This is a genomic window from Psychrobacter glacincola (assembly GCF_904846075.1).
In the GTDB taxonomy this organism is placed as follows: domain Bacteria; phylum Pseudomonadota; class Gammaproteobacteria; order Pseudomonadales; family Moraxellaceae; genus Psychrobacter; species Psychrobacter glacincola_C.
Genome location: NZ_CAJGZH010000001.1, coordinates 1 through 230,686, shown reverse-complemented (window position 1 = coordinate 230,686; position 230,686 = coordinate 1). Strand labels below are relative to the sequence as shown.

General features: G+C 43.1%; 187 protein-coding genes, 5 tRNA genes, 6 rRNA genes and 3 pseudogenes (1 of these 201 cut by a window edge). 124 read left to right on the top strand and 77 right to left on the bottom strand.

The features are described 5' to 3' along the window. The 4 genes from pilB to coaE form a co-directional block, all read left to right on the top strand. Nucleotides 1–1,053: the 3' portion of a type IV-A pilus assembly ATPase PilB gene (gene pilB / locus JMW85_RS01000; protein ID WP_201580672.1), read on the top strand. The gene continues 657 nt to the left of window position 1, outside the view; only the last 1,053 of its 1,710 coding nucleotides appear in the window; its start codon lies off the left edge, out of view; the stop codon is at nucleotides 1,051–1,053. 393 nt (nucleotides 1,054–1,446) lie between these two features. Continuing rightward, nucleotides 1,447–2,670: a type II secretion system F family protein gene (locus tag JMW85_RS00995; RefSeq protein WP_045443014.1), complete on the top strand. Its 1,224-nt coding sequence runs from the start codon at nucleotides 1,447–1,449 to the stop codon at nucleotides 2,668–2,670. Between the two features lie 25 nt (nucleotides 2,671–2,695). Further along, complete coding sequence (locus JMW85_RS00990; RefSeq protein WP_201580671.1) at nucleotides 2,696–3,598, top strand: prepilin peptidase; 903 nt, start codon at nucleotides 2,696–2,698, stop codon at nucleotides 3,596–3,598. 124 nt (nucleotides 3,599–3,722) lie between these two features. Next, nucleotides 3,723–4,409, top strand: coding sequence for a dephospho-CoA kinase (gene coaE / locus JMW85_RS00985; protein WP_201580670.1), 687 nt, complete (start codon nucleotides 3,723–3,725; stop codon nucleotides 4,407–4,409). Here the strand turns inward: coaE and rlmB are convergent. Both rlmB and ppnP read right to left on the bottom strand, forming a co-directional pair. Further along, entirely contained in the window at nucleotides 4,372–5,142 is a 771-nt protein-coding gene (gene rlmB / locus JMW85_RS00980) for a 23S rRNA (guanosine(2251)-2'-O)-methyltransferase RlmB (protein WP_087814889.1), read from the bottom strand. The genes coaE and rlmB overlap by 38 nt on opposite strands. Nucleotides 5,143–5,354: 212 nt before the next feature. Then, nucleotides 5,355–5,690, bottom strand: a complete 336-nt coding sequence (gene ppnP, locus JMW85_RS00975; protein WP_198330479.1) for a pyrimidine/purine nucleoside phosphorylase — start codon at nucleotides 5,688–5,690, stop codon at nucleotides 5,355–5,357. Between the two features lie 733 nt (nucleotides 5,691–6,423). Here ppnP and recN point away from each other — a divergent pair. From recN to JMW85_RS00925, 10 genes are all read left to right on the top strand, one after another. Further along, nucleotides 6,424–8,103, top strand: coding sequence for a DNA repair protein RecN (gene recN, locus JMW85_RS00970; protein WP_201580669.1), 1,680 nt, complete (start codon nucleotides 6,424–6,426; stop codon nucleotides 8,101–8,103). A 147-nt stretch (nucleotides 8,104–8,250) separates the two neighbouring features. Next, a complete protein-coding gene (locus JMW85_RS00965; protein WP_201580668.1) occupies nucleotides 8,251–8,814 on the top strand; it encodes a YqgE/AlgH family protein in 564 nt (187 codons plus the stop codon). Nucleotides 8,815–8,938: 124 nt separating this feature from the next. Further along, nucleotides 8,939–9,466 (top strand): Holliday junction resolvase RuvX, encoded by a 528-nt coding sequence (ruvX, locus tag JMW85_RS00960; protein ID WP_201581214.1) that lies wholly within the window; start codon nucleotides 8,939–8,941, stop codon nucleotides 9,464–9,466. 92 nt (nucleotides 9,467–9,558) lie between these two features. Beyond that, nucleotides 9,559–10,038: a hypothetical protein gene (locus JMW85_RS00955; RefSeq protein WP_055123704.1), complete on the top strand. Its 480-nt coding sequence runs from the start codon at nucleotides 9,559–9,561 to the stop codon at nucleotides 10,036–10,038. A 60-nt stretch (nucleotides 10,039–10,098) separates the two neighbouring features. Next, on the top strand, nucleotides 10,099–10,425 hold the full coding sequence (gene tusA / locus JMW85_RS00950; protein WP_055123705.1) for a sulfurtransferase TusA: 327 nt from the start codon (nucleotides 10,099–10,101) through the stop codon (nucleotides 10,423–10,425). 137 nt (nucleotides 10,426–10,562) lie between these two features. Beyond that, a complete protein-coding gene (locus JMW85_RS00945) occupies nucleotides 10,563–11,765 on the top strand; it encodes a methyltransferase (protein ID WP_201580667.1) in 1,203 nt (400 codons plus the stop codon). Between the two features lie 24 nt (nucleotides 11,766–11,789). Beyond that, nucleotides 11,790–12,728: a site-specific tyrosine recombinase XerD gene (gene xerD / locus JMW85_RS00940; RefSeq protein ID WP_201580666.1), complete on the top strand. Its 939-nt coding sequence runs from the start codon at nucleotides 11,790–11,792 to the stop codon at nucleotides 12,726–12,728. Between the two features lie 41 nt (nucleotides 12,729–12,769). Further along, nucleotides 12,770–13,033 carry a hypothetical protein gene (locus tag JMW85_RS00935; RefSeq protein ID WP_055123708.1) on the top strand — a complete coding sequence of 88 codons (264 nt, stop codon included), beginning with the start codon at nucleotides 12,770–12,772 and terminating at the stop codon, nucleotides 13,031–13,033. A 4-nt stretch (nucleotides 13,034–13,037) separates the two neighbouring features. Continuing rightward, a complete protein-coding gene (locus JMW85_RS00930; protein WP_198330473.1) occupies nucleotides 13,038–13,661 on the top strand; it encodes a hypothetical protein in 624 nt (207 codons plus the stop codon). A 184-nt stretch (nucleotides 13,662–13,845) separates the two neighbouring features. Next, nucleotides 13,846–14,454 (top strand): class I SAM-dependent methyltransferase, encoded by a 609-nt coding sequence (locus JMW85_RS00925; RefSeq protein ID WP_201580665.1) that lies wholly within the window; start codon nucleotides 13,846–13,848, stop codon nucleotides 14,452–14,454. A 94-nt stretch (nucleotides 14,455–14,548) separates the two neighbouring features. On the opposite strand, the gene lptG is transcribed toward JMW85_RS00925, so the two are convergent. Beyond that, nucleotides 14,549–15,775, bottom strand: a complete 1,227-nt coding sequence (lptG, locus tag JMW85_RS00920; RefSeq protein WP_201580664.1) for an LPS export ABC transporter permease LptG — start codon at nucleotides 15,773–15,775, stop codon at nucleotides 14,549–14,551. Beyond that, a complete protein-coding gene (locus tag JMW85_RS00915) occupies nucleotides 15,775–17,070 on the bottom strand; it encodes an LPS export ABC transporter permease LptF (RefSeq protein WP_201580663.1) in 1,296 nt (431 codons plus the stop codon). Before JMW85_RS00915 ends, lptG begins: the two co-directional genes overlap by 1 nt. 564 nt (nucleotides 17,071–17,634) lie before the next feature. Here JMW85_RS00915 and JMW85_RS00910 point away from each other — a divergent pair. The 5 genes from JMW85_RS00910 (at nucleotide 17,635) to sstT (JMW85_RS00890) (ending at nucleotide 23,485) form a co-directional block, all read left to right on the top strand. Continuing rightward, nucleotides 17,635–18,255, top strand: a complete 621-nt coding sequence (locus JMW85_RS00910; protein WP_201580662.1) for a cysteine hydrolase family protein — start codon at nucleotides 17,635–17,637, stop codon at nucleotides 18,253–18,255. Between the two features lie 190 nt (nucleotides 18,256–18,445). Next, the gene (locus JMW85_RS00905) at nucleotides 18,446–20,125 is read left to right on the top strand and encodes a leucyl aminopeptidase (protein ID WP_201580661.1); all 1,680 of its coding nucleotides are present in this window, start codon (nucleotides 18,446–18,448) and stop codon (nucleotides 20,123–20,125) included. A 36-nt stretch (nucleotides 20,126–20,161) separates the two neighbouring features. Further along, complete coding sequence (locus JMW85_RS00900; protein ID WP_201580660.1) at nucleotides 20,162–20,650, top strand: DNA polymerase III subunit chi; 489 nt, start codon at nucleotides 20,162–20,164, stop codon at nucleotides 20,648–20,650. 213 nt (nucleotides 20,651–20,863) lie between these two features. Beyond that, nucleotides 20,864–22,066 (top strand): serine/threonine transporter SstT, encoded by a 1,203-nt coding sequence (gene sstT / locus JMW85_RS00895; RefSeq protein WP_201560405.1) that lies wholly within the window; start codon nucleotides 20,864–20,866, stop codon nucleotides 22,064–22,066. A gap of 216 nt (nucleotides 22,067–22,282) precedes the next feature. Continuing rightward, a complete protein-coding gene (sstT, locus tag JMW85_RS00890) occupies nucleotides 22,283–23,485 on the top strand; it encodes a serine/threonine transporter SstT (protein ID WP_060490156.1) in 1,203 nt (400 codons plus the stop codon). 92 nt (nucleotides 23,486–23,577) lie between these two features. Here sstT (JMW85_RS00890) and JMW85_RS00885 read toward each other — a convergent pair whose 3' ends face one another. Continuing rightward, a complete protein-coding gene (locus JMW85_RS00885; protein WP_045442974.1) occupies nucleotides 23,578–23,901 on the bottom strand; it encodes a chaperone modulator CbpM in 324 nt (107 codons plus the stop codon). Between the two features lie 92 nt (nucleotides 23,902–23,993). Beyond that, a complete protein-coding gene (locus tag JMW85_RS00880; protein WP_201580659.1) occupies nucleotides 23,994–24,977 on the bottom strand; it encodes a DnaJ C-terminal domain-containing protein in 984 nt (327 codons plus the stop codon). 572 nt (nucleotides 24,978–25,549) lie between these two features. On the opposite strand from JMW85_RS00880, the gene JMW85_RS00875 reads away from it, so the two are divergent. Continuing rightward, entirely contained in the window at nucleotides 25,550–25,912 is a 363-nt protein-coding gene (locus JMW85_RS00875) for a septal ring lytic transglycosylase RlpA family protein (RefSeq protein WP_045442968.1), read from the top strand. 111 nt (nucleotides 25,913–26,023) lie between these two features. On the opposite strand, the gene JMW85_RS00870 is transcribed toward JMW85_RS00875, so the two are convergent. Further along, nucleotides 26,024–28,045, bottom strand: a complete 2,022-nt coding sequence (locus JMW85_RS00870) for an ABC-F family ATP-binding cassette domain-containing protein (protein ID WP_201580658.1) — start codon at nucleotides 28,043–28,045, stop codon at nucleotides 26,024–26,026. A 467-nt stretch (nucleotides 28,046–28,512) separates the two neighbouring features. On the opposite strand from JMW85_RS00870, the gene erpA reads away from it, so the two are divergent. The 8 genes from erpA (at nucleotide 28,513) to JMW85_RS00830 (ending at nucleotide 37,361) form a co-directional block, all read left to right on the top strand. Next, nucleotides 28,513–28,893, top strand: a complete 381-nt coding sequence (erpA, locus tag JMW85_RS00865) for an iron-sulfur cluster insertion protein ErpA (protein WP_201580657.1) — start codon at nucleotides 28,513–28,515, stop codon at nucleotides 28,891–28,893. Between the two features lie 349 nt (nucleotides 28,894–29,242). Beyond that, nucleotides 29,243–30,817: a glutamate--cysteine ligase gene (gene gshA, locus JMW85_RS00860; protein WP_201580656.1), complete on the top strand. Its 1,575-nt coding sequence runs from the start codon at nucleotides 29,243–29,245 to the stop codon at nucleotides 30,815–30,817. A 97-nt stretch (nucleotides 30,818–30,914) separates the two neighbouring features. Beyond that, nucleotides 30,915–31,442 carry a disulfide bond formation protein B gene (locus JMW85_RS00855; RefSeq protein WP_201539363.1) on the top strand — a complete coding sequence of 176 codons (528 nt, stop codon included), beginning with the start codon at nucleotides 30,915–30,917 and terminating at the stop codon, nucleotides 31,440–31,442. Nucleotides 31,443–31,923: 481 nt separating this feature from the next. Continuing rightward, nucleotides 31,924–32,562: a copper resistance protein NlpE N-terminal domain-containing protein gene (locus tag JMW85_RS00850; protein WP_201580655.1), complete on the top strand. Its 639-nt coding sequence runs from the start codon at nucleotides 31,924–31,926 to the stop codon at nucleotides 32,560–32,562. Nucleotides 32,563–33,007: 445 nt separating this feature from the next. Further along, on the top strand, nucleotides 33,008–34,513 hold the full coding sequence (gene mpl, locus JMW85_RS00845) for a UDP-N-acetylmuramate:L-alanyl-gamma-D-glutamyl-meso-diaminopimelate ligase (protein ID WP_201580654.1): 1,506 nt from the start codon (nucleotides 33,008–33,010) through the stop codon (nucleotides 34,511–34,513). A 384-nt stretch (nucleotides 34,514–34,897) separates the two neighbouring features. Further along, nucleotides 34,898–35,152 carry a GlsB/YeaQ/YmgE family stress response membrane protein gene (locus tag JMW85_RS00840; protein WP_201580653.1) on the top strand — a complete coding sequence of 85 codons (255 nt, stop codon included), beginning with the start codon at nucleotides 34,898–34,900 and terminating at the stop codon, nucleotides 35,150–35,152. Between the two features lie 314 nt (nucleotides 35,153–35,466). Continuing rightward, a complete protein-coding gene (gene def / locus JMW85_RS00835) occupies nucleotides 35,467–36,021 on the top strand; it encodes a peptide deformylase (protein ID WP_201580652.1) in 555 nt (184 codons plus the stop codon). 164 nt (nucleotides 36,022–36,185) lie between these two features. After that, nucleotides 36,186–37,361, top strand: a complete 1,176-nt coding sequence (locus JMW85_RS00830; RefSeq protein WP_055125679.1) for a type III PLP-dependent enzyme — start codon at nucleotides 36,186–36,188, stop codon at nucleotides 37,359–37,361. 93 nt (nucleotides 37,362–37,454) lie between these two features. On the opposite strand, the gene JMW85_RS00825 is transcribed toward JMW85_RS00830, so the two are convergent. The 3 genes from JMW85_RS00825 to dnaJ form a co-directional block, all read right to left on the bottom strand. Next, nucleotides 37,455–38,408, bottom strand: a complete 954-nt coding sequence (locus JMW85_RS00825) for a hypothetical protein (protein WP_201580651.1) — start codon at nucleotides 38,406–38,408, stop codon at nucleotides 37,455–37,457. 111 nt (nucleotides 38,409–38,519) lie between these two features. Continuing rightward, nucleotides 38,520–39,368, bottom strand: a complete 849-nt coding sequence (gene dapB / locus JMW85_RS00820) for a 4-hydroxy-tetrahydrodipicolinate reductase (protein ID WP_201580650.1) — start codon at nucleotides 39,366–39,368, stop codon at nucleotides 38,520–38,522. A gap of 182 nt (nucleotides 39,369–39,550) precedes the next feature. Next, nucleotides 39,551–40,687, bottom strand: a complete 1,137-nt coding sequence (gene dnaJ, locus JMW85_RS00815) for a molecular chaperone DnaJ (RefSeq protein ID WP_087814909.1) — start codon at nucleotides 40,685–40,687, stop codon at nucleotides 39,551–39,553. Between the two features lie 301 nt (nucleotides 40,688–40,988). Here dnaJ and JMW85_RS00810 point away from each other — a divergent pair, with 301 nt between their 5' ends. Further along, the gene (locus tag JMW85_RS00810; RefSeq protein ID WP_227681630.1) at nucleotides 40,989–41,783 is read left to right on the top strand and encodes a DUF2939 domain-containing protein; all 795 of its coding nucleotides are present in this window, start codon (nucleotides 40,989–40,991) and stop codon (nucleotides 41,781–41,783) included. Nucleotides 41,784–41,920: 137 nt separating this feature from the next. Here JMW85_RS00810 and JMW85_RS00805 read toward each other — a convergent pair whose 3' ends face one another. Together JMW85_RS00805 and JMW85_RS00800 are read right to left on the bottom strand one after the other, a co-directional pair. Beyond that, complete coding sequence (locus JMW85_RS00805; protein ID WP_201580649.1) at nucleotides 41,921–42,985, bottom strand: disulfide isomerase DsbC N-terminal domain-containing protein; 1,065 nt, start codon at nucleotides 42,983–42,985, stop codon at nucleotides 41,921–41,923. 452 nt (nucleotides 42,986–43,437) lie between these two features. After that, nucleotides 43,438–44,142 (bottom strand): pseudouridine synthase, encoded by a 705-nt coding sequence (locus JMW85_RS00800; RefSeq protein WP_201580648.1) that lies wholly within the window; start codon nucleotides 44,140–44,142, stop codon nucleotides 43,438–43,440. 196 nt (nucleotides 44,143–44,338) lie between these two features. Between JMW85_RS00800 and JMW85_RS00795 the strand changes: the two genes are divergently transcribed. The 4 genes from JMW85_RS00795 (at nucleotide 44,339) to JMW85_RS00780 (ending at nucleotide 47,277) form a co-directional block, all read left to right on the top strand. Then, nucleotides 44,339–44,950: a YigZ family protein gene (locus JMW85_RS00795; RefSeq protein WP_201580647.1), complete on the top strand. Its 612-nt coding sequence runs from the start codon at nucleotides 44,339–44,341 to the stop codon at nucleotides 44,948–44,950. A 114-nt stretch (nucleotides 44,951–45,064) separates the two neighbouring features. Beyond that, entirely contained in the window at nucleotides 45,065–46,129 is a 1,065-nt protein-coding gene (locus tag JMW85_RS00790; protein ID WP_201580646.1) for a YheT family hydrolase, read from the top strand. Between the two features lie 44 nt (nucleotides 46,130–46,173). Next, nucleotides 46,174–46,716: an acyl-CoA thioesterase gene (locus tag JMW85_RS00785; RefSeq protein ID WP_201580645.1), complete on the top strand. Its 543-nt coding sequence runs from the start codon at nucleotides 46,174–46,176 to the stop codon at nucleotides 46,714–46,716. Between the two features lie 183 nt (nucleotides 46,717–46,899). Then, a complete protein-coding gene (locus tag JMW85_RS00780) occupies nucleotides 46,900–47,277 on the top strand; it encodes a DsrE family protein (RefSeq protein WP_201580644.1) in 378 nt (125 codons plus the stop codon). 431 nt (nucleotides 47,278–47,708) lie between these two features. On the opposite strand, the gene JMW85_RS00775 is transcribed toward JMW85_RS00780, so the two are convergent. Together JMW85_RS00775 and JMW85_RS00770 are read right to left on the bottom strand one after the other, a co-directional pair. Next, on the bottom strand, nucleotides 47,709–48,404 hold the full coding sequence (locus JMW85_RS00775; RefSeq protein ID WP_201580643.1) for a restriction endonuclease subunit S: 696 nt from the start codon (nucleotides 48,402–48,404) through the stop codon (nucleotides 47,709–47,711). A 2-nt stretch (nucleotides 48,405–48,406) separates the two neighbouring features. Further along, nucleotides 48,407–50,284 (bottom strand): HsdM family class I SAM-dependent methyltransferase, encoded by a 1,878-nt coding sequence (locus tag JMW85_RS00770; protein ID WP_201580642.1) that lies wholly within the window; start codon nucleotides 50,282–50,284, stop codon nucleotides 48,407–48,409. Nucleotides 50,285–50,568: 284 nt separating this feature from the next. Between JMW85_RS00770 and JMW85_RS00765 the strand changes: the two genes are divergently transcribed. Then, complete coding sequence (locus JMW85_RS00765; protein ID WP_201580641.1) at nucleotides 50,569–51,612, top strand: NAD(P)H-dependent flavin oxidoreductase; 1,044 nt, start codon at nucleotides 50,569–50,571, stop codon at nucleotides 51,610–51,612. A gap of 25 nt (nucleotides 51,613–51,637) precedes the next feature. On the opposite strand, the gene JMW85_RS00760 is transcribed toward JMW85_RS00765, so the two are convergent. Beyond that, nucleotides 51,638–52,342, bottom strand: coding sequence for an aspartate/glutamate racemase family protein (locus JMW85_RS00760; RefSeq protein ID WP_201580640.1), 705 nt, complete (start codon nucleotides 52,340–52,342; stop codon nucleotides 51,638–51,640). Between the two features lie 259 nt (nucleotides 52,343–52,601). Between JMW85_RS00760 and JMW85_RS00755 the strand changes: the two genes are divergently transcribed. Continuing rightward, nucleotides 52,602–52,856 (top strand): DUF2798 domain-containing protein, encoded by a 255-nt coding sequence (locus JMW85_RS00755; RefSeq protein WP_045442930.1) that lies wholly within the window; start codon nucleotides 52,602–52,604, stop codon nucleotides 52,854–52,856. 437 nt (nucleotides 52,857–53,293) lie between these two features. Here the strand turns inward: JMW85_RS00755 and oppF are convergent, their stop codons facing one another. The 5 genes from oppF to JMW85_RS00730 form a co-directional block, all read right to left on the bottom strand. Next, complete coding sequence (oppF, locus tag JMW85_RS00750; RefSeq protein WP_201580639.1) at nucleotides 53,294–54,322, bottom strand: murein tripeptide/oligopeptide ABC transporter ATP binding protein OppF; 1,029 nt, start codon at nucleotides 54,320–54,322, stop codon at nucleotides 53,294–53,296. Nucleotides 54,323–54,325: 3 nt separating this feature from the next. Next, a complete protein-coding gene (oppD, locus tag JMW85_RS00745; RefSeq protein ID WP_227681629.1) occupies nucleotides 54,326–55,531 on the bottom strand; it encodes an oligopeptide ABC transporter ATP-binding protein OppD in 1,206 nt (401 codons plus the stop codon). A gap of 12 nt (nucleotides 55,532–55,543) precedes the next feature. Further along, on the bottom strand, nucleotides 55,544–56,449 hold the full coding sequence (oppC, locus tag JMW85_RS00740) for an oligopeptide ABC transporter permease OppC (RefSeq protein WP_060490135.1): 906 nt from the start codon (nucleotides 56,447–56,449) through the stop codon (nucleotides 55,544–55,546). Between the two features lie 90 nt (nucleotides 56,450–56,539). Continuing rightward, entirely contained in the window at nucleotides 56,540–57,460 is a 921-nt protein-coding gene (gene oppB, locus JMW85_RS00735) for an oligopeptide ABC transporter permease OppB (RefSeq protein ID WP_045442924.1), read from the bottom strand. Between the two features lie 301 nt (nucleotides 57,461–57,761). Further along, a complete protein-coding gene (locus tag JMW85_RS00730; RefSeq protein ID WP_227675998.1) occupies nucleotides 57,762–59,429 on the bottom strand; it encodes an ABC transporter substrate-binding protein in 1,668 nt (555 codons plus the stop codon). 877 nt (nucleotides 59,430–60,306) lie between these two features. Here JMW85_RS00730 and JMW85_RS00725 point away from each other — a divergent pair. The 5 genes from JMW85_RS00725 (at nucleotide 60,307) to JMW85_RS00705 (ending at nucleotide 65,462) form a co-directional block, all read left to right on the top strand. Beyond that, on the top strand, nucleotides 60,307–61,359 hold the full coding sequence (locus JMW85_RS00725; protein WP_201580638.1) for a DUF2157 domain-containing protein: 1,053 nt from the start codon (nucleotides 60,307–60,309) through the stop codon (nucleotides 61,357–61,359). Beyond that, entirely contained in the window at nucleotides 61,352–62,560 is a 1,209-nt protein-coding gene (locus JMW85_RS00720; protein WP_201580637.1) for a DUF4401 domain-containing protein, read from the top strand. Before JMW85_RS00725 ends, JMW85_RS00720 begins: the two co-directional genes overlap by 8 nt. After that, nucleotides 62,557–63,234 (top strand): GDYXXLXY domain-containing protein, encoded by a 678-nt coding sequence (locus JMW85_RS00715; protein WP_201580636.1) that lies wholly within the window; start codon nucleotides 62,557–62,559, stop codon nucleotides 63,232–63,234. Before JMW85_RS00720 ends, JMW85_RS00715 begins: the two co-directional genes overlap by 4 nt. A 157-nt stretch (nucleotides 63,235–63,391) precedes the next feature. Further along, complete coding sequence (locus tag JMW85_RS00710) at nucleotides 63,392–64,369, top strand: zinc-binding dehydrogenase (protein ID WP_201580635.1); 978 nt, start codon at nucleotides 63,392–63,394, stop codon at nucleotides 64,367–64,369. A gap of 85 nt (nucleotides 64,370–64,454) precedes the next feature. Next, complete coding sequence (locus JMW85_RS00705) at nucleotides 64,455–65,462, top strand: oxidoreductase (RefSeq protein WP_265090723.1); 1,008 nt, start codon at nucleotides 64,455–64,457, stop codon at nucleotides 65,460–65,462. Between the two features lie 103 nt (nucleotides 65,463–65,565). On the opposite strand, the gene JMW85_RS00700 is transcribed toward JMW85_RS00705, so the two are convergent. Together JMW85_RS00700 and guaA are read right to left on the bottom strand one after the other, a co-directional pair. Next, nucleotides 65,566–66,519: a hypothetical protein gene (locus JMW85_RS00700; protein ID WP_180958110.1), complete on the bottom strand. Its 954-nt coding sequence runs from the start codon at nucleotides 66,517–66,519 to the stop codon at nucleotides 65,566–65,568. Nucleotides 66,520–67,151: 632 nt separating this feature from the next. Next, nucleotides 67,152–68,747 (bottom strand): glutamine-hydrolyzing GMP synthase, encoded by a 1,596-nt coding sequence (guaA, locus tag JMW85_RS00695; RefSeq protein WP_201580634.1) that lies wholly within the window; start codon nucleotides 68,745–68,747, stop codon nucleotides 67,152–67,154. Between the two features lie 599 nt (nucleotides 68,748–69,346). On the opposite strand from guaA, the gene JMW85_RS00690 reads away from it, so the two are divergent. From JMW85_RS00690 to JMW85_RS00680, 3 genes are all read left to right on the top strand, one after another. Next, nucleotides 69,347–71,104, top strand: a complete 1,758-nt coding sequence (locus JMW85_RS00690; protein WP_201580633.1) for an FAD-binding oxidoreductase — start codon at nucleotides 69,347–69,349, stop codon at nucleotides 71,102–71,104. Nucleotides 71,105–71,184: 80 nt separating this feature from the next. After that, nucleotides 71,185–72,861, top strand: coding sequence for a glycerol-3-phosphate dehydrogenase/oxidase (locus JMW85_RS00685; protein ID WP_201580632.1), 1,677 nt, complete (start codon nucleotides 71,185–71,187; stop codon nucleotides 72,859–72,861). A gap of 163 nt (nucleotides 72,862–73,024) precedes the next feature. After that, a complete protein-coding gene (locus JMW85_RS00680; protein WP_201580631.1) occupies nucleotides 73,025–74,593 on the top strand; it encodes an FGGY-family carbohydrate kinase in 1,569 nt (522 codons plus the stop codon). Between the two features lie 2 nt (nucleotides 74,594–74,595). Here JMW85_RS00680 and JMW85_RS00675 read toward each other — a convergent pair whose 3' ends face one another. Further along, nucleotides 74,596–75,768, bottom strand: coding sequence for a MalY/PatB family protein (locus JMW85_RS00675; RefSeq protein WP_201580630.1), 1,173 nt, complete (start codon nucleotides 75,766–75,768; stop codon nucleotides 74,596–74,598). Nucleotides 75,769–76,007: 239 nt separating this feature from the next. Here JMW85_RS00675 and JMW85_RS00670 point away from each other — a divergent pair, with 239 nt between their 5' ends. Continuing rightward, nucleotides 76,008–76,856 carry a hypothetical protein gene (locus JMW85_RS00670; RefSeq protein ID WP_201580629.1) on the top strand — a complete coding sequence of 283 codons (849 nt, stop codon included), beginning with the start codon at nucleotides 76,008–76,010 and terminating at the stop codon, nucleotides 76,854–76,856. Nucleotides 76,857–77,177: 321 nt separating this feature from the next. Here the strand turns inward: JMW85_RS00670 and JMW85_RS00665 are convergent, their stop codons facing one another. After that, on the bottom strand, nucleotides 77,178–77,993 hold the full coding sequence (locus tag JMW85_RS00665; RefSeq protein WP_201580628.1) for a crotonase/enoyl-CoA hydratase family protein: 816 nt from the start codon (nucleotides 77,991–77,993) through the stop codon (nucleotides 77,178–77,180). Between the two features lie 200 nt (nucleotides 77,994–78,193). Between JMW85_RS00665 and JMW85_RS00660 the strand changes: the two genes are divergently transcribed. Further along, nucleotides 78,194–78,856, top strand: a complete 663-nt coding sequence (locus tag JMW85_RS00660) for a LysE family translocator (RefSeq protein WP_201580627.1) — start codon at nucleotides 78,194–78,196, stop codon at nucleotides 78,854–78,856. Between the two features lie 65 nt (nucleotides 78,857–78,921). Continuing rightward, nucleotides 78,922–79,959 (top strand): 23S rRNA (adenine(1618)-N(6))-methyltransferase RlmF, encoded by a 1,038-nt coding sequence (gene rlmF / locus JMW85_RS00655; protein WP_201580626.1) that lies wholly within the window; start codon nucleotides 78,922–78,924, stop codon nucleotides 79,957–79,959. A gap of 111 nt (nucleotides 79,960–80,070) precedes the next feature. On the opposite strand, the gene JMW85_RS00650 is transcribed toward rlmF, so the two are convergent. The 5 genes from JMW85_RS00650 to dnaA form a co-directional block, all read right to left on the bottom strand. Beyond that, complete coding sequence (locus JMW85_RS00650) at nucleotides 80,071–80,652, bottom strand: manganese efflux pump MntP (RefSeq protein WP_201580625.1); 582 nt, start codon at nucleotides 80,650–80,652, stop codon at nucleotides 80,071–80,073. A 140-nt stretch (nucleotides 80,653–80,792) separates the two neighbouring features. Next, a complete protein-coding gene (gene gyrB, locus JMW85_RS00645) occupies nucleotides 80,793–83,408 on the bottom strand; it encodes a DNA topoisomerase (ATP-hydrolyzing) subunit B (protein WP_201580624.1) in 2,616 nt (871 codons plus the stop codon). A 502-nt stretch (nucleotides 83,409–83,910) separates the two neighbouring features. After that, nucleotides 83,911–85,116 (bottom strand): DNA replication/repair protein RecF, encoded by a 1,206-nt coding sequence (gene recF / locus JMW85_RS00640; protein ID WP_201580623.1) that lies wholly within the window; start codon nucleotides 85,114–85,116, stop codon nucleotides 83,911–83,913. Nucleotides 85,117–85,297: 181 nt separating this feature from the next. Continuing rightward, nucleotides 85,298–86,473, bottom strand: a complete 1,176-nt coding sequence (gene dnaN / locus JMW85_RS00635; RefSeq protein WP_087814943.1) for a DNA polymerase III subunit beta — start codon at nucleotides 86,471–86,473, stop codon at nucleotides 85,298–85,300. 161 nt (nucleotides 86,474–86,634) lie between these two features. Next, complete coding sequence (gene dnaA, locus JMW85_RS00630) at nucleotides 86,635–88,080, bottom strand: chromosomal replication initiator protein DnaA (protein WP_201580622.1); 1,446 nt, start codon at nucleotides 88,078–88,080, stop codon at nucleotides 86,635–86,637. A gap of 623 nt (nucleotides 88,081–88,703) precedes the next feature. Here dnaA and rpmH point away from each other — a divergent pair. The 8 genes from rpmH (at nucleotide 88,704) to JMW85_RS00590 (ending at nucleotide 96,157) form a co-directional block, all read left to right on the top strand. Then, on the top strand, nucleotides 88,704–88,838 hold the full coding sequence (gene rpmH / locus JMW85_RS00625; RefSeq protein ID WP_007394757.1) for a 50S ribosomal protein L34: 135 nt from the start codon (nucleotides 88,704–88,706) through the stop codon (nucleotides 88,836–88,838). Between the two features lie 200 nt (nucleotides 88,839–89,038). After that, a complete protein-coding gene (rnpA, locus tag JMW85_RS00620; protein WP_227681628.1) occupies nucleotides 89,039–89,377 on the top strand; it encodes a ribonuclease P protein component in 339 nt (112 codons plus the stop codon). A 32-nt stretch (nucleotides 89,378–89,409) separates the two neighbouring features. Further along, nucleotides 89,410–89,787 (top strand): membrane protein insertion efficiency factor YidD, encoded by a 378-nt coding sequence (gene yidD / locus JMW85_RS00615; RefSeq protein WP_201581210.1) that lies wholly within the window; start codon nucleotides 89,410–89,412, stop codon nucleotides 89,785–89,787. Nucleotides 89,788–89,998: 211 nt separating this feature from the next. Beyond that, the gene (gene yidC, locus JMW85_RS00610) at nucleotides 89,999–91,696 is read left to right on the top strand and encodes a membrane protein insertase YidC (RefSeq protein ID WP_201580621.1); all 1,698 of its coding nucleotides are present in this window, start codon (nucleotides 89,999–90,001) and stop codon (nucleotides 91,694–91,696) included. 192 nt (nucleotides 91,697–91,888) lie between these two features. Next, complete coding sequence (gene mnmE / locus JMW85_RS00605; protein WP_227681627.1) at nucleotides 91,889–93,343, top strand: tRNA uridine-5-carboxymethylaminomethyl(34) synthesis GTPase MnmE; 1,455 nt, start codon at nucleotides 91,889–91,891, stop codon at nucleotides 93,341–93,343. Nucleotides 93,344–93,491: 148 nt separating this feature from the next. After that, nucleotides 93,492–93,968 (top strand): transcriptional regulator NrdR, encoded by a 477-nt coding sequence (gene nrdR, locus JMW85_RS00600; protein WP_201580620.1) that lies wholly within the window; start codon nucleotides 93,492–93,494, stop codon nucleotides 93,966–93,968. Nucleotides 93,969–94,005: 37 nt separating this feature from the next. Further along, entirely contained in the window at nucleotides 94,006–95,061 is a 1,056-nt protein-coding gene (gene ribD, locus JMW85_RS00595; RefSeq protein ID WP_201580619.1) for a bifunctional diaminohydroxyphosphoribosylaminopyrimidine deaminase/5-amino-6-(5-phosphoribosylamino)uracil reductase RibD, read from the top strand. A 421-nt stretch (nucleotides 95,062–95,482) separates the two neighbouring features. Continuing rightward, a complete protein-coding gene (locus JMW85_RS00590) occupies nucleotides 95,483–96,157 on the top strand; it encodes a riboflavin synthase (RefSeq protein ID WP_201580618.1) in 675 nt (224 codons plus the stop codon). A 66-nt stretch (nucleotides 96,158–96,223) separates the two neighbouring features. Here JMW85_RS00590 and JMW85_RS00585 read toward each other — a convergent pair whose 3' ends face one another. Beyond that, entirely contained in the window at nucleotides 96,224–99,055 is a 2,832-nt protein-coding gene (locus JMW85_RS00585; RefSeq protein ID WP_201580617.1) for a response regulator, read from the bottom strand. A gap of 349 nt (nucleotides 99,056–99,404) precedes the next feature. On the opposite strand from JMW85_RS00585, the gene fmt reads away from it, so the two are divergent. The 15 genes from fmt to JMW85_RS00510 all read left to right on the top strand — a co-directional run bounded on the left by fmt (nucleotide 99,405) and on the right by JMW85_RS00510 (nucleotide 115,216). Next, the gene (fmt, locus tag JMW85_RS00580; protein ID WP_374220444.1) at nucleotides 99,405–100,454 is read left to right on the top strand and encodes a methionyl-tRNA formyltransferase; all 1,050 of its coding nucleotides are present in this window, start codon (nucleotides 99,405–99,407) and stop codon (nucleotides 100,452–100,454) included. 119 nt (nucleotides 100,455–100,573) lie between these two features. Continuing rightward, nucleotides 100,574–102,142: a transcription antitermination factor NusB gene (locus tag JMW85_RS00575; protein WP_201580615.1), complete on the top strand. Its 1,569-nt coding sequence runs from the start codon at nucleotides 100,574–100,576 to the stop codon at nucleotides 102,140–102,142. 41 nt (nucleotides 102,143–102,183) lie between these two features. Further along, nucleotides 102,184–103,605 (top strand): threonine synthase, encoded by a 1,422-nt coding sequence (thrC, locus tag JMW85_RS00570; protein ID WP_201580614.1) that lies wholly within the window; start codon nucleotides 102,184–102,186, stop codon nucleotides 103,603–103,605. 372 nt (nucleotides 103,606–103,977) lie between these two features. Next, on the top strand, nucleotides 103,978–105,075 hold the full coding sequence (locus JMW85_RS00565; protein WP_445322354.1) for a LysM peptidoglycan-binding domain-containing protein: 1,098 nt from the start codon (nucleotides 103,978–103,980) through the stop codon (nucleotides 105,073–105,075). Between the two features lie 76 nt (nucleotides 105,076–105,151). Next, nucleotides 105,152–106,375, top strand: a complete 1,224-nt coding sequence (gene dprA, locus JMW85_RS00560; RefSeq protein ID WP_201580612.1) for a DNA-processing protein DprA — start codon at nucleotides 105,152–105,154, stop codon at nucleotides 106,373–106,375. Nucleotides 106,376–106,719: 344 nt separating this feature from the next. Then, nucleotides 106,720–107,349, top strand: a complete 630-nt coding sequence (locus JMW85_RS00555; RefSeq protein ID WP_201580611.1) for an L-threonylcarbamoyladenylate synthase — start codon at nucleotides 106,720–106,722, stop codon at nucleotides 107,347–107,349. 123 nt (nucleotides 107,350–107,472) lie between these two features. Further along, the gene (locus JMW85_RS00550; protein WP_045447558.1) at nucleotides 107,473–107,991 is read left to right on the top strand and encodes a GbsR/MarR family transcriptional regulator; all 519 of its coding nucleotides are present in this window, start codon (nucleotides 107,473–107,475) and stop codon (nucleotides 107,989–107,991) included. A gap of 152 nt (nucleotides 107,992–108,143) precedes the next feature. Further along, the gene (locus JMW85_RS00545) at nucleotides 108,144–109,097 is read left to right on the top strand and encodes a fatty acid desaturase (protein WP_201580610.1); all 954 of its coding nucleotides are present in this window, start codon (nucleotides 108,144–108,146) and stop codon (nucleotides 109,095–109,097) included. A gap of 117 nt (nucleotides 109,098–109,214) precedes the next feature. Beyond that, on the top strand, nucleotides 109,215–109,715 hold the full coding sequence (locus JMW85_RS00540; protein ID WP_201580609.1) for a hypothetical protein: 501 nt from the start codon (nucleotides 109,215–109,217) through the stop codon (nucleotides 109,713–109,715). 23 nt (nucleotides 109,716–109,738) lie between these two features. Next, the gene (locus JMW85_RS00535; RefSeq protein ID WP_201580608.1) at nucleotides 109,739–110,704 is read left to right on the top strand and encodes a TIGR01777 family oxidoreductase; all 966 of its coding nucleotides are present in this window, start codon (nucleotides 109,739–109,741) and stop codon (nucleotides 110,702–110,704) included. Nucleotides 110,705–110,788: 84 nt separating this feature from the next. Further along, entirely contained in the window at nucleotides 110,789–111,247 is a 459-nt protein-coding gene (locus tag JMW85_RS00530; protein WP_201580607.1) for a hypothetical protein, read from the top strand. 115 nt (nucleotides 111,248–111,362) lie between these two features. After that, on the top strand, nucleotides 111,363–112,232 hold the full coding sequence (locus JMW85_RS00525; protein WP_201580606.1) for a fatty acid desaturase family protein: 870 nt from the start codon (nucleotides 111,363–111,365) through the stop codon (nucleotides 112,230–112,232). 1 nt (nucleotide 112,233) lies between these two features. Further along, nucleotides 112,234–112,695 carry a thiol-disulfide oxidoreductase DCC family protein gene (locus JMW85_RS00520; RefSeq protein WP_201580605.1) on the top strand — a complete coding sequence of 154 codons (462 nt, stop codon included), beginning with the start codon at nucleotides 112,234–112,236 and terminating at the stop codon, nucleotides 112,693–112,695. A 148-nt stretch (nucleotides 112,696–112,843) separates the two neighbouring features. Beyond that, entirely contained in the window at nucleotides 112,844–113,917 is a 1,074-nt protein-coding gene (locus JMW85_RS00515; RefSeq protein WP_201580604.1) for a metallophosphoesterase, read from the top strand. A 156-nt stretch (nucleotides 113,918–114,073) separates the two neighbouring features. Next, on the top strand, nucleotides 114,074–115,216 hold the full coding sequence (locus tag JMW85_RS00510; RefSeq protein ID WP_201580603.1) for a metallophosphoesterase: 1,143 nt from the start codon (nucleotides 114,074–114,076) through the stop codon (nucleotides 115,214–115,216). 109 nt (nucleotides 115,217–115,325) lie between these two features. On the opposite strand, the gene JMW85_RS00505 is transcribed toward JMW85_RS00510, so the two are convergent. After that, nucleotides 115,326–116,729, bottom strand: coding sequence for an alpha/beta hydrolase (locus JMW85_RS00505; protein ID WP_201580602.1), 1,404 nt, complete (start codon nucleotides 116,727–116,729; stop codon nucleotides 115,326–115,328). 454 nt (nucleotides 116,730–117,183) lie between these two features. Here JMW85_RS00505 and grpE point away from each other — a divergent pair, with 454 nt between their 5' ends. Both grpE and dnaK read left to right on the top strand, forming a co-directional pair. Continuing rightward, nucleotides 117,184–117,783, top strand: coding sequence for a nucleotide exchange factor GrpE (gene grpE, locus JMW85_RS00500; RefSeq protein ID WP_045447584.1), 600 nt, complete (start codon nucleotides 117,184–117,186; stop codon nucleotides 117,781–117,783). A 192-nt stretch (nucleotides 117,784–117,975) separates the two neighbouring features. Then, nucleotides 117,976–119,919 carry a molecular chaperone DnaK gene (gene dnaK, locus JMW85_RS00495; RefSeq protein ID WP_045447587.1) on the top strand — a complete coding sequence of 648 codons (1,944 nt, stop codon included), beginning with the start codon at nucleotides 117,976–117,978 and terminating at the stop codon, nucleotides 119,917–119,919. Between the two features lie 108 nt (nucleotides 119,920–120,027). Here dnaK and JMW85_RS00490 read toward each other — a convergent pair whose 3' ends face one another. Continuing rightward, the gene (locus JMW85_RS00490) at nucleotides 120,028–120,837 is read right to left on the bottom strand and encodes a methyltransferase domain-containing protein (RefSeq protein ID WP_201560786.1); all 810 of its coding nucleotides are present in this window, start codon (nucleotides 120,835–120,837) and stop codon (nucleotides 120,028–120,030) included. A 74-nt stretch (nucleotides 120,838–120,911) separates the two neighbouring features. After that, on the bottom strand, nucleotides 120,912–122,144 hold the full coding sequence (locus tag JMW85_RS00485) for an 8-amino-7-oxononanoate synthase (RefSeq protein WP_201580601.1): 1,233 nt from the start codon (nucleotides 122,142–122,144) through the stop codon (nucleotides 120,912–120,914). 307 nt (nucleotides 122,145–122,451) lie between these two features. Here JMW85_RS00485 and JMW85_RS00480 point away from each other — a divergent pair, with 307 nt between their 5' ends. The 6 genes from JMW85_RS00480 (at nucleotide 122,452) to JMW85_RS00455 (ending at nucleotide 127,523) form a co-directional block, all read left to right on the top strand. Then, nucleotides 122,452–122,997: a porin family protein gene (locus JMW85_RS00480; protein WP_193008890.1), complete on the top strand. Its 546-nt coding sequence runs from the start codon at nucleotides 122,452–122,454 to the stop codon at nucleotides 122,995–122,997. A 111-nt stretch (nucleotides 122,998–123,108) separates the two neighbouring features. Next, nucleotides 123,109–123,651, top strand: a complete 543-nt coding sequence (locus JMW85_RS00475; RefSeq protein WP_045447596.1) for a porin family protein — start codon at nucleotides 123,109–123,111, stop codon at nucleotides 123,649–123,651. Between the two features lie 209 nt (nucleotides 123,652–123,860). Then, nucleotides 123,861–124,409 carry a porin family protein gene (locus tag JMW85_RS00470; RefSeq protein WP_060492090.1) on the top strand — a complete coding sequence of 183 codons (549 nt, stop codon included), beginning with the start codon at nucleotides 123,861–123,863 and terminating at the stop codon, nucleotides 124,407–124,409. Nucleotides 124,410–124,593: 184 nt separating this feature from the next. After that, entirely contained in the window at nucleotides 124,594–125,091 is a 498-nt protein-coding gene (locus JMW85_RS00465) for an NfeD family protein (protein WP_201580600.1), read from the top strand. A gap of 15 nt (nucleotides 125,092–125,106) precedes the next feature. Then, on the top strand, nucleotides 125,107–125,967 hold the full coding sequence (locus tag JMW85_RS00460; protein ID WP_045447605.1) for an SPFH domain-containing protein: 861 nt from the start codon (nucleotides 125,107–125,109) through the stop codon (nucleotides 125,965–125,967). A 164-nt stretch (nucleotides 125,968–126,131) separates the two neighbouring features. Continuing rightward, the gene (locus JMW85_RS00455; protein WP_201580599.1) at nucleotides 126,132–127,523 is read left to right on the top strand and encodes an esterase-like activity of phytase family protein; all 1,392 of its coding nucleotides are present in this window, start codon (nucleotides 126,132–126,134) and stop codon (nucleotides 127,521–127,523) included. Between the two features lie 278 nt (nucleotides 127,524–127,801). Here JMW85_RS00455 and hemN read toward each other — a convergent pair. Both hemN and JMW85_RS00445 read right to left on the bottom strand, forming a co-directional pair. Further along, a pseudogene (gene hemN, locus JMW85_RS00450) lies at nucleotides 127,802–129,343 on the bottom strand (oxygen-independent coproporphyrinogen III oxidase). 336 nt (nucleotides 129,344–129,679) lie between these two features. Beyond that, nucleotides 129,680–132,163 (bottom strand): penicillin acylase family protein, encoded by a 2,484-nt coding sequence (locus tag JMW85_RS00445; RefSeq protein ID WP_201580598.1) that lies wholly within the window; start codon nucleotides 132,161–132,163, stop codon nucleotides 129,680–129,682. Nucleotides 132,164–132,533: 370 nt separating this feature from the next. Between JMW85_RS00445 and JMW85_RS00440 the strand changes: the two genes are divergently transcribed. The 3 genes from JMW85_RS00440 to JMW85_RS00430 all read left to right on the top strand — a co-directional run bounded on the left by JMW85_RS00440 (nucleotide 132,534) and on the right by JMW85_RS00430 (nucleotide 134,797). Beyond that, nucleotides 132,534–134,111 (top strand): YifB family Mg chelatase-like AAA ATPase, encoded by a 1,578-nt coding sequence (locus tag JMW85_RS00440; protein ID WP_201580597.1) that lies wholly within the window; start codon nucleotides 132,534–132,536, stop codon nucleotides 134,109–134,111. Nucleotides 134,112–134,185: 74 nt separating this feature from the next. After that, entirely contained in the window at nucleotides 134,186–134,404 is a 219-nt protein-coding gene (locus tag JMW85_RS14355) for a hypothetical protein (protein ID WP_201580596.1), read from the top strand. 15 nt (nucleotides 134,405–134,419) lie between these two features. Beyond that, entirely contained in the window at nucleotides 134,420–134,797 is a 378-nt protein-coding gene (locus JMW85_RS00430; protein WP_201580595.1) for a hypothetical protein, read from the top strand. Nucleotides 134,798–134,855: 58 nt separating this feature from the next. On the opposite strand, the gene JMW85_RS00425 is transcribed toward JMW85_RS00430, so the two are convergent. Both JMW85_RS00425 and JMW85_RS00420 read right to left on the bottom strand, forming a co-directional pair. Then, a complete protein-coding gene (locus JMW85_RS00425; protein ID WP_201580594.1) occupies nucleotides 134,856–135,548 on the bottom strand; it encodes a phosphoglycolate phosphatase in 693 nt (230 codons plus the stop codon). A 165-nt stretch (nucleotides 135,549–135,713) separates the two neighbouring features. After that, nucleotides 135,714–136,214: a DUF4385 domain-containing protein gene (locus JMW85_RS00420; protein ID WP_201580593.1), complete on the bottom strand. Its 501-nt coding sequence runs from the start codon at nucleotides 136,212–136,214 to the stop codon at nucleotides 135,714–135,716. Between the two features lie 182 nt (nucleotides 136,215–136,396). Between JMW85_RS00420 and JMW85_RS00415 the strand changes: the two genes are divergently transcribed. After that, the gene (locus JMW85_RS00415; RefSeq protein ID WP_201580592.1) at nucleotides 136,397–136,765 is read left to right on the top strand and encodes a hypothetical protein; all 369 of its coding nucleotides are present in this window, start codon (nucleotides 136,397–136,399) and stop codon (nucleotides 136,763–136,765) included. Between the two features lie 69 nt (nucleotides 136,766–136,834). Here JMW85_RS00415 and JMW85_RS00410 read toward each other — a convergent pair. Beyond that, nucleotides 136,835–136,910: transfer RNA gene (locus tag JMW85_RS00410), tRNA-Phe, on the bottom strand. 122 nt (nucleotides 136,911–137,032) lie between these two features. Beyond that, on the bottom strand, nucleotides 137,033–137,455 hold the full coding sequence (locus JMW85_RS00405) for a hypothetical protein (protein ID WP_045453868.1): 423 nt from the start codon (nucleotides 137,453–137,455) through the stop codon (nucleotides 137,033–137,035). Nucleotides 137,456–137,856: 401 nt separating this feature from the next. On the opposite strand from JMW85_RS00405, the gene hisB reads away from it, so the two are divergent. The 5 genes from hisB (at nucleotide 137,857) to JMW85_RS00380 (ending at nucleotide 141,094) form a co-directional block, all read left to right on the top strand. Beyond that, nucleotides 137,857–138,522, top strand: coding sequence for an imidazoleglycerol-phosphate dehydratase HisB (gene hisB / locus JMW85_RS00400; protein ID WP_227681625.1), 666 nt, complete (start codon nucleotides 137,857–137,859; stop codon nucleotides 138,520–138,522). Between the two features lie 159 nt (nucleotides 138,523–138,681). After that, on the top strand, nucleotides 138,682–139,317 hold the full coding sequence (hisH, locus tag JMW85_RS00395; RefSeq protein WP_201580591.1) for an imidazole glycerol phosphate synthase subunit HisH: 636 nt from the start codon (nucleotides 138,682–138,684) through the stop codon (nucleotides 139,315–139,317). Between the two features lie 183 nt (nucleotides 139,318–139,500). Continuing rightward, on the top strand, nucleotides 139,501–139,875 hold the full coding sequence (locus JMW85_RS00390) for a hypothetical protein (RefSeq protein ID WP_201580590.1): 375 nt from the start codon (nucleotides 139,501–139,503) through the stop codon (nucleotides 139,873–139,875). Between the two features lie 98 nt (nucleotides 139,876–139,973). Beyond that, nucleotides 139,974–140,609 carry a hypothetical protein gene (locus JMW85_RS00385; protein ID WP_201580589.1) on the top strand — a complete coding sequence of 212 codons (636 nt, stop codon included), beginning with the start codon at nucleotides 139,974–139,976 and terminating at the stop codon, nucleotides 140,607–140,609. Next, entirely contained in the window at nucleotides 140,606–141,094 is a 489-nt protein-coding gene (locus JMW85_RS00380; RefSeq protein WP_201580588.1) for a hypothetical protein, read from the top strand. Before JMW85_RS00385 ends, JMW85_RS00380 begins: the two co-directional genes overlap by 4 nt. Nucleotides 141,095–141,109: 15 nt before the next feature. Here JMW85_RS00380 and JMW85_RS00375 read toward each other — a convergent pair whose 3' ends face one another. The 17 genes from JMW85_RS00375 to JMW85_RS00295 all read right to left on the bottom strand — a co-directional run bounded on the left by JMW85_RS00375 (nucleotide 141,110) and on the right by JMW85_RS00295 (nucleotide 159,585). Then, the gene (locus JMW85_RS00375) at nucleotides 141,110–141,532 is read right to left on the bottom strand and encodes a hypothetical protein (RefSeq protein ID WP_201580587.1); all 423 of its coding nucleotides are present in this window, start codon (nucleotides 141,530–141,532) and stop codon (nucleotides 141,110–141,112) included. Nucleotides 141,533–141,641: 109 nt separating this feature from the next. Further along, nucleotides 141,642–142,958, bottom strand: a complete 1,317-nt coding sequence (locus JMW85_RS00370) for a valine--pyruvate transaminase (protein ID WP_201580586.1) — start codon at nucleotides 142,956–142,958, stop codon at nucleotides 141,642–141,644. Between the two features lie 444 nt (nucleotides 142,959–143,402). Continuing rightward, nucleotides 143,403–144,215 carry a hypothetical protein gene (locus tag JMW85_RS00365; RefSeq protein ID WP_201580585.1) on the bottom strand — a complete coding sequence of 271 codons (813 nt, stop codon included), beginning with the start codon at nucleotides 144,213–144,215 and terminating at the stop codon, nucleotides 143,403–143,405. Further along, the gene (locus tag JMW85_RS00360) at nucleotides 144,212–144,730 is read right to left on the bottom strand and encodes a Panacea domain-containing protein (RefSeq protein ID WP_201580584.1); all 519 of its coding nucleotides are present in this window, start codon (nucleotides 144,728–144,730) and stop codon (nucleotides 144,212–144,214) included. Before JMW85_RS00360 ends, JMW85_RS00365 begins: the two co-directional genes overlap by 4 nt. Before the next feature lie 129 nt (nucleotides 144,731–144,859). Continuing rightward, a complete protein-coding gene (locus JMW85_RS00355; protein WP_201580583.1) occupies nucleotides 144,860–147,505 on the bottom strand; it encodes an ABC transporter permease in 2,646 nt (881 codons plus the stop codon). 19 nt (nucleotides 147,506–147,524) lie between these two features. Then, nucleotides 147,525–148,223, bottom strand: a complete 699-nt coding sequence (locus JMW85_RS00350) for an ABC transporter ATP-binding protein (RefSeq protein ID WP_201580582.1) — start codon at nucleotides 148,221–148,223, stop codon at nucleotides 147,525–147,527. After that, nucleotides 148,220–149,032: an arylesterase gene (locus JMW85_RS00345; protein WP_201580581.1), complete on the bottom strand. Its 813-nt coding sequence runs from the start codon at nucleotides 149,030–149,032 to the stop codon at nucleotides 148,220–148,222. Before JMW85_RS00345 ends, JMW85_RS00350 begins: the two co-directional genes overlap by 4 nt. Nucleotides 149,033–149,119: 87 nt before the next feature. Further along, nucleotides 149,120–150,388: an MFS transporter gene (locus JMW85_RS00340; protein WP_227681624.1), complete on the bottom strand. Its 1,269-nt coding sequence runs from the start codon at nucleotides 150,386–150,388 to the stop codon at nucleotides 149,120–149,122. Nucleotides 150,389–150,820: 432 nt separating this feature from the next. Beyond that, nucleotides 150,821–151,066, bottom strand: coding sequence for a (Na+)-NQR maturation NqrM (nqrM, locus tag JMW85_RS00335; RefSeq protein WP_201580579.1), 246 nt, complete (start codon nucleotides 151,064–151,066; stop codon nucleotides 150,821–150,823). Nucleotides 151,067–151,219: 153 nt separating this feature from the next. Then, on the bottom strand, nucleotides 151,220–152,311 hold the full coding sequence (locus JMW85_RS00330) for an FAD:protein FMN transferase (protein ID WP_227681679.1): 1,092 nt from the start codon (nucleotides 152,309–152,311) through the stop codon (nucleotides 151,220–151,222). A 181-nt stretch (nucleotides 152,312–152,492) separates the two neighbouring features. After that, the gene (locus JMW85_RS00325; protein ID WP_201580578.1) at nucleotides 152,493–153,293 is read right to left on the bottom strand and encodes an SDR family NAD(P)-dependent oxidoreductase; all 801 of its coding nucleotides are present in this window, start codon (nucleotides 153,291–153,293) and stop codon (nucleotides 152,493–152,495) included. Nucleotides 153,294–153,465: 172 nt separating this feature from the next. Beyond that, nucleotides 153,466–154,701 carry an NADH:ubiquinone reductase (Na(+)-transporting) subunit F gene (gene nqrF / locus JMW85_RS00320; RefSeq protein ID WP_045447641.1) on the bottom strand — a complete coding sequence of 412 codons (1,236 nt, stop codon included), beginning with the start codon at nucleotides 154,699–154,701 and terminating at the stop codon, nucleotides 153,466–153,468. A gap of 123 nt (nucleotides 154,702–154,824) precedes the next feature. Continuing rightward, nucleotides 154,825–155,433 carry an NADH:ubiquinone reductase (Na(+)-transporting) subunit E gene (gene nqrE, locus JMW85_RS00315; RefSeq protein ID WP_011281361.1) on the bottom strand — a complete coding sequence of 203 codons (609 nt, stop codon included), beginning with the start codon at nucleotides 155,431–155,433 and terminating at the stop codon, nucleotides 154,825–154,827. Next, the gene (locus JMW85_RS00310; RefSeq protein ID WP_055125671.1) at nucleotides 155,433–156,104 is read right to left on the bottom strand and encodes an NADH:ubiquinone reductase (Na(+)-transporting) subunit D; all 672 of its coding nucleotides are present in this window, start codon (nucleotides 156,102–156,104) and stop codon (nucleotides 155,433–155,435) included. The genes nqrE and JMW85_RS00310 overlap by 1 nt, the downstream gene beginning before the upstream one ends. A 1-nt stretch (nucleotide 156,105) precedes the next feature. Continuing rightward, nucleotides 156,106–157,011 carry a Na(+)-translocating NADH-quinone reductase subunit C gene (locus JMW85_RS00305; protein WP_045447646.1) on the bottom strand — a complete coding sequence of 302 codons (906 nt, stop codon included), beginning with the start codon at nucleotides 157,009–157,011 and terminating at the stop codon, nucleotides 156,106–156,108. Further along, nucleotides 156,992–158,227, bottom strand: a complete 1,236-nt coding sequence (locus JMW85_RS00300) for an NADH:ubiquinone reductase (Na(+)-transporting) subunit B (protein ID WP_055125672.1) — start codon at nucleotides 158,225–158,227, stop codon at nucleotides 156,992–156,994. The genes JMW85_RS00305 and JMW85_RS00300 overlap by 20 nt, the downstream gene beginning before the upstream one ends. A 5-nt stretch (nucleotides 158,228–158,232) precedes the next feature. Then, nucleotides 158,233–159,585, bottom strand: coding sequence for a Na(+)-translocating NADH-quinone reductase subunit A (locus tag JMW85_RS00295; RefSeq protein ID WP_201580577.1), 1,353 nt, complete (start codon nucleotides 159,583–159,585; stop codon nucleotides 158,233–158,235). 1,113 nt (nucleotides 159,586–160,698) lie between these two features. Between JMW85_RS00295 and hisA the strand changes: the two genes are divergently transcribed. The 3 genes from hisA (at nucleotide 160,699) to JMW85_RS00280 (ending at nucleotide 163,523) form a co-directional block, all read left to right on the top strand. Continuing rightward, the gene (hisA, locus tag JMW85_RS00290; protein ID WP_201580576.1) at nucleotides 160,699–161,436 is read left to right on the top strand and encodes a 1-(5-phosphoribosyl)-5-[(5-phosphoribosylamino)methylideneamino]imidazole-4-carboxamide isomerase; all 738 of its coding nucleotides are present in this window, start codon (nucleotides 160,699–160,701) and stop codon (nucleotides 161,434–161,436) included. 63 nt (nucleotides 161,437–161,499) lie between these two features. Continuing rightward, nucleotides 161,500–163,137 (top strand): mechanosensitive ion channel family protein, encoded by a 1,638-nt coding sequence (locus JMW85_RS00285; protein ID WP_201580575.1) that lies wholly within the window; start codon nucleotides 161,500–161,502, stop codon nucleotides 163,135–163,137. An 83-nt stretch (nucleotides 163,138–163,220) separates the two neighbouring features. Then, on the top strand, nucleotides 163,221–163,523 hold the full coding sequence (locus JMW85_RS00280) for a hypothetical protein (RefSeq protein ID WP_201580574.1): 303 nt from the start codon (nucleotides 163,221–163,223) through the stop codon (nucleotides 163,521–163,523). A gap of 87 nt (nucleotides 163,524–163,610) precedes the next feature. Here the strand turns inward: JMW85_RS00280 and rnr are convergent. The 4 genes and pseudogenes from rnr to thrS form a co-directional block, all read right to left on the bottom strand. Then, nucleotides 163,611–165,897 (bottom strand): annotated as a pseudogene (gene rnr, locus JMW85_RS00275) (ribonuclease R). A gap of 141 nt (nucleotides 165,898–166,038) precedes the next feature. Next, on the bottom strand, nucleotides 166,039–167,283 hold the full coding sequence (locus JMW85_RS00270; RefSeq protein WP_201580573.1) for a toxic anion resistance protein: 1,245 nt from the start codon (nucleotides 167,281–167,283) through the stop codon (nucleotides 166,039–166,041). A 321-nt stretch (nucleotides 167,284–167,604) separates the two neighbouring features. Further along, nucleotides 167,605–168,108 carry a translation initiation factor IF-3 gene (gene infC, locus JMW85_RS00265; RefSeq protein WP_045447656.1) on the bottom strand — a complete coding sequence of 168 codons (504 nt, stop codon included), beginning with the start codon at nucleotides 168,106–168,108 and terminating at the stop codon, nucleotides 167,605–167,607. A gap of 23 nt (nucleotides 168,109–168,131) precedes the next feature. Continuing rightward, complete coding sequence (gene thrS / locus JMW85_RS00260; RefSeq protein ID WP_201580572.1) at nucleotides 168,132–170,066, bottom strand: threonine--tRNA ligase; 1,935 nt, start codon at nucleotides 170,064–170,066, stop codon at nucleotides 168,132–168,134. Nucleotides 170,067–171,093: 1,027 nt separating this feature from the next. On the opposite strand from thrS, the gene JMW85_RS00255 reads away from it, so the two are divergent. The 12 genes from JMW85_RS00255 (at nucleotide 171,094) to JMW85_RS00200 (ending at nucleotide 184,449) form a co-directional block, all read left to right on the top strand. Then, nucleotides 171,094–172,628: ribosomal RNA gene (locus JMW85_RS00255) — 16S ribosomal RNA — on the top strand. Nucleotides 172,629–172,703: 75 nt separating this feature from the next. Then, nucleotides 172,704–172,780 (top strand) — tRNA-Ile (locus JMW85_RS00250). 9 nt (nucleotides 172,781–172,789) lie between these two features. After that, nucleotides 172,790–172,865, top strand: a tRNA-Ala gene (locus JMW85_RS00245). Nucleotides 172,866–173,224: 359 nt separating this feature from the next. Then, nucleotides 173,225–176,086: ribosomal RNA gene (locus JMW85_RS00240) — 23S ribosomal RNA — on the top strand. A 191-nt stretch (nucleotides 176,087–176,277) separates the two neighbouring features. Next, nucleotides 176,278–176,392, top strand: a 5S ribosomal RNA gene (gene rrf / locus JMW85_RS00235). A 1,018-nt stretch (nucleotides 176,393–177,410) separates the two neighbouring features. Then, nucleotides 177,411–178,948, top strand: a 16S ribosomal RNA gene (locus tag JMW85_RS00230). Between the two features lie 75 nt (nucleotides 178,949–179,023). After that, nucleotides 179,024–179,100, top strand: a tRNA-Ile gene (locus JMW85_RS00225). Nucleotides 179,101–179,109: 9 nt separating this feature from the next. Next, nucleotides 179,110–179,185: transfer RNA gene (locus JMW85_RS00220), tRNA-Ala, on the top strand. Between the two features lie 359 nt (nucleotides 179,186–179,544). After that, nucleotides 179,545–182,404 (top strand): 23S ribosomal RNA (locus JMW85_RS00215). A 191-nt stretch (nucleotides 182,405–182,595) separates the two neighbouring features. Continuing rightward, a 5S ribosomal RNA gene (gene rrf / locus JMW85_RS00210) occupies nucleotides 182,596–182,710 on the top strand. The 16S, 23S and 5S rRNA genes sit together here with 4 tRNA genes alongside, the layout of an rRNA operon. Nucleotides 182,711–182,932: 222 nt before the next feature. Next, nucleotides 182,933–183,181 carry a hypothetical protein gene (locus JMW85_RS00205; protein ID WP_201580571.1) on the top strand — a complete coding sequence of 83 codons (249 nt, stop codon included), beginning with the start codon at nucleotides 182,933–182,935 and terminating at the stop codon, nucleotides 183,179–183,181. After that, on the top strand, nucleotides 183,121–184,449 hold the full coding sequence (locus JMW85_RS00200; RefSeq protein ID WP_201580570.1) for a hypothetical protein: 1,329 nt from the start codon (nucleotides 183,121–183,123) through the stop codon (nucleotides 184,447–184,449). The genes JMW85_RS00205 and JMW85_RS00200 overlap by 61 nt, the downstream gene beginning before the upstream one ends. Before the next feature lie 2 nt (nucleotides 184,450–184,451). Here JMW85_RS00200 and JMW85_RS00195 read toward each other — a convergent pair whose 3' ends face one another. Continuing rightward, nucleotides 184,452–184,712, bottom strand: coding sequence for a DUF1289 domain-containing protein (locus tag JMW85_RS00195; protein WP_201580569.1), 261 nt, complete (start codon nucleotides 184,710–184,712; stop codon nucleotides 184,452–184,454). 188 nt (nucleotides 184,713–184,900) lie between these two features. Between JMW85_RS00195 and JMW85_RS00190 the strand changes: the two genes are divergently transcribed. From JMW85_RS00190 to JMW85_RS00180, 3 genes are all read left to right on the top strand, one after another. Then, a complete protein-coding gene (locus JMW85_RS00190) occupies nucleotides 184,901–185,548 on the top strand; it encodes a YqiA/YcfP family alpha/beta fold hydrolase (RefSeq protein WP_201580568.1) in 648 nt (215 codons plus the stop codon). Nucleotides 185,549–185,658: 110 nt separating this feature from the next. Beyond that, on the top strand, nucleotides 185,659–187,545 hold the full coding sequence (parE, locus tag JMW85_RS00185) for a DNA topoisomerase IV subunit B (protein WP_201580567.1): 1,887 nt from the start codon (nucleotides 185,659–185,661) through the stop codon (nucleotides 187,543–187,545). Between the two features lie 149 nt (nucleotides 187,546–187,694). Then, nucleotides 187,695–188,390 carry a lysophospholipid acyltransferase family protein gene (locus JMW85_RS00180; RefSeq protein ID WP_227681623.1) on the top strand — a complete coding sequence of 232 codons (696 nt, stop codon included), beginning with the start codon at nucleotides 187,695–187,697 and terminating at the stop codon, nucleotides 188,388–188,390. A gap of 135 nt (nucleotides 188,391–188,525) precedes the next feature. Here JMW85_RS00180 and JMW85_RS00175 read toward each other — a convergent pair whose 3' ends face one another. Next, on the bottom strand, nucleotides 188,526–189,194 hold the full coding sequence (locus tag JMW85_RS00175; protein ID WP_201580565.1) for an SDR family NAD(P)-dependent oxidoreductase: 669 nt from the start codon (nucleotides 189,192–189,194) through the stop codon (nucleotides 188,526–188,528). A 305-nt stretch (nucleotides 189,195–189,499) separates the two neighbouring features. Between JMW85_RS00175 and JMW85_RS00170 the strand changes: the two genes are divergently transcribed. After that, nucleotides 189,500–190,846, top strand: coding sequence for a hypothetical protein (locus JMW85_RS00170; protein WP_201580564.1), 1,347 nt, complete (start codon nucleotides 189,500–189,502; stop codon nucleotides 190,844–190,846). 183 nt (nucleotides 190,847–191,029) lie between these two features. On the opposite strand, the gene JMW85_RS00165 is transcribed toward JMW85_RS00170, so the two are convergent. Continuing rightward, complete coding sequence (locus JMW85_RS00165; protein ID WP_201580563.1) at nucleotides 191,030–192,742, bottom strand: mechanosensitive ion channel; 1,713 nt, start codon at nucleotides 192,740–192,742, stop codon at nucleotides 191,030–191,032. 474 nt (nucleotides 192,743–193,216) lie between these two features. Between JMW85_RS00165 and JMW85_RS00160 the strand changes: the two genes are divergently transcribed. Next, complete coding sequence (locus JMW85_RS00160) at nucleotides 193,217–193,948, top strand: FKBP-type peptidyl-prolyl cis-trans isomerase (protein ID WP_201580562.1); 732 nt, start codon at nucleotides 193,217–193,219, stop codon at nucleotides 193,946–193,948. Between the two features lie 98 nt (nucleotides 193,949–194,046). Here JMW85_RS00160 and argA read toward each other — a convergent pair whose 3' ends face one another. After that, nucleotides 194,047–195,369 (bottom strand): amino-acid N-acetyltransferase, encoded by a 1,323-nt coding sequence (gene argA, locus JMW85_RS00155; protein ID WP_045445754.1) that lies wholly within the window; start codon nucleotides 195,367–195,369, stop codon nucleotides 194,047–194,049. Nucleotides 195,370–195,926: 557 nt separating this feature from the next. On the opposite strand from argA, the gene JMW85_RS00150 reads away from it, so the two are divergent. Continuing rightward, nucleotides 195,927–196,514, top strand: coding sequence for a hypothetical protein (locus tag JMW85_RS00150; RefSeq protein ID WP_201580561.1), 588 nt, complete (start codon nucleotides 195,927–195,929; stop codon nucleotides 196,512–196,514). A 150-nt stretch (nucleotides 196,515–196,664) separates the two neighbouring features. Here the strand turns inward: JMW85_RS00150 and JMW85_RS00145 are convergent, their stop codons facing one another. After that, nucleotides 196,665–197,681: a patatin-like phospholipase family protein gene (locus JMW85_RS00145; protein WP_307783064.1), complete on the bottom strand. Its 1,017-nt coding sequence runs from the start codon at nucleotides 197,679–197,681 to the stop codon at nucleotides 196,665–196,667. A 272-nt stretch (nucleotides 197,682–197,953) separates the two neighbouring features. On the opposite strand from JMW85_RS00145, the gene recG reads away from it, so the two are divergent. After that, complete coding sequence (gene recG, locus JMW85_RS00140) at nucleotides 197,954–200,320, top strand: ATP-dependent DNA helicase RecG (protein ID WP_265090722.1); 2,367 nt, start codon at nucleotides 197,954–197,956, stop codon at nucleotides 200,318–200,320. A 128-nt stretch (nucleotides 200,321–200,448) separates the two neighbouring features. Here recG and JMW85_RS14350 read toward each other — a convergent pair whose 3' ends face one another. Further along, nucleotides 200,449–200,577 (bottom strand): hypothetical protein, encoded by a 129-nt coding sequence (locus JMW85_RS14350; protein ID WP_265088293.1) that lies wholly within the window; start codon nucleotides 200,575–200,577, stop codon nucleotides 200,449–200,451. A 494-nt stretch (nucleotides 200,578–201,071) separates the two neighbouring features. On the opposite strand from JMW85_RS14350, the gene JMW85_RS00135 reads away from it, so the two are divergent. The 9 genes from JMW85_RS00135 to JMW85_RS00095 all read left to right on the top strand — a co-directional run bounded on the left by JMW85_RS00135 (nucleotide 201,072) and on the right by JMW85_RS00095 (nucleotide 212,033). Continuing rightward, a complete protein-coding gene (locus JMW85_RS00135; RefSeq protein ID WP_201580560.1) occupies nucleotides 201,072–202,400 on the top strand; it encodes an efflux RND transporter periplasmic adaptor subunit in 1,329 nt (442 codons plus the stop codon). Next, nucleotides 202,397–205,498, top strand: coding sequence for an efflux RND transporter permease subunit (locus JMW85_RS00130; RefSeq protein ID WP_201580559.1), 3,102 nt, complete (start codon nucleotides 202,397–202,399; stop codon nucleotides 205,496–205,498). Before JMW85_RS00135 ends, JMW85_RS00130 begins: the two co-directional genes overlap by 4 nt. Nucleotides 205,499–205,741: 243 nt before the next feature. Continuing rightward, entirely contained in the window at nucleotides 205,742–206,356 is a 615-nt protein-coding gene (locus JMW85_RS00125) for a YceI family protein (RefSeq protein WP_201580558.1), read from the top strand. Nucleotides 206,357–206,776: 420 nt separating this feature from the next. Then, nucleotides 206,777–207,814: a DUF1852 domain-containing protein gene (locus JMW85_RS00120; protein ID WP_201580557.1), complete on the top strand. Its 1,038-nt coding sequence runs from the start codon at nucleotides 206,777–206,779 to the stop codon at nucleotides 207,812–207,814. A gap of 54 nt (nucleotides 207,815–207,868) precedes the next feature. Continuing rightward, nucleotides 207,869–208,915, top strand: coding sequence for a methionine synthase (locus JMW85_RS00115; protein ID WP_201502888.1), 1,047 nt, complete (start codon nucleotides 207,869–207,871; stop codon nucleotides 208,913–208,915). A gap of 136 nt (nucleotides 208,916–209,051) precedes the next feature. Further along, the gene (locus tag JMW85_RS00110; protein WP_201502887.1) at nucleotides 209,052–209,552 is read left to right on the top strand and encodes a flavin reductase; all 501 of its coding nucleotides are present in this window, start codon (nucleotides 209,052–209,054) and stop codon (nucleotides 209,550–209,552) included. A 77-nt stretch (nucleotides 209,553–209,629) separates the two neighbouring features. Then, nucleotides 209,630–210,463, top strand: a complete 834-nt coding sequence (locus JMW85_RS00105; protein ID WP_201502886.1) for a sulfite exporter TauE/SafE family protein — start codon at nucleotides 209,630–209,632, stop codon at nucleotides 210,461–210,463. A 97-nt stretch (nucleotides 210,464–210,560) separates the two neighbouring features. Continuing rightward, a complete protein-coding gene (locus tag JMW85_RS00100) occupies nucleotides 210,561–210,932 on the top strand; it encodes a LysE family translocator (protein ID WP_201580556.1) in 372 nt (123 codons plus the stop codon). Nucleotides 210,933–211,088: 156 nt separating this feature from the next. Continuing rightward, nucleotides 211,089–212,033, top strand: a complete 945-nt coding sequence (locus JMW85_RS00095) for an EamA family transporter (RefSeq protein ID WP_201580555.1) — start codon at nucleotides 211,089–211,091, stop codon at nucleotides 212,031–212,033. Nucleotides 212,034–212,216: 183 nt separating this feature from the next. Here JMW85_RS00095 and truC read toward each other — a convergent pair whose 3' ends face one another. The 8 genes from truC to hisF form a co-directional block, all read right to left on the bottom strand. Then, on the bottom strand, nucleotides 212,217–212,987 hold the full coding sequence (gene truC, locus JMW85_RS00090) for a tRNA pseudouridine(65) synthase TruC (RefSeq protein ID WP_201580554.1): 771 nt from the start codon (nucleotides 212,985–212,987) through the stop codon (nucleotides 212,217–212,219). A gap of 176 nt (nucleotides 212,988–213,163) precedes the next feature. After that, nucleotides 213,164–215,008: a glutamine--fructose-6-phosphate transaminase (isomerizing) gene (gene glmS / locus JMW85_RS00085; RefSeq protein WP_201580553.1), complete on the bottom strand. Its 1,845-nt coding sequence runs from the start codon at nucleotides 215,006–215,008 to the stop codon at nucleotides 213,164–213,166. A 247-nt stretch (nucleotides 215,009–215,255) separates the two neighbouring features. After that, nucleotides 215,256–216,638: a bifunctional UDP-N-acetylglucosamine diphosphorylase/glucosamine-1-phosphate N-acetyltransferase GlmU gene (gene glmU, locus JMW85_RS00080; RefSeq protein WP_201580552.1), complete on the bottom strand. Its 1,383-nt coding sequence runs from the start codon at nucleotides 216,636–216,638 to the stop codon at nucleotides 215,256–215,258. A 257-nt stretch (nucleotides 216,639–216,895) separates the two neighbouring features. Next, a complete protein-coding gene (locus JMW85_RS00075; protein ID WP_201580551.1) occupies nucleotides 216,896–217,474 on the bottom strand; it encodes a phosphatidylglycerophosphatase A family protein in 579 nt (192 codons plus the stop codon). A gap of 3 nt (nucleotides 217,475–217,477) precedes the next feature. Beyond that, a complete protein-coding gene (gene thiL / locus JMW85_RS00070; RefSeq protein ID WP_201580550.1) occupies nucleotides 217,478–218,518 on the bottom strand; it encodes a thiamine-phosphate kinase in 1,041 nt (346 codons plus the stop codon). A 2-nt stretch (nucleotides 218,519–218,520) separates the two neighbouring features. Next, a complete protein-coding gene (nusB, locus tag JMW85_RS14095) occupies nucleotides 218,521–219,393 on the bottom strand; it encodes a transcription antitermination factor NusB (protein ID WP_227681622.1) in 873 nt (290 codons plus the stop codon). Nucleotides 219,394–219,599: 206 nt separating this feature from the next. Continuing rightward, on the bottom strand, nucleotides 219,600–220,121 hold the full coding sequence (ribH, locus tag JMW85_RS00060) for a 6,7-dimethyl-8-ribityllumazine synthase (protein ID WP_045445783.1): 522 nt from the start codon (nucleotides 220,119–220,121) through the stop codon (nucleotides 219,600–219,602). A gap of 176 nt (nucleotides 220,122–220,297) precedes the next feature. Then, entirely contained in the window at nucleotides 220,298–221,080 is a 783-nt protein-coding gene (hisF, locus tag JMW85_RS00055; RefSeq protein WP_201580549.1) for an imidazole glycerol phosphate synthase subunit HisF, read from the bottom strand. A 179-nt stretch (nucleotides 221,081–221,259) separates the two neighbouring features. Between hisF and JMW85_RS00050 the strand changes: the two genes are divergently transcribed. The 6 genes from JMW85_RS00050 to JMW85_RS00025 all read left to right on the top strand — a co-directional run bounded on the left by JMW85_RS00050 (nucleotide 221,260) and on the right by JMW85_RS00025 (nucleotide 225,325). Next, on the top strand, nucleotides 221,260–222,507 hold the full coding sequence (locus JMW85_RS00050) for a homoserine kinase (RefSeq protein WP_201580548.1): 1,248 nt from the start codon (nucleotides 221,260–221,262) through the stop codon (nucleotides 222,505–222,507). A 50-nt stretch (nucleotides 222,508–222,557) separates the two neighbouring features. Beyond that, nucleotides 222,558–222,869, top strand: coding sequence for a DUF2007 domain-containing protein (locus tag JMW85_RS00045; protein WP_045452353.1), 312 nt, complete (start codon nucleotides 222,558–222,560; stop codon nucleotides 222,867–222,869). Then, nucleotides 222,870–223,739 (top strand): class II glutamine amidotransferase, encoded by an 870-nt coding sequence (locus JMW85_RS00040; protein WP_201580547.1) that lies wholly within the window; start codon nucleotides 222,870–222,872, stop codon nucleotides 223,737–223,739. It begins immediately after the preceding gene. Nucleotides 223,740–223,758: 19 nt separating this feature from the next. Then, nucleotides 223,759–224,214, top strand: a complete 456-nt coding sequence (locus JMW85_RS00035; RefSeq protein ID WP_201580546.1) for a toll/interleukin-1 receptor domain-containing protein — start codon at nucleotides 223,759–223,761, stop codon at nucleotides 224,212–224,214. 11 nt (nucleotides 224,215–224,225) lie between these two features. Further along, nucleotides 224,226–224,492, top strand: a complete 267-nt coding sequence (locus JMW85_RS00030) for a hypothetical protein (RefSeq protein WP_201580545.1) — start codon at nucleotides 224,226–224,228, stop codon at nucleotides 224,490–224,492. A gap of 650 nt (nucleotides 224,493–225,142) precedes the next feature. Then, a complete protein-coding gene (locus JMW85_RS00025; protein WP_201580544.1) occupies nucleotides 225,143–225,325 on the top strand; it encodes a hypothetical protein in 183 nt (60 codons plus the stop codon). A 253-nt stretch (nucleotides 225,326–225,578) separates the two neighbouring features. Here the strand turns inward: JMW85_RS00025 and JMW85_RS00020 are convergent, their stop codons facing one another. Together JMW85_RS00020 and JMW85_RS00015 are read right to left on the bottom strand one after the other, a co-directional pair. Continuing rightward, nucleotides 225,579–226,208, bottom strand: a complete 630-nt coding sequence (locus tag JMW85_RS00020; RefSeq protein WP_201580543.1) for a YchJ family protein — start codon at nucleotides 226,206–226,208, stop codon at nucleotides 225,579–225,581. Nucleotides 226,209–226,253: 45 nt separating this feature from the next. Beyond that, the gene (locus JMW85_RS00015; protein WP_193007540.1) at nucleotides 226,254–226,970 is read right to left on the bottom strand and encodes a metal-dependent hydrolase; all 717 of its coding nucleotides are present in this window, start codon (nucleotides 226,968–226,970) and stop codon (nucleotides 226,254–226,256) included. A gap of 460 nt (nucleotides 226,971–227,430) precedes the next feature. Between JMW85_RS00015 and acnA the strand changes: the two genes are divergently transcribed. Further along, nucleotides 227,431–230,229, top strand: coding sequence for an aconitate hydratase AcnA (gene acnA / locus JMW85_RS00010; RefSeq protein WP_201580542.1), 2,799 nt, complete (start codon nucleotides 227,431–227,433; stop codon nucleotides 230,227–230,229). Nucleotides 230,230–230,342: 113 nt separating this feature from the next. On the opposite strand, the pseudogene JMW85_RS00005 reads toward acnA, so the two are convergent. Then, a pseudogene (locus JMW85_RS00005) lies at nucleotides 230,343–230,686 on the bottom strand (hypothetical protein); the annotation flags it as partial.

The window sequence follows — 230,686 nt, the reverse complement described above, 5'->3', positions numbered from 1 at the left end:
GATGGGGTGATGCAAAAAATGGCCAATCCACCTGTACAACTGGCTGGGAAAATTGCAGCCCGCTTAAAAGTAATGTCGCAGATGGATATTTCAGAGCGCCGTGTGCCACAAGATGGACGTATCAAGCTCAAGATATCTAAAGATAAAGCCATCGACTTTCGAGTAAGCTGTCTGCCTACCCTATTTGGCGAAAAACTTGTACTTCGTATTTTGGATCCTTCTTCAGCGATGTTGGGTATTGAAGCGCTCGGCTATGAACCTGATCAGAAAGATATGTTTTTAGAGGCACTGCATAAACCACAAGGTATGTTGCTTATCACGGGACCAACTGGTTCTGGTAAGACCGTGTCGCTTTATACTGGTATTAATATTTTAAATACTGGCGCGACCAACATATCCACTGCTGAAGATCCAGTGGAGATTAACTTGGAGGGGATCAATCAAGTCAACGTCAATCCAAAAGTGGGTCTAACTTTCGCAAATGCCCTCAAATCTTTTTTACGCCAAGATCCTGATATCGTCATGGTTGGTGAGATTCGTGACCTTGAAACTGCTGAAATTGCAATTAAAGCAGCGCAAACAGGGCACATGGTGCTTTCAACCCTACATACCAACTCAGCACCTGAAACACTGACGCGGCTGCGGAACATGGGTGTGGCCTCCTTTAATATCGCGACTTCAGTGAACTTGGTTATCGCCCAGCGCCTAGCACGACGTTTGTGTAAAAACTGCAAAAGACCTATTAATATCCCTAAGCAAAGTCTGCTTGAGCTCGGCTTTACAGACGCCGATTTAGACAATCCAGACAATATCATTCACGAGCCAGTAGGCTGTAATGAATGCCGTGAAGGTTATAAAGGACGAGTCGGTATCTACGAAGTCATGAAAGTCAGCCCTGATATCTCACGAATCATTATGGAAGACGGTAACGCGATAGATATTAAAGACGCTGCACTTAAAAATGGCTTCCGAGACCTGCGTCGCTCTGGGATTTTAAAAGTCTTACAAGGCGTAACCAGCATTCAAAAAATGATGCGCGTCACTCCTGAGTGAGCATACTGGCTATGCGCATGTTGCATACGCACAAAAATACAGACACTGCTGATCACTAAAGAGGAACGTTTGAAGTGACTAAACCAACTACTTTTTAATCTTGAATTGTCGAAAAAACAGCTTTTAGTAACGCACTGATAAAAGGGTGTTTGGAAATTTAAAACTGTCCTTATATGAGTAATGCCATTATTTATATAAGGACTAAGATTATGGGCGTTAATTGTACGGACTTTTATAAATCAGCAATAATCTCTACCAGATATACTTAAATATAAAACAGAGTTATACTGGTTTTTTACGTTAAAATAAAGTATGCCTTTTTTATGTAATGAGTCAGGCATCGTTGTACATCTTTGCAATATCTATATTAGACAATATTTTGAGGGTAGTAACATGGCAAAAGCGAAGACCGACATGCTGTTAGACTTTGTCTATGATGGGGTGAATCGACGCGGACAAAAAGTAAAAGGGGAGACCACTAGCCGTAGTTTAGAGTTAGCAAAAGCCACTTTACGCAAACAAGGTATCAGCGTCAAAGGTATCAAGAAAAAACCGAAGCCGCTTTACACTTTCAAGAAATCCATCAAACCTATTGATATTGCTATTTTTTCTCGGCAAATGGCGACCATGATGAAAGCGGGCGTGCCATTGACCCAATCCTTTGAGATTGTTGCTGACTCACTTGATAATCCCAGTATGAAAGATCTGGTATTACAAATAAAATCGGACATTGAAGCGGGTGGGACTTTTGCTTCAGCATTACGCAAGCACCCACGTTATTTTGACGATCTGTTTTGTTCACTCATCGATTCTGGTGAGCAGTCAGGTGCATTGGAAACCATGCTTGAACGCGTTGCTACCTATAAAGAAAAAAGTGAATTACTTAAAGCCAAAATTAAGAAAGCAATGAAGTACCCTATCGCCGTTATCGTCGTTGCTATTATTGTGACTATCATCCTGCTAATTAAAGTAGTACCTGTATTTTCTGGTTTATTTGAATCTTTTGGTGCAGAGCTGCCTGCTTTTACCCAAATGGTTGTCAATATGTCTGAGTGGATGCAAGCATGGTGGTTTATTTTAATTATTATTATTGGCGGTACTATCATTGGCTTTTCAGAGACGAAAAAGCGCTCTAAGAAATTCCGTGACTTCTTAGACCGTGCGGTTTTAAAAGCACCAATATTTGGCAATATTGCCTATCAAGCGATTATCGCGCGTTTCGCTCGTACACTATCGACGACCTTTGCTGCGGGCGTGCCACTTATTGATGCCCTCGACTCTACAGCTGGTGCCACTAATAATGTTGTATTTTATAATGCCACTCAGCAAATCAAAAATGATGTTTCTACTGGTCAACAATTACAGTTTTCAATACGCTCGACCAACCTTTTCCCAAGCTTAGCCATTCAAATGGTTGGCATTGGTGAAGAATCCGGTAGTTTGGAAGAGATGTTAGACAAAGTTGCCGTCTACTATGAAAATGAAGTAGATAACGCTGTTGATGGGTTGACCAGCTTGATGGAACCTTTGATTATGGCAGTCTTAGGCGTATTGATCGGTGGCCTGGTGATTGCCATGTATTTACCGATTTTCCAGATGGGCGCAGTAGTAGGCTAAAAGCTAACTAAAGGACAGCTTGTTCATGCAATTTATAGAGTTATTACAAGATAATATGCCTATCGCTTTAGGCATATTCGGCCTATTAGGTCTTTGTGTTGGCAGTTTTTTAAATGTGGTGATCCACCGTATTCCGCTGATGATGGTTTATAGCTGGCGACAAGAGTGCAGCCAGTTTATGTCAGAACAAGCAGACATGCCTCGCGAACACACTCTACCCCTAACAAATATCGTAGCAGCTGACCAGCCGATTACTTTGAGTCGACCAGCCTCACGCTGCCCTCATTGCGCCCACAAAATAAAGTGGTACGAAAATATACCGTTAATTAGCTGGTTAATACTACGTGGCCGTTGCTCAGAATGTAAAGCTGTGATTGGACTGCGTTATCCACTGGTTGAGCTAGCAACAGCCCTACTATCAATGTTAGTAATTTATCAGTTTGGCGTAACTGCAGCTGGCTTGTCAGCCCTGATTTTGGTATGGACGCTGGTTGCATTAACTGGTATTGATTTTGATACCCAATTACTGCCTGATCGCTTGACCTTTCCATTAGCGGGTTTAGGATTAGCAGTGAATTCACAAGGCTGGTTTGTCTCACCTACCCAGTCAATTTGGGGCTTATTGCTAGGATTTTTGTCATTGTGGATAGTGGTTAAGATATTTTATCTAATCACTAAAAAGCATGGTATGGGGCAGGGAGATTTCAAATTATTGGCAGTATTAGGTGCTTGGCTTGGGCCCATGATGTTGCCATTGATTATTTTATTGTCTTCTCTATTAGGCTCAATTGTTGGGATTATTTTGATGAAGAAACAGGGTGAAAGCAAGCCGTTTGCCTTTGGTCCTTATATCGCTATCGCTGGTATTGTTGCTTTATTATATGGCTCAGATATCGTCAACTGGTATCTCGGCATGTATACTTACTAAATTGTTCTAGAAAGTATTTCGGTCGCTCCTTTTTAAACAGACACCAAATCTTAAAATAGGCACCAAAATACTTTCTTAGCTTATAACCATCACTGTCATTATATCGAGCAGATAAGTCATTATTATGTCAAAACAAGCATCTTCACCTTATTCTCATAAGCCCCAGACCCCGCAAAAGAAAAGCAAAACCTTAGTAGTTGGCTTAACGGGTGGTATCGGTAGTGGTAAGTCTGCTGCGAGTGCTTGGTTCGCTGAACAAGGCATTGATATTATCGATGCGGATGTGATTGCCCATGAAATCGTTGCTAAAGGTAGCGCCACGCTGCAAAAAATCCAAAAAAAATTTGGTGAATGGGTGTTGAATAGTGACGGATCAATGGATCGAGTGGCAGTAAGAACGCACGTCTTTTCACATCCTGAGGCATTGATTGAGTTAGAAGCAATCACCCACCCAGCGATACGCGAAGCAGCAAAAGCACAGTTGGTAACCAGTACTTCGCCTTACGTGATATTGTCAGCGCCTCTACTTATTGAAGCAGCAGAAGCAGGGCTTGCCAATTTATGCCAACGTATCTTAGTCATGGATGCCTCCGAGGATACGCAGGTTGCGCGTGCCAGTCAGCGCGACGAACAAAGCATACAAAAAATCAAAGCCATCATGGTGAATCAGCTGAGCCGCGAAGAGCGTAATCGTCATGCAGATGATGTGGTGCTCAACGAAAGTGATCTTGCGGCTCTGTATGTGCAACTAGCGCCATTACACCAAGAATATCTTAAGCTTGCCCAGCAGCTAAAGTACGCTGTCGATTGACTTCATACAGCGCCATACCAGTGGCAACACTCACATTTAGACTTTGAAGGTTGCCATGCTCATTTCCTGACATCGGAATATACACCAGCTCATCACAGCTCTCCATAGTCAGGCGACGCATCCCCTCACCTTCTGAACCCATGATAATGGCTGTTTTGCCAGTCAGATCAGCGGCATGAATCGGTTTGGCATCTGCATTAAGCGCTGTACCAAACACAAACACCCCAGCATTTTTGATTTGCGTGAGCGTACGTGCCAGATTGGTAACACTAATAATCGGCATCATCTCTGCTGCACCGACCGATACTTTAGCCACTGTTGGTGTCAGACTTGCCGCATGATGTTTCGGACAAACCACGGCATCCACACCCATCGCCACTGCGGTACGCAAGCAAGCACCAAAGTTATGTGCATCCGTAATTTGATCCAAGACCAATAATAAGCATTGGTCTCGCCCAGCAAGGGTAGCAAGCAAGCCTTCATCAGCAAAGCCTAAAGGACGCGCATTTAGCACCACACCTTGGTGCTGCGGACTGCCACACAATTGCGTGAGCTTGTCTTTTTGCGTGGGTTGGATACTGATACCATTGTCACGTGCTTGCGCCATGATTCCTTGTACATGGCTATCAGTCTCACGACCTTGCTGTACAAACAAGCTTAGCCCATCTAAAGGACGATATTCGAGTAAGGCATCAATCGCATGAATGCCATAAAAATAGGTAGGTTTTGCCATAATAGGCCTATTGATTATAAAGTGGGTATCGCGCTATATGATAAAAACTAGGCGATAAAAAGATATGACAGTAATTGTATCAATAAATGGATATCTGCATATAAATAATATCAGCAGAAAAAGAAAAACCTTACCAATCCGATAAGGTTTTTCTTTTTTTGAGTAAAAGGCTTTTTGCTGTCATCAATCACTGAATAACAGCTTTAGCAAACTTACCCTTCTAAGTGACAGATATATTGAACAATTTCTTCTGTCCGCAGATTAAAACCACTATTGCCTTCAACCACGAATGATTGACCAGCGCGGTAATAGCTGAATTCTTCGTCACCATTAATTTTGACCTCACACTCACCGCCTGTGATCTCGATACGCTCGGAGGTATTGGTGCTAAAATGATAATGCTCAACCAAATTATCACAAGGCAAGATAACGCCCAATGTTTTATGTCGACCATCTTCGAACATAATAGTGTGGCTTGAACAACGACCATCATAAGATATCGTCGCTTGAGCATTGACTGTTACATTAGTAAATTGCGCCGCTGTCATAGTGGCTTCCTTATCAAATAATCATTACGAAACTAAAAAATAAGTAATTGGTTAGAGTACCGCCAGAGTTGCATCGTTAACCGACAGCTCTGTACTACGTACTGTATCCTTCTATACTAGATATCTGTGCGCTAGAGCTAGCCACAGGTTCTATGAAAATACTTTAGAATAATGACCGAGTGGCATACTCTTCCAACTATACGCCTATCATTTTACAAAATTATGACTCGTTATCGTGTATTACACTGCACTAATCTAATCAGAAGAGTTTATCATTATGTGAGATTATGCTACCACATTATATCTATAAAGTTTGTTAAAGCGACTAGGAAAATGCTGTTTGATGCGAATCCTAAACTTACTTACTCACCTTTTTTTGAGTCAGCACCTGATCACTACAATTGGGCTATTTTTATAAGTTTAATCCGCAACCATGCTTAGTATACAACCATCATTTTGACAGGCTTAATCACCTTAATGATTGATATTGTGAATATTATGATGATGACTCATAGCCAGTTTTTGACAGTTTTATGGTAATCTTCCAACAATAAAATCTATTATACATCGCTTGAAAGTTTGTATTTAAGCGCGTTTAACACCATACTATTTGCCTATAATATTTATCTCATTAACACGGTTGAATGAATAATTCGGTTTCCTTATTTACCCTATTTTATATATGGCTTCTTGAGATGTATATGAAGTCTATTGTCTGTCATGAGAGGCATTGATGCTAGTATCATTAACTTTACATCAGTTTGCGTTGATTGCTCAGCATGAGCTGAGTGTGGCTGAAGGCTTCAATGTCATCACTGGTGAGACCGGTGCTGGCAAATCGCTATTACTCGATGCACTGTCTTTATGTGTTGGTGAGCGCGCAGACAGTGCGATGGTCAGACACGGGGCGGCGCAAGCTGATATTTATGCGCAGTTTGATGTGGAGCATAACAGTGTCATCGCTGAGTGGTTCGCTAAAAATGATCGACCATTAGAAGAACCCGAAGTCCTAATTCGTCGTCAGCTCAGCAATACTGGACGCTCAAAAGCGTGGTTAAATGGCACGCCTGTCAGCTTGGCGGAGCTCAAAAGCTTAGGCGCATTGTTAGTTAATATCCATAGTCAACATGCTCAGCAAGCGCTCCTCAAGCCGCAGTTTGTGGTGCAATGGCTCGATGAGATGGCACAAATCACGCCATTAGCCATACAAACTGCCAGTAGCTATCAAGCTTACCAGCAGCTCAAACGCCATGCTGACGACATTGCGAGCCGTGAGGCTCAGCGACAAGACCGTATTGAGCTTTTGCAAAGCCAACTTGCTGATATTGCACCGTTATTGGCGGTTGATTATGCAGAAGTTGAAGCAGAGCACGAAGAGCTGTCTAATATCGAAGCCCTCATGATAGAGGCCAGTCATGGCTTACATCTGCTCGACAATGACACGGATGAGCCAGATGTGATGACCTTGCTTGGTCAGGCGATCAAGCTTTGTGATAACCAAATGAGTGTCAGTCAAACCTTTGAGCAAGCCTCCGAGCAACTACATTTAGCACAGCAACAAATTACTGAGGTAACAGGCTTACTGTCAGATTATGCTGAGCAACAGTTGCCTGATCCTGAGCGTTTGCAGACATTAGACAGTCTTATCAGCTTAGGACATCGTTTATCACGTAAACATAGCTTGCCAACGAGCGACTTAATCGATGAAGCAAAGGGCTGGGAAGCGCAATTAGAGCAGCTAGCAAACGAGCCAAGCAGTGATGCGATGGCGGCACAAATTGAACAGGCTTGGCAAGACTATCTTGTATTCGCCACTCAGCTAAATAAAGAGCGCTCGAAAGCCGCGCCGATCGTCAGCAAACAATTAATGCAGCAGCTACAACCGCTCGCGCTACCCAATGCCCGCTGCGAGTTTGTCTTTACCAAAAAAGCCGATGCCAGCCAATATAGTGCGCAAGGTTGCTATGATATTGATTTATTATTTAGCGCCAACGTTGGTATGCCGATGCAGCCGCTACATAAGATTGCCTCAGGCGGTGAGCTGTCACGAATGGCACTGGTTATGCAAGTACTGCAAGCAACCAATGCCGATAATAATGCCGCCAAACCGATGCTAGTATTTGATGAAGTCGATGTCGGTATCAGTGGTGGTACGGCGCAAGTGGTCGGTGAGCTACTGCGCACGCTTGGGCAGACGCAGCAGCTACTAGCCATTACTCACCAAGCACAAGTCGCAGCGCAAGCGCATCAGCATATTTTGGTACAAAAACATCATGACGAGCAGACCGAAAGCGAGCTATTAATACTGACCGATAGCGCGCAAGTCGACGAGCTGGCACGCATGTCTGGCGGTGTGATCATCACTGACGTCACTCGCGACCATGCGCGCAGTTTATTGACCGATGTGAAATAAAGGCTTGGTCATTCATCAACCAGTTGTGCAGCGCTGTGTCTCATCACTGCTAAATACTTGCTTTGGTTGATTTTCACCTCAGTATCGCCATATAGTGGTGTGTTATTTCTGTTATTTTACCTTCAATATTAGGGTGCGTTTGTCTCTATGTCTAAAGCCAATTTGACCCATCATTTTTTAATCGCGGCACCAGAACTATCAGACCCAAGGTTTGAGCAGGCGCTGATTTATATTTGCCGTCATGATAAACACGGTGCACTCGGTCTGATGGTCAATCGTCCATTAGAGCAGGCACGCGTGGGCAAACTGCTAGAAGATTTAGACATTGAAGTGACGGATGCGCAAGTGATGGAAGATATAGCATTAGAGGGTGGCCCGATGTATCCAGAGGTTGGCTTTGTGCTGCATACGGGGCAGCCTGAGTGGGCATCGTCTTTTGCAATCTCAGAAAACGTCTGTATTACCACCAGTCAAGATATCCTTAAGCGTATCGCCGCAGGTCAAGGCGTTGGGCATTATCAGCTGTGCTTGGGTCATGCCAGCTGGGGTAAAAAACAGCTCGATCAGGAACTTAACAACGGCGACTGGCTCGTTTGTCCTGCTGATTTAAACTTATTGTTTGATACACCATTCGAAGAACGCTGGCAAATTGCCGCGGATAAGATTGGGGTGAACTTTGATTACCTTAGTAGCGATATTGGTCATGCTTAATGATTGGTTATGATAGTTAAATTATCCATTTAAATAAAACCGCATTTAAATCAAAGTCGCGTTCAAATTAAAGCCGTTAAGCTAAATGAATCACGCCCAATAGAAATAGGAAGTATGCATAATGATGGTAGAGTCTGATACGAGCATTAAAATCGAAACTGCTGACACTATTGTGGCGGAACCCGCTATTAAGCCTCATCTTATTTTGGCGCTCGATTACGGGGTAAAAAAGATGGGTATGGCGCTGGGTAATACCATTACCGAGACTGCGCGTGCCTTTGATATTTTAGCGATGAATAATGGTCAGCCTGATTGGGATAATCTGCTCGGTATTATCAAAGTCTGGGGCGTGGCAAAAGTGGTGGTTGGGTTGCCACTTAATATGGATGGCAGCAGCTCAATGCTGTCTAAGCGTGCGCATAAATTCGCTCGTCGTCTAGCACATAGAGTCATGGAACAGCATCTACCAGTGGTTGTGAGCCTTTGTGATGAGCGCCTGACTTCAGTGGCAGCGCGTGAGATCGCGTGGGATAATGGTTGGATTAAGCATGAACGCGACCCAATTGATGATATCTCTGCCTGCATTCTGATGTCTACTTATTTCGCTGATCCCAGTAGTAGTATCGCCATCGACGCTATCAAAGCCGATTAAGTCAGTGACAAACCTGCTGCTAAAACACTCTTAATTAAAACACTGCCAATTCTGACATATCGTCACTCTACACGGATAAATACCTGATTATTATGACCACTGTCTCAGACCACTCCCTGCAAAACAAATCGCAACATGGTTTTGCGCCGCTTGCCATCGCCCGTATCAAAGGCGCACAGCGAGCGAATCAAATAGCGATTTATCTCATTTATGCCGCTATTCTCGCCTTTATGGTCTTTGGCACCATTGCCAGTATCAAAGCCTTTCATGACAATCAACTGCTTTATCAACTTTTCTATAACTTGCCTTATGCCTTGGTTGCGCTTACGATTCCTATTACTATTTATGATGCGCTAGTGATTTATCGTTATCGCTTAAACCAAGCGTCGATGATTGCCATGAGCATTGGCGTATCGACCATCATATTGGTTGGTGGCTTATTATTCGCTGATACCGCCTGGTTAGGCTTATCTTGTTGGCTAGGTGTGGCGTTTTTATTTAAAGTGAGCTTTAAGCGCTTTTTTAACTTTCTAGAAGCAGAAAAAGACACTGACATCGCTGAAGAAGCGTAAAGCATACTTATAAATGACGCAAAAAACTTTCACCTTATATTATCGATTTAAATGACTATTATGAGCACTTTTACCACGCAAACGACGATCAATCATCATTTAGATACGCAAGGGCTGATTTGCCCTGAGCCTGTCATGATGCTGCATCGAACCATCCGTAACGCTGATGCTGGCGAGGTGATTGAAATACTCGCCACCGACCCAGCCACCACTCGTGACATTCCTAATTTTTGTCGTCATTTGGGACATGAGCTTGTGCAGCAAGAAACGCTTGCTGAAAATGTAAATCTAAACGTCGATCCCGATGAAATAATGGTCGCTGGCGATGAAGATGCACCAATCAGCGCCACGCTTTATCGTTATCTGGTTAAGAAAAAAAGCGCTTAAATGCACTCAAGTGACCGCAGCAAAGCATTGGTCACAGAAAGGCATTGATCACAGCACAACATTGACAGCGCAATAAACAATATAAAGATATCTTTGCATTCTAAGCAAACTATCATTCACAGAAGGTAGGCTATTACGTGTTACAAACAGAAAAGCAGTATGTACAATGGCAAGAAAACGAGACTCTACGTAATGCTCTTTGGTTGTCTGAAAGCAATCATATGCCACCTGCGCGCATTGTATTGGTCGATGATACAACGACCGCAGATGACGCTTATCGCTTAGCTTGCGAAGGCAGCTCACTGCTGTGGCGCGGTGATTTTCATAATGCACGCCAGTTGCTACAAGCGCTCGGTCGTCGCATAGATCGTACCAATGAGCGCTCTGAGCTGCGAAAAGCAAAAAAAGCGGCTAAATCTACAACAGAATCTGATTCAGTCAACTCTAAAGAAATTCCCAACCTCTTTCATCAACAGCGCCAACTCCAAGCCCAACGTTCTCGCATACTAAGCCGTTTGCTACTAGAGCTTGATGCCAGTTATGTCAGCCAACTACGCCGTGCGCCCGATGTCAGTGCAGCCTGCATAGCCGCTTTTGGCCCACTAGATAAGGCAATGGATGAGTCTTGTGTACTGTCGTTTCGTGACTTGCAAGGCGCACTTGGCGCAGCAGGATGGCGCGAAAAAGGTGTCCCAATAGACAGCTTAGGGCTATCAATTTTCCCGCATTATGGCGTCTTTGCACCAACCCGTCATGAGTATGTACAGCTATTGCTCGATGCACCGCTACCAGCAAGCCATGATGTCGCCTATGACATCGGTACCGGCACGGGATTGCTGGCTATTATCTTAGCGCAGCGCGGTGTTTCGCAAGTGATAGCAACGGATTTAAACCCACGTGCTTTGGCCTGTGCCAACGAGAACTTTACACGCTTAGAATTACCTGCCGTACAATTGCAGCAAGCCGATTTATATCCGACTGATGCACCACTCGCCAACCTGATTGTCTGCAATCCGCCTTGGTTACCTGCTAAGCCAAGCTCGTCTCTTGAGTACGCCGTCTATGATGCCAAGAGCGCGATGCTGCGTGGGGTGTTGCAAGGTGCCAAACAGCACTTAGCTGAGCACGGCGAGCTTTGGTTGATAATGTCGGACTTGGCAGAGCACCTGCAACTGCGCACCCGTGATGAGTTACTAAGCTTGTTTGCCGATGCTGGATTGGCAGTAAAATATCGTCTGGACACCCAACCTAAGCATGGTCGCAGCCAAGATGATACGGACCCGCTACATATCGCGCGCAGTGCTGAAGTCACTTCATTATGGTGCTTAACGCTTATCTAACATTTAACCATCGAGTACTGAGTTATGAGTCGTGATCGTGCCGTGCAACAGCGCCAACCTAAGGCGCTGGCAGTAGATGACGAACCCAGTTATATCACTGAGTTTCGTCAAGCCATGCTGGCACGTGGTCTAGCAACGCGTACTCGTAATGCTTATGTCCGCGACCTGCGCTCTTGCGAGCTGACCAATCCTATCGCCCTGACACGCTGGCAGCCTGATGACGTGCTGCACTGCTTATCAACCCTGACTCAAGAAGGCAAAACGCCACGCACTCAGGCACGCATGCTCTCAAGCTTGCGTCAGTTTTATCTGTGGATGATTGCCAGTAATCTGCGTGAAGACAATCCTTGCGAGCGTATCAAAAGCCCAAAGCTCGGACGTCCTTTGCCCAAAGATTTGGCAGAAGCAGATGTCGATAATCTCCTTGCCGCGCCCGATACCAGCACTGCGCTAGGACTACGAGATAAAGCCATGCTAGAGGTGCTATATGCCTGCGGGCTGCGTGTGAGCGAGTTGATTAATCTCTCATTAGAACAAGTGAATTTAAACGCTGGCTGGCTACAAATCACTGGGAAAGGTAATAAAACCCGACTGGTGCCACTTGGCGAATATGCAAACGATGCGCTAGAGGATTATCTAACGCATGCTCGTGGCGATTTGATTGCGCATTTGAAATCAGGAAATTGCCAAGCGGTGTTTTTAACGGCGCAAGGTGGCTATATGACGCGACAGAATTTTTGGTACTTGCTTAAGAAATACGCCAAAGTTGCCAGTATCGATAAAGAACTATCACCGCATACCCTACGTCACGCCTTTGCCACGCATCTACTAAATCATGGTGCAGACTTACGTAGCGTGCAGTTGTTGCTAGGCCACAGTGACTTATCAACCACGCAGATTTATACCCATGTGGCGACGGCGAGATTGCAGAAATTGCATGCGGAGCATCATCCGAGAGGTTAGAATTTTTATCATAGTAATATTGATAAACAAAGAGTTATGCTATGTACGTTGAAGTCAAAAACATTAAAGAAGATGGTAATGAGATAACATATGAGTTTTTTAATGGGTCATGTGTCTCTAATGGAATTTTTGTACTATACAAGGATAGAATGGAGCCATTTACCTTTGATATGTCGTGTCGGTTGATTAAGCCTATTGATGGTTATGCTCCTGAGGCACATTATCAAAGAGCAATGGTGGCCGTCATGAAAAGTTACAGGAAAAATGGTGAGTTACCCGAACATGCTTTTTTCATGTCAGGATAATACAATGAATGAAGCTCACATTAACTCATTACTACGTGATATTCCAACAGATGTTGATTACACAGAGTTGCCTGAAGATCTAGATCCTGAGGACATACCACCCGAACGTATTAAAGGTGTTGTTGATCTTTTGACCCATGAAGATGATTATATCGTTTTTCAGGCAGCACGGTTATTGACCTCTTGGGGTATCGAAGAAGGTTTTGATACTCTAAGAAAACTGCTAGTAGAGAATGAGTTGCAAGGAATGATACAGCATCGTATATATGGATATGATGAGACTTATAAACACGTTCTATATGCGTTTATTAGCTATTGGGCAAATCAATCAGACGCAGGTAAAGGAGAACAAGCCAGAAAAGCGATATTTGAGCCTGTGTCTATTATAATTAAAGCATCTAATACACAATTATTCCAAATTGATAAAATATTTCGACTAGTGCTTGATGATGACTTTAATGAATATATTCCACTATTGAAAGAGCATCTTCAGATTATAATTAAGAACCCAGAAGATAACTATTGGAGAATTCATGATGTTATTGAACTGTTCTTAAAAGTTGACCCTGACTTCATTGCGCAAGTACTAAAAGAAAATAAGAAAGAATTATCCAATTTTAGGTTTTAGTGTACTAGTTTTAGATATTATCTTGATTACAAAGTACTTAAGACGCGTTCTACTCTTGTTCAAACCTTGCCACGATTCCATAAATAGATAGCTGCAAACCTATCCTTTTCTCGTTACAATACCCTTATTAAAGTGCGTCATGATATACACACCGCCTTTTCCCTATCCATTATCCGAGAATCTCATGAGCCATAGACCACCTGCTGACCTACTAAAGAGCGCCCAACACTGGCGCGAAGACATTAACTTTCGCCAAGACGTACTGGGTAAGCCATTTGATTTTGCGACCACATGGGGCATTTTTTCACCGCAAAAGCTCGATGATGGTAGCTTGATGCTGCTTGATTATATTGATTTTGAAGCGGATGACGATTCGATCGATTTGGGCTGTGGCTATGGCGTCCTTGGCATGACGGCGGCGCGTGAATGTCCGAACGGTCTGCATACCTTGATTGATAAAGACTTTATGGCGGTAGAATATGCACGCCTGAATTGTGAAAAAAACGGTCTGAAAAATGTCGATGTGCATTTATCAAATGGCTTTAATCACGTGGCAAAAGATAAAGACTTTAGCCTTGTGATGTCAAACTTGCCAGCCAAAGTAGGTAAAGAGCAGCATTATTTATATTTCCTCGATGCCTATGCTCGTATGCGTAAAGGTGGGCGTTTTTATGTGGTGACAATCAATGGCCTACGTCAGTTTATGAAGCGCTCATTTACCGAAGTGTTTGGCAACAGCGAAAAGATTAAACAAGGTAAGACCTATACGATTACCATGGCGACCAAAGACTAAGCTTTAAAAGCTTATGTCTTAAAAGCTGTATAATCAAAGAAGCCCGCTAAAACACTATGTTTTAGCGGGCTTCTTTATAGCAAATGATATCTGGCTACATCTGCCGTTTAAGCAAATAGCCACCCAATATCGCACTGGCGATAATCGGTAATATCACCATTAATAACGGCGAAAATCCAGTCGCCAATGAGACAAAGCCAACCAAGTCTTGCACGTAACTAAATAGCAAGCCAAACAATAATGCCACGACGATACGCAAGCCTAAGCTATGCGTACGTAGTGAGCCAAAGACGAATGAGCAGGCAACAATCACCAGTGATAAAATCGATAATGGTGACAGTAGCTTTTGCCAAAAAGCCAGCTCATGGCTTAGCGAGCGTGTGCCTTGTTGGCGCATAAATTGACGATGCTCGTACAGCTGGGTCAATGACAAATCCTCTGCCTTACGGGTAAGCAGATATACCGATTCAGGGGCAAAGGGCAGGCTTAAGGTATCTGACGGTGAGATGGCTTGGCTACTCTCAAAGCCCTGATTAATCATCAGCTTGGTCATGTTTTTCAGCTGCCACTCATAGCGATATTGCTCGCTCGGTTTGCTGCTGGCAGGATCAACAGGTTCACGACCAATATATTTACCACCCTCAGCGTGAATGGCCGTTTGCAGATTGCCATTATTGTCTAAATGCCAGCGTTTAACTTCGCCGATATTACCTTGCACATCAGCATAATCGATATACAAAATATCGCTACCATCTGGCTTGGCACTGCCGTCTTTTGTACTCTCAAAGCGTGGCTGCAACGTCCAATAACCGCGTACCGATGTGACCAATGAACTACTGTCTTCGTCGTTGATTTCTTTTGCCAATTGATTAGAGTGCGGCAGCACGAACTGATTGATAATCAATGCGAGCAACACAAAAATCAAAGCAGGCTGCAATACCCAACCGACGATACGATAAACGCTGACGCCAGCGGCACGCATCACGACCAGCTCACTTTTATTGGCAAGCAAGCCCAAGCCAACCACTGCACCTAGCAATGCGCCAGTGGGAATAAATTGCTCTAAAAAATAAGGCGAGCGATAAAAAATATACTTAATCGCCTCGCCCATCGTATAGCTATCATCTAACGAATCCAGCTCAGACAAATAAGAGAATACCAGCTGTAATGCCCACAAGCCTATGACAGCTCCGACGATTGCGAGCAAAGCGTTCAGCTTGACGTAACGGCTCAGCACTTTTAGCTTGGCAGGTTTGCGAGCGTACTTAGCATGAGCGTTTTGCGAGTCAGGATTAGATGGTTTAGAAGATAAGACACTCATTAGGACTGCCCTCCTTGTGAGCCACTGCTCTGATGATCGGCAACTGTTAAAGGCGTGTTCTTCGGTTTGCGAAAGCGTAATCGATGCTGCACACGGCTGCCCCAATTCATATAGAGTGCCAATGCCATAAATCCTAAAATGAGCCACGCATATGCCCAGACGCTCACGCTGCCTTTGCTAACAGCATTTTTGAGTGAAATAATACCCAGTGCACAGCTGACAAACAATAAAATAGAAGGGAATAGGCGTAACCAGCGACCTTGACGCGGACGTACTTGCGCCAGTGGTACAGCGAGCATTGGTGCAATGATCATCAACCACGGCAATGCCAAACGATAGCCAAGCTCACTTTGTGCCACACGCAGCGAGTTGCCACTACTTGCCGTACCACCCGTCGCGGCTTGCCATAATGGTCCAATCGCTTGCGTTTCGATATTATCTTCGGTGATGACTTCTTTTGAGGATTCTGTCAAAGTAATGCGGTAACGATCAAAGCCCACTTGATTGTATTTCAGACTGCCAGCACCGACTTCATAACGACGCCCTTGGAACAAGTCCAATTGGGTCACACCGCTATTACCCGTGTCTACTTGCTCGGCACGCTTAGCCAACGTGATAGTATCTTTGCTGATGTTGGTATTATTAGTAATCGCAGTTGGCATATTTGGTATGTCTGAAATATTTAATTGCTCAGCGGTTTCGGGATCAATGGTGTTTTTAACATCGACGGCAGCCTCTTTAGCAGTGTTGTTTTTAGCGGCACTGCCCTTTTTGTCAGGCTCAGATTGAATCAATATCACATCTTGCAATTGCTTTTTATCATCGCTCAAGCTGCCCACATACAAATGATAATTGCCACTACTAATAAATTCATTGGGACGAATTAAGTCAAAAGCGCTGGTCAATGCCTGCTGTTGCCAGACACTTTCTGATGAGCGTACGCCCCACGGTTTACCAACGATAGATAAAGCCGCTTCACCAACGAACAACGCCAATATTAACGGCGTCATCAAACGGGCAAGTTTACCACGCGACACCCCACTGGCATTAATCACCGCCATTTCTTGATCGACATACAGCCGCCCGAATACCAGCATTAGAGCGATAAAAAATGCTAATGGCAGGATAAGCTCTAAAAAGTACGGCAAATTATAACCAATGATGGTAAATAACAAGCTGATATCTAGATTGCCTTCTGCGGCAATACCAAAGTAACGGATCAAACGACCGCCCAGCATCATCACCACTAAAAACCCCAAAACCAATGCGGTCGTTGAGGCAACTTGTTGAGTCATATAGCGGCGTAATATCACAATGGGCACTCTTTTAAAAAGGTTGATAGTCGCACGATTTATCGCAGCTTTATTGGCAAACACTGACAATTATGGATAGCTCTAAATACAATAGCTGATACCGATAACTGAATAATAGAAACACAAGACCGTGCTGCTCAATCAAATACTTAAACAGCCTTAAAAGCAACGGCAAAAGATATGAAAATATCTGCGATACAGGTTAGCAATATGCTGTAAAAATTAGCGATGAAGATAACCGCTAATCCTAGCATATTTTGCTCAAAAATGGCTGTGAAATGTGTTTGCAAACATTGCGTCCATCTTGCTATAACGCTGTATGGCTCACCAATAATAGATAAGATATGAGAAGAATAACTAGCATTTAACTCATTAGTTTGTCTTATCTAAGAAGCCTTTTTATTAAGTCTTTGCACGATATTTTTACTTGATGTCATTTGGAAACCTTTGTGTGTCATTCGTATCACTGCCCTCGCACCGTTAGGATTACTTGTTAAACTGAGAAAACTAAAAATTCCTAATTATCTCGCCCAATGGAGAATATTAATGACAAATAAACTTGCTTCTACCCCTTCTACTTTACTTGAAATCGCTGGTGGTCAATTTGATACGCTCGATTGGTCAAATTGCGCCGTGGTTTTTATTGACTATCAAAACGAATATGTCGATGGGGCGATGCCATTGGGGCAAGCTGGTACGAACGCCATTGCAAATGCGCGACTATTGCTAGACAAAGCTCGTAAACAGAACGTTCCTATCTTCCATATTGCGCATCATGGCGCAGATAATGGCAACGTTTTTGATCCTTTGTCATCTAACGTCGAGATTATCGCTGAATTACAACCAAAGGATAGCGAAACCGTCATCGTCAAAAAAAATCCCAATGCGTTCCATGATACCCAGCTTCAAGCACTTATTTCAGCTGCGCAAAAACAGCAAATTATTTTTGCAGGCTTTATGAGTCATATGTGTGTTAGCTCAAGCGTGAGAGCCGCCTTTGATTTAGGCTTTGACAGTTTTGTTTGCCATGATGCTTGTGCCACTCGCGACCTGCCTGACTATAAAAAAGAGAAAATCAGCGCTGATACCATACATGCTACCGCGATGGCAGCACTGCAAGATAGATTTGCCGCTTTAGTAGCAACCGATGAGTTAGTTAATAGCTAATAAGCAGTTCGAACCCATGACCTAAACCTTGCTCACTGCGCACTCACCTCGCAATATGCTACACTATTGCGATTGCTTGACTGGCCAAACAATCTGATAATTTAACAGGTATCAGCAATTAAAAAAATCTGCCATTTTCATAGCGTTAACGTCATAACTATAATGTCATAACCCCAATAAGGATAAATATATGAATATTAAATTAACCCAAACACTGCCAAAAACCCATACGCAAAAAATCCTCAAAAAAGAAGCGAAAAGTAAAGACGCGGCCTGCCTTGTCGTTTTGATCGATGATAAGAAAAATATCTTAGCTGAGTCAGTCTTGAGCGATTATCAAACCCGCATTGAGCAATTGATTGAAGTATCACACTTTACCGGCAAAGCTTGTGAAACGGTTGCTGACTATGCGCTAGCGGGTGATAAGAAAACCACCAAAGAAAACCCAGTACAGCTCTTATTGGTCGGTGTGGGTAATGTTGATAAATTGCGTCATAGCGTTCTAGAAAAAATTGCCAATACCATTTATAAGAGCACCCAAAAACGCGTCAATTCTATCACTGTTGCGCTGGGCGATAGCTTAGAAGAAAACCAGTTTAGTCAATTCGCGCTGAGCTTACTGGCAGCAAGCTATCGTTTTGACAAGTACAAATCTGAGCAGCAAACACCTGTTTTAACGGATATCTATTTACTGGCAGAGCCGTCTTTAAAAGACTCATTAGACTTTGCACAAGCGGTCTTTACTGGTCAAAGCTTGACCCGTGATGTTGCCAATGAGCCGGGTAATATCTGTTTCCCAGCGTATATGGCTGAGCAAGCACAGGAATTGGCAAACACTTATCCTGACCTCTTAAAAGTAACGGTACTTGGCGAAGACGAGATGTCAGCACTGGGTATGAACTGCTTCTTGTCGGTCGCGCAAGGCTCTACCAAAGAAGGTAAGCTGGTACTGATGGAGTATCGTGGCAAGTCTAATTTTAGCGTCAATGCTGATGCCGATACTAGCAAAGCCACTACCAACAGCGCAAAAGTAGCTGGCGGTCTAAAAGCATTGGCTGATAAATTACCAACCAAAGCTGCTAGCAAAAAAGCCGCTAAAAATGCTGAACAGAATAGCGAAGACAATGCCCAAAGTGCACACGATGATGCCCCTATCGTGCTTGTTGGTAAGGGTGTTACCTTTGATTCAGGTGGTATCTCAATCAAACCGGGTGCGGCGATGGATGAGATGAAATTTGATATGGGTGGCTCTGCGGCGGTACTCGGTACTCTAAAAGCATTATGTGAAGCGCGTCTACCTATCAATGTCGTCGGGGCGCTAGCTTGTGCTGAAAATATGCCATCAGGCGAGGCGACGCGCCCAGGCGATATCATCAAAGCAATGAACGGTAAGTCTGTTGAAATCTTAAATACCGATGCTGAAGGTCGTTTAGTATTGTGCGATACCTTATGCTACGTACAAAAGTATTATCAGCCAAAAGCCATCATCGATGTCGCAACCTTGACTGGTGCTTGTGTGGTTGCGTTGGGTCATGTACGCTCGGCAGTCTTTAGTAATGACGAAGATGTTTTGTTTGACTTAGAAAACGCCAGTAACCTATCAGGCGACCTTATCTGGCACATGCCGATGGATGACGAGTATCAAACGCAGATTGACTCGCCTATCGCTGATATTCAAAATATCGGTGGTAAAGGTGCGGGCGCTGTGACTGCTGCCTGTTTCTTATCGCGCTTTATAGAAGAAGGTCAAGCATGGGCGCATTTAGACATCGCTGGTACGGCATGGATTTCAGGTCAAGACAAAGCCGCGACTGGTCGTCCTGTGCCATTATTTATGCAATACCTAAAAAATAGCGCAAATATGGCATAATCTATTGATGAATCATCACTCAATGAAAACCACTCTATGAAAGTTAGCTTTTATGTATTAACTGAGAATAAAGCCCAAGATTTCTTGGGCTTTATTTGTCAGCTGACCCAGACGGCGCTCAATAAAAGCAGCCAGTCGTTATTGATTCTTATCGAAAAAGACGATGAATTGCTGTCGACGCTTGATGAAGCCCTTTGGGCACAAGACGATACGAGCTTTGTACCGCATCAATGCCTTTTAGATTCTAATCCTGAAGGCGCTGATATTGATGGTGTTCATACTGATATTAATAATCAATTATTAGCACCAGTGTTGCTTGCCAGCTATATGCCAGCCGATTTTAAAGGGATCGTACTCAATACTACGATACGTCCCGTTAATGACTATATAAATGCTACCAGCAATACATTGCCAACTCGTATTTTAGAGCTTATCAAACCTGATACAGTCAGCACTGAGGCAGGACGCGCTAAATATAAGCATTACCAGCAACTCGGCTATGAGCTTACCCATTTCAAAGTTTAATCTTCTATTACAAAATCAAACGCCAGTCATGGCGTTTTTTTGTGCTTAAATGTCGACTTTTAAAATTCTTAGAGGCTTATAAGTACGTTATTACCTACTGCCTTATAAAATCTGTCAGTAGGCGCTTATCACAAAAAATGCTAACATCCTTCGGTCGTTAAGCTAACGATTGTTAAGCTAATATTTATTTCCAAATGGACTAAAGGGGTAAAAATGCATTCATTAATAGCGATGTACCAACGAATCGGATTGGTAACGCTGATTGTTATCGGTTTAGTACTAGGTACTTTGATAGGATGGCTTGCGCCAAGTGTGGGTATTGCCTTAGGGATTTTGGGGACCCTGTTCGTAGGTGCCCTAAAAGCCGTTGCCCCTATACTGGTATTTTTCTTAGTGATGGCTGCTATCTGTCAACATCGTAGCGGTAATAAGGTCTATGTAAAACCGGTGCTGTTTTTATATCTGATAGGCACTTTTATAGCCGCTTTGGTCGCTGTTGGTGCCAGCTTTTTATTCCCAACCGAATTGACGTTAGTGAATGCGACCATCGAGCAAGTACCGCCAGCAAACTTAAAAGAAGTATTGAATAATTTATTACTCAGTCTCGTCGCCAATCCAGTTGCTGCACTAGCCAATGCTAATTATATCGGTATATTAGCTTGGGCCGTTATCATCGGCATTGCGCTACGACAAGCTGGCGAGACGACTCGCAGCACTGTTAATGACATTGCAGATGCCATCTCAAAAGTAGTCAAATGGGTCATCGCGCTAGCACCTTTTGGTATTTTGGGATTAGTCGCCAATACCGTCGCTGATACTGGCTTTGCTGCGTTATTGGGCTATGCACGAATTTTGCTAGTATTGATAGGCTGTATGTTGTTTATTGCTTTGGTGACGAACCCTCTCCTCGTATACTTAAAAACAGGTAAAAACCCTTATCCACTGGTATTCACCTGCTTACGTGAATCTGGTATTACTGCGTTTTTTACCCGTAGCTCTGCTGCCAATATTCCTATCAATATGAACCTTGCCAGCAAATTAGGCTTACATGAAAATACTTATTCAGTCACCCTGCCATTAGGCGCCACTATTAATATGGCAGGTGCAGCGATTACTATTAATGTCTTAACACTTGCAGCCGCGAATACACTCGGTATTGAAGTGACCTTTGGCTCAGCATTACTGCTAAGTATAGTCGCTACAATCAGTGCTGGCGGTACCTCTGGCGTCGCTGGTGGCTCATTACTACTCATTCCTTTGGCGGCCAGTTTATTCAATATTCCTGATGATATTGCGCTACAAGTAGTGGCTATTGGCTTTATTATCAGTGTGCTGCAAGATTCCGCAGAGACCGCATTGAACTCATCAACAGACGTCTTATTTACTGCCGCTGCTGATCCAAAATATGCACGCTAATGTTGGATCTGTTAAAGACGACCATAACAAACCAATCATCTTAAATTGATAGGTATAAAAATAAAAAAGGGCTTAACTGCCCTTTTTTTGGTTATACTTTACCCATTTTTATTCTGTTTTACGAATCTTACCTTTATACGAGTATGAGACTAGTAAAGCAAAAAAACATAAAATGGCTTGATCTCTTTTATTATTCATTAGATTGTCGGGGTAAGGATGTATTCATTTTTTGCGATGTATAAGCGCATTGGTCTAGTACCACTTATTATTATCGGTTTGATAGCGGGAGTATTGATAGGTTGGTTGGCACCAGATATCGGTATTGCCTTAGGATTGTTGGGTACCTTATTTGTAGGAGCACTAAAAGCCGTTGCACCGATACTGGTATTTGTGTTGGTCATGGCGGCCATTAGCCAACATCGCAGCGGTAATGAGGTTTACGTCAAGCCTGTGCTTATCATGTATATGTTTGGCACTTTTTTAGCCGCACTAACTGCTGTTGGCGCGAGCTTTTTATTCCCGACAGAACTGGTATTGGTCAACGCCACAATTGAGCAAGTCCCACCAGCCAACCTTAAAGAAGTACTGACCAATCTACTACTAAACCTGGTTGCCAATCCTGTTAATGCCATCGCTGAAGCCAACTATATTGGTATTCTAGCGTGGGCAATTATCATCGGTTTCGCACTGCGCCAAGCCAGTGATACCACACGCGCTGTGGTCGGTGATTTTTCTGACGCCATCTCCCAAGTGGTGAAGTGGGTCATTGCCCTAGCACCTTTTGGTATCTTGGGTTTGGTCGCCAACACCGTCGCTGAGACAGGCTTTGCGGCTTTAGCAGGCTATGCGCGTATCTTGATGGTACTGGTCGGTTGTATGCTATTTATCGCTTTGATTGCTAATCCTATTATTGTACTGATCAAAACGGGCAAAAACCCTTATCCGCTAGTATTCAAATGCTTGCGTGAGTCAGGGATTACCGCATTCTTTACGCGTAGCTCGGCTGCTAACATTCCCGTCAATATGAACCTTGCCCGCAAACTGGGTCTACACGAAGATACTTATTCGGTAACGATTCCACTGGGTGCGACCATTAATATGGCCGGCGCGGCGATTACGATTAACGTCTTAACGCTTGCAGCCGCGCATACACTCGGTATTGAAGTGACCTTTGCCTCAGCACTGCTACTCAGTTTGGTTGCAACCATTAGTGCCTGCGGTGCCTCTGGTGTCGCTGGTGGTTCATTACTCTTAATTCCATTGGCAGCGAGCTTATTTAGCATTCCAAATGATATCGCTATGCAAGTGGTAGCGATTGGCTTTATTATTGGTGTGATACAGGATTCGGCAGAAACGGCGTTGAACTCCTCAACGGATGTACTGTTTACCGCAGCCGCTGATCCAAAATATGCGCGTTAAACGCTAAATATATTATTTGCAAAAAAAGGGTCTCATTTTAGAGACCCTTTTTTTGTGCTGATTTTTTATGTACTGAATAAAGGGGAAATAAATTATTTTAAATGATCGATTTCAATTTCAATCACTGGTGTCTGCATGTCTAATTGGCGTTTAAATTGGCGTAATTGTTCGAGCTCATCCAATAGCTCAAGTATCAAGCCAATCGCAGGAACACTGGCTTCAAAGTCGCGGCTAAGGCGCGAGGCACGGCGCACTGTCGTCAGCTGATAGCCAGTGAACTGCTCACGTTCCGGCACATCATATTCGATGATGTCCTCTTCAATCAATTCGATGACCCATTGGCGCTCTTGGCCACAGGCAGATACCAGCTCATCCAAGCTCATGATAATGTCGGTAAATTCAGGCGAGTGTTTCATAGCTATTATCCTCGTTTGCTCTTTATTTCATCGTTATCGTATGGTCTTCATCTCTATTACAGTGTTTCAATATGAGTAATTTTTGGTGGCCATTAACGACTAATATTGATATCGGCAAAGGCTTGTTTTAGTTGCTCATAAGCTTGGGTCGCAGCCTCAGTGCTGATATCAGGGTTCACGATGTTTAAGGTTAGATACAAATCACCCGCTTGCTTAGCAGGGATACCTTTACCTTTTAGACGTAAATTGCTACCAGACTTGCTGTTCTTAGGCACAGTCACAGCAAGCGTACCAGCTGGCGTACTGACGTTGATTTTTTCACCCAACGCCGCTTCCCATGGCGCTATATTGACGGTTTGGTAAACATCAGCACCTTCGATACGGATATTGTCTGCGTGACGGATTTTTACTTTTAAAAATAAATCGCCATTTTTTCCGCCACCAATACCAGCGGCACCTTGCCCTACTAGGCGAATTTGCTTGCCATCAGTGATGCCTTTAGGGATTTTAATTTTCAGCGTTTTGTTGTCATACTCGACATTGCCATTCGGTTGACGAATAGGGACATTCAACTTAATGCTGTAGTCGTCGCCATTATAAACGGACGCCAAATCAACCGTAATCTCTGCATGTTGATCTTGACCTTTACTATCTTGCGAGCCAAAACCACCACGCTGCGATTGTCCACCAGCTGAACCACGTGCACCACGACCAAATGCCGAAAAGATGTCATCGAAGCGGAAGCCACCATCGCCATAAGCTTCGCCTTCACCAAACTGATCTTTGATATCTTCCCAGCGATAGCCGCCTTGCCCGCCACTTGCAGATTGACCACCAAAACCACCACTTTGACCAGCAAAGGGATTGTCTAGCATGGCGTCATATTCGGCACGCTTTTCTTTATCTCTAATGGTTTCGTAAGCATTATTAATCTCAGCAATCTTATTGTCTGCATCTGGATCATCGCTCACATCAGGGTGATATTGACGGACAAGCTTACGGTATCTTTTTTTAATATCTGCAGCTGACGCGTCTTTTTTGACCCCTAAAATGTCATAGTAATTTTTCTCTGCCATGTTTTTGTCCTCAACATAAAAGCATGTTAATGATACTGGTATGCCCATTTTAAACGATATGGTACGGAAATTTATTCGACTGCGACATAACAGGTGGTAACGATAGTCTATCTAATAATGATAGTAATATAAAAATTCAATACCGTTATACAAATATTACCAGTAATAGTGCCGAACAACAGCAGTGTTTAAGTTGTTTGAAGCACTTAATACATTGTTATTCACTTGTGCCACGGTAATGATGTGTTTCACTATAATTCTGGCATTATTATTCTTTGAGAACCACAGAAGTCATATCAATTTAACACTCGCCCTAATGAAAAAATAGAGAGTCAAGCCAAAAATACTATTAACAATGTAAATCATTATTTAAAACAATTACATACAGAGCACTGGTGTTCACTAGCTAGCGTGCATAAATGAGCGTTTTGACCTTGGTAGTTCTTTTACAGAACCGTAAGAATATGACAAAGTATGTGTTGTAAAATGAATATATTATTTATACTCATAGGGAGTATGAATAACATAGGCAAGTGTATCTGTCTATTTTATAAATTGCTTAAAGGTATTAAATGTCTTATTTAATCAAGTCTTTGGTTATCACATTATCACTATTGCTGAGTACCACCGTTTTTGCTGGAAACACCAGTTATTACGGTAGTCAGTTCCACGGTAAGCGCACTGCTAGTGGTAGTATCTTCAACATGAACTCTTTGACCGCTGCGCATCGCACGTTGCCGTTTGGTACGAAGGTACAAGTGACCAACAAGAAGACAAAGCAGAGTGTAATCGTAAAAATTACCGATAGAGGCCCTTTCATTCGGGGTCGTATTTTGGATTTATCGAAAGCCGCTGCTGGTCAAATAAACTGTCAGTTATGTACGACCACGATGGAAATACTGTCTTATGGTGATGGTAAATACCGTAAGGAATAACGTAATAAAAAAGGGAGAGCCAGCGCTCTCCCTTTTTTGTGACTGTCTTTATCAAGTGAAAATAGCTTAAAAAACAATCAAAACCTACTATTTACTATAACGAACAGCTCTCTACTCAAAACCCGCTTCCATTTCTTCTAATGTCGTCATCAAAAGTAATAGTTTTTCTTCATTGTCACTGTGCTGCTGCTGCAATGCCGTTTGCTCATTGAGTAATACTAGCAAGTCAGACTTGCGACTTTCTTCGTATAGAGCCGTATCAGCCAACTTTTCTTCAAGCGTCACAAGCTGCTTATCAATTTTAGCCAATGTCTTTTCTGTCTCTTCTATCTCACGGCGAACAGGTGCGGTGAGTTTGCGTTGTTCAGCAGCCAATTTACGCTGCGCATCTTTACTAAGCGTAGGCGTCGTCGCTTTACTTTTTGATGAATTATCAGGTGCTTTATTGCTCACTTGATCATTATCTGTTTCACGTGAAACGAATTTCTTACTCTCTTTTTTGCTTTTTTTCTTACTGGTACTTTTATCTGATGAGTTCTCTTGCTTACGCTTTTCTGCCAGCCACTTACCGTAGTCGCTGATGTCACCATCGAACTCCTCGATTTGACCATCATGTACCAAAAACAGCTCATCACAGACGTTGGCAATCAACTCACGATCATGCGAAACCAGTACCACTGCCCCCTCAAATCCTTGCAAGGCAATAGTCAACGCTTGGCGCATTTGTAAATCTAAATGGTTGGTCGGCTCATCGAGTACCAGAACGTTCGGACGTTGCCAAACAATCAATGCCAGCGTCAAACGCGCACGCTCGCCCCCAGAGAATAGCTCACTCGGCGTATCGATACGTTCACCGCGGAAGTCAAAACTGCCTAAAAATGAGCGTAGCATCGCATCAGAGGTTTTACCGGCTAGACGACGCAACATCTCTATCGGCGTGGCCTTGGCATCCAATATATCCATTTGATGCTGGTTAAAGTAGCCTAGTTTCAGGGTATCCGAAACACGATACGTCCCTGTTAATACGCCAAGCTCACCGACTAAGGCTTTAATCAGTGTTGATTTACCTGCGCCATTCATACCCAGTAAGCCAAGACGCGTATCCGGCGTCACTTGCACATTGGCATTATATAGAAGTGGCGTATCGCTATAGCCAATATCCGCTTTGGTCAGCTCAATCAGTGGTGAGCTCATATTTGCTGGCTCATAGAAGCGGAAAGAGAACGGGTTGTCCGCCATCATCGGTGACAGCTCAGCCATGCGCTCAAGCTGCTTGATACGGCTTTGTGCTTGCTTAGCCTTACTGGCTTTGGCACGGAAACGACGAATAAAGTCATCCAAGTGTGCTTTGGTCGCTTCTTGCTTCTCAAACGCTTGCTGCTGCTGTGCCATACGCTCATGACGGGTGCGAATAAACTGCTGATAATTACCAGTATAAAGGGTGATTTTTTGTTGCTCAACGTGCAGAATATGACCGACCGTGGCATCTAAAAAGGCTTGGTCATGCGAGATGACGATGACCAGACCAGTATAGGCATTGATCCAAGTCTCTAACCAAAGAATAGCATCCAAATCCAAATGGTTGGTCGGCTCATCGAGTAACATTAAGTCTGCACGGCTCATCAAGGTTTTGGCAAGGTTTAGACGCATGCGCCAACCACCCGAAAACCCTTCTACGGGCAATTCATGCTGGCTGGTATTAAAACCAAGACCTGCCATAATTTGTGCCGCTTTAGTCGGCGTACGATAGCCATCAATTTCATCAAACTGCTGATGCAATATCCCGATCTGCTCATCACTGACGCTACTCAAATCATTCAAAGAAGCATTAATCTCATACCACTGCTCATCACCGCTCAATACATAATCGATTGCAGACTGCGTCGTAGCGCCGACTTCCTGAGCCATGTGTGCCACATGCCAGCTATCAGGAATACTGACTTCACCTCTATCAAGCGTGACCTCGGTATCTCCTCTGCCCATTCGCGTCAACAATAAGGCAAATAAGGTGGATTTGCCGGTGCCGTTGTTGCCCGTCAAGCCAACTTTGTGGCCCGGATGTAGCTGGAAGCTTGCCCCTGCAAACAACTCACGACCATCACGGCGAACACCAACGTCTTTAAATTCGATCATATAATCTCTTCAACTCAACAGTAATATAAAATATAAGGCAATAAAAAACACACATCTGGCATGTTAACTGGCGGCTATTATTTCAAACGCTTGCCCCATAGGCAAACGATTAAATAACTATTTCAAAACCAAGTGTTTATTCGCACAAAAAGTCTTTCTCTTAGCATGAGTTTATGGGGATAATAACCACTAGTATCAATCAGCCACCTTCAGCCAGTAGCGTCACTCTTGACAAACGAATCAATACCCCCATTATGATATACTGCGATGAGATAAGTGCCCGTTATCAACCAAATCGTTGTAATGACACAGATATCATATTTATAATGCGCCATTAGTCGTACCAATAGCAGCGCCATAATAACAGCACCCAATTGAATCAAACGCCGTGCGTATCTTTATTTGCAACTATTTCATTGCAAACCCTAACTGGACGACCGCATTTGATCCTAGCAACTGAGGTAGATATGAACGAATCAGCCAACCAATTTAATCCAAACGCCAGCCAGCCAGTAGACCCAACTGTTTTAAGCTTAACCGATAGCGCTGCACAAAAGGTGCGACGTCTACGTGAAGAAGAAGGCGACAGCGATCTGATGTTACGTGTCTATGTGACGGGCGGCGGCTGCTCAGGTTTTTCTTACGGCTTTAACTTCGCCAATGAGCTGAATGAAGACGATGCCAATTTTGATAATGACGATGTGACCTTGGTTGTCGATTCACTAAGCTATCAGTATTTGCAAGGCTCTACCGTTGACTATACTGAGGGATTAGAGGGCGCACGCTTTATCGTCACCAATCCAAATGCCACCACCACGTGTGGCTGTGGCTCATCCTTCTCTATTTAAGTTGGCAAGACGCATGACTTTTGATCAAGATATCTTCCTCGTTAGTCAACGCTATCATAAACAGCTTAACGTCGTACTTTTGAAGCATCTATCTCGTAGGTAGATGCTTCTTGTTTTATGCGTTTTTTAGAAAACAGTAACGCGCTGTTCATAAAATTTTTTATTGAAATACCTATTAAAATCAAGATGAATGAGCGCCTGTAAAGCTTATCGTATTTGTAATTGTCCGTGGTTTTCAGGGCAGCTTTGAGCTAAACTGACGGCATTCTTAATCCAATATTTACCTTCATTATGGTCAAACGCCAGTCGTGTTTTGAGCCGCCATAATAAATAACAATAGATGACTATTATGAGTAATTTTGCGAGTAGCTTTGTGAATTTTGACATTCCTAATTGGTTTGATAGCAAGCATTTAACAGGCATGCTCCGCGGTATCGAAAAAGAAGGTCTGCGCGTAAGACCCGATGGCTACTTGGCTCAGACACCGCATCCAACCAAACTTGGCTCAAAGCTCACCCATCCGTTCATCACAACTGATTATTCAGAAAGCCTACTTGAGCTAATTACTGACCCTAAAACCTCACCAAAAGAGACGCTAAACATGCTGCGTCAGTTGCATGTACTGGTCTATCAAGCCATGCCTGAAGGTGAGCTGATGTGGCCGCTGTCTATGCCTTGTATGCTGTCATCGAATGACGAAGACATCCCACTGGCTGATTATGGCAGCTCTAATACGGGTAAGCTCAAGACGCTATACCGTAGTGGACTTGGTATCCGCTATGGTCGGCGCATGCAAACGATTGCAGGTTTGCATTATAACTTGTCTTTTGGCGACGGGTTATTTGAAGTCTGGCAAGCTGAAATACCTGCTGCACAAGCGCAAACGCTGACAGAATTTAAAAACGAAAAGTACTTAGGACTTATCCGTAACTTTAAGCGGCTGACCAGTTTGGTACTGTATTTACTGGGTGCTAGCCCTAGCGTTTGTCCTTGTTTCTTAGCTGGTCGTGAGCATGATTTAGAGCTGCTGAACGACTCAACCTATTATAAGCCTGCTGCCACCAGCCTACGTATGGGCAAGCTTGGTTATACCAATAGTGTACAAGAACAGCTCGATATTCGTTATAACTATCTGCCAGAGTATGTCGATGGACTGCGCCGCGCGATTCAGACTCCGCACGAAAGCTTTGCCAAGCTTGGCTTGGATGATGCCGATGGCAACCCTATCCAAATCAACAATCATATTTTACAAATAGAAAATGAATACTATAGCCCTATTCGTCCCAAACAAATCGCGATGAGCGGCGAGACACCGACCGAAGCATTAGAGCGCCGTGGTATCGCTTATGTCGAGTTCCGTGCAATCGATCTAGATCCTTATAGCGATGTCGGTATTCGTCTATCTAGCGCCTGTTTCTTAGAGGTCATGGCGCTGTACTGTCTGCTGAGCGACTCACCTGATCTATTACCTGAGGAAGAAGAGACCTTAGCCATCAATCTTGAGCGCGTGGTAAACGAAGGTCGCCGCGAAGGCTTACACATTATAAACAACGGCGAAGAGCAACTGCTTGAGAGCTGGATGCTGGTGCATTTAGAACGCATGCAACCACTTGCCGCGCTACTTGATGCGCATTATGGCGGCAACGATTACCGTGCAGCAATCGCGTTAATGCAAGGCAAAGCAGGACATTCTGAATCGACTATTTCAGCACAAGTAAACTCTGATAGTCAGCGTTTAGGCAGCTTATGGCAGCTTGGCTTTACCTTGGCGCAGCAGCATCGTGAGTCTTTATTACAGCAAACGCTTAGCCCAAACACCCAAGCCAAATATGAAGTGTTGGCAGAAAAATCGATATTACAGCAAGCTGAGATTGAAAAAGCCGAAACTGAAGATTTTATGGAATTTTTACAGCAATATCGCTAAGCTTTGATTGCTGAGCTTTTATTGCTGAGTTTTGAATACTAAATTCTGACCGCCACTTAACGTGTATAGATGACTACTTTATAAGAGTAACTGCCCGATGCTAAAGCTGACCACTTACCGCAATTTGCAAATATTTTTGGTGATAATAGCCGTAATAGGTATGAGTTTTGCGCTGTTTTTTTTACAGCGCTATATGGGGTTTTCGCCTTGCCCACTGTGTATTTTTCAGCGTATTGGCCTCATAATCATGGGCAGTTTTGCTTTGATAGCGACATTATTCAACCCTAAATCTAAGGCAGTTAGACTGGTATTGTGGCTTGGTAGCTTAGCAGGTATCGGTTGGGCGACCGCCGTGGCTGGACGTCATGTTTGGCTACAGCATCTACCTGCCGACCAAGTACCTTCTTGTGGTCCAGGGCTGGATTATTGGTTAGATACGCTACCGATTTTGCAAGTATTTAAAGAAGTTTTTGCAGGTTCTGGCGAATGTGCCTCTGTTGAGTGGACATTTATGGGTCTAAGTATTCCTGAACAATCTTTGATTCTATTTAGTCTGCTATTGGTGGTACACGGGTTGATATTATGGCGCATTTTACGACCTGTTGCCCCTAACCGTCTTGCTTGATAGCGAATTAGCCCCTACGTTGCTTTTTGCTATACCCTTTGTTTTTGCTAGATCCATTTTTCCAAACGAACAGGCGTGTTTATTACTAAACGTCTGTTCTTTAATGAGCCACTATCAAATATCTCCGATAATTTTGGTTCGTCATATCTATCAATGTTAAACCATTATTCTTAGCTCATGGCTAAACCTATCATAACAAAAAGGCCACAGAGATATCTTTAACCTTTGATATCTTGACACAGTTTATTTGCTTTTTGATGGGTAAAATAGCGTTTTAAATATCCATCACTGTTGACTGATTGGCGATAGGCTATCGATAGCTTCTTCTCGCCGCCTAGCCTCAGATGGCACTCGTAGTCTTCTACTCTAATTTAAACATTTATACTTCCTATTATCTTTCCTTTTTGACAATGTATTGAGTTGTCGATAGTGTCGATAATCATTTGGAATGACTATTAAAAAACTGTTTTTTGGTGTGACCATGATATATTTTTTGCCTACTTGTTCTAACACGCTAACTATCCTCAAACGCGGTGGTCGTTGTTTGCTAGCGCTGCCCCTCTGTGTGCTGCTCATCGGCTGTGATAGTACTTCGTCTAGCGGCGATAAAGGTATGACGACTAAGGTCGCCCCTATCGATCATGTAGAAGAGAACAGCGCACAAGCTAGCGCAGAGAACTTGCCAGAAACCAATCTATTAAATGCGGGTAGTGAGCTAGATAAAGTGTCAGAAGGACAATCGCTGATCGCGGCTGCCCAATCGAGTAACGGTGCATATCCCCATCAATCGCTGACACGCTCAGAGCCGGGTAATGGCACGTTACAAGCCACGTTAATGGGCGATTATGGTGGCATGGTACCCTGTAAATCTTGTGATAGCACTGATATTACATTGAATTTGTTTGCTGATGGTTCAGTGCTAAAAACCAGTATAGATAACAATCCCGAAATGCCGAATGCACCCCTGTTTGAGCCTGGTGTTTATCGTCAAGACAATGATATGATTACGATTGTCTATGAAGACAAAAACATTGAAGCGTATCATATTCAAGACAATCATCTTGTCTTAATGGATGAACATAAAAAACCTAACAATGACTATACCCTGTCGCGCAAATAATAAAATAGCGGCATAAACATTTAGAGGCTCTAAATTTTAGGTGCTCTGAATATAGTTAGGTGCTCTGAATATAGTGATGCTCAATGAGCCAAACCATCCTCTTAATAACGCCTACTTGTTGGGCGTTTTTTATTGGTCATCATGCGGTGTTTACTTTACAATAAGTGCTCGTTTTCGACGCTGCTACTTGGCGATCCTATGCTGTTTTTGTGACAGAATATAGGGTCGAAGCAATATAAAGTAGAGGTAAGGCAAGCGGGCGTCAATAGTACGTTTGGTACATGAAGCACGGTTAACACCGTCACCATTTATAATATTTTAATTATAGCCAAGACTGATGATCATTAGGTTGAGCGTATCCTAGAATACACCACAGTTAATATCGGTAACTTTTGGGATAATGCTCCATTTTTATTCTTTTAATTTAAGCTCGTACGGAACGTCTATGCATATTCATATTCTTGGTATTTGTGGTACTTTTATGGGCTCACTGGCATTGCTGGCACGCGAGCTTGGACATACGGTCACGGGCTCAGATGCCAACGTTTATCCGCCGATGTCCACCCAACTGGAAAACGCGGGCGTGACCATTGAGCAAGGCTATCTGGTAGAGCATTTACAACCAGCACCAGATTTAGTCGTCGTTGGTAATGCCATGAAGCGCGGTATGGATGTCATCGAATATATGCTGGACACAGGTCTACGCTATACCTCAGGACCACAGTTTTTATCTGAGCAGGTATTACAATCGCGTCATGTGATAGCCGTTGCCGGTACTCACGGTAAAACCACGACGACGACCATGCTCGCTTGGATATTGCACTATGCGGGTATCGACACTGGGTTTTTAATCGGCGGTGTGCCACTGGTTGATACCACTGATGAGCATTTACAGCACGTCTTCGCTCACAGCAGTTATTTGGGTGCGGACAAAATTGATAATGACGATTCGGTAAATACTGGCTATTTCGTTATCGAAGCGGATGAATACGATTCTGCATTTTTTGATAAGCGTTCAAAGTTCGTTCATTACCGTCCGCGTACGGCTATTTTAAATAACCTAGAATTTGATCATGCGGATATTTTTGTGGATCTTGAGGCTATTCAGACCCAATTCCATCATATGGTGCGCATGATTCCAAGCACGGGCAAAATCATTATGCCTACAGCGACTACCAGCTTAGAGGAGACGTTGGCGAAAGGGGTTTGGACACCCGTTTGGCGGACAGCCGTACTGGATTCAGCAGCAAACGCTACTAATGTAGAAGATGAGAATTTAGACAATAACAGCGAATGGCAAGCTGAACTTATCAGCGAAGATGGTGGTCAATTTGCGGTTAGTTTTGCGGCTGATGTTGCTGATGAAGAAGCCACAGGCGTCGTCGACTGGTCGATGAGCGGCATGCATAATGTGAATAACGCCTTGGTTGCTGTCGCAGCAGCTTATAACATCGGCGTCAGTGTTAAAACTGCGTGCGCGGCGTTATCAGCATTCGCGGGCATTAAACGTCGGATGGAGCTGATTGGCGATGTCAATGATATCTTAGTCTTTGATGATTTTGCCCATCATCCTACAGCCATTACTACGACTTTAGATGGTGCCAAGAAAAAACTGGCGAACAGACGCATTTGGGCGATTATTGAACCACGTAGTAACACCATGAAAATGGGCATTCATCAAGACAGCTTGGCTGAGTCTGCTGCTCTCGCCGATCATACTTTATGGTATGAGCCGACAGGACTGGAGTGGGGTTTAAAAGAAGTCATTGAAAATGCCAATAGCGCAAATCCTAACATGGGCAACCAACAGGTGATCTCTAGTATCGATGCTATCATCGAGCATATCGACACGCACGCAAAAGCGGGTGACGCCATTGTGATTATGTCGAATGGCGGTTTTGAGGGTGTTCATCAACGCTTATTAACTGTGCTACGTAATAAAGCCACTTAATAAAGCTACATAACAAATAATTTAGCCGGTCTAGTTCTGATGTCAAATAAGAGCGTTGCTTATTATAAATGAGCAACGTTTTTTTATGGTCAACTTTTTCTGATTACTTGCGATGACTATTGGAACGTCGGTATTAGAGAGTATCAGTATTAGGGAGCGTCGATATCCAAAAATGCTTTAATATATAAACGGCGTTTTCGACTTCACTACCTTTGTAACCTTTCATTTACCTATTCTACCTGCATATTAGCAAATCTACGATTTTCCTCACATAGCTCATACACTGGTAACATTTCGCGCTTACCTTTACGTCTATACAGTGCTTACAATGAGCTTATCAAAATTGATTAACTATTATAAATGATAATAAATTAGGAGAATAATATGAGCTTTATTTGGATGATTATTGTAGGTCTGGTTACAGGTTTATTGGCAAGAGCTATCAAGCCGGGCAGTGACCCGATGGGCTGGATAATGACGATTGTATTGGGTATCGTCGGTGCTTTATTAGGTGGCTTCTTAGCTAGTCTTATCGGTATCAATGCTGATGGCGGATTTACTGGTTTGATATTCTCAGTAATCGGTGCGATCATCCTGTTATTTATCTATGAGATGATTATGAGCAAACGTGGCGTATAACTTTACACTTTTGCTCAGATGTTTTGGTTGCACAAAGTGACTTTAATGACTCAGAAGTGGCTTGATCCACTAAACTCAATTTGCTAAAAAGCAACTCTACTTATGCAAGTCAGATTACATCTAATCTAGCTTATATAAATTAAAAAGCCTTGCGAATTGCAGGGCTTTTTTATGCCTATAATAAAAGCGACCTCCTTGATTTTTTACGATGATAAAAAGCAATAATTGTGCGAAAGTATTGATAAGCATTACTTTTGTCCCCATTTATCCTATAATATCAACCCTATTTTATCCCTATCATTGAGGTGAGCGTTATGGCTTTACTCCCTATTTTAAATTACCCAGACCCGCGCCTGCGCACTATTGCTACGCCTGTTAAGGAAGTGACTGCTGAAATCAAAACCTTAATCGCTGATATGATTGAGACGATGTATGAGGCACAAGGTATCGGTTTGGCGGCAAGCCAAGTGGATCGCCATATTCAGCTCATCGTCATGGATCTGTCTGAAGATAAAAATAGCCCTAGAGTTTTTATCAACCCAAAGGTGACACCATTGGTAAAAGAGAAACAGCCCTATGAAGAAGGTTGTTTGTCCGTACCTGAAGTCTATGACAGTGTTGAGCGCCCGAATAAAGTGCGTATTGAAGCCTTAGATGAGAATGGTCAAAAAATCGATGAAGAAGTCGAAGGCTTACTCGCGGTATGCATCCAACATGAAATGGATCATTTAAATGGGGTCATATTCGTCGATTATTTATCACGTCTCAAGCAAACTCGTGCTCGCGATAAAGTGCGTAAAATCGTTAAAATACGCGAAAAACAAGGCGAACAAATGGCGGATAAACAGCCGCAGCCCAGCCATTCTTAGTCCATTCATCCTCTAAGCTATTTTTACGTCATTTAATCAGCATGGAAGCAAGGTTTTATCACCTGTGAGATGCGTGATGACACTAATGTGAGATGACAATGACGTGATGCGAGCATTTACTCTTTAACACCTACTGTCTTTATTAAAGGTTCCCTACCATGACCATGATCAAAATTGACCAATATTTTGACCCTGCCGGCTGGCAGAAATTCACTCAAGCTGCTGAAGGTCGCGAGACGCCATTTTTGGTCGTGGACCTTAGCCGTATCAAAACCAAATATCATGAAATGGTTGGGTTTTTTCCCAATGCTAAAATCCATTATGCAATGAAAGCCAGTCCTGCTGTTGAAGTGATTAACTTGCTTGCTGATCTTGGTTCGAACTTTGATTGTGCCTCCATCTATGAGCTTGATCGCGTATTAGACTGCGGCGTTGAGCCATCGCGTATCTCTTATGGCAATACCATCAAAAAAGCGGAGCATGTCAAATATGCCTTTGAAAAAGGTATTGACTTGTATGCGACCGACTCAGAAGCGGATTTAAAAAATATTGCCAAGCACGCTCCTGGTTCAAAAATCTTTGTGCGTATCTTAGTACAAGGGTCTGAGACCGCTGAATGGCCATTGTCTCGTAAGTTTGGTTGTCATCCCAATATGGCGATTGAGCTGTTGATTCAAGCTCGTGATTTGGGTCTAGTGCCTTATGGCATCTCATTCCACGTCGGTAGTCAGCAAAAAGACGTTGCCGCTTGGGATGATGCGCTAGCCAAGGTCAAATACATGTTTGACTGGATGAAAAACGAAGAAGATATTAAGCTACAAATGATCAATTTGGGTGGCGGCTTTCCAGCCAACTATATCAGTGAAGTGAACCCTATAAAAGTCTACGCTGAAGAGATCACTCGTTATTTGACAGACGACTATAGTGAAGAGGACATGCCTGAGATTATCCTTGAGCCAGGTCGTTCATTGGTTGGTGGATCGGGCGTATTGGTCAGTGACGTGGTGCTTATCTCACGTAAGTCACACACAGATTTAACACGTTGGGTCTATACCGATGTGGGCTTATTCCAAGGCTTAATCGAGACGTTGGGAGAGGCCATCAAGTATCCGGTTTATACGCCTAAGATGGAAACATCAACCAGCAAAGGCACTGTGGTACTGGCAGGCCCTACTTGTGATTCGACCGATATCATGTATGAAGAAGCGGGCTATCAATTGCCAGAAGAGCTGGAGATTGGTGATAAAATCTTTTGGTTGACCACGGGTGCGTATACTAACTCGTATTCATCTATTGAGTTCAATGGTTTTCCACCGTTAGAAGTGATCTACGTTGACTAATCTGTAATAGATTATTATCGATAAAAAGCGCGATACTGCTCATTACAGTATCGCGCTTTTTTTATGCCAAAAATAATATGAGTGAATGCAAGACTACTGCACCATTATCCAAATTGGTATGTTTTTAGTGCTATCAATGGTACGATTGCTACCATAACTTGCGCGTTGATTTTGGCTACTTTGAGAGATTTGTCCGATAGTTACCCATTGTCCACGTGGGATAATAATGGTCGTGTCTAATCGTTGACCTTGAATGGCATGATTACTATTTTTCTGAGAAGTTGAATAGGAGCGTGCGAGTTTTTCTTCAACTTGTGACAAGGTTACTTCGACTTGACCAGTCGGTAATAATCTTGGCGTAACCATGATGCCTTGCGTCGTTGGTAGCAATACCTGCTGCTGAATGACAATCTGTGCTGACGGACTTTTATAATTCGTATAACTATTTACATCAGAGGTTTGATTCAGCGCATAAAGCGTCCCTGTACTGATGCTGGCGGCACTACCTGACAAGGTTTGTACTTGGTATAAATTATTTGTTTGCTGTTGGCTATTGCTCTGATGAATAATCCCTGACCCTTGAATACCACGATTGCTAATAATGACCTGCCCTTGCTGAATATTACCTTGGACGCTGCTATTGTTGCCAACACGCACAGCGACCGTCAATGCCTGTGGCTGACCGTCAATCTGAGTCAATAACTGCTGTACCGCCTGATAGTTAGCGGCTGTCGTATGCAACACTAACTTGTCTTGATAGGTAGTAACTGTACCGCCGTCACGACTATTATTCAGTTGCTGACGAACAGCAGGTAATAATGCATCACCGCCATAGGTATCAATGACGTAGGTTTGATAAGTAGCTGCTTGTGCGACTATTGGCACTACCGTCAAATTGAGGGCAAATGCTATTTGGCTACCGTAAAGCGTACTTTTTCTAGGTTTGAGTGTCTTGACGATGTTGGCAGCTTTGATACTTCTGGCACCCCTGACAACAGCCACAGTGCGACTAAAACTCGCTATTAGATTCTTGCTAAACTTATCCATGCTTGACTCCTAACCGTCATTCCACTTTATCAATAAGCCATCCTCAGCAACCATAAAGCAGCAAACGGCAAGCAAGAAACTCTAATCACTCAAACCTTACTTGCTCAAAAACTAATCATTCAAACCCAACACGTCCTGCATATTATATTGCCCAACTTCTTGTTTGATAACCCAAGTCGCGGCACGTACGGCACCCGCGGCAAAAGTCATACGCGCGCGGGCACGATGGGTAATTTCAACCACCTCACCATCGGCAATAAACATCACGGTATGATCGCCAATGATTTCACCGCCGCGAATGGCATGAATACCAATAGTACCTGCTTTGCGTTCGCCCGTTTGTCCTTCGCGGCCATAAACAGCAACGTCTTTTAGATTCTGTCCACGAGCTTCTGCCACGGCTTCTGCCATCATATATGCTGTGCCTGATGGCGCATCAATTTTATGCTTATGGTGGGCTTCAATGACTTCCACATCGGCATCCTCGCCAAATGCCTTCGCGGCCATGCCGAGCAACTTTAATGACAGATTAACACCTGTTGAATAGTTACCAGCATAGACAATCGCAATTTTCTCGCTGGCTTTTGCCAACACTTGCTCTTGCTGCTCATTGAATCCTGTGGTGCCAATGACCATCGCGACATTGTTTGCCGCACAAATCTGCATATTTTGTTCAGTGGCATCAGGCAAGCTAAAGTCAATGAGTACATCGATGTCATTAATGACAACTTTTAAATCATCGACAATTTGCACTTCTAAGCGACCGATAGCGGCGACTTCGCCAGCATCTGCACCAACAAGGCTTGAACCTTGACGTTCTATCGCGGCATTTAATATCGTTTGCGAGTTGTCTTGTACCGCCTCTATTAGCATACGTCCCATACGACCACCAGCACCAATCACCCCGACTTTGATGGCTTGTTTATTTGTATTTTCTTGCGCTGTTATCTGTTGGCTCATATATTTACCCTAAAAGCTCTATATTAATAAGAAAGTTTTTGAATGTTATGATGCTAAGTTTAGCAAATATCACCACCTGAATGGTTTTTTATAGCGTCAATAAAAACCCCCAGTGTTTCATGTGAAACACTGGGGGTTTTGTATCTAGTCATTCAACCAAACGAGTGATTGAAACAACTCAGTTAATCAAATAAGTCACCAATCTTTTTAAAGAATGACTTCTTATGTGGCGACTGCTGATGCTTGCTATCACCGTCGAGCGTATCTTGGAACTGGCGCAACAGGTCTTTTTGCTCGCGAGTTAAGTTCACTGGGGTTTCGATAACCACACGGCAAATCAAATCACCTTTCATGGTGGTGCGTACTGGCGTCACGCCTTTGCCGCGTACACGTAGCAACTTACCACTTTGCGTGCCTTCTGCAACCTTGATTTTTACTTTACCATCTAAGGTTGGAATTTCCACCTCTTTACCCAGTGCTGCATCGGTAATGCTCACAGGTACGTCCATATAGAGATCAGCCCCTTGACGGGTAAAGACATTATGCGGTTTTACGCGTACTTCAACGTATAAGTCGCCGTTTTGGACGCCCGCGCCGCCCGCTTCGCCTTCGCCTGCTAGACGGACGCGATCACCATCATCAACACCCGCTGGGATAGACACTTCTAGCGTACGTGATTTGTCTTTAACGCCATTACCGTGACAGTCAGAGCACGGGTTTTTGATTTGCTTACCAGTGCCGCCGCAATGTGGGCAGGCCTGCTGCACGGCAAAAAATCCTTGCTGCATACGCACTTGACCTTGTCCATGACAGGTCTGACAAGTTACGATATCAGAGGCATTTTTTGCCCCTTTACCATCGCACGTGTCGCAAGGCGCAGGCGCAGTGAAACTGATTTCTTTTTTACAGCCACGTACCGCTTCTTCTAGCGTCAGCTCAATGACGTAACGCAAATCAGAACCACGGCGCGAACGTCCACCGCCGCCGCCACGCTGCTGACCGAAGATATCGCCGAAGTTGCCGAAGATATCACCGAAGATATCTTGGAAGTTGCCACCACCTGCACCGCCAAAGCCACCGCCGCCCATGCCATTTTCGAAGGCTGAATGACCCATGCGATCGTAAGCAGAGCGCTTCTCTTCGCTGCTTAGTACTTCGTAAGCCATCGATGCTTCTTTGAATTTATCCTCAGCATCTGGATCATCAGAGTTACGGTCAGGGTGATATTTCATAGCCAGCTTGCGGTAAGCTCGCTTAATTTCTTTGCTTTCAGCGGTCTTGCTCACACCTAATACTTCATAAAAATCGCGCTTACTCATGGGCTCTCCTATCGTCTTTACAGTCCACCGGACAGTCGATTCAGTAGTTCTAGTCAACCACCACCTTAATACGACTCACTATGGCACTCAAAGGTTTCACATGAAACATCATAAATAGTGAGAGAAAAGAGGTGATACTGCTATGAATCTTACAAGCGAATACGGCGGGATGCTGCTTAGCCAAATCAATTATTAAAAGTTTGCGCTATTTATGGAGATGCTATGGTGATTTATCAAGCGCTTAGGCAGGGAAAGTATCCACTATAGTGCGCTTGGCCATACAAAAAGGTTTTATTAAGGAATGAACAAAGGTTTTCATACCTTAAAAAGGCTCAGCCATGCTAATATTTATCGTTATATTTTTGGGGTTTTAGATTTATACTTACCAGTATTAAATCTGCCTATCATTACGTTTTTGTTTTGCGATAAGGGTTTGATTTTTATGAAGAAGCTGATTATTTTATTAATCGTCATTGCCGTCGCTGTCTATGCAGGCTCGCCCTATTACAGCGCTTATCAGCTTAAAAATGCCTACGATGCCAAAGACGGCGCGACCATCGCCGCAGCGATCGACTATGAGCAAGTGCGACCTAGTATCCAAAACCAACTCACCAGTCAGTTTACGGCGACTATGGCTAATTATCCATTGGTCGCTGAGTTGGGCGGCGAGCCATTGACCCAAGCCGCCAATAGCTTTATCACGCAGGCGGTGGATGGTGCTATCACCCCACAAAACATCGAAAAAGCCATCAATACCCAAGGTCAGGCCAATACCGCGACCAAAGAGCTGGCCGCTGCATGGGCAATCGCCAGTAATCAGGTCGATCTCAAAAATTTGATTCAAAATCTTATCATCCAGCGCGGTGATGTGGATGCAGTGGTCAAAAGCCAAATGCAGCAAATCATGGAAAAACAAGCCGCTGAACTGGAGCAACAGGTAGCGCAAGGGTCGGACAGTGACAAGCCAAAATTAAGCTATTGCGGTATTAATTGCTTTACTATTAGCGGTCAGGTAAAAGGTTATCCGCTCACCATCGAGATGCAGCGTAACGGCTTAATTGATTGGAAAATCGTTGATATCGTGTTGCCACAATAGACTTGCTACCTCTAACGGTTAGAAGCAATAAAAAACCGCCACATAGATTACTTATGTGGCGGTTTTTTTATCAATATTAAGGAATATCATCTCTTAATACATTTTTTATTCATAACTTTATTAAACATCTATATGAGCTACTGCACACCCAAAAATTCTAAAAACTCAGGACTCTCAAAGCTCGCTTGAAACAACACGCCATCTTCACGGTAGATAGCAGGCGTTGCCATCACCGCAAGCCCTGCTGCTTTTTCACGATTGGGCGTCACATGATCGGCTGTACAACTTGCTGGTGCAGGTGTCATTTCACCCTGCAACATTGCTTTATCAAAAGCTTTAAGGCGGCTGTCCTCATCACTTTGGCACCAAATGCCACGCATTTGCTCAGGGGACTGCTCGTATATCGGATAACCAATGGTTTTGACCGTCACACCTTTGGCATTAAGCATCGGTAGCTGCTGATGCAAGCGGCGGCAATAAGGACAGTTGACATCATTGGCCACATAAATAACCGCTCTCTCAGGACTGGTCGCTGGATAATTAATCAGCTGGCTGTCATCTAAAGTTGCAAAAACAGACTGATTTTTACGCTTTTCAAACTGTTCATCGAGTCCGATGAATTGACCATTTTCGATGACCGAAATCTCACCATCAGTAATATATTGTGCATCATCCGATAGTAAAAAAGGCACGCCTTCTAATGTCGCACCCCAAATCACGCCTGGCACTGCGGTATAAAAGAATGGCGTTTTGGCACTCATGTTTTTCAGCGCATCCATATTTGCCAATATATCAGCTTTGACACTCGCACTGACAGGTTTGCCTGCCTGAGCACTGGTGCTACGCGCTGGCGTCTTGGTAACTACACGCTTGCTTGGATTCTTTTGTAACTCGCCTTGAATGACATATTTGCCATCTTCAGTGATATGCAAAGGCAACTGCCCCGCCAAATTGACTTGATACATATTGGGCAAGTTGGACGGCACAATAGAGCTGATTTGTGTTTTGATCCCTGCCTGAGTGAGCAATTGGCGCAAGCGACTGTCAACAGACTTGCTAACAGTGCCAGCAGCTTTTGTATTTTGAGTACTCTGGCTCGCTTTTTGGCTAGTAGCGGCAGTATCACTAGACTGGGCACAAGCGGTGGTTGCCAATAACATGGCGCCAATTAAACTGGCAGATTTTAATAGAGATGATTTCACAAAGACAGTCCTATCTGGTTTTAACAAAAACAGCTTTTAATAACAGCGCGTTTCAGTAACAACGATTTTTAATAACCTTTAATTTTAACAACACTCAATCTTAAGAATAGCCGTTTCTAACAATGCTCGCTTCTAACAATATTGGTTTTTAACAATAGCCACCTTTAATAAAGACCATGATATTATGTAAAAAAATAGATTAAAAAAAGATAGGCAGACTTTAGCACAAGGAATACTTTTGCAAAGGTTTAACGGCTCAATTTTGCAAAACTGCTACTGAGCTTTAAGAGATAGGCAACACAGTGTGCACACGAGACATAACAGGGTAAAAGTGATTGATAAGAACTACAGTTAAAAACCATGGTCAAACACTACGGTCAAAAAAAGCAGCACACGTGAAGTGGCTGCTGATGGTAAAGAAGTGCTTGCGAGTTCATTTCAAGATGAAAAACTTAGAACTTAGCGACTTCTTCGGGTGTTAAAAAGCGACTATCGCCTTTCTCCAAACCGTCTAAAGTAATATGACCGACACTGGCGCGGTGTAGCTCAGTCACTCTATTACCAAAATAACCCATCATACGTTTTACTTGATGGTATTTACCTTGCTCTAATGTCAAACGTGCATGAGTCTCGTCAATGAATTCGAGAACAGCAGGTTTTGTTTCTTCGTGGTCGCCTTCTAAAAGGATGCCTTCAGCGACTTCTTTGACGGCATTGGCTTGCGCTGCTTCATCCATCGCATCTGCTAAAGTCAGCTCATAAATTTTGGCATGTTCATGCTTAGGGCTAGTGACACGGTGCAACCATTTACCATCATCACTCATCAATAATGCGCCGGTCGTATCAACATCGAGACGCCCTGCAATGCGCAAGCTGCCAAGCTCTGGCACCGCTATCAGCTCAGTGACAATTGGATGCTCTTTTACTTTCAGCGTACATTCAAAGCCTTCAGGCTTATGTAATAGAATATAACGACTGCCCGCAGCGACCGATAATGGCTCGCCTGCCCAAATCACATCATCATTGACCACATCGACGTGGACACCTGGGTCTTTGATGACCTGATCGTTTACCGTCACTTCACCAGCGTGCAGAATTTTTTTGGATTCTTTACGCGATAGCTCAGTGGCTTTACTCAAAAATTTATCTAGACGCATATATTGCCTACCATTCGTTTGATGATACCTACTTTACCGTAGCAGCTAACGACACCAGCACTCACACTGAGCTTGTCCGCTATCTTCATGGGTCAGAAGTGGTACTATAATAAAAAATTAAATGAACACTGCACCCAATATGGACGACAGTGAAAGTTAGACAAGTTTACCATATCCAACCTAGACCTGATGAAATATGAGCTATCAAACGCTAAAACGTGCTGTCACTGCGCGCTTAGAAATTAAAAAATCCGAGTTTATTGCTTACGCTTATCCAGTCACTTCGCGTGAACAGGCAATGTTTCACGTGGAACAACTACGTGAGCAATATGCCGATGCGCGTCACCACTGCTGGGCGTATATCATTGGCGACCCCAATAATACCACTAGCGCAGGCTTCGATGATGATGGCGAGCCAAATGGTACAGCAGGTCGCCCGATATTAAATGTGTTGCAGCATAAAGCGATCGGTAACGTCATTATTATCGTGGTGCGTTATTTTGGTGGTATTAAACTGGGCGCAGGCGGTCTAACCCGTGCTTATGCAGGCGCAGCGCAAGCAGTCGTCGACCAGATGATATTGCTGCCTTATGTGCCGATGGCGCAAGTGCAGATATTGGCAGAGTTTGCGACCGAAGCACAATGCCGCTATGTGGTCGACAGTTTAAATGGCAGTATCTATGATGTTGCTTATAGTAAACAAGTGACATTGACCGTGACGATTGCTGAGGCAGATATCGACCATTTAAAAGAACGCCTTGCGATGGATGGACGGGTATTAAATGCGTCGGAAAAAGTGAATGAGTAATCATGCGTTCACTGAGCATTCACTAAATCTTATTGGTTTTGATAACTGTCATGGGTATGATAAGGCACTGATTATTAACAACGATTTCTAATAAACATAAAATAAGACCCCTATATGCCTACCTCAAATTCGCCAACTTCAAAACCGAGCCAACCCTTCTCTCCAGCGCCTTTTAAACCACCCTTTTGGCTGGCCAATCCGCATCTGCAAAGCATCTTGCCTAAGTTTTTTGCGCCCAAAACGCCTACTTATCGCCGTGTGGTCGAAAAAGACTCGTTGGATGAAAGTGATATTGCTTATGACTTTTATGATGCGCATCCTATCGCAACCGTAGAAAACAGCGAGCGTGAACAAACGCCATTAATCGTGCTATTCCACGGTATGGAAGGCAGTAGCGACAGCCATTATGCACGTGCTTTGGCGCATCAAATGCACGCTCAGGGCTGGCACTTTGTGGTGGCGCACTTCCGCAGTTGTGGCGGCATTCCTGCTAATGGTCGAGTTTTTTATAATGCGGGTGATACCGATGAGGTGCATCATGCGCTGCAAAACCTAAGTCAGCAGTACGCCAATATTTATGCGGTTGGGGTGTCACTAGGCGGTAACGCGTTAGCGAAATACATGGGAGAATATGGTGATAAAGCGATCTGCCAAGGCGCTGTGGTCATCTCCGCTCCCGTCGATATGTCATCGGCGGCGCTTAGTATGCACAGCTTTTTGAGTCATCGTATCTACACCCCTTATTTGCTCAACCCGATTATCAAAAAAGCCTTAGCCAATGACATCAGCAAAGAAGAGATTGACTCGATCAAAGCGGTCAATCGCATCAGTGACTTTGACGATATCTTTACCGCGCCGCGTCATGGCTATCGCTCTAACAATCACTACTATCAAGCCTCATCAGCCCTGCCTTATTTAATAAAAGTAACGAAACCTTTACTGTTAATTAGTGCCAAAGACGACCCCTTCCTTGGTTTTACCGCCACGCCAAACGATGTGTCTAACAGTGTCACTATCTTAGACACTGAGCATGGCGGGCATGTGGGCTTTATTCGTTATCGCTCTGATAAAGACAAATCGCCGCATCTTTATAAAAAATCAAGATTTGATATCAACTGGATACCTGAAACTGTCAGTGCTTATTTTAATCATATCGGTGTAGCATCTAATAAGCCCTAAAATAAGAATACTCACCTTACCTTTTACTCTTTTGAGATTGCACTATGTATCCATTTATCCGTTATGCCAGCACCATCGCCCACGCCGCGCTACAAGTCAAAAAAGGCAATACCTTAACGTTTAAAGATACGAGTGAGATTAGCTTTCGCTGTCGTCTGACAGATATTGATAATTTCTTAGAGATGAATAATGGTCGCGTACTTACCCTTTTTGATATGGGTCGTACTGACTTCGCGGTGCGTAGCGGACTTGGACGTCAACTGCTCAAGCAGCGTTGGGGTTTGGTCGTCGCTGGCAGTACCATCCAATATCGCAAACGTATTCGCGCTTTTGATAAGGTCACCATGAAAACGCATATCGTCGGCTTTGATGAGCGTTGGATATACATCGAGCAGTCGATGTGGGTAAAGGGCAAACCTTGCTCCTCTGCTCTACTGCGGACGGGCGTGACTGAAAAAGGTAAGGTGATAGAAACAGCACGTGTACTAGCCTCATTGGGACAAGCAGATTGGCAGTTGCCACCGAGTGGCTATGTGGCAGAATGGATCGTCAGTGATGCTGATCGCCCGTGGCCGCCGCGAAGTTAGCATTTATTTTTTCACTTTACTCATAAGTCACAAACACCTATTCACAATCAGTTAACCTTATAACTACTATTTCCTAACAATACATTATATAAATACATATATTAAATGCTAGGATAGTAATGAGCATCATACTCAGCTCAACTAAATACTATTTAATTAAAACAGTCTTATAAGGAGAATAATATGGCTAACACGACGGATTATGTCGGTACGTTATTTGATAATAGTGAATCAAATCCAAGCAAAATCACCTTAGCATTTACTATGGCTGGCGTGGCACTTAAAAAAGGTCATTCTGCCTCAGTGATATTGATGGTGGACGCGGTACATTTGGCATTGCCCAACGCTTTAGACAGTGTCAATATTGGCGCGCCATTTGAACCTGCGGGCGAATTGTTAGAAGCCTTTATGGAGAACGGCGGTCAAGTATTGGTCTGCGGCGCTTGCATGAAACATAATGGTGTCGAAGAATCCGCAATTGATAAGCGCTTTGAAGTGATTAGCGGTGATGATGTGGTTGAGCTGCTGATGAATGCAAAAGGGTCGTTGCAGTTGAATTAATCGTTTAATCTAAGCATCAAGTTGAAATAAATGGGTTGGTTTTCTTGGCTGTCTTTTTGATGGGTTGAAAGCTGACCTATTTTTTTGTCTATATTAAACTAGCTCACACATCATATCTATAAAAAGCTAAGTCGTAGATAGTCTTCAAAGTGACACGAAATCTAAATATCTAGTTTTATAGATTTGATGAGTAAGGTAAGGACTTTATGTAGTCTTCCATAAATTGCCAGTCAGGATCTCCTTTTGAATTAACTGGTAATTTTATTTCAGAGGATAATATTCTTGATTTACCGTACTTTCTACCAAAAGAGTAACGGTATCTTTCTTGGTCTAACACAGCAACCAAGAACAAACCAGTGAAATGATTTAAATGCTCACTATAAGCAACTACTAAATCTGAAGAAGGTATAAAATCACAGCCTTGATATAAACTATAACCTACCGAGCCTTGACCGTTTGTAATAAAAACTGGCGTTACCCTTAAAGGTTAAATTAGAGTTTCGCATGACATGACGTACAACACCGTTATCTGACTTTTTAGCTCCAATATAATCAATCTCATTTCCATTTTCTAATAATTTAGGAGCATTATTACATTTTCCACGAGAAAAAACCTCGAACAAATCTTTACAACAAAACCATTTCCAACTTCTATCTCTTAAAGAAAGCTTCTTGTTTAAAGTTGAAGCTCTATTAGGTTGATCAGGTATAACAAAGCTATTGGTAAGTCTCTTGATTTCATCAGGGTGAGGTATTTTTATAATTTCTAAAGTTTTGTTTGCTTGTCTGCCATAGTTATATCTGTATTTGTTTGCAGTTATAAAAGAACAGTATATTAACATTTCAGTTTTGGTCAGCTCTTTTAATGGCACTAGAACCTTAATATGATAACCAGTATAAAAAGGTGTTTCTTGATAAAAGCTTTCCAAAACAGAACCCGATAACGCTACGGTTATAGCATGTCCTTTAAACGAGTTAATATCTGAAAGTTTAGCCACATACGAACTCACTCCATTATTTTTACTGCCTCTTGCAATGAAAGGAATACTCCCTTCATCCATGTCTGACAGAGCCAAACTATTGCCATATTCTGTTTTAAATACCTCTTTTAGTTCTACTAACTTCACTATTATTTACCCTGTAAGAATTGAAAAGCGACATAGTCTTTTATCGTATTAATAAAATCTTCTTCAGACAATGCCGAATAGTCCGTTTCCATATAGGCTTCTGCGCACCATTCATCATCTGCCGTAACTTCTTGTGTGACACTAAGACCAGCAATACTTTCTTTATTTTGATAGACACTCAACCATTCTTGTCTAATCTCATCCCACTTATCTTTTTGGTCTATTCTACCCTGATGTTTTACCTTAAGAAATCCATCATCTTTAAAATAACCGAAAAAGCTTTTTTTACCTTTAGGATGGGGTGTAAATGCCTTAAAAACTAAAATCGATGTGATAACTCCAACGGGATAAAATAAATCGTCAGGCATACTTAATACAGCTTCTAATGTATGCCTCTCAAGTAATCGACGCCTAACATCACTAGGACCTTTTTTTGTGTCTGTACAAGTGGACATTTGGCATATTGCAACACAAATACCATTTGCTACCATCACTTCCATAGCATTTTCTATAAACTCCAACTGCCCTACTACGCCGACATCATAAGGTGGATTCAAAAACACCTTCGTGGGGTTTTCTTTAGCTACTGACACTTTTAAACTGCTGCTAAAGCAGTCTCCAAAATGAATATGACTTTTCCCATCTCCACGCATCATCATATTAGAACAAGCGTGTGAAAACATATCTGGACGCTTTTCGATACCTATTAGCTGATTTGATTTGATATTTTTATGTTTAACTAAATCATTGCCAGATAATTTGACCATTTGATTCATGGCAGAAACTAAAAAGCCACCTGTACCGCAACATGGGTCAAAAATTATATCGTTCGAATTAACTTCTGCTAGATCACAGAATAAATCAGTGATATGTGCAGGTGTAAGCACTAAGCCAGTTTTACTATCGCTACCTGCATACCTAATAAACTGGGTATAAAACTTGCCTAAGACATCATAGATATTGTTAGTGATGTAAGGCATGATACTTTCCATAACATCACTTATTAAGTCTCTTAGTACAGTATTTCTTTCTTCTTTCCTACCTTTTTGAATTAGGAAGCTTCTAAACGTATGGTTCGACTTAATCTTGCCGTATTCTCTTAGAATAATTTCTTGCTTATCCTTTGATATATGATTTTTCTTAAGAACAACTTCACAAGCATTCAGAAGTGCTTCAATTAAATCAATATTAGGATTATACGTTGATGGCTTATTTTCTAAGTCATCAATATTTTCATCATCTTCAAAATCGTAGCTTGTAAAACTATTTTGAAACCCTTTATCTTGCAGCGCAACTAAAATTGCACTTATGACAGTACATCTATCGATTTCAGGTATTGAGTAGCTATGAAGCATTTCATTGTATTCAATTGCCTTTTTAACTAACTCTTCTTCTTTTAAAGGCTGAGACTGCTTTTCCACGACTTTAAATAAGGACTTCGGATCAAGGAAGTTTTTATCTGTTACGTCTTTAAAAGTCTCCTTCTGCTTCAACCAAAGAAAATTAGATATTTTAACTTCTCTCTCAGTCTCTCCACTTACCGCTATAGCGATGACATCAAAGTCGTTTTTAAGATATTCAGCGTATAGTAAAGCTCCATCTACAGCGTATTTAGAATACTGTTTCTTATTTTTACTTTGATGATTCTTAATGGATGCTTTGCATTCGACGACGATAATCTTTGACGGATCATTAACGAATCTAATAATAAACTCTGGGTATCCTTTACCTTGACCAGATTTTGATGCCGTTTGAAGTAATTTATCAACTTTTAAACTATCAGACTTTTGTTCTTCAACAATGATATTTTCGTTATCATAATAACCTTGTTCACGCAAAAGTTGTCTAACGATATTTTCAGTCTTTCTTTCATTTGACATCAATATTACTCTAAAAAATTATGAGGGTTTCAAAAAAACCATAACATATTAACATAGATATGCAAATTTAAACGCTTAAATAGGCTGTAAAATCATGTCTTTGGCAGAGTAGCTTTTTCATAACTTAGCTACAAAAACATAGTCAAATATTTTAACTACAAAATCGTAGTCAAAACCCATCCCCATATTCAGCAACTAAATAAACACTATCCAACACACGCACCGCCTACCTCTGTTAAAGTAAGTGAGATAAAAAATCTAATAGAACAAAAAGGAAGCCCGTCATGACCTTACTGAATACCCTTAATCTGACCCACCCTATCGTGCAAGCACCAATGGCAGGCGCAACCACCCCTGAGCTGGCAGCGACGGTGAGTAACTTTGGTGGATTGGGTTCATTGGGATCAGGCATGACGCCGCCAGAGGTTTTGCATAGCCATATTGACACCATTAAATCTCTCACCGATCGCCCTTTTATGATTAATCTGATGGTGTTGTCTGAGCATGAGTCGAGAACCTTTGATACCAAAATTCCTGCTTGGCTAAGTCATTACTATGAAGAAAACAATATCGAGTTTGCGCTACCTGAACGCCCAGCGCTAAGCTTTGCAGATCAACTACAAGTGCTCTATGACAATCCTGTTCCTGTCGCTAGCTTTACCTTTGGTATTATTAGCGCCGAGCAAGTTCAGCATCTGCAAGGTCTAGGCACGCGCGTCATCGGGACGGCAAATCATCCATTAGAAGCAAAAGCATGGAGCGATATTGGTGCTGATGCGGTATGTGTGCAAGGGGTCGAAGCGGGTGGACATCGTGGTGGCTGGCTCGCGCAAAGTGAAACCGATCCATTGGGATTATTGACACTGATTAGTCAAACGCGCGCGTGTACCGATATTCCATTAATTGCAGCAGGTGGCATCATGACTGGGCAAGATATCAAAGCGGTACAAACGGCTGGCGCTGAGCTGGCGCAAATCGGAACGGCTTTTTTGACCACAGATAAATGCGGTATTAATGACATTTATAAGCAAGCACTACTCGATGCCAGTGAAGATAAGCGCAGTACTGAGACACGCTTAACGAGACTATTTTCAGGTAAGCAGGCTCGTGGTTTATTAAATGATTATTTGCGTGATTTTGCTCAATTTGAAAGTGCGCATGAGCTACCGCCCTATCCACAATTAAATGCGATGACCAAATTTTTGCGTGGTCATGCGACCAATAATCTTGACCCAGAGTATCAGTCTTTATGGGCAGGACAAGGCGTCGCTTTGGTCAGACAAGAGCGCACGATTGAGCTGTTAGAGCGCTTGGTCAAAACGTTATAGGCTTAAATATTTTTATCAGTCTGCGCTACTCTAATAAAAAATCCACCGCTGCCGCTGCATGAATCAAAGTGGTATCAAATACTGGAATTGGGCTATCTGCTTGCTTAATAAGCAGTCCAATTTCTGTACAGCCTAAGATGACGCCCTCTGCGCCTTGATCTGCTAAATCTTTAATCACATGCTGATAATACTGGCGCGAGCGGTCTTTAAATTGACCGACGCACAGCTCTTTTTTGATAATTCGATGTACCTCTGCTCGTGCATCACTCTCTGGTATCAACACTTGAAGCCCTGCATCTACCAAACGCTGCCTATAAAAATCTTCCGTCATCGTAAACTGAGTGCCCAGCAAGGCAATTTTAGACAGATTCTGTTTTTTGATGGCGGCAATAGTGGCATCAGCGATATGTATAACGGGTAAATGCGTCGCGGCTTGCACATCATCGAGTAATTTATGCATCGTATTAGAGGCAATCATGAGCCCTTGTACGCCAGCGGCTTGCAAACGCTGAGCACTGCTAGCCATGATTACACCCAGCGCTGCCCATTCATCTTGCTCTTGGTGCTTATTAATCAACGCAAAGTCTACGCTATGTATGAATAAATCTGCTGAATGTAATCCACCCAGCTTATCCTTGACACCCTCATTTATCAGCCGATAATAGCTTTCGCTACTCTCCCAACTCATACCACCGATGATGCCCAATGTTCGCTGCTTGTGTACGGTCATTTTATTGCCTTATTTGTAGGTTGTAATCGCTTTTATCGTAGCAAAATCAATCATCTTTAGTTTGTTATTTTTTGGGAATTTTATTTTTATACATGAGACAACAGTCATTAAAATATAACGAATGTCGCCATTGATAATAACGATTTTATCCACTTATCAACATACGATATCATGGTTGGTAATGACGACTCATGACGCTGTGCAACATCGTTCATCGTTCATCAAACGCCACCATCACCATGTAGGACACCTCCACACTATGGCAAAATTCCCTACCATCAGAATACGCACACGGCGCAAGTACTATCGACTTATTTTTACCTTTTTAATGGCACTGCTGATGTCCACGATTATCTCAACTGCATTGCTGCTGATCAATGTGGGATTCGTCGATGGGTTCTTTATCACGCTGTTTCACTCATGGAAATATGCCTTTATAGTCGCGTGGCCGAGCGCTTATATTTGCGCCTATCTCATCCAAGAGCATTTGCTCAGTCGTATTGAGTTTTATTGAACCAGCTAGAAGTTAAAGTATGAGAATGCCATGATGAAGCATTGCTGTGAGCTGATGGTAAATCATCATGCCGCTATGAATTAAGAAATCTGTGGCCGTATACACAGCCTTGCTGAAGGTATTTTATGCGAAGATAAAAGGGTGTTTTTTGATTGGATATTAGGGACGTTGAGTCATCTTATGATAAGTGACTGGATCTGGATATGAGGCTTTAATGACCTTCCTAATTACTCCCGTAATAAGCCAATCTCCAAGCTCACCATCGTGGTCAGCTAACAATATTACTTAATCAAATGACTATTGATATCGGTGAGATTGATTGATGCTAACTCCTGACGTTTCAAACCAATGAGTAAAAGTATTAGATTGTATTAAGAGCATTTGAATAAGTCCGCCTGCTTTTAATACAGTCAATACTCATAAACCAAAAACCACTTTTAAGCCACCTCGACCTTGTTCTTTAAACAAGCCACTCGGTGATTTATGGTGCCTTCTAACACGGGTTTAATCTGTGCGCATTCTTCATCAGCTAGTGGACAACGGGTGCGAAAAACGCAACCTGACGGCGGATTGATTGGACTGGGTAAATCACCCTCTAATAACTGAATGACCTTGTTACGCTCAGCAATAGGATCAGGTAGCGGTACAGCAGACATCAGTGCTTTGGTATAGGGATGAGTCGGATTGCCGTATACGGCTTTGTTCAAACCCAGTTCGGCGGCGTTGCCTAAATACATGACCAAGACTCGATCAGCAATGTGCTTAATCACAGAAAGATCATGGGCAATGAAGATAAGCGCTAATCCCATCTCTTCTTGCACATCTTGCAATAAATTAATGACCTGCGCCTGAATCGAGACATCAAGGGCGGAGACTGGCTCATCACAGATAATAATTTTGGGCTTTAATATCAGTGCTCGAGCAATGCCTATTCGCTGGCACTGACCTCCTGAAAACTCATGCGGATATCGGTTAATTTGATTGGACAGTAGCCCCACCTTTTTCATGATGGCGCGTACCTCGTTTTGCACCTTAGGCTTCTTCATTTCAGGATAATAAGTACGAAGAGGCTCGGCGATAATATCCCCTACAGTCATGCGCGGGTTAAGTGATGCTAGCGGATCTTGGAAGATCATTTGAATGTCTTTTCGCTTTAATCTCATGGTCTTTTTGGACGCACCCACCATCTCTTCATCACAAAACTTGATACTGCCAGTGTCAGCTTGTATCAATCCGATGATAGTACGGGCGAGTGTTGATTTACCGCAGCCTGATTCGCCCACCACCCCTAAAGTCTCACCAGCGAATAGCTCAAACGATACCCCATTAACTGCTTTTAGAGTGACAGGCTTCTGCCAAAAGTAAGTACCTTTTTGTTTGATATTAAAGGTGGTATGAATGTCCTTTACTTGCAATAACGGTGCTGGATTATTGCTTTTGGCGCTATCTAAATTCTGTATCATCATGAGCTAGCCCTCCATCCCTGATTGATTATTGGCATCGATATCTGCTGAGCTATCTAGTGAGTGATCAACGGGTGTTTCAGGGTGCCAGTGGCAAGCGCGTTGACGCTCGTTCGGTAGAAATTCCAGCGGTGGCGGTGTATCACGGCAGATCTCCATCGCATGAGAACAGCGCTCATAAAAAGGACAACCTGCTGGCAAATCTAATAAATTTGGTGGACTACCTGGAATGGTCTCAAGCTTGCCCATATCGTTATCTAAACGAGGAATCGCTTTTAGTAGCCCGATAGTATATGGATGACTTGGGGCATAAAAAATCTCTTCAGTCTCTCCATACGCCATGGTACGCCCAGCATACATCACCAGTACTCGATCACAGATACCCGCCACAACCCCCAAATCATGGGTAATCATAATAATGGTGGTGCCAAAGTCGCGTTTTAGCTCGTTTAATAGAACCATAATCTGCGCCTGAACAGTAACGTCGAGCGCGGTGGTTGGCTCATCAGCAATCAACAACTTAGGGCGACATAATAATGCCATCGCTATCATGACCCGCTGACGCATACCACCTGAGAACTCATGCGGATACATGCCAATACGGTTCTTGGCTTCTGGAATCTTAACCGCGTCTAGCATTCGTATAGATTCGGCCCAAGCGTCTTTTTTACTCATGCCTTTATGTAAAATCAATACTTCAGCGAGCTGGTCGCCTATCTTCATATAAGGATTTAATGAGGTCATCGGATCTTGGAAGATCATCGCGATCTGCTCGGCGCGAATTTTATTTAGTGCTTTTTGTGACAATCCTAGTAGCTCATTACCCTCAAAGCGTACCGAACCTTTGGCATAACCGTTATTTGCCAATAACCCCATAATAGCAAACGCTGTCTGCGACTTACCTGAACCGGACTCACCAACGATACCTAAGGTTTCGCCTTCATGCAGGTTAAAATTTAAGCCATTAACCGCCGTTACTAGACCCTCTTCGGTCGTGAACTGTACCGATAAATCTTTGACTGCTAACAAGGTGTTTTCTGCGTTAGGTGGCTTATCGAGCGCTGAATCAGTACCTATATTAAAGGTAGTAGACTCTATTTTCTCAGGAGCACTAGACGCGTTGGCGGCGTTATGAATCTTTTGAGTTGCTATGTTTTTATCTTCCATACTTTTACCCTTCATGCTTTTATCCTTCATACTTTGGTTTTTCATGATGTCACCCTCTTAGCGGTCTTTAGGGTCAAACGCATCACGCAGACCGTCGCCAATAAAGTTAAAGCAAAATAAAGTAATGACCAAAAAAGCTGAGGGAATCAAAATCTGCCAAGGTGCTACCTGCATGGTTTTTGAGCCTTCTTGCAACAGCGCTCCCCAACTGGTCATCGGCTCTTGAACACCAAGTCCCAAAAAGCTTAAAAATGACTCAAACAAAATCATCGTTGGCACTAATAAAGAGGCATAAACCACCACCACCCCGAGTACATTGGGCACGATGTGGCGTAAGATAATATTGAAACCTGATACGCCGCCTACGTGCGCAGCTTCGATAAACTCTTTACTCTTCAAGCTTAGCGTTTGACCGCGAACGATACGCGCAACATCCAGCCACGATACCAGTCCAATCGCCACAAAGATTAAGATAAGGTTACGACCAAAGATAGTGACTAATAAAATCACAAAAAACATAAAGGGGAAGGCGCTTAAAATCTCTAATACACGCATCATAACGGTATCGACTTTGCCACCAAGATAGCCTGACGTTGCACCGTATATCGTACCGAAAATCACTGCAACCGTAGCGCCGGCGACGCCTACCATCAAGGAGATACGACCACCTACTGCGGTTCGCACTAACAAATCACGACCGAGTGAATCAGTACCGAAGTAGTGCTTATTATCGATGGCTGGCGCGGACTGCATAAAGTTCCAGTCGGTTTCGGCATAGCCAAAAGGTGCTAACATCGGTACAAAGATGACGAAAGCAGCCACGAGTAGCAAGATAAAAAGACTGGCTACGGCGGCCTTGTTGCGATAAAAACGGCGCTTAGCATCTTGCAAAAGGCTGCGGCCTTTGATTTCCTGAGCCCCTATTTCTGCTAGGTCAGTTGTCTGGTCTGCGGTAAGGCTCATAGTCGTCCTTTTAATAATCTATTTAGCATAATAATAATGAATGATACCCATCAAACCGTATTGGGATGATAATGCGCTTAAATGGTCGCCTTAATACTGAATCTTTGGATCAATTACCGCGTATAAAATATCGACGATAGCATTAAAGGCAATGGTCAATACCCCGACTAAAATGGTCAAACTAAGCACTACCCCATAATCACGATTGAGTGCACCGTTGATGAATAACTGTCCGATACCAGGTAAACCAAAGATAGTCTCAATCACAATAGAGCCTGTAATAATACCGACAAAAGCTGGGCCCAAATAAGAGATAACGGGTAGTAGTGCGGGTCTCAGCGCATGCCTCATCACTATTTGGCGCATCGGCAAACCTTTCGCCTTAGCCGTTCGGATATACTGGCTATTCATCACCTCGATCATCGAGCCGCGCATGATACGAGCAATACTCGCAACATAAGCGAGCGCTAAAGCGGCGACTGGTAATACAAGGTTTTTAAGTGCCCCGTCATTCCAGCCACCAGCTGGTAGCCATTGCAAAATAATGGCAAAAATCAGCACTAATAATGGCGCTTTAACGAAGCTTGGAATCACAACGCCTGTCATAGCAAAGGCCATCAGTACGTAGTCTATCCATGAGTTTTGCTTAAGGGCTGCGATAACACCGAAGATAAGTCCTAAGACCAATGCCAATATAAAAGCGTATAGACCCAACTCCATAGAGACGGGAAACGACTGCGACAACAACTCGTTAACCGTATAATCTTTATACTTAAAAGACGGTCCAAAGTCGCCTACCGCTAGCTGCTTTAGATAATTAACATACTGTAGCCACATAGGATCGTTGAGATTGTATTTGGCCTCGATATTAGCCAGTACCGCAGGTGGCAAGCTACGCTCACCCGTAAACGGACTGCCTGGCGCCAAACGCATCATAAAAAAGGAGACCGTGATCAATACGAATAAGGTCGGAATGGCCTCTAAGATACGCCGAAAAATCAGTTTTAGCATAATACCTCTTTTATAATGATGCTTATTTTTCAGCTAAATTAAAATGAGATAACTAGCACAAACCTAACGCCCAGTTATCGTTCAACTAGCAATATTCAATGACTTGGTTTTAAATAAAATATTGATAATCGTCGTTTATAAATAACAAAAGTTTCATCTAACACGCCTAATAAGAGTGGCTGTGAAAAATGAAACTAATGACGCTATCAGCGTTATTTGATAAGAGCGATAAATGAAACCAGCTGCTTTTACCGCTCTCAGACATTCAATCGATAGAATTGTTCAGCGATCAGTCAAACGATTAGTGCTTAGCAATTGAGAGATTTTTTACCTGCCAATTGTCTAATATATCCTTAGTTGGAAACCCAATGACATAAGGTTTTACTAGACGCGGGCTGACGTAATGATAAATGTTCAGTAAACCCATATCTTGATCGAGCTGAGCTTCAGCTTGCTTGTATAGATTGGCACGCTGCTCAGGGCTAACGCCAGCTTTCAGCGTTTGCGCCATTAAACTGTCAAAGTTAGCATTATTGTATTTACCGTAGTTGCCACTATTGTCAGATTTGGCAATATTTAAGAAAGCTGACGCTTCGTTATAATCACCACACCAGCCAGCACGCGCGATTTGATAATTACCATTACGGCGAGTATCCAAATAGGTTTTCCATTCTTTATTGGTCAAAGTCACATCGACGAAGCCGAGCGCTTGCTTCCATAGTGAAGTAGCCGCGACCGCAGTCTTTTTATGATTGTCATTGGTGTTGTATAGCAGCTCAAAAGTCAGTGGATTGCTATCGCTATAGCCTGCTTCAGTGAGCAGTTTTTTGGCCTCAGTAACCCGCTTTTCTTGATCCCAAGTCGACCATTCTGGACTATTTGCAATATCGCCATTGGTGGCAGGGGGTGTCAACTGATAAGCGGCCGTCTGTCCTTGACCGATAACTTTATCCGCAATGGTATCGCGATCCAAAGCTAAGGCTAAAGCGCGGCGTACGTTGGGATCGTTGAACGGTGGCTTGACCGTATTAAACTCGTAATAATAAGTACAAAGATAAGGAGATACGGTTAGCTGATCGCCCACTTGCTCTTTAAGCGAAGCGAACTGCTCGGTTGGAATCTCATTGTAGGTCACATCGATTTCACCCGCCTGATAGCGTGCGACGTCAGTCGTACTAGAAGGAATCGGCAGGAAAGTGACGGTATCGATAGTCGTATTGGCATCGTCATAATAAGAAGCGTTGCGCGTTAAAACGATTTTGTCGTTAATTTGCCACTGGGTAGGCTTGTAAGGACCGTTAACCACGATGTTCTCAGGAGCTGTCCACTTATCACCAAAGGCTTCAACGGTCTTTTTATGAACGGGCTTGACTGAATTATGAATCAACATATCTGGGAAATAAGGCACGGGCTCTGATAACGTAATTTGCAAAGTTTTATCATCGATAGCCTTTACGCCAAGGGTTTCAATGCCAGCCTTACCATCAACAATTTTATCAGCGCCGACTACTTTGGCATCGACCAAATAGCTTGAATACGGCGACGCAGTATTTGGATCGACCAAGCGGCGCATACTGTAGACAAAATCCTCTGCCGTTACTGGATCATCATTTGACCATTTAGCATCGCGCAGCTTAAAGGTCCATACTTTATTGTCTTCGCTTTCCCAACTGGTTGCCATTGCTGGAATGGTCTTACCTTCGGCATCCGTATTGGTTAAACCTTCTAACATTTGGCGGCCAAGGGTAGATTCTGGTACCCCCGATACTTTGTGTGGATCAAGTGATTCAGGTTCAGTGCCATTATTGACGACGAGCGCTTGAGTATCAGCCAGTACATTAGGATCAACGGCAGCTGCTTGGCTATCAGTGCCAGACTTATCGCTACTACAGCCAGTCATAGACATGGCGAGCGCAAGAGAGGTAGGCAGAAATATAGAGGACAAAAAGTGATTAGGAGTGCGCATCATATAATAGCTATCCTTGCTGGTCAGTGGCTGGGCGGATCAACTAAATAGTAGTGATTCGAGTTAATATATCCGTATATTGACTATGTTTATTAACCATACTTTAACTAACTATTGGTCATATTGTAGACAACTATTAGTAATTAAAAACGATACAAATGTCAATAAGTTTTAATTCCTCCCCGATACTAACAAGCAAAATAAGCTTGCAGTCCAAGCAGTTTCGACGACCAAAACTTAGATGTAATTACTATTAATTGAGTAACTTTTATAGCTACTTATTACCTTCCATCAGCAATATACTACCGCTCATTCGAAACCTGTATTATTACTATAAACCTCAGTTTCTAACTCACTAATTATCACTGTCAAGTGAATGAACTCAATGCTATCAAGCGATAAAACTCTAGTAGATATGATGAATTTTATTTATAAGACTATTGTTAATAATTAATCATTTGATAGATTTTTTAAGCCGATGCTGATGAATAATAGTGTGGTATTTTCGACACTCAAAACCAGATTTATTCGCTATTCAAAATCGTACAATTTTTTGATTTTTGCAATTACTTATTTTTGTAATAGCTGAGTAAGACCATGATAAAAATCACTAAATTTAGAATAAATACCTACCAATATCACTATTAATTCCTTTTTATAAAGCTAATAACGCTGATCTCTTGATGAAATTTTGATTGTATAGTCGCGTGGCCGAGCGCTTATATTTGCGCCTATCTCATCCAAAAGCATTTGCTCAGTCGTATTGAGTTTTATTGAGTTTTATTGAGTTTTATTGAGTAAAAAACTATAAACTTTAGTACATCTGCCTCTCACAAAAAAGCTAAAATAAGCAACATCATCTTTTTATTTAGAGGACGCTATGAGCCAACCACGGCGTACTATCGAGCATTTACTCAAGCAAGGCATACTGCCGTTAGCGCATGCCAACGATGCAGCGATTCATTTGCAAGTCTATCCTAGCAAACGCTCATGGCTGGTCTTTTTTGATAAAGCCATGCTGATTATCGGGGCGATAGCGCTGGTATTATCGCTGGTATTTTTTATTGCCTATAACTGGATAAATATGGGCAAAATGGGCAAGTTCGCTTTGGTCGAAGGGGCGTTGGTTGTCACTATTGCCTTATACGTTGCACTCTCTTTTAGACAGAAATTTCAGCTGGTTCGGCAATTATTATTGCTTATTGCCAGCGTGATTACGGGTAGCTTATTGGCGCTATTTGGGCAGGTCTATCAAACGGGTGCTGATACGTGGCAGCTATTTTTTGGTTGGGCCGTATTGATTATTCCGTGGGTAATTATCGCCCGCTTCCCTGCGCTATGGCTGCTATGGTTAGGGCTCGTCAATACTGGTCTTATCTTATATTTCGGCGTTATGGACTTTGCCTTTGTCAGTTATTTTTATGAAGGTGTCTTACAAATAGGCGTGCTTGCCGCTGTTAATTTTGTGGCGCTAAACTTGTGGCTCATGTTTATCGACCGTCAACCACCATCAGTCACACGCAGCCGATTTAAGTCCGAGCTGGATTGGAGCGCTTATGTCGTCGGTTTACTCAGCAGCTATTTTATTACCTACCTTGCCATTTTTTATGTCTTTGATGACGCCAATATTGTAATGATGCTAATCACTCTATTGCTATGGATGAGCTGGTGCGGATTTATGGTTTGGCGATTTTATTGGTATCGCATCAATCTATTAATGCTGACCTATTTATGTGGCTCTATCATTGTCGTGGTGATGTTTTGGGCAGGTAAGCTGTTTTTAGACAATTTTGATATGGGTGGTTTTCTCATCTTAGCCCTATTATTGATTGGCATGAGTTCAGCAGCGGTCGTTTGGCTGCGTCATGCGGCACGTTTAAACAGCGAAAACAACCTCCCAAGTGCTGTCGTCAAAGGAGTCAATTATGAGTAATGATATGAATAATCAACACTCGGATAATGTCCTTTTACAGCTACAACAGCTTGGATTGATTGACGGCAATGTGATTGATGCCCGTACTGGTGAGACAAGTGCTAAGGCAACGATAGCGAATAATCACTCTCAAAACGATATTCCTTGGTTTATACAGATACTTTTTGGTCTTAGCGGTATTGTAGCGAGTCTGTTTCTAATTACCTTTCTGTCTTTATTATTGTTCGGCATCGATGGCTTTGACAGCGTGATTGCCTTGTTAATTACAGGTCTAGTACTCAGCGCGGCGGGTTTTGTGCTATTTAGAAATAAACAAAGCCGTGATAATGCCTTTATCAGTAGCCTAGCCTTGGCTATTAGCTCGGCTGGGCAAGCCTACATTGCCTTTGCGTTATTTGATAATAATTTGTCGCATCCTATAGATGTTTGGCTTTTTTTAATCGTGCAAGCCGTTATGACGGTCATTATGCCCAACCGTATCTATCGCCTATTGGGTAGCATAATGACACTAGGTTTGACGGTTTATCTGCTTAACTATTATCATCTACCTGAGGTTAGCTTGGGGCTATTAACACTGATTACGACTGGCAGCAACTTATCACGCTATTCTCTATTGCAGCGTATACCTAGTAAATGGCGCGCGGATGCTTTTGATATTATTAAAGCCCTTGGTTACGCCAGCGCGCTGATGCTGTTGTGCGTTTCTGTGTACTTTATCGCCGCTGAACATAGTCATAGCCTTGCTACTTATTATGGCGACACTTTTCGCTACAATTACTATTTGGCGCAAGTACTGCTTACACTTGCCAGCCTTTATGCCGCTTATCTGATTCTAAAACGTTACGACGTTAAATTACTATCGGCAGCGGGATTCTTCATTGGTGGTGGGATTGTATTGCTTGGGATAATATCGATTTACGTCTCAGGACTGCTCGCGACCAGCCTTATTATCGTCATTGCGATCGCCAATAGCCAACGAGTGCTATTAGGTTTGGGCGTCACCGCCTTGGTCAGCTATGTATTTTGGTATTACTATCAGCTCGATACTTCGTTGCTAATCAAATCTCTCTCGATGCTAATCGTCGGACTGACCATGCTGATGGGGCGTTGGCTATTGATTAAACGCTATTTCGCTAACTCCCTTATCAACGATACTGACTTGACAATGAGCGCCAACGATCATCAGGAGCGCCACTCATGAAAAATAAAATTTTGACTAAGCGCTTGATTAATGACACGTCACCATCCACGCATTGGCTAAAAAAACGAGCCGTTACGATTACGATTGCCCTACTGGGGTTAGCCTTGATATTGGTCGTAATGACACTGAATATCATCAAATACGAAAACCATCTTAGTAATGGCAAAACGGTATTATTAGCGCTCGCACCCGTTGATCCACGTGGTTTTATGCAAGGCGATTATATGGCGTTAAGTTATGCACTGGAGCGCGATATTTTTGATGCCATGCGCTCAAAGCACCCTCATTCAACACAAGACGAACTAGGCTCAGAACTAGATGTAGAATTAGATGATTTTGATACAGATTTTCGTATTTATGAGCCAAGCGATGGTTATGTCATTGTGAAAATCGATGACAATAATGTGGGGCATTTTGTCCGCTTAGCTGATAGTAATAGTCGTGAAGATTTAACTAAAAGTGAGCTGCCCATTTATTACCGCATCCGTAACGGCAGTGTGCAATTGGCGACCAATGCGTTCTTCTTTCAAGAAGGTCATGCTGAGGCGTTTGAAGCGGCTGAATATGGTCTGTTTCGCGTCAATGACAAAGGCGAGCCATTACTCACAGAGATGGTAGACGGTGATTTCACAGTCATCGTCGGCGACTTAAGCCAAGAGGATAAAGCCTCTTAGTAGACGTTAATCGTGCGACTACTTATTCGTTACTTATCATGCATTACTATACGCGATACGTGCAACGCATAACATTCCTTAACTAAAGTAACATTGAGGGTACTGAGACAAACTTGTTACTGTTGCTCACGACTTAAAAATAATAAAGGAAATGATTATGCGTAGCGCAACTTACAGTACCTTCGGTAAACCATCTGACGTTCTCAGTTTAGGTGACACGCCTATTCCTGAACCAAAAGCCAATGAAGTCCGAGTCAAAATGATACTCGCCTCTATCCACAACCATGATTTATTAACCATTCGCGGTCAATACGGCTTTAAACCTGAGCTACCAGCGATTGGTGGTAGCGAAGCGGTCGGCATTATCGATGCCGTCGGTCAGGATGTCAAAGACTTAAAAGTGGGTCAGCGCGTGGCGGCGGCGAGCGTACAAACGACATGGGCAGAGTATTTTGTCGCCTCAAAAGACATGGTATTTGTCATGCCTGATAGCTTAGAGGACGAAATGGCGGCGCAGCTCATTGCGATGCCACTCAGCGCGCTGATGCTGATTGAGTTTTTAGCACTAACAAGCGGTCAGTGGGTGATCCATAATGCTGCCAATGGCGCGGTCGGCAAATCGCTCGCCATGCTAGCCGCCGCGCGTGGCATTAACACCATTAATGTCGTGAGAAGTGGCGATGCTATCAAGGAATTAGAAGCACTGGGTATCAAGCATAATATCAACACCTCAGATGACGACTGGAAAGACCAAGTAAAAGCCATCCTTGGTGATGAGAAAATCAGTGCCGCGGTTGATTCTATCGGTGGTGAATCGAGTAATGATCTGCTGGCGTTACTGGGTCACGGTGGCACATTGGCATCGTTTGGCATCATGTCAGGCAAACCAATGGTGCTAGATCCAATCCATATTATTTTTAAACAAGCAACGATTAAAGGCTTTTGGGGCAGTAAAATCAGTCAAGAAATGAGCGTTGAAAACAAACAGCGTTTGATTGATGAGCTAATCGAACGTGCTAACAACGGCAATTTAAAACTGCCCGTTGAAGCGACGTTTGATTTAGCAGATATCGTCAAGGCCGTCGATGGGAAATTGCAGGCAAGTAAGAATGGTAAGGTGTTGTTAAAAGCATAAATGACTGTCTTACATACATCGATGTAGTTGCAAATGATGTACGTGTAAATAAAGACACACACTAAAAAACATCACTAGGAATAATATGATGTCTAATAATAAAACCTTTAAAGCCTTAGTCGTCGAAGAAAATACCGACGGCACCTTTAGCAAAAGTATTCAAGAACGCAATATCAGTGACTTGCCAGAAAATGACTTGCTGATAGAAGTACATTATTCCTCGTTAAACTTCAAAGATGCCATGTCGGCATCAGGCAATAAAAGAATCACCAGACAATATCCGCATACCCCCGGTATCGATGCAGCAGGCGTCGTCGTCAGCGACAAATCAGGCACGTTTACCGCAGGGCAAGAAGTATTGGTATTTGGCTATGATTTGGGCATGGATACGGATGGCGGTCTGGGTCAGATGATCTCTATCCCTGCCGATTGGGCATTGCCCTGCCCAGAAACGCTGACGTTAAAAGAAGCAATGACTTACGGTACAGGTGGCTTAACCGCAGCACTCAGTATTCAAAAACTAGAAAAAATGGGTGCAAAACCCAGTGATGGTCCAGTCGCGGTAACTGGTGCAACAGGCGGCGTCGGTACGATCAGTATCGCTATTTTGAGTCAGCTGGGTTATGAGGTGATTGCCTTCTCAGGTAAGCCAGAGCAAAGCGAGCATTTAAAAGCATTGGGCGCGAGCGAAGTGCGTCATCGCGATACCATCAATGAAATCGGTAACAAGCCTATCGGTCGTGAGCTGTGGGCAAATGCCATTGATACTATTGGCGGCGATTATCTAGCCAACCTGCTCAAGCAAACCAAATCTGGCGGTGCAGTGACCAGTTGTGGCCTAGCTAGTGGCGCTGATTTTTCGATGTCGGTGATACCTTTTATCACCCGCGCGGTGTCGCTACTGGGTATCGACTCGGTCTATATTCCATTGGCTGATAAAGAAGCCATTTGGAAACGTGTCGCTACCGATATGAAACTGCCTAATCTTGAAAGCTATGGTGAAGAGATTACGCTAGAGCAAACGCCAGAGTACTTAGATCGCTTTATGTCGAGTACAGTGGTTGGACGTTATGTGGTGAATGTGAAAGGTTAGTTTTTTAGCTTAGAAGTTGAACATTATAAAAAAGGCAGCATCTCTTTTGAGGTGCTGCCTTGCATATATTTTTTAACATTTAGTTTTATATCTATTTAGCGCTTCAAATATAAAATTGACTAGCAGATGAAGATGTTATGTTCAAATCAATCTCAGGATAGTTGATGTGAACCACCTGACACAGCTCATAATGCAGCTCTAGAAACTCATTCACATTCTGCTGTATACTAGCATATAATTTGTTCTCTTCCGAATTACTATTGAGATTATCCGCTTTTACAAATGATACTTCATTAGTATTAGGGATACTTATATAGAAACTGTACCAATCTTTAGAAACTAAACTATAAGTGTCAAACCACTTCTGAATCCAATGAAGTATCTTTTCTTCAATATTTTTATCATATAGCTGGAAAAGTGGGTTATTAATTGCAATTTCAATATTTTTGACATGATCTAAAAAGCTTATGTGAATTCTCTGCGGTGCATCCCTTAGGTAATAAGGTATAGCATCAATATTTATACAACTAAATAGTTGATTAAGAACAGATATATCCTTATCCTTTTTACTAGGGTAACTAGATATTGAAGTACTTGTAGTAAAAGAGAACTGTGGGTAAAACCTTTTAAGTTCGTTAACATCTTTGGATAACTCTTGCTCAATGTCTGTCCAGAATAGAACGCCTACTGCAAAGCTTCCTGTTGCTACCCTTTGATTCGATATTTTCTGAATAAAACTTTGAATGGGAGCATCAGGTGGGCTACTTGTAGCAATATACAGAATAGATAAGCAAGGAGTAAATGATTCAGCCTTAGCGACCTCTTCCTCTATTATTTTTTCGGTTAAAAAATTCAAAGTGTTTTTACACTGCACTCCAATCGAGGATCCAAGACTATCTTTTCCAGTAATATCCACGCCATGCTGTTTCTGACCAGTTCTTCCATATCTATTAAAGTTTGTATTTTTAAATTTTAGCTTCGCTACTGATAAGCATATATCCTCAAACTCATCCCAACTTTTAGGTGTAGGGAAATTACTACTGGCAATTGTCGGCATTTTTATAACCTTACATACTTAAAATTAAAAACTCACATACTATACAATATTAGTTTTGCATATAAAAAAAGAAAAAAGCCAGTAGAGTTTATTATCTACTGACTTCTTCTATATATGGTGCGGGTAGAGGGAGCGAACCCTCAGGGACTATTGGTAACATGGTATATAACATCTGAGCAATAACTGAATCATTTGGCACCCGCAGTACCCCTCCGCACCATTCAATCATTGTGTTCAAGTCCATTACTGGCACTCCCATAATTGTACAAAACAAACCTAAAATTGCGCCTGCGTATACACTCAGAGACAAGATACCGCTCTTCAGTCCTTCAACCAATGCTTTTTCATTACCCAACTTGGTGTGTTTAAGTTGCCTAAAACACTTACATATGCACAATACACTAATTTTACCTAACTTCCAATTTAATATAAATTCATAGCTAAATTAATGTTTTAGCAAAATTTTAGTGAAAACACCCAACCAAGTTGAGTGCTTTTTTATTGACGACAAGCTGTATATCAATTCAAAAAATTTGAGTAGCGAGGAAAACGAGTGATAGCACTACATCGAGTAGGCTGAACGAGTTTGACGACGCTAATCAGATTTTTAGTTTGATAGCTTTTATTAAGTATTATTCCCACTCAATCGTCGCTGGTGGCTTGCTAGATACATCATAAGTCACGCGTGAAACTTCAGCGATTTCATTCATAATGCGATTCGATACCGTCTCAATCAAATCATACGGCAGATGCGCAAAGCGCGCAGTCATAAAGTCTACGGTTTCAACAGCACGTAGCGCGATTACCCACGCATAGCGGCGACCATCACCGACCACGCCAACTGATTTGATCGGTTGGAATACCGCAAAGGCTTGCGCGGTCTTCTCATACCAACCTGAACGCTCAAGTTCTTCCATAAAGATAGCATCAGCTGAGCGCAAGATATCAGCGAATTCCTTGGTCACTTCGCCAAGAATACGCACGCCCAAACCCGGTCCTGGGAACGGATGACGGTTGATCATTTTGGCAGGTAAACCAAGGGTAATACCCAATTTACGGACTTCATCTTTAAATAAATCACGCAACGGCTCAACCAACTCAAACGCCAAATCATCTGGCAAACCGCCAACGTTATGATGGCTCTTAATCACGTGCGCTTTACCTTGATGCGACTTCGCTGATTCAATGACGTCTGGATAAATCGTGCCTTGCGCTAAGAATTCGATGACTTTACCATCGCTTTGCTCGCTGATTTCACGGGCGCTATTAGCAAAAACGTCAATAAAAGTTTTACCGATGATTTTACGCTTGGCTTCAGGGTCAGACTCGCCAGCCAATGCCGTTAAGAATAATTCTTCAGCATCGACACGGATGACTTTTACGCCCATATTTTCTGCGAAGATTTGCATAACTTGGTCGCCTTCATGCAGACGCAAGAGACCAGTATCAACAAATACGCACGTCAGCTGATCGCCGATGGCTTTATGCAATAATGCCGCGACGACTGAACTGTCCACACCACCTGAAAGACCGAGCAATACTTGCTTATCACCGATTTGCTTTTTCAGCTGTTCGATACGCATATCGATGATGTTATCCGGCGTCCAGCTACCCGCGCAGCCACAGATTTCATGAACGAAACGTCCTAGCAATGCAGAACCTTGCGCGGTATGTGTGACTTCAGGATGGAACTGCAAACCATAATAATGGCGCGAATCATCAGCCATAATCGCAATCGGGCAGCTTGGCGTACTAGCGACGATATCGAAGCCTTGTGGGGCATCGACCACTTTATCGCCATGACTCATCCACACATTTAGCTTACCCGCTGCGTCTTCGATACCATCAGTCAGCGTTGATTTGCCATCGATATTGATGGTTGCTGCGCCAAATTCATGGATATCACTGGCATGAACTTTACCACCGAAGCGCTCTGCCATCGCTTGCATACCATAGCAGATACCCAATACGGGTACGCCTAGATCAAATACGGCATCATTGATGCGTGGGCTGTCATCTGCGTGGACGCTCTCAGGACCACCCGATAGGATGATACCCTTTGCACCAAAATCTGTGATGCGCTGAGTATCGATATCGAACGGGAACATCTCACAGAATACGCCTGAATCACGGACACGGCGGGCGATAAGCTGGCTGTACTGTGAGCCAAAATCGAGAATTAAGATGCGATCTTCTTTAATAGTAGGAACGTTGGCAGCAGTTGTCATAACGTAGTGTCCATCAATAAATAAATTGGTGCGCTATTTTAACAAGTTTGAGCAGTCTATTGGTTATAAAAATACGCTAATCTGCTAACTGGTATATAAATCTATAGCTCATCAGTATAAACCTCTACTTTATTTCATTAATGAATGCATTTCTTCTATATTTTTCTACATCTAGGTAGCGATGATAAAGCACTGTAGAGTAATCAACAGAATAAAAACGCGATTAATTGGCCTTATATTTCTATGGGCAATTCCTAAGTTCTGGTCTAAACATTATTACAAAGCAGCCATTATACTTTTTTACATAGTATTCTACAGAGAAGCTTACATCAGTGTCGCCTATGATTAATCTATATTATTCCGCAACACATGGACTTCATCTGAAATTTTCTCTAGCTTAGTCTCACCGCATTGGTACTTTTATATATCAAGGTTTATTGGTGTGATTTGGCATTACTTAGCGCATAGACTGATGGTTTTGGTGGGGAATAAAGAATTAGCAAGTCGGAACAGCACACCAATCGTTGTTGACTAATGTACAGAAAACAGTTACTTATTATAGTCACAGATAATCATAATAAATTGACAGGTATGTCCCTATGAGCAAAATCAAAGCCCTTATCCGAAAACGCCCTAAATCTGACCCGTCTAAAACTATTTCAGTAAATTCTGATAACCAAAACACCAATAACGCCAGTATAGATGCTGCCTCAAAGGGTCATACGGTAAATACCCCAATCGAGCAAACGCGCTGGAATGGCTGGGGCAATATCAATATTAATAAAAAAGTCTCAGCGCATGGGGCAAAACTGATCAAATCGCACATTGGTAAAACCAGAAAACTATCATCAGTGAGCTTACAGCAAGTACTTAAAACCGTCCCCAAATCCCGCTTGCCTGTTGCTATGACTGAGCTTGATACGGTATCTGTCGATAACGAAGTGAGACTTAGACATGCCCGTGGTCAAAGCTTTCCAGACTGGATAGCCATGCATGGTGGCGACTTTGAAGTCTTTCCTGATGGGGTCGCTTTTCCTGAATCGACCGCTGATGTCGAAACCTTATTAAAGCTAGCGAGCGAGCACGACCTTATCGTCATTCCTTTCGGTGGCGGCACCTCAGTCGCGGGTCATATCAATCCGCAAAAAGGTTCACGCCCCGTATTGACCATCGCTATGAGCAAGATGGATCAACTCATTGATTTAGACAATGATAGCCAAATTGCTACTTTTGGCGCAGGTACACAAGGGCCAGCGGTCGAAGCACAACTGGACGCACACGACTACCGCTTGGGACATTATCCTCAGTCTTGGGAGCTATCGACACTGGGCGGCTGGATTGCAGCACGCTCTAGTGGTCAGCAATCTTTAGGCTACGGGCGCATCGAGCAGATGTTTGCCGGTGGAACGCTTGTGACCCCAAAAGGGATATTGAATATAGCTGATTTCCCAGCGTCAGCGGCAGGACCTGACCTGCGTGAAATGATGATGGGCACGGAAGGTCGCGCTGGTATTTTTACTGAAGTCAAAATGCGGGTGCAGTCGCAACCAGAAGAAGAGCTATTTAAAGTGGCATTTCTGCCTAACTGGGAAGCGGGGAAAGAAGTGCTTAGACAAGCCGTGCAAAAAAATATTCGCTTATCTATGCTGCGCCTGAGTAATGCGGTCGAGACTGACGCACATCTACATTTAGGTACTACGCCTAGCCAGTTTATGGCGATTAGCACTTATCTAAAAGCGCGCGGTCTCAGCTCGGATAAAGTCATGCTCACTTATGGCGTCTCAGGGGATAAAGCACAGAATAAATTGGCACTGACGCAGTTTAATAACCTATTAAAGCAGCACGGTAGTGTCACGGGTAAAGTAACCGATATCATGGGTAGTGTGTGGGCACATGGACGCTTTAAATTTCCTTATTTGCGTGGGACGCTGTGGGAAAAAGGCATCATGGTCGATACCTTTGAGACCGCCACCAACTGGAATCATATCGACGAGCAGATGCAGCAGATGCAAGAAGCGGTGAAAAACGCTTTGAGCGATGAAGGCGAAAACGTCATGGCCTTTACTCATATCTCGCACGTCTATAAGCAAGGTGCCAGTCTTTATACCACCTACTTCTTTAGAGCAGCCAAAGATCACGCCAGCACTTTAAACCGCTGGCAGAAAATCAAACATGCTGCCAGTTCAAGTCTGGCTAATGGTACAGCGACGATATCACATCAGCATGGTGTCGGTCGTGACCATGCACCCTATCTTGCTGCCGAAAAAGGTAAGCTCGGTATTCAAGTAACCCATGATATGCTGAAAAGCTTGGACCCTGAACAGCGTATGAACCCCGGCGTTTTAATCGAAGAGTAAAAGGTCGTCTTAGCGTCACTAGTTGGCTTAAACAGGTTAAGTCGCTGATTAATTTGAGTATCATTTGAGATGAGTCGTTTATGAATCAAGCCAATCAGCATGATCAATACAAGCAACGCCAGCAAGCATTAGCGCCTTTATCTCGTCGCTCGTCTCAAGTAGTACCGTGGGATATGCTTATCATCGGTGGCGGCATTACTGGTGCTGGGATTGCTCGCGAGGCAGCAAGGCGCGGCTTAGCGGTGTTACTCATTGAGCAAAAAGACTTTGCTTGGGGCACGTCCAGCCGCTCTAGCAAAATGGTACATGGCGGGCTTCGCTACATTGCCTCAGGTGACTATAAAACGACTTTGCTGAGCGTGCGTGAGCGCGAGCGTATGCTTAGTGAAGCAAATGGTCTCGTCAATGAGATGCATTACGTCATGCCGCATTATAAAGGCAAGTTTCCACCGCCATGGATATTCAATACCTTACTACGTGTCTACGATGGGCTCGCGGGCAAGCGCTACTCTAAATACTTTAAAAAAGACGCTTTTTTACAGCTTAATCCGCATATCAAACAAGATAAGTTTTTAGGTGCCAGTCAGTTTAGTGATGCAGTGACCGATGACTCACGCCTTGTGATGCGGGTACTTGATGAAGCCATCCATGATGGTGCGCAGGCGATTAATTACCTTAAAGCTGAGTCATTAATTACTAATGAGCAAGGCTTGGTAGTTGGCGCTACTCTATTAGATACTTCTGCTGAAGATAGCAATCATACTTACGATGTCCATGCCAAAGTGGTGGTTAGTGCCACGGGTGCTTGGGCAGACACCTTACGGATGCAAGCAAGCAAACAAACAGAACAAACCTTTCATAAACAAATTCGCCCGTCGCGCGGCAGTCATTTGGTAGTCAGTCAAGAGCGCCTACCAATCAAGCAAGCCTATACCTTTTTGCATCCTGTCGATAAAAGAGCCGTCTTTGTCTTTCCGTGGGAAAACCGTACTGTCCTTGGAACAACCGATTTGGATCATCTGCCATTAGACGATAACGAAGTCGGTATCACTAATGAAGAGGTGGATTACCTATTGGCGGCGACCAATAATCTCTTTGATAATGTAGACATTAGCCGCAAGGATGTCATCAGCTCATGGGCAGGCGTACGTCCACTGATTTCTGATGGCGGTGATGGTAAGCGCGTCAGCCCGAGTAAAGAAAAACGCGACCATAGCGTCTGGTTGGATAACAACCTAGTGACCGTCAGCGGTGGCAAGCTAACTACCTTTCGCCTAATCGCCCTTGATGTACTGAAAGTTTGTCAAAAGGTGCTCGAACTTGATGAGTCGGCTACTCAAAATAATGTCTCATATAGCAGCCAAGTCTTTAGTAATCAACCGCCAACCAATCCCAAATTTTCAACCCTAACACCACTATTGCAACAACGCTTGCAAGGGTTTTACGGTCTACAGCTTGATGCATTATTAGAGTTAGCACATGATGATGATTTGGCTTATGTGACCGATAGCAATACTATCTGGGCCGAGATTCGCTTTGCGGCGCATTATGAGCAGGTTATCCATTTGGACGATTTATTATTACGCCGTACGCGCTTGGGCTTGATACTGCCACATGGCGCGATGACGCCGCTGATTAGTGCAAGACTGAAGCAAATATGTCAGCAGGAGCTTGGCTGGGATCAGCAAAAATGGCAGCAAGAAGTTGAACGCTATACCCAATTATGGCAACGCTATTATCATTTGCCAGCGGCTTAGCGCTTTTTTATATTGCATTAATAGCAAATGCTACTGGGTTAAATTTTCCTTGCTTGCTGTGCCTACGCAGACAGAGGCTGCGGAAAACTTACCCCAGTAGCACACTATAATCGTCGTATTTTTATTGAGCGATATATCTATTTCTACATAGTAAAGGACTACTATGACCCATAACCTTGATGCCCCTATTTATTTCCTAGCTATCGACAATGGCACCCAAAGCGTCAGAGCGCTTATCTTCGATCAATTCGGTAGCGAGATTGCCAAAGCCCGCGTCATTATCGAGCCGTATTTTTCAACGCAGCCAAATTTTGCCGAGCAACATGCTGATTATTATTGGCAAAAATTAAGCGAAGCCTGTCAGCAATTGTGGCAAAACTGCGATATCACGCCCGAGCAAATTGCCGGCGTCAGCCTCGCCACCCAGCGCTATACCATGATATGTTTGGACAAGGATAAACAACCGTTACGCCCAGCTATCGTCTGGATGGATTTGCGTCGCGGCGAAACCAATGACATAGGCTTTCTCAATCCGCTAACCAAAATCATCGGCATGGGTGAGCTGGTACAAGAAGCGCAGCAAAAAGCGCGCTGTAATTGGCTTGCACAAAATGAGCCTGAGATTTGGAAAAAGACTGCACACTATGTCAACCTCTCCGCATACCTCACCTACCAACTCACCGGCGAACTCGCCGATTCGACAGGCCATTCGGTTGGCTATTTGCCTTATGACTATAAAGCGCAAGCGTGGCTAAAACCCAAAGATCTTAAATGGCGCTTATTTAGCTGTACACCAGAGCAAATGCCTATAATTGTTCCACCGGGTCAGCCACTTGGTCATATCAGTGCCAAAGCTGCTAAAGCAACGGGGATATTAGAAGGTACACCGATGATTGCCGCTGCTAGTGACAAAGCTTGCGAAGCACTAGGCTCTGCTGGTCTCGCAGCCGATACCGCTTGCTTAAGCTTTGGCACTACTGCGACTGTTAATACCACGTCGAGTAATTATATCGAGATACTTAAGCACATGCCCGCCTACACTGCCGCCGCACCCAATTACTATAACCATGAATATATGATTTATCGTGGCTTTTGGATGGTTAGCTGGTTTAAAGAGCAGTTCGCTCACTATGAAGAGCAACTAGCAAAAACTCAGGGCATCGATACCGAAAAACTCCTCGATCAAGCGGTAAAAGATATTCCGGCAGGCTGTATGGGACTAATGATGCAACCGTACTGGTCGCCAGGTGTGCGGCATCCTGGGCTTGAAGGTAAGGGTGCGCTCATTGGTTTTGGCGATGTGCATACCCGCGCGCACGTTTATCGCGCGATTTTGGAAGGGCTTGCTTACGAGCTTAAACTTGGTTTTGATACTATTGAAAAACGCACAGGCAAAACCATCAAACACCTACGTGTCTCAGGTGGCGGCTCCCAAAGCGACTCAGCAATGCAGCTCACTGCAGATATCTTTGGCATGCCCGCTTACCGCCCACATACTTATGAAGCCTCAGGCTTAGGCGCTGCTATCAATTGTGCAGTAGGGCTTGGCGTTTATCCCGACCATTTAACCGCAACTCAGGCCATGACCCATTTGGGCGATGAATTCTTACCCATTGACGCCAATGTTCAGCTCTACAAACGCCTTTATAATGAGGTCTATCTCAAAATGTATGAGCGCTTAAAGCCTTTATATCAAAGCATTCAAGATATTACGGGGTATCCTGCTAAATGATATTACTGTTTAAAATCATTGCTATTTAATGCAGTATGCATACGGTTTAGCCCTTCTATCAGCAGCGCTCTAGGACACGCCACATTAAGGCGCATTTTAAGATGTCCTTCATCACCGTACTTAATCCCTGCGCTAAGCTCAACTTTGGCCTCTCTAAGCGCGTCATAGAGCATTTGATCGTCTTGCGCATATGCCGAGCAATCAAGCCAAATCAAATACGAAGCTTCTGGACGCATCACTTTAATTTTGGGTAAATGCTCTTCTAAAAAGCTAATGGTTAATTCAATATTGGCTTCAATATAAGTCAGCGCCTGCGCCAACCACTCACCACCTTCTTGATAAGCACTACGCATAGCGGCATAAGCAAATAAATTCAGCTCATGCTCGTCACTTAAGCGCTGCTGCTGACTGATTTTATTGAGTAATGCTAGATCTTTAGCAAATATCATCGAGCCTTTAATACCAGCAATATTAAAGGTTTTGGTCATCGATGTTAGGCTTACTACTTTGTGTTCATAGCCTTTTACGAGGGTTAAAAAGGGAATAAACGTATGCCCTTTCAAGGTTAAATCTTGATGAATCTCATCACTGACAATTGCCACATCGTGCTTTTTACAGATTAAAAGTAACGCTTCAAGTTCATTCGCTGTCCATACACGTCCGCCCGGATTATGTGGATTACACAATAAATAAAGCTTAACGTTATGCTCGATAATTTTGGCTTCGATATCAGCTAAATCCAGATGATATCGTCCCTCAACCTCCTGTAATGCAGAAGTCACTAGCTTACGATTATTGTCTAAAACCTTGCTCATAAAAGGCGTATAAATCGGGTCATTGATGAGTACCGCATCCCCTGCCTCGGTAAATACTTTCATCATCAGCACCAAACTTGGTACGACACCCGGAGAAAACAGGATATCCTGCTTATCCAGCCACAAGTCATAACGACTGCCATGCCAGTCGATAATCGCTTGATACAACGGCTCGGTCGGCACGGTGTAACCCAATATGCCATGCTGCGCTACTTGCTCAATCGCCGCTAAAATAGGCTGGGCGGTCTTAAAGTCCATATCCGCGACCCATAGCGGGATTGTATCATCGGTATAATGCCATTTAAACGACCCAGTGTTGCGTCTGTCTATTATTTCATCAAAGTTGTATAGCATTGGCATTCTCCTTTACGATATTTTTATATTATAACTTTTCATCCATAGCCTTAAATGACTTTTAAAAATATAACGCTATGATTAGTTGAATAATGTTTAAAAATTAGTGTTACATTGAGGTTGCGGATTCTACATATAATCAAGTCATTTATGTCAGAGTGCGCTGATATTGCAAGGACTGTGATCTATCAGTATCCATCCAAACCCCCTACTAAGCCAAGATGGTTTATCTAAAAGGATTTAGCATGATGAAAATGGACTTTTTACCAAACTTAGTACTCAAAATGAGTGCGCTTACTTTAGCTGTCGCCGCCACCGCTTCATGCACGACTATGACAACAGGCGCTAATCATCAACCCAACAATGCAAATGCTCAAGTCATGGCAAACGCTACTAGCGGTACTGCCGTCGCTCTAGGCAATAGCGCTATGTCTGGCGGCACCAATGACACGGTCGCTGTCGGTAATATGGCCAATGCAGGACTAAATTCAGCAACGGCTGTTGGTGGTCAAGCCAACGCCGCAGGTCTAGGCTCAACCTCTATCGGCTGGCAATCCAAAGCCACCGCTGAACGCGCACAAGCGTTTGGTCATCTAGCCAATGCTAGCGGCGTTCGCTCTACGGCAGTCGGTGAAGCCGCGATGGCTGGCGGCAGCAATGACACGGTCGCTGTCGGTAATAAAGCCAATGCGGGCATGAATTCAGCAACAGCTGTTGGTGGTGAAGCCAATGCTGCAGGTCTAGGCTCAACCTCTATCGGTTGGCAGTCCAAAGCCACCGCTGAACGCGCACAAGCGTTTGGTCATCTAGCCAATGCTAGCGGCGTTCGCTCTACGGCAGTCGGTGAAGCGGCAGCCGCACAAGGTGCAAATTCGGTCGCTGTCGGCAATAAATCTATGGCAGGCGGCATGAACAGCATCGCTATCGGTAACGGGGCAATGGCGGCGAAAAACAACCAAGTGGTCTTAGGTAATGCCGGACAAGTCCAGTCCAGTACCGCGGCACAGTCAGGTACGGTCAAAATAGTCACTATCGATGACAACGGCACTTTAGGTACGATGATGGTTGACTACTATAAAAAATCAACTAAATAATAGTAGTCAATCAGAGCCAAGCTGCTAACATTTACGTAGCTATAACCGGTCATACTCGATAAGATAACGAAACCTCGCGATTGTGGGGTTTTTTGTTGGCATACTTAGTTTGTATGGTCGAATTTTGATTGATAAGAAAAATCCTATTATAATTATTTTGCTTATAATTTGCAGTACCACTCCTATCAAAGCTAAAATTCGCCTCAACGCAGCTAATATATTAGTTGTTAATTTTACACAAAACATAGCATAAAGCTGTAAGGAAGAATCCACTAATTTTAAGACAAAAATACATTTCTTAAAATTGAGTAACCTCTGAATTTAGCGCCCTTTAAACTCAGCCTCACGTCTTTCAACCATCGCCATCGCGCCCTCTTTCGCATCTTCTGAATGAAATAAATGCGGCAAATAACTATGAATATTGGCTAAGGCTGCTTTTGCGCCATTAAAACTGCCATCTTGTGCTGAGGATAGTAATCCTTGCACCCCAAGCGGTGCTGCTTTGCAAATCTCTTTAGCGATAGTTAGCGCGCGCTCGTATTCTTTCCCATTTGGCACCACTTCACTGACTAGGTTTAGCTTATCAGCAGTTTGCGCATCAAAGTTTTTACCTGTTAATAGATACGGCATGGCTTTTTGCCAACCAGCCGCCGCGATAAAGCGTACTGTCGCGCCACCAAACGGCATGATACCGCGCTGGACTTCCATTTGCGCAAAGTTGCAATTATCACTAGCAATAACCACATCACTATTGAGCATCAACTCAATCCCAGCGGTAAAGCAAGTACCTTGTACCGCAACGACAATAGGTTTACTGCGTAATTTTCCACCGATGCCCCACGGGTCAATTTCGTCGGCAGTAAACTCAAACGCGCCTTTGTTCCATTTATCTTGTAGCTCCATCAAATCAAGCCCTGCGGTGAAATGCTCACCATGGGCAAATATTAACGCACAGCGAAGATTGGCATCATTTCCATATTGAGTGAGTGCTTGAGAGAGTTGCTTAATCATATGGCTATCAAAGGCATTACGTTTATCAGCGCGATTTAGTCCAATCAGACAGATGTAATCTTGAACTTCATAAGTAATGCGAGTGCCATTGCTAGTAGAATTGCTATTATTACTTTCCGTAATCATGTTTTTATCCTTATTAGAGCGATCGTTTTATGGTTTATTCTATGGCGAATTAATACTACTAAAAATCATGTAACTTACTTTTAATATAGACATACGTTCGGTACAACGCAAGCATCATATAAGCGGCATCAATATCAGTTGACCTCATTTACGCTAATATGCAACTATTATCCAAATCAAAATATAACTCAGAGCACTTTATGGAATTTTGGCACGGTTTTTTGCTTATCACTAGCGTCCATCTACTCGCTGCCGCCTCCCCAGGTCCTGATTTTGTATTGGTGTCGCAGCAAACTTTGGCAAAAGGTCGACGCACCGGTTTGATTTGTAGCCTTGGTATTACCTTGGGTCTGGCGATACACATCACTTATTCGGTGCTAGGACTGGCAACGCTGATTGCCCATTCGCAGCCATTATTGACCGCTATCAAATGGTTAGGTGGTAGCTATCTTGTTTATTTGGGATGGCAAGGTATTCAAGCCAAAGCTAAAAAACCAGTAGATTTAACTGTTGCTATAGATTCAGATGCTGACATTTCCATTAAAAAAGCATCTATAGATACAAGCTCTACCTCATCAATTCTACGTCGTGGCTTTTTTTGCAATGTCTTTAATCCCAAAGCGCCAGTATACTTCGTGGCGATATTTACCCTTGTATTATCACCCAATATACCGCTGTGGCAATTGGCAATTTATGGCGTCTGGATGATGGTCTTACAAATGGCATGGTTTAGCACGGTGGTAATGTTGCTCTCAATTCCTGCTATCCACCGACGTTTTCAGCGTTTTGAGCATTGGATAGACCGCGTATTGGGTACAGCGATGATAGTGCTGGGATTAAATCTTATCTTACGTAGCCGATAACACGTTAGTGACACGCGAAATCTGCTAAAATGGGGCATTATATTCACATATCAAAGCCCGATACTATGACCAGTAAACCTATGAACCGTCGCCCGACCGCCAATAATCATCGAAACCGCTCGCCTGAGACTGCTAAAAAACTCGGTCAGCTGCATCCCCGCAATCCGCACCAAGGTCGTTATGACTTTGCGGTGTTGACTCGCGCCTTACCTGAGCTTGCTAAGCACACCATTACCAATCCTAAAGGCGAGCCGACGATTAACTTCTCGGACAGTGCAGCCGTGCGCGTCCTTAATCAGGCGTTACTGGCGCATTATTACGGTGTCAAGTTTTGGGATATTCCGGAAGGTTACTTGTGCCCACCGATTCCGGGGCGTGCCGATTATATTCATTATATTGCCGATTTACTTGCGCAAACGACGCACGTTAATAAAGACAATACACCGCCGACTGGTAAAGAAATCCATGCTCTTGATATTGGTACTGGTGCCAGCGCGATTTATCCTATTGTTGGTAGCCAAAGCTATGGCTGGCGCTTTACCGCCTCTGATATCGACCCTATTTCGGTCAATACCGCAGCACTTATTTGTGAAACCAATCCCAAGCTAAAGAGCGCGGTTAAAGTAAAGCTACAACCTGAGCCTAAGCGCATTTTTGCCAATATTATCGGTCGCCAAGATTACTTTGATGTGGTGGTATGTAACCCTCCATTCCATGCCTCATTAGAAGAAGCAATGGAAGCCAATAGCCGTAAGCAGCATAATCTGCAACGACATCGTGGTAAGAATGAAAACGAACAAATCAGCCGTAGCTCAACAAAGTCTGGCAATGCCGCACAGAATCTAAACTTTGGCGGTCAACATAAAGAGTTGTGGAGTGAAGGCGGCGAGATTGCCTTTTTGACCAAGATGGCAAAAGAAAGCCAAGATTTCGCTGAGCATGTTGGCTGGTTTACCACACTGGTATCTAAGTCAGAAAACGTGAAACCTCTACAATTGCTGTTAAAACAGCTTGGTGTCGCCCAAATGCGCATCATTGAGATGAGTCAAGGTCAGAAAAGCACTCGTATACTGGCATGGCGTTTTGATACTGACGAAGCGTAAGTAATAGCTAACATAGAATAAATATAGTTTCACGTGAAACAAAAAAGCACCACTTTGATGATTAAAGGGGTGCTTTTTATTGTAGAGAATCAATTCAAATAATGATGCTTATTAACGGATAAACATCACCTTTATACCAATGGCTATCAATACTAATCCACCAAGTATCTCAGCTTTATCCTCGAGCCACGTTCCAGAAGACTTACCTAAATAGATACCGAAAAAGCCAAATAAAGCGGTGACAATAGCGATGATTAAACAGGCTAACCATGCATTAAGTGCCAACAAATTAAGCGTAAAGCCTGCTGCCATCGCATCAATACTGGTGGCAATAGCCAATGTAAACATCATACGATGATTGATTTTTTCTTGTATAGTTTCATCGAAACTGTCTGCTAATACCGCTTCAACCTCACCATTAAACGCTTCATATAACATCTTAGCGCCAAGCACAATAAGAATCCCACCACCAATCCACGGTGCAGCAGTCGCCAACCAGCCTAATAATACTGCACCCAATAGATAACCTATCAGCGGCATCACACCTTGCGCAATACCAAAGTATAGTGCTGCATAAACGGCTAAACGCAGCACATAAGCAGATGATTTCTTTTGCGACTTAGCCCCTAACCCAATTGATACCGCAAATGCATCCATCGCCAAGGCTATCGCAAGTAAAAAAACTTCAATCATTTCTATATCCATTATCTAAAGCAATTCGTAAACTAAGTTTCACGTGAAACAATTCTAACATTAAAAAACCACCGCCTTGATTGCCAAAGCGGTGGTTTTTTAATTAATTAACAATGATTTCGCAACTCTTTATGTCCAACTTAGATGTCTAAATTAGACACCGTCAATGCATTCTCTTCAATGAAAATACGACGCGGTTCAACATGATCACCCATCAAGCAAGTAAACATATGATCCGCCGCAATCGCATCTTCAATCGTCACGCGTAGCATACGACGGTTTTCAGGATCCATCGTGGTATCCCAGAGCTGATCTGCGTTCATTTCACCCAGCCCTTTATAGCGCTGAATTGCTAGACCACGACGCGCATCAAGCATCATCTGCTGCCAGAGATAATCAAAATCGCGTACAGGAATGTCTTTAGTGGTTCCCGCACTTGCTTCACGACGGATAAAAGCATCCTCTGCAAGCAAGGTATTCCATTCAGCAGACAAACGCAGCAACTTGCTGTACTCGCCGGAATTGATAAAGCTAGCATCTAGCAGATAATGATGGGCTAACTGGTGTACATAAACCGTAATACGCGGTAGCCACTGTGCTTTTGCTACTGGAGCTTCAGCGTCAACATTTTCCCCGCCTTCAACCTCAATGACAGGCTTCATACCCAGTAAATCAGCAGCAGCAGCATCCATATTTTTTGGTTGCGGCGCATGGATATTGACCAGTTCAATCTCCGGACTCAAGTCACTACCGAAGTGCTCAAGCTGAGCTTGCATCGCCTCTTTCCAAGCTTGCATCGCAGGCAAATCATAAGTCATATCAGTGCTAAGCTTCGGCGTATGCGTCAACGCATCCAAAAGTACCGCTGGGAAACGAATCTGCAAACGTGCCTTTATCAGCTGCGTTTGGTTATAATCATTCAGTAGCGTTTCTAGCGCTTGCCCCGTAATAGCAGGGGCATCCGCACTGATATGCAACTTAGTATTGTCAATCGTTGATGATAATAAATACGCTTTGAGTGCTTCGTCGTCTTTTAGGTATAGCTCTTGACGACCTTTTTTCACTTTATAAAGCGGTGGTTGGGCGATATAAATATAACCACGCTCGATCAACTCAGGCGTTTGACGAAAGAAGAAAGTCAGCAACAGGGTACGAATATGCGATCCATCAACGTCCGCATCGGTCATGATGATGATTTTATGATAGCGTACTTTATCCGGATTATATTCGTCTGGACCAATGCCGCAACCAAGCGCCGTAATGAGGTTACCCACTTCAGCAGAAGACAGCATTTTGTCAAAACGTGCGCGCTCTACGTTTAGGATTTTACCTTTCAATGGCAAGATCGCTTGAGTTTTTCGGCTACGGCCCTGCTTTGCTGAACCACCTGCAGAGTCACCTTCCACAATGTAAAGTTCTGACAATGCTGGATCTTTTTCTTGGCAATCTGCCAACTTACCGGGCAAACCAGCGATATCTAACGTGGTCTTGCGACGCGTCATCTCACGGGCTTTACGAGCGGCATCACGAGCACGAGCGGCATCAATGATTTTGCCAGCAATAGCCTTACCAGCGCTTGGATTCTCTTGCAGATAATCATTAAACTTATCATGCATTGCTGATTCGACCGCAGATTTTACTTCACTTGATACCAGTTTATCTTTGGTTTGACTCGAAAACTTAGGATCTGGAACTTTAACGGATACGATAGCGGTTAGACCTTCACGCGCATCATCACCAGTAGCAACGACCTTCTCTTTTTTAAAGAGATTCTCGCGATCCATATAGGTATTCAAACAACGCGTCAACGCTGAACGAAAGCCAGATAGATGCGTACCACCATCCCTTTGGGGAATATTGTTGGTGAAACAAAACACTTTTTCGTTATAAGTATCTGTCCACTGCAACGCCACTTCGACACTGATACCATCATCTTGCTCACTCACAAAATGAAAGACTTCATTGATGCCATCTTTACCAGCATTGATATAGCTGACAAATTCTGACAAGCCGCCTTTGTGTTCAAACTCATGACGCTTATCAATACGCTCATCCGTTAAAACAATGCGTACGCCCGAGTTCAAAAATGATAGCTCACGCAAACGCTTCGCTAAAATATCGTACTCAAAGATGGTGCCAGTAAACACATCGCTACTTGGATAAAAGCGAATTTGCGTACCAGTTTTGTCGGTTGGTTCCATTTGCTGAATGTCTGCATCAGGCACCCCATCGGTATAGGTTTGATGGTAGTGATAACCTTCACGCCAGATGTTCATTTCAAGCTTTTTCGATAGGGCGTTAACGACCGAGACACCAACACCATGTAAGCCGCCTGATACTTTATAGCTGTTATCATCGAACTTACCGCCTGCATGCAAGACAGTCATAATGACCTGCGCCGCAGATACACCTTCTTCTGGATGGATATCGACAGGCACGCCGCGACCATTATCCATAACGCTCACAGATTCGTCTTCGTGGATAATGATATCGATTTGATCACAATGACCCGCGAGTGCCTCATCGATAGAGTTATCCACCACCTCAAAGACCATATGATGTAAGCCTGTACCATCATCCGTATCACCGATGTACATACCAGGGCGTACGCGTACCGCTTCTAACCCGCGCAATACACGAATATCTTTGGAGCTATAATCAGAAGGTAAACTTTCAGGAACCACCGCTGGTGCCGTAGTTTCAGCAATGCTGTCTGACGTCAGTTGCTCGTGGTCGGTAGGTAATGAATCACTCATGTGCATTCCTTAATCTAGCCATAATCAGCCGTTTGTTATTAGCGCACCACTACGATGACACCTCATAACGTTATTTTAGACTTAATTTTTATAGTCAAAACCTTTGATAAGCATTACCAGCTAAAACACGATTAGCTGAAAATTCTTGAGTGTTGATAGCGACTTAAAAAGAGTTTCAAGTCCGCGCTTTTTTCCTCTAACATCGGCTTCTTTTTTTAAACATTATAAAAACCAAGAGAGCAAATAAAACATCTATTTATCAAATACTTAGAAATTCATAGACATTGAAAAACGCCTATATAACGTCATCAAACAACTTGCTGAGAACAGGACAAAAATAAAGCCCTATTTTAGCATTTTTTTGCCTCTAAGTCACTGTTTACTGAGCGTTTTATGCCTATAAAACCAGCTCGCAAAGATAGCCTATATCATTACGAAAAGACAGGTAGATAAGTATCGATATGAAAGACCGTGGAGAAAGGAAATAACATAAAGGAGATAATTAAGGACTAAAGAATTGACCTTGTTTCACATGAAACGTATTGGGTTTCGACCAATATTCATGCACTAACGGCAAAATATCATCGGTTAAGCTGGTTATAAATACCTGACATGGCAGCTGCGCTAACGTTGACAATAGAATCTCAATCGCTCTATCATCAAGCTCTGCAGTAATATCATCTAGCAATACCACTGGTGTCACCTGAGCATGAGCACTATCATTTGATAGATCATTAGTTTTTTGGGTATTTAGCAGTAATGGCAGTTGCGATAAACGCAGTGCTGTGATTAATAGCTTTTTTTCACCACGCGACAACACATTGGCTGCCTGCTCTTTTATAACAGGTACTTTGAGGTTAGTGTCCGCTTCATGCATTGTATCTGAGAAATTGTTATTCGACGCTGTCGAGTCATTAGAACGCCAATGCACATGAACATCAGCACGGTGATTACCGATACGAGTATATCCAAGTTGCAAATCCTGTTCTAAGCGCTCGTTAAGCTGTATATCCAGCGCAACATTCGTATCGTAACCAGCATTATAGCTAAGGCTCAATTGCTCCGCATAAGTAGGCAATAACTGCGCGATACTTTCAGCAAAATAAGGCTGCCATTCTGCAAATATCCGTTCACGATAATGATGAATCAATGCCGCATGATTGCTAAGTCCTTTGTCCCACGATTTTAGTTCAGCGAGCTGCACCTGAGTCAAATGACGTGATTTTTTTAGCAAACTATTGCGCTGTTTTAGTAAGCGTTGATAAGCAACCCATTGTGGATGAAAACCTTGTTTCATGTGAAACACTAGCCAATCCAATAGCTGTCTACGACTGGCGCTACCCTGCTCTAACATATCCATCGTTGAAGGATCTATCAGTAGTGTTGGCAGTTGCTCAGTCAAAATACTTTGGTTGTAGACAGTGGTCTGATTGAGACGTAAGAGTGTTGTAGCATCAGCTTGTTTTTGGATAGCTAAAGTACGGCTATCATTAAGCTTAGCATGTACAGTAACTGTATTTTGATGATGTTGAATATAACGCTTGGGCTGGTGATGGCGAAAACTTTTGCCTCTGGATAGCAAAAATATAGCTTCAAGTAAGGATGTTTTTCCGCTGCCGTTCGCGCCGATAATGACGTTACACGCAGTAGGCTGTAGATTGACTTGTGTTAGATTTCGAAGGTATGATATTTGCAGACGTTCAATCATAATGCCGACAGCTACCTATTAACACTACCTATAATAATAGGTAAAAGTTTAATAATTATTGAATTTAAAATACTGGATCTTAATCAAAGACACTCAGCTTACTTTAATTTTTAAGTGCAAACTGAGTGTCTCTAGCCCCTGCTCTTAAGCATATTGAAAACATATAGAAATTATACAGAAACTATATACGCATTGGCATAATGACATACTGATGGAACTCATCATTCAACTGATTGACTAGCACCGACGCGTTTGATTGGCTCATGTGCATTTGCAAGTCACCTTGAATAACGCCAAGCACATCTTGTAAATAAGCCGCATTAAAAGACAGCTCCATCGGCTCACCTTGATACTTCGCCTGTATCATCTCCACCGCTTCATCTTGCTCTGCATTATTAGCACGCACTTCTACCATGCCATCGCTGGCAAAATTAAACACCACACCGCGAGATTTCTCATTACTTAGAATCGCTACGCGGCGTAGCACATCAGTCATTTTTTCTTGGTTAAACAAAGCCAATTTATCCGTATTACTTGGCATCACTCGGCGATAATCAGGGAATTTTCCGTCAATCAGACGCGCAGTGAAAGTAACCATCAGGTTTTGATTGACCTGCCCTGCACTATCAACGTCACCAAAGGGTAAGCTCACTTGCAAAAACTCACGACCGAAGCTCAAGGTGACCTGATTGTCTTGCTCACCAAGCATTTTTCCTAGCTCAGAGGCCAAGCGCTCAAGCTCAATGACAGCTTTACGGGGCAAAATAGCCTGCATGCTTAAATCAGCACTGACATCGATAACACTGCGCGCCAAAGCCAATCGATGCCCATCGGTTGCAACCGTCGTCAGCTGCTGTTGCGACACATCAAACAACATACCAGTGAGATAATAGCGAACATCTTGAATCGCCATTGCAAACTGCGTTTTATGAATCAAATCGATAAGACGATTGCGACTGATGGTCAATGGCGTGATATTTTCGGGATTACCCAAACTCGGATAATCTTCGCTAGGTAATGTCCCTAAGGTGAAGCGACTCTTGCCACTGGTTAATAAGCAGCGTTCATTTTCTTGAGTAGCCAAATTAATTTGAGCTTGTGCAGGCAATGATTTACAGATGTCTTTTAATTTTGTTGCAGGTAAAGTTGTGGTACCAGCTTCAATACAAGCACCAGCAGGCAATTTCAACGTCGATGTCAGCTCTACTTCTAAATCAGAAGCCGTCAAAATAAGCATTGATTCGGATAGCTGTAGCTTGATATTGCCCAAAATAACCATATTGTGCCGTTTATCAGCAGCCTTGGCGATCAAATTAATGGCTTTTAGTAACGACTCTCGATTAATCGATAATTGCATGCTTGGTTACTCTTATTTAAATGATTTTTATTATAAAACTTAACAATAATGGTTTAATCATACCCTGTCTATTGACTATAATCCATTTGCTGTCTGTCTACTCGTATTTTTAATATTATAAACCATATCAATCCACTAAAACATAGTGATACCGCGACCTGCTAACCCGCTTGCAGCATCAATGCCAGTGTTTTGTAATCCTTATCAAACGCAGGATCTGCTGCTCTTAGCTCATTAACTTTATCGCAAGCATGCATCACCGTTGTATGATCGCGACCACCGAATGATTGACCAATCTCAGGAAAGCTATCACCAGTCAACTCACGCGATAATGCCATCGCTATTTGACGTGGTCTAGCAATACTACGCGTGCGTTTACGACCCATCATCTCTTTGATGGTCACATCATAGTACTCAGCAACCACTTTGCGAATATTATCCATATTCACAGCTTGCACACGCATCGCGACGATGTCTTTTAGCGCATATTGCACCATTTCAAGAGTAATCTGTGCACCCGTCAAGTTAGCATTGGCAAAAACTTGATTTAGAGCACCTTCTAAACGCCTAACATTTGAAACCACATTTTGAGCGATGAATAATGCGCATTCTTTAGGCAGTGTCATACCATATGAAGCTGCTTTTTTTTGCAAAATTTGCACACGAGTATCAATCTCAGGCGGATCAACTGCTACAGTGAGCCCCCAAGAAAATCGCGATCTAAAACGTTCATCAAATTCGGTCATTTGCGAAGGATGACGATCTGAAGCCAAAATCAGTTGTTTATCACCACTGGTAAAATCTGCAAATAATGTCAAAAACTCATTACTACTTTTGGTTTTTCCTGCCAATACATGAATATCATCTACAATCAATAAATCCACTTTTTTAATTTTCTTTTTAAAATCTTCTATTTTATTATTTCTTAATGAATAAACTAATTGATTAATAAATTTTTCAGAAGTGAAATAATAAAAACTTTGATTATTTTTTAAATATCGATGTGCTACAGAATGCATTAAATGCGTTTTTCCCAAACCAGAAGGTCCGTATATAAATAAAGGATTGTGTCGATTTTTTGATTGGCGCTTACCAAGCTCATAACAGGCTTTATAAGCCAAATTGTTAGACTTGCCAGTGACAAAAGTTTCAAAAGTAAAGTCAGGGTTTAGATAACTCAACGACTTAGCATCAGCAGAATCAACCAATTCTGCATGACGCATATTAGCATCAATATCTGCTTTTGCATTGTTATGATGAATGGTTTCAAACTTATGATCTGCAGGGGTAGGGGAGGGTTTATCTTCTTCAAACAAAGACCCTGATTGCAATTGACGATTGTCTTCATTATCGCGGCCAGCGTTATCAACACGCACAACCACCTCTTCGATACTTCCCTGACTGTGCTTAGCAACCAGCTGCTGTATCTCTTGCAAGTGGTTTTTTTTGATGTAAGTCACAAAATAATCATTAGGAGCAAGTATAGTCAGCGTTTGCGCCTCTTGATGAGCTGACAATGGTCTCAACCACATAGTAAATACGTTGTCTTTGACGTTATATCGTAGGTCATTTAGACATTTATCCCAAATATTTGCTGTGTCTATCATGAAAAATACTAACCCTATAATTTGAAATAATATTTGTGTTTTAGCAGTGTGATCTGTTGCGTAGCCCTTAATATTCTCCGCAATTATTTCCGTTGGAAACCATATTGGGAGTTACGTTGATAAACTATACGAAGCCATATATTAAGTAGGGGCTAATCTAACACAAATACCCTGTGGATAAAACCTTGTTTTTTGGGGATAAGGCTGTGGATACTTTTGTGCATAACTTTGAAAGGTGAGTTATCCATATTTAGCCCACAGGTTATCCACAGGTTTACCCATAGTACAATATATTGATAATAAAAAGGAAAACTTACTTAGCCACAGATAATCGAGCTACCAATAACAACAATACTTATATATATTAATAGTTAATTATTATAGAGTTCGACAAAAACTGTGGATAACTTTTAGGAATCCATCACTGAATTAATTAACTGAGTCGTTATTTTTTAGTTATGAATATGAACTTTACACACGATGAATCATTTAAAATGATATTTCCTCTGTCAAAATATCTGTCTGCATCGACATAGATTAAATTAGTTCATTGACCCAGATTCTATGCGGTGGTATAATCCTCCGTTATTACGAATTTAGTCCATTATTTTGATAGGTGAGTTATGAAACGTACATTCCAACCAAGCGTGATCAAGCGTAAACGTACTCACGGTTTCCGTGCTCGTATGGCAACTAAAAAGGGCCGTCAGGTCTTAGCTCGTCGCCGCGCTAAAGGACGTCATCGTCTTACTGTATAATCAGTAGATTGCGATAAGCATGGCTTATAGTGCTTGTTGTGTTTCTATTATTTATAGATTGCGATAGTCAATCACCACAACTGACACTTAGCCATATATTAAAAGCGCCCACATCGGCGCTTTTTTTGTCTCTGTACTTTGTTGTTATTTCTGCGCTATTATTTCCGCTACCGTTATTCGCTCTTATACTAGGTTGTGCTATGTCCAATACTGTTTCAGCGGCAGCTAATGCTCGCTTCACCAAAGAGCAGCGTTTGCTCACGCCTGCAGCCTTCCGTGAGGTTTTTGATGCACCTGAGCGTAAGCTTCATCAGAGCCATCTAATGGCATTTGTGCGTACCAATGATCATGGTAAGCCACGAGTCGGCATGGCTATTACCAAGCGTAAAGTTCCTACAGCTGTCGCGCGAAATTTAATCAAGCGTCAAATACGTGAGCATTTTCGTATAAAGGCTCATTCTTTAGAAAATAAAGATATTGTTTTTATTGTTAAAAAATCTATAAAAGATATAGATAATAAAGAATTAAAAATCAAATAATTAATATTATTAAGAAAATAGAAAAAAATAAAATGAATTTTTTATTGGTTAATTTAAATGATTTCCTTTATAAGAGTATTTATTATTTTATTATTTTTTATCAAAAATTAATAAGTCCACTATTACCTGCTCGTTGCCGCTATTACCCTACGTGCTCGAATTATGGTAAACAAGCTTTGGCATGGCATGGTGTCCGAGCAGGCAGTTGGTTATTATTAAAACGTATCGGCAGTTGTCATCCTTTGGGTGGACACGGCATTGATTTTGTGCCGCTACCGTTATCTTCTTATCATTATCAATATGTACCTTTTAGCGAACTAGCTACTAGTGTCAAAGTTCAAGGTTTATATGTCTTTAGAGATAATAAAAGCTATGTGTCTCGCTTAAACCATATGATGAAAATAACGTAACGTTCATCATAGACTGCGAAGTTGTGGATATCTATTTAGTTACCCACAAGTTATCCACACTCTTGGTATCATTTAAGGCAGATTTTTAGTAAAATGATGCACATTTTATGTAAATGACTGGCAATACTGTTGTCACATACGATGATAATTGTACGGTCATGACACATGCCCTAATTTTTCATTCCCTAATTTTTTAATCTAGGAAAGGTTTATGCAAAAGATATTTCGGGTGATGATCATCATTGCGATGTTAATCACCGCTTATCTGCTGATTTTGGCATGGCGAGATGATTATGCCGATGCGCCAGCTGTAGATGCGGTGTCAGAAACCACTGCTTCAGTAGGTGCTGACATCCCTTCGACAACTGGTGCCGCAGGTGATATTCCGGTACAGACATTGCCTGTTGATAACAATACAGTCGCTAATGATGCTGTGACGGCAACGCCTGCTAAAGACACGGGATTAATCACGGTCACTACCGATCGCTATGATATAAAGATCAATCCAGAAGGCGGCGATATTGTTTATGCTGCTCTTAAGCAGTATGACGCAACGCTCGATAGCGATAAGCCTTTCGTATTGCTAGAGAATAATAGTAATCGCGTGTATGTGGCTCAGTCTGGTCTTATTGGTCCTAACGGTATTGATACTGCAGAAGGTCGTGCCAAATACAGCCATACTGCTAATAATTACGTCATGGAAGCAGGGCAACAGACGCTGTCAGTACCGCTTACTTATAAAAAAGATGGCTTGACCGTTACTAAGACATTTACCTTTACTGAAAATAAATATCCGATTGATATTAGCTATCAAATACAAAATGCTTCTACACAACCGTGGCAAGGTCAGCTATTTGCCCAGTTGAAACGTGATGACAGTAAAGATCCAGGTATGTCTGATAAAGGTGCGCTTAGTATGGCGACTTATTTAGGCGGTGCTTGGGGTACTCCTGATGATCCATACAATAAGCTCAAATTTAAAGACTTTAATGATGGTGAGCTAGCTGTTAGTAGCGATAAAGGTTGGGTTGGTGTTGTGCAGCATTATTTTGTATCAGCATGGATACCTGAAAACTTTACCGCTACTTTCTTTAGCCGTGAAACAGGCGATGATTACTTCATCGGTTTCAACAGTCAACCTGTCAATGTCGCGCCAAATAAACAAGTGACATTAGATGCCACGTTATACGCTGGTCCTAAAGTACAATCTGAGCTAAAAGATGTGGCAGTAGGCCTTAATAAAACGGTTGATTATGGGTTGTTATGGCCAATATCGAAAATTTTATTTGCCATCTTGGACGGTATTCATAAAGTCATAGGTAACTGGGGTTGGTCAATCATTGTATTGACGATTTTAGTCAAAATTGCTCTGATGTGGTTCTCGAATAAGAGTTACTATTCAATGGCGAAGATGCGTGCGATTGCACCAAGATTAGCCGCACTTAAAGAAGAGCATGGCGACGATCGAATGAAGATGTCGCAAGAAATGATGGCTATTTATAAAGAAGAAAAAGTCAATCCAATGGCAGGTTGTTTGCCTATTTTGATGCAAATGCCTATCTTCTTAGCGCTATATTGGGTATTGGTTGAAAGTGTTGAGCTGCGTCATGCGCCTTGGATTTTATGGATTCAGGATTTATCGGCGATGGATCCTTGGTTTATTTTACCATTGCTGATGGGTGCCTCGATGTTTGTACAGCAGCAGCTAAACCCGCAGCCAGCTGATCCGATGCAAGCGAAAGTGATGAAGTTCTTACCAATCATTTTTACTGCTTTCATGCTGTTTTTCCCAGCGGGTCTCGTACTATACTGGACAGTCAACAACTTGTTTAGTATGACTCAGCAATATATTGTCAATAAAAAAGTCGAAGAAGAGCAAAAGCGTCGTACTGTTAAAGTATTGGACTAAGTAGCTCATCAATTGATAAAAGACCATCGCTACGGCGGTGGTTTTTTTATGCGTGACATTTCTATTATCGCTCACTGATCTGAAATAAAATAAGCGCAAAGCATGGCTATTTAAAGTTTGCTTTGTCAGTCTGTGTCCAGCCGTCTATAATGGAGTTTTTAGCTATTGAGAGTAATTGTGGATTCCCTAGAGATGGCGTCAAACGTACCTAAAGCATCTGAACCACCTAAAGCATCTGAACCACCTAAAGCATCTGGCTTGGCCACGATTGCGGCTATTGCCACACCGCTTGGAAGAGGTGGCGTTGGTGTTATACGTCTGTCGGGTGCGCGTGCTTATGACATTGCCTGTACACTAACGGGTAAGTCTGCTTTTACGCCACGTATGGCCAGTTTTTGTCGTTTTTATCAGGCTGATGGTACAGTAATTGATGAAGGGTTAGTGCTGTACTTTAAAGGCCCGCATTCGTTCACAGGGGAAGATGTGATTGAGCTGCAAGGGCATGGCGGCATGATTCTACAAAACCAACTGCTAGCAAGGGTATTTGAGCTGGGCGCAAAACAAGCGGGTGCTGGGGAATTCTCTTATCGTGCTTTTGATAATGATAAATTGGATTTGGTACAAGCAGAGGCTATCGCTGATGCCATTGATGCGACCAGTGCTGCGGCTGCGAGTAGTGCCATTCGCTCGCTAAGTGGTGAGTTTTCAAAGAAGATTAATCAGCTATTAGAGCAGCTTATTCATCTTCGCTTGCATGTTGAAGCGGCGATTGATTTCCCTGACGAAGAAGACGTGGATTTTTTATCAGACGGCGTCATACAAAGTAAACTGGAGCAAACGCAAGACAAGATACAGCAAGTATTGGCGACCGCCAAGCAGGGTCAGCTCCTACGTGATGGTATTCATGTGGTCTTAGCAGGTAGACCAAATGCGGGTAAATCAAGCTTGCTGAATCGTCTGGCAGGGCAAGAGCGCGCTATCGTTACTGACGTTGCAGGTACGACTCGTGATACGCTGCAAGAGACCGTGGTGCTCAACGGTTTGACACTTCATCTTACCGATACGGCGGGTCTGCGTGACACAGAAGACACGGTAGAGCGTATTGGAATTGAACGTGCGCGTACAGCCATTACCCAAGCTGATATGCTGCTGATGGTCTACGATGTGACTCGCGATGTTGAAGAAGAAAGTACACCACTACAGCTTGCAGAACAATTATTTGGCGAGTTACCAGAGGCCAAACGCTTATTAATTATTGCTAATAAAAGTGATCTATTGAGCGATAATAGTAGTGAAAAATCGGCTTCTACGACGCAAGCTGAAATCAAAGATAGAGGCTACGAACAAGTTAATGTTTCATGTGAAACAGACGCTGGTATCGATGATTTAGTCGAAGCCTTATGTGCTAAGGTCGGTTTTCATCCGCCAGAAAACAGCCTAATTGCTCGCACACGTCATATAGATGCCCTTAGGCGCACAGCCGACTCTTTAGCAGAGGCGCACGAGCAGTTAACGGTCTATCAAGCAGGAGAGTTAGTCGCTGAAAGCTTACGCCAAGCTCAGAACAGTTTGGGTGAGATTACGGGAGCGTTTAGTGCGGATGACTTGTTGGGCAAAATCTTTGGTAGTTTCTGTATTGGAAAATAATCAGCCGATTTTTTTGAATTGCCTGATACAGCTCGTTAATTCTCAGAAATTTCGGTCTTATCATTCGGTCTTATCATTCGGTCTTATCATTCGGTTTTATAAATAGTGACTGTGATTCTTGCGCTTAATATTGAAATAAGGAAACGCTATGCATTGCCCGTATTGTAACGCGTCAGAGACTAAAGTTATTGATTCGCGTCTGGCGGCAGAAGGTGCGCAAGTCCGTCGTCGCCGTTCATGCAATAGCTGCCAAGAGCGTTTCACTACTTTTGAGATGGTAGAAGTAGTGATGCCAAGAATCATCAAGTCAAGCAGTAAAATTGAGCCTTATGATAATGAGAAACTGCGCCGCTCTATTTTATTACCATTGCAAAAGCGCCCTATCACCATTGATGAACAAGAGGCGATGATCAGCCGTATTGAGAAGCGTGTTAGACAGATGGGTGAGCGCGAAATCAGTAGTAAGGTGTTGGGTGAGATCATCATGAGTGAGCTTAAAACGTTAGATGATGTTGCTTATGTGCGCTTTGCTAGTGTTTACCGCGACTTTCAAGATATTGATGCTTTCCATCAAGAGATTGCCAATATTCGCCCAAATGAAAAAGCTGACGATAACGTTAAATAGTTTTTACCCTCTACTTTTTTATTAAGTGTATCTTTTTATGACGCTCTCAAACCATACTCAGAATGCGCAAGACCGCTACTTTATGATGCTTGCGATCGAACAAGCCAAACAGGGTTTATATACCACCAGACCTAATCCAGCAGTAGGCTGTGTCATCGTGCAAGCAGAAGCGATCGTCGGTCAAGGGTTTCATCCGAAAGCTGGTCAGCCTCATGCAGAAGTATTTGCGCTAAAAGAAGCGGGTGCGAGGGCTTTAGGTGCAACTGCCTATGTGACTTTAGAGCCTTGTAGTCATACGGGGCGTACGCCACCTTGTGCTTTGGGTCTTATTAATGCTGGTGTGAAACGTGTCGTAATCGCAGGGCTCGATCCCAATCCGCAAGTGGCAGGACGCGGTGTAAAACTGTTAGAGCAGGCTGGGATTCAAGTGACAGTCGGTATATTAACTGAGCAAGCAGAAGCTTTAAATCGTGGGTTTTTAAAGGCAATGCGCACCCAGATGCCTTATGTACGGCTGAAAATTGCCACTAGCCTTGACGGTCGTACCGCGATGGCATCTGGCGAGTCAAAATGGATTACCTCAGCGGCTGCCCGCGAAGATGTGCAGAAGCTACGTGCTCAAAGTGGCGCGATTATTACCGGTAGTGAGACGGTTATCGCGGATAATCCACAGCTTAATGTACGTTCCAACCAATTAGCTGTGCCACCTAAACAAGTTCCTGCTCCCAAAGTTGTCGTACTCGATAGGCGGCAGCGCTTAGAACACAGCTTACGGTCTGACTATCAGTTATGCCGCCGACCGGATACGATTTATTGGCGCGAAGATAATTTGACTGAATTACTAAAAAAATTAGTCAGTGATCATCAGTGTTATGACGTGTTGGTAGAGGCCGGTGCTAGTGTTACTGGTAGTTTCTTAAGCCAACAATTGGTAGATGAGTTGATTGTCTATCAGGCGCCTTGTTTGTTAGGCGCGCAAGCAAGACCGATGGTCGATTTTAACCCATTGTCTCTAGCTCAGCAGTTGCGTTTTAATATTTGTGGCCATGAAACATTAACTCCTGACCTTAAATTGACTTTATTACCGCTATAACTGGTTATTTATAAACAGCTTATCCACAGTTTGGGCTAAATTTTTGCTAAGTGTGGATAAGCAGCCAGTGCCTTACAAGGTTCCACATGAAACTGTGTATAACTTTGTTTCACATGAAACAGAAAAATAGGTCTTTTATAAAAAATTTTATATTAATCTAATGTAATCAGTAACTTAGATTTTACTATTAATCTTTCTTGAAATTAGCCAACATCTTGTTTTCTGTGGATAACTTAACGGAAATGCGTGTTTTAATACGTTATGAGTTGATTTGTCAGTACTTATCCACAATCTATCCCATCATAGGCTCAATTAAGCTCAAGTTACACTGAAAAAACTGGCTTAGACAAATGCTGCCACAATATTAATAGATCAAGATATATTGTCTATAAAGACAATATCATAATGAAATGAGGTCGATATGTTTACTGGAATTATAGAGAGTGTTGGAAAGGTTAAGTCCATGCAGCCTACGGGCGGTGATATACGTTTGACGATAGAATCTGATGGTTTGGACTTTAGTGATGTGAAGCTAGGAGATTCTATTGCCTCCAATGGTATCTGCTTAACCGTCGTAGACCTAGGTAGTAATCATTACTCGGTCGATGTTTCACGTGAAACTATTGCTCGTACCGCATTAGAAACCTTGAAAGCTGGTCACACGGTGAATTTAGAGAAAGCGATGCTACCAACCACACGTTTTGGTGGTCATATCGTCGCGGGTCACGTCGATGGCGTCGGCGTGGTCAGTAAGCTGCAACAAGATGCGCGCTCTATCTATATCGAAATTGAGATACCACAAGAGCTGGCGCACTATACAGCGACCAAAGGCTCCATCACGGTTGATGGTATTAGTCTGACGACCAACCTTGTACGAGACAATATTGTCTCTTTAAATATCATTCCACATACCGCACAAGTGACCAATATCGCTGAGCATTGGCTGGTTGGAAATAAAGTCAATATCGAAGTGGATATCGTCGCGCGCTATTTAGAACGTTTGTTAAATAAGTCGCAAACCAGTGGTATGAATACGCCAAGTCCGCAAAGCCAAATTACAGAAGCATTTTTAGCAGATAATGGTTTTATGAAATAGCTGATTTATGAAGTAATTGGTTTATAAAGTAATAGTTTAAACCTGAAGAGTCAGTTTTACAGATTGTCATGATTTTATGAAGCTCTGTAAAACCGACTCTAGCTCTTTTTTATTGATCGGCTTTGCTAAAAATTCATCCATTCCTACTTCTATACAAGCATCGCGATCTTCTTTGGTATTGTTCGCAGTCAGCGCCACAATCGCAATTTTATCGCCTTGCGCACGAATCGCTTGGGTAGCCTGTAGCCCATCCATGACAGGCATGCGACAGTCCATCAAAATGAGTGAGATATCTTGACGCTGTTGTTGTAGCATATCTAACGCTTGCTGACCATCTTCTGCGACCACACTACGATAACCAAGTTTACTCAATATCTTGCACGTTATTTTCTGATTGGTTGGACTGTCTTCTACTACCAAAATAAGTGGCAATACATTCTCGTTAGCAGCTTTATCTGCTTCGTTTGCTAGCTGCTTATTCTCTTCTTTTATCTCTATGGCTTGAACTAGCTTCTGTCTCGCTGGTAAGGTTAAGCGCAGTAATTCAGAGAGCAATAAAGTCGCATCTAATGGTTTGCTCAAAAATCCTTCATATTTATCTAATAATATAGAGGGAATACGGCGCTCAGGTTTCATACTAAGTAGTATCTTTGGTAGCGACGGATTATCGAGTAGGGTATTTAATGCCTGTTGTCTGTCATCATTCCTTATCGCCTGATTAGCAGAAGCAATAGACAGGGTTTCATAATATTCATAATCTAATAGCAAGATAGGGGCGAGTCTTTGCTCGTCTTGTGCCAATTTTTCGTTTAATTGTTGTAGATCTAATTTATCTATAGAGGTATAGATAGTAGCTGGCATCGATAAATATGCGCAAAAATCGCGCAGATGTTTGGCACGTAGTGGTTGTTTAATCACGGCTATTAGATGGATATGAGTCAAATGCTGACTATGATGATAAATAGGCTGATAATTTGGACGTCTGCAAGGCAGATAAAGATTCAGACTACTGCCTTCAGTCATCGTACTTTTTATTTCAATAAAACCACCCAATAATCGCGCAAAACTATTGACGTTATTTAATCCTAGGCCTTGCCCAGTCGTGTTCTTTTGCATGTAATTAACGTTTCGATTGGTGTTTTGATTGCTGCTTTTATTAAGCTGAACCAACAGTTGATGTTGCTTCGCTATATCGATGCCCATACCGCTGTCTTTTATGCTAAAACGAATCCAGTCGTGTGAGGCATGATTGGGATTGTCTTTATTGATTTGACTATTTTTAATCAGTGTAGGGTCTTTATTAAGATTTACTAAGCTTCGGTTTTTTGTTGCTAATAGCTCTGCATTACTGACTGTTTCGATGGTCAGTGATACATAGCCAGAAGTGGTAAATTTCACTGCGTTATCTAATAAGTCGTACAAGATTTGCTGTAGGCGCTGATGGTCTGTATCAATACAACGCGGACCGTCAGGTGTAAAAAAATACAGCAGCTCCAGTCCCTGCTGCCTTATCCTTTCTATAAATGACTGACTGACCTGTTGCCCCAGTCTATAAATATCGACAGGCTCAATGCTTAGGCGGGTTTTTCTTACCGCTATCTCCTCAATGTCTAGCACATCATTAAGTGTCGTTAGCATACTCTGACTGCTTTTAATTAAGGATATTAAAATGTCATTCTGCGCAGCAGTCAACGTCTCAGGATCAATCGGTTCTAGCGTGTCAATCATTGCTTCTAACGGCAGGCGCAAATCATGACCTATCGTCGATTTAATCGTATTAAATTCATCAATTTGGCGTTGTAGCCGTTGATTTTTTTGCTGTAATTGCCCTATTTGACTGGCAAATTCATTAACATTATTCAGCAGTACGGTAAAGCCGTGAACCTGACCATGTTCACCAAACCATGGCGTAACGTGCAATTGGTAAGCCTGTTCATTTTCTAACCCGTAGACTGTTAAGGTACGAGTGACGCGTAGGTTGGATAATGTTTGCAGCAATCGTTGCGTGGATTCATCTTTACCTGCGATAAAATCCGTCATTTCATAGTTACTATCGCTTTGCGGTAAAGACAAGAATATTTGTTCAAAACGTTTATTGAAAAAGCTGATTTGACCATGACGCATGATCATTAGCATCGGTAAAGGGGATTGATCAACCAAACGTTCAAGACGATGTGTTAGGGTTTTAATGCGGCGATAGTCATTATGCAGCTGGTAGCTGACACGGCTCAGCGCATGGCCTAAACGCAAAAACTCAGGCGTAGATTTTTTTTGCAAAAAAGGCGGCGGACTATAGGCTTCTTTTGCGTGGCTACTTAGATTGTCCGTATAAATCAGCAGCTGTTCCCAATTGGTGCGACGATTGAGCATATACAGCAAAGCGATAATAAAAAGCATGATCGCTGCCATCAATGGCAACCAGTAGCGATAAGATATCCAGTCAATGATAAGCGGCTTATGGCGCAATATAATATAAAGCTGATGACCACTTTTGAGTTTAATGGTGCCGGTTAAGTTGCGATTATTGAGCGTGTAAGCACTATGACTGCCGTTATTAGAAGGAGATGAGCTAATAATAGGAAACGTAACGTTAGCAAAAGCAGGCTCATTGGGCTGAGTATGGCGATGGATATAAGTCTGCCCAGATGGCATCATAAAAACCAGCTGATAGCTTATGTCTTCAAATACGGGTTTTTCTAAAATCCTTTTAATGTCAGGGTTTAGCAGATCATCACGTTCAGTGACTTCATACTGCAATGTATGGAAAGTATCGATACTGTGTTGTTCACTGTGTTTCTTTATCTCCTGAAACAGCGCAAAATAATAGATAGACAACATGACCAGCAAGGTCAGTGCATAAAATATGAGTAAGCGCTGTAAGGACTGAAACTGTTGCATGAAAGCGTGGTCCTATATCGACACAAGAAACATAGTGAGTAAGTCATCAGTTTGGCACAGTAGCTGGTTTATTCAAGCCGTTTTATCTTTTACGGTTTTACAGCTATTATCTAGAAAAAAGTGGCGAATGGCAGTGGAATATCGCTCAATCACGCATTATTTTGTAAATAAACTCATCAATAAGAGCGCCCTGCTTGCTTTCTATTATAAAGACAAACCGTATCATTGGTAACGCTCGATTACCGTTATTACAACCATGGCACAACATCGCAAACTCACCTATAATGAGCCAATCAACCTTATATAATGCCTGTTTATGACTACAATTGCTTCTGCCTCCGATTTATCCATGCCATCTAAGACGAAAGATTGCTCGTCTAGTAAGCGCTTAAGAGTTGCGTTTGCTGGCACTCCTGAGTTTGCCGCCGTTAGTCTTGAGGCGCTTATCAGCCAGCAAGAAGCGTTGAATATAGACATCGTCGCTGTGTATACGCAACCTGATCGCAAGGCAGGACGGGGTCAAAAATTATCAGCCTCTGCAGTAAAGCAAGTCGCATTGGCGCATGATATTGCCGTTGAGCAGCCTCTCACCTTTAAAAAATCTAGTAGTGAAGGGTTGGTTGCACGTGAGACTCTGCGTAGTTATCAGCCAGATGTGATGATTGTCGCGGCTTATGGCTTGATATTGCCGATTGGGGTATTGACCACACCGACTTATGGTTGCCTTAATATTCATGCGTCCTTATTACCACGCTGGCGCGGTGCAGCACCTATTCACCGCGCGTTATTGGCGGGTGATAGCGAGACGGGTATTACCATTATGCAGATGGATAAGGGCTTAGATACAGGTGATATGATCTACAAAATCAGCGCTCCTATTGAGGCTGATGATACGGCTGCCAGCCTCCATGATAAAATGGCTGAGCTTGGTGCGACCGCCATTATTACTGTGCTAAAAGATTTACCACATTATCAAGCTCAGGCTATCGCTCAAGATGACAGTCAAGCCAATTACGCCGAGAAACTGGTCAAAACTGAAGGTGAAATCGACTGGACACAATCAGCGACTATTATCGAACGACAAATTCGTGGACTAACGCCATGGCCAGGTGCTTATACTTTTTTGGCAGGGCAGCGCGTCAAAATTTTAGCCAGCTTACCTGTGAATCCGTCGCAGCAAACCAATCAGCCTGCTGGTACGGTCATCAGCGTTGGACGCAAAGCGATATTGGTAGCTTGTGGCAAACAAGTTAGTAAAAAAGAAAACACTGAGCAATCAGCCACTACTTTAGCTATCACCCAATTACAGTTTGCTGGTGGTAAACCAATGACAGCCGAGCAAATCTGCCATGGTAACCAATTAAATGATGGCGACCAGTTCACAGCAGACTTAAAATAATTGCTCCTAAATCAGTTTAATACCGCTTAACCTTATTTATTTTTATATTCGTTATTTAATACCAAACAATCCAACTTTTATCAGACGCTAATTATTAGACGTCAAGGAAATTCAATTTAATGAGAAGCACTGCGCCAAGAAACAATAAGCTCAAACCGTCAAGTAACCTTATCATGAATGGCAGCGTCCGCGTCCGCGTGATTCGCACTTTATTGGCGATTCAAAATGGTCAATCGCTAGCGAGCGTCCTTGATCCGCTATTAAACAGTTTACATGACGGGGATAAAGGCTTTGCTCATGCGTTATTGCTAACCACGTTGCGCCAATGGTACGCCCTTGAGCGTCTACTCGATAGTCTGGCTGATAACTCTATTGATGAAAAAGAAGTACGTACGACGATTCAAGTAGGTTTAACCCAGCTGCTTTATTTGCAAGTGGCTGACCATGCGGCGATTCATGAAACAGTTGAAGCAGCAAAAGAAATCGAATTTGCGCATGCGACGGGTTTAATCAATGCCATCTTGCGTAAAGTCGCTAAAAACCCAAGTAAGTTCCGCAAGAAATGTGATAAAAAACACAGCTTACCGAATTGGCTTGCCTATCAGCTTAAGCAAGATTGGAGTGAGCAGTATGACGATTTGATGCAGGGTTTACGTCAACCTGCACCGATGTTTTTACGCGTGAATACAGCGGTTACCTCGGTAGAGGATTATCAGCAAGCCTTGGTGGAATTTGAAGTTGAAGCAGATTTGGTTGAGCTAACGAGTGGTTTTAATTTACGCAACTCATCGGATGCAGCCGCATCTAATAGTATAGTAACCAAAGGTCTTAGACTACATCAAAGCACCGCAGTCAATGCCTTACCGCAATTCGCTGAAGGAGCGGCTAGTGTACAAGATCTGCATGCTCAGCTTGCCGCGCCGCTTATTCATAAAGCTTTACTTAATAAGCTGACTGTTAAAAACGATGATGCAGACGGCGATATAGACACCAATAACAACGAGATCCGCATTTTAGATGCCTGTGCAGCGCCTGGTGGTAAGCTTGCTCATTGGTTAGAATTAATCAGCTCAAATGAGTCTTCGTTGTTTCACGTGAAACAAGACGATGCTGAAACGTCGCCTGTGATTTCGAAAGTTAAGATTACTGCGATAGATAATGAAGCGCCACGTATCGAGCGTATTCATACTAATTTACAGCGCTTAAACTTAAGTCAGCACGACTTGCAGCAAGCTGAGAAAAATATTGAGCTTAATATTGTCTGTGCTGATGCGACCACATGGCAAGGGGCGGGTAAGAAAAAGAGTAAGCTCGTATTTGACGCTATATTACTAGACTCACCTTGTACAGCGACAGGCGTAATCCGTCGTCATCCTGATATCAGTATCTTGCGTACTGAAGAAGACGTTGAGCAAACGGCATTGCTACAAGCCGATATCTTGCATAATCTATGGCCACAACTTAAAGTTGGTGGTTACCTCTTATACGTCACTTGCTCTATCCTAAAGCAAGAGAACGTCGAGCAGATGCAAGATTTCATGACTCACTATAATAATGTAGCAGCCGTTGAATTTAGCGACGATTGTAATTGGGGTATTGAACAGGCGATTGGTCGTCAGTGCTTGCCAATTGATAGCGAGAGCGGCGATGGCTTTTATTATGCCTTGCTGCACAAAACTGCTGAATAAACCGTTTTAACTAATAATCTCATTATAGACAGGACAATCTAATGAAATATATCAGTACCCGTGGTCAGACAGCGCCGATGGATTTTAGTGATGTGTTATTAATGGGTCTTGCACCAGACGGTGGTTTGATGTTGCCTGAGCATTATCCGAATATTGATAGTGCAACGCTTGATGAATGGCGTACGCTGAGCTACCCACAGCTTGCGATGGCAATTATGCAGCGCTTTGCGACTGATATTCCTGCGGCTGATTTGCAAGATATTATTGAGCGTACTTACACCGCTGAGATATTTGGCTCTGATGAGATTGTTCCTGTCCGCAAACTTGACAATAATTTATACATTTTAGGCTTGTCGAACGGTCCGACGTTGGCATTTAAAGATGTTGCCATGCAGTTTTTGGGTAATGCTTTCGAATATGTACTGAAGAAGAAAGACGCGCGCATCACCATTATTGGTGCGACCAGTGGTGATACAGGCAGTGCAGCAGAATATGCCCTGCGTGGTAAAGAAAACATCGAAGTCTTTATGCTGTCACCGCACGGCAAAATGAGTGAATTCCAGCGCGCGCAGATGTATAGCTTGACCGATGATAACATTCATAATATCGCCATCGACGGCATGTTTGATGATTGCCAAGATATTGTCAAAGCGCTACAACAGGATGCTAAGTTCAAAGCGGCTTATAATTTAGGTACGGTTAATTCTATTAACTGGGGTCGTATCCTAGCGCAGATTGTTTATTACTTTAAAGCCTATTTTGCGGTCACTACAAGCAACGATGAAAAAGTCAGTTTTAGCGTGCCATCAGGTAACTTTGGTAATATTTGTGCTGGCCATATCGCGCGTGAAATGGGGTTGCCCGTGGAGCGCTTAATCGTCGCAACCAACGAAAACGATGTACTCAACGACTTCTTTAATCAAGGTGTTTATCAGCCGCGGCCGACTGAAAAAACCTATATTACTTCAAGCCCATCGATGGATATCTCTAAAGCCTCTAACTTTGAGCGTTTTGTTTATTTACTATTAGATAAAGACAGCGCGCGTGTTCATGAGTTATTTGAAGGGGTGAAATCTGGTCAAGGTTTTGATTTGTCTGACTTAATGGAGGCGGTTAACACTCGCTACGGTTTTGCTGCGGGCAAATCGACCCATAATGACCGCTTGCAAACCATTAAAGCGCTTTATGAGCAGTATGGTGAATTGGTCGATCCGCACACGGCCGATGGTATCAAAGTCGCCAAACAATTACAGCGCGAGGGTGAAGTGATTGTTTGTGCAGAAACAGCGTTGCCCGTTAAGTTTGCCGATACGATAGTTGAAGCTGTTGGAAAAATAGAAATTGCGCGTCCTGCGCATACCGATGGCTTAGAAGACTTACCGCAGCAGGTGGTGGTATTAGATAATAACGCTGAGCTGGTCGCTGAGCAAATTCGTCAGTATGTGATACCAAATGCAGTATAAATCAGAGTTGATTTTAATGCTTATTTTCATGAAGGACTCTGTAAATTTCAATGACGAACTATAGAAATAATATTCATATAAAAGTTACGCCATTGTAATAAAGTGTTTATGATTGTGTTATGGTAGATATAATTGTAATATTAGAAACAGCGTCGGCGACTCATCATTTTGCTAGACGCTTTTTTAGTAATCATACCAGCCAATTACACTGAACAGCTGCCCTATAAGCGTCATGATAATCGTACGGTTAAATCCCTTTACGACCCTCATTGCTTGTCACTATTTTAATGACAGTCAAAGATTAAGGTTAAGTAATAGATCTAAATGGTACTAATTGTGGCGACAACAGCGGTACATATTGTGGATATAACAATGAAGATGAGCTTAAAAACGATAGCAAAAACACTATTAATCACGACATATAGTAGTGCAATGCTAATGAGTGCTGCCCACGCTAACAATCCACCACCAGCCATCAAAGCGGATGCGCCTAATCGCTATATCGTCAAAAAAGGCGATACGTTGTGGGACATATCAGGACGTTATTTAGACAGTCCGTGGCGCTGGAAAGAGATCTGGGCAACCAATAAGCAAATCAAAAACCCCAATCTTATTTATCCTAACGACATCCTTATCTTATGCGTGATTCAAGGTAAAACCTTAATTGGTGTTGATACTGGCGAAGGTTGTGCTGGAGTTGAAAAGCAGTTAACGGGTAACGTGGTATCTAGCACAGTCTCAGTCACTTCAACAGCCAACAGTATTCCACCGCTTCCGTGGTCTGCTATTCAACACTGGTTAGATAAGACAGTCATCGTTAATCCACAAGATTTTAATACCACGCCTTATATATTGGCCTCTAAAAAAGGCAACTTAATTACCGCTAGTGGCGATAAAGTGTATGCCAAAGGTGTGCCACTGATCGTCGGTCAGCGTTATGGTATCTACCGTGAAGGAGAGCTATATGTTGAGCCAAAAACCCAAGAAGTTATCGGTTTAGAGGTCACGCAAGTTGCGACGGGTTTGGTTACTTCGACAGAAACCAACGGCGTCAGCAGTTTGCAGCTCACCGACAGTTACGACAAAGAAGTACGTGAAGGTGATCGCGTATTTGTTGAATTGAATAACTCTATTCCACCTGTGTTTTATCCAGCCCCTGCAACGGTCAGTCGTGGTGGCATGATTGTCCGAGTCATGGACTCAATCAGCTCAGCGGCGAAGGGTAGTGTTGTTGCTATCAATTTAGGTAGTACCCATGGTGCTAAGCCTGGTGATGTATTGACTGTCTATCAAAAAGGGGCTTTGATCCGCGATACCAAAGACAATGACACGCCAGTACGCTTACCAAATGAGCCAAGCGGTATGGTCATGGTATTCAATACTTTCGATAATATTAGCTATGCTTATGTGCTTGATTCAGAGCTACCATTAAACGTCGGCGACCAGCTGTTACCACCGCCATATCTATAAATGAGTACACTATAAGTGAGAACATGCTCATTTTTGGACGGGATATACTAACTTAGCCTATACGAGCTAGATGATTATGATGGCAGTTACTTCTTCTTTATCAGATGAGCAGCGCGCAGTACTGGCGCTGTGGACTGAGGTGAATGCATCATTATCTGCTTATCATAAGCTCATTACTTCTTTTGGCACAGCAGAGCTTGCTTGGTACGCCAAAGTAGATGCGTGGCGGCAACTGGGTATTCATCATAGCCATCTTGCCCGTCATGAACAGCCAGAGCAAACGCAAGCCAGTATCGATAAAATTCAGCAAGCACTCATCGAGGGGCGCTACGGTCTGCTATTCGCCGACCAGCCTGATTATCCCGCACAGCTCTCGCAAATCTATGACCCACCGCCTTTATTATTTTACCGAGGCAATAAAGCGCGTTTGCGTCAAGCGCAAATCGCGATCGTCGGTAGCCGAAAACCCACTGCCCATGCCCAAAAAATCACCTTTGATATCGCACAATATTTGGCGCAAGCTGGTTATATCATCACCAGCGGTCTTGCCATGGGTGTCGATAAACGAGCACATCTAGGCGCTTTAGCACAGGCAGATGCTGAATATCAAGGTCGAACGATTGGGGTAATGGGTACGGGTATTGAGGTCAATTATCCCAATCATCATGATAAATTGTTTGCCCAAATAATTGAGCAAGGCGGCTGTATTATTAGTGAGCTGTTGCCGCATACAATGCCACATAAGCATACGTTTCCACGGCGTAATCGTTTGGTCGCTGGATTGAGCTTAGCAACGATTGTGACGGAGGCGACCATTCAGAGTGGTTCGCTGATTACCGCGCGTTTAACCTCGGAGCAGGGTAAGCAAGTTTTTGCGATTCCAAGTCATATTGATAATAGCAATGCTGAAGGTTGTCATCACTTAATACGCGAAGGCGCGACCTTAATTTATCATCCACAGCAAGTGCTAGAGGATATCAATAGTCAGTTGCCATATAACAGTCACTCATTTCAATCAACTGTCTTATCTACATTGAGTCGCAGTCAGACAGAAAACGTTAGCAGTTCTACTGCAGATACTGGCAAGCTAGCATCATCCAATATCAAATCTGCTCCCAGCGCTATCGTCGTACCAGAGCATTTAACCCTTGTTTATGAGCAGCTTGATTGGCACGGGCAGGATTTAGATGCGCTGATTATCGCTACCAAACTTGCCACACCACAGCTGATTGGACAGTTAATGGAGCTTGAATTATTAGGCATCATTAGTGTGCAAGGTGGACGGTATTTGCGCGTCTAAAATCGTACTTTCTATCGCTTTAGGCTTTTTACGTATCTACTGCCAAGTGATTGACGACAGTACAATCTAGGGCGTGTCATCAATTAGATTGTGAGGCTTAAAATGAGAAAAATTGTAGATAAACAAGGAAGCAATTGCCGTTAATATGAACATATTGACAAAATTGCTGACGATGTTTAGCAAAATTTAGCCACTTTAAGACCACTAAACGCACTAATGTGCTAATTGATGACACGACCTAGGTAGCTGCTAATAAGGTCGCTTTAAACTTCGCTGCCCTAATTTTTCTTAGTCTTATGTTATGATGAGTGCTTAAATTTCTACCTTTTTGAAGCCTTTAAGCCATGGAAAAATCCACATCTTTTATTACTGATTCTGTCACTCAAGCTGCCAAATGGCTTAAAGAAGGACAGCTACTTGCTTATCCCACCGAAAGCGTTTGGGGTATCGGTTGTGACGCTTATGACGAAGCAGCCGTTCAACGTATTTTATCCATTAAACAGCGTCCACAAGCCAAAGGTATGATCGTCATTACTGACAGCGCTGAGCGTTTAACGCCGTTACTAGAGCCTTTAGAAGAAGGTCTGCGCCAACAAATCATCAAGAGTTGGCAGGCAGATACTGACAGTATAGAACTACAAGGTAAGCAAGCCCATACATGGCTACTGCCTATCCCTCAGACACTTGAAACGACTATCCCTCCTTGGATCACAGGGCAGCATCAAACAGTGGCGGTTAGAGTTATTGCGCATCCTATGATTCGTCAATTGTGCCAACAACTGGTCGACGTTCAAAACCCATTTGGGCTATTGGTTTCCACAAGCTGTAATCCATCAGGGCAACCGCCTGCTATGACTTTCACTGATGCTTATGGATATTTTGGCGAGCAAATCAGCTACTTGCAGGCTGACACTCTAGGCTATACTTTACCGAGCCAAATTCGTGACGCAACCACGGGTTTGGTTATTCGTTAGCGCATGACAGTCAACCAAGGGATGAGTATCATTTATTGATTTCACTATTGACAGAAATAAAAGAATAGCGCAAGATAAGTAGATAAAATAATCAAAACTTATAAAGTAGAGTACATATTAATCATGAAACTAAATCCTGTGACCGAAAAATTTATCTTACATTGGGGTGAAATGGGCTCGCAGTGGGGTGTTAATCGCACCATGTCACAGATTCATGCGCTGTTATTCATCATTGGTAAGCCATTAAATGCTGAAGAAATCACCGAAACACTTGGTGTTGCTCGCTCTAACGTCTCAAACAGTATTAAAGAGTTGCAGCATTGGGGCTTAGTACAAAAGGTTTCCATATTAGGCGATCGTCGCGATCACTTCACGACCAATACTGACGTTTGGGAGCTGGCACGCATCATCGTGGTTGAACGACAAAAGCGTGAGCTTGAGCCAACAGTACAGTTCTTACAAGAATTGATGGACAGTCCTGAATTTGAACATGAAAATAATGAGGTAAAGTCACGTATTCGTGATACCCAAGAATTCGTTAGTACCCTAACCACATGGTCATCTGAGATGCTTAAACTGCCCACAAGCATCCTCAAAAAAGTCCTAAAACTAGGCGCTAGTATTAAAAAGGTTTTACGTTAATAGCTGTGTAATTTAAAATAAAAAATTTGCAATACAATTTCTGTTTTGACAGAAATATATGTAATAACTATAAAAGCCAGTTAAGTTTAAGTGAGATAAGTTTCTATAAAATAGCAGCAACAAAAAATAGTAATAACAAATGGATGTGTAAAATGACAGTCAATCAGACACACGCTAATAAAAAGCCAGCCATTAAAAAGGCTGTTGCTGCAGTCGAGTGGCAAGACTTGCGCCAGTTAACGCGCGGTCAAATCGCTTACAACGTTATTTTGCCTTATCCGTTTTTATTGTTGTCTTGGTGGTTCGCCAGCCACTCATGGTATGTCTTAGCATGCGGGACTTCTTACTTATTTTTTGCTGCTGCTTTCCGCCAAGCCCATGATGGTTATCATCATAGTTTAGGGACAGCTAAAAGCACGACTACTGGAATATTACTGTTGCTCAGCGTACTACTAATGACCAGTTTGCACAGCATTCGAGCCACCCATATGGAACATCACCGCAATCCATTGGGCGATAGTGACATTGAGGGCAGTCTAGCAAAAGGCTCATGGTGGCAAGCGCTGCTCGGCGGGATAACTTATCGACTCGATATTTATCGTCAAGGACTGCGTCTAAGTAGCCGTCGCAATCAAAAATTGGCGTGGCTAGAGTTTGCTTTGATTGGTTTAGTTGTCTTGGTTACCTTCGTACTGACCGTATTTCCTTTAACTGTTCCTGCTCTGACCATGTTAGCGCAAGTATTGATGTATCACATATTGACCATGATGTTGGCCAATGCCAGTGTTGGCATCATTGCGGTGTGGGGCGTGCATCATGATTGTGATGAGACAATCGCCCGAACTGAGCGCAATCCTTTGGTCAACTTGCTGACCTTTAATTTGCTTTATCACGTAGAGCATCATCTCTTTCCTGCTGTGCCATCCAATCATTTACCGACGCTTGCCAAGCGTTTAGATGCAGCAACGCCATATCTGACCAAAGAACATGTATTGCCAAGTATGGTTAACGTCATAGATTTTATTAATCATCGTTGGAACCAATTAAAGAATAAATCTCAAAATAGTAATGATAGTGACTGTCCTATTCGTAAGCGTTTTGCTTAATCAGTAGGCAAAACAAAATCAAGATACTTATCCACCAATTATCCACATGAATTTCATTGGCTTTGGCAACGCCGTATTTATACTGAATTAACGATGAATGTTAATGGGATAAATAGAATGAAAACGAATAATGAGTTAGGTGTGTATCCTTATCTACAAGTGATTATTTTGTTTGCAGGGCTTGGTAGTATGATTGGTGGGTTGATTTCAGAACTGGGTTTATTGTTTGTTTTTAGGAATGCGGACTTTGCGCAGATTGGTTATCAGCCATTGCTATATGTTGGTCTGCTTGGTTTTATTCCTGCTTTATTAACGGGTGTTATCGTCGCTTATAAGAATATATGGCGCGGTGATCATAAGAGTCTACGCACGACATTTTTAGTGGGGTTTATAACGTCAGCAGGTTATATGGGTGCAATCATCCTATATTTAGGCATCAACTCATGGATAGAGGTTGGCGTGCTACTGGCCTTTATGATTGGTATAGGATTGTTTGGCGCAATCAATTCAGCGATTGCCAGCCGCATTGCTTTACCAAAAGTATGTAAAAGTCATTTTGATCTTAGTACTAAAAAAGTAGACGATAACTATAACGGATTAAGTTTTACTAAACGATAAGCGAAAAATATAGGGAGTAGGACATGAATATTTTAATCAGTGGTGGCTCAGGCTTTTTAGGCAGTGCTTTTAGTGACGAGCTTATCAAACGTTATCGTACGCAGGATAAGGACTTACACATTACATGGCTAACACGCGATAGCAGCCAAACGCATCCTGACGCGATCAGCATGATGACCTACGATGAGCTAGCGAGTTCGGATAAAAGCTTTGATGTTATCTTAAATCTAGCAGGCGCAGGCATTGCTGACTCGCGCTGGAGCGATGCGCGCAAAGAGCAGTTGCTCGCCAGCCGTATCAAGCCTACCGAATCCTTATTGGCATTTATGAAGCGCACCAGTATTAAGCCCAAGCTAATGGTCAGCGGCTCTGCGATTGGCTGGTATGGCGCACAAGGCGATAAACCTCTTACCGAAAGCAGTGGTTTCAAAACTGATTTTGCCCATCAATTATGTCATGAATGGGAGCAGCTAGCTTTGACAGCAACAGACTATGGCGTGCCTGTGGCTATCGTGCGTACGGGTGTGGTTATCCATCCTGATGGCGGGATGCTCGGTAAGTTATTAACCCCATTTAAAATGGGTGTTGGTGGACAGTTGGGTGATGGCAAGCAAATCATGAGCTGGATCAGTCGTGAAGACTGGGTTGGGGCGGTGATATTCATAATTGAAAAGCATCTTGCTAATTATGCGGACACTCAGACTACCGATGATCACTCGTTAGAAACTATCAATGATACGCCAGTGCTGGTATATAACCTCACTGCGCCTAATCCAGTGACCAATCATACTTTTACCAAAACGCTTGGAGCATGGCTGCATCGTCCTACCTTTTTTACCTTACCGAATTTTTTACTCAAGCTGATGTTTGGTGAGATGTCGACACTATTGATAGATGGTCAAAAAGTATTACCACAAGCATTACAGGACGCAGGTTATGATTTTAAACAGCCAACACTGAAGCAAGCTTTAGGAGAGCAGAAGTCATAGATACTTATGAAGGTTGTTTCATGTGAAACGTAATTTTTTATCATAGGATTCTTTGTTTCATGTGAAACCTAAAGAGGGGTTTTTATGAGTAAAGTTGATATCAACGCTACAATTACTGTACCCAACTATCCTAAAGGTAAAGTAATAGGAACTTATGGATTATTAGGCGGGGTGGTAGGAGGTTTAATTCTCTTTTTATATATAGCGATAGGAATGTCGATAGATATTGGCATTCCACTACGAGATTCACTACTCTTCGTCAAGGTGGCCCCAGCATTTATCCTATCAGGTTTTTTCGGAGGTTTACTACCAGCATTATTGGCAGGTTATATCGTCTCTAAATTCAAAATATATTTTAATTCGGTAGCGAAGGTTTTTCCTTTATTTATAATAGGTTTTATGAGCACGTTTTCATTCGTAGTGTGGTTCATGATAGGGGATGGCTCTGTAAATTCTTCTATGACAAGTGATATTTTATTTTGCTGTAATGGCGGTGTCAGCGCTATCATCACAGGTTTAATAGCACTACCTAAACATAAATAAAATTTATCCATATATTTCACTATTGACAGAAATAAAGTAAATTAAGACAGCCGATTAAATTAAGTGGTCGCACCAGCAAGATAGCTACTGCTTATCACTAAGTAAGGAGAACATCATGCGTCATCCTTCGTTAGCCAGTATTGAATGGCAAGATTTGCGACAGCTTAGTCTTGGCGAGACTGTTTATAATATTTTCTTATCTTTACCTTTTTTATTATTGTCATGGTGGAGCGCGTGGCAAGGGTGGTGGTTACTTGCACTTGTGGCGACTTTTTTCTTTTTTACTGCTGCACTCAGGCAAGCGCATGATTGCTATCACCGCACTTTAGGGGTGAGTAAAGTCGCCACAGAGCTAATGCTATTTATGCTGAGTATCACCATGCTTTGTAGCACGCATGCCATTCGGCATACTCATCTTAACCATCATAGAGATCCGCTGGGTGACAGCGATGTCGAAGGTAATTGGGCTCGCCTGCTGTGGTATCAGGCGATATTAGGAGGCGGGATTTTTTCAATTGCGATTCAGTGGTTTGGCTTGACGCATGGTAGCCGTCGCAATCGCATTCTGGTTGCCTGTGATATGTTGCTCATTTTCGCAGTGATTGCCACCGCTTTTATTACGATGCACCCAGTTTTGATATATCACGTATTAGTGATGATATTGGCCAACACGATGGTTGGGTTCTTTGCCGTATGGAGCGTCCATCATGGCTGTGATGATGTGGTATATGCCCGCAGTGAACGTCATCCACTGATTAATCTATTGACCTTTAACTTGCTCTATCATATCGAGCATCATCTATTTCCAGCGGTGCCGACCAATCACTTATCAATACTGGCGAAGCGCTTAGATGCCGCTGCACCGCAGTGGACGCAGCAGCCAGTTATTCCCTTTTTAGCCTCAGTCAATCAGTATTCAGTAGTTAACATGAACGAAAAATCTAATAGTCTTGATACTGAGGTATCACTCATAAAGGAGTCGTAAGATGATTATCCAAAATCATATCAACAGTTATAGAGAGCAAGCGAATTTGTCCATTACCATGTACTACGATGATGCGTGCGTGATATGCAGCACCGAGGCGCATAATATGAAAAAACGTCAACCGGAAAAGATACACTTAGTTCCTGTAGACGAGGGGGTTGATGAGTTGGCAGTCGCAGGATTCAGCCGTAAGGATGCGATGACTTATATGTGTGTGCAAGACAGCTACAGCAATTGGTATACGCACATGGATGCCGTACGACTGCTCTACAGAACGGGCGGCGTTAAATGGTCAACGTTGTTATTTTTGCCAGTGGTCAAACAACTTGGCGACTTTGCTTATCCGTATGTCGCGCGCAATCGCTATAGAATTCCGAATTGGGTGACCAAGTTGCTCTATGGCAAAACGGTGATGCAAGCTTGTGACAATGGCGTCTGTAAAATAGCACCAGATAAACGTTAAAGCGTTTTTACTGGCCACTATTTGGTTTTGTGGCAACAGCACCTTGGGCGTAAAACATATGAAGTTTTCGTGGAAAAAAGGAGGCTATATCCAGAGCATCAAATTTTTCACGTAAGATAGCTTTATCTTTATCTAAGCAGACTTGATTATGTGGTTCTTCATTGTTTTCACTCAGTTGCTAGCTGTTATGACCAGCGTGCTTCTCTGCTGGTTTGTAAAGCCAAAAACGACTGCTGCAAAAGCTGCACTGATAACTGTTGTCTTTATTATTAATAATGTGGCTCTCATTTATGGTCTAACTGAGTTTTGGGGTGAGCGCTTTCACGTCTATCTGGTCGTTAGTATTTTGCAAGGTTTTATGCTTTATGCCGCTTTACTAACGGCTGTACTTGCAGGGGTTTATGCTCTGACTCTTAAACAAAAGCCACGACCAAGAGCCATTCGTGCGTTTGCAATGGTGATTTATGTCAGTATTGTTGGCTTAGCTATATTTAATGCTTACTCGCCCGTTGTACACCGTTTAACAGTCACTATAAATAAGCCGCTGGATAAACCAATGGATATTGCGCTTGTCTCTGATACGCATCTGGGTAGATGGTTTGGCAATCGACAGATAAAGAAAATGGTAAGCCTTATCGATGCGCAACATCCCGATGTCGTGGTTATCGCTGGTGACATTATGAATGACAATACCATTGCTTACGATAATACCAATATGCATGAGCAGTTATCAAAGCTAAAGGCACCGCTTGGCGTCTATGCGACTTTAGGCAATCACGATTATTTCGGTTATGACCAACAGATCACACAGGCGGTGGAAGAGGCGGGCATCAAAGCGCTTGATAATGAGAGTGTGCTATTAGATGATTCAGTATGGCTGGTGGGGCGCTCAGATGATATTGATCGTACCAGATTGTCAGCAGATGAGTTATTAACGCAAGTAGAGACAGAAAAACCAGTGATATTTTTGGAGCATCGTCCTAGCGCGATGGATGAGGTCAGCGCCCTGCCAGTCGATTTGCATCTGTCTGGGCATACCCATGGCGGGCAGATATTTCCACTAACGCTATTGATGGATTGGTTGAAACCACTAAACTATGGCAGCAAAAAAATAGCCGATACGCAGTTTTTGGTGACCTCTGGTTATGGTATCGGTCCAGTACCATTTAGACTGGGTACGCGTTCAGAGATTTGGATAATTACGTTGCAGTCTGGTGTATGAGCCATTTAAATAAACAGTGTTACCCCTATGATAAAGCCTCTACCATATCTAAATAGTAGAGGTTTTTATTTGCTGTTAGGCTGGCTAATAGCTACTTTGCTCGTCTTGTCAGCTGAAAATACACTGCATTTATGCCATTATACCCAAGGATTCTTCATGCGCTACGCATTTTTCATCACCATTTTTGTGCTATTGCAGCTGTTTAGTTTTGGCGCAGCTTTAAGCGTGCAATGGTGGTTACAGCCTTGGCAGACAGCAGATTTGCAAACTTCGGTATGGGTCATCGTATTCGTTATTACCAACGGTTTGCTGCTACTCAGTGTCAATAGAGCATTTAAAAATAGCTATCGCTGGATCAGTGGTTGGATGTTAGTTATGCATTTCATGCTATTGACGGCTTTAGTTACGAGTCTATTTTATGGTGGCTATTGGCTAATTACATCGCTAACTGGTGATGCGCTCGCTACACCGGCTACTGTCGATTTTGGGTTGCGCATATTGGCATTGGCAATATTTGTCGGGTTATTTGTTTACGCCTTATATAGTGCTTATGCGCCTGTAGTACGTGAGTTATCTATTGATATTGATAAACCTTTGACTAAGCCATTACGTATTGCGGTCGCTAGCGATTTGCATATCGGGAGACTGTTTGGCAGCGGTGCAATAGATAGGCTGCATCATCTTATGGTAAAAAATACAGCCGACATATTACTGATGCCAGGCGATATTATGGATGACAATACGCAAGCATTTACTGATTATAATATGGCAAAAAACTTGGCGGAGTTATGCGAAAGCCTGCCATATGGGGTCTATGCGACTTTAGGTAATCATGATTTATACGGGCATGAGCAGCCGATTGTCCAAGCGTTGCGTGCTGCTGGCGTGCAGTTGTTAAATGATGAAGTCATACGTCTTACACACCAAGGGCAAGTACTTTGGTTGATGGGACGCTTCGACAACCATAAGCGTCAGCGCGTCCCGACGACTGAGCTGTTGACGCAGGTCAATAGCGCTGAGCCATTGATATTGTTAGACCACAGACCAAGTGATATTGCCGAGCACAGCCAAATGCCGATTGATTTGCAGCTCTCTGGGCATACCCATAACGGTCAGATATTCCCCGCCAACTTCATTGTCAGTGCTATCAATCGCTTGGGCTATGGCTATGAGGTTATCGATAATAGTCACTTTGTGGTGTCGTCTGGTTACGGCTTTTGGGGCATTCCATTTCGCTTGGGTTCGCGCTCAGAGATTTGGCTGATCACTTTGAATGGTCAGGTTGAAGATAACGTTTAAGAAAGTAATATTTAAGAAAACAATGCTTAAAAAAATAACGTTTAAATAGTGGCAGTACCATTATATTTTCTAAGTAAACTGGCACTCTCTTATACAACTATATTGATAACTATGCCGCTAATTGTGACTGGGTATTGATAACGTCACGCACAAAACTCGCAAACCCTTTAATAATATCGTCTGTTGCTTGTCCGATACCTTGATGAATACTCATAAAATGAATAAAACCATGCGGCGCACCAAGAATGGTATGAGTCTCGACTGCTATACCATGCACCTTTAATTGCTTTGCATAAGCAAATGCTTCATCACGTAATACGTCTAATTCTGCGGCGACAATATAAGTCGGGCATACTTTACTATTATCACCAAGCATCGGACAGTTAAGGATATGCTGGCGTGGCAAGGGGCTGTTATCCAAACAAGCAGCATCAAATACAGCCACATCGGCATGATCCAATAATAATCCCTCGCCATATAACTCCCAACTTGGATAATCCGTTTCGATATCCGTCACAGGATACAAAGGCATTTGTGCAAGTGGCTTTGGTAAGCGCTCTAATAAATCGAACATTTTTTGACCTGCAATGCCCAGATCTGACCATGCGATTTGCGAGGGCGCAGTAAGTTGTTGGGCAATCAAAGTGGACAATCCGCCGCCAGCACTATCGCCTGCTAGCACGATTCGCGAGGGTAAAGTACCTAAGGTATGGCAATGCTCAGCCAGCCAAGCATAGGCAGTAATACAGTCTTTTAATGCGGCTGGTGCTGGATGCTCAGGTGCTAAGCGATAATCAACACTGACTATCGGCCAGCCCGTCTGCTCACAAACCGCGTGGCAAAATTCATGATGGGTATTGACATCACCAATACAAAATCCACCCCCATGAAAATATAACAGCACTGTTTCATCAGAATTATGAGTATCCGCTTTTTTGAACCCTAAGCCCTGAGAGCTAGCGTCTAATTGATAACAGCGAATGGTCATATCGCCATCATCAGCGTTGGCAATCACTTTGTCTTCCCAATGCACAAGCTTCTGATTTTTTTTCGTAAATCGCTTCATGTTGCCGATGATATTGTCACTTGCTTGCTGCCATACCTGCGGCGCTTGCATCGCCACGGCGTCAGCGGCGAACCTTTCGCGCAGCTCATGCATTGGTGTCAGCTCAAGAGGCGTTTTAAGTTTACTATTCACCGCGAGAATCAAACGCAGGTGAGCATCGGCGTGCAGGTATTGTTTTGAGGTCGGTCCTTTCAAATAACCAACCAAGCTCTCTAATAGTGACGTTGGCAGATAGCCGACTCCTTTCATGGCATAGTGCAAGGTATGCGGCTGGCAAGTCGTCAACGGGTTATATCTAAGTACTTTTTGTTTGACGGTCAAACGATTCTCTTGAGTGCCATTTTCTTCTCTTATATCATTATCTATACGATCTGTTGATGCGAGCTTTATCGTCATCAGCGCTTTATTTAATAGCGCGTTGATTGATAACACGGTTGATTTAGACATAACACTTCTCGTTGATGATTGTCAGTATGCGTTGTCATATATGAGCGTTCACTTTGACATGAGCCATACTATTTATAGCAATAGTAGAGTAATCAAAAATAAAGTTGAGTATTGTTTGGTAATGGCTTATGTGCCAATGGTAAGTTTTTTGGAATAAGTACTGCTTTCTTGTAGCTTGTGTTAACGAGCATGGGTAGCCATTTACCACCTATGAAATTCTGTTTTGAGCACTTTAATCCAGATTTAGGCAATATTTGTTGTAAATTAGAAAAATTCCCTTGGCTTAGGCTTGAAATTTACCTCCATCACCTTTATCAAACAGCTAGTAGAAGGTACTTATAACAACAATGTGTAAGACGGGTTAATTATTTAATGAGAGGACAGTATCCCTAGCAAATGGTGAGCTTGTTGCCTCTTATATAAATTGTCATTATCAAAATTCTAAGGAGCTATCATGAGCGAGCAAAATACCAACCACGAATCGCCTGAGCAAAATGTGGCGCATGACAATATTGAACACAGTGACAGTATTTTAGAAGAAACCATGAAAGAGTTTGATCCAAAGCATAACTCAGGTGAAGAGATGACCATCGAAAATGAAATCGATCTCGACACCTTTAAAGCGCGTATCGCTGAGCTAGAAGGTGAAGTGAAGCAAGCTAAAGAAGTCACCGCCCGTGCCAATGCCGAAGCTTACAATGCACAAAAACGCATGGAGCAAGAGGCGGATAAGAGCAAGCGTTTTGCCTTGCAGAAATTTGCCAAAGAGCTATTAGAAGTGGTCGATAACTTAGAACGCGCCATCGAAAGCGCCCATGCCGATGACCCTGTTACAGAAGGGGTGAGACTGACGCACAAAGCGTTATTGGACGTATTAAATAAGAACGGCGTCGAAATGGTTGACCCACAAGGCGAGAAATTCAACGCGGATCTTCATGAAGCTGTTGGTATCGATGAAGAAGCCGAGGCTGATACTGTCGGTACTGTATTACAAAAAGGTTATAGCTTGAACGGTCGTTTATTACGCCCAGCCATGGTACGTGTTGGACAGTAGTACTAAAAATTGGATTTTTAATGTGCTAAACCCTACTATTATTAAGGGTTTTCACAAAAAGTCACACGAAAGACAAATTTTGCATGATGATTGACTTGAAAAAATCCATAAGTAAACCGATATATATAGCAACAAGAGATCAACCACGGTCTGAATAGATAAATACTTAAAACAAATTAGGAGCAAATAATTATGGGTAAAGTAATTGGTATTGATTTAGGTACGACTAACTCGTGTGTCGCAGTGATGGAAGGTGACAAAGTCAAAGTCATCGAAAATGCTGAAGGTACTCGTACAACGCCATCTATCGTTGCTTATAAAAACGATGAAATTTTGGTGGGTCAGTCAGCCAAACGTCAAGCGGTCACCAATCCAAACAACACGTTGTTTGCGATTAAGCGTTTGATTGGTCGTCGTTTTGATGACAAAGTCGTGCAAAAAGACATCGGCATGGTACCTTACAAAATCGCCAAAGCGGATAACGGTGATGCATGGGTAGAAATTAACGGTAAAAAATTAGCACCACCACAGGTTTCTGCTGAAATCTTGAAAAAAATGAAAAAAACAGCAGAAGACTATCTTGGTGAAACTGTTACTGAAGCGGTTGTAACCGTACCAGCTTATTTTAATGACTCACAACGTCAAGCAACAAAAGACGCGGGTAAAATTGCAGGTCTTGATGTAAAACGTATCATCAACGAACCAACAGCTGCGGCTCTTGCGTACGGTATGGACAAGAAGCAAGGCGATAGCACGGTTGCTGTTTATGACTTGGGTGGTGGTACTTTTGACGTATCAATCATCGAAATCGCTGACGTTGATGGCGAGCAGCAGTTTGAAGTTTTAGCAACCAATGGTGATACATTCCTTGGTGGTGAAGACTTTGACTCAGCATTGATTGATTATTTGGTTGATGAGTTCAAAAAAGACCAAGATGTCAATTTGAAAGGTGACTCATTGGCGATGCAGCGTCTAAAAGAAGCGGCAGAAAAAGCGAAAATTGAGTTATCAAGTGCCCAAAGTACTGAAGTGAACTTGCCTTATATTACTGCAGACAGCAATGGTCCTAAGCATTTGGTGGTCACTATCAGTCGCTCAAAACTTGAGAGCTTAACTGAAGAGTTGGTACAACGTACCATGGGTCCTTGTAAGATTGCGCTTGAAGATGCTGGCATAAAAATTGGTGACATCGATGATGTTATCTTAGTTGGTGGTCAGACTCGTATGCCACTAGTACAGCAAAAAGTACAAGAGTTCTTCGGTCAGGAGCCACGTAAAGATGTGAACCCTGATGAAGCAGTAGCGGCAGGGGCTGCGATTCAAGGTGCGGTATTGTCTGGTGAAAAAACAGACGTATTGTTACTTGATGTGACGCCACTAACGCTTGGTATCGAAACGATGGGTGGTGTCATGACACCAGTTATTGAGAAAAATACCATGATTCCTACTAAGAAATCACAGGTATTCTCAACGGCTGAAGACAACCAACCAGCTGTGACCATCCAGGTTTATCAAGGTGAGCGTAAAATCGCTAACCAAAATAAACAGCTTGGTCGTTTTGATTTGACGGATATTCCACCAGCACCACGTGGTCTACCGCAAATTGAAGTTACTTTCGACATCAATGCTGACGGTATCATGAATATCTCAGCAACTGACAAAGGTACGGGTAAAGCGCAAAGCATCCAGATCAAAGCAGATTCTGGCTTGACGGATGAAGAAATCGAGCAAATGGTTCGTGATGCAGAAGCCAATGCTGCAGAAGACGAAAAATTCGCTAACTTAGCGCAAGTTCGTAACGAAGCAGATGGTCGTATTCATGCGGTACAAAAAGCGTTGAAAGACGCTGAAGATAAGGTAACTGCTGAAGAGAAATCAACAGTAGAAGCTGCTATCTCTGAGCTTGAAGCGGTAATGAAAGAAGATGATCATGATGACATCAAAGCCAAGCTTGAAGCATTAGACAATGCCTTCTTGCCAGTTAGTCAGAAGATTTATGCTGATGCAGGCGCAGGTAGCGAGGGCATGGATCCAAGCCAGTTCCAACAAGGCGCGGACAATGCAGCAGATAGCAACCAAGCTGATGATGACGTCGTTGATGCTGAGTTTACTGAAGTAGACGAAGACAAAAAATAACTGTGATTTAGTAACTAAACGCAATTAAAACAAAAAACGCATCCTTCGGGGTGCGTTTTTTTATGGCTGTTATTTATAAGAAATATCCTACCACTCTATATCTTATCTTCACAATTTAAAGGCACGCACTATCAGTACTTCATAAGTCAAATGAACGATAGGCTGACCGGCGTCATCTTGCGCCGAAAAATGTTGCCAATAATCAGACTCAAACTGTTGCAAGCGTGCCTTGGTCCACATAAAGGGCTGGGTGCTGTTGGCTTTTACTTGCGTCTGATTGGTCGATACGCCCGTCAACTTCATATGTTTTAGGGTGGCGTAAGGACTGGCAAACGGTAACTCGAAACGCTGAGTGGACAGTTCAATTTTCTCAAAACCAGCACTAATCAGTGCCAATCGCCACTCAATGATATCGGGATAGTGAAGACCCTGATCCGTTAGAGTCTTTATTTGCAAAAAGTTATTTGGCGTAAAAGTGTTAAACAGCAGTTGACCTCCAGCTCGCAAGCGGCGTGCTGATTGCGCAACAAAGTTTAAGGGATCATCAAACCATTGCACAGCATTGGCACTGATTATCAAGCTATGCTCATCCTCAAAGTCCATCGTTTCAGCATCGCCAATTGCTATGTCAGCATTGGGCAATATGGATTGTAAAGTAGCCGCTTGTTCAGCGCATAATTCATTGATCAGCCAATATTGACTTTGAATGTGTGCTGCGAGTAGACGGGTCATTTGACCAGTTCCTGCACCGACTTCAAGCACACTGTCGTGTTCAGTGTGGGTGAGTTTGTCTATTAAATATTGACAGACTTGCTGCTGAATATTGGCATGCTGGTCATAGTCGCTGGCATTGGCAAAATGACGAGCGATGGTTTGTTTTCTGGTGCTAAAGTTATCAGGCGTGGCGAGTGTTTTCATACGGTTTATTATATCCAAGTGAGCCAATTATCAATCGATAGCAGGACTGACGTCGCTGATGTATAACAACAGCGTTATAATTGTCTTATCAATTGTTCGCAGTCTTCATCTGTCAGCTTGGCATTCATCACCAAACGGATACGAGCGGTATTTGTAGGCACAGTGGGTGGCCTGATAGGCAGGGCGTAAAAACCTGCTGCTTGCAATTGTTGTGCTTTGGCAAGCGTGCTGGCATTGTCACCCAAGATGTAAGGCACAATCGGTGAGTCATAGTGTGGATGCTGGGTGTTCTGGGACACACGGTATCTTGGGTCGATGGCTTGACTAAGCTTGGTAGACAACCGCGCTAAATGCAAACGTTGATTATTTAGCATTGGCATTTTTGCTAAAATAAATCGCGTCCATGCGTGATTGATAGGGGGTAATGCAGTACTAAAAATTAGCGGGCGCATGCGGTTAATTAGCCATTGCTTGACGACATCATCGCACATGATATAAGCACCCACCGAGGCAAACGCTTTACCGAAAGTACCGACCAAATAGTCAATATCAGCCAATGTCTGCGTTTCTTCTGCTAGTCCCAATCCTGTATGACCTAACACACCGATGGCATGAGCCTCATCGACATACAGTTCGATACGAGCATCGCTAGCTTTTAAGTGTACCAGTTGACATAAATCCGCACGATCACCATCCATACTAAAGATGCTCTCAGTGACAATAATGATGCGCTCAATGTCTGGCGCTGCTTGCTCAATAAACGTCGCTAAATGTTCATAATCATTGTGACGATAACGACGATAGCTGACAAGTTTGCTTTGGCTCAAACGCAACCCATCGATAATGCTGGCATGTACCAGTTTGTCAGCTAAGATCAGTGTTTTGACTGGCAAGGCTGTCAGGGCTGGCAATATACCAAGATTGGCATGATAGCCGCTATTCAATACCAACACCGATTTTGAGGCAGAGATATCACGTTTGCCGACAGCGGTTTGATACCATTCCTGCAGCTCAGACTCTAGCGCTTGTAGCTGTGCATCATTTCCAGTGAGCAAGCGTGAGGACGTCGCACTCATTTTAGGCACTTGTGCGACTGATAACAGTGTTAGTTGACTGAGGAATTCGTTTTGTAATGCGGTGTCGCCGCCTAAACCCAGATAATCGTTACTGGCGATATTGAGTAAGGTTTGACCTTCGCTAATAACGTATTGCCCATGATGATGGAGATTGGGTAATTGACGATATTTTTGGGTGGCTTTGAGGGCTGTAAGCGCTTCTTGTAAGCGGCTAGTTATACGTCCAGTCATTATTTTTACCTTAAAATATTCGGTATCTCTTATTGTTTTATGCTTATTTCTGCTAGAAAGGCGATGAAATGAGTAGGGATTATTGCATAAACTCAGTGGTTGTAACAAAAGATTTCATATCTTTGCCTTTGTAACCCAAGCACTGATAAATACTTGCAAATCTTAACTCTCATACCATCAAACACTGACAGACGACTTGAAATAGTTTGTTACTATATACCCATCGTTAGCAAACAAGGCGATAGGGCTATAAAAGCCAATATAAATAGATAACTTGTTTGTCCAAATTGATTTTAAGGAGCTAATAATGAAAACTCTACAAAAAACGCTACTTGCACTAGCAGCTGGTTCTTTGTTAACTGTTGGCGCACAGGCCGCTACTTCTTATAGCAACGGTTACACTGGTCAGCCGTATGTCGGCGTCAAAGTCGGTCAGTTTGATCTAGATATCGACAATGCAGATGATCCAACTGCTTATGGTGTCTACGGTGGTTATAACTTCGATCAAAACTTTGGTGTCGAAGCAGAGTATGTAGGTTCGGACGATGCTGATTACAGAAACGGTGATCTTGATGCCAAAACTTATGGCGCATACGGTACCGCACGCTACCAGTTCCCAAATACTGGCTTATACGCTAAAGGTAAGCTAGGGGTTGCTAAAACTGAAGTAGAAGGTGATTACACCGTTGGCCCAGTCAAAGTTTCGAACTCTAGCAGCGACACAGGTCTTGCTGGTGGTGTAGGTCTTGGTTACTCAGTGAATCCTAACTTTGGTGTCGAAGCTGAATACTCAATGATGGACAGTGATGTCGATGCCAAGCTACTTACTGTTGGCGCTCAGTTGAAGTTCTAAAGCCAAAACGATTTATCAGCTAAACGAGTGAGAGAAGATGGCAATAATAATCTTTTCTCATCCAGATACTTTATAGACAAATAACTAAAAATATAACCCTAGGGGAATACTATGAAAACTTTACAAAAAACGTTACTTGCATTAGCAGCTGGTTCTTTATTAAGCATGGGTGCACAAGCCGCCGTATCTTATGGCAACGGTTACACTGGTCAGCCATACGTTGGTGTAAAAGTCGGTCAGTTTGACCTAGATGTAAACGGTGCTGATAAGCCAACCGCTTATGGTGTCTATGGTGGTTACAACTTTGATCCTAACTTTGGTATCGAAGCAGAATATGTAGGTTCAGGCGATGCCGATTATTATAACGGTGATATCGATGCCAAGAGCTATGGCGCGTATGGTACTTATCGTTATCAGTTCCCAAATACTGCGCTATATGCCAAAGGTAAGCTAGGTGTTGCTAAGACTGAAATCGAAGGTAACTATATCGTTGAAGACTCTAATAGAAAAACCATTTCTAACGATGATACCAGCCTTGCAGGTGGTGTAGGCCTTGGTTATTCGGTTAACCCAAACTTCAGTGTTGAAGCTGAATATGACATGTTAGGTAGCGACGCAGATCTTATGACTGTTGGTGCTCAGCTAAAATTCTAAGTTTTTGATTAGCAGTATGATAACTAAAAAACGCACCCTATGAGGTGCGTTTTTTTGTACGATAAAAAGCACTGTAAGCGTCATTAAAAAAGAGTGCATTCGAAATAAGGTTCTGTTAATATCTCGAATTCGACAATAGTTCAGCTAACTTATATGCTCTGTTATTTTCATTCAGATGGTATTTTTAGTTTTATTTAACAGGAAGATATATGAATACTTTACAAAAAGCTTTGATCGCCCTATCAGTTGGCTCTTTATTGAGTGTCAGCGCGCAAGCGGCAGTTAACTATGCAGGTCAGCCGTATGTTGGCGTAAAAGCTGGTAAGTTCATGGTAGATGCTGATGATCTAGATGATCCTACTGCTTATGGTATTTATGCTGGTTATAACTTTGATCCTAACTTTGGTGCTGAAGTTGAATATGTAGGCTCTAGTGACACTGATATTGATACAGGTACCAGACTTCTTAAGGGTGAATATGACCTTAAAACTTATGGTGCTTACGGTACTTACCGTTATCAATTCCCTAATACTGGTTTATATGCCAAAGGCAAGTTAGGTTTTGCTAAAGCTGAGATTGATGCGTCTTTAAGTGACGTACTTGGAAACACTGTTAGTGAAAGCGATAGCGATAGTGGTGTTGCTGGTGGTATTGGTTTGGGCTATAACTTTAACCCTAGCATGAGCGTTGAAGCTGAATATGATTATGTCGCTGAAGATATTACTCTATTGACTTTAGGTGCTCACATTAAGTTTTAATAAGTTGATTAAAGAAAAAAGAAACGATCGCTTTGGCGGTCGTTTTTTTATGCTCTAAGTTTTAGTATGTGTTTCTCATATTTTCCGAAGTATACACATCATATATTGATGATTTTTAAGAAATTATTAACACCAAAAATGTGCTACATTAAAAGTTAGAATGATAAAGATAGGGAATGTAGTGATGATGGATATGCTGTGGATGATTGAACCTTGGCATTGGTTAGTCTTAGGTTTTATATTGCTGATCATTGAGATGTTTGTGCCGACATTCGCCAGCCTTTGGTTTGGTGCCGCTGCCATCATCGTTGCCGCGCTTTCGTGGCTATTGTCTATTTCTGTCTCTGTGCAAATTATTATTTGGTTGGTGCTTTCTGCCATATTCTTGTTGGCATGGTTCAAGTTTATTAAACCCTTATCAGTAGATCGCACCAAAGCAGGCTTGGGTGGTAGTGTTATCGTTGGTGAAACTGGCATGATTATCGTCCAGCCGCAGCCAGATAGAGCGGGCACTGTCAGATTCAGTGTTCCTATTGTTGGGGCAGCGGAGTGGATGTGCCGCACTACGGGTGAGCCGGTGGCGGTCGGCGATCGAGTGGTGGTGACCGATATTGTCGGTAATGAGCTGATTGTGAGCAGTATGAAATCGCAGGCAGCGATTAATAAAGACATGCAATTATAATAATAGGGAAGAATTATGGAAAGCTTCAGCATTGTCATGGTGGTTTTGGTTGCACTGGTTGTCTTTACGGTTTTCAAAGGCGTTCGAATCGTGCCACAAGGTTATAAGTGGGTGGTGCAGCGATTGGGCAAATATAGCCAAACACTAGAGCCGGGTTTAAACCTTATTATTCCTTTCGTTGATGATGTCGCTTATAAAGTGACGACCAAAGACATTGTTCTTGATATTCCCTCACAAGAGGTCATTACGCGAGACAACGTTGTTATTATTGCCAACGCCGTGGCTTATATCAATATCGTGCGCCCAGATAAGGCTGTTTATGGTATTGAAGATTATGAATATGGTATTCGTAATCTGGTGCAGACGTCACTACGTTCAATTATCGGTGAGATGGATCTTGATAGTGCATTGTCTAGCCGTGATGAAATCAAAATGAAGCTAAAGCATGCGATATCAGAAGATATTGCGGACTGGGGTATCACCCTAAAGACAGTAGAAATTCAAGATATTAATCCATCGCAAACGATGCAGGCATCAATGGAAGAGCAGGCGGCGGCAGAGCGTCTACGCCGTGCGACAGTGACTCGTGCTGATGGTCAAAAGCAAGCGGCTATCTTAGAGGCAGATGGACGTCTAGAGGCGTCACGTCGTGATGCCGAAGCACAAGTGGTATTGGCGAGAGGTTCTGAAGAGTCTATTCGCTTGATTACTAATGCAATGGGCGAGGAAGAAATGCCTATTGTCTACTTACTTGGTGAGCAATATATTAAGGCGATTCGTGAGCTGGCAGAGTCTGACAATGCAAAAATGGTGGTATTACCTGCTGATATTTTAAGTACCATCAAAGGTATGGTGGGTGACAAGCTTAAGGTTTAATCAGTCATGTATAGCCATGTGCTATAGCATTAACTCTTAAAATGGTCAGTGAGCTTATTGGGCGCTGGCTATTTTTTCGACTGTCAATTGTGCTGAACGCTACATCTAATAAATTACTCATATCGTTCGTTTAACAAGAATAAAATATATATCAGGGATAAAAAATGACGATAAAAAATATTAATACAGAAATCATTCAAACAAAAGACTTTATCCAAGGCACGGCACTGCCTTATACCGTGCTCAATGATACGCATATCAATGCTGCGTATCCTGAGAGGAAGCTTGAGATTAGAGGGGGTGGTTTTGGCTCAGATGCAGCGGCTCATCCAACCAATGCCAATCAATTTTATGTGCTCACTGATCGCGGTCCCAATGCGGATTTCGAAGGTAGTGCAGGCAAGGGTAAACAGTTTTTAGTACCTGACTATACACCGCGCATCGGATTGTTTGAGCTACAAGCAACTGGGCAAATTATTAAGATCAAAGAGATACTACTAAAAGACGTAAATGGCAAGCCTATCTCTGGGCTACCGAATCCACAAGCACTCGGCGGAACTAATGAAGTCCCTTACGATGTCGACGGCCAGCCGATGACCATGAATCCCAACCTACCTTTTGATGCAGTGACTAATCCTATCAAAAACGATATAAATGGTTTAGATCCTGAAGGTCTTGCTGCGCTCACAGATGGTAGTTTTTGGATCAGTGATGAATATGGTCCTCATTTGGTTCATTATAATGCGCAGGGGATGGAGATTGAGCGTATCAATGCCTTTGCGAGCGATCAGCGCAATAATGTAATGGCTAATGGTCAGCCGATTTTACTAACAGCAGAATTTACCAAACGTCGTGCAAATCGCGGTATGGAAGCATTAACGATTACTCCAGATCAGAGCACACTGGTGGGTATTATGGAGTCTTCTATGGACAACCCTGATCAGTCAGGTCGTGTCGCCAGTTTGACGCGCATCGTCACTATCAATCTATACTCTGGTCAAATAGCACAGTATTTGTATCGTCTCGATCATGCTCACCATGTGACTTCGGGTATCGTTGCGATTAACAATCACGAGTTTTATTTGATTGAGCATGATCGCAAGTTTCCGCTGCAAGACAAGTCTGCGCAAAAGCTCATTTATAAAATGGATCTCTCGCAGGCGACTGATATTGAGAATATTTTAAATACAGATAATATCAAGCAAGATCATGTATTGGGTTTAACGATTAATGGACAAACGCTTGAGAAGCTTATTGCAGCCGATGAAAAAAATTGGCAATTGCTGAAGGAATTGGCAATCAAACCAGTCAAAAAAACCTTGGCAGTCGACGTTCTCGCGACTGTAGAGTATCCACATGATAAGTTAGAAGGTTTGTGGTTGCGTCAAGACGGCTCATTGGGTCTACTGAATGACGATGACTTTGCGATGACGGATTCAATGATTGCCAACGCTAAAAGCACAATTGAGCAAAAATATTTGGACAGTGAAAAAACAATAGAAGATGCAAATAGGCTATATATGGTGATGCCTTCTGAATGTGGTGATGGCTACTGAGTAGGCTAGGGCATGTCCTCAATTCAATTGATCATATCTAAACGGGCTAAAAATGGCTAAATTTTGCCAAACATCGTTAAATAGCTGGCTAATATCCCGATATTATCTGCGCTATTTTCCTCGTTTGATTGCAATTTACCTCATTTTTATCACCATTTTTGAAATGAGGACACGGCCTAGAGGTATTTTTCGTTAATCATCAGCTTTATTAAATACCATAAAAAAGACCTCGAGTGAGGTCTTTTTTATGACTGCTTTTAATGTATGGAATCATTCAATCAGATAACTTTTGAGAAACGATTCTTATGTTTTTTCTCAAGATATTCATCAAATACCATGGCGACGTTACGACCTAATAGTCGACCTTTTGGTAGCACGCGAATACCAGCCGCGTCTATATCGATGAGCTTGTCTTCTTGCATGGCGCCAAGTTGTTGAATCTCATTGATAAAGTAAGTGATGGCATCGATACCAAATTTTTGATTGACGTCTTTAAAATCGATATAGTCGTGTCAGAGTAGATTCATAATCACATATTCACGCAAGCGATCTTTGATAGATGTTTTGATGACTTTTACTGCAGGCATGGCAGCCGAGTTACTTTGTGCAGCATCGATACTCGCTTGATAAACTGACAAATCTGTATCATTTTGCAAAATATAGCGGGTATTGGCATTGGCAATTTGACTGATAGAGGAGACGCCGAAGCCCAATAAGTCACAATCGCCCATGATGGTATAACCTTGAAAGTTACGATGCAGTTTGCCCTCACGCTGCGCCACGGCTAATTCATCATCAGGCTTGGCAAAGTGATCAATACCGATATATTGATAGCCAGCTTCGGTCAGCGTATTGATGGTATTACCAAGCATCGTAAGCTTGGCTGCTGGGTCTGGCAAATCGGCTTCTTTAATCTGGCGCTGGGCCTTAAAACGTTCTGGCAAGTGTGCGTAATTAAATACTGACAAGCGATCCGGCGACATCTCGATGATACGGCGCACCGTTTTATCCAAGGTTGCGGGTGTTTGATGCGGCAAGCCATAAATCAGGTCGATATTGATAGAGTGAAAACCTAGATCCCGCGCCTCATTTAACACATTTTCAATGAGCTCTGCTGAATGTACACGGTTGACGGCGATTTGTACTGTTTCATCGAGGTCTTGTACACCTAAACTGACACGGTTAAAGCCAAGGTTACGCAATACTTTTAACGTCTCGCCACTCAGCTCACGTGGGTCAATTTCAATAGAGTAATCGCCTTTGTCTTCAGGTAAGAACTCAAACTGAGTTTGTAAAAACTGCCACAGTTGAACCATTTCTTCATCACGCAAAAATGTTGGCGTACCCCCACCCAAATGCAGCTGTTTAACGAGGGGTTTGCTACTACCTTCAGGGACAGATAGCAGGCGGCGTTTGTGCTTAATCTCAGCGATTACATACTGCAAATAATCGCCTGAGTCGCTATTTTTCTTGGTAATAATTTTATTGCAAGCGCAGTAATAGCAGAGGTGACGACAAAAAGGAATATGAAAATATAAAGACAGTGGTGCACGAGCTTCACGGTTCTGAAGGATCTTTGCCTCAAGACCATCAGAGATGGGCGAGAATTCTAAAGCGGTCGGATAGGAGGTATAACGTGGTCCTGAACGATTGTATTTATTAATAATAGCTTCATCAAAGGCAGGTAGCTGCTTACTCATCATACTGCTACGCGTACTGGCATAAGGACTTTCTGATTGCATAACAGGGCGTGTCGTGGTCGGTTGCTCTCCTGCACGATTGTAAGGTTGCTGAGTATTTGATTCTGAATGTTCTGTCATGCGGTACTCCTCGTTTTGACCTTGAGTATTACTGTTCTTACATCTCTAACGACCAAATATTTAAAAGCCAGTAGGTGTTTGATAGATGGTTAATAACCATAATAACTTTGTTATCAATAATAATTTTCACGGCGCTATATGCTGCTAAATTTATAGCCATCAATAAGCACTAGTATAACAAATCCTTGTTTGCAGTGGGGTGGTCGGCGAGTTTTCTTAATAATGAATCGACGATATTCAAACAGGCTGCTTCCATAAAGTGAAAAAGACCTCAGCATATATCTGAGGTCTTTTTATCACTAATTTAAGTTCTCACTAATTTAAGTTACATCAAGCTTATTCTTTTAGCTGAATTTTATTGCCAACGGCTTGCTTGCTAACGTCATTAGCATTGAAGGGTAGGCGAATCCATTCTTTAGCTGAATAGCGACCACTCTGGTCACGATGGAACGGTCGAGTAGTATCAGAAGCTTGTGAGTAACCTAATAAGGCTTCTGCTACAGGGCCGCTTTTATCAAAGGTGACAGTTTGCATATATGTTGGACCAAAATTAATGAGGTAGTTTGCGCCATCATTAGCGCTTGTGCCTCTCGTTTCTGCAACATTGAATACACCTTCACGACCAAAACCACCATGCATAGCAATACGCTCGTCGTTTTTACCAGCATCAACGATATACTGCAAATCAGATAAAGACGCATCAAGAGCGATGTTTTTATCTTGGAAGAATTTAATGGAATCTCCTAAAGCAGTACGTGTATCCGCACTAATAATTAAACCACGAGGCGTATTGACTGGGTCTTTTGCATCGAACTTAACGCTGAATATCGTATCCGTCGTTTCATTGAAATCCACATTACGCCAAAACTCTCTAAAGACATGAGCGCCTTTACTATCTAAATTATTACGACGATCCCAATTACTCAAGATATTACAAGCATTAGTTGCATCAATAGTAGAGCCACCCGTCAAAGGTAAGTTGGCATTCGCTCGACAATCTGCTAATACGTCGTCGAGTACCAACTCAGCGACATAGCTGCGATTGCCATAGACGACCTCTTGCATATTGTTTAAATTGAAGTTAGTACCGCCCAAGTTATCTTTATTACTGAATCGATCTTGTATTTGAACCAGTCCCATACGTGAGCGCATAAGCAATGGAACACCAGCTGCTGGACTAGCACCCAAGAAGGGGGCTAAACGACGACGTAGGAGCGGTGAAAATCCAGTCAGTGGTTGCTCTAAATTGCTTAACCAATAGCTATCGTTCGAGTTAGCAACATAATCATCGCGAACCAAGAAAGGTAAGTTTGAGCGCCCAAAGATACCTGCTTGCGGTGAGTCTGTATCAACTCCCCATTCACAGGCAGCGGTACTACCATTCAGTGCTGGCAAGTCAGCGGCAATTAAAGCACCAAGGAAGGGGCCAGATGCAGCACTACTACAAGCTTCAAGCTTAGCTTTGGTCACATTTGGTACGGTTGAGATGTCAGCATAGAGTGCCTTACCATTACGGTCGGTAGCAATAGTATTAACAAACCCAAGACCAAGGACGCTTTGCATTCTATCGACTAAGTCCTCAACGCTCGTAGCCTTATTCATACTACGCCACTGATTGAGTGCTCTTGGATTTTCAGAGGCGGCATCACGGATAGTATAAGCTAGATTATTAGCGCCCCATGCTGGTAATTGACCATTGAGTAAGTTGACCGCTAACATCGGTCCATATTGTGAGACATAAATATTGTGAACCTGCGTCTGATTATTTGGTAGCTGAATAGTGACAGGAACGGTTTCGATATCACGCTGCTCAGTCACACCAGCGCTATTAGTATAATTGTATTTGAGAGGATCTCCGTCAACTAAGCTAAGCTGATAAAGCGTAAAACGTTTGGCAGTGGATACGGTATGGCTCCAAGCTACGTCTTTATTAAAACCAATGTTAGGGAAAGGCTGACCTTGTTGAGCCGCGCCCATCACATCCAGCTCACCTGGCATCGTTAAGTGAAATTGATAGAAGCGTTGGACGCCATCCCATGGCTCATGCGGATTGCCATACATAACCCCGCTACTAGTACCAGTCACCTCCTTACCAAAGGCATAGGCATTACTACCGCCACTCATCGCATTAATCGTATCCATATTGAATGCAGGTGCTGACTCTACGACAGGGTTTACGACTGGAACACTACGCATTCTTGAGCTACCCTGAACGCCAGCAATAAAGGGCGGTGCCGCTGCTACAATGGGACCGACAAAATTAGATAAGCCACCACGTAGATTGGCTTTACCGTAGACCGTCAATAAATCATCGAGCGTAATCTCTCGTACCCATTCAGCATTGGCACAAGCAGGATCGATATTAGCCACGCCTTTGTCACGTAGATAACGGCTATAGCCTGCTGCATAACCTGTCACAGCATCAATAACTTCAGGGTCTTGAGCTGCTAAAAATTCAGCTTTTCGCTTGTCAGTGTTGTACCACGTATAAAAAGCATCGCTAGCCAAATTACCGTCAGCGCCTAGATACAGCATACTCTGACCGCTAGCGACTACAACTTCACGCGCTAGTGAGCAGAAATTATCTTCTGCGAATGCATAACCGACGCCATAACCAAGGCCTTTGTAATCCTTTGCGGTGATGTGCGGTATACCGAACTCAGTGCGCTGAATATCGGCTTCATAATTAGTGGAAGGGGATATGACATCATCGTCATTGAAACTACTGTCGCTATCTGAGCAGCCGAATAGTCCTAAGGATACTGCTACTGTCAGTAGCGTGAGTGTGGGCACACGCCGATTATGCATCTTTATGTTCATAAGTTTATCCGTCCATGGTAGTGGGTATTATATAAAGTAGGTGTTATATAAATCTGCAGCAAAAAGCCGCCAGCAAACTTTATATGATCAATAAAATCCTTTTATTGCCAATACTCTTGCTAATCTTTAGTGCTTTGTAGCACGATTAAAATTACCCAATACGTTAATAACGTGGTTAACAGGCGTGAGAATTTTTGGATAATCTTTGGAGCAGCATAGCCGAATAAGACTGAGCGAAAGAGCATCCGTTTATCATATAACAACTGTTGACAACTATGCTAGTAAATAAAATGAGACAAGAAAACACGACATTTGCGCACTGATAAATAATACTCTATTATCAATTATTCCCTATATTAGGAAAATGCTGATGTCGTTTGCCCAAGTCTATACCCGTTCAGTCGTCGGACTGCATGCACCCAAGGTAATTATTGAAGTGCATCTGTCACAAGGGTTGCCAGCATTGACCATCGTCGGTTTGCCGGAGGCGGCGGTACGTGAGAGTAAAGACCGTGTACGCTCTGCGATTCTGAACTCTGGCTTTCAATTTCCTAATCGTCGTCTTACTATCAATTTAGCCCCCGCTGATTTGCCTAAAGATGGCGCGCGTCTTGATTTACCGATTGCCATCGGCATCTTGGCAGCCAGTGATCAGTTGGATCCAGAAGTATTATCAGGGTTTGAGTTTATCGGTGAGTTAGCGCTCAATGGGAATTTACGGCAAGTGACAGGCAGCTTAGCGGTGGCACGAGCGATCAAAGCTGAGGCGCTGGCATCCAAAGTATTGCAGGTGGCAAATATCACTGAACAGGAGCTGAGCGAACCGCAGCCAAAACCACAAACACCGCAGCTTATCGTACCGATTGATAATGGTGCTGAGGCTAGCCGTGTGGATGGCGTGATGATACTAGCCGCGCAAAGCTTAAAGACAGTTTGTGACCACTTACAGTCGTTAGCGAACCCAAGCGCAGCCTATGAATCTTTGGACGTTGTACAACCCAGTCCAGCACAGCAGCATGTTGGCTATCAAGTGGACTTGGCTGATGTCAAAGGACAGCATCATGCACGGCGCGCGCTAGAGATTGCCGCTGCTGGTGGTCATTCGCTGTTATTTACAGGGCCACCCGGCTCAGGCAAGACGTTAATGGCGTCACGGCTACCGACCATATTGCCGGATTTGAGTGCTGAGGATGCGTTAGAAGTTGCCAGTACTTATTCAGTGGCAGACAGCGATTACGATTATGGGACAAGACCATTTAGGCAAGTTCATCACACTATATCAGCCGTGGCTTTGGTGGGTGGTGGCTCACGACCTAAACCGGGTGAAATTACCCTTGCCAATAAAGGCGTATTATTCCTTGACGAATTGCCAGAGTTTGATCGGAGCGTGCTCGAGGTATTGCGTCAGCCATTAGAAGCCAAGCAAATCACTATTAGCCGTGCCAACTCGCAGATGACTTTTCCGGCAAATTTCCAATTGGTCGCTGCCATGAATCCATGCCCATGCGGCTATGATGGCGATACCTCAGGGCGTTGTCGCTGCCGACCTGAACAGATTAAACGTTACCAAGATAAACTATCAGGTCCACTGCTTGATCGCATTGATTTGCATATCACTGTACCTGCGCTGCCAATTGCTGACTTGCAAAATGCTCAAGCTGGCGAAACCTCCGAACAAGTGCGAGTTCGAGTCATTGCCGCACATAAAAATCAGATGCAGCGGCAACAAAAGGTCAATAATGAGCTTAGCCCTAGCGAGATTGATAAATATATCCAACTAGGAGAGGGTGAACAGCAACTATTACAGCTCGCTCAGCAGCGTCTGAATTTATCGGCACGCGGTTATCATCGCGTATTGCGAGTGGCACGTACCATTGCTGATTTGGCTGACAGTATCGATATTACAAGCGCTCATGTGTCTGAGGCGCTCAGTTATCGGAGCAAATAGTAGAATCTAATAAAATATATTGTAAAATAAGTCTTAAAAATAAAATTTATCAAATTACTAAGTAGGAAGTCCTAGTGAGAGAAAAAATATTTGTTGGAGTTACTTCTTTTGTCTTGATAGCTCTATTATTAGTAGCATACTTTAAAGGTGAGCCAGGGTTTTTAATAAATAATCTTGTTCCAGAGTTTATTGGTGTATGCATTGAGTTTATTATTATAGTGTTGGCCTTTAACTTATGGCAGAAGAAAGAAGAAAAAGATAATAATATAAAGGTGGAAAGGCGCTTACGTTAATTTTTAATATTTTTTTTGAAAAACAACTTTCAAGATTTCCCATTGTCTTGTCAGCCTGGCAGGTTTTATGGTAAGGATCATACTAATAATCAAAAATGTCTTAATGATTTGATAGCACATATTGAAAGTAATGGTCTAACAGAAGGTTTTAAATCAGGAGTCCAAACTTACTGTAATAATGAAAAGGAAATATTCAATAACCTGATACCTGTTGCATCTCAGATTACAAATAATCACTTTAAGTCTTGGGTTAGAATTGCTTATTTCATGAATTCGATTTCATTTGAAAGCAAGAGTAAAGGCATAGATCACGATGTTATTAAAATATTACAGCACATAAAAGAATTTGATAATGCATCTTTTCAAAGTAATTTATATGTTGGAGCTGTATAAAAAAATAGTCATAGGAGTCAAGTAATATGGCTATTTCTTATAGGTGATATTTTGTGGGTTAAGCTTTATCTTTCATAATCCAAGAAACCAAATCAGCAAAATCATCAAAGGCTTCGGTAGGATTTAGCTCACGGATATCTTGTCCATAATTATAACCATAAGACAGCCCGAAAGTATCCATATTAGCATTTTGTCCGGCTAAGATATCGTTTCTAGAATCGCCAATCATCACGGCGTGTTCTGGAGTGACGTTCAACGCTTTACAGACATGCAGTAGCGGTGCTGGATCAGGCTTTTTAGTTGAGAGACTATCACCGCCTAATACTTCACTGAATAAGTCCTGCCAACCAAAGGATTGCAATATTTTCGGTACAAAACGAATCGGTTTATTGGTCACTAACGCTAGGGTATAACCTGCGGTCTTTAGTTTTTTCAAACCACTGTCAACATCTGGATAAGCAACGGTTTTGCTACCACTGAGGTTTTTATAAGCATCGAAAAATACCTGCTCTGCGTGATTGGCTTCCTCGACCGTAAACTCGCCTTCTAACACGTCTACCTTACCTACTAGTGCGCGCTCTACCAGCAATCTTGAGCCGTTACCTATCCAGTTTCGTATGGTCTCGATAGGGTACGTCTCTTTGCCCAGAATGGCTAACATCGCATTAGTCGCATCAGCCAAATCTGGCACACTATCAATGAGCGTGCCATCAAAATCAAAAATCAAAAGTTGCTTAATATCTACAGTCATTATTATTTGCCCACGCTATCAATTTTATACTTTTTTGGAGTATTAGCTCCAAGCCCTCATTACCTTAGCACAGCAAATCATGAATTCAATTATTTAACAGTCTGTCATTATAGATATTTCTATCTTTTCAGGCTGAGGGTAATATTTTATTGATATGTTTTATGCTTATTCAACCTCTTTATAACGTTCGCGATGTTCCTTTTTCATTCTTAGATAATCTTCGTTCTCACGACACTCGTCCCATTTTTGTTTAAATATGCGCGCTGACTCTGCTTTGATTGGGTCTTCGATTTGTCGTGGCAACTCTTCGCGACCATGTGCGCCGCTCTGACCTTTTTTATCATCGGGCACTGGCCCTTTATATTTTTTGCCGCCTTTGTGATTGGCGTAACGACGGGCGCGGGTATAGCCCATTTGAATAAATTTGCGCGCCATATCTGCACCGACAAAGTCATCGGCCGCCAGATAATCTAAAAACATCTGATAAATTGTCTCGCTGCTCTCAAGCGCAATATCAGGGGTCGCAAAGCGCCAGTGTGGCAGGATTTCAGACTTATACGGCTCTACCAATAATACGCCTTGCTCGCCGCGACCGACCCGATACAGCTCTGGCTGCGCGCGCAAATCTAGGTTTTTATAATCCAAATCGTAATCGAACGCTCTCATCGCTTTTCCCTATTAGTATTCGTCATCTGTCATATTTATCATTATCAATACTATCGAGTATACTGAGCGCCGCTGTCTAAAAAACAGCACAAAAATGTTATGCAACCGTGACAGTAAGCGTTTAGCATGAGAAGCATAGCGAATAGAATCAATCATTGAGCAGGTCTGAGTAGGTTAAAGTTATGACAGTTAATAAAAACATCCTCAATAGAATCAGTCTAGCTGGCTCGACTTTTACGATGTCGTCAAAAAGTATATTTGTGATATCGGTGCTGCTGCTCATCAGCGTATTAAGCACCAATGCTGCCCATAGCGCATGGTTTGAGCGGTTGATTCCGCAAGGAGAAACTTATACGGTACGTGAGATAGATCGTGATTTGGCGTTCGTGATTGATGGTTTCATTTATGATGCGCGCACGTCTTGCTTTTTAGCAGTGGGCGATCGGGTGATATTTTTTGAAGGGCGTCATGGTATCGATTACCGCGCGACGGTTTATGATTTAGACTCGCGTGAACGTTGCGAGGTGTTATTAAGAAGGCGTTTGTCATAAGCTTTTATTTTAGACATAAAAAAAGCCCCGAACATTGCTGTTTGGGGCTTTTTAGAATTCTTAAACGAATGGTGGCTCGAGGCAGGTTCGAACTGCCGACACACGGATTTTCAATCCGTTGCTCTACCGACTGAGCTATCGAGCCGTCTTCGTTGAGGCGCTATTAAACTAAATATAGGCGTTGCTGTCAAGTAGTTTTTGCATAATAGAAGATAAAAGACGATAAATAATCAAATATTGGCAAAATTAACTGTTTCTGCTCTCGATTTAATCTTTAACACGCAGTAAATCATACTCGCTCATAATACGATGAATATCTGCATCGGCAGGGACAAACTCACGCACACCTTTTTTGACCTCGGCATCATAGACCAGTTTGATAAACTTAGCATCGATCGCGCGACCGCGATTTTGCTGATGCACCGTTAAATATTGCAAACGCTTGGCATCGGTTTGCCCATCATCAAAACAGCCAACAGCGGCGATAGGTTTATCATTAAACATACCGACGTATAGATACTGACCACGCTTAAAACCTTGCTCAACGATATTTAATACCTCGATACCATCAGGCTGCGCGTCATCGCTATCGTATAATGCCTGCAAGCGCTCTGATAGCTCATTGTCGCGAGCAGGTTTTTTGATAAGTGGTACATCCAAGCTATTAATGGCGATCGCTTCTAAAGGCATGGCAGTTCCTATAAACAGAGGGTTTCTATCGTATAAAGTAGCAGTATGACACAGCACAAAGTTATAACACGGCAAAAGTCATAGAAAGTAGGCTGTAGAATATGATATCTAAAAGTCAGTGCAAATCATGATTAATAATACTGAACACACTATTTTAGCAGAATGAGGTAATTTTGTGCGTGGTTTACCGCTTGGTCGTGGCAGTAAATGTTAGGGTTTGCTATGATGAGGCTAGATGATATTTAGTACGTACAAACCCTAATACCTTGATATCTTTTGTATATATCATTTTCTAATACATTTTTTACTAGCGCTGACCCAGACACTAGTAAAATATTTAGACATGTTTTGCCTTATTTATTGACCGCTTTTCACTGATAAAAAACTGATAGAGAGTAGCCATGACCGCCAATGCAATGACGACTGCTGATACACCTGAGCAAAATGTACCAAAAAACCTAAATTTACATGGTCGCCCTGAACGTATTGCGACCGTTGAGCGCATTACTGCTGAGACCCAAGTGACTTGTACCGTCAATCTTGATGGTACGGGTCAAGGGGTTGTAGATACTGGCGTACCATTTTTAGACCATATGATTGATCAAATCAAGCGTCACGGTTTGTTTGACTTAGAGATTAAATGCAACGGTGACACCTTTATCGATGACCATCATAGCGTTGAAGACACTGGTATTACCCTTGGACAAGCATTTAACAAAGCATTGGGCGACAAAAAAGGCATTCGTCGTTATGGGCATTTTTATGCGCCGCTTGATGAATCATTGACCCGCGCTGTCGTCGATCTATCAGGACGTCCGGGTTTACACATGGACATTCCATTTACCCGTTCGCATGTGGGTAATTTCGATGTTGACCTGTTTAGTGAATTCTTTTATGGTTTTGTGAACCATTCTTGGATGACGGTGCATTTAGACAATTTAAAAGGCAAAAATAGCCATCACCAAATCGAATCTACCTTTAAAGCGTTTGCTCGTGCGTTACGTATGGCATGTGAGTATGATGAGCGTGCGCTTAATACTCTGCCTTCGACTAAAGAGGCTTTCTAATGCGCATTTAAGGGTCTGCTACGGTGTCAGTCAAGCTTGGCGTACTAGTTGTACAGCCTGTGCTTGACTTCCTTGTAGCAAAACCTTATCTACACCTTAGTAATGGCCAACAGTATAAATAGTACAGTAGTCAAAATATTTAAAAATGAGAACCAATCGATGACTAAAGTAGCGCTACTAGATTATGGTATGGGTAATTTGCACTCTGCTAGCAAAGCACTATCGGTAGTTGGGGCAGACGTCTCTATTACCAATGATCCTAAGGTTGTCGCTGCGGCAGACAAGATTGTCTTCCCCGGTGTCGGTGCTATGCGTGACTGTATCGCTGGCATGCATGAAGCAGGGATTGATGACGTCATACGCCATGCGGTGTTTAATAAGCCTGTCATGGCTATTTGTGTGGGCATGCAGGCATTGTTTGAGCAGTCCGCTGAAAATGGTGGTACAGACTGTTTGGGTATCTTAAACGGCACTGTAGAAGCGTTTGACCCTACGTGGAAGGATCAGCAGGGCACTACCATCAAAGTACCGCATATGGGCTGGAACACCATTAGCGGTATGGATTTTGACCATCCGCTGTGGCATGGTATTCAAAACAACGCGCATTTTTACTTTGTGCATAGCTATTATTGCGAGCCTACTAACAGCTCACAAGTGGCAGCGATATGTGACTATGGTCAACCGTTTTGTGCCAGTGTCATCCAAGATAATTTATTTGCCACCCAGTTTCACCCAGAAAAAAGTCATACTGCTGGCTTGCAGTTGTTGAAAAATTTCGTCGAGTGGAATGTGTAAGTAGGCGATAAACGTGAAGTGAATATTTAATTTAGTAGAAGGTAGATTATCCATTATATAATCTGCCTTTTTTATGCTCAGCCATCACTTTGTAGCTGCCACTCTTTAACTATTATAGTTTAGCCATCATGGTTTAGTGATACTCTCAGTCGTTTTCTACTTGCTTATATTTGGAATACTCTAGTGGATTTTACCGCTTTTAAAATCAATGTTATTGAAGTATCTGGCCTTGCCAAAGACGCCTTACATATCTATGTCGGCGTCGGCATCTATCTTTTGTGTTTGCTTGTGCTGCGTCCTATCATTAAAAAGCAAAGCATCAGATCATTCATGGCTTTATTCGTCGTGACGGGCATTGCCTTATTGGGCGAGTATTTAGATAATCGAAATACGATTGAAGCGTCAGGCATGGTGGGCTTAAGCCACGAACAGCTGGTCGCCAGCCTCCGTGATTTGATCAATACCTGCCTGCTGCCTTACGTGCTCTATGCGCTGAATAAGTGGACGAAGATATTCAGTTCATTCAATCCGTCTACTAAACTGTTAAAGCAGCGCTAATATTCTGAAGTGATTTTATTTCAGATATCAAAAAAGTAAACTTAAGTAGGATTTTATGGTGTAAAATTTATAATATAAAATATATAGCAGACCATATTATGTCTTCATTTAAAATATCTACTTACATTTTTTCTTCTATCATTCTATCCCTAACGACGTTTAGCTATCATTCAGCAGTGGCAAGTCAAAACGTCATCATTGACCTAAACAAACCCATATCGGCAGCACTTTTGGCGCAGTATAATCGTGATGGTATCGAGATTGACTACGATGATACGACTGTATTGAAGCAAGTCTACGTGACGGCAAAAGATGGGGCAATCGCACGTCAGTTACCAAGCGGCGCTGCTCGAAAGGTGAAAAGCTATGCATTTGGTGAGAAATTAGAAGTCATTGAAGATAGAAAGGACTGGTATGCGGTGCAAGACAGAATTCGTAGAGAGTATGACGAGGACAATGATGGCATTGTAGAGACAGACGTTGTTAAATGGGAAAAGGTCTTTGTGAGAAAAGAGCAAACGGGTTCTACTATACCTGCCTCGCTAACGTCCAAAGATTTAAACATACTAGCGTATCTATCCGTCGGCGAAGATTACGAGTCTTTTGAAAATGGCAAAGTACTTAACGACTACCTGAAAATAGAGCTGATTGATAAGGCTTTTTTGAGAAAAAACGTCCACTTGCCGTTGATTTTTTATCAAAAGATGAAAGTATTAAAAAGAGAAATGGGGTGATATCTATTCCAACTGCTGGCAAGGTAGTAACGTTCACTGATAAGAATGTAGATAATGATGGGTATCAGATTTTTGAGTATGTAGGTCAGATTGCCCCGTTAAATCAGTATTTGGTCAGTGGAGGTTACTGGGAAAGCGGTGACTATAAGATGATTGATAAAAATTCGGGTGAGACGACGCAGACGTTTATAGATTATCCTCATATCTCGCCCAATAAAAAATATATCATCTCAGCCTATACCAACCCATATGAGCAATACACCGATCTAGAGCTGTATAGAATTAAGGGAACAGACATCATCCCGATTATGGGTGCAGGCTTTAGGCATTGGATGCCTATGGAGGAGCCAAGAGACATATTTTGGGCAAGAGACGGCTATTTATATTTAGCGGTTACTCATAGCGCCGCCTTCTGGAAAGAAAACGGCAACTTTAATGATCTTAATGATACTTTTCAATATATTAGGATAAAGGTAAATCTATAATTGTTAGGCTAAATACTAGCGAGTAGCATCGTAAATGCGCTCAAAGTTGTTTTCAGTAAACTCAAAACAGAAGTATCCACTATCCTCATCACGATAAGCAGAGATATCTCCCTCTATACAGAATTCGTTAGAATCTTTAGAAAAAATTAGTTTTTTATAATTAACTAAGTATCCAAAAGGATAAGCTATTTGAGTTTCTGGGTTTATAACAACTAAATAACCAAAGTTATCTTCCGGAAACATTAAAACTTTATCTTTATCAAAATTGACAGTCTTGTCAGTATTTTTATAGGATATTTGATTATATTCGTCGCAAAAATCTTCTACACCATAGTCATAGTTGCATTCCTCATTGCCATGAATCAAAACTTTATAGTTGGCGTCATCGGAATGTACAGAGCTACAACCAGACATTAGAAGTAAGACTATAGCTGACATAAGTCTCATTTAGTTATTCCTAAAATAATGTAATGGCTGTAACTGGTGTAATGACTTTCGAATACTTTTGCACTAGATCTAATTACAATTCTCAGCTCACTTGCAAAACCTACCGACCATCATACAACTCACGCACCACTTCACCAATCGCTGCAATACCATCAGTCAGCGTCTGCTCATCTGCCGCGATACTCATACGAATACACTCATGTGCATGCTGATAATCGCTGACATCGACACCAGGGAAGAAATACTGACTTGGTACAATGAGCGTGCCTTTTTCTTTTAAAATCTCGTACAGCTCAACCGTGGTAATCGGCAAGTCTTTAAACCATAACCATAAGAATATCGCCCCTTCAGGCTTATGAATCATCAACGGATAATCACCCAACGCTTTTTTTAACAGCTTCACGGCAAGGGTCGCCTGCTTTTGATAAAACGGCTTAATCTCATTATCGGCTAACTGCTTGATACGATCGTTTTCTACTAGTGGCGTGGCAATCGCTGCACCAAAGCGTGTCGGCGCTAGATTGACCACGGCATTCATCGCGCTGACCGCTTCGATTACTTTCGCATCAGCCACGATAATACCCGTACGCATACCGGGCAGGCCGATTTTAGACAGGCTAAAGCACAGAATCGTATTGTTATCCCACGTCAAATGCGCGTCTGAATAGATGATATTAGGGAAGGGCATACCGTAGGCATTATCGATGATAAGTGGTATGTCATAGCGTTTGGCAATCTCGGCCAAATGCGCCATTTCGTCATCAGTCAGCACGTTGCCAGTCGGGTTGGTCGGGCGTGAGCAGCAAATCGCACCGATACGGCCTTCTTTTAGCGCTGGCAAGTTCTCTAATGCCTCAAAATCGACACGGTATTTAAAGAAGCCTTCCGTGCCATCATGAGTGACTTCATCGATATGTGGCAATACGGCTGCGAAATGCTGACCTTCGACATGTACGTCGCTATAGCCGATATACTCAGGGGTCAATGGCAGTAGAATAGATTTGTCAATAGATTCGTTCTTCTCATCTTTGAACGCACCGCCAAATAGATTAAACAGGTAGAAAAACGCATTCTGTGAGCCATTGGTCAGGGCAATATTTTCTGAGGTGAGGTTCCAATCATAATGACGGTTAAAGAAGCCAACCAAGGCATCGATAAATGCCGAATCACCTTGCGGATTAGAATAATTCGCCATGCTGATGATCGCGCTACTATTGGCCTCTCCTGCATCATTGTCATTACCAAGCGCTTTATACGTCTCCAAAAACAACTCATTGACGGCATCAATTTTGGCGGGGTTACCACCGCCCAGCATGTTGACTGGCTGATCGCTTTTTAGCGCATCGCCCAAATCGTCCATCAATTGTGAGATGCCAGTAGGCTGGGTAAATTTTTGACCGAACTTTGAGAATTTCATAAGACTACCATGCTGTTTTGGAGGATTTGATAAGAAGGAATTTGATTGATAAAAGTTAGGCTAGTATAGCAAATGAGGAGCGAGAGGTGAGCAAACCGCATTGTTCAATTCTCCACTGATGTCAGTCAGCGCCAATGACATAAAAAACGCCCGCTACATAGATAGGGGGCGTTTTTTGATTAAGTGCCACAGATCATCAAGCTACCGCTTCAATCAGGGCTAAAACATGTTGTTTTGATAAGAGCTGACGGTATATTGACAATAGAAATATAACTACTCTATCAGAACGAAGGTATAATTTATTGCACAATAGAATGAAAAAATCAAACTAACAGCAATCATAATTTTCTATATTATTAGAATAAGTTATTAAATATAATATATGGGTATAATTTTTTATATTGAGAATATTAGTTGAATTTTAACTAAAAAATAAAATTTTTACTATGATATTTTAAAAAGGCCTAAAACAATTACTACTAAACAAGATATAACTATAGTCATAAATAACGAATTTAACGAAACCTCTCTACTTTTAGTTATCCAAACAATTAAATTAGCTAAAAAGTACAATAAAGCACTTAAACATAAAAAAATAACTGATATTAGAACAAAAAGTAAATGAATGCCTATTGAGTGGTTATTCATTACCAAACCAACTACATTGAGACCTCCAAATATTGTGGCAATAATCGCAGTAAAAACACCTAATATAGTTACATAATTGGCAAACATTGATCTATAGGTTTCTTCAGCTTTTTCAGCAGTATTTTTAGCACCATCTGCTGTTATTTTTGCCTCAGCTACTAATTCTTGAATGCTTGTAGCTAATGCATTAGTTTTTTCGACAGTTAAATTAATATAGTCTCTTTGAGCTTGAGCTAAAAAAGTATGCTCAATTAACTTATCGTTTATATGCATAAATCGTTTTACATACGTTTTTTTAGTATTATGATGTTTATCTGAACTTATACTATAATGATGCTCAATACAGTTTTCTATATTTTGACTGAAATTATAGATACTGTCGCTATATAGATTCCTGTCACTGTAAAATACAATATCTGTTATATCTTTGTAGGGTAAGGTAAATGCTTGATTAGATTTCAGTTCACTCTGAAAAGCAGATAATATAAGTTTAACAATCGTTTCTGCGTGACTATCTAAGTCTTCAGGCGCGGTCTCAGATACCAGCAAATAAGCGCTAACAATAGCTACAATAAATTGATTATTTCCAGAAGTAGCCTTAATGTTCATATATTAGCTAACTTTAATTCGTCTTTTGAATACGTAAGCTCTATACCATTTAAAATTTGAGATTCAAAATCTTTCCAAGACGATTCGTTATGAGTTCTTTCAACTAAATCAAAAGCTGTAAAATCTTGAAATTTCTTTAGTACTTCTAATACTATATTTTTGAATTCGTTATCATTATCTAAAATAACGCAGATTTCTTCGGGATCTACAAAATTGATAGTAAAATCGCCTTTACCACTATAGTTAGAATCGGACGATAAATAACTAACAGGTTCCTTTATCTTCGATTTACCAAAAAGCTTAAATTGATGATATACAGGCTTTATAACTGGTCCATATTGCCATTTATATATAGGATCTTCAAATAAAAGCTTATCTTTGTCTTTTAGGTATTTAGCAACAATATAATACATAACCTTCTGTAACTTAAGATGAGTTAAAAAATAATCTTCGCCTCTATGCCGCCAAATAATATAGTTAGCAATGTCGATAGGGTTTAATTTCAAAGACTTCATTTTAAACCTCCAAACTATTATAGATACATTTTTTCAAGATATTTGTCGCCCGACCTCATGATACCTTAATATATGATATATCGCATAGTTGAAAATTGTAAAAAATATCATGCCCGACTATAGATACAACTAAACCATCGCCCGTACCCGTGCCATAATCCCGCGTCCAATCACCAGTCTCACATAAATCACGGCAATCGCAAGCAATAAGCCGATTAATGCCGCACCGCCAATACCCAAGCTCATCCACGGCACACTAAATCTCAGATTAAACCACTGCGTGATGGCCGCCCACGCGCCCACGTTTGCGATAATGACCGCAAACACAGCCGCGCTAATACCCAGCACACTCAGCTCTAAGATATTGAGCATATATAAATCGCGCTTTTGCATACCGAGCAGTCTAAATGACGCGCTGTCTTTCATGCGATCTTGTGAGGTGGACAGTAGCGAGCTGATCAGCACCATGACCCCAGTGAGCAGAGCAAGCAAGGTAAACACATAGACCAAGCGGCTCATTTGCGCGACTAACCCTTGGACTTGCTCCGCGATAATCGTACCATCAATACTGGTCACCGCTGGGAATTCGCGTACCAGCTCACCTTGCAGATCAGGAATATCATCGGCAGAGACATGCGCCGTCGCAAACTGAATTTGCGGTGCGCTAGCCAGTATCTCAGGTTCAAATAAGAAGTAGAAAAATGGACTCGGGCCACGCTCATAGCGCGTTCGAATACTGGTAATCTGCCCGATGATTTCGATCCCTTGAATATTAAATCGTACCTGATCACCCATACCGACATTGAGCATACTGGCAGCGGTGTCTAAGATAGACAAAGGTTTGACTTGCTCATCTGTCGCATCGATAGGGGTGTATAGCGCGTCATCTGTGAGTGATTCAGTAATGTATTCGGTCTCCATGACCGTATCTGCGTAGCTCAAATTAAACACACGCGTAGGGTCATCAAACCCATCCTCAGGCTCGATATCTTTTGCTAGGACATCATTGGCCGTCTCCACACGGGCACGAATGACCGGATAATAGGTGACAGGTGCTTCAATGATCGCATCAATATCGTCATGTTGATCGCTCTGCACATCGAGTAAAAATAGATTGGGTGCATCTTCAGGATAGGCATTGATAAACTGCGCATTGATACTGTGATTGAGTGTGGTGATAAGCGTCAGCACCGCCACGGATAACGATAAAGTGACAAAGAACAAGGCCGATTGGTTGCCTTTACGCGCAAGGTTATGAATAGCGATACGCTGCATCCAGCTGACCTTGGTATTGCTCGCCAACTTGTTAAGCAGCCAGAGCCACCCACGCGCCAATAGCCAAAATATCGCCACAAAGCCAATCAAGCCGCCTAATAACTGTGCTCCTAATGACAGTGAGCCAACTTCATAAGCAAAGAAGGCATACAGCCCTGCCAGCACCAAGCCATACCATAGTAGCGGCACGCGTCGATACCAAGGTAAATTTTGTGTTTGCGTACTCGCACCTTGATTGAGTAGGGTAGCGGGTTTGGTGGTGTTAAGCGCGCTCAAACCACGCTGCGCAATTAGCAACGTCAGAGCTAAGGCAATCACAATAGTCTTAATTGCACTGATTGGATTGATGGCGAGACCAACATCGGCAGGCAAGATAGCCACCAGATACGGCTGACCAATTTTAAGCAAGCCCAGACTAAGGACAATTGCGGCGATACAAGCAATGACAGTTGTGACGATAAGCAATTGATAATAGCTACGTTTGAGTGAGCCAAGCGGCTCGCCTAACGCCAAACGAATCGCGTTGTTCGACTGCTGCTTGCTGACAAACGCACTAATGACGCCATACATGGCGACCGCAGAGAGTAGCAACACCGCGATGACCAGTAATTTTAAAAACATCAGGACATTGTCAGAGATACGCGAGACCGAAGTATCTGCAGATTCGGCGTCAGAGAGCTCGATATCAGGATAGTTGGTCAGTATGTCTGTGAGCTTATCGCGCTGCGTGGTTATCAGCTCTGGATCGCCTGCCATCTCGATACGATAATTTATTCGGCTACGTTGACCCAACAGATTGGTCGCTGCGAGTGAGTCTTGATGCATTAAGACACGCCCACCAAACCCAAAGGTGGTCAGCGGGCGATCAGGTTCTTTGGTCAGTACATCACTTATTGTGAACTGCGTATCGCCAATGGTAATGCGGTCGCCGACATTAGCCTGTAGACTACTGAGCACTTCTGGCGCGACGATGACACTGTCAGAGGTTAGCTGCTCCCACAGCGGCTGTCCTGAGGCAAGCTCCGCTGTACCGTATAAGGGATAAGATGGCGAGACCGCTTTAATGCTGGCAAGCAAGGTTTGCTCATCATTGACCAGCATGGCGCTAAACTGATAGTCATACACCGTCTGCGTATCGGGGATGGTTTCTACCTGCGTCAATACTTCACTTGGCCAGTCTTGCTTACTGTTTAAAATCAAATCGCCACCAACGAGCGCGCGCTGATTGTCATTGATATAGCGATCGACAGACTGCTGCACAGAGTCGAGGGTTAGGTAGGTTGCAAGTGATAGTGTCAATGTTAGCAGAAACAATACCGGATATACCCAGCGTTGCCACCAGCTACGGCTAAGTGCTTGCGCGCCCAGTGTTTGAAAACCTAGGGTACGGGTAAATAATTGATTGAGGATACCGCTAGGATAGCTGGACTCTTGACGCATACTGGTATCAGTCTTTTTTGTATCAGCTGGTGGTTTATTGTCTGTGGGCTTACGATTCATTAAGATACAATCCAGTTATTCATGTAGGTACAATTCGACCATCATGCATGGTAATCACGCGATCTGCCATCTCGGCAAGTGCAGGGTCATGAGTCACCACCACCAGTGCTGAACCAACCTGTTGACGTAAATCCAATAGCAGCTGCATGACTTGATCGGCATTTTGCTCATCCAAGTTACCGGTTGGTTCATCAGCAAAGACAATCTTTGGGTGTGATACCAATGCACGTGCCACCGCTGTACGCTGCTGCTCACCGCCCGATAGTTGATTGGGTAAGCTATGACGGCGATGACCCAAATCAACGGCATCAATAAGCTCGTCTACTCGTGCTGGGTTTGGTCGTCTGGCAATATCAAGTGGAAAGGCGATGTTCTCGGCGACTGTCAGCGTTGGAAGTAGATGGAATGACTGAAAGACAAAGCCCATATCATGCTGACGAATGACGGCTAGCGCATCTTCGTCAAGGCTACTAAGCATTTGACCTGCCAACTCAACCGTACCGCTATCTGGATAATCTAGCGCCGCCAGTAATCCTAACAAGGTGGATTTACCTGAGCCTGATTTGCCCATAATGACCACAAACTCGCCAGCGTTGATATGAATGTTTACATCTTTAATGATTGATAGGGTTTGCTCGCCGACTTGCACGGTTTTATTTAAGCCGATTGCGCGGAGTAGGACTTCATTATTAGCAGCATTCGTTTTCGTTAGGCTCATTGCGCAGTCTCAGTGGTAGGGATTTCTACAGGAGTAAGCGAGTTTTTCTGCATTGATAACAGCATTTTATTTAGCTCAGGCTCAAGCACAGGAACGATATTATTATCGACGATAATCGTATAACCTTCTTTGGTTGGATGAATGGCATCGGCTTGATTGAGCGCAGGGTCACCGCCCACACCATCCAAGAAGAAAGGAATCAGCGTCACGTTCATGTCTTTGGCAACGCGAGGATATATTGCGGCAAATGATTTTACATAATCAGAGCCAAGGTTGTCATAGATTTGCATGCCGCCCAAAATGACGATACTGCCATTATCCTGTAGACGTTTGACCGCGGTACGAATATTGGCTTCAACTGTCGCCACATCGATACCGCGTATGGCATCGTTAGCTCCAATGGTCAAAATCGTCACATCAGGCTTAGTTTGCAACACCCAGTCTAAGCGATTGACCAATCCCGTGCTGGTTTCACCACTCAATCCTGAATTGATAACTTTGGCATTGTCGTAACCCATTACTTGCAGACGATCTTCTAACTGAGCAGGATAGTTGTCATCTTTATCCACCCCAAGACCTTCTGTCAGGGAGTCGCCCAATGCCAAGATCGTTAATGGCGCTTGCTGTGCAGTAGATGTTACCGGTTGCTCAGATTTTGTCGTTTGAGGTTCGGCAGCTTGAGTACTGTTTTGCATGCCGTTATCGGTGCTAGGTTCAGATGGTTTTTGGCAACCACCGAGCGCCATTACGGCTGTTAAAATAGCCAATGTTGGTAAGTGTCGAGCGAAACGAATGGATAAATTCATCATGGTTATTCTGTCCTATAAGCAATCAAACCAGTGTAGCAAAATAAGACAGACACCAATATTATCCTAAGGTTACTGTAGTTTTTGATATTAAAGCTTTTTGCCATCGACCATCACTGGACGACTCACTACCCAAGCAATGACGACGTTGATAACCATCAAAATGAGCATAATGAATAGTGGTAAATCCCAGCTGCCAGTCGCTTCATGTAGCCAACCTGTCCCTAAGGGACCAAAAAAGGCAATCAAATAACCGACGAATTGCGCCATACCCGACAGCTCACTAGATTGGTTGGTCGTATAAGTACGTAAGGAGAACAGCATCATACTCAAGGTAAAAATAGCGGAGCAGCCAATGCCCATCAGACCTGACCACAACCACGCGAGGTCGGTAGATAAATAATTGATTCCTAAAATACCAATAACATTCAGCACCGCTGCAAACACCGCCAGCGCCTGAATAGGGCGGCCACGATTGATCAGCCACGTCAGGCTCAAAATAGAGACTGGCGCCATAAACTGAAACACTGAAGCCATTTGTCCTGCTTGCACTGCAGATAGCCCTTTGCTGACCCAAATAGAGGGTAAGAAACTGGCAACGGTATAAAATAATAGTGATTGCAGCCCCATAAATACCGCAATTTGCCAAGCAAAAGGCGTACGCCACATGGAGATGTCAGAAGATCCAGAGGTAGGTGGCACAATTGCTTGATGACTAGACGAACCCAGACGCAACCGCAAAAATATCCAAATAATGATCGCAAAAATGCCCAATAGCGACCACCCACCCAGTGCCCATTGCCAGCCCACTTGCTCAGATAATGGCAGTACAACTCCAGCGACGATACCTGCCGTCACCGTCATCGTTAGACTAAATAGCCCTGTTATGAGTGGAATATGCTGGGGCGTACGCTGTTTAATAACAGGGGCAGCTAAGGTATTCGCAAAACCGATAGCCAACGTCAACAATAAGGTACCAATCAAAAACCCAGACCAAGTGGGAATAACGGTACGAATCATCATACCAATCGTTAATAACGCAATCATCGCAATGAGCGTATTCTCAAGCCCAAAACGCTTACCAATGGCTGGCGCGATCAGTGCGCCCACCGCAAAAGTCAGCATGGGCACTGCTCCTAGCCAACCAATCTGCGTCTCAGAGATATTGAGGGCATCTTGTACAACGGGGGCAATAGAGCCGAGAGCAACAATAGGCGCACGCATATTGGTGGCGAGCAAAATCATGGCACATAAAATGAGCCAAAAAGTGAAGCGTGAGGAGGGCAGCTCAAACGGTGACGGCGTATCTGAATGAGACTGTAATGGCACATCAGGTGGCAAATCAGCAGAGGTAGACATAGCAGCACGACTATTATAATAAGAAAAAGGACACGTCATCAAACAGCGCCGAAGCATCGTCGCTTGTAAATAACACCAAAGAAAACGCACCTAGACGGTGATTAAAATCATCAATTAGAATCGTAAATTAGAACTAGAAATTATTTGCAGAATACAAGATATATGAGTAACCATTTTGAAAGCGCGCTTATCTTCAATCGCCTATCAACTGGATACGGTATTAGATTTATTTAGTCTACTATTATTAACAGGCCTTGCACGTGCCGTATTGATATCCAAAATATCTTGAAGCGATGCTAACTAGATACGTCGTGGCTGGCACAAATAAAAATAGCGCCAGTCCCTTGCAAAGGACTAGACGCTATTATAAGAACAGATGTTAGGTAAATACTACCAGCGTATGGTAACAAACGCGGTATTTATAAAATTTAGCTATATAGGTTTGCCTAGCTGAGCGGCTTTAAGGGCATTTTCTTGCTGTTCTGCCACGATTGAATCACACTTATTGGGATCATTTCCACAAAACGAGCAATTTTCATCACCCATTAGTTTAGCAACGCCGCCACAAGATCCTCTAAGCGGCTTCTTTTTAACCATATAACCGATACCCATAAAGATAAAGAACAGGACGAATACGGTAAAGGTAATGGCAAGCATGGGAAGCAATTGACTAAGCATAGAGGAAACCTCGATTTTTAAAAATAGTGTGGCTATCTACTAGGGTAATACCTTAATAGTATAGCAAAACCAGTATAGCAAATTTTTGTATGGCTCGTTGATGGTTATCGAGCCGTTTACAGTATTGCGACTAAGTTCTATTACGACTAAGTTCTAAGGCTGTTTGTCAGCGCGTAATGCTTGCATCGCTGGTGTTTGTACCACTTGCCACTGGTCAGTATTCTTATCAGAATCCGTCGCCTTTGCCTCATCAGCTAAAACAACAAACAAGGCAGCTATATCTTGTGCTTTGGCAGTTGCAAGTGCTTTTTTATAAGGCATCGCAGTGAGGGCGGTTGCCCACGCATCTGCCAATGCAACTGAGTCTGCTGCAACGGTTACCGATGGTGCGCCGCCCGCGATAGGCTTGCCAGTGGTTGGGTCAATCGTATGACTGTAGCGCTGACCGTCGAATATGACGGAATTACGATAGTTGCCAGAAGTTGCCAAATACATCTGATTATCGGTATTGATTGGTTGACGAATCGCTGATATTGTCTGACGCTCGCTGACCGTACTGTCCTCAATAGGCGCATCAATCGCAATTTGCCACGGCTGCTGTTGGTTATTGACCCCAGAGGTTGCAATTTCACCCCCTATCTCTACCATGTAGTTGCGAATTTGATAGTCATCTCTGAGCACATCGGCAATCACATCGACGCCATAACCTTTAGCAACTGCTGAGAAATCAAGCCCGACCCCGTCTTTAGTTTTATAAATGCTCTGCTCTTTTTGTATAATGCTCTCAAAATCTACCAAGGCTTTTGCTTGAGCAATCTCAAGTGCTGTCGGTGGACTTTGCAAGCGCTCAACGGTCATGGTGCTACCAAAGCCCCAAGTCTCTACCAATGGCATGACGGTAGGATCAAAGGCGCCACCAGATTGCTGATAGACGATTCGTGACACATCAAGTACGTGAGCAAAATCTGCATCGATAGTGAGAGGGATGTCTTTACCTAACTGGTTGAACTTAGAGATAGTAGAGTCTGCTTGATAGGTAGACATACTGTCATTGATTTGCTGCAAGCGCTTATCAATCGACGCTTGGATGGCCGCTTCATCTGCATCCGCAGGTAGCTGATAACTGATATGGTAGCTCGTTCCCATGGTCTCACCGCTGAGATAATCATAATCTGGCGTTTGCTGGCAAGCACTAAGACTGGCTATAGCACTGATAGCAATGACGGACAAGCAAGTGGTTTTCATCGATTTGTTAGACAATGAGAGTGGGGCTAATTTTTGCATTATTGGTGTTTTCATATTAATCACAATAGCTTTTATGGCAAAAGGGTGAGTGGCACGTTCTATTAGCATCGCCCATTTTACACCCCTTGTTACCCATAACGCCAATCATCGACTTAAGACCTAGTGGCTTAAACGACTAGATTTATTTTACTTTTGATTCACGGATGAGCTTATACAGCTTTGGCGGCGATAAACGATTGACTCTAGTGGCGAGTTTTTCTTTATTACCAGCAACGATAATATATTCTTCACCTTTAGTCAGCGCTTTGACGACTTGTTTGGCAAATGTAGTCGCCGTCAGTCCTTTATTGGTTGCCTCATCCATCGTTCCTTGTGCGCTACCATCACCGGTCAGGGCATTTATAGAGATATTGGTTTGAATGAATCCTGGGAATATCGTCGCCACCTCGATGCCTTGGTCATGCAATTCAGCGCGTAGACTGTTTGCCCACATATGGATAGCCGCTTTTGCAGCACCATAAGCGCCGCGATATTGGGTACCAAGTAAACCTGCCACGCTCGATACCATGACAACTTTGCCGCCGCCTTGCGCAATCATATCGGGCAATACCAATCTGGTCAGCCGCGTTTGCGCAAAGTAATCTATCTCCATGATTTGGCGTTCGACGTCTTCAGTGGTTTCCATGATAAGGGAGCGTTGACTGACGCCGGCATTATTAATCAGCCAATCCACTTTTCCAGTTTGGGCTTTGATTGTTTCATAGGCTTCTTTTGCTTGCTTAGCATCGACGATATCAAAGGAGACAACGATATGTTTTTTGCTGTTTTTACAGCGACTTTTAACCGCTTCTAATTTATCCTTATCACGGCCACTTAAAATAATGCTGGCACCGCGTTTGGCAAAGGCGATAGATAGTGCTTCACCAATACCGCTAGAAGCACCGGTTATCCAAATGGTTAAATCTTTAACTTTGGTTTTCATAAGAATCCTTTCTTGTGCGAATATGTTTTTCATCACATCATCTAATTTATTTAGCCCATAAAAAAAGAGCCTCCATTGAGACTCTTAATTTAGCATATATTATCTGGGTAATACTGTTTGCTTGATGAACAGGTTTTATCACCCAATTTAATCAAGCAGCTTAACCACCCACTTAACCACCAAAGTCATCAAGCATGATGTTTTCATCTTCCACGCCCAAGCTGTGTAGCATGTCGATGACCGCCGCATTCATCATCGGTGGCCCACACATGTAGTATTCACAGTCTTCTGGGTTTGGATGGTTTTTCAGATAGTTTTCAAGTAGTACATTATGGATAAAGCCGGTTGGACCTTCCCAATTGTCTTCTGGTAATGGATCAGACAAAGCCACATGCCACTCAAAGTTATCAAACTCTTCTGCTAGTTGATCATAATCTTCAACATAGAACATCTCGCGGATAGAGCGTGCACCATACCAAAAGCTGATTTTACGCTTAGTATGTAAGCGTTTAAGCTGATCGAAGATGTGCGAGCGCATCGGTGCCATACCAGCACCACCACCAACGAAAATCATTTCAGCGTCAGTCTCTTTGGCAAAGAATTCACCATAAGGACCTGAAACCGTCACTTTATCGCCAGGTACTAGGCTAAATACCCATGATGACATTTTGCCTGGTGGAATACCGTCAGGACCGCGTGGCGGTGGACTGGCGATACGAATATTAAACTTAATAAGGCCTTTTTCTTCAGGGTAGTTGGCCATCGAGTAAGCACGAATAACTGGCTCATCAACTTTTGAGACATAGTTGAAAATACCAAATTTTTCCCAGTCTTCGCGGTATTCTTCGTCAATGATAAAGTCTTTATAATGCACTTCATGCGGCGGTGCCTCTAACTGCACATAACCACCAGCACGGAAGTTTACTTCTTCGCCATCTGGAATTTTAAGGACCAGCTCTTTAATAAAGGTAGCAACGTTATCATTAGAGAGAACTTCACATTCCCACTTTTGTACATCAAAAAACTCAGGGTCAATCTCGATTTTCATGTCTTGCTTAACGGCTACCTGACAAGCCAAACGCATGTGATTGCGAATTTCGCCTTGAGTAAAATAGCCTTCTTCGGTGGGCAAGATAGAGCCGCCCCCTTCAATAACGCGGCAACGACACTGCGCACACGTACCACCGCCACCACAGGCTGAAGATAAGAAAATACCTTCGCTTGCAAGGGTTTGTAGTAATTTACCGCCTGCTGGGGTCACGACGTCATTATCGGGATTATCATTGATATGGATGGTAACATCGCCTGAACTGACCAGTCTTGAGCGCGCCGCCAAAATAATGGCAACGAGGCCCATGATGATCAAGGTAAACATAGCAACGCCACCAATCGCCGTAGCGTAATCCATGGTAGGTATCCTTAATCTATGGAGTAGGGGTGCGAAAAGACGTCATTGCGTGTTTCCTGAACCCCTACCGAATAAATGAATTAAATAGGTCAAATCGCTAAATAGGCTGTTAAGCTTAGCGGTCTAAATTGACATACCGCCGAAAGACATAAAGCCAAGTGACATCAGACCAACTGTGATAAAAGTAATACCAAGACCACGCAGCGGTGCTGGAATGTCTGAGTATTTTAACTTTTCACGGATACCGGCCAATGCGGTAATCGCCAATGCCCAACCGAAGCCTGCGCCCACACCATAAACGACTGATTCGCCGAAATTATAGTCACGCTCAACCATAAACAGTACACCACCTAAGATGGCACAGTTTACAGTGATAAGTGGCAAGAACACCCCAAGGGCGTTATACAGACTAGGGACGAACTTATCGAGGAACATCTCTAGAATCTGTACGGTCGCAGCAATCAAGCCGATATAACTGAGCAAGCCCAAAAAGCTTAAGTCGATATCAGGGAAACCTGCCCATGCCAGCGCACCATCTTTTAGAATGAACTGAAAGAGTAAGTTGTTTAGCGGTACGGTAATCGCCATCACGACGACCACAGCAACACCCAGACCAATAGCGGTTGAAACCTTCTTTGATACGGCCAAGAAAGTACACATACCTAAGAAATAGGCCAGCGCCATATTCTCAATAAAGACTGAGGTTATAAATAAACTAACATAATGTCCCATTAGTGACCGCCTCCATGTGCCATGCCTTTAGACTGCGGCTTCATTACAAATTCAGCGTCTTCAACCTGCTCAGGTTTCCAGATACGGATAATGGCAATGAACAAACCAATAATAAAGAATGCTGACGGTGGCAACAGTAATAGACCGTTCGGAATATACCAACCGCCATCAGTGACAGGCTGTAGGATGGTGATACCAAACCACGTACCTGAGCCAAGTAGCTCACGGATAGTCGCGACAAACAGCAAAACCGCAGAATAGCCAAGACCATTACCAATACCATCTAAAAAGCTTGGCACTGGTGGATTGCTCATGGCAAATGCTTCGGCACGACCCATCACGATACAGTTGGTGATAATCAAACCAACGAAGACCGACAAGCCTTTACTCACATCATAAGCAACGGCTTTTAGCACCTGATCCACTAAGATAACCAAGGAAGCAATAATAGTCATCTGTACGATAATACGAATGCTTGAAGGGATTTGCTTACGAATGATCGAGATAAAGAAGCTTGAAAACGCCGTGACTAAGGTCAACGCCACACACATTACCATGGCATTAGCCATGCTTGTGGTGACCGCCAGTGCCGAACAGATACCAAGAATCTGTAGGGCAATGGGGTTATTATCAAAAATAGGCGAGGTTAAAATACTTTTAGTGTCAGCCATGTTATGCCTCCTTGCCGTTTGCTACTGGTCGCTTGGCTGCCAGTTCGGTTTCAGGTTGAGCGCTCAGCGTTGATTGCGCAGCTTTTGTATCTGCCGCATTATCAATTGCTTGACCACTCTCTTTACGTAGCGTATCTAAATAAGGCTTATAACCTTGCTCACCCAACCAAAACTGAATCATGTTACTGACACCGCGACCGGTCAAGGTTGCACCACTGATACCATCGACCCAGTTCTCTTTTGGTGTACCCGCTTTGGTCACACCAGTGGCAACATTACCGTTTTCGTCATATGAGTGGATACCGCTCCACTTCGCACGCCACTCTGGCTCTTCGATACGAGCACCTAGACCTGGGGTTTCTTTATGCTCATAAAAGCTGATACCTTTTATGGTATTCATATCGCTTTCAAGGGTTAAGAAACCATAGATAGTGCCCCATAGTCCATAGCCTTGAATCGGCAAAACAACCATTTCAGGTTTGCCTGCATCATCTTTTTTAACATAGACTTTGGCATATTTAGGCTTGCGACCAATACCAGCAGGGTCATTGTTGCCTAAATCTTCACTCAGTGCTTTATTCTTAGTCGCTTGGCTTGCGTCATAAGCATTACGATCAGGGATGCCAGCGGCTTTTAGCGCTTCATCATCAACGTAGCTGCCTTTACTTAAGTCAATAATTTCGACATCGAAATCTTTAAAACGTTCAGCAACATCATCTGCTGTATCAGACTCGGCATCGTACATGCCAGCGGCAACCAAGATGTTTTTGTTACGGTCTAAGCGTGCGTTTTCAATTTGAGCAGGTTTTAGACCAACCGCTACTGCTGAAACTAAGACGGAACACACCAAGCATAGCGTCAATGCCACACTGATGGTTTTCGCATTATTACTTTTGGGCTTGGACATAACGAACCCTCCGAGCTGTTTGGCGTTTGATGTTTGCTTGGGTCACAAAGTAATCAAACAATGGAGCAAATAAGTTGGCGAATAAAATGGCCAGCATGATGCCTTCTGGGAAAGCTGGGTTCACGACGCGAATCAATACCGTCATAAAACCAATCAAGATACCATAAGCCCAGCGGCCTTTATTGGTATGCGCAGCTGATACAGGATCGGTTGCCATAAATACGGCACCAAAGGCGAAGCCACCGATAACTAAGTGCCAATAAAACGGCAGGTTCATCATCATATTGTCTTCAGAACCAATCATATTAAAGACAAGAGAAGTAGCAATCAGACCTACCACACAACCTGCCATAATACGCCATGAAGCAATACGCGTCCAAAGTAGAACGACGGCACCCATTAGGATAGCCAGTGTTGATACTTCACCGATACTGCCTTGCATATTACCTAAGAACGCATCACCCCAAGTGATGGCATTACCGTAGACGTCGACGAAGTCTTGAGGGACTACGCCTAACGCGGCAAGACCAAGTGGCGTCGCACCAGAGAAACCATCGACCGCTGTCCATACTGAGTCACCAGACATATAAGCAGGGTAAGCAAAGTATAAGAATGCGCGACCCGATAGGGCAGGGTTCAGGAAGTTTTTACCCGTACCACCGAACACTTCTTTTGCGACTACGACACCAAAGATAATACCGAGGGCAACTTGCCATAACGGGATATCTGGTGGTAAACAAAGCGCAAACAGCACTGAGGTCACAAAGAAACCTTCGTTGACTTCATGGCCGCGTACCACAGCAAAGATAATCTCACAGAGAATACCGACCGCAAAAGTGACGATATAAATCGGTAAAAATTGCATCGCCCCGTAAACAAAGCTTGCCCAGATACTGTCTGGGTTATAGCCTGCCATACTGGTGATAACGGTACGCCAGCCTTCAGGCTGTAAACCAAGGGTTGCAATCGCCGTTAGTGCTTGATGACCGATGTTGTACATACCCCAAAACATGGCTGGGAAAGTACATAACCATACGGTAATCATAATACGCTTTAGGTCAATACCGTCGCGTACGTGTGATGCTGAGTATGTGGTTGAGCTTGGTTGACGCAAAAACGTATCAAACATCTCAAAGATAGCATAGTATTTTTCGTGTTTGCCACCTTTGGTGAAAGACGGCTCCATACGATCGAACATATTGTGTAAAAATTTCATCGTGGTTAGCCCTCCAGCTCAATGCGCGTCAAGTTATCACGCAAAATATCACCGAATTCATATTTGCCAGGAGATACGAAGGTGCATAATGCTAAATCTTCTTCGTCCAATTCGAGCACGCCCAAATCTACGGCGCTAATCATGTCTTCGACAATTAATGCACGTAGTAACTGTGTCGGCAGATAATCTTGCGGCATGACCTCTTCATAAACCCCGATAGGTACCATCGCTCGCGGTGAACCATTACTCGTGGTCGTAAAGTTATATTTCTTATTACCAAAAAACTTAGAAATATAAATAGGCAGCTTAGAGAAGCGGTTGGTGCCGACACTTAGGAAATGGAACGCTGGACGTTCACGCCCTTCTGGCAGCACACTGATTTGATTATGAAAGCGACCAAGATAAGCCGTATTGCCAAACACTTTGCGACCTGACAATACCGAACCAGAAATAATACGGTTCTCGCCAGCCGCCAGCTGTCCTTTGGTCAGAGCAGCGATATCAGCACCGCGCTCAGTAGCCACCAAACGTGGCTTGGCGACTGCAGGGCCCGCCAAACTAATGATACGGCGCGTATATAAGCGACCGCTGGTGAACAGCTTACCAATCGCAATCACGTCTTGATAGCCAATCGTCCATACGGTCACGCCGCGCATGATTGGGTGCAAAAAGTGAATGTGCGTGCCAGCCAGACCAGCAGGATGCTTACCAGTAAAGCTATGATACTCAGTGACATTATTAGCCGCCGTTTTGGCAACTGGCGTCAATTGGGCATCACCATGATGGCAAACAAAGGTCTTGGGGCTGAGTGTCGATAAGACAGCAAGTCCGTCATTGAACGCTTGCAACTGATCGTTAATCAGCAGCATTGGGTCAAATGCTAATGGATTGGTATCCATAGCGGTGACAAAAATAGCATGAGGACGGGCACCGATTTCTGGCGCACGGCTATAAGGGCGCGTGCGAAACGCGGTCCATTCGCCAGAGGCAAGCAGTTGGGTTTCAACAACTTCAGCGTCTAGGTCAGCAAGTTGCTGGGAGTCATAGCGCTCGAAGTCTACTTCTTCACCGTTTGGGTCGACCGCAATCACAAGGCTCTCAAACACACGTCGTTCACCGCGTTTAATCGCGACGACTTTACCAGCAGCAGGGGCAGTATAGATAACGCCAACTCGTTTTTTGTCTTCAAAAACGGGCTGACCCTTTGCTACGATATCACCTTCTTTGACATTCATCGTGGGCTTCATGCCCACATAATCATAGCCAATAACGGCGACATGTGTCGGTTGGTGCTCAGATATCTCGCGGGATGATTCACCGGTGATGGGCAAATCCAAACCTTTTTTGATGGTAATCATAAGCGAAAACTTAGTCCATAGTCTAAAACGATACCAGACGTCCTGTTTGGTATATCGGTAGCATGAACATCTGCGTCATTCAATAAAGCCCCCACGTCTCTCTTCCTATAGTAGGATAGTGACAAAGGATCTCTAAAAATAACGCATGATCATAACTACTAGTAAGAGTATTAACGCTGACCTTAGACTCCTTAACAACACGTTAATGTCTTATTCGAATGACCAAAGTGGCGACTGGCTACCAAGGTGTATGTTAAAACCATCAAATCAAACGCAATCGTTCAAGCCTTTAGCGAAAATGATTGTGTAGACAATAGCTCTATCATACGTTTCATTGAAAATTAAAGCTTGCAACACCAGCGCAATTGACCACCCTTATTGGTTTGATATCTTGTTAATAGATACGCAATTAGATAAGAATGCAGCCAAAAGATGATCTATCGAAATAGATGATAAACTGGTTGACAGACAAATTAGCGAAGCCATTATTAAGTAGATTTCACTCACATCAATAAGCGGCTATACAGCTAGTAATGACTGTTCTAAAATAGTTAGCTAGTGATAGAGAGACGATAGAGACTATAAAAAAGAAAGAGGCGTCATTAGAGTTTAGTGCTGTAGAGTAGACTGTTTAGAGGCCACCAGTTGAAATTTCTAATATAACCCTTCTTAGCAATATGTCAGCCAACATCAAAAAGATGCACTTAGCTGCTGCTCGACTCATCCTGACCGCTATGCAACACTAAGCCATAAATGACTCAATAAAAAGCGCAGCGCATGGTTACTATCACATAGAAACAAATAAAAATTTACCTAGGATTATACGCTAAATTGACCTAAAATTGCCAGTCAGTAATTGAATTTATCTAATGTTGCCAGTGATTCAATGTATTAAAACTTATGGTTATGATTGACCGTTTTTTTATGGTCATTTCTATCTATCGAAGCGGCTTTTGGGTCTATCATGGATAGCTTTTGATTTGTCTATATATTAAGTCACTTTTGACTGATGTTTTTATGCGTGTTTAGAGGGTGTTGAACGTTCAATACACTCTGATTTTTAAATTTACTTTTCTAAATATATTTATTGTTGTGCTTTATAAGGAATGCTATATGTGTGCTGTGCCTGTCATTATCCCGGCTATTGATTTAAAAGATGGTAAATGTGTCCGCTTAAAACAAGGCCGTATGGAGGATGATACGGTTTTTTCTAATGATCCAGTGGCCATGGCAGCACGCTGGGTAGAGGAAGGTGCACGTCGACTGCATTTGGTTGATTTGAATGGGGCATTTGACGGCGTACCCGTTCATAGACAAGTGGTGAATGATATTACTAAAGCTTACCCGAATCTGCCTATTCAGTTGGGCGGCGGTGTGCGCAACATGAACACCATTGAGCAATATATTACGGCTGGTTTGACTTATATCATCATTGGTACAAAAGCGGTCGAAGATCCGGATTTTGTCGCAGAAGCTTGCCGCGAATTTCCGGGTCATATCATTGTAGGTATCGATGCTAAAGACGGCATGGTCGCCACTCATGGTTGGGCAAATGTGACGGATACCAAGGCGACCGAGCTTGCAAAGCGCTTTGCAGATGTCGGCGTATCGTCGATTGTCTACACCGATATCAACCGTGATGGCATGATGCAAGGCGTCAACGTTGAACAAACTGTCAATTTGGCACGTGAAGGCGGCTTGCCTGTGATTGCTTCAGGCGGCGTGACCAATATGAAAGATATCGAACTGCTGAAACCTTATGGCGATTGTATTGAAGGTATCATTACTGGTCGCGCAATCTATGAAGGCACGTTAAACTTAGGCGAGGCACAAGTTTATTTAGACAGTTAATGATTATTGAAAATTCAGTAAAGAAAGATGAGTACGAAAATCTATAAAAAGCAAAGGATGCTTATGAACACTGACTTTGACCGCTCAACGATGCGCGATTTTATAAAAGCGTGCGGTCAAATGCTGTTGTTACTAAGCATCCTTTTTGCCTTTCCAGTGTATGCGGTTGGTGAAGAGGTGACTGGTATAACCACTGCATTGGGGATAGATACAGCAGAAAACCCAGCAGCTGACAAACCTTTACTTGATGCGCCATCAGAAGAGGAAGCTTCAGCATCTCCAGTGGTCATACCTGAGCCAGCGCCACCACCCATAATCAGTGGTGAGAGCACCAATAATGCGCAAATCGAAACCACTCCTACTCCGCAAAAAGACAATGACATTCGTCAACGTATTCAGGGTATTTTTTCTGAAATAGAAGGTCTACAGGCTGTCAATGTCAGCGTTACGCAAGGTGTTGTCACCTTAACCGGAGAGACGCCGAACGAGAAAAAAGCGCAACAAGCCATTAATTTGACCAACCGTCTGACAGATGTGGTCACTGTCGAAGATCGGATTGATCGCACGCTTGATGTTCAAGACAATGTCACTACCGTTTATCAAGGTCTTAAAGCACAAGCCAAAAATCTAGTCAAAGCCCTGCCACTCCTATTGGTCGGCATTGTCCTATTTGCATTGGTGACATGGTTTGGTAGTTGGCTGTCTAATCGCAAAAAAATGTGGCAACGGCTCACGCCCAATCCGTTTGTCGCCGAATTGTTGTCACAAACCGTTAAAGTCATTTTTATTATTTTCGGTTTGATTCTTGCGCTGAGTTTGATAGGCGCCGAAACCATCTTAGGCACTTTGCTTGGCGGTGCAGGCGTTATCGGTATCGCCGTTGGTTTTGCGGTCAAAGACACTATTGAGAATTACATTGCCTCGCTCATGCTCAGTATTCGCCAACCATTTCGCGCACGTGATCATATTTTAATTAATAATCAAGAAGGGATTGTAGTACGGCTAACCTCACGTGCGACTATTCTGATGACTTTAGATGGTAACCAGTTGCGCATTCCCAATGCTGAAGTATTTAAAGCAACGATTTTAAATTACACCAAAAATCCAGAACGTCGATTTACCTTTGAGTTAGGTGTTGATGCCAATGATGATCCATTAGCGGCTATCAAGGTCGGACTGGATGCGATACATACATTAGCATTCGTTTTAGATGAACCAAAAGCAGTGGCTGTCATTACCAATGTTGGCGACTCTAATATCATTTTGGAATTTCAAATTTGGGTGGATCAATCAGACACGGATTTCTCAAAAGCACGCAGTATTGCCATTCGTGAGACCAAGCATGCGTTAGAAAATGAAGGCTTCAGCTTGCCTGAACCGATTTATCGTTTACGATTCAATAGTAACTTAGAAAAAGCGTTTGAGCATATGCAGGCTAACACTGATGGTGCTAAGTCAGACATGACGATTACGCCAATCATGCCCAAAGTGACTGATAAAAACCAGAATAAAGATAATAGCGTTGATGATAAGGACAAAAAACAAGCAAAGGCTCGTGCCAAATTGATTTTACAAGGTCGCAATGCTGATGAGGTGCTTAACGCTCGTCCTGACGACAAACTCATGGAAAAAGTCGAACAGGAAATTGCAGAAAGCTCTGACGAGACTGATTTACTGAATAATAATAGCCCGCAAGAATAATTTGTAAAAACCTGCTAAAAACTAGGCATAAAAAATGCAACGAAACGTATATCTGATTATCATTCAAATACGAGACATTTTTTATGCAAATGAAACACTTGATTATATTCGCCCTAGTGGGCATGGTTGCGTTACTAGGTTTCAACCTCATTAATGGCAATCAACGTGATAAAAATAGAGAGCTAGTCATAAGTGACGCAGGATCTGAGCAATCTCCCGATACAGCGTTACCAAATACGGATGATGTAGAAAGTGGCTCAGTAGATGTCGCAAGCCAGCCACTTGGCAAACAGCCTAAAGCCATTCTCGATAATGCTACCGCGAAAATAGATCAGGCTCAGGAAGCAGACAAGGAACTTCTAGACCAGATGAGTAATACGCAATAATGATTTAAGTAGTCGTTATAAAATACCACGCACAAAAAAGGCCAACGATGACGTTGGCCTTTTTATTATTTGAAGTGTTTGCTAACACTAGCTTTTCTTACTTGCGCCTTTACTACGGCTGCCAGTCTTTTTAGCGGGGCCTCTTCTATCAGTACTTTTCTTATCAGTGCCTTTCTTAGAAGGTGCGCTCTTCGTTTGATTCATTTCACTAGATTGCAATTTGGCTTTTAAATCAAAGTCAATTTGTAGCAGATCCATATTGACGCCAGCAACTTTCACTTTAACGCGATCACCCAGTCCGAATAATGTCCCTTTGTCTTTACCGATCAGCTGTTGTTGCTGTTCATCGTAAACAAAGAAGTCATCACCGACATTAGAGATGTGAACCAAACCATCGATATATAGGTCAGTCAAGGTAACAAACAAACCGAAGCTTGTGACTGTAGTGACCACACCTTCGAACTCTTCACCAACATGATCTTTCATATAGTGACACTTGAGCCAAGACTCTACATAGCGTGAGGCTTTTTCGGCACGGCGCTCAGTATCTGAGGTTTGCGTGCCAGCCGCTTCAAGAGAAAAGTCCATTACGGGCTGCTGAGTATTGGTCACTTTTGCTTTGATGGCACGATGCAGCATCAAATCAGGGTAACGACGAATCGGCGAGGTGAAGTGGCTATATTCGTCATAAGCTAAGCCAAAGTGACCGATATTGTCAGGTGCATAGTTTGCTTGCATCATTGAGCGCAACAGCATGCTGTGGATACTAATTGCATCGGGTCTGTCTTTGGTGGCTTCAATAATGCGCTGATAATCGGCTTGCGTTGGATTTTCTTCTGGGAAGCTTAAACCAAAGTTCTTTGCGTATTCGTGAATACGCATTGATTTTTCGCCATCAGGTTTGTCATGGTTACGATATAAGACAGGAAGGTCATGCTTGAGTGCAAAGTTCGCTGCACAAGTATTGGCCAGCAGCATACATTCTTCAATGAGTTTTTGAGCATCACCGCGAGTACGCGGTAGGATTGCTTCGATACCACCTTTCTCATTGAACTTAATGTAGGTCTCAACTGTTTCAAACTCCATTGCATGGCGCTCTTCACGCTTTTTCAGCAGTAGCTCATACAATTGATGTAAGGTATCGACAGATTTTTTGACGTCTTTATTACCCGTTAGGTACGCTCTTATCTTCTGGGTTCTCAAGATAAGCATTCACTTGATTATATGTTAAACGTGCTTGTGAGTGCATGACAGCAGGATAGAACTCATAACCAGTCACTTTGCCTGCTCGTGATATTTTGATATCAGCTACCATACAAAGACGATCACGGTCAGGATTCAGTGAGCACAGACCATTAGAGAGCACTTCAGGCAACATTGGAATCACACGATGCGGGAAGTATACGGACGTACCGCGCTCGTAGGCATCTTTATCAAGTGGCGAGTTTGGTGTAACGTAATAACTGACATCCGCAATCGCAACTAAGACACGATAGTTGCCACCTGAGCGTTTTTCGGCGAATACGGCATCATCAAAATCACGTGCATCTTCACCATCGATAGTCACCAGTGGCAGATCACGCAAATCTTTACGACCTTTTAGATCTTTTTCAGTCGGTTCTTGATAATCGTTGGCTTGCTTCAGTGCTGCTTCGCTAAAATCTGATGGGATGTCATAATTGAGTAGGGGGGTTTCAATAATCAGTTCGCGATCATTGTCGTCAGACAGTACTTCAGTGATTTTTCCCGTCGCAAATTCATGCTGATTTGGCCAATCAATAACATCAACCTTAACAGGAGATCCTTGCTTGGCATTCATCGCTTGTACATTTTCTTCAGTGACGGTAATCGGCTGGTGATTATTTGGACTACCAAGCTCGACACAGTAGCCATCTTCATCACGCGCTAATGTACCAATGAAGTTGTTTTGGCGACGTTCAACGACATCGACGATACGTCCTTCTGTGCGCCCGCGATTGTCTGTCGATGTACCGACTGCATCTACAGTGTCACCGTTGAAAACCCAGCGCATTTGCTTTTCATGCAAAAACAAATCTGGCATATCGCTTAATAATACAAAGCCAAAGCCTTTAGGATGTGCAGACACTGTACCTCTGACGACATCTTGCTTGGTCACCGTGCGATAGCGATAAGGACGACCGTCGCGGTTTACTTGTCCATCACGTGCCATCGCTTTTAGACGATTGCCTAAAGCGTCAAACTGGTCTGGGTCATCAATATTAAAGGCTTTTGCCAATTGTTGATGCGTGACTTCACCATGCTCATTAATCGTACTGAGTATCAGTTCGCGACTAGGGATAGGATTGTCATATCTTTTTGCCTCACTTGAGGCGTTTGGATCGTTCCAACTCATAAATTACCGTATCTATTTTTAAAATTATTAATAATGACTATCTTAACACGAACGACGTTGCAATATCTTGCGTCAATTGTCTTAAGTGTATTTGGTAGCAGGAAGTGGCCACCTTTAATAGGCAACAACTATTAAAACGAATCAAATGTCGATATCGACTGTACTTGATTTATTGGTTATCTTTTTACTGTCTATCTCTTTCGACACTTCTAATACTGTTGTTTGGTTAGACTTATCCAAGTATTTCTGAGCCTTATCGACTTCAGTAGTCAAAGTATTGACTGTTTGTTTCATGTTCTCTAGCGCTTCAATTTTATAATTGCTAATCATATCCATCGTATCATAGACGTTATTGAAAGCGTTTTGCAATTTATCAAGCTCAATGCTGCTACTGGTCGCTTGCTCATGGATTTCACCTGACTGACGTTTTAGCATCGCTGAGGTCGATTCAATCAAGCTGCTGGTGGTTTTATTTAAAGCAGTAATTTGATCAAGTACCAGTTTTTGATTGGTCATCGCTTGTGCAACCACGACCGCTGTACGTAGTGCAGATACGGTGGTTGTGGTGGCTCGATCAACGCCTTTTATCAATTCTAAATTATTGCGGCGAATGGTATCGAGCGCTAAATAGCCTTGCACGTTCACGGCTAATTGGGTTAAAAAGTCGGTGTTTTTTTGACGCACATAAAACAACATCTCTTCTTTAATAATGCGTGCTTTTTCGGGATCGGTCGCTTCTATCGCATAAACCTTTTGTTCTAACTGCTCATCGATTTTTTTGCCGACATAAACGTATTGACGTATGGATTGCATCAGCTCCCACATATTGACTTTTTCTTGCTCAATCATCGCATTGTCTTTGAGCAGCTCATCCTTACCATTATATAGACTGGTAACAACCGCATTGATATGCGACTGTGCCGATTCATATTGACGGAAGTAATCCTGTACTTTATTGCCAAATGGAATGAGACCGAATAATTTACGTGAGCTGGTCAGCTCTTTTTTACTGGGATCTAAATCTTCGACGATACCGCGCAACTCAGTCAATGACTTGGCGATAGGAGAATTATCAAACAAGCTGTCATTGAGGCTTTTGGCGGGTAAATCCAGCATACGATTAGACACTTGGGCTGATTCACGAATCTCTTTGGTACCGAGATTATGAATCGATTGCACATTTTGCTGAAATTCAGCACTGTGCACAGAATTATTAATCACATGCTCAACAAAGGCATCGACCTTGGCATCAAGTTCTGGGATTTGGCTGTCATCCAATTTGACCATCTGATCTGCTTCGCTTTTTTGTATTTCTCTCACAGGTTCAGGCGCGGTTAGAGAAATACTTGGCGTCGTTGCATTTTCTGGTGGGGTCAATTCTTGCATGAAATTTCCTTCAATATTGGATAAAAGTAGTGTTTTTGTCAACGACTCTGATGGTCGTGATATACGTTATTTTTATACACTTACTAGAAATTTTTAATAAATACTGATTAGCAAATATAAAACAGACCTTTAGATTACCGCGTAATCAAATGGTTGAGAAGGTAGGTTTTGTAAAATAGAGTCAGCCAATTATATCTGACTAAACATATTTAAAAGAGATATGTATCTATGCACAAAATAAAAAACCATCAATATCCCGCAGTATATTGATGGTTAAGGTTATACATATCTATATTGACTAACAGCCATCTAATAAACAGATTACTTTTTCTTAGTTGGCCCAAGCAGCATACCCATCTGACGACCTTCCATCTTAGGATATTGCTCAACGTTAGCAATCTCAGCAGTATCTTCGATAATACGATCTAGCTGCTTGCGACCAATCTCTTGGTGCGCCATTTCACGGCCACGAAAGCGAATACTGATTTTAACTTTGTCTTGGTCTTCCAAAAAGCTGACGATTTTTTTCAGTTTAACCTGATAATCAGCTTCTTCAGTACTAGGACGCAGCTTCATCTCTTTTAGCTGAGTTTGCTTTTGGTTCTTTTTAGCTTCTTTCGCTTTTTGCTTTTGATCATAGAGGAAATGCTTATAATCCATGATTTTGCATACTGGCGGTTTGGCTTCAGGAACCAATTCGACCAAATCTAGACTGTCCTCACGTGCCGCTTTCATCGCGGTTTCGATATCGACCACGCCCATCTGTTCGCCGTCTTCTTTAACGAGACGGACTTCTTTGGCTGTGATATCTTCGTTGATGTTCAAACGGTTTGACTGTTTAATAGGTATTACTCCTCATCTGTTTTTGGGGTCTGTCGGCCTTTGTTGCTGACAGCGGTCTGTACTAATGTAATAAATTCTGGAACACTCATCACGCCAAGGTTTTCACCTTCGCGAGTACGGACATTGACACTGCCCGATTCGACTTCTTTATCCCCTAATACTAGCATATAGGGAACGCGTTCTAATGTTTTCTCTCGTATCTTAAATCCAATCTTTTCGTTACGCAAGTCACTAATAGCTCGCAAACCTGACTTTTTGAGTTCGCTGACCACATTTTCACAAGCATCTGCCTGTTTATCAGTGATATTCATCACCACCACTTGCTGCGGTGCTAGCCAAACGGGCATCCAACCAGCGTAGTTTTCAATCAAAATACCAATGAAGCGCTCGAATGAACCTAAGATGGCACGGTGCAACATAATAGGTACTTCGCGCTCGTTTTGCTCATTGACGAATTCGGCATCAAGGCGCTCAGGCATGTTTGGGTCAACCTGAATCGTACCGCACTGCCAGACGCGACCTAAAGAATCTTTTAAACTAAATTCAATCTTCGGACCATAAAATGCGCCTTCACCGGGCAGATAAGCCCAATCTAATCCTGAGCTATCTAATGCATCGGCTAAAGCTTTTTCGGCAAAATCCCAAGATTCATCGCTACCGACCCGTTTTTCAGGGCGAGTCGAGAGTTTCATAATGATATTATCAAAACCAAAGTCTTCATAAACGGCAAGGGTTAGCTTGATAAAGTCAGCGACTTCTTGCTGGATTTGCGACTGTGTGCAGAAGATATGAGCATCATCTTGTGTAAAGCCGCGTACACGCATCAAACCATGTAGCGAACCTGATGGCTCGTTTCGATGGCATGAGCCAAACTCAGCCATACGTAGTGGTAAGTCACGGTAAGATTTCAAGCCTTGGTTAAAGACTTGCACGTGACACGGGCAGTTCATCGGTTTTACCGCATAATCACGATTTTCGCTGGCAGTCGTGAACATGTTAGTCGCATAGTTACCCCAATGTCCCGAACGCTCCCACAAACTACGATCGACGATTTGCGGTGTCTTGATTTCTTCATAACCGTTATCGTGCTGTACTTTACGCATATACTGCTCAAGTACTTGATATATCGTCCAACCATTCGCATGCCAAAACACCATACCTGGCGCTTGCTCTTGCATATGGAACAGATTTAACGCTTTACCAATTTTACGATGGTCACGTTTTTCAGCTTCTTCGATACGCTGAATATAGGCTTTTAAATCTTTTTTATCCGCCCATGCTGTACCATAGATACGTTGCAGTTGCTCGTTCTTGGCATCACCGCGCCAATATGCACCAGACATTTTGGTCAGTTTGAATACTTTTAAAAATCTGGTGTTCGGCACGTGTGGACCACGGCACATATCGACATATTCTTGATGATGATATAAGCCAAACGCTTCTTCGCCTGGCATATCATTAATCAGCTTAAGCTTATAGTCTTCACCACGTTCTTCAAAGATTTTGATGACTTCATCGCGTGGCGTTATTTTTTTGATAACGTCATAATCTTGCTTGATGAGCTCCATCATGCGTTTTTCAATGGCTGCCATATGCTCTGGTGTAAACGGTGTTTCGCTATAAATGTCATAATAAAAACCATCATCGATAACGGGACCAATCACCATTTTTACATCAGGATATAACTGCTTAACAGCATGACCTAATAGGTGAGCACAAGAATGGCGAATGATATCGACACCGTCATCATCTTTTGGTGTCACGATTTCAACCTTAGCATCATGAGCGATAGGGTCGTGCGCATCAACTAGATGACCATCTACACGTCCGGCGACCGTTGCTTTAGCCAATCCTGCACCAATGCTTTGTGCCACTTCCATGACGGTGGTACTACCTTCGAAGTTTTTTACGCTACCATCGGGTAAAGTAATCGCTACCATAATCTATTCACCTTTTTGCGTCCGTTGGCAGTGATGATTGCAACCATCAATCATATAACCGCAAGACTGCGTCAATTATATCCAACTGCTATGATATGTTATAAGAGATAGATATCACTTAAAGGCAAAATTTCAAACAATCAACCGTTGAACAATCAAGGCTAATAAGAAATGCCATTAAGCAATATTATAAAGTCAGCTATTATAGCAAAAAACTGTGTATCAACACTAGATAGTAAGGGATTAGGTCGGCTTCTATATATAGATGCTATCTATACGAATATCAAGACGTGTAAATCATAGTTAGCTAAGGACACAGCGAAGGCAATTATCAATAAGCAGATAAATATGCCAAAAAGTCAGTATGGAGCCTCAAGATTTTAGCTTAAAGTAAGTTCTTAATGGCAACGCTATAGATGACAATTAATGAATATCGATAGATACTGTTTAAAGCTGAGTTATTATTTAAGCGAATCAAACAAAAACTTCCTCTAACCCATTGAAAACTATGCATTATTAAAAGTCTTATCAAATAAACCTAAAAACCTCTAATAAAGCGGTTGACACCCCTGTCAGAATCTATATAATACGCCCCACAGCAAAGGAAGCTAAGCAGTAAGTTAACCAACTTATTACTTAGATTACCAAGCTAAGACAAAACATAAAAAAGCTTGACAATTCAAATCATTATGATAAGATAGTCGGCTCGCTAGATAGCTTGACCTGAAAGGGATTAAGGCTAAACAGCAAGAGAAATACCCTATATATCAGTTACTGGACGACAGTGATTGAGCACTATTTAAAAGCATAACTAAAGAACAACTTGTGTGGATTTTTGCTGATTCAGAATGCTAAAAAATAAAGTTGGTTTTAACTCCTTTTCGGAGTTCATTCTAACTATAAAAATTATCATTTAAGACAGCAGAAAAACTCAAAGTTAATTCATTACGAACATAATTTTTAGCGATTTTGCCAGATTAGATGAGCCAAGTTTAGAAGCTTCTTTAAAGAGCTTCATAGCAAGATTAAACTGAAGAGTTTGATCATGGCTCAGATTGAACGCTGGCGGCAGGCTTAACACATGCAAGTCGAGCGGTAACATTTCTAGCTTGCTAGAAGATGACGAGCGGCGGACGGGTGAGTAATACTTAGGAATCTACCTAGTAGTGGGGGATAGCACGGGGAAACTCGTATTAATACCGCATACGACCTACGGGAGAAAGGGGGCTTTACTGCTCTCGCTATTAGATGAGCCTAAGTCGGATTAGCTAGATGGTGGGGTAAAGGCCTACCATGGCGACGATCTGTAGCTGGTCTGAGAGGATGATCAGCCACACCGGGACTGAGACACGGCCCGGACTCCTACGGGAGGCAGCAGTGGGGAATATTGGACAATGGGGGAAACCCTGATCCAGCCATGCCGCGTGTGTGAAGAAGGCCTTTTGGTTGTAAAGCACTTTAAGCAGTGAAGAAGACTCCATGGTTAATACCCATGGACGATGACATTAGCTGCAGAATAAGCACCGGCTAACTCTGTGCCAGCAGCCGCGGTAATACAGAGGGTGCAAGCGTTAATCGGAATTACTGGGCGTAAAGGGAGCGTAGGTGGCTCTATAAGTCAGATGTGAAATCCCCGGGCTTAACCTGGGAACTGCATCTGAAACTGTAGAGCTAGAGTATGTGAGAGGAAGGTAGAATTCCAGGTGTAGCGGTGAAATGCGTAGAGATCTGGAGGAATACCGATGGCGAAGGCAGCCTTCTGGCATAATACTGACACTGAGGCTCGAAAGCGTGGGTAGCAAACAGGATTAGATACCCTGGTAGTCCACGCCGTAAACGATGTCTACTAGTCGTTGGGTCCCTTGAGGACTTAGTGACGCAGCTAACGCAATAAGTAGACCGCCTGGGGAGTACGGCCGCAAGGTTAAAACTCAAATGAATTGACGGGGCCCGCACAAGCGGTGGAGCATGTGGTTTAATTCGATGCAACGCGAAGAACCTTACCTGGTCTTGACATATCTAGAATCCTGCAGAGATGCGGGAGTGCCTTCGGGAATTAGAATACAGGTGCTGCATGGCTGTCGTCAGCTCGTGTCGTGAGATGTTGGGTTAAGTCCCGCAACGAGCGCAACCCTTGTCCTTAGTTACCAGCGGGTTAAGCCGGGAACTCTAAGGATACTGCCAGTGACAAACTGGAGGAAGGCGGGGACGACGTCAAGTCATCATGGCCCTTACGACCAGGGCTACACACGTGCTACAATGGTAGGTACAGAGGGCAGCTACACAGCGATGTGATGCGAATCTCAAAAAGCCTATCGTAGTCCAGATTGGAGTCTGCAACTCGACTCCATGAAGTAGGAATCGCTAGTAATCGCGGATCAGAATGCCGCGGTGAATACGTTCCCGGGCCTTGTACACACCGCCCGTCACACCATGGGAGTTGATTGCACCAGAAGTGGATAGCTTAACCTTCGGGGAGCGTTCACCACGGTGTGGTTGATGACTGGGGTGAAGTCGTAACAAGGTAGCCGTAGGGGAACCTGCGGCTGGATCACCTCCTTATAGATGGCATTCGGTCAGCAAGAATTCACAACAAGTTGTTCTTTAGTTTAAGCTTACGTTTTAACAAGCGTAATTGGGTCTGTAGCTCAGCTGGTTAGAGCACCGTGTTGATAACGCGGGGGTCAGTGGTTCAAGTCCACTTAGACCCACCATTTTATAATGGGGCCATAGCTCAGTTGGTAGAGCGCCTGCCTTGCACGCAGGAGGTCAACGGTTCGACTCCGTTTGGCTCCACCACTATAGACGAATAAGCTTTAAGTGCTAATAGTATAAATAGAAACAAGTGATTTATCTTTGAATAAAGACACGATTACTTCTTTCTGTTTTATACAGAATCTGTGACTCGACGAGAGCATAGAGACTATTTAAAAACATAGATATGAGTCTGGGTTAGGAGGGGCGTGTTCACGCGCACCTCTTAACCTTAATCACTCACCTCTTAACGACATCAGTTGTTATCCCAGGGGTAAGTGATTAAAAAAGTAAAGAGAACTGAATCAAGCGTATAAACATAGGTGATATCGTTATCATAATTAGACTTTATAACACTTAGAAGTTAAGACTTATTTATAAGTCAAGACTACTTGGGGTTGTATGGTCAAGTAATGAAGCGCACATGGTGGATGCCTTGGCAGTCAGAGGCGATGAAAGACGTGACAGCCTGCGATAAGCTTCGGGAGGCGGCAATATCCTGTGATCCGGAGATTTCTGAATGGGGGAAACCCACCTACCATAAGGTAGGTATCTTGTACTTGTACAAGAAGCGAACGAGGGGAAGTGAAACATCTCAGTACCCTTAGGAATAGACATCAAATGAGATTCCCTAGTAGCGGCGAGCGAACGGGGAGAAGCCGATTAATGCTAATGTAGAAGAACAGCGTGGGAAAGCTGACCGTAGTAGGTGATAGTCCTGTATTCGAAACATTAGCGTTAACATATTAAGTAGAGCGGGGCACGAGAAATCCTGTTTGAAGATGGGGGGACCATCCTCCAAGGCTAAATACTCCTGACTGACCGATAGTGAACCAGTACCGTGAGGGAAAGGCGAAAAGAACCCCTGTGAGGGGAGTGAAATAGAACCTGAAACCGTGTGCGTACAAGCAGTGGGAGCCTTAATTTATTAGGGTGACCGCGTACCTTTTGTATAATGGGTCAGCGACTTATATTCTGTAGCAAGGTTAACCGTTTAGGGGAGCCGTAGGGAAACCGAGTCTTAATAGGGCGTTTAGTTGCAGGGTATAGACCCGAAACCGAGTGATCTATCCATGAGCAGGTTGAAAGTGCCGTAACAGGCACCGGAGGACCGAACCCACTGTCGTTGAAAAGCCAGGGGATGACTTGTGGATAGGGGTGAAAGGCTAATCAAACTCGGTGATAGCTGGTTCTCCCCGAAAGCTATTTAGGTAGCGCCTCGGACGAACACCATTGGGGGTAGAGCACTGTTTCGGCTAGGGGGTCATACCGACTTACCAAACCGATGCAAACTCCGAATACCGATGAGTGATATCCGGGAGACACACAGTGGGTGCTAACGTCCATTGTGGAGAGGGAAACAACCCAGACCGCCAGCTAAGGCCCCAAATTCCTAGTTAAGTGGGAAACGAGGTGGGAAGGCATAGACAGCTAGGAGGTTGGCTTAGAAGCAGCCATCCTTTAAAGAAAGCGTAATAGCTCACTAGTCGAGTCGGCCCGCGCGGAAGATGTAACGGGGCTCAAACTAGGAGCCGAAGCTGCGGATTTGAATTTGTTTTCAAGTGGTAGGGGAGCGTTGTGTAAGCCTGTGAAGGTGTGTCGTAAGGCATGCTGGAGGTATCACAAGAGCGAATGCTGACGTGAGTAACGATAATGCGAGTGAAAAGCTCGCACGCCGGAAGATCAAGGGTTCCAGTCCAACGTTAATCGGGGCTGGGTGAGTCGACCCCTAAGGCGAGGCCGAAAGGCGTAGTCGATGGGAAATCGGTTAATATTCCGATACTTGTTTATAATGCGATGGAGGGACGGAGAAGGTTATGTCAGCCTGGCGTTGGTTGTCCAGGTGAAAGGATGTAGGCTTGTGGCTTAGGTAAATCCGGGCTACAACATGGCTGAGATCTGATAGCAAGCTGTACTTGTACAGTGAAGTGGCAAATACCATGCTTCCCAGGAAAAGCTTCTAAGCAATAGTTATAAACGAATCGTACCCTAAACCGACACAGGTGATCAGGTAGAGAATACCAAGGCGCTTGAGAGAACTCTGCTGAAGGAACTAGGCAAAATGGTACCGTAACTTCGGGAGAAGGTACGCTGCTGATGGTGATAGGACACGCTCCTTGAGCTGTTGGCAGTCGCAGATACCAGGCTGCTGCAACTGTTTATTAAAAACACAGCACTCTGCAAACACGAAAGTGGACGTATAGGGTGTGATGTCTGCCCGGTGCTGGAAGGTTAATTGATGGGGTTAGCGTAAGCGAAGCTCTTGATCGAAGCCCCAGTAAACGGCGGCCGTAACTATAACGGTCCTAAGGTAGCGAAATTCCTTGTCGGGTAAGTTCCGACCTGCACGAATGACATAATGATGGCAGCGCTGTCTCCAGCAGAGACTCAGTGAAATCGAAATCGCAGTGAAGATGCTGTGTACCCGCGGCTAGACGGAAAGACCCCGTGAACCTTTACTACAGCTTTACATTGAACTTTGACCTGACTTGTGCAGGATAGGTGGGAGGCTTTGAAGCCGAGACGCTAGTCTCGGTGGAGCCAATCTTGAAATACCACCCTGGTCATGTTGGGGTTCTAACTCAGGTATAACAATACCGAGGACAATGTATGGTGGGTAGTTTGACTGGGGCGGTCTCCTCCTAAAGAGTAACGGAGGAGTACGAAGGTGCGCTCAGACCGGTCGGAAATCGGTCGTAGAGTATAAAGGCAAAAGCGCGCTTAACTGCGAGACCCACAAGTCGAGCAGGTACGAAAGTAGGTCTTAGTGATCCGGTGGTTCTGTATGGAAGGGCCATCGCTCAACGGATAAAAGGTACTCTGGGGATAACAGGCTGATACCGCCCAAGAGTTCATATCGACGGCGGTGTTTGGCACCTCGATGTCGGCTCATCTCATCCTAGGGCTGAAGCAGGTCCTAAGGGTATGGCTGTTCGCCATTTAAAGAGGTACGCGAGCTGGGTTTAGAACGTCGTGAGACAGTTCGGTCCCTATCTACCGTGGGCGTTGGAAATTTGAGAGGATCTGCTCCTAGTACGAGAGGACCAGAGTGGACGAACCTCTGGTGTTCGGGTTGTCACGCCAGTGGCATTGCCCGGTAGCTACGTTCGGATGGGATAACCGCTGAAAGCATCTAAGCGGGAAGCCCACCTCAAGATTAGATTTCCCTAAAGAGCCGTTGAAGACTACGACGTTGATAGGCAGGGTGTGGAAGTGCAGCGATGCATGTAGCTAACCTGTACTAATTGCTCGTTTGGCTTGACCATACAACACCCAAGTGGTTTGTATGAAAGCTCTAATTAATCTATCTTGTATAAGCGAAAGCTTATAGAATAAAAGAAAGAATATTTCGATATCACCTTTAACCTTGATTCAGTTAGGTTGCAAGTTGATCGACCATAAACTAAACACTTATAGTCAAACAATAAAAATAACAGACTCATATCTAACCCCCTTTGCTGACGACAATAGCATGATGGCACCACCTGATCCCTTCCCGAACTCAGAAGTGAAACATCATTGCGCCAATGGTAGTGTGGGTTCGCCCATGTGAGAGTAGGTCATCGTCAGCTCTCTATCCTGATCATCCCCCGACTAGTTATCTAGGCGGGGGATTTTCTTTGCCTAAGAAAAAGTGCCAATGCGGATTTGAGAAAATCAGCTAGATCTCAAGTTTCTTGATAGATAATTTAGAGACTAGAGACTAGAGACTAGAGACTAGAGACTAGAGACTAGAGACTAGAGACTAGAGACTAGAGACTAGAGACTAGAGACTAGAGACTAGAGACTAGAGACTAGAGACTAGAGACTAGAGACTAGAGACTAGAGACTAGAGACTAGAGACTAGAGACTAGAGACTAGAGACTAGAGACTGATTTGAACCCGTTTTCTGACGATCATTACCCTATCAGCTGGTTAAATAAGCCTTATTCTAGAATAATTAAATGAATAGTTAGCTTCAAATAAGCAATTAACCCATCTAATGTCAGCTTAATATAACATCTACAAGTGTTTTCAGCGTTAAAACCTAAGTACATCGAATCCCTATTTTCCTCTAACCCATTGAAAACTATGCATTATTAAAAGTCTTATCAAATAAACCTAAAAACCTCTAATAAAGCGGTTGACACCCCTGTCAGAATCTATATAATACGCCCCACAGCAAAGGAAGCTAAGCAGTAAGTTAACCAACTTATTACTTAGATTACCAAGCTAAGACAAAACATAAAAAAGCTTGACAATTCAAATCATTATGATAAGATAGTCGGCTCGCTAGATAGCTTGACCTGAAAGGGATTAAGGCTAAACAGCAAGAGAAATACCCTATATATCAGTTACTGGACGACAGTGATTGAGCACTATTTAAAAGCATAACTAAAGAACAACTTGTGTGGATTTTTGCTGATTCAGAATGCTAAAAAATAAAGTTGGTTTTAACTCCTTTTCGGAGTTCATTCTAACTATAAAAATTATCATTTAAGACAGCAGAAAAACTCAAAGTTAATTCATTACGAACATAATTTTTAGCGATTTTGCCAGATTAGATGAGCCAAGTTTAGAAGCTTCTTTAAAGAGCTTCATAGCAAGATTAAACTGAAGAGTTTGATCATGGCTCAGATTGAACGCTGGCGGCAGGCTTAACACATGCAAGTCGAGCGGTAACATTTCTAGCTTGCTAGAAGATGACGAGCGGCGGACGGGTGAGTAATACTTAGGAATCTACCTAGTAGTGGGGGATAGCACGGGGAAACTCGTATTAATACCGCATACGACCTACGGGAGAAAGGGGGCAGTTTACTGCTCTCGCTATTAGATGAGCCTAAGTCGGATTAGCTAGATGGTGGGGTAAAGGCCTACCATGGCGACGATCTGTAGCTGGTCTGAGAGGATGATCAGCCACACCGGGACTGAGACACGGCCCGGACTCCTACGGGAGGCAGCAGTGGGGAATATTGGACAATGGGGGAAACCCTGATCCAGCCATGCCGCGTGTGTGAAGAAGGCCTTTTGGTTGTAAAGCACTTTAAGCAGTGAAGAAGACTCCATGGTTAATACCCATGGACGATGACATTAGCTGCAGAATAAGCACCGGCTAACTCTGTGCCAGCAGCCGCGGTAATACAGAGGGTGCAAGCGTTAATCGGAATTACTGGGCGTAAAGGGAGCGTAGGTGGCTCTATAAGTCAGATGTGAAATCCCCGGGCTTAACCTGGGAACTGCATCTGAAACTGTAGAGCTAGAGTATGTGAGAGGAAGGTAGAATTCCAGGTGTAGCGGTGAAATGCGTAGAGATCTGGAGGAATACCGATGGCGAAGGCAGCCTTCTGGCATAATACTGACACTGAGGCTCGAAAGCGTGGGTAGCAAACAGGATTAGATACCCTGGTAGTCCACGCCGTAAACGATGTCTACTAGTCGTTGGGTCCCTTGAGGACTTAGTGACGCAGCTAACGCAATAAGTAGACCGCCTGGGGAGTACGGCCGCAAGGTTAAAACTCAAATGAATTGACGGGGCCCGCACAAGCGGTGGAGCATGTGGTTTAATTCGATGCAACGCGAAGAACCTTACCTGGTCTTGACATATCTAGAATCCTGCAGAGATGCGGGAGTGCCTTCGGGAATTAGAATACAGGTGCTGCATGGCTGTCGTCAGCTCGTGTCGTGAGATGTTGGGTTAAGTCCCGCAACGAGCGCAACCCTTGTCCTTAGTTACCAGCGGGTTAAGCCGGGAACTCTAAGGATACTGCCAGTGACAAACTGGAGGAAGGCGGGGACGACGTCAAGTCATCATGGCCCTTACGACCAGGGCTACACACGTGCTACAATGGTAGGTACAGAGGGCAGCTACACAGCGATGTGATGCGAATCTCAAAAAGCCTATCGTAGTCCAGATTGGAGTCTGCAACTCGACTCCATGAAGTAGGAATCGCTAGTAATCGCGGATCAGAATGCCGCGGTGAATACGTTCCCGGGCCTTGTACACACCGCCCGTCACACCATGGGAGTTGATTGCACCAGAAGTGGATAGCTTAACCTTCGGGGGAGCGTTCACCACGGTGTGGTTGATGACTGGGGTGAAGTCGTAACAAGGTAGCCGTAGGGGAACCTGCGGCTGGATCACCTCCTTATAGATGGCATTCGGTCAGCAAGAATTCACAACAAGTTGTTCTTTAGTTTAAGCTTACGTTTTAACAAGCGTAATTGGGTCTGTAGCTCAGCTGGTTAGAGCACCGTGTTGATAACGCGGGGGTCAGTGGTTCAAGTCCACTTAGACCCACCATTTTATAATGGGGCCATAGCTCAGTTGGTAGAGCGCCTGCCTTGCACGCAGGAGGTCAACGGTTCGACTCCGTTTGGCTCCACCACTATAGACGAATAAGCTTTAAGTGCTAATAGTATAAATAGAAACAAGTGATTTATCTTTGAATAAAGACACGATTACTTCTTTCTGTTTTATACAGAATCTGTGACTCGACGAGAGCATAGAGACTATTTAAAAACATAGATATGAGTCTGGGTTAGGAGGGGCGTGTTCACGCGCACCTCTTAACCTTAATCACTCACCTCTTAACGACATCAGTTGTTATCCCAGGGGTAAGTGATTAAAAAAGTAAAGAGAACTGAATCAAGCGTATAAACATAGGTGATATCGTTATCATAATTAGACTTTATAACACTTAGAAGTTAAGACTTATTTATAAGTCAAGACTACTTGGGGTTGTATGGTCAAGTAATGAAGCGCACATGGTGGATGCCTTGGCAGTCAGAGGCGATGAAAGACGTGACAGCCTGCGATAAGCTTCGGGGAGGCGGCAATATCCTGTGATCCGGAGATTTCTGAATGGGGAAACCCACCTACCATAAGGTAGGTATCTTGTACTTGTACAAGAAGCGAACGAGGGGAAGTGAAACATCTCAGTACCCTTAGGAATAGACATCAAATGAGATTCCCCTAGTAGCGGCGAGCGAACGGGGAGAAGCCGATTAATGCTAATGTAGAAGAACAGCGTGGGAAAGCTGACCGTAGTAGGTGATAGTCCTGTATTCGAAACATTAGCGTTAACATATTAAGTAGAGCGGGGCACGAGAAATCCTGTTTGAAGATGGGGGGACCATCCTCCAAGGCTAAATACTCCTGACTGACCGATAGTGAACCAGTACCGTGAGGGAAAGGCGAAAAGAACCCCTGTGAGGGGAGTGAAATAGAACCTGAAACCGTGTGCGTACAAGCAGTGGGAGCCTTAATTTATTAGGGTGACCGCGTACCTTTTGTATAATGGGTCAGCGACTTATATTCTGTAGCAAGGTTAACCGTTTAGGGAGCCGTAGGGAACCGAGTCTTAATAGGGCGTTTAGTTGCAGGGTATAGACCCGAAACCGAGTGATCTATCCATGAGCAGGTTGAAAGTGCCGTAACAGGCACCGGAGGACCGAACCCACTGTCGTTGAAAAGCCAGGGGATGACTTGTGGATAGGGGTGAAAGGCTAATCAAACTCGGTGATAGCTGGTTCTCCCCGAAAGCTATTTAGGTAGCGCCTCGGACGAACACCATTGGGGGTAGAGCACTGTTTCGGCTAGGGGGTCATACCGACTTACCAAACCGATGCAAACTCCGAATACCGATGAGTGATATCCGGGAGACACACAGTGGGTGCTAACGTCCATTGTGGAGAGGGAAACAACCCAGACCGCCAGCTAAGGCCCCAAATTCCTAGTTAAGTGGGAAACGAGGTGGGAAGGCATAGACAGCTAGGAGGTTGGCTTAGAAGCAGCCATCCTTTAAAGAAAGCGTAATAGCTCACTAGTCGAGTCGGCCCGCGCGGAAGATGTAACGGGGCTCAAACTAGGAGCCGAAGCTGCGGATTTGAATTTGTTTTCAAGTGGTAGGGGAGCGTTGTGTAAGCCTGTGAAGGTGTGTCGTAAGGCATGCTGGAGGTATCACAAGAGCGAATGCTGACGTGAGTAACGATAATGCGAGTGAAAAGCTCGCACGCCGGAAGATCAAGGGTTCCAGTCCAACGTTAATCGGGGCTGGGTGAGTCGACCCCTAAGGCGAGGCCGAAAGGCGTAGTCGATGGGAAATCGGTTAATATTCCGATACTTGTTTATAATGCGATGGAGGGACGGAGAAGGTTATGTCAGCCTGGCGTTGGTTGTCCAGGTGAAAGGATGTAGGCTTGTGGCTTAGGTAAATCCGGGCTACAACATGGCTGAGATCTGATAGCAAGCTGTACTTGTACAGTGAAGTGGCAAATACCATGCTTCCAGGAAAAGCTTCTAAGCAATAGTTATAAACGAATCGTACCCTAAACCGACACAGGTGATCAGGTAGAGAATACCAAGGCGCTTGAGAGAACTCTGCTGAAGGAACTAGGCAAAATGGTACCGTAACTTCGGGAGAAGGTACGCTGCTGATGGTGATAGGACACGCTCCTTGAGCTGTTGGCAGTCGCAGATACCAGGCTGCTGCAACTGTTTATTAAAAACACAGCACTCTGCAAACACGAAAGTGGACGTATAGGGTGTGATGTCTGCCCGGTGCTGGAAGGTTAATTGATGGGGTTAGCGTAAGCGAAGCTCTTGATCGAAGCCCCAGTAAACGGCGGCCGTAACTATAACGGTCCTAAGGTAGCGAAATTCCTTGTCGGGTAAGTTCCGACCTGCACGAATGACATAATGATGGCAGCGCTGTCTCCAGCAGAGACTCAGTGAAATCGAAATCGCAGTGAAGATGCTGTGTACCCGCGGCTAGACGGAAAGACCCCGTGAACCTTTACTACAGCTTTACATTGAACTTTGACCTGACTTGTGCAGGATAGGTGGGAGGCTTTGAAGCCGAGACGCTAGTCTCGGTGGAGCCAATCTTGAAATACCACCCTGGTCATGTTGGGGTTCTAACTCAGGTATAACAATACCGAGGACAATGTATGGTGGGTAGTTTGACTGGGGCGGTCTCCTCCTAAAGAGTAACGGAGGAGTACGAAGGTGCGCTCAGACCGGTCGGAAATCGGTCGTAGAGTATAAAGGCAAAAGCGCGCTTAACTGCGAGACCCACAAGTCGAGCAGGTACGAAAGTAGGTCTTAGTGATCCGGTGGTTCTGTATGGAAGGGCCATCGCTCAACGGATAAAAGGTACTCTGGGGATAACAGGCTGATACCGCCCAAGAGTTCATATCGACGGCGGTGTTTGGCACCTCGATGTCGGCTCATCTCATCCTAGGGCTGAAGCAGGTCCTAAGGGTATGGCTGTTCGCCATTTAAAGAGGTACGCGAGCTGGGTTTAGAACGTCGTGAGACAGTTCGGTCCCTATCTACCGTGGGCGTTGGAAATTTGAGAGGATCTGCTCCTAGTACGAGAGGACCAGAGTGGACGAACCTCTGGTGTTCGGGTTGTCACGCCAGTGGCATTGCCCGGTAGCTACGTTCGGATGGGATAACCGCTGAAAGCATCTAAGCGGGAAGCCCACCTCAAGATTAGATTTCCCTAAAGAGCCGTTGAAGACTACGACGTTGATAGGCAGGGTGTGGAAGTGCAGCGATGCATGTAGCTAACCTGTACTAATTGCTCGTTTGGCTTGACCATACAACACCCAAGTGGTTTGTATGAAAGCTCTAATTAATCTATCTTGTATAAGCGAAAGCTTATAGAATAAAAGAAAGAATATTTCGATATCACCTTTAACCTTGATTCAGTTAGGTTGCAAGTTGATCGACCATAAACTAAACACTTATAGTCAAACAATAAAAATAACAGACTCATATCTAACCCCCTTTGCTGACGACAATAGCATGATGGCACCACCTGATCCCTTCCCGAACTCAGAAGTGAAACATCGTTGCGCCAATGGTAGTGTGGGTTCGCCCATGTGAGAGTAGGTCATCGTCAGCTCTCTATTCTAAAGTAAAACCCCCTCCGCGAAAGCAGAGGGGGTTTTTCTTTGTGCTTAAAAATACCAGTGTGATACTTGATACAGCTTTATTTATTGTCCTATTCCTCAATGTTAAGTAATACGCTAGTAGGCTCCTATGGTTATAGTTATACTTTCGGTTCGTGATATTATTATTGCCGTTTCAAGATAATAAGTCGCTATAGAATACATGGAGTTTAATAATGAAACAGATTGAAAGAAATGTAGGAATAGCTAAAAGAGCTATGGAAAATTCATCTGACCGACTAAACAGTATTGAAGATAGTACAATACAATCTGAATATAAGGAATTCTACGAACTGTTTGATAATCGACATGATGACCCATTAACTATTGATATAAAAAAGCTCTTCACTGGTTTCTTGAATATATGGGTGACGATGATTGGTTTGAGCGCAGACAGAATGTTATTGAGTACTTTAGTAAAATAGCAAAGAACATCAACGAAGAGCAAGATGCATACGATGTTGATAGTAATAAGAAGACTAGAATGGCTTTTTACGAAGATTGGGTTGCATGGTATTTATATCTTGCGGAGTCACTTGCGGACCGTCCAGCCGTTGATGAACCAAGCCAATCATCGAGAATTTGGCCTTTCTTTGCAACAATTGGAAAGTACAGCGAAGAACTTAAAAAGGTAAAAGGAATCGATGCTAAGTTACACGATTTGCTTAAAAAAAGAATAAATCAACCTGACTCTATACTATTTGAGCTTGTCGTGGCAATTTGTTATCTGAGGAATGGATGGACAGTGGAGTTTATCCCTGAGACAGGAAAAAGTAAAACTCCAGATTTATCCGTTTTACGCGGAAATCAAAATTATTTTGTTGAATGTAAAAGATTAGCCAAGGTGACTGAATACTCTGAAAAAGAGAGAGCACATTGGATTAAGAGGTGGAGAGAAGTACTTCCACTTTTAATTCAGTATCCGCACTCAGTGTTTTTAGATATTGAGTTCAAGGTTGAAGTGGAAAAAACAGAAGTCAACTTAGTTGCCAAAGTTTTCCAAGATATGGTATTAACTGGAGCAGTTAAACACGGATCTTGCTTTGAAAATGAACACGTTAGAGTCTGTGTAAAATACATGGATATGAAAAGGATACACGATCATTTCGATAAGTGGATGGTCAAATATCCATCACCTCAGCTGCATGCTTTATTTGATGATAATTACGATCCTCAAGGCAGCTATACCAACGCTTGCATTGCAAAGCTAGTCGAGATTAATCCTGATAGCGAAAGTATAATAAACATATTCGCTGATGAAATCGATAAAGCTTATTGTGCTAAGTGGGAGTGCACAGCCGTTGAATCAATCAATAAAAAAGCTAAAGATGTTAAAAACCTGTTAGTTAAAGCAGTTAAGCAAGCACCAAAAAATGGCTCTACTATTGTACATATTGGTTATGAAACTTTGCATGGACCTCATGTTGAGTATATTAGAGATGCAAAAATAGTTGAACTGCTTTCAAGTTTTAAATTTGGTTACAAAGATATAGCTTCAATATTTTGCCACTCATTTCAGTCCCGTCTTTTTGCAAATAACGAATGGGATTTTGCAGAAACTACCAGATACTTTGGCATAACTAAGAACCCTAATGAACTACTAAACAACAATCTTCTTATGGACAGGGATGGGACAGAAAAAGCAAATGAAACGCATTGGTCTCAAGATATGCAAGAGTACCTGAATAAATAAGTTTAAAACAACTCACCCATTTCAACCACATCTTCAAAATCAAACCCCAACTGCTCGCCCTTACGCTGTCTCATCTGCTCAATACGCTGCTTACGTCCTGCGATAAGCCGTAGCACCTCGCGTTGCTGCTCTGTCGTCATATCATGCCATCGCTGGCGCTCCGTTCGACTGCGCAGGCAACCAAAGCAATAGCCTTTTTTATTGCTTTGGCAAAGACCAATACATGGATTGGCAATCTCAAACAGCTCAAACTGTTGGTTCATGGCGACTCCATGGCTATTATCGTCATTCCTTTGACTTGCATAAAACTATTATGACAATATTATTATGTCGCAAATACTGACTAATGGTGTGCCGTTTTATTGTTATTATTTTTGTTTAGCAGGTGCTATGCTTAGCGTCACTAGCCTATATAAGATAATCATAACAAAATTAATAAGTGAGATGATACGTGAACTTGATTTATATCCATGGACTGGACAGTGATGCGAACTCTACCAAGGGAATGCTATTAGAAAAATACTGCCAGCATCATCATCCTGATATCAATGTACTGCGTCCCGATTTGAATAAATCGCCACAAGACGTGTTCGATAAACTGATAAGTCTAGTTGAGGAATGGGGCAGCGACTCAAAAGTTGTATTCGTTGGTAGCTCATTGGGTGGCTATTTTTCTACCTTGGTGAGCAATCATACAGGCTGTGCGGCTTTACTATTAAATCCTAGTACTCAGCCACATGTGACATTACAGCGCTTTGCTCATGACTTACTGCTAAATAACGATAGTAATGAAGGTCAAGGCGAAGATAAATTGCCAAAGAATCAAATTCTCTATACGACCACTGGCGGTTGGGATATTACTTCTGCGGATTTGCAATGGTTTGCAGATCATCAGTTATCAGAAATTCATTATCCTAAAAAAATTGCTGTATTTATCAAAGAAGACGATGAGTTATTAAATCCTGAATTGTCTAAAGCCTTTTATCAACAGCAAGGGAGTACGGTTATTTTACAAGCGGGTGGCGATCATCGGTTTAGTGACTTTGGTGAGCAGTTGCCGATGGTGATAAATATGCTACAAGATTTAGTACGAGTCTAAACAGGCGACATTATATGACGTGAGCGATGGACTATTAACCTTAACGTCGCTATTTTTGGTTATAATGGTTGAATAGAATTAATCAGACATGAATCGTTAAGGATGCATTTGTGAGTCAATATAATGCGCAATCGTTAGAAGTTTTAGAAGGGCTTGAGCCAGTACGTCGTCGTCCAGGTATGTATACCGATACCACGCGCCCCAATCATTTGGCGCAAGAGGTTATCGACAACTCAGTTGATGAAGCGTTGGCGGGTTATGCTAAAACCATCAAGGTGCAACTGCATAGTGATGGCTCGTTGTCTGTCGAAGATGATGGGCGTGGTATGCCGACTGATATTCATCCTGAATTTAATCAATCGGGTATTGAGCTGATTTTAACTCGTTTGCATGCCGGTGGGAAGTTTTCGACTTCTAATTATGAAGTGTCAGGCGGTCTGCATGGGGTAGGTATCTCTGTCGTCAATGCGTTATCAACACGTGTTGAGGTGACGGTATGGCGTGATAGTACACAGTTTGATATGGCGTTTGAAAATGGCGCACCAGTTACGCCGTTGACTGAAGCAGTCAGCTCAAACAAACGCAAACGTGGTACCAGAGTGCATTTTTGGGCAGATGGTCGCTTTTTTGATACGCCTAAATTTAATGTCAAGCAGCTCAAGCACAATCTAAAAGCCAAAGCAGTATTGGCAGCTGGATTGACGATTGAATTTGTCGATGATATTAATAATGAAAAGGTGGTTTGGCAGTTTACTGACGGAGTGGTCGAATATCTAAGCGAACAGTTGGATGGTTTAGAAACCTTACCTGAAGCACCGTTTTATTATAATTACGATGCGAAAGCGGGCGAACGTGCTGCTATTACCTTTGCCTTGTCTTGGTTGCCTGATGGTGGCACGCCAATTCAAGAAAGTTATGTGAACCTTATCCCGACGGCTCAGGGCGGTACGCACGTCAATGGTCTGCGTACTGGTATCTTAGAGGCATTGCGTGAGTTTTGCGATATTCATAATTTGCTACCACGGAGTGTCAAGTTAACGGCAGAAGATGTCTGGGATGGGGTGAACTATATTCTGTCGCTTAAATTTTCTGAGCCGCAGTTCTCTGGGCAAACCAAGGAGCGTCTGTCTAGTCGTGAAGCTGCTGGGGCAGTACAGACATTGGCAAAAGATGCTTTTAGTCTGTGGTTAAATCAGCATGCCGATATGGGTACTCAAATCGCAGAGCTGGCGATTAATAAAGCTGGACGTCGTCTCAAGTCTGCCAAAAAAGTCGCCCGTAAGAAAATCACGCAAGGTCCTGCATTGCCGGGTAAGTTGGCAGACTGTCGTGGTGATTTGCGTGATGGTGCTGAGCTGTTTTTAGTAGAAGGGGATTCTGCGGGCGGTAGTGCTAAGCAAGCACGCGATCGCCACTATCAGGCGATTTTACCTTTGCGTGGGAAAATTCTAAATACGTGGGAGGTGTCATCAGATACGGTGTTATCGAGTCAAGAGATTCATGATATCGCTATTGCTATCGGTGTCGATCCTGCATCTGACGATCTGTCTGAGCTGCGTTATGACAAAGTCTGTATCTTAGCGGATGCGGATTCTGATGGTCTGCATATCGCCACGCTGATTTGCGCCTTATTTGTGAAGCATTTTCCTGCCTTGGTGGATGCGGGTCATTTATTTGTCGCCATGCCGCCATTGTATCGCGTGGATGTGGGCAAAGAGGTGCATTATGCGTTAGATGAGCCTGAGCTTCAGCACATTTTGGCCAATGTGACGGGCAATAAAAAAGCGCAGATTACCCGTTTTAAAGGCTTGGGTGAAATGAGTGCAGAGCAGTTACGTGAGACGACCATGAACCGTGATACTCGGCGTTTAGTTCAGCTAGATATGGATGACATGGTGCTGACCAATAGCGTGATGGATATGCTGCTGGCTAAAAAACGTGCTGCTGATCGCAAGGTTTGGCTTGAGAATAAAGGCAATTTAGCTGATATATCCTAATGGGCTTGATGGATATGTCCATCAATAGCTATATATTTATATAAGTTTATAAACCGGTAAGCTGGCAAGCAATAAAAGCCTATAAAATTCAATTTAGTTGTATAAGCTTAATGTTATTATGTAGGTATCTTTTATTATGTGGTGCCGTCATGACATCAAAGTTATTTAATCGTTCAAAAGCTGCTGCTTCTCAGTCTGTAAACTCTAAAATATTGCCCAAGCTTAGTAGAAAGCAGCTGGGTAGTTTAGTTCCGAAACGCGGTAATAAAATTGCGCCAGTGATTGCCTCAGCTATGCTAAAAGCTGCGGGTTGGCGTACAGTTGGAGAGATTCCAAATATTTCACAAGCCGTGGTTTTAGCGCTGCCGCATACTTCGAATATCGATGGGGTTTATGCGATACCAAGTTTATTCGCCCTAGATTTAAAAATCAGTATTATGGGTAAGCATACGTTATTTAAAGTGCCCGTATTTGCTCAGCTATTAAACTGGATAGGGGTGATTCCCATTGATCGTAGTGATAAAGGCTCAGTGCTGCAAGCAAGTATTGATAAGTTCAAAACAGGTAAGCCACTATTTTTGGGTTTAGCACCAGAAGGCACTCGTCAATATACTGAAAATTGGAAATCAGGCTTTTATTATTTAGCAGTGGGCGCTGGTGTACCTATTTTGCCGGTAGCGATGGATTACAAAACCAAAGAAATACGCTTTATGTCGTTGGTCTATCCTAGTGGTGATATCGAAGCGGATTTACCAAAAATTTATGCTCAGTATAAAGGGGTGATACCAAGACATCCTGAGCGCTTATCTCAACCATTACAAGATATCAGTCATTCAGCTGAATAAAGTTTTTAAATGAGTTATGAGTATCTGTATTATATTAAGACCCCCTGACAGATTAATGTCAGGGGGTCTTTTGTTTGCGGTGATGAGTTTTAAGAATGGCTAAAAAACTAAAAAACTAAAAAACTAAGCATTGAGTTAGCTATTAAACGTACTCACCCCGCCATCAACAGGTAAATTCATACCAGTAATAATGGCAGCATCATCACTGGCTAAAAACATCACAGCGGCGGTTACATCAAACGGTGTCGCTGTCTTCCCTAGTGGAGAGTGGGTAATAAATGGATTTGGGCTGATGTCTGTTGCCACCAATCCAGCAGATACGGCATTAATACGTACATTATTTGGTATATTCTCTAATGCCAGCTTCTTTGTAACATCAGTCAAATTCTTTTGTCTAGCTTTATAGGTCTTCATATTCCAGTCTGCTGATATCTCCGTTAGCGTTGACACATTAACGATATTGCCTTGTGTTTTTATCAGTTCTGGAATAACTGACTGATGAATGCCGACCGCAGTATCTATATTGACCATCACATCAATATGTTTATATTTGTCGCGTACATGCTCTATTAATCTTGCCGTTTGGGTCAGATCATTAATGTCACTGGTTACGGTAAGGTGGTTACCTGTATTGATCCATGTATGATCCTGTGGCAGATCCTCGTAGATGTATTCTAAAATATCGTTATTAATACCAACGATTATACAATTCGCCCCTTCTTGTGCAAATCTAAGCGCCGTTGCACGACCAATATCAGAATCTGCACCTGTTATAATGACAGTTTTTTCTTTAAAGCGCTTCATAACGTTCAATCCTTTTTATTATATAATGGTCATTAAATAATTTTAATAAATGACTCTAAAAAATGTAATCAAAGGCAGCCCATAAGCGATAAGTTTGACTGCAAATCATGCTACTTTGCTATTATCATAACAACTCATTGCCCTGAAAGCGACTGCATTTAATAAGGCTTATTTTGTTAAGTTTTTCGTTGGTAGCCTGTCGTTATAGCGAAAACATTTGCGAATATTCAACATGCTCTAGTGTTATGCTCATCAATAGCAACTTACCATACAACGCGTCCATTCGATAATAAAAGGTTAACACTGTGTCTGACTCATCTATTACCCTATCTGATAATGACTGTCTTGTTAATGAGTTGACCTGCTATTTGCAGAAAGATGCTGTAGATATTGCTTTGACCAATATGCAGCATCTTGAGCATAAATATGACGCGTGTTACCGTGCTCAGCAATATCACTATCAATTGCCACTGGGTAACCTATCATTACTTGAGCTCATATTGTATTTGCCTGCTAAAAGTAGTCTGGTCGATATTAAAGCTGCGCGTATGGCGGTAGTAAAGGCCGCGCTCATATGGCACAAGACATATCTTACTCAGCATAAAAATAACGACAACATGAGCCATAATGTTTTAGTTTTTGATATTCAGCGCACCGATAAAGCTGAAGAAATCAATAAAATTAAGATAAATAACCAGCAACGACAATCCCTAAAACGGCTCACTCATGGTTTTGGTGTCCGCTATTTTATGGAAGATTTGGTTGTGGATATGAGCGACAGTATGCAGCAGCTACAAGTTTTTAGCTGGCATGATTGGCAGGCGATATTAGCAAGCCTACAAGCACCATGCGAGTTATGGCGATTTTTGCATTATCGTTTAGGGCAATTACAGTATTCAGCCAGTAATCATGTCATTAGCTTTGAATCAGAAGCAGATCTAGTCACTCAGTTTTTACATAGCCCTACTTTATTTAGGGACGCTATCGCAGTAGATAATGCACTCATCAAGTACGAGGTGCAAGATGAGCCCAATCCTGCATTAGTCGCTATGACACTTGCCTACAAAAACAAAAGCACGACTGCGCAGATGTATCATCAGCATATGGCGCAAGCGGCAGCTCTGTGGTCGCAGCTAAGCACCCAAATGATAGAGATGCTCGATGAAGAGGTACTAGACAATGCTGATAAAGAGACACTAGGAATAAAACGCTGTTATTGGCAACAGCAGTTATTGGACGAGTCTTTATTTTCGCGCCATGAGCTGGTTCGAACTCTATATCGACATCCTAAACAAGCACATGGTCTGCAAAAAGAAGGTTATGTCGTCCATCAGCACTCTTATGAGAGCTTGGGACGGCATTATGTATTGATCTTCTATGGACAAGATGTTGAGAGCCAGCACAGTAAACAGGCTATTCAGCCAAACTTAGCAAAGATTGCACAGGATGTTGCGAGCCGCCTGCCAATAACCGAGCTGCATCATGTAATTGTGTTGGGCATTGATTTTATTGACGAGTCTAATGACACCTTTATTGATATCGATTTATGGATTCAACCGGTTGATCCGATGACCCAGCGTGAGCGGCAGCTGACCAAGCAACTACAGCGCTTAAACCAACAGCATAAAAAGCAAACGAAAAATAACTTATGAGCAAGTAACAATGAGTCAGTGCGAATGCAATTAAATTTGAATATACCTGCACGGAAGACCAAGTCCTGAGTATGATTTTGTAGCGATGTTTTGTAGCGATATTTTTGTAGAAACTAAATTTACGCCATAAAAAAAGACAGCCTAGGCTGTCTTTTTTATTCAAAATATATCGTTAATGATGACTTATTTTAAGTCGTTATTATCAATATCAGTAAAGCCTTTATTACTTGGCGCTAGATTTGAACCAGTGTCGATATCGTCATCACTTGTTTCAACATGAGTGATATCTACATGACCCGTACTAAGATTGTTGGTATCGACAGTGCTAGTAGGGAAGTCACTAGTCATTGTACCTGAAGCAGCAGGAGTGTTCTCTCGAACTGAGTCAGCAACTTTTTCTTGTGTACTTGAGCGAGTATGAAGAGCAGATTTCGCTTTAGCTTCTTCACGTTCTTTGTCCATTTTATCCTGCATTTTACGTAGGAAACGGGCAGCGGCTTCTTGACCACCAAGACCAAATGAAAGGGCAAAGGCTACTGCTACGGCACCTAGTGTTAGACCAAAGGCTAGGTTAACGATAGAATCAGCAATACCCATCGCTTTTAGACCCATGGCAAGTACTAAACCCATGATTAGTACACGGACGATGTTTGCTAAGAATTGTGAGCCTTGCTCAGAACGCTCAACGACACCTGCAATGATATTGGCAAGCCAGAAGCCAATAAATAGGATAATTGCGCCCAAGATAATGTTGGCACCAAACGCAATAAACATGGCGATAATGGCTGAGATAGGCTCAAAACCTAGTAAGTCAGCGGCGGCAATTGAGGCAAATAACATTGCAAAGAAGATAATCGCATAACCAACAAGGTCAGAGACTCTCTTGTCGCCCATCGTTTCTTGTAAACCAACTTTCGCAGGCAATTGGTTAATCTCAGTGTTTTCGATCAACCCTTTGATGATATTGGCAACCATACGTACCACATAGAAGGTCACGACTAAAATCGCAACCGCCATAAAAATATTTGGCAATGCTTCCATGATTTTGTTCAGCATGTTTGTCGCAGGACGAGCAATCACTTCAATTTTTAATGCATTTAATGCAGCAATAATAGTTGGAATGATCACTACTAAAAATGCCAATGAACCAGCGATATTAGGCAAGCTGTTTTTTTCGCTTAAACCTGCTTTTGTAGCCAGTTCTTGAACATTAAAAGTAGACACAAGGTTGGTCACAATGCCGCGTACCACTTTGGCAATGATATAACCGACGACAAAGACGACACCTGCAATGAGGATGTTAGGGATAAAGCTAAAGATTTTATCAACCATGTTAGTCAATGGAGCAAACAAACCATCAAGCTCTAATTTACCCAATACCATCGTCAAAACAACCAACAAGATGAACCAATAAACCATATCGGCAATCGTGCTGCTCATCGGTTTTACACCTGCCTGAGCACTTAAACGCTCATCCATTGACGTTTTCGCCAATGCCGCGTTGATAGCTGTGCGTGCAACAGTAGCCAAGACCCAACCAATAATACCCACAGCGATAGCGCCGATAAGATTAGGGATAAAGGCTAGGACTTGATTGACCATATTTGCAAACGGTGTCGAGATTGAGTTCAAATTCAATTGATTCAGCGCCCCAGAAATCGCGATGATAAAGATGAACCAAAATACAATCTTAGAGATAATACCTTCTAAATCGTAGGTCTTACCCGTTGAAGAGTTCATGCGTTGGTTCAGATTGACTCTAGATAATACATTACGAACCAGTGCCGCGATACCCAGTGCCACTGGCCAACCAATAATAAATATTAAAATAGCACCAATAATAGAGCCAATCGGCCCACCAAGATAACCGTTAAAAGATGTGTACATTGGATTCATCTTATCCTCCTTTAATCATCGTACGAAAGCCACTCAACAATATCATCAGTACAGCTATTGTTGAGCGAAACCAATACATAGATGGTTATAATTAATAGTATTTTTAAAGTAAGTTATGCGGTGATATTATAATTTTTGAGTAGATAACCTTATCAAAAAACCTTATCAAAAAACGTTGGTTTCCCTCGTGTTAATTACCTTACTGCCAATGTTAATCATCCATGATAAAGACGTACACTCGGTTACTTATCACCTTAACTCATTTAGCTTAGCTGATGTATTAGTGGATTTAAAGATAGAAAGCTTAACGTGTTACTGTATTTGTGTGATAACTTGTTATTATGATGAGAAATATTAACATAGACTGTACATTCGCCCGATAATTTGACGGCAAACATGGTTCCTAAAACTAAGATTTGTTATTATAGGAACATGTGACATCTCGCCACTATCCTTACAATTTGAGAGTACTTTATGAAAAAAATCACTACTTTAAGCGTTGGTGCACTTGCTAGTGCTATGTTGTTGGTAACAGGCTGTAGCACAAATAACGGTAACCAAGAGACAGCTGCTAAAAGCGTTTCAATCACCGAGCAAAGCTCAGCAAATGAAAAAGTAGGTTATAGCTTAGGCTTCATGATGGCTGAAGGTAACAAAGAAACGGTCGGTGACCTGAATCTTGATACCTTTGAAAAAGGCTTCCGTGATGGTTATGAAGGCAATGAATCAGCATTGACTCAAGAACAAATGCAGGAAGTGTTGACGACTTATCAAAAAGAGCAAGAAGAAAAGTTCGTTAAAGACATGGAAACAAAAGCTGGAGAAAACAAAACCAAAGGCGCTGCATTCTTAGCAGAAAACGCTAAAAAAGAAGGCGTCAAAGAAACGGCTTCTGGCTTACAGTACAAAGTTATCACCGCAGGTACGGGTAAATCACCAAAAGCGACTGACGTGGTTGAAGTGAACTACGAAGGTAAGTTAATCGATGGTACGGTATTTGATAGCTCTTATGAGCGCGGTGAGCCAATTGAGTTTCCGTTGAACCAAGTTATCGCTGGCTGGACAGAAGGTCTACAGCTGATGAAAGAGGGCGGCAAATACGAGTTTTATATCCCATCAGATATTGCTTATGGCGAAGCGGGTAACGCAGGTATTGAGCCTAACAGCACGCTTATCTTTACGGTTGAGCTGTTAAAAGTAAAATAATACTTAGTACACACCCTAGTGAACAGTGTTAAAAAATAAAATCATAAAAAAGCCCTCATAATATTATGAGGGCTTTTTTATAACTAGAATTTAAGTATCTAAAGAGTTTTTTGAAAGACTTTAGAATTACGACCATTATGGTATTTTTCTTGACGCGATGCAGGTAGCGCGCTGGCCTCGACTTCGGCGAAGCCTTGCTCAACGAACCAATGTGCCGTCCGTGTTGTTAATACAAACAACTTGTGCAGACCATGACTGCGCGCTTGTTGCTCTAAGAATGCCAGTAAGTCAGCACCGCGACTACCGCTACGATAATCGGGATGTACGGCGACACAGGCAACTTCTGCTGATTCTGTATCCAATGGATATAGCGCCGCGCAGCCCAAAATCATACCATCACGCTCGATGACACTATAATTATCAATCTCTTGCTCTAAGCGTTCGCGTGAGCGGCTGACTAATATGCCTTGCTCTTCTAGCGGTGATAATAGCTCAATCAGTCCGACCACATCGTCAATATTGGCACGACGAATCTCTTCGTAAGGGTCGTGGCTGATAAGAGTGCCAGAGCCATCACGAGTGAATAGCTCTTCTAATAAGGCACCGTCTTTGGCATACGAGATAATATGGGTGCGATGGACGCCTTGGCGGCAAGCCAAACTGGCGCAATTTAAGAAATAATTGATCTCGCAATTTAAATCACGATCACGTAAGAAGCGGTCGACTTCATTAGGAATCATCTCTCTTAGTAAGCGATCATCGTCATTGATGCCTGCTTCTTCACCCAAGAAGATAAGCTTATCAGCACCCAGTGCCACGGCTGCACTGAGCGCCACGTCTTCAGCTAGCAAATTAAAGACTTCACCAGTTGCTGAATAACCCATTGAGCCTAAAATCACAATATGGTCGTGTAGCAGGTTGTTTTTGATGGCCTCAACATCGATAGAGCGCACTTCGCCAGTCATTTGGTAATCGATACCATCACGAATACCGTAAGGACGTGCGGTCACAAAATTGCCTGAAATGGCATCGATGCGTGAACCATACATAGGTGAATTGGCCAGTCCCATCGACAGCTGCGCTTCGAGTTGTAGGCGAATAGCGCCTACCGCTTGTAAAATAGCAGGCATCGCCACGCGCGGTGTAATTCGAATGTCTTGATGCAGTGGGGAGGTAATGTCAGCATCTTTTAAGTTCTTTTCGATTTGCGGTCGCGCTCCATGTACCAATACCAGCTTGATACCTAAGCTATGCAGTAGCGCAAAATCATGAATAAGGGTGCTGAAATTTGGATGATTGACCGCCTCACCACCAAACATAATCACGAACGTTTTGCCGCGATGGGTATTGATGTAGGGGGCAGAGTTACGGAACCAATGGACGTATTCAGGGTTGATTTGGGGCATGGCGCTAGTAGTCATAATAAGGGCAATAGTAGTGAGAATAAGAAAAGGGGCGTAGCAAAAAATGCCTATCGCTAAAGAATTACCATAGCAAAAAACGCCGTTATGAGCTATCTTTTATTTCAGTAGTATCAATCAATTTTTATCACTGATGGACGATATACACAACCCCAACACGGGGTTAGTGTACGTACAAACACTTTTTGCTATGCTAAACGCTATTGCTTTACAGGCGATGAACGAAGATAATCAATAAAAATAAAAACTTTATACGCTAAGCTTACCAGCTATGACAAGATAGCAGCATAGCAGCATAGCAGCATAGCAGCATAGCAGCATAGCAGCATAGCAGCGCTTGCCATTAGCTGTCACTACAATCAGCAGCGATACTAGGTCTGCCAGTACTATAACAGTCAATCATTTATAATTAGTCGTGTTTCTTATAGCATGTTTCTTATAAGTGGGTATGTTCCGTCTAAATTGCGCTGCCTGTAAACGATTCAATATACACCAAAAGTTATTCAAATTTTACCAGCTGCGTTTTACCGACATATTAACCAGGGATAATGAAAACCATGAAAAAAAGTAACCAATTTGCTAGCCCATTTAGTGCTTGGAGCGGACATCGCTTATTCCACGTTGTGGCTGGTACGCTCATCGGTGCGATGGTAGTGACGCAAGCCTCGGCAATGCTACCGACGCCAGAACAAGCGGTTGATAGTTCGGCAGCTGTACAGACCAATGCTAATAAAAGCAGCAACTCGAGTGCACAGGCCGTCAATAGTAAAATTACCGCGTCATTGATTAGCGTTGATGCAAATGGTCAAGAGGTTTTGGCTCCGGTGAATGCTAGTACGCGCCTGCAATCAGGTAATGTCTTGGAGTACCAAGGCTATTTTACCAATACCAATGCAGATCGCGTCCGAAAAATGACCGTGACGATGAGTATCCCTGAGCAGGTAGAGTTATTGCGTACAGTATCACCTGAATTTCCATACGGCAGTGCAGACGGCAATACTTTTGCCCGTATGCCATTACGTGGAAAAGTGGATAACCAACTGCAAGAAATTCCATTAAAATATTATAAAGCGGTACGCTGGGATTTAGAGGGTGTTGGTCTTAATGACACCGTAGTGGTTAAATACCGTGCACGTGTGAAATAAGCCAGTCATTTAGTATTAAGTATTTTATAAGGGTGATTTATTTAATACTGGCTTAATATTAGTTTAATCACAAAAAGCATCACGGCTCGTTGCTGTGGTGCTTTTTTATGGGTTGTTAACAAGAAATCTTGGTACGCCGTTGCAAGGCACTTAAAGCGTCACGTATTTTCGGCTAGATTTTTCTTTGATTAATTGCTTGATGGCAGCCATCTGTGCGGTAGTGGCTTGCGATCCTGCAGCGATGAGAGCACGGCGCTGGCTGGTATCTAGTGAGCTGATATGACTGACCGCAGGCGTAATCAGCACATCAGCACGATCTCGTTCACGCTGCATCGATGAGGCACGATTGGCGCTTGGTGGGGCTACGACATTACTCTCTAAAAATCCCCAAAAATTGCTTAATCCGTTGAGGTTTAATTTTTTATCAAGTGTAGACACACCGCTAGTATTGTTAATACTAGTATCTGTCACATCAATGGCAATAACAATATCAGCGCCCAAGTCATGAGCGCTATCGACAGGTACTAGGCTGACCACGCCACCGTCGATATATTTTTTACCGACCTTTTCGGGAATACGTGGCGCAATAAAAATATTCGGTACGCTACAGGACGCTTGAACGGCAAGCCCTGCATCACCAGTGGTAAAAATGGCTTTTTTCAAAGTATGCTTCTCCGCCGCGACTGCTGCAAAGCGGATAGGGAAATCCTCTATTACTCGTCCATCGACTTTATCGTTGATAAAGTTCTTGAGTTTGATACCCTCGATGACACCTTGATTGGATAAGACAAAATCTGTCAATTCGCTATCTGTAGTGGTCAGTGCCAGTTGCTCAAGCTGTACTGGTGTGTAACCGCTCGCATATAGGCCACCAACCAAGCTGCCGACGCTGGTGCCAACGATAAGTGTGGGCTTAATGCCATTTGCTTCTAGTGCTTTAATCACCCCAACATGGGCGAAGCCTTTGGCACCGCCGCCGCCCAATACTAACGCCACATTAAGTGGCGCTATTTTTGGTGTTTCAGGTAACGGCTGCGCTGGCGTTAGAGAGCTACAAGCGCTGATAGATAATCCGAGTACGGCAATTAAGCTGGTGAATAGCACTCTCATACTATGTCGCACTCTTAGACTATGAATAGGTGGTCGGTACTGGGCAGGAGGGAACATAAAAACACCTTATAAAATGACCATAATACGGAAAATAAGATATCAGTTATTGATATGATACAAATGAGCCGTTTGACTTTCAGGCTTTTTGACGCAGTATTACTAAATAGCTGAGCATAAGCAATTGTATTGTCAGCTATAATGAAATGAGTCGGTGTTTTGATGTGTCCTGTTGATGACAGCTGTTTTATAAAAACTGTCATCATCTACGGTATATTGAAAATATTTGAATGAGTATATGAAAATTAAAAATAATATCGTTAGGATCCTTGATGTCAGTATCAGTGAACGCTTCTTTAACTAGCCCAACAGAGCACTTTAGGTCTGAGCTGCCACTCTCAGCGCTAGATATGCCAGTGACGGCACTGGCGGGTGTGGGATTAAAAGTCGCAGAACAGTTGGCACAATTGAATATTAAACGAATATTTGATTTATTGCTGCATCTGCCACGTGATTATGAAGATCGTAGCCGATTGCTGTCTATAGCAGAGGTGGGGCACGGGCAGTCTGCGTTGATTACTGGGCGTGTGGTGCACGTCGATACCAAGCGCAGCGGTATGACGGTCGTGGTAGATGATGATACGGGCACCATATCGCTACGGTTTTTTAAGGTTTATCGTGGTCTTGCACAAACCATGAGCTTAGGGACGCAACTGCAATTATTTGGCGAAGTAAAGGTGAGTCGTTATGGTAAGCAAATCCACCATCCTGAATATCAAATTATCAGTAGTAATGAAGCGGTAGTAAATACCGGTTTGCAGCCTATTTATCCAAGTGTCAAAGGTTTGCATCAAAATAAGCTGCGTACCTTAATTAAGCTGGCATTACAGACGGTTCGCAGTGAAGGCTTACCGATGACGCTGTTTACTCCTACAGACTTTGCAGTCGTGGCTGACTTGCCATTAGCGCCTTTTGAACCGACGAAGACAGTAGTAACAGAGGCAGAGTATACAGAAGATATATTTTCGACATTGGCGCGTAGTGTGCCAGATAATACGACTGGTCATAGCGTTAGTAGTGTCAATAAAACCAATGTCTATGATGCCAATAATAATACAAACAGTGATATCCATACAGTCGCTAATAGAACAGTTAATAACAACGTCTATAACCTGACGATATTTGAAGCCTTAGTATTACTGCATACACCGCCGACTTATACCGACGCCGGACGACAATATCAGCTACTCACCCAGTTAAGTGCCCGTACTCATGCGGCATGCCAGCGTTTGATTATTGAAGAATTAACCGCCCATCAGCTCAGCTTGTTATATCGTCGTCAGCAACTGCATCAGCATAAAGCACCCAAATGTGCCACACAAAGTCCGATTACCGATAAGCTATTTGCTGCATTACCATTTGATTTAACGGGTGCCCAGCAACGAGTCATGAAAGATATTACGGCTGATATGGCAACGTCCATCCCGATGCTGCGGTTGGTGCAGGGCGATGTTGGCGCAGGTAAAACCTTGGTTGCAGCAGGTGCGGCGGGTTATGCGCTTGATAGTGGCTGGCAAGTGGCTGTTATGGCACCCACAGAAATTTTAGCAGAGCAGCATTTGGTTAACTTTAAGCAATGGTTTGAACCGTTAGGTATCGGTGTCGGCTGGCTCGCTGGTAAACAAACGGCGAAGCAGCGCCGCGAAGCGCTGGAAGCCGTCGCAGAAAACACGATGCAAATCGTGGTCGGTACTCATGCACTGTTTCAAGAGCAGGTGCAGTTTGCCAAATTGGGCTTAGTTATTATCGATGAACAGCATCGCTTTGGTGTTGAGCAGCGTATGGCACTGACCAATAAAGGTGTGGCGAATAGCACACCACATCAGCTGATTATGACCGCTACCCCGATTCCGCGCACGCTCGCGATGAGCGTGTACGGTGATATGGATACCTCGATTATTGATGAATTGCCACCGGGGCGTACGCCAATTACTACGGTGACCATTGACCGTAATCGACGCGATGAAGTCATTGAGCGGATTGCGGTTAATTGTGAAGCGGGTAGGCAAGCGTACTGGGTTTGCTCGTTGGTCGAAGCGTCTAGTGTACTGGATGCGCAAGCTGCTGAAGCTACTTATGAGGATTTAAATGAGCGCTTGAATATTCGCATTGGTCTTGTCCATGGCAAGATGAAATCCGTTGACAAACAAGCCATCATGCAAGAATTCAAAGCTGGCAATTTGGATTTGCTGATTGCCACAACGGTCATTGAAGTCGGGGTCGATGTCCCTAATGCGTCGTTAATGGTCATTGAAAATGCCGAACGATTAGGTCTATCGCAATTACATCAGCTGCGCGGGCGAGTCGGGCGAGGCTCAACCAAAAGCTATTGCGTACTGTTATACCAAAAGCCATTATCAGAGACAGGTACAGAGCGTTTAAATGTCCTGCGTGATAGCACTGATGGTTTTGTCATTGCGCAAAAAGATTTGGAACTGCGTGGTCCCGGTGAGTTATTAGGCAAACGTCAAACGGGTAACGTCGGTTATTATTTGGCTGATCTGATACGTGACGAGCAGCTGTTTGCCATTGCTCAGCGTTTAGCCAAACATTTAATTGCAGATCCTATGCGCAAGGCAGATGTCAGCCAACTGATTCACCGCTGGATGCCTGAGGCGAGTCGTTATACTAATGCCTAAGGCGTATAGTCAATTCAATCGGTTATCCTCTAAATGGGCTAAAAATGGCTAAATTAATAGCAAAAAAGAGGACAGCCAATGCTATCCTCTTCTATTCTTTGACGTAAAGCCATCATCTGGAAAAAAAGCTATTTAGCTTTTTTCGACTTTTTCAATGACTTCTTAAGATCTTTGAGGTCTTTCTTTTTCTGCTTAATTTTTGCTTTGGTATCTTTAATTTCTTGTTTAAGCTTCTTTACGTCTGATTTATTAGCCATGATGGATTCTTTTATTAGTAGAGTTATCTTAATAATGACAAATTACCCCATAAATACAAGTCTAAACTGTAGGGCGTATGTATCATTAGTTTTTACAAGTGATTGTTCCAACTATAATGGTCATATCTTAATGCATTCAATATGACAGCATATTTGGTCATGTTTTCATTGGCTGAATAGGTTTTAAGCAAGGGATTTTGTGCGAAGAAGACTTATGCAATGAACTAGGAATACGCTGTCTTTTGTCTTTACTTATCGTTCACCTGATAATCTTTGCTACTAATACCTTTATTAAGTTCAATGTCTTACTACGTCTTGATTATTATATCTTGATTACTATCAACAATTGACTATGTAGATACTTAACATAATTGACCCAATGACGAGATAGTCTACAATGATAAAAGACTATTTTGATAAGCTCTGCCTGTATCATTTTGTTTCCCTTATACTTTTTACGGCGTTAGTACCGTGCTTATTTATAGAGACCGACTATGAGTGATTTTGAACACCCTAATAATAAGCAAGCACCGACTAGCGAGCAAGAAACCAACATTGAGCCACCTCAACCATCTGAGCTACCACCGTATCGCCAGTCTGATAATTTGTCTAAAAAAACCGCTTCAAAACTACCATTATGGTTGTTACCCGTATTGGCAGCCGTGCTTATCATTGGTGTGCTACTTGGAAAGTATTGGGACGGTAGTGATAAAGCCGCGACCGATGAATCACCAGCTTCTAGTCGTACTTCAAGTGATGGTGCCACTGCAAGCGCTACGAGCACTGAGCAGGCGGTATTATCAGTAGAAACGGTCAGCCCAAGCCAAGATGATATTGGTAACACACTCAGTGCTGATGGCACCATTGATGCCAAAGATACGGCGAATGTCAGTGCTAAAGTCAATGGCGTGGCTATCGAGAGTATAGTGGTTGAAGAAGGTGATCGCGTCAAAGCGGGTCAAGTATTGGCGATATTTGACACCGATGCTATGGAGCAGCAAGTCTTGCAAGCAGAGGCAGATGTTGCCGAAGCAGAAGCGACGCTTGCCAATGCCAGCGCTGATGCTGCCCGTGTATTGCCACTGCTTGATATTGATGCGATTAGCAAACAAGAAGCCGATCGCTATCGCACTGCAAAGCTTCAAGCACAGGCTGCGCTACAAGCCTCCAAAGCGCGTCTGAGCACTCAGCGCTTGAGTGTAGATAATGCAACAGTGGTCGCACCAGTCAGCGGTGTCATCAGCGAGAAAATGGCGGAGGTCGGTATGGTTGCTGGTGGCGAGCCATTATTTACTATCATTAAAGGTGGTATTTTGGAATGGCGTGCAGATATTGATCCCAAGCTTGTCGGTGAAGTCAGTGTCGGGACGCCAGTACGGGTGAGCTTACCAGATGGTGATACGGTAATGGGGAAAGTGAGCCGCATAGCACCAACGGCGGACAACAACCGGCAGATTACCATCTATGCGAGCTTGGCAGCCAATGCAAAAGTACGGGCAGGTATGTATCAAACGGGTGAGTTCCTATTAGGCAGTGCCAGTACGCAAACGGTGCCCAATAGCGCTATCGTCAGCAACGATGGCTATGATTATGTGATGCTAGTAACCAATGTGACCACTCAAGATGGTCAGACCATGGGTCGTATCAAGCAACAACGAGTGACATTGGGCGAGCGACTTGGCGAAAATGTGGCAGTGCTAGAGCCATTGCCTAGTGACAGTCAAATTGTCAAACAAGGCGGTAGCTTTTTAAATGATGGAGATTTGGTGCGTATCGTTGATGGTGTTAGCCAAACGAGTACAGCAGCGCAGGCACAACCATGAGTTTAAATGTTTCTGCTTACTCGATAAAAAATCCTTTAGTTGCCATTTTGCTATTTATACTACTGACGTTAGGCGGTATTTATGGCTTTATGAAAATGAAGGTGCAGCAGTTTCCTGATATTGACCTACCTGCAGTTGTGGTCACGGTGACTTTACCGGGTGCCGCGCCATCACAGCTCGAAAACGACATCGCAAAAAAGATAGAAAACAAGCTCACCAGTATTGAGGGTATCAAGCATATTCGCACCACGTTACAAACGGGTGCTGCCACCATGGTCACAGAGTTTGTGTTAGAAAAGGATATTCAAGAAGCGGTCGATGATGTGCGCTCGGCAGTAGGCGAGGTACGCGGCGATTTGCCTGCCGCGGCCAATGACCCTATTATTACTAAAGTTTCAACCGCAGGATTCCCCGTTGTCACTTATTCTGTGGCTTCTAAAAACATGAATGTGGAAGACTTGTCTTGGTTCGTCGATGATACGGTCACCAAGCGTCTTTCTGATATACCGGGTGTCAGCACGGTTAGCCGTATTGGTGGTTTGCAGCGTGAGATTACCGTCGCAGCTGACCCGATTACCTTGAGTGGTCTTAAGCTCTCTATCACACAACTATCCAATCAAATCACGGGTATTCAGCAGGACAGCTCTGGTGGTGAAGCAGAAGTGGGCAAAACCACCCAGACGATTCGTGTCCTTGGTGCGGTGGAGCGGGCAAGTGAGCTCAATGATTTACAAGTGGCAATCCCAGCAGGTGGTACGCAAGCGCTTGGACGTATGGCACAAATCACAGATGGCGCGGCTGACCCAAGCTCTATTGCTAAGCTCGACGGGCAAACGGTGGTGGCATTTAACATCACCCGCTCGCGTGGTGCCAGTGAAGTCGAGGTCATGGAGCTGGTTGATGCAGAGCTTGCCAAGCTGTCAGCCGATGTAGGGAATATCACTATTGAAAAAGTCTATGATCGGGCAACGCCCATCGCTGAAGATTATCAAGCCTCATTACGGATGCTGATCGAAGGTGGTCTGTTAGCAGTCGTCGTTGTATTCTTATTTTTGCGCAATATTCGGGCAACTATAGTTGCTGCTGTCGCCTTGCCATTATCAGTGATTCCCACCTTTTTAGGTATGTACTTATTTGGCTTTAGCCTCAATATTATATCTTTGTTGGCATTGTCGTTAGTGATTGGTGTATTGGTTGATGATGCGATCGTCGAGGTCGAGAACATCATACGGCATTTACGCATGGGCAAGACACCGTATGAAGCAGCGATGGAAGCGGCTGACGAGATTGGCTTGGCGGTAGTCGCGACCACCTTTACTTTGATTGCCGTGTTTTTACCCACCGCCTTTATGGGCGGTATCGTTGGACAGTTTTTCCGTCAGTTTGGCTGGACGGCTGCATTGTCGATTTTTGCGTCTTTGATGGTCGCGCGTCTTATCACACCGATGATGGCAGCGTATATATTGCGACCAGAGAAAAAACACGTTGAGAAACAAAGCGCGCTGATGGGTTGGTATCTCAAAATAGTGGCATGGACACTGCATCATCGCTGGCTGACGATGGGTGCAACTTTAGTGTTATTCGTGGCGTCACTGATGCTTGTCAAATTACTACCAACATCGTTTATTCCTGATAATGACATTGACCAAACTCGTGTGGCGATTGAGTTGACACCTGACGTTGCGCTGGAAGACACAGAGCGCGTTGCTGCGCTGGCAAGTGAGCGTATTTTAGCAATGCCTGAAGTCACCAATATTTTTACCTCAGTCGGTGAGGCTCAGGCTAGCATGGACTCAAACTCTAGTGGTGGCAAAGCCGAAAATATAGCAGGTCTAGACATCGTACTAGCACCACGTGCAGAGCGCAGCTCTAAGCAAGAGATTGAACGTCAAATAAGTAGTTTGTTGGCAGAAGTGCCAGGTGCGCGCTTTACCGTCGGTTTGTCGAGTGGTGGAGAGAGTGGTTACAACTTCTCTATGACCAGTACTAATCCGCAATTGCTTGAACAAACCGCTCAGCAAATCATGTCAGAGATTCGAGGGCTACCCAGTGCTGGCTCCGTGACCAGTGACCGCAGTTTGCCGCGTCAAGAGTTAACGGTGACGCCAGACAGACTGGCGATGGCGGATAAAGGTGTGACCACGCAAGACATCGCTACGACGTTACGAGTGGCGACGGTGGGTGACTATGAGCAGCGTTTATCCAAGCTCAATTTGGATACGCGGCAGATTCCTATCGTCATTCGTTTACCAGATGTTGCCAAACAAAATGTCAGTCAATTAGAAGGTCTATATGTACCGAGCTCGTTACCAGCAGGACAGGGTGTACGTGTGGGTGAAGTCGCGTCATTAGACTTTGGCACTGGGCCTGCGCAGATTAGCAGGCTCGATCGGGAACGCGCCATCAGTATCACGGTGCAACCTGCGAGTGGCGAGCTTGGAGATTTGGTACAAGCGGTTAAATCAGTACCTGCCATGCAACAACTACCGCCTTCCATTACCATTATTGACCAAGGTCAAGCAGAAAACATGGCTGAGCTATTCAGCGGTTTTGTGATTGCGATGTCGGTCGGTGTGGTTTGTATTTTAGGCGTACTTATTCTATTGTTTGGGCGTATATTGCAGCCTTTTACCATTTTGATGGCATTGCCTTTATCGATAGGCGGCGCTTTTGTAGGCTTGGTTATTACCAATAGCAGTCTTTCTATGCCGTCGATGATTGGCTTTATTATGCTAATGGGTATTGCCACCAAAAACTCTATCTTATTGGTCGATTATGCACTGATTGCACAGCGTCGAGGTTTGGCGCGTTTTGAGGCTATTATCGATGCTTGCCGCAAGCGGGCGCGTCCTATTATTATGACCACCATTGCGATGGGCGCGGGGATGTTGCCCTTAGTCTTCGGTTGGGGTGATGCCGATCCAACCTTCCGTCGTCCGATGGCCGCTGCGGTATTGGGTGGTCTGGTGACTTCGACGTTATTAAGCCTTGTGGTGATTCCAGTGGTTTATACTTTGATGGATGATTTGTCAGGATGGTTTGCTAAATGGCTTGTACCTAGTGGCAAAGAGCAGACAACGACAGATAGCAAAGTATAATTTAACGGATTTATTTGATCATACTTATGACATAGCGTTAGCAGTGAGAATGCTATATCTAAAACAGACAAGCCCATACTGATTGATTAAGTATGGGCTTGTTGTCATTATATAAGAGAGTAATTATAAGAGAGCAATTATAAGAGAGCAATTATAAGAGAGCAATTATAAGAGCACAATCACAAGAGCACAGTCACAAAGGATGTGATGGCTCTATCATCTATATAGCAAAGGAATGTTACTATGAATCAAATGTCCCTCTCGACAGTCATACTGTCCTCGCGGAAGCCGCTACTAGCCTTATGCCTAAGCATGTTGGGTATCGCCAGCAGTCAGGCGAGGACTTACGATATCGACCCCACCCATACCAATGTACGCTTTGCTATTGACCATTTTAATACCTCTACCAACACAGGTGGCTTTTATAATATCACTGGGCAGCTAGATTATGATCCAGCGGCTCAGACTGGTAATATCTCGCTAGTAATTCCTCTGAATAGCTTAAATACAGGCAATGCAGCATTTGATATCACGCTAAAAAGCGCAGATTTTTTCGATATTGAGCAGTTTCCACTGGCGCAATTTGAGTCTACCAAATGGTATTTTACGACTGATGGTAGTGGCTCAAATGTCAGCAAAGTTGATGGTATGTTGACACTACACGGCAAGACTAACCCCATTACGCTAACGGCCAGCAAGTTCAATTGCTACCTAAATCCAATATTAAAAAAACCAGTTTGCGGTGGGGATTTTACAACGACCATTGATCGAACGAAATGGGGCATCAGCAAATATACGTTATTGGGTATTACTAAAAAAGTTCAGCTAAACATTCAGATTGAAGCGGCAAGACAGTAGTTTGACCGCGTTAAAGTTGAAAAAATCTTAAGAATGTTTATCGCTAACACAATCAATAGAAAGCAATTCTCTATTTATATTATAAAAAAAAGGGCTGAGACTTAGAAAATAAGTTTCGGCTTTTTTAATGAGAGAACCCTTAGATTCGTTAGTTAGTTTATCGAAATTTTCTTTATGCTTTCACTGGCGTAGCTCATTTTTCTACAGGCTTATTTTGTGCTGAATGATCCTATCGAGCAAGTCATAAAGTCTCCGCTATCCAATCTCATGTCATACCATAAATTCATTAACATGAATTATATTCATCTTATATTTAAATAGTATCGTTTTTATTCATGTAATAGTTTAGGTATGATTCATCTCATACACAAATTTGGTTTTATCTCAAATAATGAGAGTAGATTAGGGTAGCGGATTATCATGAGTAAAGAATTTAGTTGTGCCATTAAGCGCATTCGTTTTGATGAAAACTATCATCCTGCAAATAGCACGCGTTTGACGACGAACTTTGCGAATTTGGCGCGTGGCGAGCATCGTCAGGAGAACTTAAGCAAAACATTAAGAATGATAAATAATCGTTTTAATGCATTGGCACATTGGGATAATCCCACCGCAGATCGTTATTCTGTTGAGGTTGATATTATTTCTGTCGACATGGATGTGGCAGGAAATGGCGATACTTTCCCTATCATCGAGATGCTGCAAACAACGATTGTGGATCATAAAGAAAACACCCGTATTGACGGTATGATTGGTAATAGTTTTTCATCTTATGTGCGCGATTATGACTTTAGCGTCGTATTATTAGACCATTTCGATAAACATCCATCATCTGCGCCGCCAGTAGATTTCGGTGACTTACATGGCAAACTGTTTCAGTATTTATTGAATTCAAGAGCTTACCAAGCTAATTTCACTAAAAAGCCTGTGATTTGCTTGAGTGTTTCCACCAGTAAAACCTATCAACGTACGACCAATCAGCACCCTGTATTGGGCGTTGAATACAAACAAGATGGCTGTTCTTTTAACAAAGGGTCACTAACCGATGAGTACTTTTCCAAAATGGGCTTAACCGTTCGCTACTTTATGCCTACGGGTAGCGCCGCGCCATTAGCGTTTTATTTTGCGGGTGACTTGCTGAGCGATTATACCGATCTTGAGCTGATCAGTGCGATTAGTACCATGGAGACGTTTCAAAAAATCTACCGACCTGAAATTTATAATGCCAATTCGGCAGCGGGTCAAGTGTATCAACCGAGTTTGAAGTACCAAGATTATTCGTTAACTCAAATTGTGTATGACCGTGAAGAACGCAGCCAGATGGCATTGACACAAGGTAAGTTCACCGAAGAGCAGTTCATCAAGCCATACCAAACCATTCTTAATGAGTGGGCAGCAAGCTATGATGTGACAAGCAGCATTGTTCAAAAAGAAGCCGTAAAAAAAGCCGCAGCATAGCCAATATAAATGTAGCCGAAAAGTAAAATACAAATTAATAAGAAGATGAATCGTATGACAATATTATTACCGACACAAAAGTTATTACCGACGTCAACGGCTGGCAGCTTACCGAAACCTTCTTGGCTTGCAGAACCTGAAAAAATCTGGTCACCTTGGGCATTAGAAGGCGCGCAACTGCTTGAAGCCAAACAAGATGCACTACGTTTGACATTGCAAGAGCAAGTGCATGCAGGCATCGATATTGTCAGTGATGGCGAGCAGACTCGTCAGCACTTTGTGACCACCTTTATTGAACATCTGGATGGCGTCGATTTTGAGAAGCGCGAGACCGTGCGCATTCGTAATCGTTATGATGCCAGTGTGCCGTCAGTTGTGGGCGCGGTAAGCCGTCAAAAGCCTGTATTTGTTGATGATGCTAAGTTTTTACGTGCGCAAACCGATCAGCCGATCAAATGGGCACTGCCTGGTCCGATGACCATGATTGATACCTTATATGATGGTCATTATAAAAGCCGTGAAAAATTGGCGTGGGAATTTGCTAAAATCTTAAATCAAGAAGCGAGAGAGTTAGAGGCGGCTGGGGTGGATATTATCCAATTCGATGAGCCTGCCTTCAATGTGTTCTTTGATGACGTCAACGACTGGGGTATTGCCACGTTAGAGCGTGCCATTGAAGGTCTAAAGTGTGAGACGGCGGTGCATATCTGCTACGGCTATGGCATCAAAGCCAATACCGATTGGAAAAAGACACTGGGTTCAGAGTGGCGTCAATATGAGCAAGCCTTTCCTAAGTTGCAGCAGTCGAATATCGATATTGTCTCTTTAGAATGCCAAAACTCACATGTTCCCATGGATTTGATTGAATTGATCCGCGGTAAAAAAGTGATGATTGGTGCCATTGACGTGGCAACCAATACTATTGAAACCCCTGAAGAAGTGGCCAATACACTACGTAAAGCCTTGCAATTCGTCGATGCGGATAAGCTGTATCCTTCAACCAACTGCGGTATGGCACCACTATCGCGCCAAGTGGCACGAGGTAAGCTGCAAGCGTTAAGTGCAGGCGCAGCAATCGTGCGTCAAGAACTGACCGCTTAGGGTTCATTGAATAAACTGATACAAAATTTAGCTTTTATAGGTTGGGTTTTTAACCCCGTCTATACTAGCTTGTTTAAACTCATGAGTGACCTCAGTTATCAATGAACTTAAAGATTTAAAATTTAGGAGTTAAGTCATGATTGAAGCCACCGATTTTAGAGATGGTATGTCTTTGTTAACAACAGCGGTCAATGTTATTACCACAGAAGGCAGCGCTGGTACTCATGGATTTACCGCATCTGCGGTGTGTAGCGTCACCGATACACCGCCAACCTTGCTGGTTTGCATGAATCAGACGTCTCGCTCACATGCTCATTTTATTGAAAATAAAATATTAAGTGTCAATGTTTTAGGCGCACAGCACGAATCAATATCTAACGCTTTTGCCTCCAAATTGAGTTCACAAGAGCGATTTGAATACGGCTCTTGGTCACAACTCAAAACAGGCGCTCCCGTTTTAGAAGATGCGTTGGTCAGTTTTGATTGTGAGATTGAGGACATTCAGCAAGTGGGCACGCACAGTGTTTTCATGTGCCGGGTGGTCGCCATTAGACAAAGTGAGCAAGAGGAGAGTTTGGTGTATTTTAATCGTGCCTATTCTCGGGTTGGTCAAGTGGATCAAGTAGAAATCGCTTAAGTTGGCTTTTTAACTGATTGATTGTCACTGAACTAAAATAACCATCGTACTAACTCTACATAAGAAGTAAATATCCCGTGGAATTAATCGTTTTTTTAATTATAGGCGCGCTAGCAGGATTTGCTGCGGGGCTATTTGGTGTAGGCGGTGGCACAATTATCGTGCCATTATTATTTATCGTCTTTACGCAAATGGGTTACAGCCCTGACAATATCATGCATTTGGCATTAGGTACTTCATTGGCGACCATCATTGTCACCTCTATCAGCTCGCTCATGGCACACAATAAAAAAGGCGCAGTCATGTGGCCTGTCTTCAAAAATCTGGCACCAGGCTTAGCGATTGGTTGCTTTTTAGGGGCAGGGATTGCAGGGCAGATATCTGGGCTGTACCTTCAGCTCATTGTTGGCGTATTTTTGCTTTGGGTCGCCTACAAGATGTTTTTCGGTGGGAAAAAACAGGTAGCTAATCCTGCTACCAATTCTAGTAGTGCCGACGATGCTAATACACAACTGCCTTCAAAACCTAGGCAATTAGCAGCAGGTGGGGTTATCGGTATCGCTTCTGCCATTTTCGGTATTGGCGGCGGTAGCTTAACCGTGCCTTATCTCACGCGTTATGGTGTAGTCATGCAAAAAGCCGTTGGCACCTCAGCTGCTTGTGGTCTGCCGATTGCCATAGCTGGGGCATTAGGTTTTATATTTTTTGGGATGCAGCAACGAATTGATGTGCCTAACACCATTGGCTTTGTGCATATTTATGCCTTTTTAGGGATCAGCATCATGAGCTTTTTTACCGCCAAGCTAGGCGCGAAAGTTGCTCATATACTATCACCAGAGCTTTTAAAGAAGTGCTTTGCGTTGTTATTAACGGTTGTAGGGTGTTACTTTCTGTATAAGGGATTGGTTTGAGTCTTTATATTGGCGCGTTTAAACTGCAACGTTTAGATAGTTCAAAAGTTTATTTTGAGTGGTTCTCTTATAGCAGTCTGCTTTAAGTGGTCTATTAATGGGTCTATTAATGGGCCTAAAGGGTGAAGTATCTGGGTTCTGTTGGGTATGCGTATTTTTGTTTTTCAAAATGGCCTTTGGAAAAAGAAAATCATTTGTCCTAGAGTCTGACAACACGTTAGATGTGAGTAGCACAAGTGCTGGTAGGTTGTTCAAAGAAGGTTTGCTAACCTCCCTTTCTAACCCAAAACCTATCTTATTTTTTATGGCTGTATTTCCGCAATTTATCGATACTGAGCAAGCCTATCTTTCTCAATTTCTAATTTTAGCTTCAGCTTTTTGCCTCTTGGTCTCACTGATCCATTTTTGCTACGCAGAAGCATTTGCTTTAGCCAGTCGATATCTATGGAAAGCTCAGGATAACCTCTAGTTAATTACAAAAATAGGCGGTGCAACATTAATGCTCATTGCCGTTCTATTGTGTGTAAGTGTAGTACTCACTCTCTAAAAGCATCCTATGATTAATACGAGATTGTCATAAAATTTTTAAATATAATAATCAGCCATAACTTTCTAGGCCAACGACATGACTCCTATATACACTGCATTGGCTGTACTGGTTACTTTTATTTGGGGTGTAAACTTTACCTTTATTGCATGGGGGCTTGAAAGCTTTCCACCGCTAATGCTCACCGCCCTGCGTTTTTTCTTTACCACTGTGCCACTGGTTTTTTTTCTAAAACCGCCCAAATTTAACCGTACATTACTTATCTATGCTATCGGTACGTTTGTCATGCAGTATGCTTTTGTCTTCACTGCCATGCACTTAGGGGCATCAGCAGGATTGACGGCACTATTGCTACAAATTCAAATTTTTATTACCGTATTATTGGCGTATTTTATACTGGGTGAGGCCGTGAGTCGCATGCAAATCATCGGTATGCTGGTCGGTGTGCTAGGGCTTAGCGTCATCGCGTTGAACCTTGGTGGTGATATGCCTCTGGCTGGGTTTGTCTGTATCTTGATTGCGGCCATAGGCTGGAGCTTTGGTAACATTGCTTCAAAACAGGCGTCAACACAAGCGACGCAGCAAAGATCAGACGGGGCTATTATTCCGTCTAATACTGGAAGGAATAAGGCATCCGCATTGTCTGCTCTCGCTCTCGTGGTTTGGGGTGGTCTGATCGCTTGTGTGATTTTAACGCTATCTTCTCTCATATTTGAGACCGAGGCATGGCAGCTGGCGACGTTTAACGAGGCATCGCTTAAGTCTTGGTTATCACTTGGGTTTATCGTGTATGTCTCAACGCTGATAGGCTTTGGACTGTGGGCGCATCTGCTTAGTCAAAATACGGCTTCTAAGGTTATGCCGTTTGCTCTATTGGTGCCAGTATTCGGTATGACAACCTCAGTGCTGCTTACAGGAGAGGTCGTGACATGGTGGAAGATGCTGGCAATGATATTGATATTGTCGGGGTTGGTGCTAGCGAATATAAAAATGAAACTGGGAATAAAGCGCCAGCCAATATGATATTAGCTGTTCTTATTCCTATAACAGCGCTTACGGTAAATAAAAATAAAAATAAAAATAAAAATAAAAATCCAAAAGCTCATAGCCGAAGGTTCAAGTCCTTACTAGGGTACCGAACCTTCATATCTAGCATCAGTATGTCGACTTCTTTGATATGACTATCTAAGATAAAACCTACGCTGTTTAATCTTTAGCGCTGTCCACCCAAGAAAACTCTTCTAAGATACGCATCCATTGATCGTCTAATTTAGCTTTTAGCAATAACGGCTCACCAGTGACGGGGTGGCTAAGCGCTAAAGTCTGAGCATGCAGCAACATGCGCGTACAATCATAGTGAGTACGAAAAAATCGTGTGTGACGTATATCACCGTGGCTAGTATCACCCACGATATGATGGAATACATGTCGCATGTGCCGACGCAGCTGATGCTTACGCCCAGTCTCGGGTGTCAAGCGCACAAGACTATAGCGGCTCGTGTCATGCTTTTTTGATATGGCAAATGGTAGCTCGATTTGTGCCAAACTTTGCCAATGGGTCACCGCCTCTTGAGCGGGTTTGTCCAAATCAGCAAACTTATCGGCGATGGCATCGGGTTGAAAGCTTAACGCATAATCGACGGTGCCTTGTTCTGACATATAGCCGCGCACCACGGCTAAATACTGCTTGGTAACTTTGTGTTCAGTAAAAGCCTCGCCAAGGCTGCGCGCCACGGCTGAGCTCTTGGCAAACAATAATACGCCTGACGTAGGCTTGTCTAACCTATGCACCGGAAATACATGACAACCTACCGCATCACGGGTGAGTTGCATGGCAAAGCGTGTCTCGCCTTTATCCAGCCAACTGCGGTGCACCAATAGACCAGCCTCTTTATTAATTGCTACCAGGAATTCATCTTCATAGATTATTTCTATTTGATTAGTGATTTGATTGGCGGTGTCGCTTTCGATATCCATGTTCTCATTGTCCATACTGTAGATACAGTAATTATATAAGTGATTGAATTATATAAATTACTGATATTTTTCTATTTCGTTATTCACAAAAAAATCCTTCGCTATCTTATTCGTACCAGATAGCGAAGGACTCGGTGTAAAAATAAATTTATTGATAATAAAATCAAATACTTATATTACTCAACAGTCACTGATTTAGCAAGGTTACGCGGCTGATCGACGTCTGTACCGCGCATTACGGCAACATGGTATGACAACAGCTGTACGGGTACGCTGTAGACGATAGGGGCAAGCGTTTCACAAACATCGGGCACATAGACCACATGCAATCTGTCTTCTGCGACCATTTGACTAGATTCGCTGGCAAAAACGAACAGCTCACCATGACGCGCGTGTACTTCTTGCATATTGGCTTTTAGCTTATCAAACATGCTGTCTTTTGGCGCTAGTACGACGATGGGCATGTCTTTATCGACCAAGGCCAATGGTCCATGCTTGAGCTCACCTGCCGCATAACCTTCGGCGTGGATATAAGAGATTTCTTTCAGCTTTAACGCGCCTTCTAGCGCTATTGGAAACTGCAAACCACGACCTAAGAACAGGCAGCTCTTTTTATACTCAAAATGCTCACTCATGGCTTTGATAGGCGCATCGAGGTTTAAGCTGGCATGTAGTTGACCACGTAGCTCTTGTAATTGACCAAGCAAGGTACTCAGGTTTTCGCCAGTCATGCGCTCCTGAACGACACCCACTTTTAAGACCAATAGCATTAAAGCGGAGAGCTGAGTGGTGAATGCTTTGGTAGAAGCAACACCAATCTCGGGACCAGCAAGCGTTGGTAAAAAGATATCCGTCTCACGTACCAAAGACGATGTCGGTACGTTGCATAATGCTAAGCTAACTAGACCTGCTGGCGTGTGCTTTTGAATATCACGTAGCGCCGATAACGTGTCTGCCGTTTCGCCAGATTGAGAAATACAAATGACGAGTGTGTTGTCGATGACGACAGGATTGCGATAGCGAAATTCACTAGCGACTTCAACGGAACAAGGCACACGAATAAGGCTCTCAAACCAATATTTTGCGACCAATCCTGAGTGGTAACTGGTACCACAAGCGATGACTTGGACATGCTTAATGCCTTTTAATTGCGCTTCATGACGCTGTAAAAAATCATCGCGCAGCTTAGACGGCTCATCGCTATCTACAGCCATCTCAACAGTACGGGCAACCGCGTCTGGCTGCTCATAGATTTCTTTGAGCATATAATGCTTAAACTCGCCTTTATCGGCATTGTGCTGTGCCGCATCAATTTCATGTATCTGACGTTTTACTTCGACACCATCGGCATAAACCTGAATGCTACTGCGCGTCAATTTGGCGATATCACCTTCTTCTAGATACATAAAGCGATTGGTGACCGGTAGTAGGGCTAATTGATCAGAAGCAATAAAATTCTCACCGATACCTACACCAATCACTAGTGGAGAGCCTAAACGAACAGTAATCAGCTCTTCTGGGCAGTCGATATGTAGAATACCAAGGGCAAATGCGCCATGTAATAACGGAATAACGGCACGAACCGCTTCTAGTAAATCAGGTGTGGTTTTGTAGATATCATTGATTAGATGAGCGACGACTTCGGTATCGGTCTGCGAAGTGAACACGTAACCTTTAGCAATCAATTCTTCTTTTAACTCGGCATAGTTTTCAACGATACCATTATGTACCACAGCAATCTTGCCCGATACATGCGGATGGGCATTACGCTGTGCCGGCTCGCCATGGGTTGCCCAACGTGTATGCGCAATACCAATATGACCATCGAAAAATTCAGGATTAACTGCCACAGCATCGACCAATGCTTGCACTTTACCCACTTGGCGCTCGCGATGGAGTTCGCCATCACGAATGACGGTCAGACCGGCAGAATCATAACCACGGTATTCTAGACGCTTAAGACCCTCAAGTAAGATATTGGCGATATTACGCTCAGCGACTGCTCCAACGATTCCACACATAACTATTCCTTAAATTCGATGTTTCATGTTTTGATTTTTAAAGGCTTCAATGTTTCAATGCTTAACCGCTCAAATACTTTGAGAGGTGATAATGTTCAGTCAATAAATAATAGAAGTTCATACTGGCAGAGCTTTTATACTAACAATTTTGACGTTATAAATATAAGGAAGCAGCATCACAAAAATTGTCATGCTGCTTAGTATTACTTCAATAGATATTGTTCAAAATGCTTGTGATTGACCATTGCTATTTTGACTTTTTGGTCGGACGCTGAAAGTCGTTTTTCTGAGTTTGTCGTGCCCGTCCAAAGGCTAATGCTTTACTGTCGACGTCTTTAGTAATCACTGAACCTGCGGCAACCGTAGCGGTATCACCAATAGTCACAGGTGCCACTAAACTTGAGTTCGAGCCAATGAAGGCATTGTCTTCAATAATGGTTTGTGATTTATTGACACCATCATAATTACAAGTAATGACGCCTGCACCGACATTGACATCTGTACCAATGGTCGCATCACCGATATAACTCAAGTGATTAACCTTGCTGCCATGACCTACTGTTGATTTTTTAATCTCGACGAAATTACCAACTTTACTGTTATCAGACAGTACGGTTTCAGGACGCAAATGGGCGAAAGGACCGACATCAACACCTGCCCCAATCTCAGCGCGATCAATCACGCAATAAGGTTTTATGTGGCAGGCATTACCAATGTGGGCGTTTTTGATGACACAGCCCGCTTCGATATAAACATTGTCACCTAAGACACAATCACCCTCGAATACCACACCAACATCGACAAACACATCTTGACCCGCAGTCAAGGTACCGCGAATATCAACGCGACTTGGATCAGCGAACTGTACACCGGCTTCTTGCAGGTCTGCAACTAATTTGCCTTGCCAAGTGCGCTCTAAGCTAGCAAGTTGTTGGCGGTTATTGACGCCTTCAATCTCAAAGGTATGCTCAGGCTCAATCGCGACAATATTAATGCCTTCAGCGACCGCCATTTTTACGATATCCGTCAGATAATATTCTTGCTGCGCATTGTCATTAGACAGCTTTGGCAGATATTTATGCAATAACGCATTATCGACGCAGTAAATACCGCTATTGATCTCTTGGATCTTCTGCTCATCGGCGCTGGCATCTTTTTGCTCGACGATGGCTTCGATATTGCCGTCTTTGTCACGTCTGATACGACCGAGACCAAAAGGATTGTCTACGGTCAACGTCAACATCGACATGCCCTCGGTGTTAGCCGCTTGTAGTGTTGCTAATGTCTGGCAGCTGACTAATGGCACATCACCATAGAGAATCAGGCTTTGCCCTTCTTTGGGTAATTCTGACAGGGTCACTTTCACCGCATGTCCAGTACCTAATTGCTCAGTCTGAGCAACCCAAGTAATAGGCAGATGCGCATATTGAGCATTGATATCTGCTTGGACTTGCTCGCCACCAAAACCATGAACAATGATAGTGTCGTCAACCGTTAATTGATGACACGTATCAAGGACATGACCCAATAACGACTTACCAGCCAATGTCTGTAGCACTTTTGGCTTAGCCGACTGCATACGCGTGCCTTTGCCAGCAGCGAGAATGATTACCGAGAGGGGAGTTGTCATAATAGCCTACAAATGTAACAAAATATAATTTCAAATTATAACGCAAACCGTCATTTAACTAAAACGCTATGTCGTGACATCTTTGTAACTTGCGTTGCTTGTCATGGGCTTACTATTTATTGGTGACTTGCTGATAAATTGTCTATCGTCACAAACGCATTACTAAAAAAGTGGACGAGTCAAAAAAATGGTGGACTATAAACGACAATCGGTTATGAAAGACCGTCGCTTATATAAAAGCGAGGCTAATTTAACAGCTAAAGGATGGTGGTATACATAATGATCCAAACGGCTGCTGCCATGATACCTGCGATGATGTCATCAAGCATGATACCTAGGCCGCCTGCGACTTTTTTATCTGCCCAGCCAATCGGTGGTGGCTTAATAATGTCAAAAAAGCGGAACAATATAAAGGCGATAATAATGGCAACAATAGAAGAGATTTGGGCGATATTTTGCCAAAAATTGCCGTCAGCGATACCCATATAAGATAGCGGCAGTAGGGTAAGCCACATGCCTGCCCATTCATCCCAGACGATATGCGGGTTATCATGACCACCCATTAGCTCTGAGGTACGACCGCATATCCAACTACCAATCACACAAGAGAGAATAGTAATAATCAAAAATGGCACGAATCCTAAGCTTAGCAATGGTATCGCGACGATTAAGCCACCAACCGTGCCCCAAGTACCGGGTGCACGGCGAGGCAGACCACTACCCAAACCTAACCCAAGCCAATAAACTACGCGGTCAAGCATATTGGCATTGGCGGGTAGCGGCGGGCAATCATTGGCTTTACGGATATCAGGCTTAGATAGGTTGTGATCAATCATGGGTTAACCTGCAAAATGTTGGTAACCCGTCAGATTGGGCCAAGTAGTAAAGGGGGCGGGATGGGTAGGTGTGATGGGCTGTCCTTGATAAAAAAGCTCTGGTCGTAAATTTTTGGTAGCATCTGGATTGTTTACGGTTATGACTTCGCCGATACAGGTAACAGGCATGTGGCTACTGTCATTAACAGGTGGTTCAATATGAGCAGGCAAAGTAAAAGCCAATTCATAATCATCACCGCCAGTCAGCTGGCACAACAAGCGCTCAGTTAACTCAGCGTTTGCCAATGCGTTGCTAGTAGGTAGCTGATCGAGATGAATGCGCATACTAACGCTGCTTTGTTGGCAGATATGTCCAATATCTTGATACAGACCATCTGAGATATCTATCATCGCAGTCGCACCAATTTTTGCCAATGCTGCACCCAGTGCAATACGTGGCGTTGGCATATGTAGACGATGCGCAAGCTCAATACCGATAGCAGTATCAGGATGCTGTAGCGCATAAGCGGCATCGCCAAGCGTGCCTGAGACATAAAGTTTGTCGCCAACTTGCGCGCCTGAACGGTAGACGGCTGGCGTCTCTTTGGTGAGTAACCCTTGCGCGCTGACACTAAGCACTAAATTGTCGCTGCGCGTGGTATCACCCCCAATCAGCGTCACCCCAAATAGCTGGCAAGCATGAAATAAGCCTTTAGCAAATTCACTTAACCAGTGCTCATTTGCCAAGCGCTCAGGCAAAGCTAATGCCAGTAGAATACTATGCGGGGTTGCACCCATAGCGGCAATATCTGAGACATTCACTGCCACGGCTTTATAACCGATGGTAAATGCTAGCTTATTTACTTGCTCCCAGTCAGCACTAAAGTGTCGACCTTGAACCAGCGTATCAATACAGCTGACTAATCGCGCGCCTGCAGGCAAGCTCATCACCGCGGCATCATCACCAATGCCTTTTTCAACACTGCCTTTGTCGACACTGCTAGACAATGACTGCGTAGCTTGCATTTGCGAGAATATACGCTCAATCAGCTCAAACTCATTCATGATTAGTCTTTGCTGTCTGCATCAGTGCGGTCTGTTTCAATCGCTTTTTTGCTCGCTTTAAAGTCACTAATATTGGCAGTAGCCTTACTAGCGCTATTGCGTTTGACAGTAGCATTATTGGCACTGATACGAGGCTTGTTTGAAGCAGTTGATTTTTCTTCAATGGCAGCTGTATCAGCACTATCGTCTATATCAGCGTTATCATCAGCATTGGTAGCAGCTTTTATTACAGGTTTAGCAGCCGCTTTTTGTGAGGTGCGTAAATTGGCTTTGCTATCTGCTTCTACTTCAATAGCACGTAGCTCTACGGCCATTTTATCAAGGACGGCATTAATCAATTTATGTGCGTCAGTAGCGCCAAAGTGATTATTCAGCTTCATCGCTTCATCAAGTACCACTTTATAAGGGATTTCTAAGCGGTTTTGTAGCTCGTAAGCACCAATCAAAAGAATAGCGTGTTCGACGGTGTCCAATTTATCAATTTCACGGTCAAGATGCTGAGAGATAAGGACATCTAGCGTCTCGATTTGCTCTGGAATATCACGCATCATTTCATGATAATAGCCAATATGTACGGTATGCATGGCATTGGTCGCGCGCGTACGAGCGGCGATATCGTGTGGGGCATTGTCTTTCCAGCCAAGCTTACCATCGATATCGAAGCGGCGGTCAGTGACGAGCCATTCGTATAGACCTTGCATCGCAAAGCGTCGCGCTTTCCGGATAGCGGTGTGACTGGTCTTGTAAGAAGACTCACTCATATCGAAGATTTGATCACCCGCACTGCTGCTCGCGATGCGCGTGGCTTCAGCTTGTTTATCATTGGTTTGGGCGGTTTTCGCAGCGCTGATAGCGCGCTTGAGTTGGTCAGTCATAGGGGGTCTATACCTAGTTGCTAAGATAAAAGTTTTAAAATAAAATGTTAAATAGTAGTTAGCTGGCAGGCTTTGCCAGTCGAGTTTTGTAGCGTACTTGGTAACAGTCTTTGTAACACTGACGCTGTGGCTCTCGATAAAAACGAAAGCTCATAAGAACCACAGCGCTCATTAAATAACTAACAGCCTATCAAATGATGGCTTGATTAAGCGTCTTCACTGTCATCTTCAATATCTAACTGTGATAGTACCGCAAGCATTTCTAGTACAACCATTGCCGCTTCTGAGCCTTTATTACCCGCTTTCGTGCCAGCACGTTCAATCGCTTGCTCAATGCTGTCAGTGGTCAAGACGCCATTGGCAACAGGGATATTATAGTCCATAGCTACCGCGCTTAAGCCTTTTGCAGATTCGCTTGCAACGAAATCAAAATGCGGGGTGCTACCACGGATAATCGCGCCTAAAGCAACGATGGCATCAAAGCGATCAGATTCAGCGGCACGTTGAGCAACCAATGGTAATTCAAAAGCACCCGGTACACGGATAACGGTAATGTTGCTACCCAATACACCGTGACGTAGTAGCGCATCAATTGCACCATCTACCAATGATTCAACCACAAAACCATTAAAACGACCGACGACGATACCAATACGAACGTCTTTGTTTTGATGTAAATTACCATCGATGTGAGTCACGTCATTGCGCTGCTGTTGTAGATTTGACATAAAAAATCCTTTGCCGAATGGGCTTTTAATTAAAATGTAGGAATAAATAATGCGCTAAATATATTGCTAGGTTCAAATGGCTTATTATCCGTTAGATAATCAGTTAAATGAACGAAAATAAGTGGTTAGCGCTATGATAACATTTTTTTCTGTTTTATTTGTACTTTACGAGCGTACTATAGACGCATTTGTATGCCTTGCGCTGCCATATACGCTTTGGCTTCTTGAACCGTATACTCACCAAAATGGAAGATGCTGGCAGCAAGGACGGCATCGACGCCGCCTTCCAACACCCCTTCGGCTAAATGTTGCAAATTGCCGACGCCGCCTGAGGCGATAACAGGCACATTGACGCGGCTGGTAATTTGCTGCATTAGTGCCAAATCATAGCCTTTTTTGGTGCCATCACCATCCATCGAGGTGACCAGTAATTCGCCAGCGCCAAGCTCAGCCATTTTGCTTGCCCAAGCAACGGCATCGATACCCGTTGGTTTGCGACCACCATGGGTGAAAATTTCCCAACGAGGTACAATAATACCATCGACATTGATATCAGCGACGCGTTTGGCATCGATAGCCACGACGATACATTGGTTACCAAATTTCTGCGCGGCTTCACCAACGAACTCAGGGGTAAATACCGCTGCTGAATTAATCGCTACTTTATCCGCGCCCGCATTCAATAGATTGCGAATATCAGCGATTTTACGCACGCCGCCACCAACTGTCAGCGGAACAAATACCGTCTCCGCCATACGCTCAACGGTATGATAGGTGGTATCGCGCTCATCATTGGTCGCAGTAATGTCCAAAAAAGTAATTTCATCAGCGCCTTGTTCGTTGTAGCGTTTTGCTACTTCAACAGGATCGCCTGCGTCTTTGATATCGACAAACTGCACACCTTTGACCACACGACCATTATCAACGTCCAAACAAGGAATGATACGCTTTGCTAACATAGGGACTTTCGCCTTATAATCAATTCATTCTATAAGCGCTAGTCTAGCAAAATCACCGCCATCTCAGGCAGGTTTTCGCAAGATTATTATGCTTTTAGCCAAAGTTTGCTCATGCACGGTACAATCACTGTCATTACCGTATGTATTTACCTTCTTTTAATTGCCATAAGTGAGATGTCATGTCCGTCTATACCCAGTTAACCGATGACCAGTTTGCCGATTTTTGCCACCGTTTTGGCGTATCGTTCGCGCGTGCCATTCCGATCACCCAAGGTATCAAAAACTCTAACTGGTTTATTCAGACGACTGACGATGTAGATGGCGCACACTCTTATGTATTTACCTTGTTTGAAGAGCGTCCACCAGAAGATATCGAAAAGATGGCGATTATCTTAAATCAACTAGACGGTAAATTACCGGTCGCCGCGCCGTTATCATTGCTTGATTTAGGCGCTGATAGCGCAGAAAAATGCTATGTCATACGCTATGACAATAAAGCGATTACCTTAGTGCCATGCCTAGCAGGCTCGCATCCACAGCAGACGACGCAAGCGATGTGTCATGAAATTGGCGCCGCTTTAGCGATGCTGCATGAGACATTGCAAGCACTACAACCTGCGGAAGAATATGGCGTGCCTTTATACCCATGGAGCGAGGTGCGCGATCGTGAAAGGCAGTTTATGCCAGCTGACGAAGCCAAATTGATGAGTGATATTTGGCAGTCTTATACGGATTTGCCGCTTGCGACTTTACCAAAAGGCTTATGTCATTTAGACATGTTCGCTGATAATACCTTATGGGACTTATCGTTAAATAATAGCCAAAAAGGCGCAGAGAGTTTAACGGGATTGTTAGACTTTACCGAAGTCAGCGTCGAGCATTATGTGATGGATATTGCCATTACCATTAATGATTTTTGTACGACTTGGGGCGATGCCGAGCAAGGCGAAACCGTCAATTTTGACCGCAGTAAAATGGCGGCTTTCTTACAAGGCTATGAGTCGAAACGCATGCTCGGTGAAGATGAAAAACGTGCCTTACCAGTGATGCTCGCAAAAGCGGCGGTGATTTTTTGGCTATTACGTTTAAACGTTATCCACTATAACCGTACCGAAGGACGTACTGGCGATAATATCATGGTCAAAAATCCTGACCTGATGAAACGCCTTGCCGCTTATCATTGGTCACATGTAGAAAAAGCGCAAAATACCGTATTTGCACTAGAGCATGCGCGTTATAAAGATGATGATAAAAATAACGATATCGAAGATTTTAAGATAATCGGTGTGTTTGCGACTGAGCAACAAGCACAAGCTGCTATTGAGCAATTAAAATCACAATCTGGCTTTAAAGATTATCCAAACGGTTTCAATATTGATGCTTATCCGTTAAATCAAATTAATTGGTCACAAGGTTTCGGTTGCTAATAGAATGATAGCAACGAGTTATATTTATAAATATTTAAAAGGAATTTATCATGACCGATCAAGTTGATAACTGGCACAAACTGGCACGCTACGACACCAATATTCAAGGTGATCTGCATGCCAATCTGCTGCGTAACAATGGTATTACGGTGTCTCTGCAACCGCTGAGTGCGATGCCCGGTATGAATTCTGGGATTGTGCTGTGGGTGCAGGATACTGATTTGGCGCATGCACAGCGCATTTTGGCAAATATTGACACCGATGGGGCAACGCCTTATGAGGTGTTTGATGAAACGTCAGCCGCCAAAATTAACCCTACTTTAAATTCTGCACAAGACGACAAGAACGGCGGTGAAGTATAAATGTGTCAACTCCTAGGAATGAACTGTAATACCCCAACCGATATTGGTTTTAGCTTTGCAGGGTTTCGTCGTCGCGGTGGCATGACCGATAGCCATGAAGACGGCTTTGGCATTGCATTTTTTGAGCGTAGCGAATGCACTAATAGTGACAAACCAGAGAATGCTTCAACTGGTCTACGCTTATTCCATGACAATCGCCCAAGCCATTTATCGCCCGTGGCTGATTTGGTTAATAACTATCCAATTAAAGCCATGAATGTCATCGCTCATATTCGTAAAGCGACCCAAGGGCAGAATTGTTTGGCAAACACCCATCCCTTTGTCCGTGAAGTGTGGGGCGAGCAGTGGGTATTTGCGCACAATGGGCAAATGAATAGCGAATTTATCAAACGCTGTCAGCGCTTGCAAGACAACGGCAACGCCTCACATTGCCAGCCAGTTGGTTCAACTGATTCTGAAATGGCGTTTTGCTACCTTGTTAATCGCCTAAAAAGTAGCTTTAAATTGCGTCCTGATGACAAAACGCTGTTTAACTTTTTGACCACTCAATGTCGTTATTTATCCGCCAATGGGTTGTTTAATTGCTTGATATCAAATGGTAGCTGGCAATTGGCTTATGCGGGGAGTTTATTGTTTTATCTCACGCGTCAAGCGCCGTTTGGCGAGGCGAAATTGGCAGATGATGATTTAGCGATTAACTTTGGTGATGTGACGACAGATACCGATAAAGTGACGATACTAGTGACCGTGCCATTGACTGAAAATGAAAAATGGCAACAGTTAGCCGTCAATGAATGTCTGATATTCCAAGATGGTGATGTTATTTATAAAGACATTGCGATGGCAGGGTCAGTTGGGGCGAGCGTTTAATAAATAAAGGGATTATAAGATGTCTGTTAAATTATTTGTCAGTTATGCACACAAAGATGAAAAATATAAGGAGGATCTAGAGGAGCATTTATCTTCTCTAACCAGAAACAAATTAATTGATTCATGGCATGACAGAAAAATTATGCCTGGAACCAAATGGAAAGATGAAATTGATAGTAATTTATCAGAAGCCGACATAATTATTTTTTTAGTGAGTTCAAGCTTTATCAACTCTGATTATAGTCAAGAAATAGAAGTAAGAACAGCTGTAAAGCAGCATGATGAGGGTAGGTCTGTACTCATACCAGTTGTTATTAGAGCTTGTGACTGGCATGACATGAGTTTTTCAGAATTCCAAGGTTTACCTAAGGATGCTAGGGCTGTTAAAAGTTGGCATGATGAAGATGAGGCTTGGTTAGATGTTGTGCAAGGAATAAAGGATGTTGCAAAAGAGATAACTCAAAAAAAACTCTAGCTAAATCTGAGGTGTCATTAGGTAGCTCTAAAATTGAAGTTACAAACAATTTCCTATCTTGGTTAAATGATACTGGGGTTAAACTATCTCATCGTTTAGTGGGTGAGGTAAAATTGGAAGATATATATGTTATTCCTGATATACAAGAATATGATGAGAAAACCGAAAAACTTATTGATATACACACATCGTCTTCCGTATTAGAAAGCCGTGAAAATTTCATTCTAAATTTATTGAAAAAATTACATAAAGAAGATTATTTAATATTTGATTTTTAAAATCATACAAAAAATAGTTGGTATTGAATGAAATTTCAAGTCTAAAAGAACAATTTGACGAGGAATTAAAAAGAATTACCCCATGGAAAGGTTCAGACTTGCGGGGTTTTCAACTGTATTAACTGTTTGTTAATAAGTTCTTTCACCTTCTACTATCTTCTTTGCACCTATAAAAAAACCAAAGAAGAATAATATCCATTGAAATTTATTAGAATTTGGATGAAAATAATATAAGAATTATAGTTTCTTGTGAAAAAATTATTCTTATATTACTTAGATAATATAAGAGAATTTTATGCAAAGAATTTTTAGAAAGCCTAAGACTACTAGATTTAGGTCAAAAAAAGACAGAGCGAAAAAAGTAGATGAGTACTTAGAAATCAAGAGAAATTGAATAACGATGATGTTGAGCAAGATGAACTATCGTACGATATTTTATCCAATATTAATAAAGTTTTTAAATCTATGGAGATAGCTGGAAAATAATAAACAATAGGCATGCTAGTATTGAAAAATCAGTTATAACTAATCTTGCTCTAGATGGAATTGATGCAGGATTAAGATTTCTGAATTTTTTCTTAAATATATCTGATAAAGCGCAAGAAAATATAGTGAGGTTCATTGCTGAGAATATCGCTTTGGATTCTCGTATGACAAATAGTGAAGTGAAAGAGCATGCTGAGCAAGCGTATTTACACTTAACCTATAATGTTTTATACGCCACAATACAAAAAATAGCGCACTCTATAGGGTCTAAGGAAGCTTTTGAGGTTTATCGCCAAATTGAAAGTACAAAAAATACCCCAGTGCATATTGTTCAAAATTATCTATAGATCTACAGTTCAATAAAACACTGAATATTCAGGAAATTATTAGACTAAATCAATGCTTTAGTAATAATGTAGTATGTCAAAGACTTATGAAGCAGCTAATTATTCAGCATATTTATATGTATCCAGTAGATTTTAAGGAAAAACAAAAAATAGCTCAGTTGTTGAATGTTTCTTTGAAACATCAAAGGTGGATGGAGTTGGAAAACAAAGGTAGTTCTCTAAAAATAAAGAAATCGGCTTCTTGATTAGATTGTTATAATTTCCCACAACATCGCTTAAACTTCTCACCAGACCCACAGATACACGGTTGCTTTTGACTGACGCTCATTGCGACCGTAGGATCTAAGAAATACCAACGTACATCATTATTGACTTTGTCTTTTACCTTCACGAAGGTGGACAGCTCATGATGCGCCTGCATTTTCTCTTCTAAACTAGCTGTATTATCTTTGATATTAAAATAAGCCTTAAACTCAACTTGCGCATGGCGTTTGCCTAGCTTTGGCGTGTGCGCTACGATTTCTAATCCTGCCCAATTCGTCTCTTTTGCCCACGATTCAATCGCCTTGATATCTAGCAAGTCTTGCTGCGCGGTTAGAGTGGTCTTGACGATATAGTCTGTCTTAATCAACACAAAGGCACTATAGCGCGTACGCATGAGACGTTCGGCTGTCTCCGCTTTTATACCCTCTGCTTTGTCAACCTCACCATTATAAACAGCATCATTATAAACAGCCTCATTATAAACAGCCTCATTATAAACAGCCTCATTATAAACAGCCTCATGATAAGGCTGACAGCAATCTTTATACAGTCGTGGTGAGCTGATAGCGCTTGATGATGGATGAATTTGGCAAGGGCAAACGTGTAGATTAGGTTGCATGTTTTATTCTCATTTTCGCTTGGGTTTTACTGCTTTATCGTATCTTTATCGCAGCATGCTTTTTATCAGTTCTGGCAATATGCCAACTTTTAGCTGTGCCCATGGTGCTGGGTCACGCAGCTGCTGCCAAAACGCATCAAACGGTGGGGCAAAATAGACCAACATGGCGAGCAGTGTATATAGTAATAAATACCACCACTTATCTTTAGGCTGATAAAACTTCATCGCTGTACCTGATGAGCGCTTCATTTTCATATTGGATAAATTGACGCTATATAATTCGTCCAATGTCAAATGCACTAGCGCGCCACCGAATAAAAATAAACCGTAAAACCAGCTTGCCGTTAATGGGAGGTGCAAGACGTAGTAGCTTAAATAAGTCAGCCCCAAACCCAAAATTGCCATATAAGGCACGGAGTGAATGACGCCGCGATGCACGGTCATGTTGGTAAAAATAGAGAAAACCACATAACGCATAAAGCCGTAGCCTGCTAGCCATAATGCAATCAGGGCAAGCAAACTCAGCTCACTGCGCCAATGCATGACCAAACCAAAGGCAAAAATAAACGAGGTGATATTAAACCCAAGCTTAATCGGTGTGGAGTTATCAGAATCCAAATCGGGAAGTAGCCCACCGATGGTGCCGAGCGCCACGCAAACTAAAAACCCCGAGTCATCAATCAATCCCGCTTTATAAACCGTCAAACTGAGCGTACCACTGACCATGAATGCAACATTCAGGTGGGTGTTAAAATTTGCCATAAAAACTCATCAATAAATAGCGCGCGAAACGATTGTTTCGAGGCGTTTGCCTAGCGGTAAAAAAGCGCACCATAATAGCATAGCGCAGCCAAACGTCTAACAGATAAGGCTCGTATGCGGCGACCGGTTTACCCACTACCTTTGATTCTAATGTTTCTTTGGAAAATATATTGATACTTAATAATAGAATGTTAAACCCTTGTTACGTTTACGATTATGCCACGATTTGACAACGTCTAGACGTTAACAAAGCACCGCCGTTTTGTTATGGTAAAAGAGCGTTATTGTTAAGTTCTAAAGAGTCGCTTAGCTATTTTGTTAACTCAACTTTATATTCTACTGTGTCAAATAATAACGATTTTGAATGCAACTCGTACAATCATCTATCTAGCCACCAATCCTCAGCATAAACCTATAACCGTTTGGGCTTAGGATCTATAACAACGATAAGGAAGCTACCATGAGTGATATTTTTAATGTAAAAGACACCATTTCGGTCGATGGCAAGGAACATGCCTATTACAGTTTGCCAAAGCTGACCGAAACTTTTGAGCACATCAGCAAATTACCATTTTGCATGAAAATCGTCTTAGAAAACCTCTTACGTAATGAAGATGATGGTCAATCTGTCGGCAAAAACCACATCGAAGCCGTTGCCAACTGGGACGCAGGCGCAGAAGCGTCAAAAGAGATCGCCTTTATGCCAGCCCGTGTAGTCTTGCAAGACTTTACTGGTGTGCCGTCAGTTGTCGATTTGGCAGCCATGCGTGATGCGGTGGTTGAGCTTGGCGGTAAAGCTGAGCAAATTAACCCATTTATCCCGAGTGAATTGGTTGTCGATCACTCTGTACAAGTCGATGCTTATGGCCGAGAAGATGCACTAGATTTAAACGAAAAAATTGAATTTAAACGTAATAATGAACGTTATGAATTCCTGCATTGGGGTCGTAATGCGTTTAAAAACTTTGTGGTCGTACCACCAGCCACTGGTATCGTGCATCAGGTTAACCTTGAATACTTAGCTCGTGTTGTAATGGCTGCTGATGTCAATGTTGATGGTAAAAGTGAGCTGACTGCTTATCCAGACACGGTATTCGGTACGGACAGTCATACGACGATGATTAATGGTATCGGCGTGCTTGGTTGGGGTGTCGGCGGTATTGAAGCGGAGGCGGCAATGCTTGGTCAACCGTCATCAATGCTGATTCCACAAGTGGTCGGTTTTGAGTTAAAAGGCAAACTCACTGAAGGCGTTACCGCGACAGATTTGGTATTGCGTGTGGTTGAAATGCTGCGTGCGCATGGTGTGGTTGGTAAATTCGTGGAGTTTTATGGCGAAGGCTTACACAGTATGCCACTGGCGGATCGTGCGACGATTGCCAATATGTCACCAGAATATGGGGCAACCTGTGGTATTTTCCCGATTGACCAAATGGCAATTGATTATTTGCGTCTATCAGGTCGTGAAGAAAGTCAGATTGAGTTGGTCGAAAAGTATGCCAAGGCGCAAGGTTTATGGCACGATGCCGATACCCCAGCGGCAACGTATTCAAGTAAACTAGAGCTTGATTTATCATCGGTACAGCCTGCACTTGCCGGTCCGAATTTGCCACAGCAGCGTATCAATTTATCTGATATGCACGAAAAATTTGGCGAAACTTTAGAAAAAATGACCAAAGACCGCAAATCAGAAGTCGAAGGCAAGGTACGCTTTGATGAAGAAGGCGGCGAGCAGGAGCAAGCGGATAGACTCTATGCTAAGCCTAATGTTTTCTCTGACGTCAATATCGATGATAAGAGCCATAAATTGCGTGATGGTTCTGTCGTTATCGCAGCGATTACCTCATGTACCAATACCTCAAACCCTGCAGTGATGATTGGCGCGGGATTAGTGGCGAAAAAAGCCGCTGCAAAAGGTCTAAAAGCCAAGCCTTGGGTCAAAACTTCATTGGCTCCCGGTTCGAAAGTCGTCACCGATTATCTTGAAAAATCTAAGTTAATGGACGAGCTTGAAAAAACAGGCTTCTATTTAGTGGGTTATGGTTGTACCACTTGTATTGGTAACTCAGGACCGCTCTTAGAGTCGATTGAAAAAGGTATCGAAGAAAAAGACTTAGTCGCTGCTGCCGTGTTGTCAGGTAACCGTAACTTTGAAGGTCGTATCCACTCGCACGTAAAAGCCAGTTATTTGGCGTCACCACCACTCGTAGTTGCTTATGCGCTGGCAGGTACGGTTGATATTGACTTAACGACGCAGCCGTTAGGACAAGATCAAGATGGCAAAGATGTCTTCTTAAAAGATATTTGGCCAACGTCAGATGAGATCAATGAGCTGATTGCCAATAATATCGATGCGGATATGTTCCGCAAAAACTACGGTGAAGTGTTTGACGGTAGTGCCGCATGGAACGCTATTAGCTCAGCCGATAGCCAGTTGTATCCGTGGAGCGAAGCGTCTACTTATATCAAAAACCCGCCGTTCTTTGATGGTATGACCATGGAGCCAGAAGGTATTCCTGATATCGAAGGCGCACGCATCTTAGGTCTATTCGGTGATTCAATTACTACTGATCATATCTCACCAGCCGGTAATATCGATCCAGATTCGCCTGCAGGCAAGTACTTGCAAGCGCGCGGTGTAATGCAAGCCGACTTCAATAGCTATGGCTCACGCCGTGGTAATGATGCGGTCATGACGCGCGGTACCTTTGCCAATATCCGTATCAAAAATACCATGATGGCTGGCAAAGAGGGCGGCTATACTTATTACTTCAAAGGCGATAGCGCCACGATTCAAGACGGCGAAGAAATGGCCATCTATGATGCGGCAATGAAGTATAAAGAAGACAGGCGTCCGCTCGTGGTACTTGGCGGTGCAGAATATGGCTCTGGCTCTAGCCGTGACTGGGCAGCGAAGGGTACGATTTTGCTTGGCGTAAAAGCAGTATTGACCAGCTCGTTTGAGCGTATTCACCGCTCAAACCTCGTCGGTATGGGTGTCTTGCCATTAACCTTTAAAGAGGGTAAAAATGCGGATACCTATAAACTGGACGGCTCAGAAGTGCTTAGTATTACAGGTCTAGATAATGGCGAAAGCAAGACCGCCAAAGTCACGGCCACACGTGCCGATGGTTCGTCTGAGAGCTTTGATGTCAATGTCATGCTCCAGACGCCAAAAGAGCGCGAGTACGTGCGTCATGGTGGCGTGTTGCACTATGTGCTACGTCAGTTAGCTGCTGAGAGCAAAAACGCAGCATAATAGTCAGTTGAGCTTAGTATGACAAAAAGCCCAATCCCAGTCAAAGTAGAGGATTGGGCTTTTTTATTATCTGGGAAAAGGGAAGCACGTATCTGAAAATCTATTCCAATGAACTATCTAAAGTTTTCATTCCAGCTCTCCTTAAATATTTTATTTAAGAATGCTTCTTTATTGATACTGCCGTCATTGTTTAAGCAGGTCTTATCGACAAAAAGATAATTTGTCCAACTGATATCAGGAGACAATTCATTGATTTCATTTACGATATCAACTTCGCTACTATCAGAGAAATCTCTAATGACAAGTTTTTGAGCCAACTCTAAAATGCGACTTTTTGTTTTATATTCATGAGAATTTGGATACTCAGAAATTTTATCAAAAAATTTCTCATAATTGATACTTAAGTCTTCGTTTACATATTCCTCACTCCAGAATATATAGTCACTCCAAAATGGGT

What these genes read in the sequence shown, in the direction of transcription:
- JMW85_RS00995 (WP_045443014.1), top strand. Translation starts at nt 1,447, where the DNA reads ATGGCAAAAGCGAAGACCGACATGCTGTTAGACTTTGTCTATGATGGG.
- JMW85_RS00990 (WP_201580671.1), top strand. Translation starts at nt 2,696, where the DNA reads ATGCAATTTATAGAGTTATTACAAGATAATATGCCTATCGCTTTAGGC.
- coaE (WP_201580670.1), top strand. Translation starts at nt 3,723, where the DNA reads ATGTCAAAACAAGCATCTTCACCTTATTCTCATAAGCCCCAGACCCCG.
- rlmB (WP_087814889.1), bottom strand. Translation starts at nt 5,142, where the DNA reads ATGGCAAAACCTACCTATTTTTATGGCATTCATGCGATTGATGCCTTA.
- ppnP (WP_198330479.1), bottom strand. Translation starts at nt 5,690, where the DNA reads ATGACAGCGGCGCAATTTACTAATGTAACAGTCAATGCTCAAGCGACG.
- recN (WP_201580669.1), top strand. Translation starts at nt 6,424, where the DNA reads ATGCTAGTATCATTAACTTTACATCAGTTTGCGTTGATTGCTCAGCAT.
- JMW85_RS00965 (WP_201580668.1), top strand. Translation starts at nt 8,251, where the DNA reads ATGTCTAAAGCCAATTTGACCCATCATTTTTTAATCGCGGCACCAGAA.
- ruvX (WP_201581214.1), top strand. Translation starts at nt 8,939, where the DNA reads ATGGTAGAGTCTGATACGAGCATTAAAATCGAAACTGCTGACACTATT.
- JMW85_RS00955 (WP_055123704.1), top strand. Translation starts at nt 9,559, where the DNA reads ATGACCACTGTCTCAGACCACTCCCTGCAAAACAAATCGCAACATGGT.
- tusA (WP_055123705.1), top strand. Translation starts at nt 10,099, where the DNA reads ATGAGCACTTTTACCACGCAAACGACGATCAATCATCATTTAGATACG.
- xerD (WP_201580666.1), top strand. Translation starts at nt 11,790, where the DNA reads ATGAGTCGTGATCGTGCCGTGCAACAGCGCCAACCTAAGGCGCTGGCA.
- JMW85_RS00935 (WP_055123708.1), top strand. Translation starts at nt 12,770, where the DNA reads ATGTACGTTGAAGTCAAAAACATTAAAGAAGATGGTAATGAGATAACA.
- JMW85_RS00930 (WP_198330473.1), top strand. Translation starts at nt 13,038, where the DNA reads ATGAATGAAGCTCACATTAACTCATTACTACGTGATATTCCAACAGAT.
- JMW85_RS00925 (WP_201580665.1), top strand. Translation starts at nt 13,846, where the DNA reads ATGAGCCATAGACCACCTGCTGACCTACTAAAGAGCGCCCAACACTGG.
- lptG (WP_201580664.1), bottom strand. Translation starts at nt 15,775, where the DNA reads ATGAGTGTCTTATCTTCTAAACCATCTAATCCTGACTCGCAAAACGCT.
- JMW85_RS00915 (WP_201580663.1), bottom strand. Translation starts at nt 17,070, where the DNA reads ATGACTCAACAAGTTGCCTCAACGACCGCATTGGTTTTGGGGTTTTTA.
- JMW85_RS00910 (WP_201580662.1), top strand. Translation starts at nt 17,635, where the DNA reads ATGACAAATAAACTTGCTTCTACCCCTTCTACTTTACTTGAAATCGCT.
- JMW85_RS00905 (WP_201580661.1), top strand. Translation starts at nt 18,446, where the DNA reads ATGAATATTAAATTAACCCAAACACTGCCAAAAACCCATACGCAAAAA.
- JMW85_RS00900 (WP_201580660.1), top strand. Translation starts at nt 20,162, where the DNA reads ATGAAAGTTAGCTTTTATGTATTAACTGAGAATAAAGCCCAAGATTTC.
- sstT (WP_201560405.1), top strand. Translation starts at nt 20,864, where the DNA reads ATGCATTCATTAATAGCGATGTACCAACGAATCGGATTGGTAACGCTG.
- sstT (WP_060490156.1), top strand. Translation starts at nt 22,283, where the DNA reads ATGTATTCATTTTTTGCGATGTATAAGCGCATTGGTCTAGTACCACTT.
- JMW85_RS00885 (WP_045442974.1), bottom strand. Translation starts at nt 23,901, where the DNA reads ATGAAACACTCGCCTGAATTTACCGACATTATCATGAGCTTGGATGAG.
- JMW85_RS00880 (WP_201580659.1), bottom strand. Translation starts at nt 24,977, where the DNA reads ATGGCAGAGAAAAATTACTATGACATTTTAGGGGTCAAAAAAGACGCG.
- JMW85_RS00875 (WP_045442968.1), top strand. Translation starts at nt 25,550, where the DNA reads ATGTCTTATTTAATCAAGTCTTTGGTTATCACATTATCACTATTGCTG.
- JMW85_RS00870 (WP_201580658.1), bottom strand. Translation starts at nt 28,045, where the DNA reads ATGATCGAATTTAAAGACGTTGGTGTTCGCCGTGATGGTCGTGAGTTG.
- erpA (WP_201580657.1), top strand. Translation starts at nt 28,513, where the DNA reads ATGAACGAATCAGCCAACCAATTTAATCCAAACGCCAGCCAGCCAGTA.
- gshA (WP_201580656.1), top strand. Translation starts at nt 29,243, where the DNA reads ATGAGTAATTTTGCGAGTAGCTTTGTGAATTTTGACATTCCTAATTGG.
- JMW85_RS00855 (WP_201539363.1), top strand. Translation starts at nt 30,915, where the DNA reads ATGCTAAAGCTGACCACTTACCGCAATTTGCAAATATTTTTGGTGATA.
- JMW85_RS00850 (WP_201580655.1), top strand. Translation starts at nt 31,924, where the DNA reads ATGATATATTTTTTGCCTACTTGTTCTAACACGCTAACTATCCTCAAA.
- mpl (WP_201580654.1), top strand. Translation starts at nt 33,008, where the DNA reads ATGCATATTCATATTCTTGGTATTTGTGGTACTTTTATGGGCTCACTG.
- JMW85_RS00840 (WP_201580653.1), top strand. Translation starts at nt 34,898, where the DNA reads ATGAGCTTTATTTGGATGATTATTGTAGGTCTGGTTACAGGTTTATTG.
- def (WP_201580652.1), top strand. Translation starts at nt 35,467, where the DNA reads ATGGCTTTACTCCCTATTTTAAATTACCCAGACCCGCGCCTGCGCACT.
- JMW85_RS00830 (WP_055125679.1), top strand. Translation starts at nt 36,186, where the DNA reads ATGATCAAAATTGACCAATATTTTGACCCTGCCGGCTGGCAGAAATTC.
- JMW85_RS00825 (WP_201580651.1), bottom strand. Translation starts at nt 38,408, where the DNA reads ATGGATAAGTTTAGCAAGAATCTAATAGCGAGTTTTAGTCGCACTGTG.
- dapB (WP_201580650.1), bottom strand. Translation starts at nt 39,368, where the DNA reads ATGAGCCAACAGATAACAGCGCAAGAAAATACAAATAAACAAGCCATC.
- dnaJ (WP_087814909.1), bottom strand. Translation starts at nt 40,687, where the DNA reads ATGAGTAAGCGCGATTTTTATGAAGTATTAGGTGTGAGCAAGACCGCT.
- JMW85_RS00810 (WP_227681630.1), top strand. Translation starts at nt 40,989, where the DNA reads ATGAACAAAGGTTTTCATACCTTAAAAAGGCTCAGCCATGCTAATATT.
- JMW85_RS00800 (WP_201580648.1), bottom strand. Translation starts at nt 44,142, where the DNA reads ATGCGTCTAGATAAATTTTTGAGTAAAGCCACTGAGCTATCGCGTAAA.
- JMW85_RS00795 (WP_201580647.1), top strand. Translation starts at nt 44,339, where the DNA reads ATGAGCTATCAAACGCTAAAACGTGCTGTCACTGCGCGCTTAGAAATT.
- JMW85_RS00790 (WP_201580646.1), top strand. Translation starts at nt 45,065, where the DNA reads ATGCCTACCTCAAATTCGCCAACTTCAAAACCGAGCCAACCCTTCTCT.
- JMW85_RS00785 (WP_201580645.1), top strand. Translation starts at nt 46,174, where the DNA reads ATGTATCCATTTATCCGTTATGCCAGCACCATCGCCCACGCCGCGCTA.
- JMW85_RS00780 (WP_201580644.1), top strand. Translation starts at nt 46,900, where the DNA reads ATGGCTAACACGACGGATTATGTCGGTACGTTATTTGATAATAGTGAA.
- JMW85_RS00770 (WP_201580642.1), bottom strand. Translation starts at nt 50,284, where the DNA reads ATGTCAAATGAAAGAAAGACTGAAAATATCGTTAGACAACTTTTGCGT.
- JMW85_RS00765 (WP_201580641.1), top strand. Translation starts at nt 50,569, where the DNA reads ATGACCTTACTGAATACCCTTAATCTGACCCACCCTATCGTGCAAGCA.
- JMW85_RS00760 (WP_201580640.1), bottom strand. Translation starts at nt 52,342, where the DNA reads ATGACCGTACACAAGCAGCGAACATTGGGCATCATCGGTGGTATGAGT.
- JMW85_RS00755 (WP_045442930.1), top strand. Translation starts at nt 52,602, where the DNA reads ATGGCAAAATTCCCTACCATCAGAATACGCACACGGCGCAAGTACTAT.
- oppF (WP_201580639.1), bottom strand. Translation starts at nt 54,322, where the DNA reads ATGATGATACAGAATTTAGATAGCGCCAAAAGCAATAATCCAGCACCG.
- oppD (WP_227681629.1), bottom strand. Translation starts at nt 55,531, where the DNA reads ATGAAAAACCAAAGTATGAAGGATAAAAGCATGAAGGGTAAAAGTATG.
- oppC (WP_060490135.1), bottom strand. Translation starts at nt 56,449, where the DNA reads ATGAGCCTTACCGCAGACCAGACAACTGACCTAGCAGAAATAGGGGCT.
- oppB (WP_045442924.1), bottom strand. Translation starts at nt 57,460, where the DNA reads ATGCTAAAACTGATTTTTCGGCGTATCTTAGAGGCCATTCCGACCTTA.
- JMW85_RS00730 (WP_227675998.1), bottom strand. Translation starts at nt 59,429, where the DNA reads ATGATGCGCACTCCTAATCACTTTTTGTCCTCTATATTTCTGCCTACC.
- JMW85_RS00725 (WP_201580638.1), top strand. Translation starts at nt 60,307, where the DNA reads ATGAGCCAACCACGGCGTACTATCGAGCATTTACTCAAGCAAGGCATA.
- JMW85_RS00720 (WP_201580637.1), top strand. Translation starts at nt 61,352, where the DNA reads ATGAGTAATGATATGAATAATCAACACTCGGATAATGTCCTTTTACAG.
- JMW85_RS00715 (WP_201580636.1), top strand. Translation starts at nt 62,557, where the DNA reads ATGAAAAATAAAATTTTGACTAAGCGCTTGATTAATGACACGTCACCA.
- JMW85_RS00710 (WP_201580635.1), top strand. Translation starts at nt 63,392, where the DNA reads ATGCGTAGCGCAACTTACAGTACCTTCGGTAAACCATCTGACGTTCTC.
- JMW85_RS00705 (WP_265090723.1), top strand. Translation starts at nt 64,455, where the DNA reads ATGATGTCTAATAATAAAACCTTTAAAGCCTTAGTCGTCGAAGAAAAT.
- JMW85_RS00700 (WP_180958110.1), bottom strand. Translation starts at nt 66,519, where the DNA reads ATGCCGACAATTGCCAGTAGTAATTTCCCTACACCTAAAAGTTGGGAT.
- guaA (WP_201580634.1), bottom strand. Translation starts at nt 68,747, where the DNA reads ATGACAACTGCTGCCAACGTTCCTACTATTAAAGAAGATCGCATCTTA.
- JMW85_RS00690 (WP_201580633.1), top strand. Translation starts at nt 69,347, where the DNA reads ATGAGCAAAATCAAAGCCCTTATCCGAAAACGCCCTAAATCTGACCCG.
- JMW85_RS00685 (WP_201580632.1), top strand. Translation starts at nt 71,185, where the DNA reads ATGAATCAAGCCAATCAGCATGATCAATACAAGCAACGCCAGCAAGCA.
- JMW85_RS00680 (WP_201580631.1), top strand. Translation starts at nt 73,025, where the DNA reads ATGACCCATAACCTTGATGCCCCTATTTATTTCCTAGCTATCGACAAT.
- JMW85_RS00675 (WP_201580630.1), bottom strand. Translation starts at nt 75,768, where the DNA reads ATGCCAATGCTATACAACTTTGATGAAATAATAGACAGACGCAACACT.
- JMW85_RS00670 (WP_201580629.1), top strand. Translation starts at nt 76,008, where the DNA reads ATGATGAAAATGGACTTTTTACCAAACTTAGTACTCAAAATGAGTGCG.
- JMW85_RS00665 (WP_201580628.1), bottom strand. Translation starts at nt 77,993, where the DNA reads ATGATTACGGAAAGTAATAATAGCAATTCTACTAGCAATGGCACTCGC.
- JMW85_RS00660 (WP_201580627.1), top strand. Translation starts at nt 78,194, where the DNA reads ATGGAATTTTGGCACGGTTTTTTGCTTATCACTAGCGTCCATCTACTC.
- rlmF (WP_201580626.1), top strand. Translation starts at nt 78,922, where the DNA reads ATGACCAGTAAACCTATGAACCGTCGCCCGACCGCCAATAATCATCGA.
- JMW85_RS00650 (WP_201580625.1), bottom strand. Translation starts at nt 80,652, where the DNA reads ATGATTGAAGTTTTTTTACTTGCGATAGCCTTGGCGATGGATGCATTT.
- gyrB (WP_201580624.1), bottom strand. Translation starts at nt 83,408, where the DNA reads ATGAGTGATTCATTACCTACCGACCACGAGCAACTGACGTCAGACAGC.
- recF (WP_201580623.1), bottom strand. Translation starts at nt 85,116, where the DNA reads ATGATTGAACGTCTGCAAATATCATACCTTCGAAATCTAACACAAGTC.
- dnaN (WP_087814943.1), bottom strand. Translation starts at nt 86,473, where the DNA reads ATGCAATTATCGATTAATCGAGAGTCGTTACTAAAAGCCATTAATTTG.
- dnaA (WP_201580622.1), bottom strand. Translation starts at nt 88,080, where the DNA reads ATGATAGACACAGCAAATATTTGGGATAAATGTCTAAATGACCTACGA.
- rpmH (WP_007394757.1), top strand. Translation starts at nt 88,704, where the DNA reads ATGAAACGTACATTCCAACCAAGCGTGATCAAGCGTAAACGTACTCAC.
- rnpA (WP_227681628.1), top strand. Translation starts at nt 89,039, where the DNA reads ATGTCCAATACTGTTTCAGCGGCAGCTAATGCTCGCTTCACCAAAGAG.
- yidD (WP_201581210.1), top strand. Translation starts at nt 89,410, where the DNA reads ATGAATTTTTTATTGGTTAATTTAAATGATTTCCTTTATAAGAGTATT.
- yidC (WP_201580621.1), top strand. Translation starts at nt 89,999, where the DNA reads ATGCAAAAGATATTTCGGGTGATGATCATCATTGCGATGTTAATCACC.
- mnmE (WP_227681627.1), top strand. Translation starts at nt 91,889, where the DNA reads ATGGCGTCAAACGTACCTAAAGCATCTGAACCACCTAAAGCATCTGAA.
- nrdR (WP_201580620.1), top strand. Translation starts at nt 93,492, where the DNA reads ATGCATTGCCCGTATTGTAACGCGTCAGAGACTAAAGTTATTGATTCG.
- ribD (WP_201580619.1), top strand. Translation starts at nt 94,006, where the DNA reads ATGACGCTCTCAAACCATACTCAGAATGCGCAAGACCGCTACTTTATG.
- JMW85_RS00590 (WP_201580618.1), top strand. Translation starts at nt 95,483, where the DNA reads ATGTTTACTGGAATTATAGAGAGTGTTGGAAAGGTTAAGTCCATGCAG.
- JMW85_RS00585 (WP_201580617.1), bottom strand. Translation starts at nt 99,055, where the DNA reads ATGCAACAGTTTCAGTCCTTACAGCGCTTACTCATATTTTATGCACTG.
- fmt (WP_374220444.1), top strand. Translation starts at nt 99,405, where the DNA reads ATGCCATCTAAGACGAAAGATTGCTCGTCTAGTAAGCGCTTAAGAGTT.
- JMW85_RS00575 (WP_201580615.1), top strand. Translation starts at nt 100,574, where the DNA reads ATGAGAAGCACTGCGCCAAGAAACAATAAGCTCAAACCGTCAAGTAAC.
- thrC (WP_201580614.1), top strand. Translation starts at nt 102,184, where the DNA reads ATGAAATATATCAGTACCCGTGGTCAGACAGCGCCGATGGATTTTAGT.
- JMW85_RS00565 (WP_445322354.1), top strand. Translation starts at nt 103,978, where the DNA reads ATGAAGATGAGCTTAAAAACGATAGCAAAAACACTATTAATCACGACA.
- dprA (WP_201580612.1), top strand. Translation starts at nt 105,152, where the DNA reads ATGATGGCAGTTACTTCTTCTTTATCAGATGAGCAGCGCGCAGTACTG.
- JMW85_RS00555 (WP_201580611.1), top strand. Translation starts at nt 106,720, where the DNA reads ATGGAAAAATCCACATCTTTTATTACTGATTCTGTCACTCAAGCTGCC.
- JMW85_RS00550 (WP_045447558.1), top strand. Translation starts at nt 107,473, where the DNA reads ATGAAACTAAATCCTGTGACCGAAAAATTTATCTTACATTGGGGTGAA.
- JMW85_RS00545 (WP_201580610.1), top strand. Translation starts at nt 108,144, where the DNA reads ATGACAGTCAATCAGACACACGCTAATAAAAAGCCAGCCATTAAAAAG.
- JMW85_RS00540 (WP_201580609.1), top strand. Translation starts at nt 109,215, where the DNA reads ATGAAAACGAATAATGAGTTAGGTGTGTATCCTTATCTACAAGTGATT.
- JMW85_RS00535 (WP_201580608.1), top strand. Translation starts at nt 109,739, where the DNA reads ATGAATATTTTAATCAGTGGTGGCTCAGGCTTTTTAGGCAGTGCTTTT.
- JMW85_RS00530 (WP_201580607.1), top strand. Translation starts at nt 110,789, where the DNA reads ATGAGTAAAGTTGATATCAACGCTACAATTACTGTACCCAACTATCCT.
- JMW85_RS00525 (WP_201580606.1), top strand. Translation starts at nt 111,363, where the DNA reads ATGCGTCATCCTTCGTTAGCCAGTATTGAATGGCAAGATTTGCGACAG.
- JMW85_RS00520 (WP_201580605.1), top strand. Translation starts at nt 112,234, where the DNA reads ATGATTATCCAAAATCATATCAACAGTTATAGAGAGCAAGCGAATTTG.
- JMW85_RS00515 (WP_201580604.1), top strand. Translation starts at nt 112,844, where the DNA reads ATGTGGTTCTTCATTGTTTTCACTCAGTTGCTAGCTGTTATGACCAGC.
- JMW85_RS00510 (WP_201580603.1), top strand. Translation starts at nt 114,074, where the DNA reads ATGCGCTACGCATTTTTCATCACCATTTTTGTGCTATTGCAGCTGTTT.
- JMW85_RS00505 (WP_201580602.1), bottom strand. Translation starts at nt 116,729, where the DNA reads ATGTCTAAATCAACCGTGTTATCAATCAACGCGCTATTAAATAAAGCG.
- grpE (WP_045447584.1), top strand. Translation starts at nt 117,184, where the DNA reads ATGAGCGAGCAAAATACCAACCACGAATCGCCTGAGCAAAATGTGGCG.
- dnaK (WP_045447587.1), top strand. Translation starts at nt 117,976, where the DNA reads ATGGGTAAAGTAATTGGTATTGATTTAGGTACGACTAACTCGTGTGTC.
- JMW85_RS00490 (WP_201560786.1), bottom strand. Translation starts at nt 120,837, where the DNA reads ATGAAAACACTCGCCACGCCTGATAACTTTAGCACCAGAAAACAAACC.
- JMW85_RS00485 (WP_201580601.1), bottom strand. Translation starts at nt 122,144, where the DNA reads ATGACTGGACGTATAACTAGCCGCTTACAAGAAGCGCTTACAGCCCTC.
- JMW85_RS00480 (WP_193008890.1), top strand. Translation starts at nt 122,452, where the DNA reads ATGAAAACTCTACAAAAAACGCTACTTGCACTAGCAGCTGGTTCTTTG.
- JMW85_RS00475 (WP_045447596.1), top strand. Translation starts at nt 123,109, where the DNA reads ATGAAAACTTTACAAAAAACGTTACTTGCATTAGCAGCTGGTTCTTTA.
- JMW85_RS00470 (WP_060492090.1), top strand. Translation starts at nt 123,861, where the DNA reads ATGAATACTTTACAAAAAGCTTTGATCGCCCTATCAGTTGGCTCTTTA.
- JMW85_RS00465 (WP_201580600.1), top strand. Translation starts at nt 124,594, where the DNA reads ATGATGGATATGCTGTGGATGATTGAACCTTGGCATTGGTTAGTCTTA.
- JMW85_RS00460 (WP_045447605.1), top strand. Translation starts at nt 125,107, where the DNA reads ATGGAAAGCTTCAGCATTGTCATGGTGGTTTTGGTTGCACTGGTTGTC.
- JMW85_RS00455 (WP_201580599.1), top strand. Translation starts at nt 126,132, where the DNA reads ATGACGATAAAAAATATTAATACAGAAATCATTCAAACAAAAGACTTT.
- JMW85_RS00445 (WP_201580598.1), bottom strand. Translation starts at nt 132,163, where the DNA reads ATGAACATAAAGATGCATAATCGGCGTGTGCCCACACTCACGCTACTG.
- JMW85_RS00440 (WP_201580597.1), top strand. Translation starts at nt 132,534, where the DNA reads ATGTCGTTTGCCCAAGTCTATACCCGTTCAGTCGTCGGACTGCATGCA.
- JMW85_RS00425 (WP_201580594.1), bottom strand. Translation starts at nt 135,548, where the DNA reads ATGACTGTAGATATTAAGCAACTTTTGATTTTTGATTTTGATGGCACG.
- JMW85_RS00420 (WP_201580593.1), bottom strand. Translation starts at nt 136,214, where the DNA reads ATGAGAGCGTTCGATTACGATTTGGATTATAAAAACCTAGATTTGCGC.
- JMW85_RS00415 (WP_201580592.1), top strand. Translation starts at nt 136,397, where the DNA reads ATGACAGTTAATAAAAACATCCTCAATAGAATCAGTCTAGCTGGCTCG.
- JMW85_RS00405 (WP_045453868.1), bottom strand. Translation starts at nt 137,455, where the DNA reads ATGCCTTTAGAAGCGATCGCCATTAATAGCTTGGATGTACCACTTATC.
- hisB (WP_227681625.1), top strand. Translation starts at nt 137,857, where the DNA reads ATGACCGCCAATGCAATGACGACTGCTGATACACCTGAGCAAAATGTA.
- hisH (WP_201580591.1), top strand. Translation starts at nt 138,682, where the DNA reads ATGACTAAAGTAGCGCTACTAGATTATGGTATGGGTAATTTGCACTCT.
- JMW85_RS00385 (WP_201580589.1), top strand. Translation starts at nt 139,974, where the DNA reads ATGTCTTCATTTAAAATATCTACTTACATTTTTTCTTCTATCATTCTA.
- JMW85_RS00375 (WP_201580587.1), bottom strand. Translation starts at nt 141,532, where the DNA reads ATGTCAGCTATAGTCTTACTTCTAATGTCTGGTTGTAGCTCTGTACAT.
- JMW85_RS00370 (WP_201580586.1), bottom strand. Translation starts at nt 142,958, where the DNA reads ATGAAATTCTCAAAGTTCGGTCAAAAATTTACCCAGCCTACTGGCATC.
- JMW85_RS00365 (WP_201580585.1), bottom strand. Translation starts at nt 144,215, where the DNA reads ATGAACATTAAGGCTACTTCTGGAAATAATCAATTTATTGTAGCTATT.
- JMW85_RS00360 (WP_201580584.1), bottom strand. Translation starts at nt 144,730, where the DNA reads ATGAAGTCTTTGAAATTAAACCCTATCGACATTGCTAACTATATTATT.
- JMW85_RS00355 (WP_201580583.1), bottom strand. Translation starts at nt 147,505, where the DNA reads ATGAATCGTAAGCCCACAGACAATAAACCACCAGCTGATACAAAAAAG.
- JMW85_RS00350 (WP_201580582.1), bottom strand. Translation starts at nt 148,223, where the DNA reads ATGAGCCTAACGAAAACGAATGCTGCTAATAATGAAGTCCTACTCCGC.
- JMW85_RS00345 (WP_201580581.1), bottom strand. Translation starts at nt 149,032, where the DNA reads ATGATGAATTTATCCATTCGTTTCGCTCGACACTTACCAACATTGGCT.
- JMW85_RS00340 (WP_227681624.1), bottom strand. Translation starts at nt 150,388, where the DNA reads ATGTCTACCTCTGCTGATTTGCCACCTGATGTGCCATTACAGTCTCAT.
- nqrM (WP_201580579.1), bottom strand. Translation starts at nt 151,066, where the DNA reads ATGCTTAGTCAATTGCTTCCCATGCTTGCCATTACCTTTACCGTATTC.
- JMW85_RS00330 (WP_227681679.1), bottom strand. Translation starts at nt 152,311, where the DNA reads ATGAAAACCACTTGCTTGTCCGTCATTGCTATCAGTGCTATAGCCAGT.
- JMW85_RS00325 (WP_201580578.1), bottom strand. Translation starts at nt 153,293, where the DNA reads ATGAAAACCAAAGTTAAAGATTTAACCATTTGGATAACCGGTGCTTCT.
- nqrF (WP_045447641.1), bottom strand. Translation starts at nt 154,701, where the DNA reads ATGGATTACGCTACGGCGATTGGTGGCGTTGCTATGTTTACCTTGATC.
- nqrE (WP_011281361.1), bottom strand. Translation starts at nt 155,433, where the DNA reads ATGGGACATTATGTTAGTTTATTTATAACCTCAGTCTTTATTGAGAAT.
- JMW85_RS00310 (WP_055125671.1), bottom strand. Translation starts at nt 156,104, where the DNA reads ATGGCTGACACTAAAAGTATTTTAACCTCGCCTATTTTTGATAATAAC.
- JMW85_RS00305 (WP_045447646.1), bottom strand. Translation starts at nt 157,011, where the DNA reads ATGTCCAAGCCCAAAAGTAATAATGCGAAAACCATCAGTGTGGCATTG.
- JMW85_RS00300 (WP_055125672.1), bottom strand. Translation starts at nt 158,227, where the DNA reads ATGAAATTTTTACACAATATGTTCGATCGTATGGAGCCGTCTTTCACC.
- JMW85_RS00295 (WP_201580577.1), bottom strand. Translation starts at nt 159,585, where the DNA reads ATGATTACCATCAAAAAAGGTTTGGATTTGCCCATCACCGGTGAATCA.
- hisA (WP_201580576.1), top strand. Translation starts at nt 160,699, where the DNA reads ATGTGTGCTGTGCCTGTCATTATCCCGGCTATTGATTTAAAAGATGGT.
- JMW85_RS00285 (WP_201580575.1), top strand. Translation starts at nt 161,500, where the DNA reads ATGAACACTGACTTTGACCGCTCAACGATGCGCGATTTTATAAAAGCG.
- JMW85_RS00280 (WP_201580574.1), top strand. Translation starts at nt 163,221, where the DNA reads ATGCAAATGAAACACTTGATTATATTCGCCCTAGTGGGCATGGTTGCG.
- JMW85_RS00270 (WP_201580573.1), bottom strand. Translation starts at nt 167,283, where the DNA reads ATGCAAGAATTGACCCCACCAGAAAATGCAACGACGCCAAGTATTTCT.
- thrS (WP_201580572.1), bottom strand. Translation starts at nt 170,066, where the DNA reads ATGGTAGCGATTACTTTACCCGATGGTAGCGTAAAAAACTTCGAAGGT.
- JMW85_RS00205 (WP_201580571.1), top strand. Translation starts at nt 182,933, where the DNA reads ATGAAACAGATTGAAAGAAATGTAGGAATAGCTAAAAGAGCTATGGAA.
- JMW85_RS00200 (WP_201580570.1), top strand. Translation starts at nt 183,121, where the DNA reads ATGGGTGACGATGATTGGTTTGAGCGCAGACAGAATGTTATTGAGTAC.
- JMW85_RS00195 (WP_201580569.1), bottom strand. Translation starts at nt 184,712, where the DNA reads ATGAACCAACAGTTTGAGCTGTTTGAGATTGCCAATCCATGTATTGGT.
- JMW85_RS00180 (WP_227681623.1), top strand. Translation starts at nt 187,695, where the DNA reads ATGACATCAAAGTTATTTAATCGTTCAAAAGCTGCTGCTTCTCAGTCT.
- JMW85_RS00175 (WP_201580565.1), bottom strand. Translation starts at nt 189,194, where the DNA reads ATGAAGCGCTTTAAAGAAAAAACTGTCATTATAACAGGTGCAGATTCT.
- JMW85_RS00165 (WP_201580563.1), bottom strand. Translation starts at nt 192,742, where the DNA reads ATGAATCCAATGTACACATCTTTTAACGGTTATCTTGGTGGGCCGATT.
- JMW85_RS00160 (WP_201580562.1), top strand. Translation starts at nt 193,217, where the DNA reads ATGAAAAAAATCACTACTTTAAGCGTTGGTGCACTTGCTAGTGCTATG.
- argA (WP_045445754.1), bottom strand. Translation starts at nt 195,369, where the DNA reads ATGACTACTAGCGCCATGCCCCAAATCAACCCTGAATACGTCCATTGG.
- JMW85_RS00150 (WP_201580561.1), top strand. Translation starts at nt 195,927, where the DNA reads ATGAAAAAAAGTAACCAATTTGCTAGCCCATTTAGTGCTTGGAGCGGA.
- JMW85_RS00145 (WP_307783064.1), bottom strand. Translation starts at nt 197,681, where the DNA reads ATGTTCCCTCCTGCCCAGTACCGACCACCTATTCATAGTCTAAGAGTG.
- recG (WP_265090722.1), top strand. Translation starts at nt 197,954, where the DNA reads ATGTCAGTATCAGTGAACGCTTCTTTAACTAGCCCAACAGAGCACTTT.
- JMW85_RS14350 (WP_265088293.1), bottom strand. Translation starts at nt 200,577, where the DNA reads ATGGCTAATAAATCAGACGTAAAGAAGCTTAAACAAGAAATTAAAGAT.
- JMW85_RS00135 (WP_201580560.1), top strand. Translation starts at nt 201,072, where the DNA reads ATGAGTGATTTTGAACACCCTAATAATAAGCAAGCACCGACTAGCGAG.
- JMW85_RS00130 (WP_201580559.1), top strand. Translation starts at nt 202,397, where the DNA reads ATGAGTTTAAATGTTTCTGCTTACTCGATAAAAAATCCTTTAGTTGCC.
- JMW85_RS00125 (WP_201580558.1), top strand. Translation starts at nt 205,742, where the DNA reads ATGAATCAAATGTCCCTCTCGACAGTCATACTGTCCTCGCGGAAGCCG.
- JMW85_RS00120 (WP_201580557.1), top strand. Translation starts at nt 206,777, where the DNA reads ATGAGTAAAGAATTTAGTTGTGCCATTAAGCGCATTCGTTTTGATGAA.
- JMW85_RS00115 (WP_201502888.1), top strand. Translation starts at nt 207,869, where the DNA reads ATGACAATATTATTACCGACACAAAAGTTATTACCGACGTCAACGGCT.
- JMW85_RS00110 (WP_201502887.1), top strand. Translation starts at nt 209,052, where the DNA reads ATGATTGAAGCCACCGATTTTAGAGATGGTATGTCTTTGTTAACAACA.
- JMW85_RS00100 (WP_201580556.1), top strand. Translation starts at nt 210,561, where the DNA reads ATGGGTCTATTAATGGGCCTAAAGGGTGAAGTATCTGGGTTCTGTTGG.
- JMW85_RS00095 (WP_201580555.1), top strand. Translation starts at nt 211,089, where the DNA reads ATGACTCCTATATACACTGCATTGGCTGTACTGGTTACTTTTATTTGG.
- truC (WP_201580554.1), bottom strand. Translation starts at nt 212,987, where the DNA reads ATGGATATCGAAAGCGACACCGCCAATCAAATCACTAATCAAATAGAA.
- glmS (WP_201580553.1), bottom strand. Translation starts at nt 215,008, where the DNA reads ATGTGTGGAATCGTTGGAGCAGTCGCTGAGCGTAATATCGCCAATATC.
- glmU (WP_201580552.1), bottom strand. Translation starts at nt 216,638, where the DNA reads ATGACAACTCCCCTCTCGGTAATCATTCTCGCTGCTGGCAAAGGCACG.
- JMW85_RS00075 (WP_201580551.1), bottom strand. Translation starts at nt 217,474, where the DNA reads ATGATTGATCACAACCTATCTAAGCCTGATATCCGTAAAGCCAATGAT.
- thiL (WP_201580550.1), bottom strand. Translation starts at nt 218,518, where the DNA reads ATGAATGAGTTTGAGCTGATTGAGCGTATATTCTCGCAAATGCAAGCT.
- nusB (WP_227681622.1), bottom strand. Translation starts at nt 219,393, where the DNA reads ATGACTGACCAACTCAAGCGCGCTATCAGCGCTGCGAAAACCGCCCAA.
- ribH (WP_045445783.1), bottom strand. Translation starts at nt 220,121, where the DNA reads ATGTCAAATCTACAACAGCAGCGCAATGACGTGACTCACATCGATGGT.
- hisF (WP_201580549.1), bottom strand. Translation starts at nt 221,080, where the DNA reads ATGTTAGCAAAGCGTATCATTCCTTGTTTGGACGTTGATAATGGTCGT.
- JMW85_RS00050 (WP_201580548.1), top strand. Translation starts at nt 221,260, where the DNA reads ATGTCCGTCTATACCCAGTTAACCGATGACCAGTTTGCCGATTTTTGC.
- JMW85_RS00045 (WP_045452353.1), top strand. Translation starts at nt 222,558, where the DNA reads ATGACCGATCAAGTTGATAACTGGCACAAACTGGCACGCTACGACACC.
- JMW85_RS00040 (WP_201580547.1), top strand. Translation starts at nt 222,870, where the DNA reads ATGTGTCAACTCCTAGGAATGAACTGTAATACCCCAACCGATATTGGT.
- JMW85_RS00035 (WP_201580546.1), top strand. Translation starts at nt 223,759, where the DNA reads ATGTCTGTTAAATTATTTGTCAGTTATGCACACAAAGATGAAAAATAT.
- JMW85_RS00025 (WP_201580544.1), top strand. Translation starts at nt 225,143, where the DNA reads ATGACAAATAGTGAAGTGAAAGAGCATGCTGAGCAAGCGTATTTACAC.
- JMW85_RS00020 (WP_201580543.1), bottom strand. Translation starts at nt 226,208, where the DNA reads ATGCAACCTAATCTACACGTTTGCCCTTGCCAAATTCATCCATCATCA.
- JMW85_RS00015 (WP_193007540.1), bottom strand. Translation starts at nt 226,970, where the DNA reads ATGGCAAATTTTAACACCCACCTGAATGTTGCATTCATGGTCAGTGGT.
- acnA (WP_201580542.1), top strand. Translation starts at nt 227,431, where the DNA reads ATGAGTGATATTTTTAATGTAAAAGACACCATTTCGGTCGATGGCAAG.